A 230,686-nucleotide genomic window follows, 5' to 3' on the forward strand; every position below is an offset into this window, starting at 1 on the left:
CAGGTACCAATTTCCAGCAGCCGTAAATTACTCTTGCATTCATTGAACTGATTGATTTCCAGAGGAACCAGTGCCAGATCGAGATTCAGGCTGGCCAGCTTTTCAGGGTACATCTCGAAAGGAACGCCAGGGTGGAACTCGCAGTGGACATTACGCGGCTTCATTCCCATAAAGACCCATTCAACGTCATTCTCCAGCGCCTTGATCAGAGGTAGCAGGATTTGCAGATCCCCTGCATGGGTGCTTCCCCCCGCCCAACCAACGCGTATTTTTTTACCCACCCCCCGCTGACTCAGCAAATGTTCCCACTGGTCGGGTGCAAGGCGGTTTTGCGCAATCCGGATATCATGATGGAAACGGCTGTAGGCTTCAGCAAGCGGCGCCGTTGAGACAACAATTCTGTCTGCACTTTCGAGTATTTTCCGAAAGCTCTTCACCATGTGCTGCGGGTAATTATCGCGATTACCATTTTTTAACGGTACGTTAAGTAAGAAATCATCGTACTCAATGATAACTTTGGCATTACAGACCTCACGCAGCTGCTGAATAATATTCGGGAAACGGCTCCCGGTGAGTGACTCAAGTAAAATCACATCTGGCTGAAGTTGCGCGGCTTCCATGACGGAGGGAATGCTGTTCATCATCCCCCCCTCCAGCATATGGTGACGCTCCATGGCTTTAAACGGCTGCATAACCCGGTGATGCCCGCAGCCATTCCAGTCGACATGATGCGCCAGCACAACGGGTAAAGGACGTCCCGGCAAAGGGGTATGCAGACGCGCACTGTTTTCACTCAGGGTGAAAAGCGCGCCGGATTTTTGCATAAGCGGATGATAAGACGGATCTATGAGCAGCTCTGCCTTCCACTCGTTACGCAACTGTGCGTAGTGTTCCAGCATCGGTCGTTCAGGAACCTGGTACTTATCGGCCAGAAGGCGTGTCGCTCCGCCCATATGTTGAACGCGCGAACAGGGCGTCCAGACGTTTAAATAGCCCTGCTTTTGCAGCCTTATTCCCAGATCAACATCGGCAAAATAGACGGGATAACGTTCTTGCGTAAATCCATTAAGCGCGAAAAACACCTCTTTTCGCAGCATCATACAAGAACCGCTCACTGCCGTTACGTTATGCGGGACGCAAAGATAGTCCTGAAAACCTGAGTCAGCGCCGCCCGCGCCTGCAAAAGCAACTTCCACACCGTTTTGGACGCCGGTCAGATACCCACCATGCTGGATCCGGCCATCCTTAAACTCCAGGCGAGCCCCTACCACGCCCACCTCCGGGCGTAATGCGTGTTCCAGTAACGCGTCCAGCCACGCGCCATCAATGATTTCACAATCGTTATCAAGGAAAACGAGCACGTCTCCCCTCGCCTGCTGCGCGGCAGCGTTGCCCATTTCTGCAAAATTGAATGGGGCGTCATATCGCAATATCCGCACCTGCTCCAGCCCAAGATTCGCTAGATCGTTCAGGAACTGACAGGCATCGCTCTCTACTGACTGGTTATCAACGATCATCAGCTCGTAGCGCGCGTAGCGGGTCTTTTCCATCAGGCTTTCAATGCAGTTCTTTAGTAAAGCAAACCGATCGCGCGTGGGGATTATAATTGAGACCATCGGCTGGGCATCCCAGTGATAGCGAAGGCGCGGTAGAGCTTTAACGGCTCCGGGCTCATAGGAGGCAGAGATACCAAGTCTCGTAAGATGTGCCAGCACGCCGTTCCGATGCTGTTCCATAAGACCTGGCAGCTCAGTCCAGCGTTGCGCAGGTTCAGAATTGCAGAGCAGCACCTCAGGCACATGCGTTAAGACACTGATACCCTGCAGCTCGACCAGACGCCAGAGCAAATCGGTAAATGGCGTATAAGCAAAGAGAGGGTCTAGCCCTCCTGCGACCTTTGCCGCATGGCAATCAATGAGCAGCGCCTGTCCAACGTAAGGCTTGCTGCGCAGGAGATCGATATTAACCCCGGGGCGCAAGGTGACAACAGGTTCATCGTTTTCGGCAACCATCATTTCATCGCAATAGGCGACACTTGCCTCTGGATGATGAATTCGGTGCTCAGCGAACCGCATCAGCGCGTCATCTAACAGGGTGTAGCCCGCAGGGAGCATCAGCAGCGCCTGAGCAGGGCTGTTTTCCAGTAACGCATTAATATCGGAAACAGAATGCGCCACCTCTACAGAGATCGGCACTAGCGATTGAGCGAGCGCCGATGCATGGGTAATCTGGCACTCTTCAGTCGTTTTATTTTGCGCGAGGATAACAACACCCAGTCTGGCGCGGTCCGGAAAGGCATCAGCACAGGCACGCAAAGCCTCACGACGCGCGTTCGTGATATTTCGATCCTTTATCCAGCGGGTAATAGAGTAGTTTTCGCTCTGCTGGAGCAGCAGCGCTTTGCTGTGGAATGCCAGCGCATAGCGATCTTTTTCAGAAAGCGTGTAAGGCCTTTGCGAAACAGGAAAATCCAGCACAGCGAGAATATTCTGCTCAAGGCTCCAGCGTGATACGAACGTCTGATGATTTTTCTGCACCCATTTATTGGCATCGTCATAACCGTCGGTCAGCAGTTGAATCCACTCGTCTGCACCCGGGCAAAAACGCAAATTTACCCCAGAGAAATAGTTAGCCTCATAGTGCGCAAGATTTGTATCGTTCAAATACCCTTCAACATAGTTTCCGTGGGCTAAAAAGACCGGTACGCCGAGAACAAGCGCTTTAGGAACATACTGTTCATCCGTAATAACAACGTCATAACCCGCGAGCCACTCCGGTTCAATACGCCCGGATTGAGCACTTAAATCGAGCCATTCAATGCGTATCTGCGACTGGGCTGCGCGCTGCTGCACTTCATACATTTCAGCGGACATTTTATCCGCGATATAGAGGATCCGACGCAACGCTTGCGCCTCGCGATTAGCGTAAACGTCGCAGTAAGCGTCCGGCACGAGCCACGGCATCAGATGCAGCTTGTCTTCCTGGATCCCCGTCTGTAGCAGGATGGTCTGCGTAAACGCCGACAGGCCAAGCACTCGCGTTGCCAGAGCATTCTCAAGCCCGGCGCCCCATGGAATATAAAGATCGTTGTAATCACTGTAATGGCGGAAGATAAAAGATCCCGCCGTTTTCTGCTCATGCAGCGCTGTAAGCAGTTTCTCACTAAAAAAGCCTTTGACGACCCATATAACGTCGTAGCGTGCGGCCAGTTCTCCCGCATTCTCTGTAACAACCGTCAGGGCTCCCGTTGCCTGCAGTCTGGCCACTTCTGGCTGAAGACGCTTCCCGATAAACGAGGTACAGAGAATCACATGCCATTCCCGTCTTAGCAGGGCATCAGCGATGTCGAGCACTTCCGTGCAGGAAGCAGACCATGCGTCCAGTTTGTCCACACTTATCAGAATTTCAGGCATTTTTATCCCCAACGCCGCCACAAGGACGCCTACAGTTCTATTTTCAGTAATGCAATATTGTGAGGGATAGAAGACGGTTTAAGAGGAAAAATAGGTTGGATAATTGGGCTTAAATCTGGCGATTGGGAAATAAAAAAGGCATCCGAAGATGCCTTTTTAGCGTTATCAAAATTAACGCAGCAGGGACAGCATGGTCTGCGGAACCTGGTTGGCCTGGGCCAGTACGGAAGAGCCAGCCTGCTGCAGGATCTGCGCGCGGGACATGTTGGACACTTCGGTCGCGTAGTCGGAATCCTGAATACGGCTGCGGGCAGCGGACAGGTTGTTCACGGTGTTGTTCAGGTTGGTGATGGTGGACTCGAAACGGTTCTGAGACGCACCCAGCAGGCTGCGCTGATTGTCTACAGATTTGATTGCCGCATCGATGTCTGCCAGCGGGCTACCATCAGTAGTACCACCGGAGGTTACGGTACCGCTCAGAACGTCGAAACCTTCTGCTGCAGTAGAACGTGCATTACCGTTGATGGTCTGACCAGAGGTCACAGAGGTTGCGCCGGAGGCATTGAACAGGTTGTAGGCGTTAGAGCTGCTCAGGCTGATAGAGATGGTTTCTTGATCCTTAGAACCTACCTGGAAGCTGTAGCTGCTGGAGCCAGTGCCGGTGTTCAGCACTTTAATGCCGTTGAAGTCGGTCTGAGTCGTTACACGGTTAATTTCTTCCATACGCTGGTTAACTTCAGCCTGGATGGAGTCGATATCGGAAGCAGAGTTAGAGCTGTTCTGCGCCTGAACGGTCAGATCACGGATACGCTGCAGGTTGTTGTTGATTTCACCCAGTGCGCCTTCTGCCGTCTGTGCCAGAGAGATACCGTCGTTGGCGTTACGTGCAGCAACGGTCAGGCCGTTGATGTTAGAGGTGAAACGGTTAGCGATCGCCTGACCAGCAGCGTCGTCTTTTGCACTGTTGATGCGCAGACCGGAGGACAGACGCTCAATCGCGGTGCCCAGAGAAGACTGAGATTTGCTCAGGTTGTTCTGAGTCATCAGCGACAGAGTGTTAGTATTAATCACTGCCATGGTAAGTATCCTTTAATTGATTATGAGTTCCGGCTAGCTGCCAGAGGCTTCATCGCCTTCATAAAGGTTATCGACAGGGCATTTACAAACTTTAGATCTTTTGATGTTTTTTTCTTGCTTTATTTCACTTTGATTTTAAACGAAAAAAGCGCCGACATGCGGCGCTTTTTGTCTGTCATAACGGCGATTAACGCAGAAGGGACAGCATGGTCTGCGGAACCTGGTTGGCCTGAGCCAGTACGGAAGAGCCAGCCTGCTGCAGGATCTGCGCGCGGGACATGTTGGACACTTCGGTCGCGTAGTCGGAATCCTGGATACGGCTGCGGGCAGCGGACAGGTTGTTCACGGTGTTGTTCAGGTTGGTGATGGTGGACTCGAAACGGTTCTGAGACGCACCCAGCAGGCTGCGCTGGTTGTCTACAGATTTGATTGCCTTATCGATGTCTGCCAGTGGGGTAGAACCTGAGGCTGTACCACCAGTACCACCCGTTACCGCTCCGTGCAGAACGTCGAAACCTTCTGCCGCAGTCGTACGCTGGTTACCGTTAACAACATCACCCGTTGTCATCGCTTTGGTGTTCAGCGTCGCGCCAGTGTTACCAGCAGCAGCCAGGTTGAAGCTATCGCTAGAACTCAGAGTGATACCGATAGTTTCGTTATCTTTAGAGCCAACCTGGAAGTTGTAGGTGCTTGAACCAGTGCCGGTATCCAGAACTTTGATACCGTTGAAGTCGGTCTGCTTGGTCACACGGTTCACTTCTTCCATACGCTGGTTAACTTCAGCCTGGATGGAGTCGATGTCGGAAGCAGAGTTAGAGCTGTTCTGCGCCTGAACGGTCAGATCACGGATACGCTGCAGGTTGTTGTTGATTTCACCCAGTGCGCCTTCTGCCGTCTGTGCCAGAGAGATACCGTCGTTGGCGTTACGTGCAGCAACGGTCAGACCGTTGATGTTAGAGGTGAAACGGTTAGCGATTGCCTGACCAGCAGCATCATCCTTCGCGCTGTTGATACGCAGACCGGAGGACAGACGCTCGATCGCGGTGCCCAGAGAAGACTGAGATTTGCTCAGGTTGTTCTGAGTCATCAGAGACAGGGTGTTAGTATTAATAACAGCCATGATGTATTCCTTTGAAAAAGTTGTCAGATTTAGGCATCTACCTACGGCTTTCTCACCGTCAATCAGGTTATCGACCGCCCTTTCTCAAGCTTTAGGAAAAAAAATCATTTTTTTAAACCTGTAAACTGCCTGAATTTCTCCTGCTTTATTTACGCATTGTTTTTTTTAAAAACCGCTAATCTTTTTCTCGTTTCTGCCGATAGACCATCCAGCGATTGTCTTAATAAAGGATGAAAAAATGGCAAGTATTAGTTCACTCGGCGCAGGTACTTCACTGGATCTCAATACGTTGTATGACAATTTACAGACAGCTGAGCAAACCAAGCTAACGCCTATCACTACCCAGCAAACGTCATATAAAGCCAAGCTGACAGCATGGGGAGTGGTGCAGACAGCACTCACTAAATTACAGACTGCTTCAGATGCGTTAAAAAATACCTCTGCTATTGCACAATCAAAAGTTTCAAGCACTAACACGGCGTTTAGTACGACGCTTGCCAGCAGCGCAGCGGCGGGCTCTTATTCCGTAGAAGTGACGCAGCTGGCGGCAGCGCAGTCACTGTTGAGCCCAAAAGTCGGCAGCAAGGATACCGAACTCGGCGACAGCAGCATGAGCACGCGCACCCTTACAATCACTCAGCCGGGGCAGAAAGATCCGTTAACGATCACTCTGGCGAGCGATAAGACCAGCCTTGCCGACGTGCGTGACGCTATTAACGCGAAGCAGGGAAGCGTAAGCGCCAGCATCATCAAAGCGGATGACAACAGCTATTACCTGGCGCTGACTTCCCGTGATACGGGTACAGCAAACGAGATGACTATTACGACGGATGATAGTCAACTGGCGAAATACATCAGCTACGACCCATCCAGCGCCACTAACGTGATGAGTGAACAGGTCCCCGCTGCCGACGCTAAAGTCAATATCAACGGTATCGAAATCGTTCGTAGCAGTAATGCCATCACTGATGCACCTGAGGGCGTTACCTTAAACCTGACGAAGACCAATAAAGGCAGCCCGGAAACATTGTCAATTGTCAAAGACAACCAGCCAATGACCGATGCCATTCAGGCTTTTGTGGATGCGTATAACTCTCTGCAGACCACCATCGCCAATCAAACGAAATATACGGCGGTCGATCAGGGAAGCACCAACCAGGACAGCAGCAACGGCGATCTGTTGGGTGACGGAACGCTGCGTAATATCCAGACCCGCCTACGCTCTATGATTTCTGCCAGTCAGGGCTCAGGGGATCTGGCCACTTTATCGCAGCTGGGGATTACGCAGGACACCTCCGGTAAGCTGACGGTGGACAGTACCAAACTCACCAAGGCACTGAACGAAAAATCGGTTGACGTCGTCGCGTTCCTTTCCGGCGATGGAAAAACTACCGGATTTGCCACCCAGACCAGCAGTCTGCTGAAAGACATGCTCGGAACTGATGGTTCAGTACAGAATGCCACCGCTGGCATTAACAAGACACTGAAACAACTGTCGGACGAATACGACCGCGTAAACGCGCAGATCACTGCCACCATGGCGCGTTACAAAACACAATTTACCAGCCTGAGCCAGCTTGTTTCACAGATGGATCAGACCGGGAGTTATCTGACCCAACAGTTCAACGCCATGAACCGTTAATAAATGATGAATTGAGGTTTTACCATGTATACAAAATCGGGAATTCAGGCATATGCTCAGGTCGGCGTTGAATCAGCGGTTCTGAGTGCCAGCCCACATCAACTGGTTGTGCTTCTTTTTGATGGCGCATTAAGCGCGATGAAGAAAGCCATCATTTTGATTGAACAAGGTGATATTCCCGGTAAAGGGCAGGCCATAAGTAAAGCAATCAATATTATCAGCAACGGTTTGCAGTCAGGTCTAAACCACGAGGTAGGTGGCGACCTGGCGGCAAATCTTGATAGTCTTTATGACTATATGACCAGGCGTCTTTTACAGGCTAATCTTCATAACGACATTAATGCCATTAATGAAGTAATGGAGTTACTCAATAACATTGCTGATGCCTGGAAAGAGATAGGCCCTCATTCTCAAAACATGTGGGACAATTACTAATGGACGTCCATTTCGGCTTGCTCCAGCATTATCAGCAGTTATTAACAACCAGTAACACGATGCTTGTTCTTACCCAGGCAGGGCGCTGGGATGAGCTTATCGCGTACGAAGTTGACTACCTGACATCAGTTGAAAAACTTACCATGTTCCAGGACGCCAGCGAAATTCCGCCTCATATTCAGGCGCAAATACGCCCTATTCTGAGAAAAATACTCGATAATGAAGTCGAGTTGAAAACCTTGCTGCACCAGCGTATGGAAGAACTGAAAGCACTGGTTGGGCAGACATCGAGACAACATAATCTGAACTCAACTTATGGACGTTTATCAGGAAATGTTCTCTTTCCTTCAGATCTCTAGTCTGGATAGGGTCTTTTGCGGATGAATATTATTTTGTGATTTCATCCGCGTTTTATCCCCATTTCGCCCATACTCACTGTGTTCTCAAAACGGAGCACGGACGATGAAAAACCCCACCCTGTTACAATGTTTTCACTGGTATTACCCTGCTGGCGGTGAATTGTGGCGAGAGGTCACGGCGTTAGCCCCCAATCTTAATGAAATCGGCATCAACATGATCTGGCTGCCGCCCGCCTACAAAGGCGCGTCCGGCGGGTATTCTGTTGGCTATGATTCTTACGACCTGTTCGATCTCGGCGAGTTTGATCAAAAGGGCAGTATTGCCACCAAATACGGCGATAAAGCGCAGCTGCTGGAAGCTATCGACGCCCTCAAAAGCAACGACATAGCCGTGCTGCTGGACGTGGTGGTCAACCACAAAATGGGCGCCGACGAAAAAGAGCCCGTGCGCGTACAGCGCGTAAATCAGCAGGACCGCACGCAAATTGATGACGAAGTCATCGAGTGTGAAGCCTGGACCCGCTACACCTTCCCCGTCAGGGCCGGACAGTACTCCCAGTTCATCTGGGATTACAAATGCTTCAGCGGCGTCGACCATATTGAAAACCCCGATGAAGACGGCATCTTCAAAATCGTCAATGACTACACCGGCGAAGGCTGGAACGATCAGGTTGATGACGAGATGGGCAACTTCGATTATCTGATGGGCGAAAATATCGACTTTCGCAACCACGCCGTGACCGAAGAGATCAAATACTGGGCCCGGTGGGTGATGGAACAGACGGGCTGCAGCGGTTTTCGTCTGGACGCGGTGAAACACATTCCCGCCTGGTTTTACAAAGAGTGGATTGAGCACGTCCAGGAGGTCGCCGACCAGCCGCTGTTTATCGTGGCAGAATACTGGTCCCATGAGGTGGATAAACTTCAGGCCTACATTGACCAGGTCGACGGCAAAACCATGCTCTTTGATGCCCCCCTGCAGATGAAATTCCACGAGGCGTCGCGCCAGGGGCGGGATTACGACATGAGCCAAATCTTCACCGGCACCCTGGTGGAAGCCGATCCGTTTCATGCGGTAACGCTCGTCGCCAACCATGACACCCAGCCCTTGCAGGCGCTGGAGGCCCCGGTCGAAGCCTGGTTCAAACCGCTGGCCTACGCGCTGATCCTGCTGCGGGAAAATGGCGTACCGAGCGTCTTTTATCCGGATCTCTTCGGTGCCAGCTATGACGATACGGGAGGCGACGGTGAAACGTATCATATTGACATGCCGGTTATTGAGCAGCTCCACGAGCTGATCCTCGCCCGCCAGCGCTTCGCCCACGGCGTGCAGACGCTGTTTTTTGATCACCCTAACTGCATCGCCTTCAGCCGCAGCGGCACGGATGACGATCCCGGGTGCGTGGTGGTGCTGTCGAACGGTGACGACGGTGAGAAGGTGATTTGCCTGGGGGAAAACTACGGCAACAAAACGTGGCGGGATTTTCTCGGCAATCGCGACGAAACGGTCACCACGGCGGCGGATGGTGAGGGGACCTTCACCTGCAATGGGGGAAGCGTCAGCGTGTGGGTTATTGAGGATGCGCTGTAGAACGGGAAACGTGCGGCCTGATGCCCTCACCCCGTCCCTCTCCCACAGGGAGAGGGCGCAAACACCAAAAACGGCAACGAAGTTGCCGTTTTGCTTTTACCCTTAGGGCAGCTTGCTCTCCAGCGGATTCTTGCTCAGGTAATCCGCGCACTCGACCGTTGGGCGATCGACCTTCTGCAGCTCCAGCCCGTCGTACTCGAGCGTCGCGCCATCGCGCTCCAGCGGGTAGATATCCAGCTTGCGCGTGACGTTGTAATAACTGTCTGAACGCAGCATGATTTTACCCGGCACGGCAATCACGCGCTGCCACTGGCGGCAGTCCAGCGTGTCGCCCTCTTCCGTCACCACCAGCGTGGCAATCGCTTCCGGGCTGACCAGGTTGCTCTGCGGCCCTTTCGACTGCCAGTATCCGGCCAGGTTTGCCGGGACAGGATGCTTGATCACGTCGTTATAGTTATCCACCTGAACGCACCCGGTCAGTGCCAGCAGCGCGCCAGCAATTGCTATTTTTTTCATCATCTTTCCTGCATTCGAAGAAAAAAATATTGTGGCATTAAAGCGCTGCGGCTGCCAGCGAAGATCGACAGGTCTTAAACCTGCATCCCCATCACTTCCTGATAGGCAGAGACCAGCTTGTTACGCACCTGGATCCCCATCTGCAGGGAAACCGAGGCTTTTTGCAAATCGGTCATCACATCATTCAGCGCCACGCCCGGCTCGCCGAGGGTGAACTTCTCTGCCTGCGTGCGCGCGGCGGTCTGGGTATCGCTGATACGGTCAAGCGCGGCATGCAGCTGCCCTGCAAAGCTGATGCTCGGCGGCTGATCTGCCACATTCTGATTACGGGCCGTCATCGCCGTTGCCTGCAGCTGACTGATTACCCCTTCGATGCCCTGTATAGCCATGACTCTCCCCTGGATGGTTTTTTACGCGGTCAAGACTAACAGCTTGTCAATAAGATAATGGCGGTAAATAGCGTGAAAAAACCAGGTTATTTGACGCATAGAAAATCACGAATCATCAAATAATGGCAGGGCCATCAATATGGAACTTTTGTCGTGTTTGCCGACCCGGGAGTCAGTTTTGTTTCTCTACACGAATAACGTAAACCACCAGGATTTAAGAGGTGCGCAATGAGTGCAACAGCATCGACAGCGCCGCAGAATAAATCACTCGAGTGGATGAACCGCCTTCGCGCGAATCCTAAAATCCCGTTGATCGTGGCAGGCGCTGCCGCAATTGCGATCCTTGTAGCGATGGTTCTGTGGGCGAAAAGCCCTGACTACCGGACGCTCTACAGCAACCTTTCCGATCAGGATGGCGGCGCCATCGTCACCCAGCTGACCCAGATGAACATCCCCTATCGCTTTGCCGATAACGGCGGCGCGCTTGAGGTTCCGGCAGATAAGGTGCATGAGCTGCGCCTGCGTCTGGCACAGCAGGGGCTGCCTAAAGGCGGTGCCGTTGGCTTTGAGCTGCTGGATCAGGAAAAATTCGGTATTAGCCAGTTCAGCGAGCAGGTGAACTACCAGCGTGCGCTGGAAGGTGAGCTGGCCCGCACCATTGAAACACTCGGCCCGGTGAAGAGTGCCCGCGTGCACCTCGCGATGCCTAAACCCTCTCTATTTGTTCGTGAACAGAAATCACCGTCGGCTTCCGTAACCGTTAACCTGCAGCCTGGCCGCGCGCTGGACGAAGGGCAAATCAGCGCGGTAACGCATCTCGTCTCCAGCGCCGTGGCCGGTCTGCCGCCGGGTAACGTGACGCTGGTTGACCAGAGCGGTCACCTGCTGACGCAGTCCAATACCGCCGGTCGCGACCTGAACGATGCGCAGCTGAAATACGCCGCCGATGTCGAAAACCGCCTCCAGCGCCGCATTGAAGCCATTCTCGGCCCGGTAGTGGGCAACAGCAACGTGCACGCGCAGGTCACCGCGCAGATCGACTTCGCGAATAAAGAACAAACCGAAGAGCAATACACCCCGAACGGCGACCCGGCTCAGGCGGTGATGCGTTCACGTCAGATCAATTCGAACGAACAGGTCGGCGGTGCATACCCGGGCGGCGTACCGGGCGCGCTCTCTAACCAGCCTGCCCCGGCAAACGCGGCACCGATCTCAACGCCGCCGGCCAATCAGCAGAACGGTCAGCAAAATAACCAGCAGACCACCTCAACGGCGAATAACAGCGGTCCGCGTACCAGCAGCCGCAATGAAACCACGAACTACGAGGTGGATAGGACGATTCGCCACACTAAACTGAACGTGGGCGATATTCAGCGTCTTTCAGTGGCGGTAGTGGTGAACTACAAAACGCTGGCGGATGGCAAACCGCTGCCGTTGACCGCCGAGCAGATGAAGCAGATTGAAAACCTGACGCGTGAAGCGATGGGTTACTCCGAGAAGCGCGGCGATACCCTCAACGTGGTGAACTCGCCGTTCAACGCGGTTGAAGAGACCGGCGGTGAACTGCCGTTCTGGCAACAGCAGGCGTTTATCGACCAGCTGCTGTCCGCAGGACGCTGGCTGCTGGTGCTGATCGTCGCGTGGCTGCTGTGGCGTAAGGGCGTTCGTCCGCAGCTCCAGCGCCGTGCGGAAGCCGAAAAAGCGGCGCGCGAACAGATGAATACGCGTCAGGAAACGGAAGAAGCGGTTGAAGTTCGCCTCAGCAAAGATGAACAGATGCAGCAGCGTCGTGCTAACCAGCGCATGGGCGCTGAGGTCATGAGCCAGCGCATTCGCGAAATGTCAGATAACGATCCGCGCGTCGTGGCGCTGGTCATCCGCCAGTGGATGGGTAACGAACATGAGTAATACGCTTACGGGCACCGATAAAAGCGTCATCCTGCTGATGACCATTGGCGAAGATCGCGCGGCAGAGGTGTTTAAACACCTCTCCCAGCGAGAAGTGCAAATTCTCAGTGCGGCCATGGCCAACGTGCGTCAAATCTCCAACAAGCAGCTGACCGAAGTGCTGTCGGAATTTGAGCAGGAAGCCGAACAGTTTGCCGCGCTGAACGTCAACGCCAACGACTACCTGCGCTCCGTGCTGGTCAAGGCGCTGGGCGAAGAGCGTGCCGCCAGCCTGCTGGAAGACATTCTGGAAACGCGCGATACCGCCAGCGGGATCGAAACGCTCAACTTTATGGAGCCGCAGAGTGCCGCCGACCTTATTCGCGACGAGCACCCGCAGATTATCGCCACCATCCTGGTTCACCTCAAACGTGGTCAGGCGGCCGATATCCTGGCCCTGTTCGAAGAGCGCCTGCGCCACGACGTGATGCTGCGTATTGCCACCTTCGGCGGCGTCCAGCCGGCCGCGCTGGCGGAGCTGACCGAAGTGCTGAACAACCTGCTCGACGGCCAGAACCTCAAGCGCAGCAAAATGGGCGGCGTGAGAACGGCGGCGGAAATCATCAACCTGATGAAAACCCAGCAGGAAGAGGCCGTTATTACCGCAGTTCGCGAATTCGACGGCGAGCTGGCGCAGAAAATCATCGACGAGATGTTCCTGTTCGAAAACCTCGTGGAAGTGGACGATCGCAGCATCCAGCGCCTGCTCCAGGAAGTGGATTCCGAGTCGCTGCTTATCGCCCTCAAAGGTGCCGAGCAGCCGCTGCGCGAGAAGTTCCTGCGCAACATGTCCCAGCGTGCGGCAGATATCCTGCGCGACGACCTTGCCAACCGCGGCCCGGTTCGTCTGTCTCAGGTGGAAAACGAACAGAAAGCCATTCTGCTTATTGTTCGTCGCCTGGCGGAAACCGGCGAGATGGTGATTGGCAGCGGAGACGACACCTATGTCTAACGAGCTGCCGTGGAAGCGCTGGACGCCGGACGATCTGGCCCCTCCCCTTTCAGAGTTCACGCCAGCCGTGATGCCGACCGACGCGCCTGACGCTGACGTCGAGCAGCCCGAGCTGAGCGAAGAGGAACAGCAGGCACAGATGCTGGCTCAGCTGCAAATGCAGGCGCACGAGCAGGGCTACAGTGCCGGTCTGAACGAAGGCCGGCAGAAAGGCCACGAGCAGGGGTACCAGGAAGGTCTGGCGAAAGGGTTAGAGCACGGTATCGATCAGGCGCGGCAGCAGCAGGCGCCGCTCCATGCCCGCATGCAGCAGCTGGTCAGCGAGTTTCAGCACACGCTGGACGCGCTGGACAGCGTGATCGCCTCGCGGCTGATGCAGATGGCGCTGGAAGCCGCGCGCCAGGTTATCGGCCAGACGCCCGTGGTGGACAACACGGCGCTGATCAAACAAATTCAGGGTCTGCTGCAGCAGGAGCCGCTGTTCAGCGGCAAGCCGCAGCTGCGCGTCCATCCGGACGATCTGCAGCGCGTGGAAGAGAGCCTGGGCGCAACGCTTAGCCTGCACGGCTGGCGCCTGCGCGGCGACCCGTCGTTACACCACGGCGGCTGCAAAGTCTCTGCGGATGAAGGCGATCTGGATGCCAGCGTCGCCACCCGCTGGCAGGAGCTGTGCCGCCTGGCGGCACCGGGAGTGGTCTGATGACCGCGCGCCTCACCCGCTGGCTCACCACGCTCGACAACTTCGAGACGAAGATGACGCAACTGCCCTCCGTTCGTCGCTATGGGCGACTGACGCGCGCCACCGGCCTGGTGCTCGAAGCCACCGGCCTGCAGCTGCCGCTGGGGGCAACCTGCGTCATTGAGCGTCAGGACGGGCAGGAAACGCGTGAAGTCGAAAGCGAAGTGGTCGGCTTTAACGGCCAGCGCCTGTTCCTGATGCCGCTTGAAGAGGTGGAAGGCATTCTGCCCGGCGCCCGCGTCTATGCGAAAAACATCAGTGGCGACGGCCTGCAAAGCGGGAAACAGCTGCCGCTTGGTCCTGCCCTGCTGGGCCGCGTGCTGGACGGCAGCGGTAAACCCCTCGACGGGCTCCCTTCCCCGGACACCACCGAAACCGGCGCGCTGATCACCCAGCCGTTTAACCCCCTGCAGCGTACCCCTATCGAGCATGTGCTGGACACCGGCGTGCGTCCGATTAACGCCCTGCTGACCGTGGGACGCGGACAGCGTATGGGCCTCTTCGCCGGTTCCGGCGTCGGTAAATCCGTCCTGCTCGGTATGATGGCGCGCTACACCCAGGCCGACGTTATCGTCGTGGGGCTGATCGGCGAGCGCGGTCGCGAAGTAAAAGATTTTATTGAAAATATTCTGGGTGCGGAAGGCCGCGCCCGCTCGGTGGTGATAGCCGCCCCGGCGGACGTATCGCCCCTGCTGCGTATGCAGGGTGCCGCCTACGCCACCCGCATCGCCGAAGATTTCCGCGACCGCGGGAAGCACGTGCTGCTGATCATGGACTCCCTCACCCGCTACGCGATGGCGCAGCGTGAAATCGCGCTGGCCATCGGCGAGCCACCGGCCACCAAAGGCTATCCGCCTTCGGTCTTCGCCAAGCTCCCGGCCCTGGTAGAACGCGCGGGGAACGGCATCAGCGGCGGCGGCTCCATCACCGCATTTTATACGGTGCTGACGGAAGGCGATGACCAGCAGGATCCGATCGCCGACTCCGCGCGCGCCATTCTTGACGGCCATATCGTGCTGTCGCGTCGTCTGGCCGAAGCCGGGCACTATCCGGCGATTGATATTGAAGCCTCTATCAGCCGCGCAATGACGGCGCTGATAACCGAGAAGCACTACGCCCGCGTGCGTAACTTTAAACAACTCCTCTCCAGCTTCCAGCGCAACCGCGATCTGGTCAGCGTCGGGGCTTATGCCAAAGGCAGCGACCCGATGCTCGACAAGGCGATTACCCTGTGGCCGCAGCTGGAGGCATTTTTGCAACAAGGCATTTTTGAACGCGCCGACTGGGAAGATTCAATTCAGGCACTGGAGCTGATTTTCCCGCAGGTGTAACACAGGTGGAGGGCGAAGGTCATGGCGCAAAACAGCGCGTTATCAACGCTGAAAGATCTGGCTGAAAAAGAAGTTGATGATGCCGCATTGCAGCTTGGCGCAATGCGACGCGGGTGCCAGCAGGCTGAAGAACAGTTGAAGATGTTAATCGACTATCAGCATGAGTATCGCACCAACCTCAATACCGATATGACGCAGGGCATTGGCAGCCAGCGCTGGATTAACTATCAGCAGTTTATCCAGACGCTGGAAAAGGCGATTGAACAGCATCGCCAGCAGCTTAACCAGTGGACCCAAAAAGTCGATACCGCGCTGAACTTCTGGCGCGAGAAAAAACAGCGGCTGCAGGCCTGGCAAACCTTACAGGACCGGCAGATTGCAGCCTCGACCCTGGCGGAAAACCGTCTGGATCAGAAAAAAATGGATGAGTTTGCCCAGCGCGCATCAATGAGGAAACCGGAATGATCACACTGCAACAACTGCTGATGAGCGACAGCGACCTGTCGGGCGGCACGCAAACGGGGAAAGGCGCCGACGGTGCGCAGGACTTTCTCTCCCTGCTGGCGGGCGCCCTGTCGGACGCTACGGGCAAGGGTAAAGATGCGCCGCTGACCCTGGCTGACCTGAAAGCCGCCGGCAGCAAGCTGTCAAAAGTGGCTCAGGACGCTAAAGGTGATACCGCCCTGCAGGCCAAAATTGCCGACCTGTTCGCGCGTCAGCCAGCCCTGAGCGGCGATGAAACGGCCCAGCTTACAGCGCCTGAAACCCTGATATCCGGACTGGTGCCGCTGTCAAAGGGCAATGCCCAGAAAACGCTGACGGCGGCCAACGGCAAGGACGACGGCAAAAGCGAACTGACTGAAGAAGAGCTGGCCGGATTAAGCGCGCTGATGGCCATGCTGCCGCACCAGCAGACCCGCACCGATCACGCCGCGGGCAATGACGGTATTGCCGCACGGTCGGCGCTCGGTACCGCGACGCTCGCTCAACATGGGGCGGGCCAGCTGCCGCTGAACGCGCCTGCGGGAAGCCATGATAAAGGCCAGACGGCTGAGCCATATCAGAGCCAGGCGAAAACCAGCGTCCCGGATCTGTCAGCCAATGCGCCAGCCACGCCGGTTGTTAACGCCGCGGCAGACAAGCAGGAGCTCGCCAGTTCCTCCTCCACGGCCTCCCCAACGGCCACCCTGGCACCGATTCTGTCCAGCCATGCCACCAGCCAGCCTGCCGCCACCGTTGCCACCGCACCGGTGTTAAGCCAGCCGCTGGGCACCCACGAATGGCAGCAGTCCCTGAGCCAGCACATCACGCTGTTCACTAAGCAGGGCCAGCAGACGGCCGAGCTGCGTCTGCACCCGGAAGATCTGGGTCAGGTGCAAATTTCGCTTAAGCTGGATGATAACCAGGCGCAGCTGCAGATGGTCTCCGCGCACAGCCACGTGCGCGCGGCGCTGGAAGCCGCGCTGCCGGTGCTGCGAACCTCGCTGGCGGAGAACGGCATTCAGCTTGCGCAGAGCAGCGTCAGCAGCGAGAGCTTCGCCGGGCAGCAGCACTCCTCATCCCAGCAGCAGCACCAGGCTTCGCGTTCCGGCAACACCGGCGGGTTTAATGAAGAGAGCGATGAATTACTGCCTGTTCCTGCCGCCCTGCAATCCGCAGCGCGCGGTAACGGTGCCGTAGACATCTTCGCCTAAACGCCAGAGGTAGCGTGATTATCCCCGTCTTTTCCACGCTTTGACGGCAGCAGGACACGGGATAATCACCTTATTAAGCAGTACCGAAACAGGAAGCTCGTATCAGATGACTGACTCCGCTATCACCAAAAAAAGTAAGCGTTCCATCTGGATCCCGCTGCTGGTGTTGATCACGCTCGCCGCCTGCGCCACCGCGGGCTATAGTTACTGGCGTATGCAGCAGGAACCGACCACCGCTGCAGCCAAGGCTGAAGCGCCACCTCCGCCGGCTCCAGTATTCTTCCCGCTGGATACCTTCACCGTCAATCTGGGTGATGCGGATCGCGTGCTTTATGTGGGCATTACGCTGCGCCTGAAAGATGAAGCCACCCGTTCACGTCTGAACGATTACCTTCCTGAAGTGCGCAGCCGCCTCCTGCTGCTGTTCTCTCGTCAGGACGCTTCGGCGCTGGCCACCGATGTGGGTAAGCAAAAGCTCGTCGACGCCATTAAACAAACGCTGGCGACCCCGCTGGTAAACGGCCAACCTAAGCAGGAAGTCACTGACGTTCTGTATACAGCATTCATTCTGCGGTAACGACATGGGCGACAGTATTCTTTCTCAGGCAGAAATCGATGCGCTGCTTAACGGCGACAGCGATAAAAACGATGATCCGCAACCGGGGATTGGCGGCGATAGCGATATTCGTCCCTATGACCCGAATACCCAGCGCCGCGTGGTACGTGAACGTCTGCAGGCGCTGGAGATCATTAACGAGCGTTTTGCACGTCAGTTCCGTATGGGGCTGTTTAACCTGCTGCGCCGTAGCCCGGATATCACGGTCGGCGCGATCCGCATTCAGCCTTACCATGAGTTTGCCCGCAACCTGCCGGTACCAACCAACCTTAACCTGATTCATCTTAAGCCGCTGCGCGGCACCGGCCTGGTGGTGTTTTCCCCAAGCCTGGTGTTCATCGCGGTGGATAACCTGTTCGGCGGCGACGGGCGCTTCCCGACCAAGGTAGAAGGTCGCGAATTCACCCACACCGAACAGCGCGTCATTAACCGCATGCTGAAGCTGGCGCTGGAGTCGTACAGCGACGCCTGGAAAGCGATTAACCCGCTGGAAGTGGAGTACGTCCGTTCCGAGATGCAGGTGAAATTTACCAATATCACCACCTCTCCGAACGATATCGTCGTGAACACGCCGTTCCACGTGGAGATCGGTAACCTGACCGGCGAGTTCAACATCTGCCTGCCGTTCAGCATGATCGAACCGCTGCGCGAGCTGCTGGTGAACCCGCCGCTGGAGAACTCCCGCAACGAAGACCAGAACTGGCGAGAAAACCTGGTCCGCCAGGTCCAGCATTCACAGCTTGAGCTGGTGGCGAGCTTCGCCGATATCCCGCTGCGGTTATCCCAGATCCTGAAATTACAACCCGGTGACGTTTTGCCGATAGAAAAACCCGACCGCATTATTGCCCATGTGGATGGTGTCCCCGTGCTGACAAGCCAGTACGGCACGATTAACGGTCAGTATGCGTTACGCGTTGAGCACTTGATCAACCCGATTTTGAATTCGCTGAATGAGGAACAGCCCAAATGAGTGACATGAACAATCCGTCCGATGAAAACAGCGGAGCACTGGACGATCTGTGGGCTGACGCGTTAAACGAGCAAAAAACGACTCCGGCCAAAAGCGCTGCGGATGCCGTATTCCAGCAGCTCGGCGGCGGTGACGTCAGCGGTACGCTGCAGGATATCGATCTGATTATGGATATCCCGGTAAAGCTGACCGTTGAGCTGGGACGTACCCGTATGACCATTAAAGAGCTGCTGCGCCTGACGCAGGGTTCCGTGGTGGCCCTTGACGGTCTGGCCGGCGAGCCGCTGGATATTCTGATCAACGGCTATCTGATTGCCCAGGGTGAGGTCGTGGTAGTAGCCGATAAATACGGCGTGCGTATCACCGACATCATTACCCCGTCTGAACGTATGCGTCGTCTGAGCCGTTAAGCATGAAAACCCAGGCAACACTATCGCAACCTTCTGCCGTTCCCGGCTCGCCTCTGCTCCAGGTGAGCGGGGCATTGTTCGGTATTATTGCCTTTATTCTTATCGCCGCCTGGCTGGCGAAGCGCTTTGGCCTGGCGGGTAAAACCGCCGGTGCCCGCGGCCTGAAGGTGAGCGCCAGCACCACGCTGGGGCCGCGCGAACGCGTGGTCATCGTCGAGGTGGATGACGCGCGTCTGGTCCTTGGCGTGACGGCCTCAAACATCAGCGTCTTACATAAGCTGCCGCCCGCCCCTGCCGTGGTGGACGAGCGCGCAGACGCCCCCGCGGATTTTCAGTCCGTCATGAAGAGTTTGCTTAAGCGTTCCGGGAGATCCTGATGCGCCGTTTGTTATCCCTGACGCTTGCGGGCGTTGGCCTGTTTGCTCCCGCGGTTTATGCACAGCTGCCCGGTCTGGTCTCCACCCCTCTCGCGGGCGGCGGACAAAGCTGGTCGCTGCCGGTGCAGACGCTGGTGTTCATCACCTCCCTGACGTTTATTCCGGCCATCCTGCTGATGATGACCAGCTTCACCCGCATCATCATCGTCTTTGGTCTGCTGCGAAACGCGCTCGGCACCCCTTCCGCCCCGCCAAACCAGGTTCTGCTGGGGCTGGCGCTGTTTTTAACCTTTTTCATTATGTCGCCGGTGATCGATAAGATTTACACCGACGCCTACCAGCCGTTCAGCGAAGACAAAATCTCCATGCAGGAGGCGCTGGATAAAGGCGCGCAGCCGCTGCGCGAATTTATGCTGCGCCAGACGCGCGAGGCGGATCTGGCGCTGTTTGCCCGCCTGTCCAATACCGGCGAACTGCAGGGGCCGGAAGCGGTGCCGATGCGTATTCTTCTGCCGGCCTATGTCACCAGCGAGCTGAAAACCGCGTTCCAGATTGGCTTTACCATCTTTATTCCGTTCCTGATTATCGACCTGGTGATCGCCAGCGTCCTGATGGCGCTCGGGATGATGATGGTGCCGCCCGCAACCATTGCCCTGCCCTTTAAGATCATGCTCTTTGTGCTGGTCGACGGCTGGCAGCTGCTGGTCAGCTCGCTGGCGCAAAGTTTCTACAGTTAAGGAACGGCAATGACACCCGAATCGGTCATGATGATGGGCACGGAAGCGATGAAAATCGCGATTGCCGTTGCCGCGCCGCTGCTGCTTGTCGCGCTGGTTACCGGTCTGATTATCAGCATCCTGCAGGCCGCCACGCAGATTAACGAAATGACGCTGTCATTTATTCCGAAAATCATCGCCGTGTTCGTGGCGATTATCGTGGCCGGGCCGTGGATGCTGAACCTGTTGCTGGACTACATGCGCAACCTGTTTACCAACCTGCCGTACATCATCGGCTGATCTGACGATGCTGCACTTCACCAGCGACCAGTGGGTTCAGTGGCTCGGCGTCTATTTCTGGCCGATGCTGCGCATCATGGCGCTGATTTCTACCGCCCCGATCCTCAGCGAGAAATCGATCCCCAAGCGCGTCAAGGTGGGGCTGGGCATTATCATCTCCATTATCGTCGCGCCCTCACTGCCCCCCGTGGATATTCCGATCTTCTCGGTGAACGCGGTGTGGGTGGCCTTGCAGCAGATAATGATTGGCGTCGCCGTCGGCTTTACCATGCAGCTTGCCTTTGCCGCGGTGCGTACCGCAGGGGAACTGATCGGCCTGCAGATGGGGCTATCGTTCGCCACGTTTGTCGATCCCGGCAGTCATCTCAACATGCCCGTGATCGCGCGCATTATCGACCTGCTCGCCATGCTGCTGTTCCTCTCCTTCAACGGTCATCTGTGGCTTATCTCCATGCTGGTGGATACGTTCCATACGCTGCCGATTGGCGATAATCCGGTGAACAGCAACGCCTTCCTGGCGCTCACCCGCGCGGCGGGGCTGGTTTTCCTGAACGGGCTGATGCTGGCGCTGCCGATCATCACCCTGCTGCTGACGGTCAACCTGGCGTTAGGTTTACTCAACCGTATGGCGCCACAGCTCTCGGTGTTTGTCATTGGTTTTCCGCTCACCTTAACGGTCGGCATTTTATTAATGTCATTACTGATGCCACTTATCGCTCCCTTCTGTGAACATTTATTCGGCGAGATATTCAACCTGTTAGCGGAAATTGTTAGCGAACTGCCACGTAAATAATAACCCGCACTGTTGCTATTGTCTTTCTGAGGATATTCCTAAAATAAAACGCGAAAAACATCTTCCAGGATATATCTGACGCGGTTTAATTGTTTCTAACCACCTCACAATACTTAATATTTACTTTACTTTAAGAAGATTCCTGGCAAATTATACGTAACTTTACGGGATAGTGAGTCCTCCTGAAAGTCTTTGTCATGCTCACAGGTTTATTATTTTTTCCATCCCGTATGGCTGTTTTGAGCTCTCAGGCAGATGGTGAATTATCGTTACGCATTGAGTGAGGGTATGCCATGTCAACGATCATTATGGATTTATGCAGCTACACCCGGCTAGGGTTAACCGGGTACCTGGCAAGCAGAGGGGTAAGAAAGAGAGACATCAACGATGCGCACACCGTTGACGAACTCGCAGCCGCTTGTGACGAACTAAAACCAGGCGTGGTGTTTATTAATGAGGACTGTTTCATTCACGATCCAGCCAACAGTCAGCACATTAAGCAAATCATTAATCAGCATCCAAAAACCCTGTTTATTGTTTTTATGGCGATCGCGAATATCCATTTCGATGAGTATTTGTTGGTCCGTAAAAATTTATTGATCAGTTCTAAATCGATTAAACCCGAGTCGCTGGATGACATTTTGGGTGATTATTTGAATAAAGAAGTAAAAAATGTAGGAGCGGTTAACTTACCCACCTTATCATTAAGCAGGACTGAATCAAGTATGCTGCGAATGTGGATGGCGGGACAAGGAACTATTCAGATCTCGGACCAGATGAATATTAAAGCGAAAACCGTTTCGTCACACAAAGGAAATATTAAACGGAAAATTAAAACGCATAATAAGCAAGTGATCTACCATGTGGTACGCCTGACCGATAATGTGACGAACGGGATTTTCGTCAACATGCGTTAGTCGCTTAAAACCCTGTGCACCCTACCTTTGATCTCTGGCCTGGCCAGAGATTTTTGCGTCTGTAAGGCTGTCGGGCGCGCTGTGCTACCCGACGCCGTGCTAGTCTGCTTTCTCAACAAAAATGCCGTCCGGATGCCCCAGTTCGTTAAAAAACCAGATGCCGAGCGGGTAGTCTTCCAGCGATACCAGGTACATTGTGCCTTCGCTAAACTCTTCAATTGCCAATACCACACCCGGGCGGCGCGGCCCACCGTCCGTTTTAACCGTTACCCGATCGTTGACCTTCATACATTCCTCCTCTGGTTTTGAGCCAGTGTAGAACAAAACGCAAAAACGCACATCGCCGCCCGGCGTGAATGGCGTTTTTATCTACAGTCTATACTTATCGTTGGACCCGGCTGAATGAGGAACCCCTAATGAAGACCGATAAAGCGTACAGCGATACCATCAAGCGAGAAGTCGAGGTGGATGTCGATGCCCTGCTGGCCGCCATCAATGAGATCAGCGAGTCAGAAGTCCGCCGGACGGACGATAATTCGGACCGCGTCATCGTCAACGGCAGGGATTATCACACCTACCGCGAGCTGGCCGAGGCCTTCGAGCTTGATATTCACGACTTTAGCGTGTCGGAAGCCAATCGGTAGGGCGAAAAAAATCCCGGTCATGGGGATGACCGGGATCAAAACTTGCTTATGCAAGAAGCACTTGAAAATTCGTTACACCAGGAAATCTGATGTACATGCCACACTATCTCCAACGAATTTGTCTGACAAGCATATATTCTTACGATGAATATAATATTTTTAACATTATGCTTTCTACTATGCGCAATAACACGCGCCGAATGCGGGCTTGCCTGGAATTGTTCCCATTTCTCCAGCGGCGCATTCGGTCAGTTTTTAAGAATTTTCCTAGATGGTGAAGCCCCCTCACCAGGAGTCGCTATGCCTTCACTTCGGGATAACTTGCTGATTTTTTCTGACCTGGATGGCTCGTTGCTGGATATTCATACCTATGACTGGCAACCCGCCATGCCCTGGCTCGACAGGCTTCTGGAAAGCCAGGTTCCGGTCATTCTGTGCAGCAGCAAGACTGCGGCAGAGATGCTGGATATTCAGCAGGATCTGGGGCTAGAAGGCTTACCCTTTATTGCCGAAAACGGCGCGGTGATTCAGCCCGACGTGCGCTGGGAAAAGGTCCAGCGTCAGATACGCGGGACGGCGCATCGGGATATTCGCCCGCGAATCGAGCATATTCGCCTGCAGACGGGCGCTAAGTTCACCACCTTTGACGACGTGGATGACCGCGTCATCAGCGAGTGGACCGGGCTAACGCGCTACCGTGCGGCGCTGGCCCGCAGGCACGAGGCATCCGTCACGCTTATCTGGCGCGATACCGACGAGAAAATGGTTCAGTTTGAAGAGGAGCTGGCGCGCATCGGCCTGAAATGTCTGCAGGGGGCGCGCTTCTGGCATATTCTCGACGCCCGCTGCGGCAAGGACGTGGCGGTGAACTGGCTGATTGCCCAGTACCGCGAGCAGGAAGAGATCGACCCCACCACGCTGGGGCTCGGCGACGGCCCGAACGATGCGCCGCTGCTCGACAGCGTCGACTTCGCGGTGGTCATCAAGGGCATCAACCGCCAGGGGATCACGCTACGGGACGATAACCCCGAGCGGGTTTATCACACCCGGCAGCCTGGGCCCGCGGGCTGGCAGGAGGGGCTGGATCACTTCCTGTCCTGATCCCGCCAGACGACCCGGTTACGCCCGCGCTGTTTGGCCTGATAGAGCCGGGTGTCCGCAATGGACTGCAGCTGTTCAAAATCGTAGAGACCCGCCTCATCCGCGCTGCTCACGCCCAGCGACGCGCTGATGCGCAGGGTTGTGCTTTTCTTCACCAGGATCTCTTTACTGTTGATCCGGCAGCGAATGCGGTCCGCAACCCCCCTCGCCTCCTCCAGACCGATCCCCGGCAGGACGACGCAAAACTCCTCCCCGCCGACGCGGCCTGCTACATCATTTTTGCGTAACGCGCTCGCAATCAGCCCCGCGGTGTGGGAGAGCACCTTATCTCCAGCCTGGTGGCCGAAACGGTCGTTGACGTTTTTAAAGTGATCGAGATCGAGCTGAATTACCGAGACGGGCAGCGACTGCTGACGACAGGTTTCCGCCAGGATTTTGGCGCGATCGAACAGCGCGCCGCGATTATTCAGCCGGGTAAGCGGGTCATGCCAGGCCTGCCACTGAAGCGAATACTGAAGCGTATACATGTTACTCACCATCCGACGGATAACCAGCCACGAGATCAACAGCATGGCGGTAAAGAGCGCCCACAGCAGCGCCAGCACGATGCTGATGCTGCCGAAGTCGTCCTGCACCCCTTCGTGCAGGGTGTGGATCCGCAGGACGACGCCATCGAAGTGATCGAGCCGCTCCCAGCTAATAAAGCGGCTTCCGAGGCGGATCCCGCCGCCGGTCGCGTGCTCAATCGCCTGGGCAATCTGTGCCGTTTCGCGTTCGTCAAAGTGGTTAACCGGGCTTCCCGCGTGGGCAGACGTGGCAATCACATTGAGCCGGGTATCGTACAGCTGATACTCCCCCTCCGTTCGGTCTTCCGTCGCCTCTGCCAGCAGCTGCTGCATCGTGCTCAATGTAAAGTCCATCGCCACAACGCCATACCAGTAGCGATCGAAATATATAGGCACGCTGGCGGTGATCGTGCGTTCGTCACGGGTCCAGGATGAAGGCGTAGAGATAAACCAGCGCACCGCGCGCGCGCGATTGTTACGCTCGGACTGCTGGGTAAACCAGGACTGGGTCACCAGGTTGTAATAGCGGGCGGTGATATCACCCGCCTGGTCCGGCGTATCGGTGGAAATGAAAAAACCGGCGCGGGAGACGTAGATCACCCGCGCTTCCGTTTGCGCTCTCGACGACGCCAGCCTGAGCAGGTATCCCACTTCCAGGGCGGCAGAAATTTCATGGCCGATGCGCTCGGCGTCACGATTGAGAAGCGTGGTTTTTTCAACGAACGCATCCGACACCCCGTTGATGGGAAGGGTACGTTTTTTATCAACGGCAAGCTGCCAGGTGGGGAGCATACGGACGGTATTAAAGCGTGACACCGCATCCTTTAAGACGTCAAAGGCCAGCGGGGTCTGGATCGCATCCCCCATGCCCTGACGGAAGAACAGCATCCTGTCAACGCTGTTCTGCAGCTCCCTGTCCAGCGAACTCGCCACCGTATCCAGATGGTTGCGCTGGCTCGAGATGTACGCCTCTTCGAGCACCACCACCTCGCGCCAGGTCAGGAGCGTGGAAAAGACCAGAACGAACAGAAAGCAGAGATTAACAATCAAGCCCGGATTGCTACGCTTATGCAGCCATTGCAAAAAAGATTGTCTTACAACAAAGGTATCGTGCTGCACACACACTCCCTGATAACTGCCCTACGCCCGGTACGTGAGATAAAAACGCCCGGCAAAGCCGGGCGTTATGTGATTAAGCCTTGTCCCGCTTGCGCTGCCCCTCTCCCGGCTGAAGCTCATCTTCACGAAATGCTTCCCGCTTGATGCTGTAGCCATCGTGCCACCGACATTCCACCATTCCGCTGGAATAGCCGGTGACAATCATACGTGGGCCGCCCTTCTTAGGCTTAACTTCATCACTGACCAAAAAGACCATACCTGCCTCCTGTATCAGGGTGAAACTGTTTCAATTTAGACGAGGAATGGTCTTTTTGCATCCCATAACGGATAACAATTAGTGCGAGGTGCCGCGCAGTTTTTCAACCAGCTTCACCGCCGCGACCACGATAGCGCCAATGATAAAGCCCAGCACCAGATTCAGCAGCGTGGGCAGGATCGCCGCAATAACGGCCCCCTGCGCGGAGGCGAAATGTTCGATAGCATGGTGCAGCGGCGCAATGCCGTGAACCACGATCCCGCCGCCCACGAGGAACATCGCCAGCGTGCCCACCACCGACAAACTCTTCATCAGCCACGGGGCCAGCACCAGCAGGCTTTTGCCGATACCTCTCGCCACCGCGCTCGACTTTTCTTCCAGCCAGTAGCCGATATCGTCCAGCTTCACGATCAGCCCCACCAGGCCGTAGACGCCTACCGTGACCAGAATGGCGATGCCGGAGAGGATCAGCACCTGATTGAGGAGCGGCGCGTCGGAGACAATGCCCAGCGTAATGGCGACAATTTCCGCCGACAGGATAAAGTCGGTCCGAATGGCGCCTTTGACCTTATCGCGCTCGAAGGTTTTTGGATCCTGCGCGGCCAGCGCCTCAAGACGCTGCTGGCGCACCTCAGGCGTATCGCTCTGCTTGCGCGCGCTAAAGGAGTGCAGAACCTTCTCGACGCCCTCAAAGCAGAGAAACGCCCCGCCGATCATCAACAGCGGCGTGATGGCCCAGGGAATAAACGCGCTGATCAGCAGCGCCAGCGGCACCAGAATCACCTTGTTCAGGAAGGAGCCTTTCGCCACGCCCCACACCACCGGCAGCTCCCGGTTTGCTCTTACCCCACTCACCTGCTGGGCGTTAAGCGATAAATCATCTCCCAGCACGCCAGCGGTTTTCTTCGCCGCCAGCTTCCCCATCACTGAAATGTCGTCCAGTAAGGTGGCAATATCGTCCAGCAATGTTAATAAGCTACTTCCTGCCAAAATGGTCATCCTTTGTTTTTTGGTAATTAAGTGAATAGTATGGAGCAAAAGCGCAAACCCGGAAACACCCACCTTACGTCAACAAAAAATTCACATCAGCCATACAATTAAAGGGCTCGCCAGCGCGATAGTTTTCGCGTTTACTATCAGCGACCTTTTTATTTCGTCGTGAGGGATTATGCGTTTCCGGCAACTGCTACCGCTCATCGGGGCACTCTTTTCGCTGTATATCATCTGGGGCTCAACCTATTTTGTCATTCGCATCGGCGTGGAGAGCTGGCCGCCGCTGATGATGGCGGGTATTCGCTTTCTCTCTGCGGGCGTGCTGCTGCTGGCGTTCCTGCTGCTGCGCGGGCATAAGCTTCCCCCGCTGCGGCCGCTGCTCAATGCCGCCCTGATCGGCCTGCTGCTGCTGGCGGTAGGAAATGGGTTTGTGACGATTGCCGAGCACCAGAACGTCCCGTCCGGGATCGCCGCCGTGGTCGTAGCCACCGTACCGCTGTTTACCCTGTGCTTTAGCCGCCTTTTCGGTATTCGCACCCGCAAGCTGGAGTGGCTGGGGATAGGCATTGGCCTGGCCGGCATTATTCTGCTCAACAGCGGGGGCAACCTGAGCGGGAATCCGTGGGGCGCGGTGATTATCCTGATAGGCTCCATGAGCTGGGCGTTTGGTTCCGTCTACGGTTCGCGTATTGAACTGCCGACCGGCATGATGGCCGGTGCGATTGAGATGCTCGCCGCCGGGATTGTGCTGCTGCTGGCCTCCGCGCTGACGGGAGAGAAGCTGACTGCCCTGCCGCCGGTGTCGGGCTTCCTGGCGGTAGGCTACCTGGCGCTGTTTGGCTCCCTGATTGCCATTAACGCCTATATGTTCCTGATCCGCAACGTCTCCCCGGCCGTCGCCACCAGCTATGCCTACGTTAACCCGGTTGTGGCCGTGCTGCTCGGGACGGGACTGGGGGGAGAAACGCTCTCTCCCGTGGAGTGGATTGCTTTAGGGATCATCGTCTTTGCCGTCGTGCTGGTTACCCTGGGCAAATATTTGCTGCCTGCCAAACCGGTGGTTACGCCTTGCGGGGCGGAGAAACCGTAAGCAGGTGGATCCCCTGCGTGTCGATCTGCGCGGTCTGGCCGCCGCCGCAGATCCACTCTTCCAGCCGTTCTCGCAGATCGGTATCGTTCAGCTTTAAGCGGCCTCTCAGCGCACACTCCCAGACAATCAGCACCCGCCAGCCGTGCGCAATAAGCATCGAAAGATCCCGCCTGTCGCGCTCGACGTTCTTGCCAATCTTATCCAGCCAGAAATCGGTGCGCGTCGCGGGGACTTTAAACAGGTAGCAGTCGTGATGGTGCCAGAAACAGCCGTGGGTAAAGATGATGCACTGCCAGGCGTCGATGACGAAATCCGGGCGACCCGCCAGGGCGGCATCCTGCACGCGGAAGTCAAACCCCGCCAGCGTCAGCAGCCCGGCCAGGCGCTTTTCGATGGCGGTGTCACGCGTGCCGATGGCCCGCATGTTTTTGCTGCGCGTCGCCTTATCGTGAACGTCCGTCATTGACGGCCTTACCCTGACGGAGCGCCGCCGCCTGTCTGATGCGCGAGGCCAGCAGCTTTGCCACGGCCGCGAACGCGGGAACCACCACCGAGTTGCCAAACTGGCGGTACGCCTGGGTGTCCGATACAGGAATGCGGAAGCGGTAACCCTGCGGGGTCTCAAAGCCCATCAGCCGGGCGCATTCCCGCGGCGTTAAGCGTCGCGGACGGTGACGCTGGTTGTGCGGGTCGTCGAAATCTTTTTCGCCCAGCGCCTTGTCCCAGCCTCTGTCGATCAGGATTTCCGCGCCGTCCTTGTAGTAGCGCGCGGAGAGCGTGCGGGTGACGCTGTGCGGATCGTTCGGGTTGACCATACCAAAACCGAAGCCGTTGCCCTTCGCCTGATGCTTCTTGGCATAGCGGTAAAGGTATTTCCACAGGATCGGCGTAAGGATAAATTTCGCGTCGACCGCCGGCTCCAGCAGGTCAGCCACGGTGGGACGGCGCGCGGGATATAACGCCGGAATATCCCGCAGGGTGAAATCGCCCTTAAGATTGAGATCGCGGCGGAACCCCACCAGCACGATACGTTCGCGATGCTGGGGCAGGAAATGTTTCCCATCAATGATTTTGGGGTCATCCGCGCCCATGTCCTGCGAATCGGCCACGTCATAGCCCAGCTCATCCAGCGTTTGCATGATAATGCGGAAGGTTTTCCCGCCGTCGTGGCTCTTTAAATTCTTAACGTTTTCCAGCACGAAGATGGCCGGGCGGCAGGCATCGATAATGCGCGCCACGTCAAAAAACAGCGTTCCCTGGGTATCGCAGGCGAAGCCGTGGGCGCGTCCGAGGGCATTCTTTTTGGAGACGCCGGCCAGCGAGAAGGGCTGACACGGAAAGCCCGCCAGCAGAACGTCATGCGCCGGGATCGTCTGACGAATGTGCTCGGCGGCCTGTTCATCGCTCACGCCGCTTTTATGGCTCAGGGTCACGTCGCGGATATCCGCGTTGAAATGGTGCTCGTGCGGGTCGCAGTACCAGTTAGCCTTGTAGGTACGCACGGCGTGTTTGTTCCACTCGCTGGTGAACACGCACTGTCCGCCGATGGCTTCAAAACCGTGTCGGATGCCGCCGATTCCGGCAAACAGATCGATAAAGCGGAAAGCATAGTTCGGGTGCGCGGCAGAAGGACGCGGAAGCAGGTTTTGCAGATAGCGAAACTCGCCTTCGCTCAGGCGACGCCCCGCGCGTTCGCTGGTCAGCAGACGTTTAAGGATCGCCGGGCTCCAGTGGCTCTCGCCGTGCGCCACCAGCAGATTGGCCAGCGTTTTAGCATCATAGATATCCAACAGCTGGCGCAGCAACGCCTGCACCGTTGCCGTTGATTTCTCAGCCTGCTCGGGCGCGGGCTCTGTCACTGATCGATTTTCCTGCATTCTTTTAACCGGAGAATAAAGACTGGAAACAGATTACCACAGTTCAATTGTGCAAACTGCGACGGAAGCGGTTCACCACCTGGCTATCCAGGCCAATGCAGTCACCGCGTAATTCGGCGCTGAGTTTCGCCATAAAGTGGATCAGGAAATCGGCATTATGACGCGCCAGCTCGCGGCCCATTTCCGTTTGCATTGTATCAGGCAATCGCAGCAGCTTGGTCTGAAAATGGTCGAGGGCAAACGCCCGGTCGTCGAGGGGACGCGCATCGGCGAAGGGATCGTTGGCATCAAAAAGCGGCACGCCCAGCCCGCCTGAGACGGCAAAGACGCGCGCCAGACCGATAGCGCCTAACGCTTCCAGCCGATCGGCGTCCTGCACAATTTTGGCTTCCATGCTCTGCGGCGCAATCCCGGCGCTGAAGCTGTGCGCTTCAATCGCATGCGCGACGGCGGCAATATGCTCTGGAGGAAAGTCCGGGAAGTCGCGGCGCAGAATATCGCTCGTCTTGCGAGCAGCGAGCCGTGATGACTGGCTGCGTTCGGGATGGTTTTTCGGCAGGCTGACAATATCGTGGAAATAGCAGGCGGTGAGGATCACCAGCGGCTCCACCGTCTGGTGGACCATGATTTTTTGCGCCGACATCCAGACCCGACGAAAATGCGAAATATCATGTGCGGTATCGTCGGCGCTGTGGTGTTCCTCTAGCCAGCGCTCAAAAATGTGCTGCCACCCGGCAAGTTCCATCGTCATATCCTGCTCTTTAAAAGAGCGTGAATTATAACACAGCCAAATCAAACAAATATAAAAATAGAATTGAGAAATACTTAATAATAATTAAATCACATGAATTCAAAGTATTGATTCATCAGAAAAATAAAGAGATTAATAGAAATATTTTGCAATATTTCAAAGAATTTAATTACATTTATTTTTGAAACTAAACGCCATCTCCTGGAATAGTATCGACCCTGTAGTTACGGAGGGTGATTACATATATTCATATAAATTATCTTTAAAGGGAATATATAATGAAAAGAAAAGTTCTGGCAATTCTGGTACCCGCATTATTAATGGCAGGCGCAGCAAATGCGGCTGAGATGTACAACAAAAACGGCAACAAGGTTGACCTGTACGGTAAAGTTGACGCGCGTCACACCTTCTCTGACAACGCTGGCGATGACGGCGACGAAACCTATGTACAGCTTGGTTTCAAAGGCGAAACCCAGATCGCTAACGACCTGACCGGGTACGGCCAGTGGGAATATAAAACCTACGCTAACGATACCGAAAATGCGGGCGACAAATCCTTTAACCGTCTGGCATATGCTGGCCTGAAATATGGCGAATACGGTTCATTTGACTATGGTCGTAATTACGGCGTCGTGTACGACGTAGAAGCCTGGACCGATATGCTGCCCGTATTCGGCGGTGATTCTTACACCTGGACCGATAACTTCATGAACGGCCGTGCTAACGGTCTGGCAACCTACCGTAACCAGGACTTCTTCGGTCTGGTTGAAGGTCTGAATTTCGCGCTGCAGTATCAGGGTGCGAACGAAGGTGGCCCGCATGAAGATCAAAACGGCAATATTATTAATGTTCAGGAAGGCACTAAAAACGGTCATAAAGACGTACGCTTCCAGAACGGTGACGGCTTCGGCATGTCCACCTCCTATGACTTCTCTGGCGACCTGTCCGGCCTGAGCCTGGGTGCGGCATACTCTTCTTCTGACCGTACTAACGAGCAGGTTGCTTACGGTAAAGCCGCGGAAAGTATCGGTTTTGCCAGTGGCGAGAAAGCTGAAGCCTGGACCGTTGGCGCGAAATACAACGCAAACAGCGTTTACCTGGCCATGATGTATGCGGAAACCCGCAACATGACGCCAATTGGCAACTTTGGTATCGCCAACCAGACTCAAAACTTCGAAGCGGTTGCACAGTACCAGTTCGACTTCGGTCTGCGTCCTTCCCTGGCATGGGTTTACTCAAAAGGTAAAGACCTGGACGGCCAGGGCTTCAACCAGGATCTGGTTAACTACATTGACCTCGGCATGACCTACAGCTTCAACAAAAACTTCTCCACCTATGTTGATTACAAAATCAACATGCTGGACAACGATGAAGCGCTGTATGATGCGTACGGTATCTCTACCGATGACATCGTTGGCGTAGGCATGACCTACCAGTTCTAATCCCCAAAAATACTAAAGCCCGCACTTGCGGGCTTTTTTTCATTTATAAGATCCGAATTTACGGCGCCTCCTGCAGCGCCACGCGAATAAACCCGTTATTCTGCGCCAGCAGCTCATGCGCCTTCCACGCGTCCAGCCCCGTCAGCACCATCAATACCGCCGTTTTACAGTGATGGTTACAGCTCTCCAGCGCGGCCTTTGCCTGCGCCCGGGAGCATCCCCCTGCCTCCATCACAATAGCGATTTGGCGTTCAGCCCATTTGGTACTGCTTGCCTCAAGATCCACCCGCAGGTTGCTGTATACGCGCCCCGTTCGGACGGCCAGTCCGGTGGCGATCGTCGAGAGGATCATTTTTTGCGCAATCCCCGCTTTGGTGTTGATATAGCCTGCGACCACATCGGGACCCAGCTCGGGAGCGATAACCATGCTTGCCAGCTGCGCGGCTTCACTTTGCGCATCACCGGTAACAATGGCGACCGGTGAACCCAGCGACCACGCATGGCGCATGGCTCCCCAGACCCACGGCGTTTTTCCGCTGACCGTGACCGCCAGCATCATATCGTGTTCACCAAACCTGATGGCCTGCAGATCGGCAACGCCGCGCTCGTAGCTCCGTTCCCCTTCCTGGGCCGTAACGGCAATGACGGGGGTTTTGCCCGGCGCATAGTCATCGACAACCTGTTGCACGACTCGCCCCGACGGGCCCGCGCCGACGATGACCAGGCGACCGCCGTGGCCGAGCGTCGCGGCGGCGTTGTCCACCACGCGGGCGAGATCAGATAAACAGGGGGCGATGGCAGCAGAAATAAGTGCATAATCCTGGTGAATGACTTTCAGCATGTCCAGCGTGGACAATCTATCAATATTCATCGTGCTGGCGTGCCGTCTTTCCTTGACCGAACCGGTAAGCGTAATGCTCATAAACAGCCTCCTTATTATGAGTACCCACACACTATAAAGTGTTTTATATAGATGACCTGCGAGGAGGGTCACGAAAAGCGGCCCCAATCCACGCCTTTACATGGCTTTAAGAAAAGCGCGTCATCGGCGATAATTACCCCTTTCTTACTATCGCGGAGTATTGATGAGCGATTTGCAGCCTTTCCTTCCGACGCGCAAGCGCCCCATGAAGCTGAACACGCTGGTCACGTTGATGGTGTGCGCGATTATTGCCTCTGTGCTGCTGGTGGTCTTTGCGCTCTACTCCGTTCAAATCACCCGGGCGACCCGCGATGACGTGAAAGATACGGCGCTGGGTATCGCCCGCACGCTGGCCGACAGCCCCGAAATCAAGCGAGGTTTGATGCAGCCCCCGCAGGCGGACATCATTCAGCCCATCGCCAGAGCCGTCACCCAGCGCAACGATCTGCTGCTCACCGTGGTCACCGACATGCGGGGGATTCGCTACTCGCACCCGAACGAAGCGCTTATCGGCCTGCACTTTATTGGCAACGACCTCGAACCCGCGCTGGAGGGTAAAGAGAACGTCTCCGTCAACCGCGGCGCCCTCGCTGAAGCGCTTCGCGTCTTCACCCCCGTCTATGACGGCCAGCACGACCAGATTGGTGTGGTGGTGGTCGGTATCTCCCTTAAAAAGGTGGAAGACCAGATTGCCCGCGGGCGGCTTAATGCGCTGTGGACCATTTTATTCAGCATCTTTATGAGCTCCATGGCGATTTGGGGCCTGGTGCGGGTACTGAAGCGCATCCTGTTTGGCCTTGAACCGTACGAAATTTCCGCCCTGTTTGAACAGCGCCAGGCGATGCTGCAGTCGCTGCGCGAGGGGGTGCTGGCCGTCGATATTCACGGGCGCGTGACGATGATCAACCAGACGGCCAGAGAAATATTGCTTCTCCCCTCCGGCAAGCAGACCGAAAACGCCAGCGCGCCCCTGCTGGCCAGCCTGCGTGACGTCTCAAAGACGGGCGTCGCGCGAAAGGATCAGGAGATCAGCTGCAACGGGCGCCTGCTGCTGTGCAATATGGTGCCCGTGAAAAGTCAGGATCGGGTGATCGGCGCTATCACTACCTTCCGCGATAAAACGGAAATCAGCCAGCTGATGCAGCGTATTGACGGCATGGTGAACTACGTTGACGCCCTGCGGACCCATACGCACGAGTTTATGAACAAGCTGCATGTGATCCTGGGCCTGCTGCACATCAAGCGTTACGACAAGCTGGAGGAGTACATCCTCCAGACGGCGCATCATTACCAGACGGATATCGGTACAATACAGAGCAAGGTTAAATCCCCGGTTATCGCCGGCTTCCTGCTGGGTAAAATCAATCGGGCGAAAGAAGCGGGCGTCACCCTGACGCTGGCGGATGAATGCCAGATACCGGATACCGCCAGTGAAGAACAAGTCGCGGTACTGATTACCGCGCTGGGTAACCTCATTGAAAACGCGCTCGACGCGATGGAAGGACAGCAGGAAGGTGAGATCGGCCTGCTGCTGCATTATCAGAACGGCTGGCTCAGCTGCGAGGTCAGCGACGATGGCCCCGGCATCGATCCCACTCAGCTGGAGGCTATTTTTACAAAGGGCTTCTCAACAAAAGGTGAAAACCGCGGCGTTGGGCTGTTCCTTGCTCGCCAGCAAATTCAGAACCTTGGCGGCGATATCACCGTCGAGTCTGAGCCTGGCGTGTTTACCCAATTTTTTGTTCACATCCCCTGGGATAGCGAGAGGAATATCGCGTGATAAATGTATTAATTGTCGATGATGACGCCATGGTAGCCGACCTCAACCGTCTGTACGTCAACCGGGTTGAAGGCTTTAGCTGCTGCGGCGTCGCCTCCACGCTCAGCCAGGCCGAGGCCATCATTAATAACCCCGGCCAGCCGGTCGATCTGGTGCTGCTGGACGTCTATATGCAGCAGGATAACGGGCTGGATCTGCTGCCGGTTATCCGCGCCTCCGGCCGCCCGATCGATGTGATTATGATCTCGTCGGCTGCCGACGCCGCCACGATCCAGACCTCCATCCATTACGGCGTGGTGGATTATCTGATTAAACCGTTCCAGTTCCCGCGCTTTGAAGAGGCGCTGAACGGCTGGAAGGCAAAGCACCATCTGATGGGTTCGCATCAGTATTACGAGCAGGCCGACGTCGACCGGCTGATCCACGGCGGGGCGCCGGAACTGGCGGACAGTAAAAAGCTGCCGAAGGGGCTAACGCCGCAAACGCTGCGCACGATTTGCCAGTGGATTGACGCTCATCCGGAGATGGAGTTTTCTACCGATGACCTGGCAAACGCGGTCAATATCTCCCGCGTGTCCTGTCGCAAGTACCTGATCTGGCTGGCGCAAATCAACATTCTCTTCACCAGCATCCACTACGGCGCCACCGGCCGCCCGGTGTATCGCTATCGCCTCCAGCCGGAACAAACGGCGTTGCTCAAGCAGTACTGTCAGTAACGCGGTAGGTATTATCCAGCAGCGTAAAGCGGAAGTGGCGCATCGAAGAGATCGCCACTTCTTTGTTTTTGGTCACAAAAATGGCTTCGATATCGGGGCGGGAACGCAGCACCGCGCAGCCCTTCTCCACGCCCATGCCGTACATCAGCGTGGTCCAGATATCGCCGTCGATGGAATCTTTTGAAATGATGGTCACGCTGTCCAGCTCGTTGTCCAGCGGATACCCGGTACGCGGGTCGAGAATATGGTGGTAGCGCCTGCCGTTTTGCTCAAAGAAACGCTCATACGTGCCCGACGTTACCACGGAGCGGTTTTCCACCGTCATTGCGCCAATCAGCGCCTCACCGGCGAACGGTTTTTTCAGCCCCACGCTCCAGCCCCCTTCCGGCGAGCCTAACGTCTGAACGTTTCCGCCGAGGTTGATCAGCCCCCGCCCGGAGCCCTCTTTGTGAAGATAATCCCGCACCCGGTCAGCGATATAGCCTTTGGCGATGGCCCCCAGATCGATCTCCATCCCTGCTCGGGTCAGAAACACGCTGCTCTGCGCCTCGTCAAGAATGACATCTTCAGGACGGGTTATCGCCAGCAGCGCCGTGATTTCGTCTGCGGGCGGTACGCTGTCGCCCTGAAAGCCAATTTTCCAGCGCTTCACCAGCGGACCAATCGCCAGGTTAAAGGCGCTGTCCTTGAGCAGGCTTGCCGCTTTTGCGCAGCGGATCAGCTCGAACACCGCTCGGCTGACGATAACCGGATGTTGCCCAGCCGCATGGTTGATGTCCATCACCTGCGAATGGGCGCGGTTGACGGTGAGCAGATCTTCATACTGTTTGATGAGTCGAAACACGCGGGACGCGAGGGCTTCGTCGTGGGAGAAGAGTTTCAGGAGGATGGGCGAGCCCATCAGAACGGCGGAGTAGCTGTAAACACGGTTATCGGACATGGCACGTTTCCTCAGATGTAGCCCCGGCAGGCACCGCGCCGCCGGGGAAATCGCCGGATAACGTTGCGTTTATCCGGCCTACAGCACAGGTGCTTTATGCCATTTTTGCGCGCATCGCCGCCTGATGTCCGGCAAGGGTACCAAAAATAATGATGTCTGCCACCGCGTTACCGCCGATACGGTTACCGCCGTGGATCCCGCCGACCACTTCCCCGGCCGCAAACGCGCCCGGCAGCACGTTGTGGCTGCTGTCCAGCACGCAGGTCTCGGTGTTGATGGTCACGCCGCCCATGGTGTGATGCACGCCCGGCGCAATCTGAATGGCGTAGAACGGCCCTTCATTGATGGGCGCACGCAGCGCGGTGGTGCGGCCAAAATCATCGTCGTGCTGTTTTTCGACAAAGCCGTTGTAGCGTTCCAGCGTGGCCAGGAAGGCGTGGTGATCCATGCCCAGCGCTTCCGCCAGGGCTTTTGGCGAGCTGGCGCTGGTCACGAAGCCTTTGGCGATATACTCATCCGCGGCTTTGTTTTTGGCGCGTACGTGCTCGTCGAAGACGATATAAGCGTATTTCTCCGGCAGGGCGATGATTGCCGCCGAGACCTTATCGCGGGTCGACATTTCGTTGTAGAAGCGTTCCCCTTTCTGATTGACCAGAATCGCCCCGCCGCCGCGGATGGATTCGGAAATCAGGTACGAGGTTTTCTGCTCCACGGTGGGGTGAATTTGGATTTCGCCCATATCCACGGTGCCCGCCCCGATGCGCTCCAGCAGCGCGATGCCGCCGCCGGTGGCCCCTTTATGGTTGGTGGTCACGAAGCCTTCCAGATCCGGACGGTATTTCACCACCATCTGGCTGTTGGCGCTGAAGCCGCCGGTGGCGACAATCACGCTTTTGGTTGCCACGATGACGGTTTCATTCTCTTCGGTGGTCAGACGCACGCCGGTCACTTCGCCGTTTTCGAAAACGATGTCGCTAACGGAGGTATCCAGCATCACCTCAATGTTGCGTTTGTTGACGTTACGCACCAGGCCGCTAATCAGGTAGCCGCCCACCGCAGAACCGTCTTTTGGACGGTGGGTACGGTCAATGCTCATCCCGCCGGTGGTGGTGATGTCGTTCAGCATAATGCCGCGCGTTGCCAGCCACTCAATCGCTTCCGGCGCGTTCTCGACAAAGCGACGCAGCAGTTCCGGGTTGTTCTTGTTGCCGCCGCCCTTCAGGCTTTCCTGGTAGAACAGCTCTTTGCTGTCCTGGATGCCCTTCACGCGCTGGAAGCGGGTTTCAGCGGCGTTCATCCCGGCAGAGGCTTTAATGGTGTTCCCGCCGATGGTCGGCATTTTCTCGACGATCAGCACGCTCGCGCCTTCGTCGTGAGCCTGAATCGCCGCCGCCAGACCGGCACCGCCGCTGCCAACAACGACCACGTCCACGCTGCGGGTTTCGTTCGGGTCAACGCCCTCTTCCGCCGCCAGCGCCTTGCTGGATTTCAGCATCGCTTTAGAGACCGCTTTTTTCACCGCTTCACTCTGGCTGGTTGCGCCGGTAATGGCGTCCACGTGCGGGGTATTGGCGTCCAGAATGCGGGTACGGATCTCTTCAAAGCTGGTCACAAACTCAACGTCTTCGCTCGGGCCGGAGGCCAGCGCGATGTCCGCGATGCGGTCGGTTTCCAGGCTGACGTTAATCACCAGCTCGTTGGCGTCGTCCTGCACTTTCTCAACGAAGGTGCCGGGCTTGAATTTGGACTCGCCCATGCTCATGTCGCGGATCATCGCTTCTACCAGCGAGAAGCGCCACAGCGGTTCCGGGATGCTCAGCGCTTCGCGCTGGGTGCTGTCCATAAACAGCTCCAGGCTTTCGCCGGCCGCGATGCGGTCTGTCCAGTCCGGATAGGCGATAGTGGCGCGGCCAACGGCAATCAGGTCGTAGCCGTGGTCCAGCGCGTCATTCACGTCTGCAGCATTCACCACGCCGCCCACGCCCATGACCGGAACCTGCGCCAGCGTTTCAGAACGCATCGCGCAGTATTTTTCGATAAGCGGGGTCGGGTCCTGGGTATCGACAATGGAAGGACGCAGGGTCGCGCCGACGGAGAAGTGCAGATAATCCACGCCGCGCGCGGCCAGTTTCTCCAGCAGGTACATGGTGTCTTCAAAACGGATGCCCGGGACTTCCAGCTCTTCAGGGGAGAAACGGTAACCAATGATGAAGGCGTCGTCCGCGTACTGGCGCACCATTTTGTGGGTGATGTCCAGCACCGCCAGCGGGAACTTCGCGCGGTTATCGCGGCTGCCGCCCCACTCGTCGTCGCGCTGGTTTGAGTTCGGTGAATAGAACTGCTGAATCAGGTAGGTGTTCGCCCCGTGGATTTCCACGCCGTCGAAACCGGCCTGAATAGCGCGGCGCACGGCCTCACCAAACTTGCCGATCATGCCTTCGACTTCTTCAGCGCTCAGCGCAGCCGGCGTTGCGGCACCTTCACGCGGTGCGGCTACGGCACTTGGGCCAACCGGGGTACGACCCCCGATCAGTTTCGGGTCGACCATGCGGCCGCCGTGATAAATCTGCAGCAGCGCCTTGGATCCTTTGGACTTAATGGCCTCTGCAATTTTCGCCAGCCCGGCTATCTTCTCGTCATTATCAATACCGATGGCGCCCGGGAAGGCGAGACCGAGATCGTCGACGAAGCAGCACTCCACGATGATGGTGCCGATGCTGCCGGAGCGGGCCCGGTAGTACTCCACCAGCTCGCTGGTGACGGTACCGTCATAGTAGCCGGTACAGGTGGTCATCGGGGCCATTAACAAACGGTTTTTCAGTTCAGTGCCATTCGGTAATGTGAAGGGGCTAAGAATGCGTTCGTTAGTGCTCATAATAGAAACTCCAAACTTTAAAAATTAAGAATTCGTTATCGGATTAGTTTTTTATTTCGTCGTTATTCGCCGATGTCATGATATTAATATAATGATTTTTCTAGTTTCTAAAGCCATTACATTAGTTAAAAAACTATTTAATACCTGAGATAACAGAAATAACACAATGGTGTTAGCGATAATAATTTACTTATTCACAATAATTTAAAATAGGTTAAATTTACATTGGTAGGACCAATTGCAACAACAAGAATAAAGCCATTATTATTCAACGACATATTAACTTACCAGCATTACATATGTTACAAGAATGATAACGAAAACCGCAAAAAAGAGATAATAACCCCATACGCCTGAGTGGTTATTAATAAAAGCATAAAAATAATCCTGCAATTCTGTTTTTTTGATCCGGATCAATAGTTCTGGCATCCAAAAGCGCAATATAAAAACATCATCAATTTTTAATTTAGCGCACATAAAAAAGCGTTAAATCGCTATTAACGAAAAAACCAAATCGCACCTTTTATAACTAAAGAAAGCAAAGAAACTTAAAAAAAGGCGTTTGGCTTTTTCTGCACCACCGAATTTTTGACAACTTAAGACGTGAAACTATGAATACAAAAACTGCTGTAACGCCCCCCGTGGCGAACCAGGCATCAAACGGAAACGCAAAACGTCTGCTGATGATGGCGTTGCCCGTCATCGTCGCCGTGCTGCTGCTGTTTGTTCCGGTACCGGAAGGACTGCCTCCTTACGCATGGCACTACTTCGCCATCTTTGTCGGCGTGATCGTCGGTCTGATCTTCGAGCCGCTGCCGGGTGCGGTGATCGGCCTGACCGGCGTGGTCGCCATTGCTCTGTGCAGCCAGTGGGTGCTGTTTAGCCCGGAGCAGCTGGCGGATCCGAAATTCAAGCTGGCGGGCGCCTCCTTTAAATGGGCGGTGAGCGGGTTTGGTAACTCGACCGTCTGGCTGATTTTCGGTGCCTTTATGTTCGCCGCAGGCTACGACAAAACCCGCTTCGGCCGCCGTCTGGCGCTGATTCTGGTGAAGTACCTTGGTCGTCGCAGCCTGACGCTCGGGTACGCCATTACCTTTGCTGACCTGCTGCTGGCACCGTTCACGCCGTCCAACACCGCGCGCAGCGGCGGGACCATCTACCCGATTATCGCTAACCTGCCGCCGCTGTACGGTTCAAAACCGAATGACCCAAGCGCGCGCAAAATTGGTTCGTACCTGATGTGGGTGGCGATCACCGCGGCCTGTATCACCAGCTCCATGTTCCTCTCCGCCCTCGCGCCGAACCTGCTGGCCCTGGCGCTGGTGAAAAGCACGGTTGGGATCGATATTTCCTGGGGCACCTGGTTCCTCGCGTTCCTGCCGCTGGGCATCCTGCTGATTCTGACCATGCCGCTGCTGGCCTACTGGTTCTACCCGCCAGAAGTGAAAGTGAATAACGAAGTGCCGCTGTGGGCGACCCGCGAGCTGGAAAAACTGGGCAAACTGTCGCGCAATGAGATCCTGCTGCTGGTGTTCGTCTGCTGTGCGCTGCTGATGTGGATCTTCGCCGCCGCGTGGATTGAGCCCGCCATGGCTGCCCTGCTCATCGTCGGCCTGATGCTGTGGACCGGCGTGCTGGAGTGGAACGATATCACCGGCAACAAGGCCGCATGGAACACCTTCGTCTGGTTCGCCACCCTGGTGGCGCTGGCGGATGGCCTCTCCTCCACCGGCTTTATCAGCTGGCTGGGTAAAGAAGGCGGTCTGCTGATGAGCGGTATCTCTCCGGGCGTGGCGACCATCGTCCTGCTGCTGGCGTTCTACCTGCTGCACTACCTGTTTGCCAGCACCACCGCGCACACCACGGCGCTGCTGCCCGCGATGCTGACCATCGCCTCCACCATTCCGGGCATGAATATGGAAGTGTTCGTCCTGCTGATGGTGACCTCGCTGGGCGTGATGGGGATCATCACCCCGTACGGTACTGGCCCGAGCCCGATTTACTACGGTAGCGGCTACCTGCCAACCAAAGACTACTGGCGCCTGGGCACCATCTTCGGCGCCATCTTCCTGGCGGCCCTGCTGCTGATTGGCTATCCGTGGATGTCTATGATGTTCTGATTTCTGACCGCCGGGGTCTTACTCCGGCGGTTTTATTTTTGTGGAGCAAGCTATGTCAAACAAACCGTTTATCTACCAAAACCCCTTCCCTCTTTCCCATGACGACACCGAATACTATCTGCTGACCAAAGAGCACGTCTCCGTTGCCGAGTTCGACGGTCAGGAAGTGCTGAAAGTAGAACCCGAAGCCCTGACCCTGCTGGCGCAGCAGGCCTTCCACGATGCGGCGTTTATGCTGCGTCCTTCGCATCAGAAGCAGGTTGCCGCCATTCTTAACGACCCGGAAGCCAGCCAGAACGACAAGTACGTTGCCCTGCAGTTCCTGCGCAACTCTGAAATTGCCGCAAAGGGCGTGCTGCCAACCTGCCAGGACACCGGCACCGCAATCATCATGGGTAAAAAAGGCCAGCGCGTCTGGACCGGCGGCGGCGACGAAGCCGCCCTGAGCCAGGGCGTGTATAACACCTACATTGAAGATAACCTGCGCTACTCTCAGAACGCGGCGCTGGACATGTATAAAGAGGTGAATACCGGCACCAACCTGCCGGCGCAGATTGACCTCTACAGCGTGGACGGTGACGAGTACAAATTCCTGTGCATGGCAAAAGGCGGCGGTTCCGCCAACAAAACCTATCTCTATCAGGAAACCAAGGCGCTGATCGCCCCGGCGAAGCTGAAAAACTATCTGGTTGAGAAGATGCGCACGCTCGGCACCGCCGCGTGTCCGCCGTACCATATTGCCTTCGTCATCGGCGGGACCTCTGCAGAAGCCACGCTGAAAACCGTGAAGCTGGCCTCTACCCGCTACTACGACGCGCTGCCAACAGAAGGCAATGAACACGGCCAGGCGTTCCGCGACGTTCAGCTCGAACAGGAGCTGCTTCAGGAAGCGCAGAACCTCGGCCTGGGCGCACAGTTCGGCGGTAAATACTTCGCTCACGACATCCGCGTGATCCGCCTGCCGCGCCACGGCGCGTCCTGCCCGATCGGCATGGGGGTTTCCTGCTCCGCAGACCGCAACATCAAGGCGAAAATCAACCGCGACGGGATCTGGATTGAGAAGCTGGAGCATAACCCGGGCCAGTATATTCCTGAATCACTGCGCCAGCAGGGTGAAGGCGACGTGGTGAGCATCAATCTCGACAAGCCGATGAACGAGATCCTGGCGCAGCTTTCCGCGCACCCGGTCTCTACCCGCCTGTCGCTGAGCGGGACCATCATCGTGGCGCGCGACATCGCCCACGCGAAGCTGAAAGAGCTGCTCGACAACGGTGAGGAACTGCCGCAGTACGTTAAAGATCATCCGATTTACTACGCAGGCCCGGCCAAAACGCCGGAAGGTTACGCCTCTGGCTCACTCGGCCCGACCACCGCAGGGCGCATGGACTCGTACGTAGACGTGCTGCAATCCCACGGCGCGAGCATGATCATGCTGGCGAAGGGCAACCGCAGCCAGCAGGTGACTGACGCCTGCCACAAGCACGGCGGTTTCTACCTCGGCAGCATTGGCGGCCCGGCGGCGGTGCTGGCGCAAAACAGCATCAAGAGCCTGGAGTGCGTGGCGTATCCTGAACTGGGTATGGAAGCCATCTGGAAGATCGAAGTGGAGAACTTCCCGGCGTTTATCCTGGTTGACGACAAGGGCAACGATTTCTTCCAGCAGATCCTGAACCAGCAGTGTAAAGGCTGCTCACAGCGCTGAGGCCTTCCACAACGCCGGTAACAGCGACAGCGTTTCGTTGATGAGCCCGCGCCTGTCGCTACCCGGCTTCCAGATGGTGACCATCGTCTGAGCTATCCCCTGGCTGCCCACCTCGGTGTGCAGCCTTTCTACATCCTTCCACCGCGCCGCATGAAGATGCGTCGGCAAAAATCCCCATCCGCACCCCTTTTCCAGCAGGCCGCGCAGCATCTCGAGCTCGTTGGTGTACAGGGTATGCCCGGAGATTTGCAGACGACGCGCGACCGGCTCGTCAGACGCCGCGTGCATAATGACCTGCGGCACCAGAGAGAGATCGAGAAGCGAAACCGGTGCCGCGACATCCCTGAACAGCGCCTTCGAGGCGTAAAAATCCATATCAATGGCGCCCAGCGCCCGCCATTCCATCTCGTTGCCGACGCTGCGATTGCGCGCCTGGCAGATCCCCACGTCGGCCTCACCGCTGGCGAGCATGGCTTCCGCTTCATCGCGCGAGGTGCTGGTCAGGCTCAGCCGAATATTCTGGCTCGCCATCTTTGCTATCAGCGCCTGCAAAAAAGCGCGCGGGGTGAACGGATCGTAGACGAGAGCAAGATCCTGCGTCGCGCTTTCCGGAACGGCTCTGGCAAACGCCTCAAAGGCTTTTACCTGACGCATCAGCAGATGCGCCTGCCGCTGGAGCTGCTCCCCTTCCAGCGTTAACCGCAGGGTGCGCCCCTCGCGAATAAACAACGCGTAACCCAGGCCATCTTCGAGAAAATCAATCAGATCGCGCAGGGTCGTGCGGTCTTTACCGAGTTTAGCGGCCGCCTTTACCAGGCTGCCGTGCTCAGCCACGGCGGTGAACGCCTCAAGCTGGGCAAACGAATAGATCAGTGACGCCACAGCGTCCTCCACAGCGACTTTTCGGGGGATTTTCCCCCATAACGCGTTTTTTATTATAGGCCGCGGGTTCGTAAACTGAAGTCCTTCCTGAGCCATACGAGAAAAACATGAAAAACAAAACAAACCGCACTCTGCTCGCGGCGCTGGTTGTCGGCAGCCTGATCTCCCCTGCCGCCATGGCCGCCTGCAACGGTACCGGTCTCGACGCCTGCCCTGCCCCTTTTGATGCAAAACTGCCGGACGCGCATACGATGCTCACCTGGAGCCAGGCCGACCGCGTCGTGGGATTCCGCAATGACTACCGCAACTACGCGGGCGACGTGTTCCGCCACGGCAACGCCTCGCCGCTGCTGGCCGCGGAGAAACCGCTCACCGATGCCCGTTACCAGGTCAATGGCAAAACCTACGATCTTGATGATTACCTGAAGCGCCAGAACGTCAGCGGCATGTTGGTATTAAAAGACGGTAAGGTTGCCTATAAGTATCTGGGCGAAGGCAATACCGACAGCACGCTCTGGACCTCGCGCTCCGTCGGTAAATCGGTGGTCTCTGCGCTGGTAGGGGTGGCGATCAAAGAGGGAAAAATCCACTCTCTCGACGATCTCGTCACCCAATATGAACCTGATTTAAAAGGCACGGCCTGGGACGGCGTGACGCTGAAACAGCTTATTACCCATACCTCCGGCGTGGCGTGGAATGAGGACTACACGAATCCGACATCCGATTTCGCAAAGCTGACGGAATGCGAGGCCAGACCGGGCACCTACGACTGCGTGCGGACGTTAGTTAAAGGGTTACACCGCGCGCATCCTGCGGGCGAAAGCTGGTCCTATTCCTCGGGCGGCGCGTGGCTGCTGGGTGACGTGCTTGAACGCGCAACCGGCATGACGCTCGCGGCGTATCTGGAAAAGAGCATCTGGCAGCCGTACGGTATGGCGAGCGACGGCGTCTGGCACGCCTACAGCAAAGGCGAGCATGATGTCGGCGCCCACGGCTTTAACGCCACGCTGGAAGACTGGGGCCGCTTCGGTCAGTTCATCCTCCATAACGGCACGTTGCCGAACGGGAAGCAGATCCTGCCCGAAGGCTGGGTGAAACAGTCCGCGGACTGGACGCAGGCAAAAGGTTCGGTGTCCGCCGCCCATCCGAACGGGCTGTATGGCTATCAGTGGTGGAACAACGAAGTGCCGGTTAATGCCGCCAGCGTCGAGCCGAAGGTCGAACATTCCCTTAAGGGGTCGCTCTGGGCGCTGGGGATCTTTGGACAGATGATTATGGTGAATCAGAAAGAGAACCTGGTTATCGTCCAGTGGTCCACCTGGCCGCAGGCGGAACCGTCCTTCAGCGCCCAGCCGCTGGAGGCGTCATTAATGTTTAGCGCAATCGCCAACGCCTGCGCTAATGCTCATAGCCAGGCGCTGCCTGGCTTCTCCTCTGCGCGATGTCACAAAACAGCAATATCAGCCACTTAGCGAATTACCGTGAATGAAAAATTACGCAATTGTTAAGTTGTTGTTAGTCATGTAAATCCTGGTCAACGCCGCGTCATTGATGCGCAGCACGCATCGATTGATTCGCAATTTGCGCTTATTAATTTCGGTTTCCTGATCCAGTTTTCAGAAACAGACGAGCATAACGTCACGCTAAAAACTGGAGATAATCATGGTTTCCTCAACCTCACCTGCAACGGTCCGTGCGAAAGCGGGCGCGATTTTTCGCGTCACCTCGGGCAACTTTCTTGAGCAATTCGACTTCTTCCTGTTCGGCTTCTATGCCACCTACATCGCGCATACCTTCTTCCCGGCGAGCAGTGAATTTGCCTCGCTGATGATGACCTTCGCCGTTTTCGGCGCGGGCTTTTTGATGCGCCCGATCGGGGCCATCGTGCTCGGCGCTTACATTGATAAAGTGGGCCGCCGTAAAGGGCTGATTGTCACCCTGTCGATCATGGCCGCCGGGACGTTTCTGATCGTGCTTATCCCGTCGTATGAGAGCATCGGACTCTGGGCGCCGCTGCTGGTCCTGACGGGCCGCCTGCTGCAGGGCTTTTCCGCCGGAGCGGAGCTTGGCGGCGTGTCGGTCTATCTGGCTGAAATCGCCACCCCGGGCCGCAAGGGCTTTTACACCAGCTGGCAGTCCGGCAGCCAGCAGGTTGCCATCATGGTCGCCGCGGCGATGGGCTTTGCCCTGAATGCCCTGATGGCCGACAGCGCCATACGCGAATGGGGCTGGCGCATCCCGTTCCTGCTCGGCTGTTTAATCGTGCCGTTTATCTTTTTCCTGCGCCGCAGGCTGGAGGAGACGGAAGCGTTCAGCGCGCGCCGCCAGCATCTGGACATGCGTCAGGTCTTTAAAACCCTGCTGGGCAACTGGCAGGTGGTGGTCGCGGGCATGCTGATGGTGGCAATGACCACCACCGCGTTCTACCTGATCACCGTTTACGCGCCCACCTTTGGCAAAAAGGTGCTGATGCTGAGCGCCTCGGACAGCCTGCTGGTGACGCTGCTGGTGGCTATCTCTAACTTTATCTGGCTGCCGGTGGGCGGCGCGCTGTCGGACCGCTTCGGGCGCAAGCCGGTGCTGATTGCCATGGCCCTGCTGGCGCTGGCCACCAGCTACCCAGCCCTGACGCTGCTGGCGAACGCCCCCAGCTTCTCGATGATGCTGGGCGTCCTGCTGTGGCTCTCCTTCCTCTATGGCCTCTATAACGGCGCGATGATCCCGGCCCTGACGGAGATTATGCCTGCTGAAGTGCGGGTGGCGGGATTCTCTCTGGCTTACAGCCTGGCAACGGCGGTCTTCGGCGGCTTTACCCCGGTCATGTCCACCGCGCTGATCGAATACACCGGCGACAAAGCCTCGCCCGGCTACTGGATGAGCTTCGCTGCCGTGTGCGCCCTGCTTGCCACGCTCTACCTCTATCGCCGCCGCGCGGTATCGCTGCAAAACACCGTCAAGTCACAGGAGGCCGTATGAAACGCACTGCTTATCCCGCCATCGCGCTGATGCTGGCCTTCCTGAGCGCCAATGCCGATGCTAAAGACGTAAAGGTCATGATTTCGGGCGGCTTCAAAGCGGCCCTGGAAAAGCTGGCCCCGGAGTATGAACGCCGGACCGGGGATAACATTGTGATTATTCCCGGCCCCTCGATGGGCACGACGCCGCAGGCGATCCCAAACCGACTGGCGCGCGGCGAGAAGGCCGACGTGGTGATTATGGTGGGCGATGCGCTGGCGAAGCTCGAAAAAGCCAGCCTGACCCGCCCCGGCTCGCGAACGGAACTCGCGGACTCTCCCGTGGGCATGGTGGTAAAAAAAGGGGCGGATGTCCCGGATATCAGCAGCGAGACGACGCTTCGCAACACGCTGCGGCAGGCCAGCTCCATTGCCTACTCCGACAGCGCCAGCGGCAGGTACGTCAGCCAGACGCTGTTCAAAAAGCTGGGGATTGAAAAAGAGGTGGCGGGCAAAGCGACCATGGTCGAGCGCATTCCGGTCGCCTCGGAAGTGGCGAAAGGAAAATACGCGGTGGGCTTCCAGCAGGTCAGCGAGCTGCTGCCGGTTCAGGGCGTCACCTTTATCGGGAAAATTCCGGATACGCTGCAATACATCACGCGATTCGCGGGTGCGGTTACCCGTGACGCTGAACATCCTACAGACGGGAAAGCGCTGCTGAGCTATCTCGCCTCGCCGCCCTCAAGGGAAGTCATCCGCGAGACGGGGATGATCCCCGTTACGTCCGGCGATACTGCTCGGTGATCTGTTTTTCAAGCTCAGCCGCAATATAGGACTGGATGCGCCCCCGGCGCCGGATAAGCCCCACGGCGCGCTTCACCTCCGGCGCCACCAGCGGCAGATGCGTCAGCGGTGTGTGCGCTGACGTCGGCATCGACATGGCGGGAACGGCAGCAATGCCGATCCCCGCCTCGACCATGCCGAGCATCGTGGTGACGTGGCGCGTTTCGCAGACGCTCGGGCGTTCCGGAACGATATCCCCCAGCATCCGATCGAGCAGGTTACGGTTGCCTGACGTTTTATCGAGGGAGATATAATCCTGCTGGTAAAAAGCCTGCCACGTCAGGTGGCTCTTCTGCGCCAGCGGGTGATCCTTTCGGCACGCGGCGACATAGACATCCTCCACCAGCGGGAAAAATTCGATCTCAGACGGCAGGTTTCCGGCGAAGCAGATGCCAAAATCCGCCTGGCTGCGGGCCACGGCGTCAATCACATTCCCCGCGCTGCTGTCGATGAGCTTGATGCGCACGCGCGGATAGCGAGACTGAAAGCGACGGATCACATCAGGCATAAAATAGCAGGCCGCAGAGGGGACCGCGGCAACCGCGATCAGCCCCGTCCGCTCTTCGCTGGCTTTATCGACATCCGCCAGCATGGACTCCACGTTGTCGAGCAGCTGCGCGGAGCGTTCAGCGAAGTTTTGTCCGTATAACGTTAAGGCCACGCGGCGGGTGGTACGATCGAACAGCCGGTTTCCCAGCGCGGCTTCCAGCTTTTCAATCCTGCGGCTCAGCGCCGACTGGGACAGGCAGATAGATTCAGCGGCGACACGGAAGTTACCGTATTCCACTAACGCTCTGAAAGCATAAAGATCGTTAAGGTCAAAATTCACGGGCATAGCGTCTGGATGTCCTGTCGGGGGTCAGAGATCGTTGAGATTAAGGCGGATGTAGCGGGCGCGATCGGCAATAGCCTGCCGCTCCTCGTCCTGCATGTCCGCAAGCTGTTTAAAGACAATGCCCAGCCGGGGATTGTGGCCGAGACGCCCCTGGTTGCGCGCAAAGAAATCCCAGTAAAGGGCATTGAAGGGGCACGCCAGCTCGCCGGTGCGCTGGTTGTGCTGATACCGGCACCCCTGGCAGTAGTTACTCATCTTATGAATATACGACGCGCTCGAGACGTAGGGTTTACTGGCCAGTAGCCCGCCATCGCCAAACTGGCTCATGCCGAGGGTATTGGGCAACTCCACCCACTCAAAGGCATCAATATAGACGCCCAGATACCATTCATGAACCGCCTGCGGGGAGAGGCCGCCGAGCAGGCTAAAGTTTCCGATGATCATCAGGCGCTGGATATGGTGGGCGTAAGCCTCGGTGAGCGACTGCCCGACGGCATGCGCCAGGCAGCGCATCTGCGTCCTGCCGGTCCAGAACCAGTCCGGCAGCGGGGCGTGCTGGTCTAAGGCATTCAGCTCCCGATAGTCCGGCATCTGCGACCAGTAGATCCCGCGCACGTACTCCCGCCAGCCGAGAATTTGTCGGATAAAGCCCTCAACGGCAGGCAGCGGCGCATGGCCCGAACGCCACGCCTGCTGGGCGGCCGCGACCACTTCCCGCGGATTAAGCATTTTGGTGTTTAGCGCGAAAGAGAGGAGCGAGTGGAAAAGAAAGGGCTCTTCCGCGTGCATCGCATCCTGCCAGGCACCAAACTGCGGCAGCACGTGCGTGATAAAGTCATCCAGCCGGGCTTTGGCTTCAGCGCGGTCGACAGGCCAGCGAAAATTGTCGGCCTGCGGTTCGCCGAAGGTCTTTACGCCGCAGCGCTGGATCTCGGCCCATAAGGCGGAACGATCGTGGCAGGGACGCACGTCGCCCGGCGCGGGCGGCTCGCCGGACCAGCGCCTGCGGTTTTCAGCATCGAAATTCCATTTACCTCCCTCCGGCTCGCCTTCCGGGGTCAACAGAATGCCGTGCTGACGGCGCATCTCCCGGTAAAAGTACTCCATGCGCCAGCTTTTGCGCGACGCAAAAAACGCGCTCACCTGTTCACGGGTGGTGAAGAAATGCTCGCTGCTGACGCAGACGGTTTCGACGGACGCCGTTTTCGCCCACGCCTGCAGCTGCGCATCAAGACGCCATTCATCGGGCGCCTGCCACGCTACCCTTTCGGCGCCGTAATGCGCGACGAGCGCGTTGAGATTGTCTTCCAGCGCGCCGCGGTTTGAGCCGTCAGAGAGCCGGACATACCTCACCCGATGCCCCTTCTTCTTTAACGCAGCGGCAAACGCGCGCATGGCCGCGAAGATGGCAATCACTTTCTGAGCGTGATGAAGCACGTAGGCGGTTTCCGCCCGAAGTTCGAGCATCACGTAAATGACGTTCGAATGACAGGCATCAAACCAGCTGTGGTGTGGATTAAGCTGATCGCCCAGGATCAGGCGCAGCTCGGTCAACGGTGGCTCCTGCGGCAGCGCTCGGAACAGTATTTGACCTCATCCCAGCATTTCGCCCACTTCTTGCGCCACGTCATGGGCCGCTGGCAGTGCACACATAGTCGACTGGGCAGGTCCTGCTTGTTACCTTTGAAATCGCTCATCTTTTCAATACCGTACTGATTCCTTCACTGAACCTGTGGGTTAAGGCTACGACAGACTTCACAAAATGAAGGTGATGCCCGCAAACCGCTACCCACCGCTACGTACGAATGATAGTTTATTCAGGCTGGAATTGTCGCCGCGAGCAATTTTCTGGCATCTTAACCTAATCTGACTTTCCCATTTTTGTTCAAGTGACGAGTTTGCGAGCAAAGCGATGATAAAGTGGCCCTGGAAAACGAATGAGGCTGGCCGGGATATGGCGCTGCCGTGGGATGAGGCGCTGACGATCCCGGTTCTGGCGAATCTCAACCCGGATGAACACGCGAAGCTGGTTCAGCTGGCGGATCGTTTTTTGCAGCAAAAACGCCTGGTGCCACTGCAGGGTTTCGAACTCGATCCTCTGAAAAACGCGCGTATCGCCCTGCTTTTCTGCCTGCCGGTGCTCGAACTCGGTATTGAGTGGCTGGACGGTTTCCACGAGGTGCTGATCTACCCGGCGCCGTTTATCGTCGACGACGAGTGGCAGGACGATATCGGGCTGGTGCACAACCAGCGCGTGGTGCAGTCCGGACAAAGCTGGCAGCAGGGGCCGATTATCCTCAACTGGCTCGACATTCAGGACTCGTTCGACGCTTCCGGTTTTAACCTGGTTATCCATGAGGTGGCGCACAAGCTGGATACCCGCAACGGCGATCGCGCCAGCGGCGTCCCGCTGATCCCGCTTCGCGAGGTGGCTGGCTGGGAGCACGACCTGCATGCGGCGATGGATAATATTCAGGATGAAATAGACCTGGTGGGCGAAAGCGCGGCCAGCATTGACGCCTATGCGGCAACCGACCCGGCCGAGTGCTTTGCGGTGCTTTCGGAGTATTTCTTCAGCGCGCCCGAGCTTTTCGCGCCCCGTTTCCCGGCGCTGTGGCAGCGTTTCTGCCAGTTCTATCAGCAGGATCCCCTGCAGCGTCTCCGGCAAAATGAAGCGTCTGACGGGCAGGCCTCCCGCCAGATCCATTAAGGTTTTTCAGGACGGGTACGCGCGGTTGACCGTACCCCGATGCTCACCGCTAAAAACAGCAACGCCATTCCCCATGCGGCCACCGTCAAAGATTGCTCTGAGAAAAAGCGCGTCACCACGGGCACCAGCAGCGCGCTGACGCCGTAGCCTAACGTGTGGCTGGTGGCGATGACGCCCGCGCCCTTCCCGGTGGTGAGCCGGTCGTTCAGCAGCAGCTGGTAGCCCGGCGTGGCCATCGCCGCCCCGAGTGACGTAATAACGATCCCCACGTAGAACAGCGTTAAACCCGCGACGGACATCAGCCCAAGCCCTGCCACCATCAGCACCGCCGCGATGCAGAGCAGCGTCATCGGGGTGAAATGCTGCGGGCGAACCACCAGAAACTGCGCCGCGAGCGTCGCCAGCGCGGCCAGGCTCAGCAGAAGCGCAACATGATGGCTGATCTCGCGGGCGTTGCCGTCCAGCAGCGGGCTAAGATGCGGTGACAGGCCAAGCTGCATCAGGCTCACCAGCGCCGCCAGCAGCAGCGCCATCAGCAGGAACGGCAGCATGGAGGCCTGCAGGCGGGTCGCCTGGTGCGCCACCGGCGGCAGCGGCGGATCTGCGGCTTCGCGAAGCACCAGCAGCAGGGCAACCAACGGCGCGACCGCCATCAGCCAGAGCGGCGCCACCGGGCTGACGCTGAGCATCAGCGCCGCCAGCGGCGGGCCGAGCAAACGTCCGCAGCTGAGGCCGGAGCTTATCGTCGCCAGCGCCGCCATTCTTTTATCCAGCCCCGCACGCTGAATCGCCCAGGTCTGGGCCGCAGGCACCAGCCCTGAAACCGTCAGCCCGTAGAGCAGGCGCGAGAAGATCAGCCCCGCCATTCCCCAGACCGCATCCAGCCGTCCGGCCGCCATCGCCCAGACCACCAGCGCCATGACGACGAAGCTGGCCAGGTAGCCGCTCAGCGAGGCCAGCATCACCGCCTTGCACCCTCTCCGCTCGCTCTGGCGTCCCCACCAGGGCGATGCCGGTAAAAAGAGCATGGAGCCAAACATCAGCAGCCCGGCCCAGACCGAGAGCGACAGCCCGGTCAGGGTCACCAGCTGCGGGAGCATCACCAGCAGGCCGTTTTGCCCGATACCCAGTAAGCCCGCAGATAGCGCCAGGGTCCAGTTAGCTTTTGAGGTGACGTTTTCCGTCAAGGTTTCAGAGTCAGCGCGCATAAGAATGTGAACATAGTGTCAATAAATGTGTGGAAATTATGAAGTTTATGAAAACAAATATTGCAAAAATGGTTGCGACTGTAAACAGAATGAATATCATAACGAGAATTATTATCAATCATGGAATGAGGTACACCTATGCGTGCTCTGCCCCGCTCTGCCGGTACAGACGTTGCGGCCCAGTGTTTTTTAAACGCCCTCTTGCGCGAAACGAAGGACTGGCGCTATCTCCCCGCTACCGCCGCGGATGCGCTATCCGAGATCCATATCCCGCTTTCCCAAACCCAGGCGCTTCGGGTGCCGGTACGCTATTTCTCTCCCACTCAGCATCATCAGTACCGTTTCCCGGCAACGCTTATTCAAAGCAACAGCGACAATGGTGACGCCGTCACCTTTACCCAACTGGTTGATTTAATTCTTGAAAAACCGTCCGTAAAGGCCTCTTTGGATGCCGATACGCTGGCGCGTTTTAAGCAGCGCGTCTTTGAGAGCCATGCGCACACCTGGCAGGCGATCGATCTGCGCCACGGCTGGCCAACCCTGCGCGATAGGCCGCTGACGTTTGCCGAAGCCGAACAGGCCCTGCTGGTCGGCCACGCGTTTCACCCCGCGCCAAAATCCCACGAGCCGTTCAGCGAAACCGAGGCGCGTCGCTATCTGCCCGACTTCGCCTCCCGCTTCCCGCTGCGCTGGTTTGCCGTTGAGAGCACGCTCGTGGCCGGCGACAGCCTGAACGTCTCCCTGCGTGAGCGCCTGCTGCGCTTCGCGGCCCAGAGCGCGCCCGAGCTGCTCGGCCACTTCACCGACACCCGCTGGCTGCTGCCGATGCATCCGTGGCAGGCCGACTATCTGCTCGAGCAGGCCTGGTGCCAGCGTCTGGTGGAAAACGGTTCACTGCAGGACCTGGGCGAGGCGGGCGCGCAGTGGCTGCCCACCAGCTCCTCCCGCTCGCTGTACAGCGAGACCAACAGCGACATGATTAAGTTCTCCCTCAGCGTGCGTCTGACCAACTCCGTGCGCACGCTGTCGGTCAAAGAGGTTAAGCGCGGCATGCGCCTGGCGCGCCTGGCGAAAACGGAACGCTGGCAGGATTTACAGGCGCGGTACCCGACCATGCGCGTGATGCAGGAAGACGGCTGGGCGGGGCTGCGTGACGAAAGCGGCGCAATTCAGGAAGAGAGCCTGATGGCCCTGCGCGTCAACCTGCTGTTCGACACGCCTGACACCCAGACCGACGTGCTGGTGAGCCTGACCCAGGCCGCGCCGGACGGCGGCGACAGCCTGCTGGCCTCCGCGGTGCGCCGTCTGAGCCAGCGTCTGGACTTACCGCTCGCCCAGGCCGCCCGCTGCTGGCTGGACGCCTACTGCGACCGCGTGCTGCTGCCGCTGTTCAGCGCCGAGGCGGACTACGGTCTGGTCCTGCTGGCGCACCAGCAGAATATCCTCGTCGAGATGCAGCAGGATTTCCCGGTCGGGCTTATCTACCGCGACTGCCAGGGCAGCGCGTGGACCGAAGGGGCCGACGCGTGGCTCAAAGAGGCGGGCGAAACGGAGGTGGAAAACCGCTTCGGTGAGAGCCAGCTGCTGCGCTACTTCCCTTACTACCTGCTGCTGAACTCTACCCTTGCCGTCACCGCCGCCCTCGCCGCCGCCGGTTTCGACAGCGAGGAGAACCTGATGTCCCGCGTACGCGACGCGCTGGCCGAACTGCGCAAGACGGCGAAGCAGACCCGCTGCCTCGACTACGTGCTCGACAGCCCGACATGGAACTGCAAAGGCAACTTCTTCTGCTACCTGCACGATCGCAATGAAAACACCATCGCCGATCCGGCGGTGATCTATTTCGACTTTAGCAACCCGTTTTACAAGGAGAAGGCGTAATGGCCATCGCGAATATCGTCCATTCCGGCTACGGCTTTCGCTGCACCGCAACGGATCGCGCCCTGCCGCTGACGTTGGGTCTCGACGGCAGCGCGGTGCTGGAGCATCTGAATGCGATCCCGGACGGCTGGCTGGTGGAAGCCCTGGACCAGCTGTTTGTGGCCGCCCCCGCGCTGACCGGCATTACCCTGCCGTGGGCAGCCTGGCAGGATGAACCGCAGGCAAAGGCGCTGTTTAGCCTCGTCCACGGGGACTATCTGGCGCGTGAAACCTTCTGGCAGCTGCCGCTGTGGCTGAAAGGCGAACGGCCACAGGCCAGCGGCGGTATGCAGTTTGACGAGAGCCGCCAGCTGTTCTTCCCGCTGCGTCCTCACCGCCCCGAGGGCGAAGTGTATCGTCGTTACGATCCGCAAATTAAGCGCACGCTGAGCTTCCGCGTGGCCGACGTAGCGCTGGACGGCGAGCGCTTTACTCAATGGATGAATAACCCGCGCGTGAACGCCTTCTGGGAGATGGCGGGCCCGCAGGCCGAGCAGGAGAACTACCTGCGCCGTCAGCTCGACTCGTCGTACTGCTACCCGGTCATCGGCTGCTTCGACGACCAGCCGTTCGGCTATTTTGAACTCTACTGGGCGCCGGAAGATCGCATCGGCCGCCACTACCGCTGGCAGCCGTTTGACCGCGGGCTGCACATGCTGGTGGGGGAAGAGAACTGGCGCGGGGCGCAGTACATCCGCAGCTGGCTGCGCGGCCTGAGCCACTATCTGTATCTCGACGAGCCGCGCACCACGCGGATCGTCGCCGAACCGCGCTTCGACAACCAGCGCCTGTTCCGCCATCTGGACTCCGCCGGTTTTGACACGGTGAAAGAGTTCGACTTCCCGCACAAGCGCTCGCGCCTCATCATGAGCCAGCGTCACCGCTTCTTCAGCGAGGTGGGCCTGTGAACGCGCTCTGGGAAAAAGTGAACCGCGAGATGGTGGCGAAGATCCTCGCCGAGCTGGAATACGAACGCACCCTGCGCGCCGAATCCCTGGACGTGGACCGCTGGCAAATCAGAATGGGCAGCGAAACATGGCAGTTTCGCGCCGCGCGCGGGATCTGGGGCTGGCTGCATATCGACCCGGACAGCCTGACCACCGCCAGCGGCGATGCCGTGGAGGCGGAAAGCGCGCTGCTGCAGCTGGCGACCGTGCTGGAGATGAGCGACGCGCAAACGGCGGAGCACATGGAAGATCTCTACGCCACGCTGCGCGGCGACATGCAGCTGCTGCAAGCGCGTGAAGGACTGGACGCGGACGCGCTGATCCACCTCGACCCGGACGAATTACAGTGTCTGATGAGCGGCCACCCGAAGTTTATTTTCAACAAGGGGCGCCGCGGCTGGGGGCTGGACGCCCTGCGCCAGTACGCGCCGGAGTACCGCGGGCGTTTTCGTCTGCACTGGATTGCCGTTCAACGGGAGCATCTGGTCTGGAGCAGCGACGCCGATTGCGACATTCACAGCCTGCTGTCCAGCGCCATGGACAATGCCGAGCGCGCCCGGTTCGACGCCCGCTGGCAGGCGCTGGGTCTCGACGACGGCTGGCTGCCGGTGCCGCTGCACCCGTGGCAGTGGCAGCAGAAAATTGCCGTTCATTTCGTGGCGCAGCTGGCGCGCGGAGAGATGGTTGCGCTGGGCGAATTTGGCGATGAGTATCTGTCGCAGCAGTCTCTGCGCACGCTCACCAACGCCAGCCGTCGCGCGCCGTATGACATCAAGCTCCCGCTGACCGTCTACAACACCTCCTGCTATCGCGGGATCCCGGGCAAATACATTGCCGCCGGGCCGCTGGCCTCGCGCTGGCTGCAGCAGCAGTTCACCGCCGACGCCACGCTTGCCCGCTCCGGTGCGCAGGTGCTTGGCGAACCCGCCGCCGGCTATTTGTCGCATCCGGGCTATGCCGCATTGCCGAAAGCGCCCTACCGCTACCAGGAGATGCTGGGGGTGATCTGGCGCGAGAACCCGTCCTGCTATCTGCAGGACGGCGAACAGGCGGTGCTCCTGGCGGCGCTAATGGAAACCGACAGCGCCGGGCGCCCGCTGATCGACGCGTGGATCGCGCGCTCCGGGTTAAGCGCCGACGCGTGGCTGGAAAAGCTGTTTGAGGCATCGGTGATCCCGTTCTATCACCTGCTCTGCCGCTACGGCGTGGCGCTGATCGCCCACGGTCAGAACGTGACGCTGGTGATGAAGGACTACGTGCCGCAGCGCATCCTGCTGAAGGATTTCCAGGGCGATATGCGCCTGGTGGATGAAGATTTCCCGCAGGCCCAGAGCCTGCCGGAGCAGGTGAAGGCCGTCACGGCGCGCCTGAGCGCGGATTACATCATTCACGACCTGCAAACCGGCAACTTTGTCACGGTGCTGCGCTTTATCTCGCGCCTCACCCAGCAAAGCGGCGTCAGCGAAGCGCGCTTCTATCAGATCCTCGGCGGCGTTCTGCACCGCTATATGGCCGCGCACCCCGAGCTTGCCGAGCGCTTCGCGAAGTTCGACCTGTTTAAGCCGCAGATTATTCGCGTGATCCTCAACCCGGTCAAGCTGACCTTCTCCGAACACGACGGCGGCAGCCGCATGCTGCCGAACTACGTCACCGACCTTGATAACCCTCTGTTTCTCGCCTCCCGGGAGTCCGCGCAATGAAAACCTATGATTTCATCGGCATTGGTATTGGCCCGTTTAACCTCAGCATCGCCGCGCTGGCCGAAGGGCTGAACGGCTTTAGCTCGCTGTTTCTTGAGCGTAAACCGCACTTCTCCTGGCACCCGGGGATGATGGTGCCGGACTGCCACATGCAGTCCAGCTTCCTGAAGGATCTGGTCAGCGCCGTGGAGCCCACCAACCGCCACAGCTTCCTGAACTACCTGGTGCAGCGTAAAAAGTTTTACCGCTTCCTGACCACCGAGCAGCGCACCGTTTCCCGCGAAGAGTTTGCCGATTACCTGTGCTGGGCGGCGGACAACCTCACCAACCTCGCCTTCAGCCAGCAGGTGCAGCAGGTGAGCTTTGACGAGAAAAGCGGCCTGTTTGAGGTGGTAACCCAGCGCGATCGCTTCCTGGCACGCCACGTCTGCGTGGGGATTGGCAAACAGATCAACCTCCCGGACTGCGTTACGACGCAGGACGATACCTGCTTCCACGCCAGCGAGATGATGCTGCGCACGCCGGATCTCGCGGGCAAGCGCGTCACCGTCGTCGGCGGCGGCCAGAGCGGCGCCGATCTGTTCCTGAATATCTTCCGCGGCGAGTGGGGCCAGCCGCTGAGCCTGAACTGGGTGTCGCGCCGCAACAACTACAACGCGCTGGATGAGGCCGCCTTTGCCAACGAGTATTTCACGCCGGAGTACGTGGACAGCTTCTCCACGCTGGGTGAAGAGGCGCGTCGTCAGATGCTGCACGAGCAGAAGATGACCTCCGACGGCATCACCACCGAGTCCCTGCTGGCGATTTACCGCGCCATGTACCACCGCTTTGAAGTGCTGCGTGAAAAACCCTGGGCGCACCTTCTGCCGTCCCGCTCGGTGACGTCACTGGCGCGTCAGGAAAACGGTCAGCGCCTGAGCATTCAGCATCATCTCGACGGCGGACGCGAGCAGCTGGATACCGACGTGGTGATTTTCGCCACCGGCTATCGCGCCGTTCAGCCTGCGTTCCTCGCACCGCTGTCGCACCGCCTGCAGCTGGATAACGACGAAGCCTTCTGCATCAACAACGATTTCACCCTTGAATGGGACGGCCCGCAGAGCAACCGCCTGTTCGCCGTGAATGCCGGGATGCACCGTCTCGGCATTGCCGAACCCCAGCTCAGCCTGATGGCCTGGCGCGCGGCGCGCATTCTGAATCGCGCGCACCCCGACGAGCCGTTTGAGCTGGCTACCACACCCGGCGTTATCCACTGGCGCACCACCGCCAGCCAGGACAGCAGCCCGGTTTTTAACGCGTTAGAGAAAACGACCGAGTACTGACACACACAATCAGGATCAACATAACAATGAAACGTTCTCATCTTTGGGTTTTAAATCCTTGCTTGCTTGCAATGCTTTCTACCTCTGCGTGGGCGGAAGAACAAAAGGAAGAAAATATCGTTGTCTCCGCCAGCCGCGCGCACCGCAGCGTGGCGGAGATGGCGCAGACCACCTGGGTCATTGAGCGTGCTGAAATTGAGCAGCAGGTTCAGGGCGGGAAAGAGATTAAAGAAGTGCTGGCGCAGCTGATCCCGGGCATGGACGTCAGCAGCCAGGGGCGTACCAACTACGGCATGAACCTGCGCGGCCGCTCGATGATGGTGATGGTGGACGGCGTTCGCCTGAACTCCTCCCGCAGCGACAGCCGCCAGCTCGACTCTATCGATCCGTTCAACATTGACCGTATCGAAGTGATCTCCGGCGCCACGTCACTCTACGGCGGCGGCAGCACCGGCGGCCTGGTGAACATCGTCACCAAAAAGGGCCAGCCGGAAACCGAAGTGGAGTTCCAGACCGGGGCAAAGAGCGGGTTTAACAGCCACAACGATCACGATGAGAACGTGTCGGCAGCGGTCAGCGGCGGCAACGACAACGCGTCCGGCCGTCTGTCGGTGTCGTATCAGCGCTACGGCGGCTGGTACGACGGCAACGGCGACGAGGTGATTATCGATAACACCCAGACCGGCCTGCAGTATTCCGACCGTATTGACGTGATGGGCACCGGCACCCTCAATATTGACGAACACCAGCAGCTGCAGCTGACGACCCAGTACTACAAGAGCGAGTCCGACGGCAAGCACGGGCTGTATCTCGGGAAGAACTTCTCGGCGGTCACGGGGGATGCGACCGCGTACAACAAAGGTAACCTCGATTCTGACCGCGTGCCGGGCACCGAGCGCCATCTGATCAACCTGCAGTACTCTAATACCGACTTCTGGGGCCAGGATCTGGTCGCGCAGATTTACTATCGCGACGAGAGCCTGACCTATTATCCGTTCCCGACCCTGACCAAAGGCGTGGTGAGCAGCATCGGCGCGTCGCAGCAGAAAACCGATTTCTACGGCGGCAAGCTGACGCTGAACAGCAAGCCGGTGGACGATTTAACCCTGACCTGGGGTGTGGATGCCGACCACGAAACCTTCGACGCCAACCAGCAGTTCTTTAACCTGAGCAAAGCCGCGGCGAGCGGCGGCATGGAGCTGGATAACGCCTACAACGTGGGCCGCTACCCGGGCTACAGCATCACCAACCTTGCCCCGTTCCTGCAGGCCAGCTACGACATTGACGCGATCACCCTGAGCGGCGGCGTGCGCTACCAGTACACCGAGAACAAGGTGGACGACTTTGTCGGCTACGCCCAGCAGCAGGCCATCGCCACCGGGAAAGCCACCTCCGCCGACGCGGTGCCGGGCGGAAAAACCGATTACAACAACTTCCTGTTTAACGCCGGGATCCTCGGTCGTCTGACCGAACAGCAGCAGGTGTGGTTTAACTTCTCCCAGGGCTTCGAAATTCCGGACCTGGCGAAGTACTACGGCTCCGGTACCTATCAGCTCAGCAACGGCCACTATCGCCTGCTGAACAGCGTCAACGTTAACGACTCAACGCTGGACGGTATTAAGGTCAACGCGTACGAGCTGGGCTGGCGCTATACCGGGGATAACCTGCGCACGCAGGTGGCGGCGTATTACTCGCTCTCGGATAAAACCATCACCATCAACAAGACGGACATGACCATCAACCTGGAAGACGACAAGCGTCGTATCTACGGGGTGGAAGGCCAGGTGGACTATTTCTTCACCGACAGCGACTGGAGCACCGGCGCGAACTTTAACGCCATCAAGTCTGAAACCCGCGAAAACGGCAAATGGGAGAAGCTGACGGTGGACAGCGCCAGCCCGTCGAAAGCCAGCGCGTGGGTCAACTGGGCGCCGGGCGACTGGACCCTGCGCGTGCAGAGCACGCAGACCTTTGACGTGTCTGACGCCGACGGCAAGAAGATCGATGGCTATAACACGGTCGACTTCCTGGGCAGCTACGCCCTGCCGGTGGGGAAAGTCAGCTTCAGCGTGGAAAACCTGCTGGACAAAGACTACACCACCGCCTGGGGCCAGCGCGCGCCGGGGCTGTATAGCCCAACCTACGGTGCACCGGGCCTGTATACCTATAAAGGCCGCGGACGCACGTTTGGTCTGAACTACTCCGTCCTGTTCTAATCCTGCGCGCCGCCTGCGGGCGGCGCAATTTGCTGTGTAATTTCAGCGCGAATTTGCTATAAAATCAGCGATTTGCTGAAATTGTCGGCAAACGAACGAAAAGTGCATTTTCCCCCTTTGACAAGACGAACTGAGGTCGATAATATGCGCCTCGTTCACACGATTCCTCTGTAGTTCAGTCGGTAGAACGGCGGACTGTTAATCCGTATGTCACTGGTTCGAGTCCAGTCAGAGGAGCCAAATTTAAAAAGCCTGCTTTTAAAGCAGGCTTTTTGCTTTTCTGCGTCTCTGATGTTAATTCAGAATCGCATCCAGCCTGGCAAGCACCTCATTTACAACATCATCCGGTATGCGTTCCAGCCGTTTGCCGCTCCGGGCAGCCATATCAATGGTTCTGGGCTGGTCGAAGCGAATAGCGCCCATCGTTTTTGTTCCCGCACCGTCCAGGGAGACGGTAAAACCGTCTGCACGTGCAAAGTTTCCGCCGCTGGGCTGAGCATTATGGACAACCATCCAGCGCAGGCTGGAAACGTATGTTTTTCCAGATATCGGGATGTATTAATCAACGGGGAGCAGGTCACCTTAGCTAAAAATTAATAAAAAGAAAGGGCATTCTAGCCCCTCCGTATTTAAGCTACTGTAGCTAATATTTCTGATAGAAAATCTGTAAAATACGAAAATGAACTAAAAACATTTTCAGTACCTACATTATCTCTAATTTCAAACAGATTTTTTATACTGTCGTAGGTAAATATAGAAATGCTGTCATTGCCAATCACTATTCGCTCACTTAAATCAGGATTGATGTAATCATCATTATTCCTGTAAAAATCATTCATTACAAACAAGTTTCTTACTAATGGCTCAGGTATGGATAGGCTAAACAAGATCAGCCCATCAAATTCAAATCCATCCATTGTTTCTAAGAAAGTAACATAATCTGGCTGATTTACGAATAATAGATAAACTTCATCACCTAACTTTTCCAGCATTGGGCTTAAGCCAGCAGTTGATTTTCGCTTAGTCATACTCTCTATGTATTGGCCTGTGATAGGCTCTTCTATTGGATAATTCCAATTGGTCATTTTGCTTTTTAAATCATTCAGAATTTCACTAATATTATTACGCATTTTAATTCCTAATAATTAATTTAGCGGATAAATTGAACCAGTTGGCACAGCCCACGGAGTAACTTTGCTCTCACCTGCTATCATACCTCTTGTTACGGATGATTGCATATTGGTAAGCACTTTATGGAATGGTTCATTTTCAATCAATGACAGGTTATCAAAAGCGTTCGTACCACCATCATCTAACGGTAACTTGTGGTGAACGCTCCAACCGACAGGAACACCACCTTCTGACATACGTAATAAATCGGACGGATTAAACTTGCTTGCAGCTTCCGGTATACCGGCTATATCTTTAAGGAAGCCCTTCCTGACAGAAATATTAAACTCTCGTCTTAAAGCTGCTGCTTCAGCAGGGTCGCGCTTAATGTAGTTAATTTGCTTAATTTCTAATCCATCAAGAAAATTAGTTTCACCTCTTAACTTTCCTAAGTATCTATTCATCTCTTCATATAGTTTAGCATTAGGTCTTTTAGCTAAAAGGATTGAAACCGCTGCTATCGCTGAACCTGCTGTTTTTTCATTTAATACCTGGTCATAACCCTGAACAGCGTCACCGCCTAATTGCTCTGCCGTTTTCCTGAATCCTTCAATGTTTCCATTATAAACGCCGTCAGCAGCTAACAAACGTCCTGCTGCTTTACTGTTAATCGTTTTGGCGGCTTGAGCGTGTTGTATAGGAGCATCTGAATAATGAATCTTTTGTGTTGGTGCTGGTTTCCTTCCCTGATGGCTATCTAAGCACTTTCGGTAAGCATCTCTAACTTCCATCTCAAACCATTCATGCCAATGACTCATAAAGCAATCATAGACAAGATCACCTTTCTCATCAAAATAGAATGGATGATTATAGTAATCCCATTGTTCAGATTCATCTATTCCAATAAACCAGCCAATATCTATATTATGCTGTGTATGGTCATAAGCACCGTCATATATACCATTACGTTTACGGTCATACTTAGTTGAAAAGGAGGTGATAAATTCGCTCTTCCGCTTTGGCATTTGTTGGAGGCTAAAGTGAGAGTAGTTGTCAGAATCAAGATCGTAGTAAATTCTTGCTCTTTCAAAAGCTATTTCTGGCCTCAGTATGTATTGGAAATCTTCCGGGCTAAGCTCTCTTGCTGCATCCCATACCATCAATAATCTAAAATCGTGCATGCAGATCCCTCGCAATGTTAAGGGATTATGTTAGCATTGCTCGCTATGTGGTCAATAATTTATATTATGAATGCGAGAAACCAAAGCATTTACCATCTGAATATGCAATATTGCCACAAGCAGGAAGTAACGATGGGTGTAAAGGCCATAATAATTTACTTTCAATTCTTCTCGTATGCGGGTTTAGATGTTTTCTTTCTTCCGTCGGTGCTTTTGGCTTTATCGTAAGTCCGAAATACAATGAGCCTCTCTATGGAAGTTTGCTTGTAGCACAAATCTGATTGTCATATTTACCTGCGGTCAGAACAGCAATCTATAATGTGAGAAACATCACATTTAAAAACAGCAACAACATTTGGGACCTTATTAAGGGCCTCATTTAAATCTTAAAGATTTAATTTATTTTAATTCATTAAGGTATGTGCAAAAACGCATCCAGTCAGAGGAGCCAAATTTAAAAAGCCTGCTTTTAAAGCAGGCTTTTTGCTTTTCTGTTAGCCGTTGCTTTCCACAGCCCCTGTCAGCTGACGCCAGGCCGCCACTTCCTCATCCAGCCACTCGCTAAAGAGAGCCACCTCCGGTTTTGCTTCCGTTAACTGCGACGTCACCAGCCAGTAAGGCCAGGGATACGGTGCGGTGAAAGGGGTAAGCTGGACCAGTTCGCCCCGGGTGATGGCATCCTGTACCAGAGAGCGGCGCTCCAGCGCGATACCTTTACCGAGTCTGACAGCCTCAAGGACTAAATTTGAGTCGTTAATGCATAACCCGCCGGGCACGATATCTTTTTCCAGTCCCGCATTGAAACACCAGGTTTTCCACGACTCCATGGAGAATATGATTTTACTCTTCGCCACCTCGGCTGGCGTTGCCGGGAGGACGCCGCCGTTATACCCGGGTGCAGCAACCACAATCAGCTCATCTGAAAAAAGATAATGGCAGTCGCTTCCTTCCCAGTTACCTTTCCCCATGCGTATCGCCACGTCTATCCCTTCCTGCTGCATGCTGGTGATCGTCAGGCTGGCCTGGATCCGCAGCGTGATGTGCGGATATTTTTCCCGAAACCGCTCCAGACGCGGCAACAGCCAGTGACAACCAAAAGACGGCACCATCGCCAGCGTCAGTTCCAGTATCCTCGGTTTCACCTGCACTAAGCGGGTGGCATCCGCGATGTGATTCAGCGCTTCGCGCACCTGTAACGCGTACAGACGCCCCTCTTCGTTGATCTGCACCCCTCGCCCATGACGGATAAACAGCTTCACCCCCACCATCTCCTCCAGCACTTTAATCTGCTGGCTGATGGCGGAATGGGTAACGTGAAGCTCTTTCGCCGCAAGCGTTACGCTGCCAAGGCGAGCCACAGCTTCAAAACTACGCAAACTGGCGATAGGTGGAAAATCCGACATGAAACCACTCCCTCATAGACTGAATCTGATAAACGCCAACCGGCCAATCTGTCAGTAATACTAACTTAGGCCGTAAGATACTGATGATATTCGCCATAACGAATTTATTGTAATGTCTGTTTATCATCTTCAATGAAGCGTTTTTTCACACAGACAGGAAAACTGGAATCATGATAAAGCTGATTGGCATGATGGATTCTCCTTATGTACGCCGCGTGGCGGTCTCCCTGGAACTCTATGGCGTTGCGTTTGAAAGCCAGCCGTTGTCCGTATTCAGCACATTTGAGGCATTTGCCCGGATCAACCCTGCGGTAAAAGCGCCAACGCTGGTTCTGGAGAATGGAACACGTCTGATGGACTCGTCTCTTATACTGAATTATTTTGAGGCACAGGCCGCGCCTGAACGGAGACTCCTGCCCGTGACGCCGGATGCACTGGCGAACGATCTCCAGACCCTGGGCTTTATCCTCGCCGCCGCGGAGAAAGCCGTGCAAAATGTGTACGAACACAACCTGCGCCCGGCGGAGAAACAACATAATCCGTGGATAGAACGTATTACCGTCCAGCTGCTGGCTGCCTGTCGGGAATGGAACGCGCTGCTGGAAGCCCGTCCGGAAAACGCGGTAGCCGATCAGGTTGCTGTTACCAGTACGGTTATCTGGACATTTATTCAGTCAATGATCCCCCACGTCGTTAACGTCGGGGATTTTAAAAAGATTCAGGCGGTTGCCGACGTTTTCGAAAACCAGGCGGCATTTAAAAAATACCCTTTTAGTTAACGCTTCGCTCGGCGTGTTATGGGGCTTTTCAGCCCCTTTTTTTAGGCAGGAATCGACAGACCCGCGGTGGTGGCATAGCGACCGTTGAAAAAGATGAGCGGTTCACCTTCCGTATGTAACGAATCCACCACCTCACCAATGAATATCCAGTGATCGCCACCGTCTACCTGACGCCACATTTTGCATTCAAGATGCGCGAGGGCCCCGTCAATCAAAGGCAGCTTATAGCCGCTGACCCGGTGGTCTACGCGATGAAATTTATCGCTCCCCGCGCTGGCAAAAATATCGCTAACCTGATGCTGATGCCCCGACAGGACATTTATCGCAAAGGCGTCCGCCTCCAGAAAATGCTGAGCGTACCAGGATTGCTTGCGCAGGCTCCAGAGCACCAGCGGGGGTTCCAGTGAGACGGTGTTAAAGCTGCTGATGGTTAGCCCATGGAAATTGTTATCCCCATCCATCATGGTCACAACACACACGCCGGTTGCGAATTGACCAAATACGTTCCGCAACGTTCGGCTATCAAACTGCGCCATATCATTTCACCTCTGCTAAGCCTGAAGACGCGACCTGCTGCTGCAGCGCGCCGGCAAAAATTGTCAGCCCTTCATCCAGAACGCCGTCTTCAATCGTTAGCGGCATTAAAAAGCGAATAGCATTCGCCTGTTTGCCGCATTTAAGAAGGATCAGGCCCTCGCGGGCACAGCTTTTGACTAACCGATCGATAAGCCCGGTCGCCGGCGTTCGCTCTCCGCGCTCCAGAGAAAAAAGCTCCAGCGCAACCATGGCGCCAATCCCGCGTATCTCATAGCCAATCGACAGAGGGCTGACAATGGACGCTAAGGCTGAGCGCAGACGTTGACCCAGACGCCGGGCTGCGCCCAGCAGGTCCGTCTCTTCAAAGAGCTTAAGTACCGCCAGCGCCGCCGCGCAGGAAAGCGGGTTGCCTGCCCAGGTTCCACCAAGACCGCCCGGTGCCACCTGGTTGATAAGCGACTCACGGCCCACAACGCCGGACAGCGGAAGCCCGCCGGCAACGGATTTACCGAACACAATTAAATCGGCGTCAACACCGGTTTGTTCCATAGCAAAGAACGTCCCCGTGCGCCCCGCGCCAGACTGAACTTCATCAGCGATTAACACGATGCCTTCCCGGTCACAGAGTTCACGCAGGGCACGCATAAACGCAGGCGGCACGACGTAAAACCCGCCCTCTCCCTGAACGGGCTCGATGACGATGGCGGCCACATCCTGGGGGGCAATGTCGCTCGTTAATATCGTCCTGAGGCCATCCAGCGCCTGAGCAATATCACGCTCCGTCTCTCCCTGCGGGAAGGGTGCCCGAAAGACCGGGCCGGGCATTATCCCCATCCCCTGGCTGTAGGGCGCAATTTTGCCGTTCATCGCGAGGGTCATAAACGTACGCCCGTGATAGGCACCGCTGAAAACAATCACGCCGCTTCGCCGCGTGGCCGCGCGGGCAACCTTAAGCGCGCTTTCCACCGCTTCGGACCCCGTCGTCAGGAGAAAACTCCGTCGGTCAAAATCTCCCGGCATTAAGGCGTTAATACGTTCACACACCGCGATATACGATTCATAAGGGGTGGCGGCAAAACAGCTGTGGGTAAACTGGTGCAGCTGGCGCTCAACGGCCGCGATGACGTTGGGATGAAGATGGCCGGTATTGAGTGCGGCAATGCCGCCGGAAAAATCAATGTAGCGACGGTTGTTGACGTCATATATCACCGCATTTTCCGCTCGTTGAATATAAACCGGATGCATCTGGTTAATACCACGGGCGACGGCACCCTCCCGTCGCTGCAAAAGCTGCTCGACTACAGTATCCATAACGCTCTCCTCAGGGGGCGGTCCGAACAACCGCCCGTCAGGTTATTGATGACGCGCCTGTTGCAACATGGCGTCAGCATGCTGGTTTAGCTGCTGACGATCGCCATAGCGGTAAGGATCGAGGAAATCGAAACGGACCGGTTTATCTCCGCGGTCGAACAAGTGGCCGATACCGCCTGGCGCGTTATGTGCCCAGTAGAATAGAGAATCGGCAAATTCCTCCGTTGCCCGGGACAGGTAACGATTGGTGAAATCAGAGAAATCGATGGGGAAATGCTCGCGGTTGTCAGCAAAAAGCGAATGAAGCGTAGCAATCACCTCTTTTTCTGGGAGGTTACCGGCGCGATAGGCTTCCATTGTTTCGCAGGCCTTATCGAAAATAGCCTCATAGTAAGGGCTCTCAATGGAAAGATGTCCCGGATAGGTTGCGCTTTCAACTTCCTTCTCCAGCCGCTCGTCATCACCGTGCTGCTGGTAGTCGCTGAGGATTTTACGCAGACGCAACACGCCAATGTAACTGCCGCTAATCCAGATACGGAACCACGCATTCCACAGCGGGAAGCTATCAAATGCGGTGAATGAATTTGCCACCAGCCTGTCGTTTACCTTCACCACCTCCAGGCTGTAATCCTGATAGCTGGCGAAATGCGCTGTTGACCAGTCATCCTCTCTGACGGCACGAACAATTTTAGGCGCGACGCGCAGAATCGATTCGAACGTATTCACCAACCCGCGCGAGAACAGCGGATCGACAAAGCCCACTGCATGGCCCAAAAGGCAGTAACGTTCCCCTACGCTTTCGCGGCTGGTGTAGTTCAGACGAGGTGCAACAGTCCATTCGCGTACCCGTGCCGCGCTCTCAAAATGACGGGCAACGGAGGGGTGCTCATCGAGAAAACGGGTAAACTCTTCTTCCGGATCGCCAGCGGGACCATGTTTATCTATATCGAACTGCAGGCCGACGCTGCACAAGGTATTGGTCGAATAGGGGTGGTTGTTGAACGGAATAATCCACAGCCATCCGCCTTCGAACATGTGGTGCAGCGTGCTCTGGGAGAGCGGAGTCGGCGAACCGGTTACGTCCGTTGAGGCGATGACGTCTTCATACAGTTTGACGCCTGTCATATGGGTGAACAACGAACGCGTGCGGCTCTGCATCTCACGCGCACCCTCGCGCAGGCCAAACTTATCGGCAACCGGTGAACGATAGCCTGCGGCATCCACGACGTACTTAACTTTTATCTGCTCTTTTCCCAGATCCAGCAGCATCCCGTCGCCGGTTTCTTCAATCGACTGGATGCGGGTTTGCTGGCGAATATCGGCCCCCAGACGTGCGGCCAGCGCCAGATAATAGGCATCAATATCCTGACGGAACAGATGTGCTTCCGGCGACAATACCGGTGTCGACACAACGTCCTGGGGATTATGCGCTTTATTCTTACCGTTCCACGCAAAGCTGAACGCCAGTTTAATACCGGCGCTCGACGTACCAATATTTTCCATCAGCGCGTGAATTTCCCCCGGCCACGCCAGCTCGGGAATATTGTACTGACGCGCCAGAATTTTCAACAGTACAGCGCTTTCCGGCACCATCGATTCCCCGACGGCAAAGCGAGGATGTGTACCGGCATCAATAATTACCACGTTTACTTTCTGTTTTGCCAGAATAGCGCCGAGCATGGTTCCTGCAATACCGCTCCCGATGATGGCCACATCATAATGACTTTGTTTCATTGCTTTACCCTTTATAATATTACTGAGTGACTAACTGAGTTGTTATTTCGATTTCATGTTCACGCGTGTGATCTGCCTGAATCAGAAAAAGCCAGGTTGCCTGTTGTGTTAACCATTCTCTCGCCAGAGACAGGGCAATTTCTTTGCCGGTGCGCTGCGGCATTGTCAGTACCATGGTGGGTCCCTGAAAGCGATAGCGCGTACAGCAAATAGAAATAGGTGCCCCAACATTGGCATTAATAAAATCGACCGGAGAGACGCGCGATTTTATTGCCATGTCATGAATAATTTTCTCACTGGTATTCACCGGGAATGCCGTGCCAAACTGAATAATCCCGACGCTCTCAAGATGATTATTCAGCAATGCCTGGTGCCGTTGATAAAGTTCATCAACAGTAAACAGCACGTTTAAAGACAATGGGTCGGCTGTTTTTAGCCCCCGGCGCAAGGTCTCATCTAAATCTGACCAGATTAATGAGCGTGCGGTACTCGTAGAAACGATCTTCATTAGCTGCCCCACCTTTTACATTACGGTAAATATCAGGCAGGTGTTGAAACCACCAAACCCAATCGTCATGCTTAATCCCGTCTTTCCCGTTAAGGGCTGAGGCTGCGCGGCAGGTAAATTAAAACGCAGGCCTTCAATTGGCTTTTTCAGTTCATAGACCGGAGGGATCGTGCCCGCATTGAGGCTATGAATGAGCGCGATGGCTTCCAGCGCCCCTGTCGCCCCCAGGGTATGGCCAAAATTGCCCTTCGTCGCGAAGACCCAGGGACGATGTGTGAAAAACTGGTTATAGGCATTGCTTTCAACCCGATCGTTGGTCAGGGTGCCCGAACCGTGCGCATTAATCAGCGCAATATCGCCAGGCTCAAGTCCCGCCTGCGTCAGGACACGCTGCAGTGCCAGGCGGATGCCATTGCCTTGCTCATCCGGCGCGGTCAAGCCTGCCGCATCGTTAGACGCACCAGCACCGACAAGCCTTGCCAGCACGCGTGGTGCAGAGCCGCCTTCTCGTTGCAGCACCAGAAAACCGGCCCCTTCTCCGAGAATAGTTCCTTCGTGTGTAGCATCGAACGATTTCAGGGTAGAAAGTGAGAGCGTGCCTAATGCGCTATGGGCCAGACGTTTTGAATCAGTAAGAATATCGGCACCGCCGCATACGCACAGATCGGCTTGCCCCGTCGCAATTAAATGCGCCCCCAAAAGAAGAGCATCCGAGCCCGAGGAACAGGCGGTAGAGAGGGCTATTCCTTCCATTCCCAGCGACTCCGCCACCTCGTTGACCCAGCCGTCGAGAGGCTCCCGCCAAAACGCCTCGCTGTCGAGGCGGAATCCCAGACTGGTTCCGACAATTAAAAAGCGTCGCTCCTCCGGCACAGGTTCTGCTGCCCCCGAATCCTCGAGCGCCCGGCGGGCCGTGCGTTTCGTCAGCCCAATCAATTTTTCGCGCATTTCGGCAGGCCATTCACCCGGCAGCATGGCGGCCAGATCGGTACGCAAGCTTCGATCCGATGGCGCAGGCGCAATACCGGTTTGTTTTTCCAGTAAGGTCTGGAAAACATCCTCGATACGATCGCCAGACGCAGTTGTCCATCCCATGCCGACAACATTGGCGACATACGTTGTAGTAGTCATCATTTTTCCTTTACCGCAAAATAGTACGATAAGCTGGTTAAAGTGAATTAACGATATATCAGTAGAACGTGCGCAAAAACTCGTTTAAAGGTTTATCTTCAAGCGGAGAGGGAAAGAAATTATCTTTAATCTCGCCTGCCGCTAATTCTATCCTTCGTTGATAGGGTTCTTTTTGTAGCCAGCGTGGGCTTTCAATAAAATCAAATGCGATATCTGTTGCATCAAATCCTTCCAGCTCGGCAGGCTTAACCACTTTCCTTCTTTTACGGTCAAGAACCTGTGCATAAGCAGAAATATCAAAATAGCGAATCCGCTCATCTTCCACCACTGCATTAATACAATGCCAGGGGCGAGGTAAATAAAGGTAATTCACAAAGATATTTCGAAGAGAATACACTGGCCTGGTGATTATCTGGCTATACAGTATTGCCGACACGTCGGCCATTTCCGAGCAAAAGCAGGGCAAGCGCTGTGTTTTCTCCAGCATTTCACGAAGATAATCCTGAGGCGTCAGGTTACGTATAACCTCGTCGCGAAAATGCTCGTAGCGTGAAATATAATAATCCCAGTGCTCCTCAGGGAATTTGAGGCGAACGATGTCTGCCGGCCATGTCTCAAACACGTCGGATTCCTGAAGGACATGACACATTGTTTTTGGAACTTCACGTAAAATATCATCAAGGTTCGCCAGGTGATATTTTTCAATGACCGCCCGCGCCAGTTCCCGAAGTTCATCATGCATAACATAACCTTACTTATATTGTGTTAAGGAAGCCGCGCCGCAATAAACAAAGTTTATATTACGCGGCCGCTCGTGGCGTTTGAGCTTTTTCAACAGGCTGGCACTGTGCTGCTGGCAATTGGTTTCATTGATCACTGATTCATCGCAGGTCAAAACAATATCGAACCCCGCAATTTGATCCCCTTCATTGACAATGTGGGTCTTGCAGGTCATCACCCCTTTTATTTCCCGGCACAGCTGCTTAACGGCGCCGATATTGACTTTCTCGTCCCTGATGACAATGAAATCACTGATTCTGCCTTTGAAAAACAGGAACCCATCCGCGTCCTGGAAGAAGATGTCTCCGGTGCGAAGCCAGCGTTTGCCATCAAGCTCAATGAACGTTTGTCGGTTACCGCGCCCAATGCGCTTGACGAGGAGCGTATCAGAACTAATGAGCAACTCTCCCTGCCCGTCCTGGCCGTCTGCACCTGGCAGGATACGCACTTCCGTCTGGTCAATAGGACGTCCGGCTGACGCATAATATCCTCTCCCCAGCAGATGAGCCGGGCAAGTCGACACCCGCGGTCCGGCCTCACTGATGCCATAAGTCAGATATAACTCAAGCCATGGCTGTCGGACTAAAAAGGCTTCCACCTCATTCGGCGCAGCCAGATCGCCCCCAATCGTCAGTTTATTTAACCCCGGCGGAAGCGTTGTTTCCCAGGCGTTCAACTGTCGCAGCAAGACCGGAGTAAGCGAACTGAGGGTCACGCCGTATCGCTGTAAATCATCCAGATAATGGGGGACAGAAAACGGAGGTCCACTAATAACAATTTCGCAGCCCGTCTCCAGGGCAGCAATCATCTGGGCAACCAGCGCGGTGGAATAGCACATCGGCAAACTGATCAATACCCTGTCGCTGGCGCTCATGCCGATACTTTTGGCATGGCGCAGCGCGTTACGCCGCAGCGAATCAAAATGATGGACACAGCCGCTGCTGAACGACGACGACGTGCCGGACGTGGCTATCACGACCTGCCCCGGCTGTGTCTGTACGGGTCCGCCATCACGGCATTTTCCCACCTGCCAACGCCCGAGGGGTTCGGCTTCGCTTACGCCCAGCTCCTGCCATCGTCCTGGCTGAACCGGCGTACGCACCAGCGCCCCCGCCGCAAAGTCCTCAAGCATCTGCAGGATGCGTTCTGCTGGCGTGAGCGGCGGGATCAGCGCAGGCACAAAGCCGCTGTTGAGGACAGCAAAGAACATATACATCAAGTCCGGGCAGTTCGGCATCGCTATCAGCACCACCCGACCGGGTTCCAGACTCTGCCGCTGCCAGTAATCGACATAGTATTGATAACTCTCTCCTTCAGTGCCGCTGGTCCCCACCGCAGACGTTGCCTGCACCGGAGAAAATAAACCGGCAGGCTCATAGGGAACAAATGCGGCACATTCTTCTGCTCGCGTTAACATTCTCAGGCTCCAAGCTTATTCATAATGAAACGCGAAAGGGTTTGGCACGAATAAAAATTCGCGGGCGAAAACTCTTTATCTTCAACTTTAATATTAAATTCTTCCTCACACTGGAAGCGTAATTCTACAAATCCAATAGAATCCATTCCTACCATTGAGGCGAGACCGGTCTCGTCAGCAATATCTTCGCGCTCGACGTCCAGACCAATACGGTCGGCGATAATTTCTTTAATACGATCGACAATTACAGGCATATCCAGTTTCATAATTTTACCCTTTAATGTTTTCAAGTGTTTTATTTACTACAGCGGAAGATGATTCTTTATTTAACCAACGTAATATTGGCGGCGTGGTTGCCGTTACCACGAGCGCCACGATGACCATAATGGAGTAGACGCGTTGTGAAATTAGATGCAATTCGAGCCCGATAGACAGCACAACCAGCTCCATCAGGCCACGCGTATTCATGAGCGCGCCAATCATGGAGGCTTCACGAAGCGTATAGCCTGAAATACGCGCCCCGAGCAGAGCACCACTGAATTTGGTGATAAATGCCAGTAAGGTGAAACCGATTATCCAGGCAATATCCTGCGTTGCCATACTGAAGTCGAAATGCGTTTTCAGACCGGCACTGACAAACAACACGGGAAGTAAAAGATAGTGCATGAAACCGTTCATGCTCGCATGCCATTGCTTCGCTAACCCGGGGATCCGCGCAAACATGCTGCCCGCCAGCAAGGCACCGAAACCACTGTGCAGGTGAAGGTACTCCGCTCCCCACGCGCTGACCAAAATCCAAAAAATGATCGCCGGAAATCTCATCTCCGGCTTGTGCGCATACCGATTAAGCAGGGGAACAACGACTTTGCCGGTCACCAACCCATAAAGTACCAGGGCTGCGGTCACGACCACGACATACGACCACAGCGAATCAGATTTTCCTTCAACCGCAGCAAAAACGCTGTCCAGGGCCAAAATCCCCCAGCCGGCCACATCGGTAAGAATGGCAGCGGTAATGACGGGGGGAATGATGGCCAGGTGAAGCATTTTTAAATCTTCAATGATTCGCACAATGACCGGCAGAGCGGATACCGCCAGCGCCGTTCCCATAAAGATATTAAATAAAAGACGATCGGTTTGTGGCGCCAGTTCAGCATGGACCGAATTCCCCGCTAACAGGCCACCGATAAACGGGAGCAGCATGCCCAGTAACGCTATTTTTAACGCAGCGATAGTCTGCTTACGACGGCCATGATTATGACCATGGAAATGCGACAACCCAATATCGAACATGAGCAAAATCATGCCCAGATTCGCCAGCTTATCAATGGTTGTCAGCGACTCCTGGCTAAATAAAGACGTTTGAAATGAGAACACAGACATTATCCCGGGAAAGAAAGTCGGTCCCAATAAAACGCCTGCAGCAATATGGCCAATAACCTGTGTCTGACCTATCTGCTCCATAAGTTTGCCCACGACATAGCAGGCAAAAACAATTACCGAAAGCTGAATAATAAACATGGGTATCCCCGCCAATGCTAGCGTTGAATTTAATGATATTAAAAGTGTTTAGTTCGAAACGTGGGTGACGCTATTCTCGTTAAAATGCCCTATCGCGGTGGTTATCATCGCTATCATCACCATGACGAGGCTCAGTAAACAGATGCCCTGCCAGTCCCACCTTTCATAAACCCACGGGCCGGTAACGGACCCGGCTGCGCCCAATGCATAATAAAAGAACATATAAAGCGCATAGAGGCTGCTTCTTTTATCCGGATGTAATCCGAGTACCCGCGTCTGGTTAGCCACCTGCGCGGCAAAACACCCTAAATCGAATAATATTATGCCCAGCGTAATTCCCGGTAAGGACGCAGGAAAAAGAAACAGTATGGCTATTCCCACAACCACGAATACCATTCCGCCAAAAATCACGCTGCGACATCCGAAACGGTCAGCCAGTTTTCCCGCATAGTTCGCCAGTACAAGACCGACGATACCCGCCAGGCCAAATAATCCGACAGTTCCCGCAGGCAGACGGAGTGGCGGCCTTTGCAGATGAAGCATAATGGTCACCCATAGCAGGCTAAAGACGAAAAACCATGCCTCTCCGGTGACGGCAGATTCAATAAGCCGCACGTTACGCAGTAAGCCCGGCAGTTGCGCCATGACGCTCAAATACCCCGTCTCCCTTGCGGGTTTAACGTCAGGCAGGCATCTGAAGGACAGCAGCGCCATGGTGGCCATAACGGCTGCGACGATGGCCAGCATTCCTCGCCAGCCAAGCGCATCGGACAGACTGCCGCCCACTAGCCTCGCGAGCAGTATTCCTGCCGAAATGCCCATCGTGATCAGTCCGACCGTAGCGCCTTTTGGCGTAACGTGAAATCCAAGCGCATTCAGCTGCACTGCGCTTGTCGCCATGGCGCCTGTCACGATCCCTGCGCTAAAAAGGAGCAACGGCTGACGGGTCAGTGAAGCGGCGAAGAGCGCAAGTGAGAGGAGAATAAACTGACAAATAATCAGTTTCTTACGGTTAACGCTGTCTCCAAGCGGAACAAGAAACAGTATTCCCAGCATATAACCTATTTGCATGCTCGCCGCGATGAAGCCGGTATAAAACAGAGGCAGCTGCAAAGATGCTGCGATAGCGGGCAATACGGGCTGGAGAATATAGTTATTTGCCATAGCCGTACCGGCCGCGATGCTGGCGAACCAGATAAATAACGGCGAAACCGCATTTTCTTGTGCGATATCACTCATTAATTGCCCCCTGTCTTTTTTTTGCCACAATATCAATTGCAACTTTCATTTTTTTCTCGGGAAACGGTAGGACATGCAATAACGTAAATGCAGGTCGGGAATCACGGAAATAGTGTCCATGGATACGCGCTACCTGCTGCCATTCTTCAATTTCAGTCAGATAAAGCCTGCTTTGTATTACGTCGTCTATTGCATAACCACTGGATTCAAGTATCCCCCTGATCTTATTTAGAACACATTCCGTTTGCCGTGAGATATCATCCGATTCAATCTCACCACAAGAATTAAGAGGTCCCGTTTTCGAAATATATAGCCAACCGTCTGCTTCTACCGCTCGCGAGAAACCGAAAGCCTCCTCCCAGCTGCTGCCGGAAGTAATAAGTCTTTTTGATTCCACAATGTCATGCCTTTCATCACTGGGTGAAACAAACATATTACAACCCGATCAAATTTGTCCAGAAAAAATAACAAAAAAAATTAACCAAAATTTATCAGGTAATTAAGTAAGCGTTTCCTGGATAAGCTGTAAGCACAGCTAACCAATCAACATCCAAATTAATAAAATTAAATGATCGATAAGACGGTAAATATCCCGCAGACAGCCGTAATTAAATGAGTTAAGCATTAAAATAATGACTCTTTTATTTAGCTGGGGGGTTTTACCGCATGCAAATATTCCCCCCCACCTAAAAGAATAATATTTCGTTATTTATTCTTATATGTAACCTCATGGAAAATATGAGAAATATTTAAATATAAGACAATCTTATGACGTCATAGGTTAGGGGTATTCAGCAGGGTATTCTTGAGAACTCGCGGGCAGGAAATTAAACGGTTTCAATAAAAAAGCCTGCTTTAATTGCAGGCTTTTGCTTCTCGTCGACCAAGACGGGTGCTAAAAGGAGCTTAAATCTGATAATCAATCGCCACTTCTTCCGGCTCCATCACCTGACGTTTAATCTCATCAACGGACAGCCCGGCGTTACAGAGTTCGATAAAGCGCCATACATAGTTGCGCTGCAGCTGTCCGCGCTTCAGGCCGAGCCAGACGGTGTTGGCGTCAAACAGGTGACGCGTATCAAGACGCACCAGGTTTCCGTCTTCGCGCTCTCCGCTGGACTGTTCCGCCACCAGGCCAATGCCCAGACCCAGCTCGACGTAGGTTTTAATCACGTCAGAATCCTGCGCGCTCAGCACCACGTCCGGCGCGAGCCCTTTGCGGTTGAAGGCTTCATCAATGCGCGACCGTCCGGTAATGCCCTGGCGGTAGGTAATCAGCGGCCATTTGGCAATGTCTTCCAGCGTCAGGGGCGAAACCTGATTCAGCGGATGATCGACCGGGAGTAACAGGCTGTGATGCCAGCGGAACCAGGGGAACGCCGCCAGCAGCGGGTCGTTGCTCAGGCGCTCGCTGGCAATGCCGATATCCGCCCCACCGTTTTGCAGCAGCACTTCAATTTCCTGCGGCGTACCCTGGATAAGCTCCAGACGGACGTCAGGGAAAAGTTCGCGGAACGCTTTAATCACCGGCGGCAGGCTGTAGCGCGCCTGGGTGTGGGTGGTGGCGATGGTGAGCACGCCCGAGGCGTCATTGGTGAAGAGGTCAGCCAGACGACGCACGTTGCTGGCCTCGTTGAGGATCCGCTCAGCGATGGTGAGCAATGCCTTACCCGGCTCCGTCATGCCGAGCAGCCGCTTGCCGCGACGGATGAAGATCTCTATGCCGAGCTCCTCTTCCAGCTCGCGAATGTGGCGGCTGACGCCGGACTGAGAGGTATAAAGCATATTGGCGACTTCGGTCAGGTTATAGTCCCGCCTGGCCGCCTCACGGATAATTTTAAGTTGCTGGAAATTCACGATTCACTCCGGCGCATCTGACATAGCTCTATTGTTAGAGTCAGCCGTGCCGCAGAACAAATAATAAAAACCAGCATCTTATGCTTTTATGGAATATCAGCTCACGAGCTGAAGTTCACGGTTCTCAAGCGATGGCTTGCTGACCAGCGACATCAAAATCTCTTTTACCGCCTGCGCCTGCGGCGACAGCGAACCGCGTGCGGACATGTTCAGCGACAGCGGCAGGCTCATCGTCGGCGTGGTGATGCGGGCCATCCAGCCGTTTGCCGCACCGCACAGCGAGCGCGCGGCGGATTCTGGCAGAACGGTAACGCCCATGCCGCTGGCAATGGCCGCGGTAAGGGTAGAGATAGAGTCAATTTCGCCGATAATTTTCGCCGTCAGGCGGCGCAGGGAGAACGCCTCGTCCACGCGCACGCGCACGGCGCTGTAGTCGCGCGGCAGGTAGAGGTTCATCTCTGCCACGGCGGTAAGGTCGACGCTCTGTCCCGGGCAGTCGCGGGTGCCCACAAGGTAGAGATCCTCTTTCAGCAGCGGCTGGCTGGTGATCCCGGCGACAGGCGAGCGATCGTAAAGCACCGCCATGTCCAGCTGGCCGCTCAGCAGTTTGTCATTCAGGACAGAACCGCTGTTTTCGTGCAGGTACACCAACACTTCCGGCAGCTCCGCGCGGACGGCCTGCAGCAGCGGCATGGTGATAGACGATGCGGCCGTTCCCGGTGCCAGACCGATGGAAACGTGTCCGCTCAGGGTCTGGCCGACGTTATTTACCGCCAGCTGCGCCTGTTCGCACTGGCGAAGGATGGTGCGGGCGTGGGTATACAGGATCTTCCCTGCTTCCGTTGGCGTGACGCCGCGTTTGGTGCGTATCAGCAACTGCTGATCCATCTCGCCTTCCAGAGTAGCCACCTGCTGGCTCAGCGCAGGCTGCGCGATATGCAGCACTTCTGCTGCTTGAGTCAGGCTGCCGATATCGACGATTTTTACGAAGTATTTCAGTCGTCTTAAGTTCATTTTGCCCCCTGTTCGAAATGCTGTGCCGTAACCGGCTGTCGTTGTTGAACAGGTTTTGCAATATGAGTGCCACTTTTACCAGGCGGTCTGGATTGGCCGCTAAGCGCCTGAAAATAAGGAAAGCTAATCATGGACGGGGGTTTTATTACCGAAACAGCAGTTTCCGATCTGCCCCATTAGGGGTACACCCGCACCAAAGCGGTGCATTTCGCTGGCAAAAACATCACTTTGCCGATTTTGTCAGCAAACGATCAAAAGGCGGCGATCCACCCTTTGACAAGGCGAACGGAGGTCGATAATATGCGCCCCGTTCACACGATTCCTCTGTAGTTCAGTCGGTAGAACGGCGGACTGTTAATCCGTATGTCACTGGTTCGAGTCCAGTCAGAGGAGCCAAATTTGAAAAGCCTGCTTTTAAAGCAGGCTTTTTGCTTTTCTGCTCAGGGTAAAATTGTCGGGTGGCGGCTTCGCCTTACCCGACCTACGGGACTATAGGCCCGGTAAGCGCAGCGCCACCGGGCGAAACGAACTCAATGGCTGAGCTTCACCGGCATCCCTGATCGCCGTTCCAGTTCGGCTCCCGCCCCTTCGTTTATCAGCTGCGTTCGCTGCGCGGCTGAAATGGGCAGCGGCACTTTCCGGGTCGATTCAAACTCCGCGCGGTTACGTGATAATGGCTCGTGAACCTCTACCCAGCGGCTGCCGTCCGGTTCGGTGGTGACTTTAACGGGCCGATCGATAAGCTGCACGCGGGTTCCGATGGGAACATTATCGAAAAGGTATTTGATGTCGTTATTCCGCAGGCGGATACAGCCCTGGCTCACGCGCAGCCCGATGCCGAAATTCGAGTTGGTGCCGTGAATGGCATACAGCCTGCCGATATATATCGCATACAGGCCCATCGGGTTATCCGGCCCGGCGGGCACGAAGGCCGGAAGCGTTTTCCCTTCAGCCGCATAGGCGCGCCGCGTATTCGGCGTCGGAGACCAGGTGGGCCCCTCCTGCTTACGCTCAACCGCCGTCACCCAGTTGCGCGGGGTTTCACGCCCGGCCTGACCGATGCCGATGGGCAATACTTCCACCGTATTGCTGCCTGACGGGTAATAGTAGAGGCGCATTTCCGCCACGTTCACGACAATCCCCTCGCGGACGGTGTCGGGCAAAATGAGCTGCTGGGGAATGACCAGCCGGGTGCCGGGCTGAGGCAGAAAAGGATCCACGCCCGGGTTGGCTTCCAGCATATTGCTTAGGCCCAGCCCGTGCTGCGCGGCGAAAGCCTCCAGAGGCAGCGTGTTGCCCTGCGGAACGGTGACGATAGTCGGGGTTCCCACCAGACGACTGCCTTCCGGCGGTAGGGTATAGGTTACGGCAAATGCACCGGGAACAGCGGCACACAGCGTAAGGACGAACGAGGTAAATCGAATCATAGTTTCCTGCGCTCAAAAAAAGAGAAAGCCCGATCTCCGTCAGGCTTTCTCTGCGTATGCTATCTCGCCTCGGTTTTGCGCCACCTGCGCGTCAGCACCTTTTCCGCCTCGACAATCAGGAACATCACAAAACCAATCAGGAACGTAATGACCCAGTAGCGGAACGGCAGCGCTTCGGTGCCAAACAGCATCTGCATGAACGGCGCGTAAATAATAAGAAGCTGTAGCGCCAGCAGTACGCCGCTCACGATCCAAATCCCTTTATTCTCCAGCAGGCCTTTGCTCAGCGAGAAGCCGTCATTCACGCGGCAGTTAAGCATGTAGAACCACTGCGCGGTCACCAGGGTTTGCAGCAGCACGGTGCGGATAAATTCCGCCGAGTAGCCGCGCGGCTGTAGCCAGGCTTCCAGCACGAAGGCGCTGATGGCAATCATCAGGCCGACAAACACCACGCGCCAGATGGCATAGCCGTCCATCACATGCAGATTCGCCTTGCGCGGTGGCCGGTTCATGATGTCCTTCTCACCCGCTTCAAACGCCAGGCCAAACGACAGCGTTGCCGAGGTGGCCATGTTCATCCACAGGATCAGGACCGGCGTCAGCGGGATAAGGTTCCCCGCCAGCAGCGCGATGATGATCAGCAGGGCCTGGGCAATGTTGCTGGGGATAACGAACAGGATGGTCTTTTTCAGGTTATCGTAAACCCGACGCCCCTCGTGCACCGCGCTGGCAATGGTGGCAAAGTTGTCATCCGTTAACACCATATCCGCGGCTTCCTTGGTGACTTCAGTCCCCTTAATCCCCATGGCGATCCCCACATCCGCCCGCTTGAGCGCCGGAGCGTCATTTACGCCATCCCCGGTCATCCCCACCACTTCCTGTTTACTTTGCAGGGCCTGCACGAGTCGGAATTTATCCTCCGGGCTGGTTCGGGCGAAAATATCGTACTGCTGCGCGGCGTCGCTCAGCTGACGATCGTCCATCGCCTCCAGCTCACGTCCGGTGATAGCGCTTGCGGCGTTGCCAATCCCCAGCATTTGCCCAATGCTCATCGCCGTTTGCGGGTGGTCGCCGGTGATCATCTTCACGCGGATCCCGGCCTGCAGACAGTCGGCAATCGCGGTAATGGCCTCCGGACGCGGGGGATCCATCATCCCGGCGATACCGAGCAGAATAACGCCATCCTGCAGGTCAGGGTGATCCAGCTCACGCTGTCCCTCGCGGGCGGGTTTCCAGGCCGCAGCCACCATGCGCAGCCCTTCGCGGGCATACTCTTCAATCTTCCCTTCCCAGTATGGCTGATCGAACGGCTGCAGCCCGTCATTCGTCTGCTGGAACTGGCAGAGGCGGAACAGGACGTCCGGCGCGCCGGTGAGTAAAATCACCTCTTCTTCGCCCAGACGGTACAGCGTGGACATGTATTTATACTGCGAATCAAACGGGATTTTACTGCGCATTTCGGTATCCCGCGCGGGAAGCGGGATCTTCGCCGCCAGCACCTTCAGCGCGCCCTCGGTCGGGCCGCCGGTTATTTTCCACAGCCCCTGCTCGTCTTTGATCAGCTGGCTGTCGTTACAGAGGTCGATGGTGCGCAGGTAGCGTTCCAGCAGGGAACCCTGCGTCACGCTGACGGGCGTCGGATCGTCTACGGGGTGAATATTGCCGACCGGCTCGTAGCTTTCTCCCTCCACGCGATAGGTCGTATCGGCGGTAATCACCGCCTTGACCGTCATTTCGTTCATGGTCAGGGTGCCGGTTTTATCCGAGCAGATGACCGTCATTGCGCCCAGGGTCTCTACCGTCGGCAACTTGCGAATGATGGCCTTACGGCGCGCCATGGCCTGTACGCCAAGCGAAAGGATGATGGAGATGATGGCCGGCAGGCCTTCCGGCACGGCAGCAACGGCTAAGCTGATAAGCGACAGCACCAGTTCAGAAACCGGCATATCCCGGAACAGGAGGCTAAAGACAAACAGCGCTACCATCATCACCAGAATGGTAATGAAGATGGTCTTACCGAGCTTATCCATCTGCACCATCAGCGGCGTACGGTGCTTTTCAATGTCGGACATCATCTGGTTGATGTGGCCCAGCTCGGTCTCGCCCCCGGTCGCCACCACCACGCCTTTACCGCCGCCGGAGCTGACGGTGGTCCCTGAATAGAGCAAATTGTAGCGATCGCCCAGAGGCAGTTCCCCGCTTAACGCATCGCTGTTTTTCTCAACAACGGTGGATTCACCGGTGAGGATGGCCTCCTCCACGCGAAGGTTATGCGCTTCAATCACGCGCAGGTCCGCGGGGATGCGGTCCCCGGCGCGGATCACCACGATATCGCCCGGTACCAGCGCCGTGGTGGGGATTGTTTCATGATTCCCCTGTCGCACCACCACGGCTTCGCTGGAGAGCATGTTACGAATGCTCTGCAACGATTTTTCAGCATTGCTCTCCTGAATATGGCCAATCAGCGCGTTGACGATCGCAACCCCAAGGATCACCAGCATGTCTACCCAGTGGCCCATAAAGAGCTTAAGCAACGCGGCCACCAGCAGAACGTAAATCAACACATCGTTAAAATGTGCCAGAAAGCGCAGCCAGGCAGGCTTGCCCTCTTTTTGCGGTAACGCATTCTCACCATGCTGCTGAAGCCGGGCGGATGCCTCAGCGCCGCTAAGTCCTTCCAGGGTGGAGTGGATATTCGACAGGGTTTCGTCAACGGTTTGTTGATAGTACGGACGTTCAGGTTTTCCTGTTTTCATCGTTCCTTCCTCAGGTTCTATTCAGAAATTACCTTGCTTTCATGCAATTAACGAATAACGAAAACAGGAACATGGGCGTAACGAACGATACTTGCCGCCTCTGAGCCCAATAAATGGGTTTGAATATTGGGATTTCGGGAGCCGACAATAATCGCGCCGACGGCAAGTTCATCCGCAAGCTTAATCACCTCATCACGAACGTTCCCGCTCCGGACGTGGAGGTGAACGCGCTCTTCTGGCAAATTCAATTTTTTGACCAGGTCAGAGAGTTTTTCCCTCGAATTATTAATCATATATTCATCCATCTTACGCGCATCTGAAATAAAACCACGCGTCAGCTCGGCTGAAAATTTTGGCATCACGTGCAGCAAATGAACGTCACCCGATGCGCTCTGCGCCAGAAAATGGGCATGCTGCAACGCTTTATCCGCCAGGCTTGTCTCGTAGACATCCACCGGAACGAGAATGTTTTTGTACATATCGAGCATCCTTTTTATAACCAACACGAGAGTGAGAGAAGCAAAAAGCGCATTAAATGCAGGGGGTTGCCCTTAATGCCAGTTACGCAAAAAAGAGATGAATGATATTAAACGTAGCACATGAATATCAGGTTTAGCGCCCCCCGCTGATAATGGTTATTTAACATTTATCTTTTCGCCGACTATGCTCATAGTCAGCCACCGCTTCCGGCTCATGGAGGAATTTATGTATGGTTTAAGCCTGCTCCGCCTCGGTCTGTTTATTGCGCTTGCCATTATCGCCAGTACGGCGATTGGTTTATTTACCTATATGGTCGTCACTGTTCTGGCAGAATAGTGTCACCCCTGCCCAGGTTATGGAATAAATAAAACAGTTATTTATTAGGGGAATACAGTGAACCGCTACCTCTCTCTTTTACCGTTCGTTTTGTTAACGCTCACGGCATGTGACCCGAAATCCGAGCAAGCTGCCCCCCTGCCGCGCATGGTAAAAGTGGCGGAGGTGACGCTCCCCGGCCACGCCCAGCAGCGCGTTTTTCCCGCACGCATAGAATCGGGTGATGCCACAGACCTTTCCTTCAAGCGCGCGGGTCAAATTGAGGCGCTCGATATCCGTCAGGGCGCAGCCATCAAGCAGGGGCAGCAGCTTGCGAGATTAAATGCCCGTGAAGCCCAGCAGCGCGTTAACGACAGACAAACAGCGGCAACGCTGGCCCAGCGGCAGTTCGACCGCTTCCAGACGCTGGCGGGCCGCCAGGCTATCTCTAAAGCAGAAATGGACGTGCAGCGCGCGAACCGCGACTCGGCAAATGCGGCGCTGCAGATTGCCCGTGAAGAGCTCAATCAAATGACGCTCGTCGCCCCCTTCAGCGGAACGGTGGCCAGCGTGCATGTCCGAAACCATCAGGTGGTGTCTGCGGGTCAGCCTGTTTTGACGCTGACCCGCACAGACCTGCTGGACGTGGTGTTTAGTATTCCTGAGAACCTGTTCAGAACCTTTGATATTCGTAACGCGCAGTATCGTCCCGTGGTGAGAATTAACGCCTTCCCGGATCGGGAGTTTACCGCCGTCTATAAAGAGCACTCGGGCAGCAGCGACAGCAACACCCTGACCTGGCAGGTGATCCTCACCATGCCGCGCCCGGATGATTTTCCCGCCGTGGGCGGCGTAAGCGGTACGGTGACAATCAATCTAACCAACCTCCCGGCAGGTGCGGGCGCCGAGGCGCTGGTCGTCCCGGTGGAGGCGGTCTTTAACCCAAACAACAGCCCGCGCAATGAGCCGCACGTCTGGGTCGTCGCGGGAGAAGGCGACGCGCTCCATCTTGAAGACCGCAAGGTCAGCGTGGGGCAAGTCACCACCGAGGGCGTTGTCATTACGCACGGGCTCAAGGCGGGCGAGCGCGTGGTGGCTGCAGGCGTTGGTGAGCTTCATGCTAACCAGCCGGTACGTGTCTGGACGCGTGAACGGGGACTGTAATGGATATCTCTCGCCAGTTTATTAATAACCCCATTCGCGTCTGGCTAACGATCCTGCTGCTCGGCGTGGGGGGCATTTACGCCCTGCTCAACATTGGCAGGCTGGAAGATCCGGCCTTTACCATCAAAACCGCCGTGGTCATTACCCACTATCCTGGCGCCTCCGCTCAGCAGGTCGAAGAGGAGGTGACGCTTCCGCTGGAGAATGCCCTTCAGCAGCTGCCTTATCTGGACAATGTCAGCTCGATCTCTTCAAACGGCCTGTCGCAAATCACCGTGAACATTGCCTCGCGCTATCATTCGAACGAACTGCCGCAGATCTGGGACGAGCTGCGTCGTCGCGTGGGCGATGCCTCGCGCCAGTTCCCGCCCGGCGTCGTGACGCCCTTTGTAAATGACGATTTCGGCGACGTGTTCGGTTTTTTCTTTGCGATTTCCGGGGACGAATTCAGCAATCCTGAACTGGTGAGATATGCCGAGCAGCTGCGTCGCGAACTGGTTCTGGTCCCCGGCGTGGGTAAAGTTGCCATCGGCGGAGCCGTCAGCCAGCAGGTCAACATCGATATCTCCCTGACCAAAATGGCCGCGCGCGGCATCACGCTTAACCAGCTTTCCGCCCTGCTCGGCAGGCTGAACGTAGTTTCCAGCGCCGGAGAAATCAGCTCGGGAACGGAATCCATTCGCCTGCATCCGACCGGTGAGTTCGAAAATCTGGATGAACTGGCCGACCTCATCATCACGCCTTCCGGCACCGGGGCAGCGACGCGTCTGCGGGATATCGCCACGCTGTCGCGCGGGCTGAACGAATCGCCCGCCAGTATCTACCATGCTAACGGCAGAAAAGCCGTCACCATGGGCGTCTCGTTTATTCCCGGCGTGAACGTGATCGACGTGGGCCACGCGCTGGAGGCGAAGCTAAACCAGATGTCAGCGGAAAAACCGGCAGGGATACACATCGACCTGTTTTACGACCAGGCCGCCGAAGTGGGCCACTCTGTTAACGGGTTTATTATTAACTTCCTGATGGCGCTGGCGATTGTTATCGGCGTGCTGCTGATCTTTATGGGCGTACGCAGCGGGATCATCATTGCGTTCTCCCTCGCGCTTAACGTGCTGGGCACGCTGCTGATCATGTATCTGTGGGGCATTGAGCTGCAGCGCATCTCGCTCGGGGCGCTGATCATCGCCCTGAGCATGCTGGTGGATAACGCCATCGTGATTGTTGAAGGGGTGCTGGTTGCGCGTCAGCAGGGCTCCCCGCTGTTGACCGCCATTAACTACATCATCCGGCGCTCCGCCCTGCCGCTGCTGGGGGCGACGGTGATCGCCATCCTGGCATTTGCGCCTATCGGGCTGTCGCAGGATTCTACCGGGGAATATTGTAAATCCCTGTTCCAGGTGCTGCTGATTTCCCTGATGCTGAGCTGGTTCTCGGCGCTCACCATCACGCCGGTGCTGATTAAGTGGTGGTTGTTTAAAAACGACGGTGCGGCCGCGAAGCCCGACGAGTCAGATCCTTACGACAAACGCCTCTACCGCCTTTATCAGAGCCTCCTGAACGCGCTGCTGTTCCGCAAAGCGCCAACGCTCATCGTGATGGCTGCTCTGCTGGCCGCGTCAGTCTGGGGTTTTGGCGCCGTGCGGCAAAACTTTTTCCCCTCGTCAAATACGCCGATTTTCTTTGTCGACCTCTGGTTACCGTACGGCACCGATATCAAATGGACCGAGAAGATGACCGGCGATATCGAGAAAACCATTAACGGCCAGCCCGGCGTGGAAACCACCGTCTCCACCATCGGTCAGGGCAGCATGCGCTTTATTCTGACCTATAGCGGACAGCGGCAGTACAGCAACTACGCGCAGATCATGGTGCGCATGGATGCCCAGCGCAACATCTCCGCACTGACGCGCCACGTGGACGAGTACATCGCGCGAAACTATCCGCAGGTTAACGCCAGCACCAAACGCGTGATGTTTGGCCCCTCCGGCGACAGCGCCATTGAGGTACGCATCAAGGGCCCCGATCCTGACAGGCTGCGCCTGATTGCCAGCCGGGTGGACGATATTCTGGCGAGCGACCCGGCGACGGGCAGCGTGAGAAACGACTGGCAAAACCGCAGCAAGGTGATCCGTCCGCAGTACGTCGCCGCGCTGGGCCGCGAGCTTGGCGTGGACAAGCAGGACGTCGACAACGCGCTGGAGATGAACTTTTCCGGCAGCCGGGCGGGATTATACCGGGAAGGCAGCGACCTGCTTCCGGTCGTGGTGCGCCCGCCGGAAAGCGAACGGCTGGACGCCAATCACCTGAACAACGTGCTGGTCTGGAGCCAGACGCGACAGCAGTATATCCCGCTAAGCAACGTCGTTAGCCGCTTCTCGCTGGAGTGGGAAGATCCGCTCATCCTTCGGCGCGACCGCTCGCGGGTGCTGACGGTGATGACCGACCCCGATCCCCTTAGCCAGCAAACCTCCGGCGATATCCTCGCCCGGGTGAAGCCGCGCATTGACGCCCTCGCCCTGCCCCACGGCTATAGCATCGAGTGGGGAGGCGATGCGGAAAACTCCAGCGAAGCACAGCAGGGGCTCTTCACCACGCTGCCGATCGGGTTCCTGGTGATGTTTGTTATCACCGTGCTGATGTTCAGCTCGGTGAAAAACGCCGTCGCCATCTGGCTGACCGTGCCGCTGGCGCTGATTGGCGTCACGCCGGGATTCTTGATCACCGGGATCCCGTTCGGCTTTATGGCGCTGATCGGCCTGCTCAGCCTGAGCGGAATGCTCATCCGCAACGGCATCGTGCTGGTGGAAGAGATCGAGCAGCAGAAGGCGCACAAAGCTCAGCGCGAGGCGATCGTCTACGCCGCCACCTCGCGCCTGCGCCCTATCCTGCTTACCGCGTTTACGACCGTACTGGGCCTGGCGCCGCTGCTGCTGGATGTTTTCTTCCAGAGCATGGCCGTTGTGATTATGTTTGGACTGGGGTTTGCTACAATCCTGACGCTGCTGGTACTTCCCGTAATCTACGCGTGTTTCCATCGTAAGGACGAAGCCAAACAACAATGAATGCGACAGGGCTGAATATTATCAAGACGCTGGGCTGTATGACGGCGGTTACCTTCTTCACCATCTACAACACCTGGGATCGTTATGATTATGACTACCACTGGATCCTGGGATTTTTAACCTTCATCTCGACGATTGCCACACCGTTGTTTTTTGTGGTGTCGGGCTATCTCGACGGGCAATCCCGGCACGGGAGCCGCTGGCAGCTGGGCAAAATTAAAAGCCTGGTGACCGTCTTTCTTTTCTGGATAACGATCTACTACCTGTGGGAGCCGTATCAGCGCGGGTATTTAATCCAGCCGTGGTTCGTGTTCGCATTTGTCGTGATTTACGCCTTCCATCCTGTGGTGGAATGGCTCAGCCAGCGGCGAGCGCTGTTCTGCACCGCGATTGCTGCACTGCTGGTCTTTTCTTACGGATACGACCTGTTATCGGCGCTGTATCCTGACGCGCACGTCCTCTCCCTGTCACCGCAGTATCGGCTGTGGACATGGCTGCTGTTTTATCTGACGGGGCAACTCTTCTGCGACCCCAAAATAGCCGAGTGGATAAGCCGCAAATCGGTGGTTCGGGCAGCGGTTATCGCCATCCCATTCATCTACCTCTTTACCTGGTTTTACGAGCGCCACTTCTTTTTTGCCCTGTTTAAGGCCGACAGAAACGCCTTTATCCTCACCGGCTCTCAAATTTACGTTCTGATCGTCGCGCTGGTGATTGCGGCGAACGGCGTACGCTTTCGCCGCAATGCTGAACTGAAGGAGTCCATCCTGGCCGCCATCAGCAAAACGATGACCGGCGTGTACATTATGCACTACTCGGTATTTCATCTGCTGACGGCGCTGATACCGGTGACCTCTCTCGGCATGAAGCTGACGTTGATTGTGCTCACGTTCGTCAGCTCTGTTCTCTTCTCCATGCTGGTATTGTCTAACGCCGTGGCAAAAAAGGTGATCACCCTTTAAAAGCCTAAGCGCAGCCAGGCAAAAAGCACGTTCCCGTTGTTATAGGTTCCTGGAATATAGGTGAACTGGACGGTAACGCGCTTGTAGCTTGCCGAGAACAGCGGGAAGATGAACGGTAGCGGGACATAGTTTGCAAAATCATCTCGCGCCGTGATCCCCGCCGCGGCACCGAGCCCAAGCCGGAAATCGTTGGCGTCATCCAGATACCAGCCCTTCTCCCAGCCATAGCCCATCGCGGGCTGCCATTCGTTGTGCGAGTCTTTGAACATCATTGCGAAAAGGGCGCTCCAGTTGCCCTCTTCGTTATAGCGGGAGACGCCCAGGCCACCGCCCCACGGCATTTCATTGTAATTGTCGGTTTTTTCTTTGTCGTACATAAAGCGGGCATGCCAGCTCAAAAATGGCAGGTACACATCGTAACGTTGAGGCTGCTCCCAGGTTTGCGAAATATCATCCGTCAGCGCATTCCACCAGCCGCTGATGCGCTGTTCACCGTAGACGTTGGGCTCCGCGTGAAGCGGTGCGACGAATAAAAACAGGAACATCCAGATTGCCGAAAAGGTGCGTTGCATCGTGTTTCCCTCAGCTTAACTCACGCAGCGGTCACTATTACTGTAAACCATTCAGCAGATCACCGCGTCAAGCAGACATAATTATATCGCTGAAGGTGTTGATGAAATTTCTTTATTCAGCGCCTTTCGGAAAGATAAAAACGTTTTCTCAGACGTTCTGTCGCGGTAGTCTCATAGGTTCCGTTTATATGACGGCCGCTATGTGAGTGACCTTTTCTTATACCAATAATTAAAATCAGTATGGACAGGACAACTATGGACTCCACCCTCATCTCCGACCGCCCCGGCGAGGAGACCCCTTCGCTCAATCGTGCCCGCCGCGCAGCCCTGGGCAGCTTCGCGGGCGCCGTCGTCGACTGGTATGATTTTCTGCTTTACGGCATCACTGCCGCGCTGGTCTTCAACCGCGAGTTCTTTCCGCAGGTCAGCCCCGCGATGGGCACGCTCGCCGCCTTTGCCACCTTCGGCGTCGGGTTTCTGTTTCGCCCGCTGGGCGGGGTGATCTTCGGCCACTTCGGCGACCGTCTCGGCCGCAAGCGCATGCTGATGCTCACCGTCTGGATGATGGGGATCGCCACCGCGCTGATAGGCGTTCTCCCGTCGTTTTCCGCCATTGGCTGGTGGGCACCGGTACTGCTTGTCACCCTGCGCGCCATCCAGGGCTTCGCCGTGGGCGGCGAATGGGGCGGTGCGGCGCTGCTGTCCGTCGAGAGCGCGCCGAAAAACCGTAAAGCGTTTTACAGCAGCGGCGTGCAGGTGGGTTACGGCGTAGGCCTGCTGCTCTCCACGGGGCTGGTATCGTTAATCAGCCAGCTCACCACCGACGCGCAGTTCCTGAGCTGGGGCTGGCGCATTCCGTTCATCTTCAGCATCGTTCTGGTGATTGCCGCCCTGTGGATCCGTAACGGGATGGAGGAGTCCGCTGAATTCGAACAACAGCAGCAGGAAAAACCGGCCGCCAAAAAACGGCTGCCGGTGATGGAAGCCCTGATTCAGCACCCTGGCGCTTTTCTGAAAATTATCGCCCTGCGGCTGTGCGAACTGCTGACGATGTATATCGTCACCGCGTTTGCCCTGAACTATTCGACGCAGAATCTCGGCCTGCCGCGCGAACTGTTCCTGAATATCGGCCTGCTGGTGGGCGGGATCAGCTGCCTGACCATCCCCTTCTTTGCCTGGCTGGCGGACCGGTTTGGCCGCCGTCGCGTTTACATCACCGGGGCGCTGATTGGCACCCTCAGCGCCTGGCCGTTCTTTATGGCGCTGGAGGCGCAGTCCGTCTTCTGGATCGTCTTCTTCGCCATCATGCTCGCGAATATCGCTCACGATATGGTGGTCTGCGTGCAGCAGCCGATGTTTACCGAGCTGTTCGGCGCAAGCTATCGCTACAGCGGCGCGGGCGTAGGCTACCAGGTCGCCAGCGTGGTCGGCGGTGGGTTTACGCCGTTTATTGCTGCCGCGCTGGTGACCTTCTCCGGCGGTAACTGGCACAGCGTGGCGATTTATCTGCTGGCCGGCTGTCTGCTGTCGGCGGCGACGGCGCTGCTGATGAAAGAGACGCGCCACGGCTGATCTCCCTTTTGTTTCACAGGCGTGTGACATACTATCGGGTAGAGTCGCACACCTGTGGAACAAGGAGACAGAGATGAATAATAAGGGCTCCAGCCTGACCCCGGCTCAGGCGCTGGAACAACTCGACGCGCTGTATGAACAGTCCGTCAACGCGCTGCGCAACGCCATCAGCGAATATATTGAAACAGGGAAACTTCCCGACGAAAAGGCCAGATCCGAGGGCCTTTTTGTTTATCCATCGCTCTCTGTGACCTGGGACGGCAGCGCCAGCACGACGCCAAAAACCCGCGCCTACGCCCGTTTTACCCACTCCGGCTGCTACAGCACCACCGTCACCCGCCCTGCACTGTTCCGCCCCTACCTCGAAGAACAGCTCACGCTGTTATACCAGGATTACGGTGCGCACATTGCCGTTGAGCCATCGCGGCATGAGATCCCCTATCCCTACGTGATTGACGGCTCGGCGCTGACGCTTGACCGCTCCATGAGCGCGGGGCTAACCAGCCACTTCCCGACCACTGAGCTTTCACAAATTGGCGACGAGACGGCTGACGGGATCTATCACCCGGCAGAGTTTTCTCCCCTGTCGCACTTTGATGCCCGCCGGGTCGATTTCTCACTGGCGCGCCTGCGCCACTACACCGGGACGCCGGTCGAACATTTCCAGCCGTTCGTGCTCTTTACCAACTACACCCGCTACGTTGACGAGTTTGTCCGCTGGGGCTGCAGCCAGATCCTCGACCCGGAAAGCCCCTACATCGCGCTCTCCTGCGCGGGCGGGATCTGGATTACCGCGGAGACCGAAGCGCCCGAGCAGGCCATTTCCGACCTGGCGTGGAAAAAACATCAGATGCCCGCCTGGCACCTGATCACCGCCGACGGTCAGGGCATCACGCTGATCAACATCGGCGTGGGCCCGTCAAACGCCAAAACCATCTGCGACCATCTGGCGGTGCTGCGCCCGGACGTCTGGCTGATGATTGGCCACTGCGGCGGCCTGCGCGAAAGCCAGTTGATTGGCGACTACGTGCTGGCCCACGCCTATCTGCGCGATGACCACGTGCTGGATGCGGTACTGCCGCCGGACATCCCCATCCCGAGCATCGCCGAAGTCCAGCGCGCCCTGTATGACGCCACCAAAGAGGTCAGCGGCATGCCGGGTGAAGAGGTTAAACAGCGCCTGCGCACCGGTACGGTCGTCACGACGGACGATCGCAACTGGGAGCTGCGCTACTCCGCCTCCGCGCTGCGGTTCAACCTGAGCCGCGCGGTGGCGATCGATATGGAGAGCGCCACCATCGCCGCGCAGGGATATCGCTTCCGCGTTCCCTACGGCACGCTCCTGTGCGTCTCCGATAAGCCGCTGCACGGTGAAATTAAGCTCCCGGGTCAGGCCAACCGCTTCTACGAAGGGGCTATCTCAGAGCATCTGCAAATTGGCATTCGCGCCATTGACCTGCTGCGGGCAGAAGGTGACAAACTGCATTCCCGCAAGCTGCGCACCTTCAACGAACCGCCGTTCCGCTAATAGCAATAAGGAAAAACCATGTCCAGCACATCTCCGCTCTCTGCCCTGCGCCACTGGCTTGAGGCCAGCCATCTCGACGGGATGATCGTCCCGCGCGCGGATGCCTGGCAGAGTGAATATTGCGCGCCCTACGACGAAAAGTTGGCCTGGCTGACGGGATTTGACGGTTCGGCCGGCGTGGCGCTGGTGCTGCAAAACAAAGCGCTGCTGTTCGTCGACGGACGCTATCAGGTTCAGGCCCGCGTTCAGGTTAATACGGATGAGATTGCGATCCACCACCTGCACAACGAGCCGCTGGCGCAATGGCTGGCAGAAAACGTTGCGGCAGGAACACGCATCGGTTTTGACGCGCTGCTGATGACCAACACGGAGTTTGAGCAACTGTCTACCACGCCGTGCGAGCTGGTTCCCCTGAAGGCCAGTCCGTTTGATACCTTATGGACCGACCGCCCTGCCGCGCCGGCGGGGCTTATCCGGGAAATGCCGATTGAGCACAGCGGCGAACGCAGCGCGGACAAGCGTCAGAGCGTCGCCGCCGTGCTGGCCGCAAATGGTGCCGATTATCTCGCCATTACCCTGCCGGATAACATCGCCTGGCTGTTAAACGTGCGCGGCGCGGATATCCCTTACAGCCCGGTACCGCTCTCCTTTGCCCTGCTGGGGCGTGACGGTCACGTTGAGTGGTTTGTTAACGACAACAAGCTCAGCGCGCTGCCTGACGATGTGCGCGGTGCTTTCACCCTCGCGCCGCAGGATACCTTTATCGATCGCTGCCAGCAGATTGCTGAAGGCAAACGGGTGATGGTTGATGCCGATTCCGCGCCGGTTGCCCTGCGCTTCGCCATTGAGCCACGGGGAGAGATTGTCTGGCAAACCGACCCCATCACCCTGATGAAGGCCACCAAAAACCCGGTCGAGCTGGCGGGCTATCGCGAGTGTCATCACCGGGACGGCGCCGCGTGGGTCAACTTCCTGGCCTGGCTGAGCCGTGAAGTGCCGCGGCGAGAGGCGGCAGGTCATCCGCTAACCGAGCTCGACGTCCAGGCGCAGCAGCTCGCGTTCCGTCAACAGCAGCCCGGCTTTATCGAGCAGAGCTTTGCGACTATCTCCGCCTCTTCGAGCAATGCGGCGATGTGCCACTATCATTCGAGCGTGGCCAGCAATAAGCCCATCGGCCACGATCATTTTTACCTGAACGATTCCGGCGGACAGTATGCTAATGGCACCACCGACGCCACGCGCATGCTGGCGTGGGGTAACGTCGGTCCGCAGCAGCGTCTGCACTACACTGCCGTGCTGAGAGGCTTCCTGTCGCTCATTACCCTGCAGTTTCCTTCCGGGACTCAGGGGCATCAGCTGGATGCATTCGCGCGTCGCCCGCTGTGGGAGATGGGGCTGGATTACGATCACGGCACGGGGCACGGCGTGGGGCACCAGCTGCTGATCCACGAGAACCCGCATCGCATCGCCAAAAAGGTCAACCCGTGGCCGCTGGTGGCGGGCAATATCATGACGATCGAGCCGGGCTACTATCTGGGCGATAGCCACGGTATTCGTATCGAAAACCAGGTGGAGATTGTGGAGAGCCGACCGGGGTTCTGCCGATTTGCCTCGCTGACGCTGATCCCGATCGACTTAAGCCAGGTTGAGCTGCATCTGCTGAGCGAGCAGGAAATACAGTGGCTGAATGCATACCACCGGGAGGTGCGTGAGGCGCTGGCACCGCTGGTGAACAGCGAGGCGCGTACGTGGCTGGAAGAGGCGACGGCACCGATTCGTTTGTAAGTGAAGTGCGGTTTGTTGTTTGCCCGGTGGCGCTGCGCTTACCGGGCCTACAATCCCGTAGGTCGGGTAAGGCGAAGCCGCCACCCGACAATTTCACCCGCCCCAGAATAGCAAAAAGCCTGCTTTAAAAGCAGGCTTTTTAAATTTGGCTCCTCTGACTGGACTCGAACCAGTGACATACGGATTAACAGTCCGCCGTTCTACCGACTGAACTACAGAGGAATCGTGTGAACGGGGCGCATATTATCGATGCTCCCCCGGGATGTCAAAGGCAGAATGCAGTTTTTCGATCGTTTGCCGAATTATTCTTCACTTCACGCAATTGTCAGGCATTTTTCCGCGGGTATTTCCACAGCCAGCGTCCGCTAACCATACGCCAGTAGAACAGCGCGCCCCGCACGGCCCAGTCGAGGAACATCCCCAGCCAGACGCCAACCACACCCCAACCGAGCATCACCCCGAGCGTATACCCCGCGACAACGCGACATCCCCACATGCCGAACATCGACACCCACATCGCAAAGCGGGCGTCGCGTGCGCCTTTCAGCCCGGCGGGCAATACCCAGGAGGCCGCCCAGATCGGCATAAAGGCCGCGTTGAGCCAGATGAGGATCTTAACCACCTCTTTAACGTCGTCTTCATGGGTATAGAAAGAGGCCATCAGCCCGGCAAACGGCGCGGTTCCCCAGGCGATCAGCGTCAGCCCAATGGTCGACAGCCAGAACACGTGCCGAAGCTGTCGCTCCGCCTGACCTATCTGCCCTTTCCCGAGCCGTTTACCCGTGATGATGGTCGATGCCGACCCCAGCGCGTTACCCGGCAGGTTAATCAGCGAGGCGATCGAAAAAGCGATAAAGTTGCCGGCGATAACGTCGGTCCCCATACCGGCGACAAACATCTGCGTCAGCAGCTTCCCGCCGTTAAATAACACCGACTCTATGCTCGCAGGAATGCCGATCCCCATCACTTCCCAGATAATGGCGAAATTAAAGGGGCGGAAATAGCTCTTCAGCGTCAGACGCAGCGAAGGCGTGATCCCCGCCATCAGCACCCCAATGATGGCCGCCGCACCGATATAGCGTGAAATAGTCAGCCCCAGTCCCGCGCCGACGAAGCCTAGCCCGTCCCACGAGAACACGCCGTAGATCAGGACGCTGCTGATGATAATGTTCAGGATATTCATCCCGCCGTTGATCAACAGCGGAATTTTCGTGTTGCCCGCCCCGCGCAGCGCACCGCTGCCAATCAGCGCGATCGCCGCCGCCGGGTAGCTTATGACGGTCATCTCCAGGTAGGTCAGCGCCAGGTCTTTAACCTGGTTAGAAGCCTCTCCGGCAACAAAGTCGATAATCTCTTTACCGAAATAGTGGATCGCCGCCGCCAGAAGGATCGAAAAGACAGTCATGATCATCAGAGACTGGCGGGCCGCCTCGCGGGCACGTTTGGGATCAAGCTTGCCGAGGCTAAAAGCCACCACCACCGTCGTCCCGAGATCGATGGCGGCAAAGAACGAGATCACCACCATGTTAAAGCTGTCCGCTAGCCCCACCCCCGCCATCGCCTCTTTCCCCAGCCAGCTCACCAGGAAGGTACTTAATACCCCCATCAGCAGAACGCAGGTATTTTCCAGGAAGATAGGCACAGCAAGCGGGGTGATTTCACGCCAGAACAGGACACGATAGCTTTTACGTTTTGCATACCATGGCGTGCGGGCTATCGCCTGGCGTAAGGAGGCAGTGACGTTCAAAATGGACCTTAGCAAGAAAAGTTGAAACTCCATTTCAAATAATGGGGGACAAATGCTCATCCTGCAAAGTATTTTCCAGAAAAAGATGTGTGGATTTACAACAAACTGTCGACAGAATCAGCAATCAGTCGATTTTCCCTAAGATCAGGTTTGACAAAACTTTTTTCGCCGCTAAGATAAGCCTCCACAACGATTCCTCTGTAGTTCAGTCGGTAGAACGGCGGACTGTTAATCCGTATGTCACTGGTTCGAGTCCAGTCAGAGGAGCCAAATTCAAGAAAAGCAGACGTCACTGACGTCTGCTTTTTGCATTTATACCCGTTGGCTATTTCGATTCTCTGGCGCTCTGCATCATCACTATCAGGGATCACGCCACTACCCGCGAAAAATAGGCGGGTGAACGAAGCGCCACCCGCCTATTGATTAACGCAAAATCATCACCAGATGACCGTCTTGCCTTTATTCCATATTGTTATGCGGTGTAAAAATGAAGTCCAGCTGACCGTTGACAGCCGTTAGCGGTGATGTGTTATTGATTAGGTTGAACTGCGTTTCAGAATTGAATTTAAAATACACAATCTGATCCGGCTGCCACTGTTGACCTGCAATGAAGAACTCATGCTCCATCACTAAATCGCCATTAGTAATTTGTAAAATGACCGGTAGATCAGAAGCCTCAGCTAATGTCACTTTCGTAATATACTCGTCACTTGGAGACACGCGTGTGTATACTGTCTGCGGTAGTTTATCTGCCGGAAGGGTAAACTGCGCTGAGTCATTTTCTGTAAGTAAGAGTTCTAAAATAAAATAACCAGAAACATCACTGCCAGAATCTGCGGGATTGCTGATATAAATATCATACTCACTTCCTGGTTCAAATGTCGTACCGTTAAAGAACCACGACACATGCATATACGGGTCGCTCATGTAGGAATACGCACCAAGCACGTTTCCTGCTTTGTCGACAACCTGAGCATCCAGAGGAAACGCCGAGGCAGCATATAATGCGAGCTCCATATTTGAATAGATAGGTGCAGTGAAAGAAGTGAGCAACGTTCTTGATTGCGGCGGGAGTGAAAACGGAATTGACGCTTCGGCAGCAGGTGTAAACTGGAACGAAATGGTTCCTGAAGCAGCAGTATGTGTCAAACTCATTTCAAATGACCACTGACTCCCGGCTGGCATAAATACATAACCTCTATCAGCACCAATAGAATACTGATATTCGAAAACAATCTGGCTCGCCGTTTGAGAATCAGTCTGATAGAGTTCAAGCGAAACGGGATAATATGTACTATCCATTATTTCAGCCAGAAACATCATATCTTCCGTAGCCGTATACTGGTAGATCGTTGTTGATTCAGTTGTAGATGTCGTGAACGGGACGTCAATAACATCTTTTTTAATATCTTTCATGATTTATTTTCCTCTTTAATACTCACCATTGAGTAAATACAATCATGGCATATGAAAATACATGAAACTGACTAAAATATAATTACACGGCGTGCAATTAAAATGTAATTTATTGAGCGCAACAGTTCTGGCGGTATCTATATGCTGATTGAATTATTTATGCATTTATTAATGCGTAACCCGCTGACGATGCTCATCGTTTTTTATTGTCAGGGTCGTTCGAGTACACTTAAACTATAGCGCTCTGTTTTTCGCTTCACAGGTAAGGGAAAATGAACGCTCTGTTTGTCTACGGCACGCTGCGCCCGGGCCACGCTAATGCGCATATTCTTGAAAAAATTGGCGGCGAGTGGCTGGCCGGCTTCGTCACCGGTACGTTTTACGAACGCGGTTGGGGCGCTGCGGCGGAATTCCCGGGGGTAGTGCTCCACCCTGATGGACCCCGCGTCGAAGGCTATCTGTTTATCTCTGATAGCCTTGCCGCGCACTGGGACATGCTGGATGAATTTGAAGACGGCTACGATAGGGTTGAGGTCACGGTGACCTCCCTTGAAGGCAAGCAGGTTCAGGCCTGGATTTATCAGCTACAGCCGCAGTCTGCATCATAAAAAAAGGCTCTCTGTCACCAGAGAGCCTTTTTCACTGTTCGCTGCGATTACTCGCTTTTTGCTTCGCCGTTCTTGATTTCGCCCATCACTTTCAGCTTCTTGGAAATGTCGCGGCGCTCTTTGGACAGCTCGGCGTTTTTGATAATGTAGTCATCAACGCGGTCTTCGTAGTCGCTCTTCATGCTGGCGATGATGCCCTGGATTGCTTCTACGCTCATACCTGGCTTGATGTAGTCGCTCAGGTTGTCGAGCAGCAGAACGCGTTTCTGGTTGTCACGGATCTTCTTCTCAACGTCCTGGATTTCACGCTGCAGCTTGTTTTTGCGGCGGAACAGGCGGACGAATTCCAGAACATCCTGGAACGAAGGCTTGGTAGTTTCCATTTTTACACCCCTGATAATGTGAGATTCGGATTCGTTAAAGCAACCGTTGTAACAATAACCTTACTGACAGCGGCTGCGAATGACAATGACTATATCGTTTAAAGGTATCATAACCCCAATTGCTGCTGAATCGAAGCAGCAGCCGTCACATCCGCGTTTTATTTGCGCAGCGCCCGACAAATAAGATGCGATAACAGCTCAAGCTGCCGCGCCAGCTCCATGCTCAGCCAGACGTAGCCATGAATAGGCGTTTCCGCCACGTTATCGCCCTGGCGTTCATTGATTAACAGCCTGAGCTCCGCAACGATCTCATTCAATCGCTCGCTGTTGGCCAGTATCGGCTGCGGGTTCCCTTCATAGAGCGCATGGGCGATGGTCAACAACGTCTGCTGCGTCATCTGCTGGGTCTCTTTGAGTGTCTGCGCGTTAAGCATCAGCAGATGGCTGGGTCGCGAGGCCCAGTGGGCGTTGATTTGCAGCTCAAGCATGCAGACCAGATTGCGGCTTACCGTCTGGATGGCTTCGAAAATCGATTTTTGGATATGGGTTTCTTTGCTGGCAGGCGTAATCAGTCCACGCATTTTGACCACGTCGTTGAGGATGGTTTGCAGGTGCTTTTCCAGCCGCGGGCGCTCTACCAGGTTCGGAGAAAAACCGGCCTGATACACGCGGTTAAAGGCGGTAACGTAGTTAGCCATCTGAATACGCCAGTGCAGAAAAGCACGCTGCGGCCAGATACCGGTGAAGAGCATGGCCAGCAGTGAGCCCAGAATGACATCCCCGCTTCGCCACAGCGCCGTGGTCATGTCCCCGGCGGGCGCACCGACCACCACCGCGAGCGTGATCCCAATCAGCAGCGCCTGATAGGGCTTTTTACCCAACGCCAGCCAGCCGCACAGGAACATGGCCGCACCGCACCATACCAGCATGACGGGAAATGAGATCAGCTCAAGCTTTAGGGCAATAAGCCCGAGGGCTGAGCCTAACACCGTCCCGCCAATTCGTTCGAATGCGCGCGGAACAACGTTCCCCCAAAACGAGATAGGCCCCATCACTACCACCAGCGTGATCAGCGGCCACGTCCCTTCCGGAACATCCAGCATACGGACCAGGATAAACGTCAACACGAAAGCCAGCGCGATGCGACACCCGTGCACCACGCGATAATGTTTATACAATCGAATTTCAAAAGGGGTTAATGATTTGTCGGGACGCACACCCGCTCTCCAGCTACACGGCAAATCACAATTGTACTGTGTTTTCAGCCGGGCGGATCGCTTCCGGCTGAAAAACCCTTCATTAAGCAGGCTTAAACCGTTTTATGCTCTACCGCGATATACATTTCGATATCCCAGTAGCCGTCCGCATTGCCGTCATTGAGATAGCGCTCGAAGCAGGGTTTGAGCGCCATCTGGTACTTATTGTCCTCCAGCAGGGAGTTGAAGAACTGGTACCACGGTGTGGCAAAGTCGTAGTTTTCCACGCGCGCCGTGGCCACGGCATAATCCCCGGCCGCGATTTCCGTCATCATGACGCCTTCGCTGTTTTCCGGAATAACGAAATCATCCGCTACCGTCACTGCCGTGTCGCAGCGCAGTTTTTCTGCCGGGACTTCATCCGGGTTATCGTAGTAGACCGCAACCCACTCCAGCGGCTCAATGTGACGCCCGTCCACCCACATGACCAGCTGTTCAAAGCCCTGCTTTACCGTTTGTTCCCACGGCCCCACCAAATGAAAACCGGCAATCTTACGTTTCTTTTGCTGCTTGATGCTGTAGTCCATGCTGCCTCCACTTATTACTGTATATATATACACTATAATGCAAGCTCTGAGCGTTCAGCAAACGTGAAGTGTTTATTATGTGAGCAGACTCGCAACCCTGCCAGTCTGCTCATCTGCCGTCAGAGCACGTGGTGAAGATAATCGCTCAGGCGGGAGAACACGCCCCCTTTCTCAACGGCTTCCAGCGTCACCAGCGGCCAGTGCGCCACCACTTTGTCACGGTCATAGAGCTGGATCTCCCCTACCCGCTGATGTGCGGCAATCGGCGCTTCCAGCTCTTTTTTATCCAGCACGTATTTGGCTTTGATGTTGGGCACTTCCGCTTTCGGCAAGGCCAGCCAGAAGTCCTGGTCGGTGCCCAGCTTCACCTGCTCCTTGTCGCCGAACCAGATCCGCTCCGTCCCCACTTTTTTACCGCTATGCAGGATCTGCACCGTATCGAAATTCTGCTGCCCCCAGTGCAGCAGTTTTCGGGCCTGGTCTTCGCGGCCTTTCGGGCTGTCGGCCCCCATCACCACCGCGATTAAGCGGCGCTGGCCGTCCACGGCGGAGGCAATCAGGTTAAACCCTGCCCCCGAGGTGTGCCCCGTTTTGAGGCCGTCCACGTTCATGGTTTTATCCCACAGCAGGCCGTTACGGTTTTGCTGGGTGATCCCGTTCCAGGTCAGGCTCTTTTCGCTGTACATATGATAAAACTCGGGCTCACCGTGGATGATGGCGCGGGAGAGCACGGCCAAATCGTAAGCGGAGCTGTGCTGGCCCGGCGCGTCCAGCCCGTGGACGGTTTCAAAGTGCGTATCGCGCAGGTTCAGCTTCTGCACGTAGTCGTTCATCATCTTCACAAACTGCGGCTGCCCGCCCGCCACGTGATCGGCCAGCGCCACGCAGGCGTCGTTGCCGGAATCGACGATCAGGCCGCGGCTTAAGTCACGCACGGAGACGCGATCGCCCTCTTTCAGGAACATCAGCGACGATCCGTCAAACACCGGGTTTCCTTTTGCCCAGGCATCGCGCCCGACGGTGACGATGTCGTCCGGCGTTATACGGTGGCTGTCAATGGCCCGATCGACCACATACCCCGTCATCAGCTTGGTCAGGCTCGCCGGATTACGCTGTTGATGCTCGTTGCCCGCCGTTAAGATCTGACCAGTCGTGTAATCCATCAGCACCCAGGAGCCCGCCTGAATGGCTGGAGGCTGCGGCGAAAAATCCAGCGGTTCGGCCGCAAAAGCAGATGAGATACTCGAAGCGAGTAAAGAAACAGCAATAAACAGACGGCGTTTCAACGGTATATCCTCAGGTCATTAAAAATCGATGACCTTTTTACGGGAGTTCTGATGTCGTTACCTGGCTTAATTGCAAAGAAATGTGACAGAGCGCAGATTTTTCCCTGAAGCTGGCGCGCAGATTTGCGTCACAGCGGCGCTTTTTATTCGGTCTGGACGGCACGATCGTTTACCATAGTGACGTCATTTTTTAACAGGATGGTATTACTGGTGTCTGACTCTGCCGCTCGCCCGACTTTTTTATTTCACGACTACGAAACCTTTGGCACGCACCCGGCGCTGGACCGGCCGGCGCAGTTTGCCGCCATCCGCACCGACGACGAGTTCAACATTATTGGCGAGCCCGAGGTCTTTTACTGTAAACCGGCTGATGACTACCTGCCGCAGCCCGGGGCGGTTATGGTCACCGGCATCACCCCGCAGGAAGCGCGGGAAAAAGGCGTTAACGAGGCAGAATTCGCCCGCCGCATCCACGATCTCTTTACCGTCCCCAATACCTGCGTGGTCGGTTACAACAACATCCGTTTCGATGACGAAGTAACGCGCAACGTTTTCTATCGCAACTTCTACGATCCCTATGCCTGGAGCTGGCAGAACCGCAACTCGCGCTGGGATTTGCTCGACATCATGCGGGCATGCTACGCCCTGCGTCCTGAGGGCATTCACTGGCCGGAAAATGAGGAAGGGCTGACCAGCTTCCGGCTGGAACACCTGACGCGCGCCAACGGCATCGAGCACAGCAATGCCCACGACGCGATGGCGGATGTCTATGCCACCATTGCCATGGCGAAGCTGGTGAAAAGCGCGCAGCCCCGGCTGTTTGAATATCTGCTGAGCCACCGCAGCAAGCAGAAGCTCATGACCCTTATCGACGTACCGCAGATGAAACCCCTGGTGCATATTTCCGGCATGTTTGGCGCCTGGCGCGGCAATACCAGCTGGGTCGCGCCGCTGGCGTGGCATCCGGACAACCGTAACGCGGTCATTATGGTCGATTTGGCCGGCGATGTTTCGCCGCTTCTGGAGCTCGACAGCGACACCCTGCGCGAACGGCTTTACACCCCAAAAAATGAGCTCGGGGATTTGCCTGCGGTGCCGGTCAAGCTGGTGCATATCAATAAATGCCCGGTACTGGCGCAGGCGAACACCCTGCGCCCGGAAGATGCGGACAGGCTGGGTATTAACCGCCAGCACTGCCTCGATAACCTGAAGGTGCTGCGCGATAACCCGCAGGTGCGCGAGAAGGTGGTCGCCATCTTTGCCGAAGCGGAGCCGTTCGTGCCGTCTGAAAACGTGGACGCCCAGCTTTATAACGGTTTCTTCAGCGATGCCGATCGCGCGGCCATGAATATCGTACTGCAAACCGAACCGCGCAACCTACCCGCGCTGGATATCACCTTCGCTGATAGCCGTATCGAAAAGCTGATGTTTAACTACCGCGCGCGTAACTTCCCAGGCACGCTAGATGAAGCAGAGCAGGAACGCTGGCTGCAGCATCGTCGTAACGTGTTTACGCCGGAGTATCTGCACAGCTACGCCCAGGAGCTGGAAATGCTTTATGGCCAGTATGAGGGAAATGCTGAGAAACAGGCGCTGCTGAAATCCCTGTTCCAGTACGCGCAAGAGATAGTTTAAGAGAGGGGTACAAAAAAGCCGGAGGCGATGTCTCCGGCTTTTTTTGCCCGGTGGCGCTGCGCTTACGCGGGCCTACGGGGTATGTAGGTCGGGTAAGGCGTAGCCGCCACCCGACACAGTCTTACGCGACGTCTTCGTACTGAGGAACCGGGTTACGGAAGCTCTTCGTGACGCAGGCCAGGTACACCAGGCCGATACCCGCCCAAATCAGGCCAAGCACCATCGAGCTCTCTTCCAGGTTAACCCACAGCGCGCCCACGGTCAGGGCACCACACATCGGCAGGAACAGATACTGGAAGTGATCTTTCAGCGTCTTGTTACGCTTTTCACGGATCCAGAACTGAGAGATAACCGACAGGTTAACAAAGGTGAACGCCACCAGCGCACCGAAGTTAATCAGCGCCGTTGCCATCACCAGGTCAAAGTTAATCGCCAGAAGCGCGATCGCACCGACCAGGATAATGTTCATCGCCGGGGTACGCCAGGTTGGATGCACGTAGCCGAAGAAGCTTTTCGGGAATACGCCATCGCGGCCCATTACGTACATCAGACGCGCAACGCCTGCATGCGCGGCCATACCGGACGCCAGTACGGTGATGGTGGAGAAGATCAGCGCGCCGACCTGGAACGCTTTACCCGCCACATACAGCATGATTTCCGGCTGAGACGCATCCGGATCCTTGAAGCGAGAGATATCCGGGAAGTACAGCTGCAGGAAATAGGTCGAGAAAATAAAGATCAGACCGCCAATCAGCGCCGTCAGGAAGATGGCACGCGGGATCACGCGCTCTGCATCTTTCGTTTCTTCAGACAGGTTGCTGATCCCGTCAAAACCGGTAAAGGAGAAGCACAGAATGGTTGCCCCGGTAATCATCGGGATCACATGCGCATCACCAGACCAGAACGGCTTGCTGCTCGCCAGGGTGCCCGCGCCTTCGCCGTGGAATACGCCGTAAATAACCATGCCAAGAATAACCGCAATCAGCACAACCTGAAGCACAACGATAACAGAGTTAAAGTTGGCAACGGACTTGATGCTGCGCAGGTTAAAGGCTGTCATAAAGGCCACCAGCGCCACGACGAACATCCACGAGGGAATCGATGGCACCAGCGCTTCAAAATAGATTTTTGCCAGCAGAATGTTGATCATCGGCGCGAACAGATAGTCGAGCAGCGAAGACCAGCCCACCATAAAGCCAACCGTCGGGCTGATGGATTTCTGGGCATAGGTGTAGGCGGAACCCGCAGACGGATAGCGACGCACCAGTTTACCGTAGCTCAGCGCGGTAAAGAGGATCGCAATCAGCGCGAAGCCGTAAGCCGTCGGCACATGACCGTCGGTGAGGCCCGATACGATACCGAATGTATCGAACAGCGTCATCGGTTGCATATAGGCCAGGCCCATCATAACAACCGGAATTAACGTAAGCGTTTTACGTAATTCCACGCGAGAGGTGTTTGGAGTTGCGTTATGCGACATCGTTATTCTCCTTTACGGTGATAACCGCCACGTAAGCGAAAAATTGCCCCATTTCTTTCTTCCTCAGCGACAACAACTGTCGGATTTTAGTAAATATCTATCCGGTACGAAGCCCGGCCTCTTGGTTTTTAGTTTCGTTTCGTACATGCAAAAAAAAATAACCGACGCCTTTTATATCGTCGATTATTCATTTGGTTGCAGCGGCGGCATTTTGCCCCACATCGGATACAAAAGGCAATACTTTGCAACGCAGCGGGGAATTTTCTTTTTGCTAACTGGCTGATTTCTGGACGCCGGGCTGAGAGTAAACGGCGGCGATAGCACTATTTGCTAAAATCTCATCCCGCCACCAGGCGCTGGCCAGCCCGGCAGTTTGTTCATTCCAGCCCACCCACACCGATTCATGACTGCTTTGAGAAAGTACCTGCTTTTCAACAAGCGCGCCGCTATCAATGAAGCGCTGCGCCAGATAGCGGGGTAAATAGCCGCAGCCCAGGCCGCTTATTTGCAGTTCCAGCTTGGTTTTAAAGTCGAAAACGGTAATGGCCTCCTGCTCGTCAAGCAGCTGCGAGGAGACCGAACATTCCGGACGCGCGCTGTCCCCGACCACGATGGCGCGGTAGCCTTTAATCACGCGACGGTTAATCGGCTCGGGTTCCTGTGCCAGCGGATGATGGGGCGCCACGGCAAACACCTGCTCCAGCACGCCCAGACGGGCAAAGCCAAACTCACTCAACTGGGGAGGCTCATGAAGCGCCCCCACAAAGATATCCGCCTTCCCCTGCGTTAAGGCATCCCAGGAGCCGCCCAGCACGCCATTAATAAAGATAAGCCGGGTGACGCTGTGGTGCTGATAGAAGGTTTCAATCAGCGGCGTTAGCAGAGAAAACGGAAAGGTATCATCCACGCCAATAGTTAGCTCGTTTTCCCACCCCTGATGGAGTTTTACGGCCTGTTTCTCAAGCTCACGAACGGTATGGAGCACTTCGCGGCCTTTTTCCAGCAGCATCTGTCCGGTACGGGTAAAACGGGCGCGATGCCCGGAGCGATCGAGGATCTGGATATTGAGATCGCTCTCCAGCTTTTGAACGGTATAGCTCAACGCTGACGGGGTTTTGTAGAGCTTTGCCGACGCCGCGGCAAAGCTCCCCTCTTTTTCCAGAGCATCCAGAATAATAAGAACATCCAGCAGCGGTTTCATGCTCGCCCCCTTCTGGTGCGCGATCGTCTCCGCTGCGGGACTTATTCCATGGGCATCACCAGCGGATCGGGATACTGATACTCAAACCCCAGCTCATGGCAAATGCGATTGCCATCGACAATTTTGCCTTTACTGCCCTCTTTTGCCTCACCAAAGACCGGCGGTGCCAGGCCCAGCTGACGCGCCATCAGCGGGTAAAACGTGCTGCGAGCCGGATGAGACGGTGCACATATATTATAGATGTGTCCACCTTTTGGAGCCTGTAAGAGTAGCTCAATTGCGCCAACCACATCATCAAGATGCACAAGATTGACCCCATGCTGGCCGTCTGGCGCCGACTTCCCGGCAAAAAAGCGCCCCGGATGGCGGCCCGGGCCCACCAGCCCCGCAAGGCGGACGATATCGACCTGCGTGCCGGGGAGATTATGCAGCCAGTCCTCCAGCTCTTTCAGAACCTGACCGCTGGCCGTAACGGGACGGCGCGCGGAACTCTCTTTCACCACGCCCTCAACCTCGCCATAAACCGACGTCGAGCTGGTAAAAATGATGCGCGGAACGTGGTGCGCCAGCGCGCTGTCGACAATCTCCTGCATCGCCTGCAGGTAAAACGACTCGCCCGGGCCGCTGCGCCGCGCGGGTAGCGTGATGACCAGCGCATCGACGTTCATCAGCGTGTCCAGATCGTCAGCATCACACACCAGCTCCGGTTCAAGACGCAGTTCAACGCCATCAATACCGCACATCCGCGCTGCCTCAGCCCCATCCCTCGTGGTTTTGCTGCCGGTCACCTCCCAGCCTTTCGCGGCTAATGACATCGCCAGCGGCATTCCCAGCCATCCTAAACCGACAATCGCGACCTTTTTCATGCGAATTCTCCTGGCTCTTACTCGTCTTTCATAAGGCTACGCCAGCCTGGCAGAACACACAATTCATAGCATCAATATGAAATGAATTAATGATCAAAAAAAGCCCTTGCAATATGTCGTACAACTGGTTTAGGTTAAAAGACATCAAATGAATAAGCATTCATCGAGAATTTATATGACACGCGTTCAATTTAAACACCACCATCATCACCATCATCCTGACTAGTCTTTCAGGCGATGTGTGCTGGAAGACGTTTGGATCTTCCAGTGGTGCATGAACGCATGAAAAAGCCCCCGGAAGATCTTCTTCCGGGGGCTTTTTTTTGGACCAAATTCAGACAGGTTAAAACAGGTTAACGAGGAATAAAGAATGTTAGATAACTCACGTTTACGCATAGCTATTCAAAAATCAGGCCGTTTGAGTGACGATTCACGCGAACTGCTGGCCCGCTGCGGGATTAAAATTAACCTGCACACCCAGCGCCTGATTGCCCTGGCTGAAAACATGCCCATCGACATTCTGCGCGTGCGTGATGACGATATTCCTGGCCTGGTCATGGATGGCGTCGTTGACCTCGGCATCATTGGGGAAAACGTGCTGGAGGAAGAGCTGCTGACCCGCCGCGCGCAGGGCGAAGATCCGCGTTACTTTACGCTGCGTCGCCTGGACTTCGGCGGCTGCCGCCTGTCGCTGGCAACGCCGGTCGATGAAGCGTGGGACGGCCCTGCCGCGCTGAACGGCAAACGTATCGCCACCTCCTACCCTCACCTGTTAAAGCGTTATCTCGACCAGAAAGGCGTGCAGTTCAAGTCCTGCCTGCTGAACGGCTCTGTTGAAGTGGCGCCGCGCGCGGGTCTCGCTGACGCCATCTGTGACCTCGTCTCTACCGGCGCGACGCTGGAAGCCAACGGCCTGCGCGAAGTGGAAGTTATCTACCGCTCTAAGGCGTGCCTGATTCAGCGCGACGGCGAGATGGCCGACGCCAAGCAGCAGCTGATCGACAAGCTCCTGACCCGTATTCAGGGCGTGATTCAGGCGCGTGAATCCAAATACATCATGATGCACGCCCCAACCGAGCGTCTGGATGAGGTGATTGCCCTGCTGCCGGGCGCCGAGCGCCCAACCATCCTGCCGCTGGCGGGCGATCAGCAGCGCGTGGCAATGCACATGGTGAGCAGCGAAACCCTGTTCTGGGAAACCATGGAAAAACTGAAGGCGCTGGGCGCAAGCTCCATCCTGGTGCTGCCAATTGAGAAGATGATGGAGTAATGGCCATGAGCTTCAACGCAATCATCGACTGGAATACCCGTAGCGACGCAGAGCAGCGCGAGCTGCTGATGCGCCCGGCGATTTCCGCCTCTGAAAGCATCTCGCGCACCGTGGCGGAGATCCTGGATAACGTCAAAGCCCGCGGCGATGACGCGCTGCGTGAATACAGCGCGAGGTTTGATAAAACCGAAGTCGGCGCGCTGAGGGTTACAGAGCAGGAAATCATTGATGCCAGCAATCGTCTGGGTGACGACATCAAGCAGGCAATGGCCGTGGCGGTGAAAAACATTGATACCTTCCACACCGCGCAAAAGCTCGAGACCGTGGATGTCGAAACCCTGCCCGGCGTGCGTTGCCAACAGGTGACGCGCCCGGTTGCGTCCGTTGGCCTCTATATTCCCGGCGGCTCTGCGCCGCTTTTCTCCACCGTACTGATGCTGGCGACTCCCGCGCGCATTGCCGGGTGTCAGAAAGTGGTGCTCTGCTCCCCGCCGCCGATTGCCGACGAGATCCTCTATGCGGCAAAGCTGTGCGGCGTGCAGGCGGTCTATAAAGTGGGCGGCGCGCAGGCGATTTCAGCCCTGGCGTTCGGCACCGAATCCATTCCAAAGGTCGATAAGATCTTTGGCCCCGGCAATGCCTACGTGACCGAAGCCAAGCGCCAGGTCAGCCAGCGTCTGGACGGTGCGGCCATCGATATGCCTGCCGGTCCGTCTGAGGTGCTGGTGATTGCCGACAGCGGCGCAACGCCGGATTTCGTGGCCTCCGACCTGCTTTCACAGGCTGAACACGGCCCGGACTCGCAGGTCATCCTGCTGACGCCGGATGCCGATATGGCGAAACGCGTGGGTGAGGCCGTGGAGCGTCAGCTTGCCGACCTGCCCCGGGCCGACACGGCACGCCAGGCGTTAGCGGCCAGCCGCCTGATTGTGGCGCGCGATCTGGACCAGTGCATTGCCATCTCCAACCAGTACGGCCCGGAGCACCTGATTATTCAGACCCGCAACGCGCGCGGTCTGGTCGACGGCATTACCAGCGCGGGCTCGGTGTTCCTCGGCGACTGGTCACCGGAATCCGCGGGCGATTACGCCTCCGGCACCAATCACGTGCTGCCCACCTATGGCTACACCTCAACCTGTTCCAGCCTGGGCCTGGCGGACTTCCAGAAACGCATGACCGTGCAGGAGCTTTCCCGTGAAGGGTTTGCCTCCCTGGCCTCGACTATTGAAACCCTGGCCGCCGCCGAGCGACTGACCGCCCACAAAAATGCCGTTACGCTGCGCGTTGCAGCCCTGAAGGAGCAAGCATGAACATTGAAGAGTTGGCCCGCGAAAATGTCCGTCGCCTGACGCCTTACCAGTCCGCGCGCCGTCTGGGCGGCAAAGGCGATGTCTGGCTGAACGCTAACGAATTCCCGACCGCGGTGCAGTTCGAGCTGTCGCAGCAGACGCTGAACCGCTATCCGGAATGCCAGCCGAAAGCGGTGATTGAAAACTACGCGCAGTACGCGGGCGTGAAGCCCGATCAGGTGCTTGTCAGCCGCGGCGCGGATGAAGGGATTGAGCTGCTGATCCGCGCCTTCTGCGAGCCGGACAAAGACGCGGTGATGTACTGCCAGCCGACCTACGGCATGTACAGCGTCAGCGCGGAAACCTTCGGCGTGGCGTGCCGCAACGTGCAGGCGCTGGACAACTGGCAGCTGGATTTGCAGGGCATTGCCGACAGTCTTGATGGCGTAAAAGTCGTGTTTGTCTGTAGCCCGAACAACCCGACAGGACAGATTATCAACCCGCAGGATATCCGCACCCTGCTGGAGATGACGCGCGGTAAAGCGCTGGTGGTGGCCGACGAAGCCTACATCGAGTTCTGCCCGCAGGCGACGCTGGCAGGCTGGCTGGAAGAATATCCGCACCTGGTCGTCCTGCGTACGCTGTCGAAAGCCTTTGCCCTCGCGGGTCTGCGCTGCGGATTCACCCTGGCGAATAAAGCGGTCATCGACCTGCTGCTGAAAGTCATCGCCCCGTATCCGCTTTCCACGCCGGTTGCCGATATTGCGGCCCAGGCGCTGACGCCCCAGGGCATCAACGCGATGCGCGAGCGCGTGGCGCAAATCCTGGTGGAACGTCAGTATCTGGTGACCGCTCTGAAGGAGATTCCCTGCGTAGAGCAGGTGTTCGACTCGGAAACGAACTACATCCTGGTGCGCTTCACCGCCTCCAGCGCCGTATTTAAATCTTTATGGGATCAGGGCATTATCTTACGAGACCAGAATAAACAACCTTCCCTGAGCGGCTGCCTGCGCATTACCATCGGCACCCGTGCAGAGAGCCAGCGCGTGATTGACGCCCTGAAAGCGGAGAAAGTATGACCCAGAAGATCCTTTTCATCGATCGTGACGGCACCCTTATTTCGGAGCCACCAGCCGATTTTCAGGTTGACCGATTCGACAAGCTGGCTTTTGAACCGGACGTGATACCGGTGCTGCTCAAGCTGCAAAAGGCCGGATACCGGCTGGTGATGATCACCAATCAGGACGGCCTGGGTACCGACAGCTTCCCGCAGGCGGACTTTGACGGCCCGCATAATCTGATGATGCAGGTGCTGACCTCTCAGGGCGTGGTATTTGATGAGGTACTGATTTGCCCGCACATGCCGGCCGATGAGTGCGACTGCCGTAAGCCAAAGGTGAAGCTGGTCGAGCGCTACCTGGCGGATGATGCGCTGGATAAAACCAACAGCTACGTCATCGGGGATCGCATTACCGATATTACGCTGGCGGAAAACATGGGCATTGCGGGGCTTCGCTACGACCGCAACAGCCTTAACTGGGCGAAGATTGGCGAGCAGCTGACAAAACGTGACCGCTATTCCCACGTTGAGCGCAACACCAAAGAGACGCAGATTGACGTGAAGGTCTGGCTGGACCGTGAAGGCGGCAGCAAGATCCACACCGGCGTCGGTTTCTTCGACCATATGCTGGACCAGATTGCCACCCACGGCGGCTTCCGCATGGAGATCGCGGTAAAAGGCGACCTCTATATCGACGATCACCACACCGTGGAAGACACCGGCCTGGCGCTGGGCGAAGCCCTGAAGCTGGCGCTCGGCGACAAGCGCGGCATCAACCGCTTCGGCTTTGTCCTGCCGATGGACGAGTGTCTGGCGCGCTGCGCGATGGATATCTCAGGGCGTCCGCACCTGGAGTATAAAGCCGACTTCACCTACCAGCGCGTGGGCGATCTCAGCACCGAAATGGTAGAGCACTTCTTCCGCTCCCTGTCCTACACCATGGGCCTGACGCTGCACCTGAAGACCAAAGGCAAAAACGATCACCATCGGGTGGAAAGCCTGTTTAAAGCCTTTGGTCGTACCCTTCGCCAGGCGATTCGCGTGGACGGTGACGCTCTGCCTTCATCGAAAGGAGTGCTGTAATGAACGTGGTGATTCTGGATACCGGATGCGCCAACCTGAACTCCGTCAAATCGGCGATTGCGCGCCACGGCTATGAGCCGGTGGTCAGCCGTGACCCGGACGTGGTGCTGCGCGCCGACAAGCTATTCCTGCCGGGCGTGGGCACCGCGCAGGCGGCAATGGATCAAATTTGCGAACGCGAGCTGGTCGATCTGATCAAAGCCTGTACCCAGCCGGTGCTGGGGATTTGCTTAGGGATGCAGATCCTCGGCCGCCGCAGTGAAGAGAGCAACGGCGTTGAGCTGCTGGGCATCATTGACGAAGACGTGCCGAAAATGACCGACCACGGCCTGCCTCTGCCGCATATGGGCTGGAACCGCGTTTACGCCAAGGCGGGCGACCGTCTGTTTCGCGGCATAGAAGACGGCGCGTATTTTTACTTCGTGCACAGCTACGCCATGCCGGTGAACGTGAATACGATCGCCCAGTGCAATTACGGCGAGGCGTTTACGGCAGCCGTACAGAAAGACAATTTCTTCGGCGTGCAGTTTCACCCGGAGCGCTCGGGTGCCGCAGGCGCGCAGCTGCTGAAAAACTTCCTGGAGATGTGATGATTATTCCCGCGTTAGATTTAATTGACGGCACGGTTGTCCGTCTTCATCAGGGTGATTACGGTCAGCAGCGCGACTACGGAAACGATCCGCTGCCGCGTCTGCAGGATTATGCCGCTCAGGGTGCGCAGGTACTGCACCTGGTGGATTTGACAGGTGCGAAAGATCCGGCAAAACGTCAGATCGCGCTGCTTAAACACCTTGTTGCCGGTGTTGATGTGCCCGTCCAGGTCGGCGGCGGCGTGCGTACTGAAGATGACGTCGCGGCGCTGCTGGCCGCTGGCGTGGCCCGCGTGGTGGTGGGGTCAACCGCCGTGAAAGATCCTGCGACCGTGAAAGGCTGGTTCCGCCACTTTGGTGCCGATGCCCTGGTGCTGGCGCTGGACGTTCGCATTGACGAACAGGGCAATAAGCAGGTGGCCGTGAGCGGCTGGCAGGAAAACTCCGGCGTGACGCTGGAAGAGCTGGTCGAGATGTATCTGCCCGTTGGTCTCAAACACGTGTTGTGCACGGACATCTCCCGCGACGGTACGCTGGCGGGCTCCAACGTCTCGCTGTACGAAGAGGTTTGTGCGCGTTATCCGCAGGTGGCGTTCCAGTCTTCGGGCGGAATTGGTGATATAGGCGACGTGGCCGCGCTGCGCGGAACCGGCGTAAAGGGCGTAATTGTGGGCCGGGCCCTGCTGGAAGGTAAATTTACTGTAACGGAGGCGATCCAATGCTGGCAAAACGGATAATTCCTTGCCTGGACGTACGCGATGGTCAGGTCGTGAAAGGCGTGCAGTTCCGCAACCATGAAATCGTTGGCGACATCGTCCCGCTGGCAAAACGCTATGCCGATGAAGGCGCAGACGAGCTGGTCTTTTACGATATCACCGCCTCCAGCGATGGCCGCGTGGTCGATAAAAGCTGGGTCGCGCGCGTGGCGGAAGTGATCGACATTCCGTTCTGCGTCGCAGGCGGGATTAAGTCTGCTGACGACGCCGCCAAAATTCTCTCTTTTGGCGCCGACAAGATTTCCATCAACTCCCCTGCCCTGGCCGATCCGGAGCTGATTACCCGTCTGGCCGATCGCTTTGGCGTGCAGTGCATTGTGGTGGGGATCGATACCTGGTATGACGCCGCCACGGGGAAGTACCACGTCAACCAGTATACCGGCGATGAAAACCGCACGCGCGTGACGCAGTGGGAAACGCTCGACTGGGTGCAGGAAGTGCAGAAGCGTGGCGCGGGCGAGATTGTCCTCAACATGATGAACCAGGACGGCGTGCGTAACGGGTATGACCTCGAGCAGCTGAAAAAGGTCCGCGCGATCTGCCACGTTCCGCTGATTGCCTCCGGCGGCGCGGGCACCATGGAACACTTCCTGGAAGCCTTCCGCGACGCGAACGTGGACGGCGCGCTGGCCGCGTCCGTGTTCCACAAGCAGATTATTAATATTGGTGAATTAAAAACGTTCCTGGCCGGCCAGGGCGTGGAGATCAGGGTATGTTAACAGAGCAACAACAGGCGCAGCTGGACTGGGAAAAAACCGACGGATTACTGCCGGTGGTTGTCCAGCATGCCGTATCAGGCGAAGTGCTGATGCTGGGATATATGAACCAGGACGCGCTGGCGAAAACCCTCGACAGCGGCAAGGTGACTTTCTTCTCCCGCACCAAACAGCGACTGTGGACGAAAGGTGAAACATCTGGTCATTTCCTGAATGTGGTCAGCATGGCGCCGGACTGCGATAACGACACCCTGCTGGTGCTGGCCAACCCAATCGGCCCAACCTGCCATAAGGGCACCAGCAGCTGCTTCGGCGAGGCGAGTCACCAGTGGCTGTTCCTGTATCAACTTGAACAGCTACTGGCAGAGCGTAAAACGGCCGATCCTGAAAGTTCCTATACCGCGAAGCTGTACGCCAGCGGGACTAAGCGTATTGCGCAAAAGGTGGGTGAAGAAGGCGTGGAAACGGCCCTGGCCGCGACGGTGCATGACCGCGAGGAGCTGACGAATGAAGCGTCGGATTTAATGTACCATCTGCTGGTGCTGCTGCAGGATCAGGATCTGGATTTGACGGCGGTGATAGAGAATCTTCGTAAGCGTCACAAGTAAAAAAACCGGGGAATTTCCCCGGTTTTTTATATCTGATGTGAATCAGGCTTTTGGCTTGTAGTTGCGCAATGCGTTGCGGCCTAGTAGAACAGCAGAACCGACCACAGCACCAAGCAAAACGGAGAGGATCAAAATAACAGCTTTTTTCGGACTGTCACGACGAACTGGCAGATCCGGTTTCATCACGTAACGGTAGACGTGGACTGTGTCCGGGTTGACGTTCAGGTTTTGAATATCCAGTAAGTTTTGCCTGGTCTGATAGTATGCAGCGGAAAAGACCAGTGGACGCGTGGCTTCGTTTTCAATCATTGATTTCAGCCCCTCGCTTCCCAGCAGGAACATCGTCTCCTGCGTCACATCCTGGGTTTGTTGAATCTGCGGGGAGGTGATTTTAGCAGCCTCAGCGTTTTTCAGCGCCTCAGTAATCTGTTTGATACGCAGATTTTTCTGCTCCTGAGCAACCTTCTCCTGGTTTTGCAGAGAATCGTTCAGGGTCTTGATCTGTTCCTTGATGTTGTCCTTAAGGTCAACGGCAAGTTCTTTCGCCGTTTGCTCATCAACCTGCTGAATGTATTGCGCCAGCTGTTTTTGTGCAGCTTCGGATGAAGTGCTGGTATAGGAAACACTTAAAGGTAACGCTTCTCCCTTAACAGCAGGTTCGATGGTCAGTTTTTCAGGTTCTTCCTGGTTTTCAAGTGCCTGCGCTAACGCAGAGAAGGAAGAATTGAAACGACCAATCGCGCGCGTTTGAATGTCCGTCATGGAAGGAGCAGCACTACCATACAGGATGTTCAATGCATTGGAATAAGTTGCAATTTGAGCCGCATCAGGTTGCGCGATAATCGCACTTGACGTCCATTTTTCTTTCGCAACAGACAGATATCCTACAGCCAGGGCAATAAAAACAACAACAAAGATTGCTATCGTCCACTTCCCACGCCACAGTTGCAGCATTAAATCAAGTAAATCAATTTGCTCAGGCTCATTGCTTCGGCTGACCTGGCTATTGTTGTTTTGCGTCATACAATCCCTAACTGATAAAAAAGGGCAAACTTAATTTTGTTTGTATAGTTTATCCAATGCTGTGGATATTTCTATAAGAATCCGATGAGTAATATCGGAAAGATGGGTTATGTAACTTTCACCCTTCGCGCTATCATAGCCCCCATATGATGCGCTATGGCGTCAGTAAGAAGACAGGTTTATGAGGGAAGCTATGAAATTTTTGGTCACGGGTGCAGCGGGTTTTATTGGTGCGAATGTCAGTAAACGCCTCCTTGAGGCGGGTCATCAGGTTGTTGGTGTTGATAATCTGAATGACTACTACGATGTCAATCTGAAACTGGCGCGGCTGGAACTGCTAAATTCCGAGAGCTTCACCTTCCACAAGCTGGAGTTAGCCGATCGCGAAGGTATGGCAGCGCTTTTTGCGCGCGAGAAGTTTGATCGCGTTATTCATCTGGCCGCACAGGCGGGGGTACGCTACTCCCTGGAAAACCCTCACGTATACGCGGAAGCCAACCTGATTGGCCACCTCAACGTGCTCGAAGGCTGCCGACATAACAACGTTCAGCATCTTCTTTATGCCTCATCCAGCTCCGTTTATGGTCTCAACCGCAAGATGCCTTTCTCCACTGACGATTCCGTTGACCATCCGGTGTCTCTTTATGCCGCGACCAAAAAAGCCAATGAGCTGATGTCGCATACCTATTCGCATCTCTATAACCTGCCGACTACCGGCCTGCGCTTCTTTACCGTGTACGGTCCATGGGGACGCCCGGACATGGCGCTATTTAAATTTACGAAAGCGATGATTGAAGGCAAAAGCATTGATGTCTACAACTACGGTAAGATGAAGCGCGACTTCACCTACATTGATGATATTGCTGAAGCGATTATTCGTCTGCAGGATGTCATTCCGCAAGCAGACAGCGAATGGACGGTGGAGACAGGCTCACCGGCGACCAGCTCGGCGCCTTACCGGGTTTACAACATCGGTAACAGTTCACCCGTAGAACTCATGGACTATATTCTCGCCCTCGAAGACGCTCTGGGTAAAAAAGCGGAAAAAAATATGATGCCGCTCCAGCCCGGAGATGTTCTGGAAACCAGCGCCGACACCCAGCCACTTTATGACGCGATTGGATTTAAGCCGCAGACCTCGGTTAAAGATGGCGTGAAAAACTTCGTTGACTGGTACCGCGACTACTATAAGGTCTGAACATAAAAAACCCGGCGTATCAGCCGGGTTTTTTTACAGGATAAAACAGAGAATCAATCGCTACCAAAGAGATCGCGGGTATAAACCTTATCCGCAACGTCAGCCAGCTCTTCCGCCATGCGGTTTGAGATGATGACATCGGCTTCTTTCTTGAAGGCATCCAGATCGCGGATCACCCGTGAATTGAAGAACTGGTCGTCCGGCATGGCTGGCTCATAGATGACAACCTCAACCCCTTTCGCCTTGATGCGCTTCATGATCCCCTGAATGGAAGAGGCGCGGAAGTTATCGGAACCGCTCTTCATGATCAGACGATAAACGCCGACCACTTTCGGCTGGCGAGCAAGGATGGAATCGGAGATAAAATCTTTGCGCGTACGGTTAGCATCAACAATCGCCGAAATCAGGTTATTCGGCACCGCCTGATAGTTTGCCAGCAGCTGCTTCGTGTCTTTCGGAAGGCAATAACCGCCGTAGCCAAATGACGGGTTGTTGTAGTGGTTGCCAATGCGTGGATCGAGACAGACACCTTCGATAATCTGGCGGGTGTTCAGTCCAAGACTTTCTGCATAGCTGTCGAGCTCATTAAAGTAAGCTACCCGCATTGCGAGATATGTGTTTGCGAAGAGCTTAATCGCCTCCGCCTCGGTGGAATCAGTGAACAGCACCTGAATATCTTTCTTCACTGCGCCTTCCTGAAGCAGCGCGGCAAAGCGCTCAGCGCGCTCGGAACGTTCGCCAATCACGATACGGGAAGGATGCAGGTTATCGTAAAGGGCTCTCCCCTCACGCAGGAATTCCGGCGAGAAGAAGATATTATCAATACCGAACTTTTCTTTAATAGATTTGGTAAACCCAACAGGAATGGTTGATTTAATGACCATCACCGCATTAGGGTTGATCGCAATAACGTCCTTGATCACCGCCTCTACCGTTGAGGTATTGAAATAGTTGGTTTTAGGATCGTAGTCAGTAGGCGTTGCAATAATGACGTAATCCGCATTGCGGTATGCATCTTCTTTATCTGTCGTGGCGCGGAAATTCAGCGATTTATTGCTGAGATAGTCCTGGATTTCTTTATCCACAATCGGCGATTTTTTCTGATTGAGCATATCCACTTTGGCCTGCACGATATCCAGCGCAACCACTTCATGATTTTGAGCAATCAGAATGCCGTTAGAAAGACCGACATACCCTGTTCCGGAGATTGTTATTTTCATTCGCTAATGACTTCTGTGAGTTAACTGTACTGATGGTCGCCAGACCATCGCGATAAACATAACTGTTGGGCTTTGTACCTCCTGGCAAAGTTAACTGTCAAGGCAAACCAGGAGTAATCGCTTCGAGCAGGATGAGATTCGGACTACTTCGAATAACAGGCGACATTTTTTGCAAAAAAAACCCGGAGACAGGCTCCGGGTTGCGAATAGCGTGTAGTTAAATTATTCCATCCATTCGGTATGGAACACGCCTTCTTTATCGGTGCGTTTGTAAGTATGCGCGCCGAAGTAGTCACGCTGTGCCTGAATCAGGTTGGCAGGCAGAACGGCTGAACGGTAGCTGTCGTAGTAGGCTACTGCAGCAGAGAAGGTCGGAACCGGAATCCCGTTCTGAACTGCATAGGCCACCACATCACGCAGCGCCTGCTGATATTCGTCCGCAATTTTCTTGAAGTACGGTGCCAGCAGCAGGTTAGCAATACCGGCGTTTTCAGCGTAGGCATCGGTGATTTTCTGCAGGAACTGCGCACGAATGATGCAACCCGCGCGGAAGATCTTGGCGATTTCGCCGTAGTTCAGATCCCAGTTGTTCTCGTCTGATGCGGCACGCAGTTGAGAGAAGCCCTGCGCGTAAGAGACGATTTTACCCAGGTACAGGGCACGACGCACTTTCTCAACGAATTCAGCTTTATCACCGGCTGGTTTGGCCTGTGGGCCTGACAGCACTTTAGATGCCGCGACGCGCTGCTCTTTCAGAGAAGAGATGTAGCGAGCGAAGACGGACTCGGTGATCAGAGACAGCGGCTCGCCCAGATCCAGCGAGCTCTGGCTGGTCCATTTACCGGTACCTTTGTTGGCTGCTTCATCCAGAATCACATCAACCAGGTATTTACCCTCTTCATCTTTTTTCGTGAAGATATCTTTGGTGATGTCGATCAGGTAGCTGTTCAGCTCGCCTTTGTTCCACTCGGTGAAGGTTTCAGCCAGCTCTTCGTTAGAGAGGTTCAGGCCGCCTTTCAGCAGGGAATACGCTTCCGCAATCAGCTGCATGTCGCCATATTCGATACCGTTGTGCACCATTTTCACATAGTGACCTGCACCGTCCGCACCGATATAGGTTACGCAAGGCTCGCCATCTTCAGCGACGGCTGCGATTTTGGTCAGGATAGGCGCAACCAGTTCGTATGCATCTTTCTGGCCGCCAGACATGATAGACGGGCCTTTCAGCGCGCCCTCTTCACCACCGGATACACCGGTACCGATGAAGTTGAAGCCTTCAGCAGACAGCTCACGGTTACGACGGATGGTGTCCTGGAAGAAGGTATTACCGCCATCAATGATGATGTCACCTTTTTCGAGGTATGGCTTCAGGGAGTCGATGGCTGCATCGGTACCTGCGCCCGCTTTCACCATTAACAGGATACGACGAGGTGTTTCCAGAGACTCAACGAACTCTTTAACCGTATAGAAAGGAACCAGTTTCTTGCCTGGATTTTCGGCAATCACTTCTTCGGTCTTATCACGGGAGCGATTGAAAACGGAGACGGTATAACCACGGCTTTCGATGTTGAGCGCCAGGTTGCGCCCCATCACTGCCATACCGACAACGCCGATCTGTTGCTTGGACATTACATACTCCTGTCAGGTGTGGTCACTGTCGGGTAACCCCGACAGATATAATTTGCAAGAATCTTAACTCATAAATCGGGGTCAGAGATAGGCATTTGTGGCCTTGATCACCCAAGACGACACAAAACTGGATATATTTTAAACCTTAGGAAAAGTACAGGTATGATTTATTTATATTTAAACTTAAACATGACAAATAACAAATCGAATCACTTATTATGTTTATTATTTATTGCTTTTTGATAATGCTCCAAAGTTTTATTATACATTGCGTTGAATGAGAAGTTTTCAGAGAAGAACTCATTACGATTCCTGCGCTAGAAGAATGAAGAGCAATCACATGCTGAGGAGATTATTTTATAATTTTGCGTGTAATTATAACGCTTATGATTTCCTTAACAAGGCAACATTTTGCTTGAAAACTCTGCTATAATATAAACCTTCACTTCAAAGGCGCTAAATTCATCAACCAGAGTACTCTGTCTTCAATGATTAACTTATTGACCATCATTTACTAAGTGGATGTCATATTACGCAAACGAGTATGAACACCACCGATTTCATTCGCGCATGCAATCAAATAAAGAGTTCTCATGTTTTTAGAATCAGTTCAATGAGTATATTCTTACTCACTCCCACCAACTCGCAACGAGACATAGAACTAATATTAATTTCTATTAAATGGACCGAATCTACCTGAAAGACCATCATAGACACCGTAAAATATCATCATCAACGTTTTCTTTTTTTCTTTGTTAAGAATTAAAGATATTCCTGCGCGAACAAAATTCAAGAAAATCTCGCGAATTTTATATCCCACAGGAATATATGGTTTCCTAATCATAAAGAAACTATTCCTTACCAGGAAGTAACGTCGCATGGGACTATGAACAGATATTTTGCGCCCTAACAAATTCAGCCTTGAATCACCGATCGTGTGAGCCATTGATGCTTTATTAGTCATTGCCACACGATACCCTAATTTTTTGGCACGCAGAGCCCACTCAACATCAATATAATCCACAAAAAGTGCTTCTTCCATCTTGCCAACTCTTTTGAAAACTTCGGTAGAAAAGAAGGAGCCAGAAGCAATAACATAAGTTACATCGGTTATCTCTTGTATCGCCGTTCGTTTAATGAAAGGGCCAATATAATTAGTGCCCCAATAGAGTTCGTTCGTGTGTGGATCATAAAACGAGGGCCCCAGAATACCAACATTATACTGGGTATATATCTGGCTCATGGCGCTAATAAAATTAGCTCCTAGCACACTGTCTTGATCAAGCAGTAATAAATAATCAGCACCGCGTGATATTGCGTTTTCGATACCAATATTTTGTGCATAGGAAAGTCCACGATTTGTATTCAATTTAATTAAATCGTATTGGAACTGTTGGCACAAACTTTCAATCTCCACTACATTTTTTGAACCATTGTCTACGATTACACAATTATCCAGTTGATGATGAAGAGATTGTAACTGTGCCTTAAAACAATCAATGTCTGGATTATAAGTTACAGTGACCGAACTAATCAATTAAAACTCCTTAAAACAAATCTATTACATTCGCAAGAATTTAACCCGCAGACTTTCCATATATCCCCAGAATCCCATCCTTCCATCCACGTAGGATATATTTAATATACAGTCTTTTTTTATCCACACAGGCAACAAACATTATCGTGCGAATCGTTGAAAAAATGGCCTCTCTAAATTTATATCCAATAGGAACATATGATAATCGCATCATATAAATTGAGTTTCTTGCAAGATAGTAGCGTCTTAATGGGCTATGTATACTTACTTCTCTTCCCAGAAAAAGCTTTCGCTCATCTCCAATTGTATGACTCATTTTGGCATCGGGTATCGCATATAAAGAATATCCATTACTAGCTGTTCTCAAACACCATTCGATATCAATATAATCAATAAATAACTCATCACGCATCAAACCCACTTTCTTTAATACTTCAACAGGAACTAACATCCCTGAATTTATAAGAAAAGAAACTTTGAGCGGATCAGAGGATTTTGGATAAATGCTTCTAATACGACATCCATCAATTAATGAAAAGGGAGTATTTGTTCCTGTTCTGGGATCATAAAATACAGGTCCAACAGCACCAACCTTATGTCCTTTGGCATTAAGTTCCATCAAACCTTGTGATAGAGAACTAATAAATTCATCAGTTGGCTCTGAATCCTGATCAAAGAAAAGTACTGCATCTGAATCAGAATCCATAATTTTTTTAAGTAGAATATTTTGTGCACCAGCCAATCCTAGATTCTCTGACAGAAAAGTATAATCATGGTCAGATAAATACTCATCTTTCAGATGTTGTGCATTATTGCTGGCGTTGTCAGCCAGATATATTTTTAAATCTAATCGAGATGTTTTTAAAAGTTCAATAAGCTTAGCTAGCACTTCGGTATCTGGGTTATAGGTGACTATTAAAGCCGCTATCTTTAACATTTTTTCTTCCATACGTCATTAAACACCCAATAATAATCAGCAAAATCCAATTTGATAGCCATGTAAAATATTGATCATCTATCAATTGCATCAGTATTGCATAAAGTGCTAAGGGATATACGATATAATAAGCCCGAACGTTCTTGTATTTCCATGTATAAATGCGACCTGAAAAGAAACCAAAAAATGCTGGAAAAACAATTGAAAAATATCCAAAATCCATGAAATAGGGACGTAAATATGTATATATATTTGTAGGAAAAGGTATAAACACCCACTCCTGAACTATATTCGCAATTTTAAATGGATAAAGAAAAGTCAACCACAAATAAATATTTCTAAATGAGTAGAAACCGAAATTTTCAGAGGCATTATCAGGGAGTTGTGAGAATGCCAATATCCCACCAGACATATAATTATAGAGATAATAAAACATTAGACCAGGGGGGGCATCAGGGTATCGTAGACTCATAACCCCCAAGAAGCACAATATGAACCCGCCTCCAAAAAGAACTACTTTCGATAACTTTAATCGTTTCGGAGTTAAAATAAGTATTGTCGACAAATATAGTAAAACAAGTACTTTAGCACCAAGTAACAGTAGCATAGGTAGAGCAAGAACAAAACTTAGTATAAAAAGCTTACGAGAACTAATCAGTAAAAAACATGAAGAGAAAAGTGATATTAATGCTAATCGTCCCAAAAGGCCGAAATTTGCACCGTCATCAGCAACGAGATATTCGCGGAAAGCTGAAATATTCCACAAAGTGCTAATAGGAAACTTCAGAAAAAAAACAAGATAAAACAATAACATGAACGCAAAAGGTATTACATTGGGCCAGTGTTCATTTCGTTTTGCCACCATCTTACCCATTACTTTTGGTAAAGTTGTTTCCCCACCAATAATTGCAGCCAAGAAAAATGCTAAATTTGCATAGAGAATGAAGTACGTTTTAGGTAAATACTCTTCTTCCGAAAAAAACAAAGCTAAAGATGAAGAAAATAACCACAATAGAGCATGTACTACAGCTGGATGAATCCACTCGAGTTTGAGATAAAAACAAAGCAATAAACCGCATGTATAAACTATTATCAACGCGATTATAACATCCATTTTAGCCACCTGTTTTCATACGAATTCCAAATTTTTCAACATAAAATAAAATTAAAAAATCGGCAAATGATCTTATCAAAAATGCAACTGCGGCACCAAAGATGGAATAGGTTGTAGTCAGATAATATAGAATCGCGAGGTAAGGGAAAAATTCGATAATATGCACAACTCCCGTCCATTTTGCATGTCCTGCGGACTGTATTTTTGCAAAGCAGATCTGTGCGACTGAATTAAAGACAAAGCCTAACAATAAAATCTTAAATATTTGTGCCGCATCCCCCATATATTCTTTACCTAACCACAAGCCTAAAATCTCGCTTGAAAACATAAAAAAAGGAGTTGCAAGTAGTATGGAAAACAAAAATACCGACCACAAAGTGCGATGATAGACTGTATGAGAATCGTTCGATTGCGAATAGCTTAATTTTGGAAATAACGCTCTGGCAACAGCACCTGGGAATAAAGATAATCTTGAGACCATATCTGAGGGCCCAGAATAGTGAGCCACAACGCTTGCACCAGAAAAATGAGAAACTGCAAATCGATCGACAAACCCCATGAGTGGCCCGATTATATTACTTAGGGTAACCCATCCACCGAAGCTCATTAGTTCTGAAAAAACATCCTTCCGAAAAATTCGTCGAAATTCTATAAGGTGGCTTTCACAAATTTTCCAACTTATAAGTGCAACTATCCATCTTCCAGCAACTAACCCACATACAGCAGAGGTCAAGGTCGGAGAATATAGCACTGCAAAAAGAGGGAGTAAAATGATAAATGGACTTGTTGTGACTTGTTGAATATTGAGACTTGAGAATTTCTCAACGCCCTCAAGATAGGCTCTCCAGACTTGTGTAAGCAACAAAGCTGGCACGCATAATACTAACAAACGAAGCGCTAGCGTCAATTCATTGAGGAGCTCAGGCGAAACATTCAAAAATCTTGCTAACAAAGGAGCAAAAAAATATCCAAGCAGAACGATAATAATGCTAAGTCCTGTCACAGCATAAAGTGAGGTTCCAAGAATAGCATTAACTCGATTATCATCGTTTCGATGTGTAGAAACAAATCGTATAACAGCCCTCGACAGTCCACCATCGAAAACACTCGCATAGCCCATTAGGGCATATGCGATTGTAAAAAGACCAAAGCGTTCCACTCCAAGTGATCTTGCTAAAATCCCCATTACGGGGATAGCCATTAGTAATGGAAGCGCAAGCCCAAATATATTCCAACTACTGTTCTTAATTAAACTCATATAATTTTACTTTTAATCAAAAAACTCATCATTGGAGCATTTTTATCCTTACTAGATAAAATAATATTGTCTTCTTTAGGCCAATCTATACCAATGTCTTCATCATTCCAGAGAATCGAACCTTCAGCTTCTGGATGATAGTAATCTGTTGTTTTGTATAAGAATTCAGTATTATCTTCTAATGTAAGAAAACCATGGGCGAATCCCTCAGGAATCCACAATTGACGTTTATTTTCGGCAGATAGAATAACACCAACCCATTTGCCAAAAGTTGAAGATTGCTTGCGGATATCAACTGCTACATCAAATACTGCACCAGCGACACAGCGGACCAACTTCCCCTGAGCATAGGGATCTTTCTGATAATGCAATCCACGAAGTACGCCTTTTGCGGATTTTGAATGGTTATCTTGAACAAAATCTATTTGTTGGCCAACAGCATCTTCAAATGTTTTTTGATTGAAACTTTCCATGAAAAAACCACGTTCATCCCCAAATACTTTTGGCTCAAAGATTAATACTTCTGGGATTTCTGTTTTAATAATATTCATCAGTTAATAACCTTTGATCATTTTCAACAAATATTGTCCATATTGGTTTTTTGATAAAGGCGCGGCAAGTTTTTTAACCTGCTCAGCATCAATAAACCCTTTGCGATAGGCAATTTCTTCAGGGCAAGCAACTTTAAGTCCCTGACGCTCTTCAATGGTTGCAATGAAATTACTCGCTTCAATTAGACTCTGGTGAGTCCCTGTATCAAGCCAGGCAAAACCACGCCCCATCATAGCTACGGAAAGTTGTCCCTGCTCCATGTAAATGCGGTTGATATCCGTGATTTCTAGCTCACCACGTGCTGAAGGTTTCAAATTTTTTGCCATTTCAACGACACTGTTGTCATAGAAATACAGCCCTGTCACCGCATAATTACTCTTCGGCTCCAGCGGTTTTTCTTCGAGGCTGATGGCTGTTCCATTTTTATCAAACTCGACAACACCGTAACGCTCAGGATCGTTCACGTGATAGGCAAAGACCGTTGCACCATTTTCTTTATTAACCGCGGCATCCATTAATTTAGGAAGGTCGTGACCATAGAAAATGTTATCGCCCAACACCAGGGCACAATCATCGTTACCAATGAATTCTTTGCCAATAACGAAAGCCTGCGCCAGGCCATCCGGGCTTGGCTGGACTTTGTATTGCAGATTTAGCCCCCACTGGCTTCCATCACCCAGAAGTTGTTCAAAACGCGGTGTATCCTGCGGAGTACTAATAATTAAAATATCTCGAATACCAGCCAGCATCAGCGTTGAAAGCGGATAGTAAATCATCGGCTTATCATAAATAGGCAATAACTGTTTACTAACAGCCATGGTCACTGGATACAGACGAGTACCAGAGCCACCCGCCAGAATAATACCTTTACGCGTTTTCATTTCATCATCTCTATATTCATGAGATGCCCATACCCAGGCATCTTGATCATCATTAAATCGCAGTCGCTGTGAACCACTCAGTCAGCATACGCTTAACCCCAGTCTCCCACTGTGGCAGTACAAGGTCGAAATTCTCCTGAAACTTTGAAGTATTCAGACGGGAGTTTGCCGGGCGTTTAGCAGGCGTAGGGTACGCGCTGGTCGCAACCCCATGAAGCTGGTTTAATGCCAATTCAATCCCTGCTGCACGCGCCTCTTCGAATACCAGAGAGGCATAGTCGAACCAGGTTGTCGTACCACTGGCAACCAGATGATAAGTTCCTGCTACCTCAGGTTTATTCATAGCAACCCGAATTGCATGAGCCGTGCAGTCCGCTAATAATTCGGCTCCTGTGGGTGCACCAAATTGGTCGTTAATCACAGACAACTCAGAACGCTCTTTTGCCAGTCGTAACATAGTACGCGCAAAGTTATTCCCTTTGCCGGCATAAACCCAGCTAGTACGGAAGATCAAATGGCGTGAGCAATTTTCGCTTAATGCTTTTTCACCCGCTAGTTTGGTCTCACCATAAACATTGAGCGGCGCAGTAGCGTCAGTTTCCAGCCAAGGTGTAGTTCCATTACCCGGAAATACGTAATCAGTAGAGTAATGAATAACCCAAGCACCTAATTTCTGTGCCTCTTTGGCAATCCCCTCGACACTTGTGGCATTCAGAAGCTGAGCGAATTCAGGTTCTGACTCAGCCTTATCAACGGCGGTGTGCGCAGCTGCGTTAACGATCACATCTGGCTTAATACGACGCACAGTTTCTGCAACACCCTCAGGATTACTGAAATCGCCGCAATACTCTTGAGAATTGACGTCAACAGCAATCAAATTACCCAGAGGTGCAAGAGCACGTTGAAGTTCCCAACCCACCTGACCGGTTTTACCGAACAGAAGAATATTCATCAGGTACGATCTCCATAATTTTCTTCAATCCAGGACTTGTAGCTACCGCTTTTTACGTTCTCTACCCATTGTGTGTTCGCCAGGTACCATTCTACGGTTTTGCGAATGCCGCTTTCGAAGGTTTCCTGGGGCTTCCAGCCAAGTTCCCTACCAATTTTCTCTGCATCAATCGCGTAGCGGCGATCGTGGCCCGGACGGTCGGCAACATACGTTATCTGGTCACGATAGGAGCCTTCTTTCGGCACAATCTCATCCAGCAGGAAGCAGATGGTGTTTACTACATCAAGATTTTGTTTTTCATTGTGGCCGCCGATGTTATAGGTTTCCCCAATCTTACCCTTCGTCACCACGGTATATAATGCACGGGCGTGATCTTCAACATATAGCCAGTCGCGAATCTGGTCTCCTTTACCGTAAACCGGCAAGGCTTTACCATCCAACGCATTGAGAATGACCAGTGGGATAAGTTTTTCAGGGAAGTGGTAAGGACCGTAGTTGTTTGAACAGTTAGTCACTATGGTCGGGAAGCCGTAAGTGCGAAGCCAGGCACGGACCAAATGGTCGCTTGACGCTTTAGACGCAGAATATGGGCTGCTTGGGGCATAAGCGGTAGTTTCAGTAAAGAGAGGCAGTTTAGAGCCCTCTTCAATCTCATCCGGGTGCGGAAGATCGCCATACACTTCATCTGTGGAGATATGGTGGAAACGGAATGACGCTTTTTTATCAGCACTTAACTCAGACCAGTACTTGCGGCTCGCTTCCAACAGCACATAGGTGCCAAGAATGTTAGTCTCTATAAAAGCTGCCGGGCCGGTAATCGAGCGATCAACGTGGCTCTCAGCGGCCAGATGCATCACAGCATCCGGCTGGTGCTCTGCAAAAATACGCGCCATGGCGTCGCTGTCGCAGATATCGGCATGTTCAAAACGATAGCGATCGCTGTGTGAGACATCAGCCAGCGATTCAAGATTACCTGCATAAGTCAGCTTATCGACGTTGATAACAGAATCTTGTGTATCATTAATAATGTGTCGTACCACTGCAGACCCAATAAAGCCTGCTCCACCAGTGACCAGAATTTTCACGTTTATTTCGCTCTTAATGTTTTCAGAAACAATCAATTACATTCCATCGCCCCGGTAGCTATCGGCAAGCATTCAGGGCGGAGGAAAGCACAATCTGCTATCTTAACTTATCTTTTCATTCCAAAGTAAATCGCAGATAACATCGGTTGGATTGAACGCTGCAGGTGCTTGCAACAGGATCTCACGTACGCGTTCGTAGTCGAAATCGCGGCAGGCCTTGTCGAGGTCGTGGAGAATAATGCTCATCTCATTCCACGGCAACATCACTTCGTTAGCAGTCTTTATTCGCGGGTGCTGCGTGACAGACACATTGTCGCCGATAAGTAACTCTTCATAAAGTTTCTCACCTGGACGTAGGCCCGTCGTTTTTATCTCAATATCACCGTACGGATTTTTATCATCACGAACGGTGAGCCCTTGAAGGGTAATCATGCGATGCGCAAGCTCTATAATCTTGACGGGTTCACCCATATCCAGAACAAAGACATCGCCGCCCGTCCCCATAGCTCCCGCCTGGATTACCAACTGCGCCGCTTCAGGAATCGTCATAAAGTAGCGCGTAATATTCTCATGGGTCAGCGTCACGGGACCACCCGCAGCTATTTGTTTTTCAAACAGTGGCACGACAGAACCCGACGAGCCTAGTACATTGCCGAAGCGAACCATGCTAAAGCAAGTTTTACTGGATTCTTTCGCTAGCGCCTGAAGCACTAACTCAGCCATTCGTTTGGTCGCCCCCATTGTATTGGTCGGCCGCACGGCTTTATCAGTCGAAATTAAGACAAAGTTTTCTACACCGCAGCGCGCTGCAGCCTGTGCACAGCTCAGCGTACCAAAGATATTATTGCGAACTCCGTCAAGAACGTTGAATTCGACAAGCGGTACATGCTTGTAGGCCGCAGCGTGATAAATCGTATTAACGTTAAATGCGTCGATTAATCTTTCGAGATGCTCTTTATCCTGAACATTACCGAGAATAGGATAAATTTTAACCTGAAGATTCTGGCTCAGATTCAGATTACGCAGCTCCGAGTCGATGGAATAAAGTGAGAACTCGGACAATTCGAAAAGAATAAGCTGGTTCGGTTTATTTTTAATTATCTGTCGACAAAGCTCCGAACCAATCGATCCCCCTGCCCCGGTAACCATGACCGTTTTCCCGTTAATATTACGAGACACCAATTCCGGAATTGGTGAAACGGGATCGCGGCCCAGCAGATCGGTAATAACCACTTTGCGCAATGCATCAATACGCGCTTTCCCCTCCACCAGATCGACCATGCCGGGAATGGAGAGTACCTCGCACGGCAAACCTTCCAGTGTTTTAATGACTTCGTTCTTCCTGGCTCGACTGGCGCTTGGCATGGCAAGCAGAATCTTTTTCGCTTCGTATTTCTCAACTAACCATGGCAGTTTTTCCGGGGCGAAAACGCTGACACCATGAATGACCTGACCTTGCAGAGCACGGTTGTCATCGACGAAAGCTACTGGATAGTATTCATCCATCTGGCTCAGCGCAGGTAGTAATTGACGGCCCGATGCCCCAGCACCATAAATTACCACCCGAGTGCCCAGGTTTAACCCACGATTTACCAGCATTCTCATCCCAAGTCGTGATCCGGCAATGAGCAGTAATCCGAAGGAGAAATAAATAAATGGAATCGTTCTTGGCAGAAAGAGATTGGTATAAAATGCTGCAACAATAAGCAAAATGGATGATATAACCATCCCTACTGTAACAACCAATAATATTTTTGCAGTTATATAGCGAATAACGGCTCGATAAAGTCCTAACTTTACAAATATCGCCAAAGTTACGATGATTATCGAAAATATAAATAACCAATATTTCGCACTATATATCGGCGTCATTGAATCAATGCGTACCCAAAATGCAAACCAAAATGCGCATAAAAGAAGTACAACATCTATCGAAAGTGTAATAATCCGTTTTATTGGTCTGGGCAAAGATATTAAATAATTTAGCATACTTAAAACTGGTCGCCTCGTTAAAGCTTGCATTCAGTTTATAAAATAGTACCAGCAGGACACACTGAGTAATCGTCTACTTTTGTATTATACCCACCGACAGTACCCGCCTGTAGAAACGCTGACTTACCAATGACAGCACCTCCAGCAAGATGGACACCTACCCCTAAGTGGGAAAAATCATCCAGAATAGAATCATGATCTACTGTCGAATGACTATTTACAATCGTACCCGCCCCTAATTTCGAATTGGCACCAACCACTGCGCCTGCTAATACAACCGCGCCATCTGAAATCGTTGCCGATGGACTGACAAATGCAAAGGGGTGTATAAGCGTTACGGGGGAAATACCTAAGCTAATAAGCTGCCGAAAGAGTTGTTCTCTGATTGTATTATTCCCAATTCCGATAGCTATGTGATTGGCATTTTTGATGTGTAATTTTAGTTCGGAAATTTTCCCGATGATAAGTTTGTTAGTATCAACGATTGGTGATCTATTATCGTCAAGGAAAACGATATCCTCATACCCCAGAAGTCCCGCCATCTCGTACAGGGTTCTTCCATGCCCACCTGCACCTAAAATCATTAGGTCATGCATTGACGTTGCTCTCTTTGTCTTTTACGCCTGCACCGCATTTGAGTGCTACTGCGAAAAGCGGGAGCCAGGCAATAATCAACCCAACAACGCCATCAATTTTGGCTGAGGCGATAAGGTAGGCGATCGGGAAAAGCCACAGCAGGTTGACGGCGATCGCCATCATTGTCACCGGAACATGACTGCCATATTTTCTAGCGAGAATTTGATAGCCATGACTGGCATGCGCTTCATAGACCTTTTTACCCGCCACGAGCCTTCTTAGCAACGTTGTCGTTGCATCGACGATAAATACGCCTAGCAAACATAATTCCGCGATAAAGAAATGGGTGTCTACTTTCGCAATATGGAGGATCATCAGCCCAATGGTTATCCCCAGGAAACCACTCCCGGCATCGCCCATGAAGATTTTCGCTACTGGAAAATTCCAGACAATAAAGCCTGCCGCGCCACCGATAAGGGCCAACGTCAGCGGATAAATACTTCCAGGGAGGTCCGTGTACTGGCTTACAACAATCAATATCGCACTGCATGCGGCAAACGTGATTGCTTCTGCGCTGGCCAGGCCATTAATCCCGTCCATGAAATTATATAAGTTCAGCATCCAGACCAGATACACACAGCCCAGAATCATACCAATCCAGGATAAGGATAGATCGTAACCAAAAAGCGTAATTACAGGGAAGGAACCCAAGAAATAAATACCAATTGCAGCAGCAAGGAAATGCATCAACAGGCGCCAGCGAGCCGCAATATGACCATGATCGTCAAGGAAACCGATGATTGCAACAATCACGCCTGGAATAAATAGGCCCAGGAAGTTCTCCAACGTAAACGTTTGGTTAAAATAAAAGTATACTAAAGCAACGAGTACCGTCAGGACGATCGCTACGCCACCACCACGAGGCGTTGGCACAGAATGCGAACTTCGCTGGTTTGGACGATCAATAACGTTATGCTTAATAGCATAACCTCGCAATCCCCAAGTCAGTGCGCATGACACTAAAAAAGCGAATATCACAATCCCCAAATTCATCATTATTTGCTACCTTCGATATAATAGTTCGCCGTTTTTCTCATCGTTTCATAAAGCGTTATTGGAGGAGTCCAGTTTAAATGCTCCCGAGATTTGGTGGCATCAACTTCCAGATCGCCAAATAACTGATCGTAAATTCCGCCTTTACCTGCAGCGGAAAGCAATATTTTCAGGATTACCTTAGGGAAATAGATAACTTTCGCTTTAATGTTCATGCCTGAAGCAAAGGCATTAATCATATCTTCAGTTGAAGGTCGTTCTGCATCTGCGAGCAGATAGAGCTGATTTTTTGATTTTTCATTAATTACGCACTCACTGATAAAGCTGACGACATTATCTAGCGAGACAAGTGCCCGCTTATTCTTCACGTTTTTAAATGGTAACGGTAGGTTTTTCGACACCAGTTTCAAAAGACGCTGTATATTACCTGGAGCATTTTTACCGCAAATTAATGCAGGACGAACAATGGTGATCGCCATGTTGCTGCCAGAGAAATTTTTAAGCAGACTTTGCTCGGCTTCAAGCTTAGAAATGGCATAATCAGAAGTTGGCTGGGGTTTTGACGCTTCAGAAAAAGGGATCCCCGAGGTAGCGTTACCGTTGACACCAATCGAGCTGACGAAAATAAAATGCTTCACCCCGCTGGTCGCGGCATCTGCCGCTAATTTCATGGTCGCGTCGTGATTAACCCGACGAAATTCCGCCAAAGCATCCTGTGCATCATCATTAAGAATATGCGCCCTCCCCGCAGTATGAATGACAGTCTCGCATCCCTCAAGGAGGTTAACCCAGTTGGTATCGGCGGAGATATCTCCCAGGTTGTAAATTCCCTGTTCAGGGTTCCCCTGTTTGCGCGTTGTTAATATCACCTCATGTCCTGATGATTTCAACGTCCGGACTAAAGCAGTACCAAGAAACCCGGTGCCACCCGTCACCAATACTTTCATTGCCATCCCCTATCTGCTCAATCTGATTTTTTTGCCCGCGAGAAGTGCTGAATCGCGAGAAACTCTGTATAGACCAGGACTGTTCGTTCAATATTCAATTGCGAATGCAAGGCACGCTACCGCCCCTGGCTTAACAGCTACCAGTGCACTGATTGAATTTACAGAAAAGCAGTTTCTGGTCTGGATACAGACAAAAAACTGGCGTTAATTGTCGTCCTAAATGACCATAGAAACAAGCACAAATCGTTACAAATCTGTCGAGATTTGAATCATATAACTCTATGTTATCATTATGAATAATAACAAAAAACGGTAGTCATCATTTTAGCTATGTTTTCACATATCCTGATGATGACTACCGCTTATACAAAGCGTTTAAGAAAATATCAGTCGTTTGCCAGCAACTTCTCAATACGGGTTCTGAACTTCGCCCCTTCCTTCAGGTTACGCAGACCATAGTTCACAAACGCCTGCATATACCCCATTTTCTTACCGCAGTCATAGCTGTCGCCGGTCATCAGCATCGCGTCAACAGACTGTTTTTTCGCCAGTTCGGCAATCGCGTCGGTCAGCTGAATACGGTCCCAGGCGCCTGGTTCGGTTTTTTCCAGTTCCGCCCAGATATCGGCGTTCAGAACATAGCGGCCCACCGCCATCAGATCTGAGTCCAGCGTCTGCGGCTGATCCGGTTTTTCGATAAACTCAACGATGCGGCTCACCTGCCCTTCCGTCTCCAGCGCTTCTTTCGTCTGAATCACGGAGTACTCGGAGAGATCGCCCTTCATGCGTTTCGCCAGCACCTGGCTGCGACCCGTTTCGTTGAAACGCGCCACCATGGCCGCCAGGTTGTAACGCAGCGGATCGGCAGATGCGGTATCGATGATGATGTCCGGCAGCACGACGATGAATGGATTATCCCCGACAACAGGGCGGGCACACAGGATAGAGTGTCCCAGACCCAGCGGCTGCGCCTGACGCACGTTCATGATGGTTACGCCCGGCGGACAGATGGACTGCACTTCCGCCAGCAGCTGGCGTTTGACGCGCTGCTCAAGCAACGCTTCGAGTTCGTAAGAGGTGTCGAAGTGGTTCTCAACCGCATTCTTGGACGAATGCGTAACCAGGACGATTTCTTTGATCCCTGCAGCAACAATCTCGTCGACAATGTATTGAATCATTGGCTTGTCAACGATCGGCAGCATCTCTTTAGGAATGGCTTTTGTGGCTGGCAGCATATGCATGCCCAAGCCTGCTACCGGAATGACTGCTTTCAAATTAATCATTATTTCTTCCACCTTAAAATGGTTGACGAATTATAGCTCTTAAACCTGTTTTCGCCAGCATGATTTGCCGTAATTCATGGGTAATGTTACGCCCTGACACTACAAATTTCCGTAGTTGTAATCTGATAAGATCACGTTTTTATACCAGGAATAGTCTCAAAATTGACAAGTGGCGATTATCTGTGCGGAAGCGTAAAGTTCAGCCTTTCCACATTCACCACCTTCTGGTCGACCCGGTCAATATCCACCGAGCTCTGCCCCTTCTCATTCACAGCCTTAATGTTCGCCAGCGACAGCAGCGTCTCGTCTTTCGCCATGAATTTACCCCGCACATCTTTACGCAGGTCGAAGTTAATTTTCAGGGCTGGCCCTACAGCGGCCTCCTGCATCACATTGATGTTGCGTAAAAAAAGATGCTGAGGTTTGTTGTGCAGTTCAAGCGTGGCGCGCTGCATTTCCACGTTAGTTATTGCCACAAACGAGGTGGCGTTACCGGAGGAAATCTGTATTCCGCGCAATTTATACGCAAGCTGTCGATTATCAAGGTGAATATTATTGAGCTTGAAGTTTTGCGGAATGGACAAATAATCGCCTTTTATAACCCCATAACCAATTAACATGCCCGCACTATTGACCATGTCGACATTATCAATAATGAAATTATCACAGCCATAAATGGCCACCGTGGCGTTATCTATTCCCGCCTTTTTACTGAAGTCAGGGGTAATATTTTTGGCCTTTATATTACGGATAACAAAATGCTTACCGTTTTCGACGTGCACCAGCTGGCGACAGTTGCTGCCGGTGATGTTAGCCACCACGAAGTTCTTGACGGTTTGCTTTTCCGGATAGTCGTTATCGTAAGTGCTGCCGGCGAGGCCAATGCCGATGCCCCAGTTGATCTTGCCGTTGGTGCAGTTGATGTTGTCGATGACATGATCGGAGATCAGGATATTGCGATCGTTGATGGCCACGTTCCACTCAATCGCATCGCCCTGCAGATGGCTAAATTTGCTGTTGATGATGCGGGCACCGTCCACCTGGTTGTGGAATCCCTGGCGCAGGATGGCGTAGTTGGCCTGACTCACGCTGATGTTATCTATCAGTAAATTGCGCATTACGCTGGCATTCTTGCCGCCGATGTAAATCTGCGCCACCGGGCCAAAACCGCTCATCGCCAGACCTTTGATGACGCAGTCAGAGCCGCGAACGTCGAGCGTAATGTTCTCCGTGCGCCCGGCCCCTTCGCCGATCACCTTGCTCCCTTCCTGCAGAACAAAGCGGCCGCGCCCGTTGCCGGTTAACGCCCCGCGGATCAGCAGCGTTTTCCCGTCGGGAATGAAAATGCCCGTATTGACGTTTTCGCAGGTGAGCCCGGCAGGGACCACGACCGTGTCGCCGTCATTAAACGCCTGCTTAAAGGCGGCAATCCAGTCGTTGTTATTGTACTGATTAACAGAAACCGTTCTCCCGGCTGCCGCACGCGCAATGCGTGACGACAGCAGCGGCGTGGCCGCCAGAACGGACAGAGAAGAGACAAAGGTGCGTCGGGTAATCTTTTTCAGCATACAACCTCGGCGTTACAGCGTTTGCAGCAGGCTCGCGAGCTGGCGATTGATCACCTGCTGGTTAAAATCGGTTTCCACTTTTTGTCTGGCATTGTGAAGCACGGGCTCCAGCGCCTGCTGGTCAATGTCGCTAAAGGCCGCTAGTCGGTCGGCAAGGGCCATCGCGTTATTCTCCGGCACCAGCCAGCCGGAATGTTCGGACTTGATCAGCTCCGGGATCCCGCTGTGCAGGGTCGACACCACCGGAATACCGACGGCCATCGCCTCCATCAGCGCCACCGGAATGCCTTCCATATCGCCATCGGCGCCCGTCACGGAAGGCAGCAGGAACACGTCCGCCTCGTCGAGCATGGCCTTGACCTCGTGGCTCGGCTTAAAGCCCGGCATCTCGACGACATCTTCCAGCTGATACTGTTCGATAAGCGTCCGCAGACGCCGCTCCCACGGCCCAATGCCGAGAATGCGGTAGTGGAAATCCACCCCGCGTGCTTTCAGCTGGCGGCAGGCTTCAATGGCCACGTGCAGGCCTTTCTTCTCGGTCAGACGCGCAACGGAGATGATCTGCAGCGGTTTGCCCGGCACCTTCACCGGGCGGCGGGTAAAGCGCGTTAAGTCCACGCCCATGCGCGAAACGGCAATTTTATCTCCCGGGCAGCCCATGTTTTTCAGGCGTCCAGCCCACAGATCGCTGATGGGCAGCATCATGTCGCCGCGCCGGAAAAGCTGCTGATACTCCGGCGTGTAGTGGTTCAGCACCTCGCGGCTGGAGATGTCTATCCCATGGAAGATGGTGGCAATTTTGCCGTCAATCACCCCCAGCTCGCGCAGTTTCGCGGCCGTGACGCCCGCCGGGCCGAAGTGGGCAATAAACACGTCGGCGCGATACGGCCGCGCGGTTTGACCGCAGATGGCCGACAGGATCAGATTGCGGGATTCGGCCCCATAACGGGAAACATTCAGCGCCCGCCAGGTCGACGCGCGATGGATCCCGCGCAACGTCTGGCTGGCCCGGCGGCCAAGCTTGCTCAGCTTCCCGGACGGCTCATCCTGCAGCCAGCGGGTTTTCGCCTCCAGCCCGTACTGGGTATACGCCGCATGGGTATTTTGGGTATCGCCCTTTTGCAGGGCGATAATCTCCACGTCATATCCCATATCGATAAACGCGGTGATTTGGTTCAGAACAAATGTCTCGGACGACAGCGGAAATTTCAGCAAGAAGAAACCAACCTTCATTTCCCCTCCCGCACGCGGTCGAGGACCGATTTCACCATCCCAATCCCCTTCTCGCGCTCGGCCTTCACCGCCACCGCCAGGCGTTCATTGATAGCAGGCAGCTGGCCAAGCGTGTCGCCCACCATCGCACCCAGCGAACCGTCCAGCAGATGGCGAATATCCACCGCCATTTCCGGCATGCCGAGCTGCTGCATAATCCCGGCGGACTTGTGCTCGTAGTTAATGGCAATCGCCGGGGTGCCGAAGTTCATGGAGATAATCGCCGAGTGCAGGCGCGTGCCGACGGTCAGGTCACAGGCGGAGAGCAGCTTGCCCATCTCCAGATCGTTCAGCTCGTCCATCACCACGTGATAGCGGGACGGGTCGTTGACCAGGTTGCGCAGGTTCAGCGCCACCATGCGGTCATCTTTATTGTAGCTGTCGATGCCGGTGCAGGTGGACAGGGCCAGCACCTGATACCCGCTGTCCAGCACGCGGTTCACCACGTCGGCAAAGGCTTTCTCGTAGGCCGCCTGCGTGGTGCCTAAACGTTTATCGAAGGGCGCCAGCTCGCGCAGGGTAATCGCGACGGTTTTCTGTTTTGCCGCCACGTCCAGCCAGTGCTGCACCGCGTAGCTTGCCTGGAAGCTGTCGTCCTGGTGATCCACCAGCCAGGCGGTATCCACGCCGAGCTCAACTTTAGAGGTGTCAATTTCGCTGCGCTTCATCATGTCGAGGCTGACCGATTCGCGCAGGATCAGCGCGTCGCAGTGGCCAAACACGTAGTTCGCCAGCTGGTTAAACTGCGGATCCTGGAATGGCCCGACGCTGTGGCCAATCATAAACAGCGGCTTTTTCGCCATGAACGTGCAGAGCGCATGCTCAAACTGCGGCACGCCGTAGAGATCGACGAAGAACGATCCGCCCACCTGGATAATGGCGTCATAGCCGGACAGCAGACGAACAAAATCGGTAAAGCCCTGGGCGATCGCGATGTTGCGCAGCTTGCCGGTATCGGTCACGCGGGAAAGCAGCACCTGGTGCTGGTAGCGGCGACGCAGCACTTTCTTCACGCGACCCATCACGCCCGCAGCGTTGTTATGCTGTTTCATCTGGCTGTAGAGCGGATCGCCCATTACCGGGCGGTTCAGTAGCCAGGATGAGCTCACCGGATAACGGCTCATCACGTCCACTTCGGTCTCAGGCTTAAGGGTGTTAATCGCATCCAGTAAACCGCGCAGGATGGCGCTGTCGCCACGGTTGCCGCAGGTATGGTTGCCAAGAATTAATAATTTCATAATGGCCTCTTAAATAACTAGCCTGCGCGAAGCAGCGTTTTCATTTTTTCGTTACGGCAAAACTGGCGCTTCATCTCCACCACCAGCGCATTGCGTGACAGCACAATCATCACGCCAAACGCCAGCGCGCCTGCGACCACCTGCACCGCCAGCAGCGCGGCCAGCGGCAGATGACCGCGAAGGATAATGCCCAGACCGTAGCTCACCGCCAGGGTCGGCAATGAGAGATAGAACGGCAGCCACAGGCTCAGGATGTACTGGCGGTAGCTGGAGCCCAGCACCGGCTTGATCATGATGAAGTAGCTCAGAACGGTATTGACTATCTGCACCAGCAGGAAGCCGAGCGTGACGCCAATAGCGCCCGCCATATGCCCGCCGACGACGATCGCCGGAATAAACAGGAAGGTTTTGAACACGTTGAACTTAAAGCTGATGTCCACCCGCGCCTTCGCCATCAGCAGCGAACCAATCGGGTTCCCCACGGAGCGCAGCAGCCCCACCACGCACAGCAATTGCAGGATCGGGATAATGCCGTTCCACTTCTCGCCAAACACCAGCGGCACGAAATTGCTTGAGACCACCATCAGCCCCAGCAGCACCGGGAAATTGATGATCCCTACCACGGAAAGCAGCTTGTAGAAGTTGACGCGCAGCTTCTCGGTGTCGTCCTGGATTTTGGCAAACGCCGGGAACAGCACGCGGGTAATAATCGGGTTGAGCTTCATCGGCGGCACCACCGCGACGTTGTAGGCCAGGTTGTAGCCCCCCGCCACGCTCGCGCCGAGAATACGCGCCAGCACCAGCGTCGAGAGGTTGGTGTTCACGTAGTTGATGATGCTGTCCGCCGTCAGCCACGCGCCAAAGCGCAGGTTGGACGAGACGGACGCGAGAGAGAAATGCAGCCCGGGACGGTAAATCTTGCGGCCAAAGTAGCCAAACAGCAGGGTACGCACGGCGGAGTTGACCAGGTAACCGAGGATAGCGGTCATCGCCAGCGGCCAGAAATGGGCGCTCACCACGGTGAAGGTGAAACCCGCCAGCACGGCGCTGGTTTCGATCATGCCGATCTTGTTGAACTCCAGCTCTTTCTGCATCAGCGCGCGGAACTGCTGCCCGTGCGGGATCGCCACGAAGGCAAAAGACAATGTTCGCATCAGCGGGGCGAGATCCGGGTTGTGCAGCACGCTGGCGATGGTGTCGCTCAGCAGGAACACCAGCACGAACACGAAAACCCCCAGCCCCACGTTCAGCCAGTAGAGCGTGGTCAGCTCCAGATGGCTGATCTCCTTGCGCTGGATAATCGAGTTGGCAATACCAAAGTCAGACAGCGTATCGGCCAGCGCGATGATCACCAGCGAGACGGTCAGCAGGCCGAACTGGTGGTTATCGATAATGCGCGCCAGCACGGTCATCTGCACGAGGCCGAGGCCAATGATGACGATGGTCGCCATCGCTGACCACTTGGCGCCGCTGATGGTTTTTTCACGTAAGCTCATCTTAGTACGCCGCTTTGTTCACGAAGCCTTTGAAGATGGTCAGAAAAACAATCTTGATATCGAACCAGAGGCTCCACTCGCGGATGTACTCCAGATCGAATTCGATGCGTTTTTCCATTTTTTCCAGCGTGTCGGTTTCGCCGCGCCAGCCGTTGATCTGCGCCCAGCCGGTGATGCCCGGCTTCACCTTATGGCGCAGCATGTAGCCTTCAATCAGCGCGCGGTACTGCTCGTTATGCGCCACCGCGTGCGGACGCGGGCCCACAATCGACATCCCGCCGGTAAAGACGTTGATAAACTGCGGCAGCTCGTCCAGCGAGGTGCGGCGCAGGAAGTTACCCATGCGGGTCACGCGCGGATCGTTCTGCGTGGCCTGGGTCACCACCTTGTCGTTTTCCATCACCTTCATGGAGCGGAATTTCCACACCATAATCGGCTTACCGTCCATGCCGTAGCGGGTCTGGCGGAAAATAACCGGGCCGGGAGAGCTCAGCTTCACCGCCAGCGCAATGCAGCACAGCACCGGGGAGATGAGCAGCAAAATCAGCGAAGAGAGTACGATATCTTCCACGCGCTTGAGCACGCGGTTAATGCCCGACAGCGGGGTGTCGTACAGCGGTACCACCGGCACGCCGTTCACCTCTTCAATGCGTGAATGGAGAATGTTGAAGGTAAACACGTCCGGGATCAGGATCACCGAGCAGGTGGTGTCCGCCAGCTCGCGCATCAGCTGCTTGATGCGGGATTCGTCCTTCATCTGCATGGCGATGTAGACGTTGTGGATTTTACCGGCCTTCGCGTCTTCAATAAGCTGTTCGTAATTACCCGCCCAGTCCGACGGCACGCCGCCCGGCTTCGCGTCGTGGTAAATCCCAACCACTTCAAACCCTAACCACGGCTCCTTGCGGAAGCTGTCGAGCAGCACCTTTCCGACCGGCAGATCGCCTGCCACCGCCACGAAGCGACGGTTATAACCCCGGTTGCGCAGCCAGCCCGCGCCAAAGCGGATCAGGGAGCGGCACACCACCATGCCGACGCTGGTCAACAGATACCAGCAAAGATAGGTCACGAGGCGATTATCAAAATCATGGCTGAACGCCACCAGGCCCGCGCTGAAGATCAGGCTCAGGGTCCAGTTCTGCAGCAGCAGCATCAGTTCGGTGGTCATTTTCACGCCGCGCCACGAGCGGTAGAAATCGGTCATCCCGCCGATCATCTGAAACACGACCAGCGCAATCAGGGCCATCAGCAGATGCATATATAAGAACGGCAGCCCGCTGATTCGACACACCGCCCACAATCCACCGACCATGATGGTGATATCAGAAAAACGCTGCACCATAGAGATTAACGATGCATTCGTTCTCGCTCGTTCGCGTTTTTTTAGATTCGTCATCGTTGTTCCTTTAGTTCTAAACCTTACCCCTCACCCTAACCCTCTCCCCAAAGGGGAGAGGGAACTTGAACACCCTCTCCCCTTTGGGGAGAGGGCTGGGGTGAGGGGCAGTTATTACTGATTCAACAGCGCCAGAATGTCCTGCGTTCGGGCTTCCATCAGCGCCGCGTCAGCGCGGGACTCCACGTTCAGGCGCACCACCGGCTCGGTGTTCGACGAGCGCAGGTTGAAGCGCCACTGCGGGAACGCCATGCTGATGCCGTCCGTACGGTCAATTTCCAGCGCGTGAATCGCAAAGTGCTGCTCCACGCGGGCAATCGCCTCGGCGGGCTGCGCCAGCTTGCTGTTAATCTCCCCGCTCGCCGGGAAGGCCGCCATGCGGTCGCGCACCAGCTCGCCCAGGGTTTTCCCCTTCAGGCACAGCAGCTCGGTCACCAGCAGCCACGGGATCATCCCGCTGTCGCAGTAGGCAAAATCACGGAAGTAGTGGTGGGCGCTCATCTCGCCGCCGTAAATGGCGTCTTCTTCACGCATGCGCTCTTTGATGAACGCGTGGCCGGTTTTGGACATCACCGGCGTGCCGCCTGCGGCAGACACCACGTCGACGGTGTTCCAGGAGAGGCGCGGGTCATGAATGATTTTTGCGCCCGGGTTTTTCTCGAGGAACGCTTCCGCCAGCAGGCCGACAATGTAGTAGCCCTCGATGAACTGCCCTTTCTCGTCGAACAGGAAGCAGCGGTCGAAGTCGCCGTCAAAGGCGATGCCCATATCCGCGCCGTGCTCAATCACCGCATTGCGGGTGTCGTCGCGGCACTCCGGCAGCAGCGGGTTAGGAATACCGTTCGGGAAGTTGCCGTCCGGGGTGTTGTGCACCTTGACGAAGGTCACCGGCACGTTCAGCGCCTTAAAGCGGGCTTCCAGGGCATCGACAACCGGGCCGGCCGCGCCGTTACCGGAGTTGATGACCAGCTTAAGCGGCTTGAGGTTCGCCACGTTGATGTAGCCCAGCAGGTGGTCGATGTACTCTTTCTGCAGGTTGATTTTTTTGTAGCTGCCGCGCTTCGCCTCGTTCACCGGCGGGAAATCGTTGGCTTCCGCCAGGCGCTGCACGTCGCGCAGGCCGGTGTCGCCGCTGATAGGGCGCGCGCCCTTGCGCACCAGCTTCATGCCGTTGTAGTCCATCGGGTTGTGGCTGGCCGTCACTTCGATACCGCCGTCCACGCCCAGGTGGAAGGTGGCAAAGTAGATCTCTTCGGTTCCGGAAAGACCGATGTCCAGCACGTCCACGCCCGCGTCCTGCAGCCCTTTCGCCAGGGCCAGCTTGAGGGATTCACTGGTCAGACGCACGTCGCCGCCGAGCACGATGGTTTCTGGCTTGAGATATTCGCCGTACGCGCGGCCAATGCGCCACGCGATGTCTTCATTCAGCTCTTCGCCCAGCCTGCCGCGAATATCGTAGGCTTTAAAACAGGTTAATTTTTCCATGATGACCCCTTTTTCAGGCAACAGTCGGCCCGCCCGTTAACAGGCAAAATTGTTTTTATTCATTCGTAGGCCGGATAAGCGAAGCGTCATCCGGCGTTAAAACGGTGCTACACCCGCCCGTAGCGGTCCTGGAAGCGCACGATATCGTCCTCTTCCAGATACGAGCCGGAGCGCACCTCAATCAGGTCGAGAGGAATTTTCCCCGGGTTCTCCAGACAGTGCGTCGCCCCCAGCGGAATATAGATGGACTCGTTTTCGCCCAGCAGTTTGACTTCGCCGTCGATGGTGACCTTGGCCGTACCCGCCACCACCACCCAGTGCTCGGCGCGGTGATGGTGCATCTGCACCGACAGCCCCTCGCCCGGCTTCACGGTGATGCGTTTCACCTGATAACGCTCGCCCGCGTCGATGGAGTCATATTTGCCCCACGGACGGTACACTTCGCGGTGAATGTGGTGTTCGTGTCGGCCGTCGGCCTTGATTTGCTCTACCACTTTTTTAACGTCCTGCACGGCGTTACGGTCGGCAATCAGCACCGCGTCCTTGGTCTGGACCACCACCAGATCCTTCACCCCGACCGTGGTCACCAGGCCGGACTCGGCGTAGACGTAGCTGTTTTCCGTTTTGTGGCTAATGACATCGCCGTGATGGACGTTACCCTCCGGGGTATGGGCGCTGATCTCCCACAGGGAGGACCAGGAGCCCACGTCGCTCCAGCCGGCGTCCATCGGTACCACGACGGCGTCAGCCGTGCGTTCCATTACCGCATAGTCGATGGACTCTTCCGGGCAGGCGAGGAACGCCTCTTCATCCACGCGGATGAAGTCGAGGTCCGGGTCCACCACCGCCATCGCTTTCTCGCAGGCGTTCAGAATATCCGGGCGGTATTTGCGCAGCTCTTCCAGATAGCGACCGGCGCGGAACAGGAACATCCCGCTGTTCCAGTAATACTCCCCGCTGGCAACGTACGCCTGCGCGGTTTCCAGATTCGGTTTTTCGACAAACTGCGCCACGTCAAAGGCGACGCTATCGCCTTCACCCGGCGTCACGCTGCCGCGGCGAATGTAGCCGTAACCGGTTTCCGGCAGATCCGGCACGATGCCGAAGGTCACCAGCTTGCCGCTCTCGGCGTAAGGAATGGCCGCACGCACCGCATCGCGGAACGCGTCTTCCTGCTGGATAACGTGGTCTGCCGCGAGCACCAGCATCAGCGGGTCGCAGTCCGGGCTGCTGCGTTTTGCCGCCAGCGCCGCGAGGGCGATCGCTGGCGCGGTGTTACGACCGGCAGGCTCCAGAATGATGTTTTCAGTGAGTTTATTCAGCTGGCGCAGCTGCTCGGCAACGATAAAGCGGTGCTGTTCGTTACAAATCACCACCGGGCTTTCACACTCCACGCCGTGGAGACGGTTTACCGTCGTCTGCAGCATGGTGAGATCCCCTTTCAGGCAGAGGAACTGTTTTGGATAGAGCACGCGGGACAGCGGCCACAACCGGCTACCAGAGCCACCAGCCATCACAACCGGATACAAAGTGGTTTGACTCATGATTTATCCCCGTATATCTGCAATAAATTGGTTCAGCACGTTCTCTTTCTCGAGCGTGCGTTCGGCATATTCACGTGCCACCGTGTTCGCTTTTGGCATGGCAAGCGCCTGCTCAATGCCGGTCACCAGGGCAGGAACCGATTCCGGCTCCACGCAAACGGCAATGCCCGGGTAGCTGTTGCACAGCTGGCCTAATTCAGTTTCGGCTTCGGCCGTAATCACCGCGTTGCCGCCCACCGCCAGAATGTTGGTCAGCTTGGACGGCAGCACCGCGTCCGCGGCGCCGCGTTTTTGCACCACCAGATGGCAGTCCCCCATCTTCAGCAGCGCAGGCAAAGCCTCGTAGGACTGAAGCGGGAAGAATTTCACGTTGCTCAGGCCGCGTTCGCCGACCAGTTTTTCCAGCCGCGCTTTGCCGCCGCCCTGCCCGACAATCACAAACATCCATGGATGTTCTTTCAGCAGCTGGGCCGCCTCGATCACGCTCTCAAGGCCCTGCTTTTCGCCGATATTGCCTGAGTAAAGAATGATTTTTTGGTCATCAGGCAAACCGAGCCGGGCGCGCAGCGCCCGAGCGTCCTGCTCCGTCACGTCGCGAAAACGCGCCACTTCGGACCAGTTCGGGAAGAAGATCACCTTCTCCGCCGGGACGCCCTTCTCCTGCGCCTTGTTCATCATCGAGCGCGAGATGGTCGAAACGTAATCCACGTTGTGCAGGCCGCTGCGCTCAAACGCGCTGGCGAGCTTCGCCACCTTGCCGCCTTTGCTTTTGCCTGCCATTCCCAGGCCCAGCATGGCGTCAACTTCATAATCCTGAATGTGCAGCAGGGTGCGCGCGCCGGAGAGTTTGCCCAGCAGGCGCATGCCCGGCGTGCAAAACAGCGTCGGCACCACGCCGATAATGCGATCCGGCTTCCAGCGACGCTGCGCCATCAGCGGGAAAAAACTGCTCAGGGCAAAGCTGCCGAGATGAAGCAGTCTTTTCAGCGTCGAGGGCTGCTTAGGCACATACAGCGGGCAGCGCCAGACGGTGGCTGCCCCCTCTTCGCGACGGTAGCGCCAGCTTGAGTAGCGCTCCCCCACTTTCCATTCCGGGTAGTACGGCGGCGCGGTAATGACCCGCACGTCATGTCCCTGGCTCGCCATCCATTCCACCATCTCGCCGGTGTATTTTCCGATGCCGGTTAATTCCGGCGAGTAGTTGATTCCGTATACGAGGATCTTCATAAGCCCGGCACCCCGGACTGACGTTCAGCGAGGAAATAGGCACGGCTGTTGTCATGCACATTGTCGCTCGCCAGCAGCGCCTCTGGCGTCTGCCAGCGGTAGTCGTCATGCTGAGCATCAGGCAGACGCAGGTCTGCCTGAGTCACCTTCAGGCGGAACCCCAGCACGATGTAGTGCGTGGTGAACCCGGTGCCTGAAAAGTTATCGTCATAGAAGTGCTGCCAGACCCCGTAAAACTGGCCCGCCGCCATCGGCAGCTGCAGGCCCAGCTCCGCCAGAGTGAGACGCTCAAACGCATCATGAAGCGTCTCATCCTTCTGCACGCGCCCGCCGGGCACGAACCAGAAGCCCTGTGCAGGACGGTTGGTTCGTTTCCCCAGCAAGAACTCGCCGCGTTCGTTCTCCACGATCAAATCAATCGAGATGAGCGGAGTGGAACGCACCACCGTGGCAAAATCTTCCTGACTTAAAAACATCGTTACCCCCGGAAGCGGTGCTGGTTTTCCAGGAACCACTGGTAGGTGCTGGCCAGCCCCTGCTCCAGTGACACCTCGTGATACCAGCCCAGCTGATGCAGACGGGTCACGTCCAGCAGCTTGCGCGGCGTGCCGTCCGGTTTCGTCGCGTCAAACACCACGCGGCCCTTGTAGCCCACCACCTGCGCGATGGTCTGCGCCAGCTCGCGAATGGTGCAGTCCATGCCGGTACCGACGTTGATGTGCGACAGCATCGGCTCGGTGTTCTCCTGCCACACTTCGCGATCCAGCTCCATCACGTGAATGCTGGCGGCAGCCATGTCGTCCACGTGCAGGAATTCGCGCATCGGCGTGCCGCTGCCCCACACCACCACGTCCGGCGCGTTCTCGGTGGTCGCCTCGTGGAAGCGGCGCAGCAGCGCCGGGATCACGTGCGAGTTGCTCGGGTGGAAGTTGTCGTGCGGTCCGTACAGGTTGGTCGGCATCACCGAGCGATAGTCGCGGTTGTACTGACGGTTGTAGGACTCGCACAGCTTGATCCCGGCAATTTTGGCAATCGCGTACGGCTCGTTGGTCGCTTCCAGCGTGCCCTGCAGCAGTTCGCTCTCGGCGATCGGCTGCTTCGCCATTTTCGGGTAAATACAGGATGAGCCGAGGAACAGCAGCTTGTTCACGTTGTGCAGATGCGCCGCGTGAATGATGTTGCTCTCAATCATCATGTTTTCGTAGATGAAATCCGCCGGGTAGGTGTTGTTGGCGACAATACCGCCCACCTTCGCCGCCGCCAGATACACCTGGTCAATGCGTTCGTTCGCGAAGAAGTCCTGCACCGCACGGCTGTCGAGCAGGTTCAGCTCGTCACGGGTGCGGACAACCACTTCTACATCACCGCGCTGTTCGAGCTGTCGAACAATCGCGGAACCCACCATTCCGCGATGGCCGGCGACAAAAATACGTTGTTTTGTCATTCTCAGGACTCCAGCGCGATGGCAACCTCGTAGCCATGAGACTTGAGCAGGGAGTGTTTTTTCGCTGCTTCAAGATCTTTGGCTACCATCTCGGAAACCATCTCCTGCAGAGTGATTTCAGGTTTCCAGCCCAGCTTCTCGTGCGCTTTGGTTGGGTCGCCCAGCAGGGTTTCTACTTCAGCAGGACGGAAGTAGCGCGGGTCAACCTGAACAATCACGTCGCCTGGCTTCACGCCCGGCGCGTCGTGGCCGGTTACGGAAACCACGATACCCTTCTCTTCCACGCCGGTGCCTTCGAAGCGCAGCTTGATGCCCAGCTGTGCCGCGGCCATTTCAACGAACTGGCGAACGGAGTACTGCACGCCGGTCGCGATCACGAAGTCTTCCGGCTGTTCCTGCTGCAGCATCATCCACTGCATTTTGACGTAGTCTTTGGCATGGCCCCAGTCACGCAGGGAATCCATGTTGCCGAGGTGCAGGCAGGACTCCAGGCCCTGCGCGATGTTGGCGATAGCGCGGGTGATTTTGCGGGTCACGAAGGTTTCGCCACGGCGTGGAGATTCGTGGTTGAACAGGATGCCGTTACAGGCGTACATGCCGTACGATTCACGGTAGTTCACGGTGATCCAGTAGGCGTACAGTTTGGCGACAGCATACGGAGAGCGCGGGTAGAACGGCGTGGTCTCTTTCTGCGGGATTTCCTGCACCAGGCCGTACAGCTCGGAGGTGGACGCCTGGTAGAAGCGCGTTTTCTTCTCAAGGCCGAGGAAGCGGATTGCTTCCAGCAGACGCAGCGTACCCATGGCGTCAACGTCAGCGGTGTATTCCGGAGACTCGAAGGAGACCGCGACGTGGCTCATTGCGCCCAGGTTGTACACTTCATCCGGCTGCACTTCCTGCAGGATACGGGTCAGGTTGGAGGTATCGGTCAGGTCGCCGTAGTGCAGGTGGAATTTCGGGTTCGCCGCGTGAGGATCCTGATAAATATGATCCACACGTTCGGTGTTGAACGACGATGCACGACGTTTAATACCGTGCACTTCATACCCTTTTTCCAGCAGGAACTCTGCCAGATAAGAACCATCCTGCCCGGTAACGCCGGTGATGAGAGCGACTTTAGACATGTTTATATTCCTCTACTTATGAATTTAATCAGTTTCAACGCGTTCGCGTATCACCACTGCGGGGTTGCCACGGCAAACCTTATTTGCCGGTAGCGATTTAAAAACGCTGCTGCGGGCACCAATAACCGTGCCATCGCCAACAGAAACACCCGGTGCAACAAAAACATCCGTTGCCAGCCAGCATTTTTCACCAATCACAATAGGCGAAGCGGTAATATCAAAATGCTGGCTCATAAAATCGTGGCTGCCGGTGCACAAATAACACTTCTGTGAAACCACAGAATTTGCGCCAATCGTAATCTCGCCAAGGGTATATAACACCGCGTCATCCCCTACCCAAGCGTAATCCCCAAGCGTTAATTTCCAGGGGTAGGTAATTTTTACCGAAGGCCGAATGACTACGTTTTTTCCGATTTTTGCGCCAAACAGACGCAATAAGAATGCTCGCCAGCGGTACAATATTTGCGGAGACCAGGCAAATAACGTTTCCTGAACGGCCCACCACAGCTGTACCTTAATACCGTTCCCGCCCCGAAAGCCTTTCGGCACGGAGAAACCGTTCAAATCCTGCATTGTGCTTCCTTATATTCAGACTTTGTTATATAAGGTTTTCGTTTTGCCGGTGGTGCGCAGACGTAATAAATAAGACAATTCCGCCCAAAAACCCGGCACGCGTAATATTTTGCGCTGCACGTTTCTCGCATCCTGGCACAATTCCAGATTATTTGAGGTTGACACGCCGCCCATTGAAAATTCAGACACCAGCCCTTTAATTCGACGGAACGGGTAGCCGGATTTATACAGGCTGGCGGCCAGCGCATAATCGGATGACACTTTATACTGCAAATCGTAAGGCTGTTTTTTCAGACCCTTTACCGGAAAGAAAATGGCCTGATGGCTGGCGGGCAGGCTGTGGTAGATATACCAGCCCGGCTTCGCGCTGCGGCACGCCTTATGCCCGTCGCCAAAGTCGAGAAGCGCATCGCCAATATACATGGCGTCCTCTTTCTGACGCGCCAGCTGACGGGCGAACAGCGCCACGTCTTCATGGAAAATATCGCCGGAGTTGAGGAAAATGGCATAACGGCCCTGGGCCATGCTGATGCCTTTGTTCATCGCATCGTAGATGCCTTTATCTTTCTCGCTGATGTAGCGTAAGTTGAACTCACCGTTGAGTTTTTCCAGAAACTCCGCCGTGCCATCGTTCGAGCCGCCGTCGACGACAATCCACTCAAAGGTGAGGCTGGGATCGCGCGCCAGGTTGCGCAGCGAGCGCCAGGTTTTTACCACCCCTTCGTAATTACGAAAAGCGACAGTAATGACGCTAAGAAACATAAGACCACCTCGTCATGAACTCGTAATATTAAGCGCTTTGCGCAAAATAAACGGACAAACAATTAAGAAAGCATATTCCGGGCTAAATATTGACCCGGTAAAAAACAGCGACACCGGCGTAAAAAGATAAAGCTGCACGCGAAAGTTCTGGTTATCACCAAACGCGTTAATCATCATCTTGAAAACTTTAAACAGATACCACAGGGTCAACAGTACGGCGAACCACGAAAAATAAATAATTAACAGATACAGACCATTGTCTATGGTTTTACCGACATCCGCACCGTTAAAGATTCCGAATGATGCAACATATTCGTAAAGTGAGCCGAATCTTACTACCCCATCAATATGGGTTAATGAATAACCCACCATGACCAGTGGCCCGATGATGCGATAATAGGACGATGACCCTTCCGTTCCCAAATCACCCAGACGTTCTGAAATGTACGGGAAGGCAAATACCACGCCCACCATAAATACCGTCAGGGAGATAATCGCCAGCGGCAGTTTTTTCTTAATCGCTTCTTTGTTCAGGTACTGAAACGCCCACTCCAGCAGGTAAAACAGGATAAATGTCATTACCCCTGAGAACGATCCAGACAGAACAATTCCTGCAAGAATCATAGCATCGGTCTTAGGCGTTTTGATACCAAACTGTTTGATGCTGAGCCAAATTGAGATTAACGCCAGAGCGAAAAATGCCGGTTCAAAATAGAGGGCCGTGGTGCGCTTCCCGCCAAACTTGATGAAGTTCAATACATAACTGTTACTGTAAATGAGATATTTCGAAATTATCTCCATCAGGCTACTGCCGCCGGTGAGAATAATTTGCGCCATTTCCATTGCAGCAAGCATAACAATTAACGCTACGGCAATATAAAAGAACCTGAGGATTTTCCGATAATTGTGCGGGGAAATAGTTTTGAAGCGAATACTCCAGACCATTCCGATAATAATGACGATATATACAAAGAGCATGGTCGAGGTGACGTATTTACTGGCATCCAGCGACTGGCCGAAGATGTAGTTAAACAGCGTCAGTCCCGTGCCCAATCCCAGGGCAATCATCAGCTTCTTCAGGTTGATTTTATCGACATACAGCAGAAGCAGAACGGGCAAGAAGGTGACGATGGTTATCGGGAAGCTTTCGCCGAGCTGGGCAATTTTCACGTTGACCAGCAGGTAGATCAGCGGCAGCAGCAGATAACTACAGATTCTGATAGAACGAGACATACTCCTCCAGCATCTGTTGTCCACTGTAGGCCTTGCGGCTGCGGTTGCGGAACGATTCCAGGTCAGTGCCAAAAACAGCCTCGGCGATCTGCGCCTTAGGCCGCTGCACCAGCGGCAGCACCTCGTGCTCCGCGAAGGTTTTCCCGCCGGATTTTTCCAGCACTTCACGCGCCGCGTCGCTGTGGGTAGCAATCACCGGCACGCCGATGGAGAGCGCTTCGCAGAGGATCAGCGGATAGTTATCCACGCGGGAGCTGAACACCAGCGCGTCCATTGCGTTCAGCGCGCTCATCAGCTTGCGCTTGTCGGTTTCAAACCCGTGGTTTACCACGTTGGCCCCGTCGAACGGCGAAAACTTGCCGAAGGTATGCAGTTCAATCTTGTCGCCCAGCGCCATCATGTCGCGCACCAGCTGCTGGTTGGTTTTCCCGTCGTAGCGCAGGTCATGCGCAACGATGGCGATCTTCGGCTTGCCCGCGGTGTCCGCCACCGGCGTCAGCTCCGCCAGAATGGCTTCCGTCGCCACGTCGATGCCGTTGTTGATAATCTGGCAGCGCCCTGCCCCGTACAGGCTGTTGAAGGCATCGGCCACGTGCTGGCTCGGGGAGATAAACGTGCAGCCGAGCGAGAGCATGTCGCGGAACAGCTGACGCTTGCCGGCCACCAGCTGGTGGGCGCGATCCACCTTCACCGGCGGATAGTTGCTTAACGTCGGGCATTTCCGGCAGTTATCTTTCCAGCCTTCGCAGCCGTCGGTAAACGCGCAGCGTCCGGTCACGCTCCAGTGATCGTGCAGGGTCCAGACAAAGCGGGTGTCGGGCCTGTGGGCCTGCACCTTCTGACAAAACGCCACCACCTCGTCCAGGTTCAGCCAGTAGCTGTGCAGCACGTGAAAATGCAGCACGACCGGGCCCGCGGTGCGGGTCACCGTGCGGTAAAGCGTGTTCAGGTTGCCAAACAGGTCGCGGTTAAACAGGCGGAACAGCGCAATGTTGGCGATCGAGGTCAGGCGCGGCGTGTGCTTGTGCACCTGCGGAAAGTTATCGTGGCTGACGCTTTTCTTGCCGCCCTTGCCGTAGCCGTAAATAAAACGAGACTGAAGTCCTTTTTGCAGCGCGCGCTGGTGCAGATCCAGCGCCACGCCCGCCGCTCCGCCTTCTGCGAGGCGTACGTTAAATTGCAGAATATTCATTTAATCACCTTCACGCGGGCTTTTTCTCCCACCACCAGCGCGTTGTCCGGAATGCTGTCCAGCACCACGCTGCCCGCACCAATCGTCACGTTATTGCCAATCGTAATGTCGCCAATCATCACCACGTTTGCCCCCAGCTCGACGTTATTGCCGATGACCGGGCAGGCCAGGCTGTCCGGACCCCGGTTGCCAATGGTGACGGCATGGCGAATGGTGAAATCATCCCCGGCGACCACGAACTTGTTGATCACCACCGCATAGCCGTGGTGGATGGTAAAGCGGCGGCCAATGGTGGCAGCAGCCTGAATTTCATAGCCAAAAAAGCATTCGGTGATGATGCGGTACAGCACCAGCACCGGTGCCGCCCAGATATTGTTCAGCACGTTTTTCTTGCGCCACACCGAGCAAAAGTGCGCGATGCGGTACGCCAGAACCATGCAGCACGGGCGCAGGCTCCAGCTGTTTGCGCGGCAATCTTCCAGAAACATTATTTCCCCCGAAGCCCGTCAGCCAGGCGCTTGCCGTTACGCACGGACAGCAGCGTCAGCAGCGTGCGCCAGTTCATGCGCTTATTGCGGATCTGATAGAGGGTAAAGAGCTGATACTTCCGGCTGGCACGGTCGAACTTGTCCTTATGCTTGCGGTAAAAATGGAAGTACCCGGAGAACTTCTTCGGCGAGGAGGTGATTTGCATCTCCCCGTGGTTGATGTGCAGGATCTGCGTGGCCTCTTCCACTTTCCACGGCTCGCCGTACTCCACCACCATGCGCAGGAAGATGTCGTAATCCTGCGCGGCCTTGAGTTCGGTATCGAACAGACACTCTTTGAAGCGCCACGCCCAGGTGAAGACCTGGTTACCAATAATGTTGCGCTTGTAGAACAGTCGGCGGGAGTACGGTGATTTCGGATACAGCGGGAGGCTGGCGGGCTGCGAGTAGACCTCGCCCTGGCAGACATAGTCATTGGCATACAGGAAGGCGTGCGTGACCAGCTGCGCTTTATGCGACAGGAAGATAGACAGGCGGTTCGGCGTCCATTCGTCGTCGTCGTCGATCCCGGTCAGATACTGCCCTTTGGCCTGCATAATCGCCTGGTTGCGCACCGCACAGGCGCCGGAGTTCATCGGGTTATGGGTGTACGTCACGCGCGGGTCGTTGAGATCGGTGACAAACTTTTGCAGCTGTTCATACGAAGAAGAACAGTCATCCACGACGATCAGTTCCCAGTTATCGTAATCCTGACGTAAGACCGACTTAATTGCGCGGATCGCCAGCTGCTGACGATTCCATGTCGGCATATAGATAGAAATCAAAGGGCGTTGTGTGGTCATATCTTCCTCCTACCCCTCACCCCGGCCCTCTCCCCTGAGGGGAGAGGGTGAAAGTGGCACCGAACCGTCCCCTCTCCCCTCAGGGGAGAGGGTTAGGGTGAGGGGTGTGGGGTGTGTTTTTTATTTACTGTCAGATTTATATTCGTACTCGTAATACCCGTAATCCTGGTACCCGGTCGCGCGGCGGAAGATGGAGTTCAGGATCACCCCTTTCACCTCAATCCCGTTCTGCTCGAAGCGGCTCAGGCTGGTTTCCACCTCTTTCAGGGTGTTCACCGCGTAACGCGCGACCATCAGCGTGGTGCCCGCATGGCGGCCCACGACGGCAGCGTCGGTCACGGCCAGAATTGGCGGCGTATCGATCAGCACCAGGTCATAGTTTTTGCTCGCCCACTCAATCAGCTGGGTGAAACGTTCGCTCATCAGCAGCTCGGACGGGTTAGGCGGCACCTGGCCGCGTGGGATCAGGTCAAATTTCGGCACCGTTGTCGGTTTCGCGCTCTGGCTGATGTCACCCTTGCCGAGCAGGATTTCCGACAGGCCGTTCACGTTGTTGGTGCCCAGCAGCTCGTGGGTATAGCCTTTACGCATATCGCAGTCGATCAGCAGCACGCGCTTGTTGGTCTGGCTGACCACCGCGGCCAGGTTGGCGCAGACGAAGGTTTTACCGATTGACGGGCTAACGCCGGTCAACATCAGGACGTTATTTTTGGCCTGCATCATGGCGAAGTGCAGGCTGGTACGCAGGCTGCGGATCGCTTCGATGGCGAGGTCGGTCGGGTTACCCACCGCCAGAAGCTGGCTCTGCTTGTAACGCTTAACGCCCTTAATGGTTTTGACGCTGTCACGGGATTTTTGCCATTCAGACAGCGGAATGCTGGCATAAACGTTGATACCGCTCTCTTCCAGCACCTGCGGGCTTTCGATGCCGCGGTTGAACAGGGAACGCAGCAGCACGCCCACGATGGAGAGCATCAGGCCGAGAATAATGCTGCCGAGAATAATTAGCGCTTTCTTCGGCTTCAGCACGCCGGGCTGGGTAATCGCCGGGTCGACGATGCGCACGTCACCGACGGTACTGGCTTCGGTGATTTTCAGCTCCTGCTGCTTGTTCAGCAGCTGCATATAAACCTGCTGTCCGGACTCCACGTCGCGGGTCAGACGCACGATCTCCTGCTGCGTTTTCGGCATCGCGGTCACGCGGTCATTGAGCTTCGCCTTCTCCTCTTCCAGGGTACGGCGTTTCTCCAGCAGCGTGCGGTAGGCCGGGTGACGCTTGGTGTAGAGCTTGGAAATCTCGGCTTCTTTAAAGGTCAGCTCGTTGAGCTGCGCGTCAATGTTGACCATCGAATCGAGAACCGATTTCGCCTCCAGCGGCAGGTCAACGGAGTCTTTATCCTGACGGTAGGCGTTCAGCTTGTTCTCGGCATCATCCAGGTGAGCGCGCACTTCCGGGAGCTGCTTCGCGAGGAAGGCCAGGCTTTTCGCCGCTTCGGCCGACTTACGCTCAACGTTCTGCTCAAGATAGTTGCGGGTAATGCTGTTCAGGATGTCGCGGATCTGATCCTTATCTTCACCGGTAAAGGTCATGCTCAGCACGCCGGTGTCCTTACCGTTTTCGGTCACGGTGAGGTTGTTTTGCAGATTGTTGATCATCCCCAGCGTGGAGAATTTGGTGACGGTGAATTCACCGCCCTCCTGGGCGTTGATCGCGCTGACCATCATGCTGACGCCGTCTTTGCTCAGCATCTGCCCCACTTCACCGCGGGCGCTGAAGCCCGCGTCGCTGGTCAGCTGATACTGTTTCGGGCCAAGCACCGTCAGGGTAAACGTCCGATCGGCAGCCCCTTTCGGCAGCACGAAGTCAGTCACTTTCACCGTGTCGTTGTTTCGCCCCATCAGACGATCCCAGCCCGCACCAAAGACAGGGAAGGTATTTTTGGTGACGGAGATATCGAGCCCGAGGTCGTGAACCGTTTTACCCAGCACCAGACGCGACTGGATAAGCTGAATTTCAGCGTCGGATGCCGGCGGCTTGTTCGCCAGCGCGGAACCAATGTCCTGCACCAGCGAGTTGCCGGTATTCTGCTCGATCTGCACCAGCGCGTCGGCGCTGTAGATAGGCGTGGCGAACAGCGTATAGACGACAGCTGCCGCGGCAAAAACGGCGGTAATGCCAAGCACCCACCACTTTGCCTCGATAACCGTGCCGACCAGGCGTCCAATATCAATTTCATCACTGCCCGAAGTCGGGGCGGCAGAAGGTCTTGTTTTTTCTGTCATTGTTATCCCTGCTGAACTTTCAGTGCCTGCGCCCACTGCTGGGCAGACTGGTCAAGTAAGGTGTAAACCGCCTCAAAGGCCTCTTGGCTTTTGCGATACGGATCGGGGATTTCACGTTCATTGTCCCAGTGACCAAACAGCATCACCTTGCCGCGCATCTCCGGCGCGATGTCGCACAGCGCGTGAATATGCCGTTTTTCCATCGTCAGGATCAGGTCATACTCCCGGCACATGCGGCCAGTAACCTGGCGGGCGACGTGGCCGTCGAGCGAGAGGTGATGATCCCGCGCCACGCTGGTTGCGCGCTCGTCGGCACCTTTACCGACCAGCGCGCCCAGCCCTGCCGACTCAACGATCAGTTCGGGCCGGTAGTGCTTCAACAGCCGTTCACCCGTAGGGGAACGGCAAATGTTCCCCACGCATACCACCAGAATTTTGTTAAACATCGCGGATTACCAGGTATGAATGTCGCGCGCCGTATCCGTCATGTAGCGAACGCCACTGATGGTTGGCAGCAACTGGTTGATCAGACGGTTCCAGCGGGCAACCGGCGCGGTGGTGACGTACACCACGTCATATGGCTGGAGGCGGAACGACGTTGCCATTACCAGCGAGGTCGCGTCGGACATATCGAGCTGGTAAATGTTGGCAATCTTGCCTTTGTTGCTGGCGTCGTCCTTCAGCGGGCGAATCACGAAGATGCCGCTGGCGTTGGAGGAGGTCAAATCGATGCCTTCCGCATTGCCCAGCGCTTCGGTCAGGGTCATGCCGCTGAAGTCCATCTTGAGGGTGCTCTGTTTCTTCACTTCACCCATCACGAAGACTTTCAGATCGTCATTGCGCGGCACGTAAAGAATGTCGCCTGGATAGAGCAGGCGGTTCTGGGTCAGATCGCCGTTTTGCATCAGCGCCTGCAGCGAAATACGCTGCTCCTTCCCGTTGTGGGTGAGCACCACGTTGCGCCAGTCGGCGCCGTCGGTTAACCCGCCCGCGGCGTTTATGGCGTCCAGCACGGTAAGAGGCACGTTGGTGATGGCCTGCTGGCCGGACTTGTTCACCTGGCCGGAGATATAGGCTTTTTGCGAGCGGAATGCGGCGATATTAACGTCCACCTGCGGATCGGCGATGTACTGCGCTAAGCGGCCGGTAATATCACTACGGATCTCGGCAAGCGTTTTCCCCGCAACGTGGACTTTACCAATGTAGGGATAGAACATGGTGCCGTCTGACTGCACCCAGTTACCGGTGTCGCTTGAGCTGCGATACTGGCCCGCTGGCGTGGTCAGTTCCGGGTGGTCCCAGACGGTCACGTTGATCACGTCTCCCGGCCCCACGCGGTACTGGTAGGAGGCAATTTCCTGGTCCAGAGACATATTCGGCTGGGCAACATTCGGACGTGGACGTAATTGTTCGACCAGACGTGGCGTAAGTGGATAAACATTCACCATTTTGTCGAGATCAAAATCGGCATCCTGTTGCTTGATCACATCCTTACCCATTGTTGACATATTGCTGCCGGGAAAGACCGTGCAACCACTCATCAAGGTCACAGACACCAATAATGGCATCAATTTCATTTTGGATTTCATCATTGATTATTTATCACTTTGGCAGAGTAATTATCCTGTGCGATTTAAATAAGCTCGGGTCGTATTGGTTTTCAGCATGCAGTTAATCAAATAGAAATTTAACTGGCATCAGTCCTAAAAAAAGCTTATTCATCCATTGGCTATTGACAGAATAATCGATGCTGATTCACACGCTTTCAGGCACGCTACCGCCCTTGGCTTTCAGTTACCAATCCACTGACTAAACAATGTGTTATGGATAGACACCCTCTCAAGTAAGGTCTTGTGGGAATATATCAGCCGCTGCAAATACCCGACGGATAATGAATAACCATCCCAGAAGACCGAACAATAATAGCAACACCGAGATTTAACATTTGATGCTGGGAGAATTGTTGCAGCTAACCTAATAGCAGGCAAGGAGACAACTGTCCTAATATCCGTTTTTAAGATTAATATTAAGGGCAAATTTTTGACCTTTTAGGATTTTCTTTATATTGACAAAAAGAGAGTAAAAATCCTTACCTGCGATATATCCTAAAGTACGCTTCCCATAATTAAATATACGTATTCGCCTTATTTACACCGTCATCGGAATGCTCTCTTTTTCACCCGGCGTATTAAGAGAAATCTCACCCCGGCATTGCAATTTCCCCCAGCTTTATCCATGATCGAAGTGTGACATTCGTCATATAACAGAAGGTATTGCTATTACTATGGAATGGATTGCCGATCCCTCAATCTGGGCCGGGCTGGTTACGCTGGTCGTCATCGAGCTCGTGCTCGGGATTGATAATCTGGTTTTTATCGCCATCCTTGCTGAAAAACTGCCCCCTTCCCAGCGCGACCGCGCGCGCGTGACCGGTCTGCTGCTGGCGATGGTGATGCGGCTACTGCTGCTGGCCTCTATCTCCTGGCTGGTCACCCTCACTCAGCCCCTGTTCTCCGTTCACGGTCTGAGCTTTAGCGCCCGCGATCTGATCATGCTCTTCGGCGGGCTGTTCCTGCTGTTTAAAGCCACCGTTGAGTTGAATGAGCGGCTGGAAGGCAAAGACAGCGAGAACCCGACCCAGCGCCGCGGGGCGAAATTCTGGCCGGTGGTGGCGCAAATTGTGGTGCTGGATGCGGTCTTCTCCCTCGACTCGGTGATCACCGCCGTCGGGATGGTGGACCATCTTGCGGTGATGATGGCCGCGGTCATTATTGCCATCACGCTGATGGTGATGGCCAGCAAGGCGCTGACCCGCTTCGTGAACAGTCACCCCACCATTGTGATCCTCTGTCTGAGCTTCCTGCTGATGATTGGCTTTAGCCTGGTCGCCGACGGTTTCGGCTTCCATATTCCGAAAGGCTACCTGTATGCCGCCATCGGGTTCTCCGTCATGATTGAAGCGCTAAACCAGCTGGCGATATTTAACCGCCGCCGCTTCCTCTCCGCCAATCAGACCCTGCGCCAACGCACGGCCGACACGGTCATGCGTCTGCTGAGCGGCAAGAAAGAGGATGCGGAGCTGGACCCCGAATCCTCCTCTATGCTGGCCGATCACAGGGACGGGCAAATCTTTGACCCGCAGGAACGGCTGATGATCGAGCGGGTGCTCAATCTGAATCAACGGACGGTCAGCAGCATCATGACGTCGCGGCATGACATTGAGCATATCGACCTGACGGCCCCGGAAGCGCAAATCCGCGCCCTGCTGGATAAAAACCAGCACACCCGCGTGGTGGTAACAGGCGGTGAAGAGGAAGAGGAACTGCTGGGCGTGGTGCACGTCATTGATCTGCTTTCGCAGCAGCTTCACGGCGAAGCGCTCAATCTGCGCGCCCTGGTACGCCAGCCGCTGGTTTTCCCGGAGGGGCTACCGCTGCTTTCCGCCCTTGAGCAATTCCGCAACGCGCGCACGCATTTTGCCTTTGTGGTCGACGAGTTTGGTTCGGTAGAAGGGCTGGTTACGCTCAGCGACGTGATGGAAACCATCGCCGGTAACTTGCCAAACGAGGTGGATGAAATTGACGCCCGCCACGACATTCAGAAAAACGCAGACGGCTCGTGGACGGCTAACGGCCATATGCCGCTTGAGGACCTGGTGCAGTACGTGCCGCTGCCGCTGGATGAAAAGCGGGAATATCACACGATTGCCGGCCTGCTGATGGAGTATTTGCAGCGTATCCCGCAGCCGGGAGAAGAGGTTCAGGTGGGCGACTATCTGCTCAAAACGCTGCAGATTGAAAACCATCGCGTGCAGAAGGTGCAGTTAATACCGTTACGGGATGAGGAAGAACTGGATTTTGAGGTGTAGGTAAAAACAAAACGGCAACCCCGTTGCCGTTTTTTGTGTTTGCGCCATCTCCCCGTGGGAGAGGGCCGGGGTCAGGGCATCAAGCTGCACTTGCACCCGGCACAACGGGCATCAAAGCTTGTCCAGCAGCTTCTTCACATCCTTGCCGCCCTGCGAATCTTTATTACGATCCGCCCAGTCGCTAAGCCGACGTTTTGCTTCATCCTGCAGATGCTTACGCAGGATCTGGTCCACCTGCAGGCTGTAATTCAGCGCCTGCCATTTGCCGTATACGGTCAGCGGGACCGGCGTCTCTTTGAGGAAGTCGATAAGCTTGCTTTTACCCTGCCAGCCGGAAAGTACCCGCACGTTAAAGCGCGTGTCCGCCGTCTCTTTCACCAGATCCAGCTTGCCGTCACCGGTGATTGATAACAGTGAAGAGGTGCCCTGCATGCCTTCGAGTGCGAGCTGCCCGTTATCCAGCGTCAGATCCGTGGTGAAGCTGTCGAGGCGGGTGGCGCTGTCGTAGTTTTCCTGAGCTTTCACATCGCTGCTGCGCTCCACCGCCTGCTGCACCAGCTGCTGGAAGTTGAGCCCTTCCATACGGGTATTTTTCAGATCGAGATGCGCCTGCCCCTGCCACTCGCGGCGAAAAGCTTCGGCGTCAATTTTCGTGCCCGAAAAGTCACCCGCAAGCGTCAGCTGCCCCGTTAGCGAAATCGGATAGTTGAACGCGTTCAGAATGGTGCCAATCTCAACGTTGTCGAGACGCGGCTGGAATTCGGCGCTGGCAACGTCTTTACGGACATCCAGCGTGCCGGGCAGCGAGAGGTTCCCTGCGCCCATCTTACCGCTCAGTTCGGAGATCACCAGCAAACCGTTATGGTTAAACATCTGGCTACTCACGTCGGTAAAATCAATACCGCGCCAGCGCAGGCTATTGGCTTTCAGCAGGATATCCGCCGTGAATCCGCGCAGGGCGTTATACTCAGGCTGGTCGAGATTCGACGAAATAACCGGACGTGATACCGGCGCCTGGCTTTGTCCCGTCTGCGCAGCATTGCGGTCCGTATCGCTGGCTGACTGAGGCGGCAGCAGGTTTTCCAGGTTGAGCTTGTCAAACTGCAGGTTCACCACCCACTTCGGCTTCTCTTCAAGCGTGACGCTCGCCTGCCCCTTCAGGCTACTGTCATTGGCCTGCAGGTTGAGATTATCCAGCTCCAGCTGCTTTTGTTCTTCGCGCCATACGGCCTGCAGCGTTCCCTGCCCGGCGATCCCCTGGGTGGGAAGATCGGCTCCCGTCAGCTGCCAGTTCAGCTGCTGGATGTCGGCCGTAAGCTGATTCGGATAGTCCGAGGCGTTGACGCTGGCGTTCAGAGACAGGGTCAAATCGCGCTGATCGCGGTTCATGCGCCCGCTAAATTCCACCGACGCAAGATGGTGTTCATCCTGTTCCATCTGCAGGCTGATGTTGCGGACGGTCACCTGCTCCTGGTGCTCATGCTGGAAAACCAACACGCTGTCGGCCACCTTCAGCTTGCCGATATCAAAGGACCAGCCCGTATCGGACGGTTCATCAGGCAGGGTATTTTCGCGCGGCGCAACCGGCGCATTTACGTCACGCACGGCCTCGGATTGTGGGGTGAGCTGAATCACCGCGCCTTTCAGCATCACCTGATTAACCTGCAGCTGATGGGAAATGAGCGGGATCAGCGCGACATCAAGACGCATGTTGTCTGCGGACACCAGGGGCTGGGACGCCCCCGGCGCCGTGAGCGACATGCGGCCAGAGAGAATGCTGAGCTGCGGCCAGACGTGCCAGCGCAGCGGCCCGTCAAGCTTCAGTTGATAACCGCTGCGTGCCTCGACCTCCCGCACCATGTAAGTGCGGAAATCATTAGGGTTAACCAGCAGTACCAACGCCGAAAGGCCAGCCACCAGCACCACCAGCAAAATCATCAGCGTTGTCAGAACTCTTCTCATGGCATCCTCAATGGACTAACGATCAGTCTTTATCAATACGGCTCGCCACCGCGCCCTGCTGGTCGCGATACTTTGCGTCCTGCCGACGGTTATAAGGCCTGTCTGCCGGACCTGACAGAGGTTCAAAGCTTAACGCCCCGATCATCATGCCCGGACGCAGCGCCAGCGGCAATTTACCGGCATTGAAGAATTCCAGTACGATACGCCCGGACCAGCCTGGATCGATACGGTGCGCGGTCACGTGAACCATCAGCCCCAGTCGCGCCAGCGAAGAACGGCCGTCCAGCCAGCCGACGAGATCGGCAGGCAGGGTGACGGATTCAAACGTGACCGCCAGCGCCAGTTCACCCGGATGCAGATAAAAGGCTTCGCCTTCATCAATGATGATTTCGTCACTCATCACGCGATCGAGCGCGGCGCTGACTTCGTCCTTCGGCCCGCTAAGGTCAATGAACGGCGCGGTGTGGCCGCTAAAGGTGCGGAACTTATTCCCTAACCGAACATCAACGGTCACGCCATTGATACGCTCAACAGGTGGACGTGGGGTAATAGACAAACGGCCTTCATCCAGCCAGGCTTCAATATCGCGATCGCAAAGACGCACGGCACTTTCTCCTTTTATGCATCGTACCCTGAGGCGGTAAGCGCTCAGGGTAAAACCAGGTTATCTCTGAACGGTACACAATTCGCGCGGCTTATTCAAAAAACTGGCTGATTTTCGCTTTTAAGATATCAATTGCAATGCGGTTTTTCCCTCCGCGCGGCACGATGATATCGGCATATTGTTTGGAGGGCTCAATAAACTGCAGGAACATCGGACGAACCGTCTTCTGGTATTGCGCCATGACCGAGTCCATCGAACGGCCGCGTTCATTCACGTCACGCTTGATGCGGCGCATCAGGCAGATATCCAGCGGGGTATCGACGAAAATCGAGAAGTTCATGGATTCACGCAGACGCGCGTCGGTCAGCAGCAGGATACCTTCAAGGATAATGACCTTTTTCGGCTCGATGCGGATGGTTTCCTGGGTGCGGGTGTGTTCTACGTAACTGTAAACGGGCAGCTCAATTGCCTGACCGCTCTTGAGCGCTTCTAAATGCTGGAACAGCAGGCTGTGATCCATCGCATTGGGATGGTCATAGTTGGTTTTGACGCGCTCTTCCATCGACAGATGGGATTGATCTTTGTAATAGCTGTCTTCGGGAATGACGCCGATATGCTCATCACCTACTTGTTCACGCAGTTCGCGATAAAGCGTACTGGCAATTAGACTTTTACCTGAAGCCGATGCGCCGGCGATGCCTATAATGACGCACTGATGAGACTTATCAGTCATAAATTTAGCGACCTGATTAACCTGGATGTTAAGGAAGGACGACGCCGGAGCGTCAAACGCGGCAATTATAGGGATTTCGCGGGCGTGATACCAGTCGAATGCACAGGTTCTGCGAGACGGGCCGAAAAGTGACGTTTTATTCCCTGAGTGAAATTTAAATGAACGTTTTTTCAGCGTTTCACCGTTTTTTTTCTCGGCGTCTCTATTTAATAAGTCTGCGATGTCAAATTCTGAGCGGTCGCCATATGAATTGTAAATTGTTTGTACTAGCATAAACCAAATTATTAAATTCACGCGTTCGGACATCTTCCCTGACGGCATGGCGTCTCTGGATAAAGCGGTAATGAATAAACAATACCAGCGGGTTTTGGTTACCACCCCACATCCTTTAATACGACTTGTCTGTCTGGGCCTGGTCACCTTTATCTTTACCTTATTTTCGCTGGAGCTCACCCGCTTCGGTACCCTGCTGGCGCCGCTCTGGTTCCCCACCGCCATTATGATGGTGGCGTTTTACCGCCATGCAGGAAAAATGTGGCCGGGCATTGCCCTGGCCTGCTCGTTCGGCAATATTCTGGCCTCGTGGATGTTGTTCTCCTGGGCTGAGATAAACCCCATCTACACCGTCGTTAACGTTATTGAGGCCATCATTGGTGCAGTGCTACTGCGCAAACTGCTCCCGTGGTATAACCCGCTGCAAAATTTGAGCGACTGGATCCGCCTCGCGATCGGCAGCGCGCTGGTGCCGCCGCTGGTGGGCGGTATTCTGGTCTCTTTGCTGGTCCCCGGCTCCGAGCCGCTGCGTAATTTTATCGTCTGGGTGTTGTCTGAATCCATTGGCGCGCTGGCGCTGGTGCCGCTGGGGCTGCTGTTTAAACCCCATTACCTGCTGCGCCACCGGGATCCGCGATTGCTCGTGGAAACGCTGGCCACCATGGCCGTGACGTTAGCCCTGAGCTGGGCCGCCATTACCTGGCTGCCGTGGCCCTTTACCTGCGTGATCGTCCTGCTCATGTGGAGCGCCGTGCGCCTGCCGCGGGTGGAAGCATTCCTCGTGTTTCTGGTCACCGTGATGGTCGTTTCGCTGATGATTGCCCATAACCCTTCAGCCCTGACCACGCAGCACGAAGGGCCAATGATGAACGCGCCGTGGCTGCCGTTCCTGATGCTCCTGCTTCCCGCGAACGTGATGACGATGGTGATGTACGCCTTCCGCGCCGAACGCAAACACATTACCGAAAGCGAGGCGCGTTTCCGTAACGCGATGGAGTATTCCGCCATCGGTATGGCGCTGGTCAGCATTGAGGGACAGTGGCTTCAGGCTAACAAGGCGCTGTGCACATTCCTCGGTTACAGCCAGACGGAGCTCCAGTCATTAACCTTCCAGCAGCTCACCTGGCCGGAAGACCTGGACACCGACCTCGAGCAGCTCGAACAGCTGGTCAACGGCGAGATCAATACCTATACCCTCGAGAAACGCTATTACACCCGCAACGGGGAAGTGGTGTGGGCGCTGCTTGCCGTCTCCGTCGTGCGTCATGCCGACGGCTCGCCGCTCTATTTTATCGCGCAGATTGAAGACATTAACGATCTGAAGCAGACCGAGTGGGTCAATAAACGCCTGATGGAGCGCATTACCCTCGCCAACGAAGCGGGCGGCATCGGCATCTGGGAGTGGGATCTGGAGCCCGACATTATCAGCTGGGATAAGCGGATGTTTGAACTCTATGAGATCCCGCCGCACATCAAGCCCACCTGGCAACTCTGGCACGACACGATGCTGCCGGAAGATCGCGCCCACGCTGAGCAGGTGCTGCGCGACTCGCTGATTTCCCGCCTGCCCTTCAAGCTGGAGTTCCGCATCCGCGTGAAGGAAGGCGTGCGTCATATTCGCTCCCTGGCGAACCGCGTGCTCAACAAGCAGGGTGAAGTCGAACGCCTGCTCGGCATCAACATGGACATGACCGAAGTTAAGCAGCTCAACGAGGCCCTCTTCCAGGAAAAAGAGCGTCTGCACATTACCCTCGACTCCATCGGTGAAGCGGTGCTGTGCACCGATATCAACATGAACGTCACCTTTATGAACCCGGTCGCCGAGAAAATGAGCGGCTGGCTGCAGACCGAAGCTATTGGTCAGCCGATCCTGAAGGTGCTGCACATCACCTTTGGTGAAAAAGGGCCGCTGATGGAGAATATTCACAGCGGCGATATGTCCCGTTCCGATATCGATCAGGACGTGGTGCTGAACTGCCGCACCGGGGGAAATTTCGATATTCATTACAGCATTACGCCGCTCAGCACGCTGGATGGGCAGAATATTGGCTCGGTTATCGTCATTCAGGACGTGACCGAGTCGCGCAAAATGCTGCGCCAGCTGAGCTACAGCGCCTCCCACGATGCCCTGACCCATCTTGCAAACCGGGTCAGCTTCGAAAGCCATCTCAAACGGCTCCTGCAGACCGTTCGCGAAACGCGCCAGCGTCATGCCCTGGTCTTTATCGACCTCGATCGCTTCAAAGCCGTCAACGATACGGCTGGCCATGCGGCGGGTGATGCCCTGCTGCGAGAGCTTGCTTCCCTGATGTTGACCATGCTCCGCTCCAGCGACGTGCTGGCGCGTCTTGGGGGAGATGAGTTCGGGTTACTGCTACCGGACTGCAACATAGAAAGCGCGCGCTATATCGCCGGTCGCCTGATCCATACGATCAATGACTATCACTTTACGTGGGAAGGCCGTCTGCACCGTATCGGCGCCAGCGCCGGCATCACGCTGATTGATGAAAATAACCATCAGGCGTCGGAGGTGATGTCCCAGGCGGACATTGCCTGTTACGCCTCGAAAAACAGCGGCCGTGGCATGGTGACGGTGTACGAGCCCCAGCAGGAGCGGGATCACCACACGCGCAGCATGATGTCGCTTGATGAACAGTGGCACATGATTAAGGACAATCATCTGATGATGATTGCCCGCAGCGTCGCCTCCCCGCGCATCCCGGAGAGCAGTAATTTCTGGCTGCTGTCGTTTCGTCTGTGGACCAGCCAGGGCGAAGTGCTGGAAGAGCACGCCTTCCGCTCGGGCCTGGCGGAGCCTGAGCTTCTGCACGCCCTCGACAGGCGTATCTTTAGCGAATTTTTCCGTGTCTCTGCCGCACAGGTCGCCAGCAAAGGCATGGGGGTGGCGCTGCCGCTCTCGGAGGCCGGCTTAGCCAGCGTGACGCTGGTTGATGAACTTCTCGACCTGCTGGATAAAAGCCCCATGCCGGGCCGGCTCCTGCATCTGGTCATCTCTGTCGACGTGGTGTGCAGCACGGACCAGAACCTGCAGCGGGGTCTGCAAAAGCTTCGCCAGGCGGGCTGCCGCGTCATCTTTAGCCAGGTGGGTCGCGACATGAACGTCTTTAGCCACCTGAGCGCCAATATGGCCGACTATCTGATGCTGGACGCAGAGGTGGTAAGCAACGTGTATGGCAACCTGATGGATGAGATGACGGTGACCATTGTTCAGGGCCACGCCCAGCGTCTGGGGATGAAAACCATCGCGGGCCCGTGTAATCAGCCCATCATGATGGATACGCTCTCCGGTATCGGCATCGATTTTATCTACGGTGACACCATCGCCGAGCCGCAGCCGCTGGATCTACTGCTCAACGCCAGCTATTTCGCCATTAACTGACGGCGTCCAGCCGTCGGTATACCAGATGTGCAGCAGCGCGTAAGAGCGCCACGGCCGCCAGCGCTCGGCATAGCGACGAATTTGCGCGGGGGTCATTCCGGCGAAGCGTTGCTTAATCAGATAATCGTCCGGCAGAAACACATCTTTCGCCTGCCAGCCGCGCAGGGCCAGGTAGTTTGCCGTCCAGCGGCCGATTCCCGGACGCTGCTGGAGCGCCTTCATGCCCGCCTCAACGTTTTCAGGCGGCGTCAGCGGAAACGTCCCGTCAACGGCTGACTGCGCCAGATGAATCAGCGACTCCGCGCGTTTTAACGGCATGCCCAACGCCTTCAGCGCCAGCGGGTCCGCTGCCGCCAGCGCCTCCGGCGGCGGGAAACAGCGATACCCCGGACAATCCGCGATCGGTTCGCCGCACAGCGCCACCACGCGCGACGTCAGCTTCGCCGCCATCGACACGCTCACCAGCTGCCCGAGGATCGCCCGGACGCCCTGCTCGTACGCATCCATCGCTCCCGGCAGGCGTAAGCCTGGCCGCGCCGCGCCGAGATCGCCCAGCGCATCCGCGATGTGCTGCGGGTTACAGGCGAGATCGAAAAGGCGTTCTATGCGTTCCAGGCACGTCTGCGCAACCGGGATTAACCCCGGGCTGAGCGTCACGGTCAGCGTATGGGTGGCGATATCCGGCGTCACGCGGAAGATCCCCTGATGCCCTTCGCAGGCAAAACTGCGCTCGTAGTCGTCTTGCGTGACGGTTTCAATGCCCGTCACCGCACGCGCGCCAAGAAAGCCAAACATCCACTGCCAGTCGTAAGGGGGAAGCCAGGTCAGGGTATACATCGTTGCTCCTTTTTTGTTCCCCTCAAGATAAACGCAAAAGTCCTGTTGCGCCTTGCTTTCATATTCCTGTTGTCGCAGGAGAGGCATTCCGCTAAAGTCTCGCCCCTTCTCACCGGCATGGGGATTTATTGTGTTTATTGGATTCGACTACGGTACGGCAAACTGCTCGGTTGCGGTTATGCAAAACGGACAGCCGCAGCTCCTGAAAATGGAAAAAGAGAGCACGCTGCTGCCCTCAATGCTCTGCGCGCCGACGCGTGAAGCGGTAAGCGAATGGCTGTTCCGCCACCATCAGGTTCCGGCCACGGCGGCTGAGACCCAGGCGCTGCTGCGCCGGGCGGTTAGCTTTAACCGCGAGGAAGATATCGACGTTACCCCGTCCAGCGTGCAGTTTGGTCTCTCTTCGCTCGGGCACTACATCGAAGACCCCGAAGAGGTCTACTTCGTTAAGTCGCCAAAATCTTTTCTCGGCGCCAGCGGCCTGAAGCCGCAGCAGGTGGCGATGTTCGAAGACCTGGTGTGCGCGATGATGCTGCATATTCGCAATCAGGCGCAGACGCAGGTCACTGATTCGATTACCCAGGCGGTGATTGGCCGCCCGATCAACTTCCAGGGGCTGGGCGGCGACGAGGCTAACCAGCAGGCGCAGGGGATCCTTGAACGCGCGGCGCACCGCGCTGGCTTTCGCGACGTGGTGTTCCAGTATGAGCCGGTTGCCGCGGGGCTGGACTTTGAAGCCACGCTGACGGAAGAGAAGCGCGTACTCGTCGTGGATATCGGCGGGGGAACGACGGACTGCTCGCTGCTGCTGATGGGCCCCCAGTGGCATAGCCGTCGCGATCGCGAAAACAGCCTGCTCGGGCACAGCGGCTGCCGCGTGGGCGGTAACGATCTTGACATCGCGCTGGCCTTCAAGAGCCTGATGCCGCTGCTCGGCATGGGCGGGCAAACGGAAAAGGGCATCGCCCTGCCGATCCTGCCGTGGTGGAACGCGATTGCCATCAACGACGTGCCTGCACAGAGTGATTTTTACAGCACCGCCAACGGTCGCCTGCTGAACGATCTGGTGCGCGACGCGCAGGACGCCGATAAGGTCGCGCTGCTGTACAAAGTGTGGCGTCAGCGCCTCAGCTACCGCGTGGTGCGTACCGCGGAGGAGAGCAAAATTGCCCTTTCCGACCGCGCTGAGCACGCGGTCGCCCTGCCGTTTATCAGCGACGATCTGGCCACCGCGATTTCGCAGGACGGCCTGGAAACGGCGCTCGCACAGCCGCTGCAGCGTATTCTGGAGCAGGTGCAGCTGGCGCTGGAGAACGGCAAGGAGAAGCCGGACGTTATCTACCTGACCGGCGGCAGCGCCCGTTCGCCGCTGATCAAGAAAGCGCTGGCCGAACAGCTGCCGGGCATTCCGATTGCCGGTGGGGATGACTTTGGCTCCGTTACCGCAGGGCTGGCGCGCTGGGCGCAGGTGATGTTTAGCTAGTGTTGTTGCGGTGCGGTCTGTTGCCCTCACCCCGGCCCTCTCCCACGGGGAGAGGGTGCAAACACCAAAAACGGCAACATCCGTTGCCGTTTGCATTTACCTTGTAGGCCGGGTAAGGCGAAGCCGCCACCCGGCTAAAAAGAGCGCCACACTCAGACAATTCCAGACAGTCTTCCATATTTCCTCCATTTTTCCGCTGTGTTGCCTGACTAAACTAGTATCATTCCCCGAAGTCTTCAGGATGAGAACGTATAACGATGAAAGGCAGTAACAAATCCCGCTGGGCAATCGCCGCTGGCATCATTGTGGTGGCACTTGCCGCCGCCTGGTACTGGCACAGCCAATCCGCAAACTCTGGCGCACCCGCCGGTGCCAACAGCGCATCACAGCGCCCGGCAGGCGGTGGGCGTCACGGCATGCGCGGCGGCGCGCTTGCACCTGTACAGGCGGCGACGGCGGTGAATAAAGCCGTTCCTCGCTATCTTACAGGACTTGGGACCATTACCGCCGCCAACACCGCGACGGTGCGCAGCCGCGTTGACGGCCAGCTCATCGCGATCCACTTCCAGGAAGGTCAGCAGGTTAAAGCCGGCGATCTGCTGGCGGAAATCGACCCGAGCCAGTTTAAGGTCACCCTCGCCCAGGCGCAGGGCCAGCTCGCGAAAGACAACGCCACCCTTGCCAACGCCCGGCGCGATTTAGCGCGCTATCAGCAGCTGGTAAAAACCAACCTGGTCTCGCGTCAGGAGCTGGACACCCAGCAGTCGCTGGTCAGCGAAACGCTGGGCACCATCAAAGCCGACGAGGCCGCCGTCGCCAGCGCGCAGCTGCAGCTCGACTGGAGCCGCATCACCGCGCCGATTGACGGACGCGTGGGCCTGAAGCAGGTCGATATCGGCAACCAGATCTCCAGCGGCGACACCACGGGCATCGTGGTGATCACCCAGACTCACCCGATTGATTTAGTCTTCACCCTGCCGGAGAGCGACATTGCGACAGTCATGCAGGCGCAGAAAGCCGGAAAGGGCCTGGTGGTGGAAGCCTGGGACCGCACCAACAAGCAGAAGCTCAGCGAAGGTTCCCTGCTCAGCCTGGATAACCAGATCGACACCACTACCGGCACCATCAAGCTGAAGGCGCGCTTTAATAACCAGGACGATGCCCTCTTCCCGAACCAGTTCGTGAACGCGCGGATGCTGGTTGCCACCGAAGAGAACGCGGTGGTGATCCCCACCGCCGCGCTGCAGATGGGTAACGAGGGTAACTTCGTCTGGGTGCTTAACGGCGACAATAAGGTCAGCAAGCACCTGGTGAAAACCGGTATTCAGGACAGCCAGACGGTAGTGATCGCCGCAGGCCTTTCCGCAGGCGACCGCGTGGTCACCGACGGCATCGACCGTCTGACCGAAGGGGCCAAAGTGGAAGTGGTTGAACCTGCGAAACAGGGAGTGAAATCCTGATGCAGGTGATGCCCCCAGGCTCTACAGGTGGGCCGTCACGCCTGTTTATCCTCCGTCCTGTCGCTACCACGCTGCTGATGGTGGCGATCCTGCTCGCCGGGATTATCGGCTACCGCTTCCTGCCCGTGTCGGCGCTGCCGGAGGTAGATTACCCGACCATTCAGGTGGTGACGCTGTATCCCGGCGCCAGCCCGGATGTAGTCACGTCCGCCATTACCGCCCCGCTGGAGCGCCAGTTCGGGCAGATGTCGGGGCTAAAACAGATGTCCTCCCAGAGTTCCGGCGGGGCCTCCGTCGTGACGCTGCAGTTCCAGCTGTCGCTGTCGCTGGACGTCGCCGAGCAGGAGGTGCAGGCCGCCATCAACGCCGCCACCAACCTGCTGCCGTCAGACCTGCCTAACCCGCCGGTCTACAGCAAGGTGAATCCGGCGGATCCGCCGATCGTGACGCTGGCCGTCACCTCCTCCGCCATGCCGATGACGCAGGTCGAAGACATGGTTGAAACGCGCGTGGCGCAGAAGATTTCTCAGGTGTCCGGCGTCGGGCTCGTTACGCTGGCAGGCGGCCAGCGCCCGGCGGTGCGCGTCAAGCTGAACGCGCAGGCGATTGCCGCGCTGGGGCTGACCAGCGAAACCATCCGCAGCGCGATTAGCAGTGCCAACGTCAACTCGGCGAAAGGCTCGCTGGACGGCCCGACCCGCGCGGTCACCCTCTCCGCCAACGACCAGATGCAGTCCGCGGATGAATACCGCCAGCTGATAATCGCCTACCAGAACGGCGCGCCGGTCCGTCTGGGCGACGTGGCGACGGTGGAGCAAGGGGCGGAAAACAGCTGGCTCGGCGCATGGGCCAACAAGCAGCAGGCGATCGTGATGAACGTCCAGCGCCAGCCGGGCGCTAACATCATCGAAACCGCCGACAGCATCCGCACCATGCTGCCGCAGCTGATCGACAGCCTGCCGAAATCGGTCAGCGTGAAGGTGCTTTCCGACCGCACCACCAACATTCGCGCGTCGGTGACCGACACCCAGTTCGAGCTGATGCTGGCCATTGCGCTGGTGGTGATGATCATCTATCTGTTCCTGCGCAACGTCCCGGCGACCATTATTCCCGCCGTCGCCGTGCCGCTCTCGCTGGTCGGCACCTTTGCGGTGATGGTGTTCCTCGATTTTTCGATCAATAACCTGACGCTGATGGCGCTCACCATCGCCACCGGCTTCGTGGTGGACGACGCCATCGTGGTTATCGAGAACATCTCGCGCTATATCGAGAAAGGCGAAAAACCGCTGGCGGCGGCGCTGAAGGGCGCGGGCGAGATCGGCTTTACCATTATCTCCCTGACCTTCTCGCTGATTGCGGTGCTGATCCCGCTGCTGTTTATGGGCGATATCGTCGGGCGGCTGTTCCGCGAGTTTGCCGTGACGCTGGCGGTAGCCATTCTGATCTCCGCCGTGGTGTCGCTGACCCTGACGCCGATGATGTGCGCCCGCATGCTGAGCCACGCGTCCCTGCGCAGGCAAAACCGCTTCTCGCGCGCCTCCGAGCGGATGTTCGAGCGCATTATTGCCGCCTACGGTCGGGTGCTGGCGAAAGTGCTGAACCATCCTTGGGCCACGCTCGGCGTGGCTCTGGGCACGCTGGCGCTCAGCGTGATGCTGTGGATTTTCATTCCGAAAGGCTTCTTCCCCATCCAGGACAACGGCATTATTCAGGGCACGCTTCAGGCCCCGCAGTCGGTTTCCTTCGCCAACATGGCCCAGCGCCAGCAGCAGGTGTCTGAGATCGTCATGAAGGACCCGGCGGTCGAGAGCCTGACCTCCTACGTGGGCGTCGACGGCACCAACCCGTCGCTCAACAGCGCGCGTCTGCAGATCAACCTCAAGCCGCTGGACGAGCGCGACGATCGCGTCAACGCCGTCATTGAGCGGCTGCAAAGCGCCGTCGCGCGCGTGCCGGGCGTGGAGCTTTACCTGCAGCCGATACAGGATTTGACCATTGATACCCAGGTCAGCCGCACGCAGTATCAGTTCACGCTGCAGGCCACCTCGCTGGATGCCCTCAGCACCTGGGTGCCGCAGCTGGTGAATAAGCTTAACACCCTGCCGCAGCTCGCCGACGTCAGCAGCGACTGGCAGGACAAAGGCCTGGCGGCGTACGTGAACGTCAACCGCGATACCGCCAGCCGTCTCGGCATTACCATGGCGGACGTGGATAACGCCCTGTATAACGCCTTCGGGCAGCGCCTGATCTCCACCATCTACACCCAGGCGAACCAGTACCGCGTGGTGCTGGAGCACAACACGGAGAACACGCCCGGCCTTGCGGGGCTGGACTCGGTGCGCCTGACCAGCAAAGACGGCGGGATTGTGCCGCTGAGCGCTATCGCCACGGTGGAGGAGCGCTATACCCCGCTGTCGATTAACCATCTGGATCAGTTCCCGTCCACCACCATCTCCTTCAACGTGCCGAACAATTACTCTCTCGGCGAAGCGGTGGAGGCCATTCAGGCGGCTGAAAAAGCGCTCAGCTTCCCGTCCGATATCCAGACCCAGTTCCAGGGCAGCACCCTGGCGTTCCAGGCCGCGCTGGGCAACACCATCTGGCTTATCGTCGCGGCGGTCGTGGCGATGTACATCGTGCTCGGGGTGCTGTACGAGAGCTTTATCCACCCGATCACCATCCTCTCTACCCTGCCGACCGCGGGCGTGGGGGCGCTGCTGGCGCTGATGCTGGCGGGCAGCGAGCTGGACGTCATTGCCATTATCGGCATTATCCTGCTTATCGGGATCGTAAAGAAAAACGCCATCATGATGATCGACTTCGCCCTGGCCGCCGAGCGCGAGCAGGGCATGTCGCCACGGGATGCGATTTTCCAGGCCTGCCTGCTGCGTTTTCGTCCGATCCTGATGACCACGCTGGCGGCCCTGCTGGGCGCGCTGCCGCTGATGCTCAGCACCGGCGTCGGGGCGGAGCTGCGCCGTCCGCTGGGGATCGGCATGGTCGGCGGTCTGCTGGTGAGCCAGGTATTAACCCTGTTCACCACGCCGGTGATATATCTGCTGTTTGACCGCCTGGCGCTGTGGGCCAAAAGCCGCTTCCCGAAACGTGAAGAGGAGGCATAAGTGAAGTTTTTCGCCCTCTTCATTTATCGTCCGGTGGCGACGATCCTCATCTCGCTCGCCATTACCCTCTGCGGCGTGCTGGGCTTCCGGCTGCTGCCGGTGGCGCCGCTGCCGCAGGTGGATTTCCCGGTGATCATGGTCAGCGCCTCGCTGCCGGGCGCCTCGCCGGAAACCATGGCGTCATCCGTCGCCACGCCGCTGGAGCGGTCCCTCGGGCGGATTGCCGGGGTCAACGAAATGACCTCCAGCAGTTCGCTCGGCAGCACGCGCATCATTCTGGAGTTCAGCTTCGACCGGGATATTAACGGCGCGGCGCGCGACGTGCAGGCGGCCATCAACGCCGCGCAAAGCCTGCTGCCGAGCGGCATGCCGAGCCGTCCAACCTACCGCAAGGCCAACCCGTCCGACGCGCCGATCATGATCCTGACGCTGACGTCGGACACCTACTCGCAGGGACAGCTTTACGACTTTGCGTCTACCCAGCTGGCGCAGACGATCTCGCAGATTAACGGCGTGGGTGACGTGAGCGTCGGCGGCAGCTCCCTGCCCGCCGTGCGCGTGGGCTTAAACCCGCAGGCGCTGTTCAACCAGGGCGTATCGCTGGACGACGTGCGCTCCGCTATCAGCAACGCCAACGTGCGCAAACCGCAGGGGGCGCTCGAGGACAGCAGCCACCGCTGGCAGATCCACACCAACGACGAGCTGAAAACGGCCGCCGAATATCAGCCGTTGATTATTCACTACAACAACGACGCGGCGGTGCGCTTAAGCGACGTCGCCAGCGTCACCGATTCGGTGCAGGACGTGCGCAACGCGGGGATGACCAACGCCAAACCCGCCATTCTGCTGATGATCCGCAAGCTGCCGGAAGCCAACATTATCGAGACGGTGAACAGCATCCGCGCCCGCCTCCCGGCCCTGCAGGAGACCATCCCGGCCGCGATCGATCTGCAAATTGCCCAGGATCGTTCCCCGACCATTCGCGCCTCGCTTGAGGAGGTGGAGCAGACGCTGATTATCTCCGTCGCGCTGGTGATCCTGGTGGTCTTCCTTTTCCTGCGGTCCGGCCGCGCGACGCTGATCCCGGCGGTGGCCGTGCCGGTATCGCTGATCGGCACCTTTGCCGCCATGTACCTGTGCGGGTTCAGCCTCAACAACCTGTCGCTGATGGCCCTGACGATTGCGACGGGCTTCGTGGTGGATGACGCCATCGTGGTGCTGGAAAACATTTCCCGCCATCTGGAAGCGGGCGTGAAGCCGCTGCAGGCCGCGCTGCAGGGGACGCGCGAGGTGGGCTTTACGGTGCTCTCCATGAGCCTGTCCCTGGTGGCGGTGTTTCTGCCGCTGCTGCTGATGGGCGGCCTGCCGGGCCGCCTGCTGCGCGAGTTTGCCGTCACGCTTTCGGTCGCCATCGGCATCTCGCTGGTGATTTCCCTGACGCTGACGCCGATGATGTGCGGCTGGATGCTCAAGCGCAGCAGGCCGCACGCTCAGCCGCGCCGCAAAGGCTTTGGCCGCGTCCTGGTGGCGATGCAGGAAGGCTACGGCAAATCGCTGAAGTGGGTGCTGAACCACACCCGGCTGGTCGGCCTGGTGCTCATCGGCACCATCGTGCTCAACGTCTGGATGTACATCACCATCCCGAAAACCTTCTTCCCGGAGCAGGACACCGGCGTGCTGATGGGCGGCATTCAGGCGGACCAGAGCATTTCGTTCCAGGCGATGCGCGGCAAGCTGCAGGACTTTATGAAGATCATTCGTGAAGATAAGGCCGTGGATAACGTCACCGGCTTTACCGGCGGGTCGCGCGTCAACAGCGGGATGATGTTTATTACCCTCAAACCGCGCGGCGAACGCAACGAAACCGCCCAGCAGGTGATTGACCGCCTGCGGGTGAAGCTCGCCAAAGAGCCGGGGGCCAACCTGTTTTTGATGGCCGTTCAGGATATCCGCGTTGGCGGGCGTCAGGCGAACGCCAGCTATCAGTACACGCTGCTTTCGGACGACTTAGCCGCCCTGCGCGAGTGGGAGCCGAAAATCCGCAAGGCGCTGGCCGCCCTGCCGGAGCTGGCGGACGTCAACTCCGATCAGCAGGACAACGGCGCCGAGATGGCCCTGACCTACGACCGCGAAACCATGTCGCGTCTGGGCATTAACGTGGAGGCCGCCAACAGCCTGCTGAACAACGCCTTCGGCCAGCGCGAAATTTCCACCATCTACCAGCCGATGAACCAGTACAAGGTGGTGATGGAGGTAGACCCGCGCTACACCCAGGACATCAGCGCCCTGGACAAAATGTTTGTGATTAACAGCGACGGCAAGGCGATTCCGCTCTCGTACTTCGCCAGCTGGCGGCCAGCCAACGCCCCGCTGTCGGTCAATCACCAGGGGCTGTCGGCGGCGTCGACCATCTCCTTCAACCTGCCCGCCGGTTCGTCGCTGTCTGAAGCCAGCGATGCAATCAACCGCGCGATGACCCAGCTCGGCGTGCCGTCCACCGTGCGCGGCAGCTTTGCCGGAACGGCGCAGGTGTTCCAGGAGACGATGAACTCGCAGGTGATTTTGATTCTGGCCGCCATCGCCACGGTCTATATTGTGCTGGGCGTGCTGTATGAAAGCTACGTTCACCCGCTGACCATCCTCTCGACGCTGCCGTCGGCGGGCGTGGGTGCGCTGCTGGCGCTGGAGCTGTTCGGCGCGCCGTTCAGCCTTATCGCGCTCATCGGCATTATGCTATTGATAGGCATCGTGAAGAAAAACGCGATTATGATGGTCGACTTCGCGCTGGACGCCCAGCGCAACGGCAGCCTCTCGCCGGAAGAGGCGATCTTCCAGGCCTGCCTGCTGCGTTTTCGTCCAATTATGATGACCACTCTGGCGGCGCTGTTTGGCGCGCTGCCGCTGGTAATTTCCGGCGGCGACGGCTCCGAGCTGCGCCAGCCGCTGGGGATCGCCATCGTCGGCGGCCTGGTGATGAGCCAGCTGCTGACCCTGTACACTACGCCGGTGGTCTATCTGTTCTTCGACCGCCTGCGGCTGCGCTTTAAGCGTAAAAACAGAACCACGGTGACCGAGTAAATGACCGATCTCCCCGCTAACGTTCGCTGGCAGTTATGGATCGTCGCCTTCGGCTTCTTTATGCAGTCGCTGGATACGACCATCGTCAATACCGCCCTCCCCTCCATGGCCAAAAGCCTGGGGGAGAGCCCGCTGCACATGCATATGGTGATTGTTGCCTACGTGCTGACGGTGGCCGTGATGCTGCCCGCCAGCGGCTGGCTGGCGGACAAGGTGGGCGTGCGCAATATCTTCTTTACCGCCATCGTGCTGTTTACCACCGGCTCGCTGTTTTGCGCGCAGGCCAGTACCCTCGACCAGCTGGTGATGGCGCGGGTGCTGCAGGGCGTTGGCGGGGCGATGATGGTGCCCGTCGGGCGGTTAACGGTGATGAAGATTGTGCCGCGCGAGCAGTACATGGCGGCGATGACCTTTGTCACCCTGCCCGGCCAGGTGGGGCCGCTGCTGGGCCCGGCGCTCGGCGGCATGCTGGTGGAGTACGCCTCCTGGCACTGGATCTTCTTAATCAACCTTCCCGTTGGCATCATCGGCGCCATCGCCACCCTGACGCTGATGCCGAACTACAAAATGCAGACGCGGCGCTTTGATTTCTTCGGCTTTATCCTCCTGGCGGCGGGCATGGCTACGCTTACCCTGGCGCTGGACGGGCAAAAAGGGCTGGGGATTTCGCCCCTGACGCTCGGGCTGCTGATCGCGCTCGGGGTTACCGCCATACTGTGGTATCTGCGGCACGCCAGCGGTAACGATAAGGCGCTGTTCAGCCTGAACCTGTTTAAAAACCCTACCTACCGTCTCGGGCTGTTCGGCAGCTTCGCCGGACGCGTCGGCAGCGGCATGCTGCCGTTTATGACGCCCGTGTTCCTGCAGATTGGCATGGGATTTTCGCCGTTTCACGCGGGCCTGATGATGATCCCGATGGTGCTCGGCAGCATGGGAATGAAGCGCATCGTGGTGCAGGTGGTGAACCGCTTTGGCTACCGTCACGTGCTGGTGACCGCCACGCTGGGGCTGGCGCTGGTCAGCCTGCTGTTTATGGCCGTGGCGCTCATGGGCTGGTACTACGTTCTGCCGCTGGTGCTGTTCTGCCAGGGGATCGTCAACTCCATGCGCTTTTCGTCGATGAATACCCTGACGCTGAAGGACCTCCCGGACGATCTGGCGAGCAGCGGCAACAGCCTGCTGTCGATGATCATGCAGCTCTCCATGAGCGTTGGGGTGACCCTCGCCGGTTTACTGCTCGGCATGTACGGCCAGCACCATCTCAGCGTCGATACGCCGGTGGCGCATCAGGTCTTTATGTATACCTACCTCAGCATGGCGGTTATCATCGCCCTGCCCGCTGTCATCTTCGCCCGCGTGCCGGATGATACCAGCAAGAACGTCGTGATTCGGCGCGGCAAAAGGAGTGGCTCATGAAATTCTGGCGACCGGGCATAACCGGCAAGCTCTTCGTGGCGATATTTGCCACCTGTATCGTCCTGCTGATCACCATGCACTGGGCGGTACGGATCAGCTTCGAGCGCGGCTTTATCGATTACATCAAGCATGGCAATGAACAGCGCTTGCAGGGCTTAAGCGATGCGCTGGGCGAGCAGTACGCCCAGCACGGCAACTGGCGTTTTCTTCGCAATAACGACCGCTTTATTTTCCAGATCCTGCGCTCGCTGGAGCACGATACCGGTGACGATCGTCCGGGCCCGGGCATGCCGCCGCACGGCTGGCGCACGCAGTTCTGGGTAATCGACCAGGAGATGCGCACGCTGGTTGGCCCGCGCGCGCCGATACCGCCGGACGGCACCCGGCGGGCGATTAAGGTCAATAACGCCATCGTCGGCTGGGTTATCGCCTCCCCGGTGGAGCGCCTGACGCGCAACACCGACATCAACTTTGACCGCCAGCAGCGCCGGACCAGCTGGCTGATTGTCGCCCTCTCCACCCTGCTCGCCGCGCTCGCCACCTTTCCGCTGGCGCGCGGTCTGCTCGCCCCGGTAAAACGGCTGGTGGAAGGCACGCACAGGCTGGCCGCCGGGGATTTCACCACCCGCGTCGATACCCGCAGCCAGGACGAACTCGGCAAGCTGGCGCAGGACTTTAACCAGCTCGCCAGCACGCTGGAGAAGAACCAGCAGATGCGCCGCGACTTTATGGCCGACATTTCTCACGAGCTGCGCACGCCGCTGGCGGTGCTGCGAGGCGAACTGGAAGCCATTCAGGACGGCGTGCGCCAGTTTACGCCCGAATCGGTGGCCTCTCTACAGGCGGAGGTGGGCACGCTCACCAAGCTGGTGGACGATCTCCACCAGCTCTCCATGTCTGACGAAGGCGCGCTGGCCTACCAGAAAGCGCCGGTGGACGTGATTAATATACTGGAGGTGATCAGCGGCGCCTTCCGCGAGCGGTTTGCCAGCCGAAACCTGAAAATCGATCTCTCCCTGCCGGACAGCGCGGTGGTGTTTGGCGACAAAGACAGGCTGATGCAGCTGTTCAACAATCTGCTGGAAAACAGCCTGCGCTACACCGACAGCGGCGGCGGGCTGCATATCTCCGGCAGGCAGGAAAACGGGCGCTTTGCCCTCACCTTCGCGGATTCTGCCCCCGGCGTACAGGACGCGCAGCTGGAAAAACTGTTTGAACGTTTCTACCGCACCGAAGGCTCCCGCAACCGCGCCAGCGGCGGATCCGGCCTGGGGCTGGCGATTTGCGTTAACATCGTCGAGGCGCATAATGGCACGATCCGCGCCGCCCATTCGCCTTTTGGCGGGGTTAGCATTACAGTAGAGTTACCTCTGGAACGGGATTTATCGAGAGAAGCATGACCGAGTTACCGATTGACGAAAACACGCCGCGCATTTTGATTGTGGAAGACGAACCCAAGCTGGGGCAGCTGCTGATCGACTATTTACGCGCGGCCAGCTACGCGCCGTCACTCATCCGCCACGGCGACCAGGTATTGGCATACGTGCGCCAGACGCCGCCGGACCTGATCCTGCTTGATTTAATGCTGCCGGGCGTTGACGGCCTGACCCTGTGCCGGGAAATCCGTCGCTTCTCCGACGTGCCGATCGTCATGGTCACCGCCAAAATTGAGGAGATTGACCGCCTGCTGGGGCTCGAAATTGGCGCGGACGATTACATCTGCAAGCCCTACAGCCCGCGTGAAGTGGTCGCCCGCGTGAAGACCATTCTGCGCCGCTGCAGGCCGCAGCGCGAGCTCCAGGTGCTGGACGCCGAAAGCCCGCTGATAGTCGATGAAAGCCGCTTCCAGGCAAGCTGGCGCAGCAAGCTGCTGGACCTGACGCCCGCGGAGTTCCGCCTGCTGAAAACCCTCTCCCACGAGCCGGGGAAAGTGTTCTCCCGCGAGCAGCTGCTCAACCACCTGTACGACGATTACCGCGTGGTGACCGACCGCACCATCGACAGCCATATCAAAAACCTGCGCCGCAAGCTGGAGGCGCTGGACGCCGAGCAGTCGTTTATCCGCGCGGTGTACGGCGTGGGGTACCGCTGGGAAGCGGACGCGTGCAGGATAATGTGATTAACGATGCTTTACAGCTATGTATAGTACAGTCACACATTTTTAAACAATACAGAAAAGAAGTCTGGTTCTATTTTTTTCTTTAAGGAAATATCATGGCAGATAATCTTTTGGAAATGATCGTCTTTGGCCGACCAGCCACGGTTAACAGGAAAGGCCCTAAATCTTTGAAGGCAATCTGGCAATCGAAAGTTTTTAATTCTGCAAGAGCAGGATATACTGGCATGCAGGTTAAGTATAAGACAACTTTTAAAATATTTTATTTCCCACATAACAATTCCTATTCAGACGTAGACAACGGACTTAAATTTACCATTGATGCCCTAGCTCCGGTAGTCATGGAGAATGACAGGCAAATAACGCGCATTATTGCTGAGCGATTCGTGAAGGGGCCTGGAAAATCCCTTGTCGTACCATTATCCCTAGCTCCCTCAATTGCTAAAATATTAGAAATGAGAGAAAACAACTCGCCTGCAGAATATATTACCTTAATTAAACTTGAAAAATATAAATGCAATGGGGGAAAACTATGGTAAACTATTATAATTATTACCATTATCAACTTGAATTAATTAAAACAGAATATATTTTAAAAGAGTATGCTGTTTATGAAGACTCACCAAGAACACCTTCATATAAAAATTTTCCATTTGATTTAGTTGCAATTAGCAAAGACAAAAAAGAAATTATAATCATAGAAATAGTAAATAAGCGTCACGGTGACCATTACCGTAAGCGTATAAGAATGATGGAAGAATTAACCACCCATCCTTTTTTACATCACTATTTTAATGTTGATAAAGATGCTCAAATATTGGTTGACTTTAGATATATTGATAATCGAGAGAGTGAGCAATCGGAAATAAATGCTAAGATCCAAGAAAAATTTTCTGATGATAATATAGCCATTATTCTTTCCGAAAGAATACCACCACTTTATCTTAATAACGAAAGCACTGCAACCAATTCATTTATTAGAGACTGGATTTATATAGCAAGAATGATTCGTTCCATGTTCTCTTTTCACAGAGCACAAAATAATCATCATCGAAACAAGAATTCAACCCTTGATTATTTCAACCTGATACTTTACGAATTTGACATACATCCTCTGGAACAAATTAATGCAGAAGTGAGAGACCTGTACACGCTATATTCAATCGTGCTAAGTGTTATCGAAGGAAATAAAGTATCAGAACTTGAAGCCAGAGAAATGAGATGGCATCTAAAATACCTACAACAGCAATTCAAAATAAAAATCACATCAGAAAGAAATAAATAACAATGCAAATTTAGCCGTAATTAACTTTACGGCTAAATTAAATAATAATTCAATCTTTACCTCCCTGCCCCGCAGCGCTACAATGCCCGCCCTTAAAGTGGGGGATATCCCCTTACCGCTGCACCTGGTGCATGCGAATCTGACCTGTCATCAGAACGAGAACAAACATGTTTAAACCGGAACTCCTTTCCCCGGCGGGAACGCTGCAAAATATGCGTTACGCTTTCGCCTACGGCGCCGACGCCGTGTATGCGGGCCAGCCGCGCTACTCGCTGCGCGTGCGTAACAACGAATTCAACCACGAGAACCTGCAGCTCGGCATCAACGAAGCGCATGCCCTGGGCAAAAAATTCTACGTGGTGGTCAACATCGCGCCGCACAACGCCAAGCTGAAAACGTTCATCCGTGACCTGAAGCCGGTGGTAGACATGGGGCCGGACGCGCTGATCATGTCGGATCCGGGTTTAATCATGCTGGTTCGGGAGAACTTCCCGGAGATGGATATTCACCTCTCCGTTCAGGCTAACGCCGTCAACTGGGCGACGGTGAAGTTCTGGAAGCAGATGGGGCTGACCCGCGTCATTCTGTCCCGCGAACTTTCGCTGGAAGAGATCGAAGAGATCCGCACCCAGGTGCCGGATATGGAAATCGAAATCTTCGTTCACGGCGCGCTGTGCATGGCCTACTCCGGCCGCTGCCTGCTCTCCGGCTACATCAACAAGCGCGACCCGAACCAGGGCACCTGCACCAACGCCTGCCGCTGGGAATATAACGTCCAGGAAGGCAAAGAGGACGACGTCGGCAACATCGTCCACAAGCATGAGCCGATCCCGGTGACCAACGTTGAGCCAACGCTGGGCATCGGCGCGCCAACCGACAGCGTGTTTATGATTGAAGAAGCCAAACGTCCGGGCGAGTACATGACCGCCTTTGAAGACGAGCACGGCACCTACATTATGAACTCGAAAGACCTGCGCGCCATCGCCCACGTCGAGCGCCTGACGCAGATGGGCGTGCACTCTCTGAAGATTGAAGGCCGCACCAAATCCTATTACTACTGCGCGCGCACCGCGCAGGTATACCGTAAAGCCATCGACGATGCGGCAGCCGGTAAACCGTTCGATACCAGCCTGCTGGAAACGCTGGAAGGCCTGGCGCACCGCGGCTATACCGAAGGCTTCCTGCGCCGTCATACCCACGACGACTACCACAACTACGAGCACGGATACTCCGTTTCCGACCGCCAGCAGTTTGTCGGCGACTTTACCGGCGAGCGTAAGGGCGCGCTGGCGGCCGTGGCGGTGAAAAACAAGTTCACCAAAGGCGACAGCCTGGAGCTGATGACCCCGCAGGGCAACATGAACTTCACGCTGGAGCATCTGGAAAACGGCAAAGGCGAAGCGATTGACGTGGCGCCGGGCGACGGTCATACCGTCTGGCTGCCGGTGCCGGAAGAGGTGGAGCTGAAGTTCGCGCTGCTGATGCGTAACTTCAACGGTGAAAGCACCCGAAATCCGCACGGCAAATAGTCAATCAGGGAAATTTTTTCACGGTGGGATAATTCTTAGAATCGGATCACATACCGCTTCGTTCAATACGGGTATTATCCCCCCGCTGAAAAACATAACCCATAAATGCTAGCTGTACCAGGAACCACCTCCTTAGCCTGCGTAATCTCCCTTACGCGGGCTTATTTTTTTGTACCATTCATTCCACTTATTAAGAATGAGAATGCATTGCCCCACCAAATGAAGGGTGTTGATTCGTGACAGATTCTGCTGGAATATCTTTTACGAAAATCGGGCGGGTGTATGACGTTCATCACAACTTTTCGTGGAGCTGGCGGGATAACGCGTTATTCGGATCATTCCTAATCCCCGTCCACAACATGCCCCTTACTCTTAATTTCTTAGCGATATACGATTTCACACGGACGGAGAGTAGATATGACATTTCCTGGTCAGATTTCAAAGGATATTCCGGATTACGCACTCGCACGCAGTCTGGGTCTTGCCTCCGGCGGCGATATAAATTTCACCGCTCTTGCCAGTCAGTTAGACTGTAGCCGTAACTTTAGCCAGGTTGGGATCATCTACTCAGACGGTGCGCGTCAGTGGTTAGTGAGACCCTCAAGACGAATTGCATCGCCAAACGAAAGCTCGGTAAGTCATGTCGTCATCACTAAAGTAAACGCTTCATCAAGTAATCCTATCCAGGCAACGACGACGACGATTCAGTCACCTTCACTCGCAACTGAAATTGGTTCTACGGCGATTTCTTGCGGAGCTGCCATTCTCACTGTCGTTCTTGCTGCAGGCGCAGGTATGGCCATTCCTCTCACCGCAGGTTCTTCCGGTGCTGTTGCCGCTGTGATTGTCGCTGGTGGTGTAGCAACAGGAATTCAGTGTGCAAACGGGCTTGGCCGCTTGTCGCTTATTGCCATGAACCATAATGACTATGTTGCTTGGATGGATTCCCAGGAGTGGTACACCGCAACCAATACTGCTCTCGATGCGATATCACTTGCCGGGGCCGCTGCGGGTCTGAAAAGCGCTGTATTAACCTATCGCCTGCTTAATCGCTCTACGTCTGAAAGCTTACTCTCGTTATTACAAAAAATGAGCCGAGCGGATCGCACGCGGTTAACTGAGGAAATCATTCGTATCCGAAATCCCGGAATCTCGAATTCAGGCGTTAAAGCAGCGATGAAAGCCGGGGTTTACCCTAAACGCTATCCTTCAGAAGCGCTACAGCAGCTCTTACAGCGTGAGCTATTGAATGCTATTTCAAACTCCTCAGCGTTTGTTGGCAGTGCTGTCTCGGGTACAATCCGGAATCCTCAGAATATTACACAATCTGGTAAATACGTTTTTGGTTTGATTCAGTCTTTTTCATTTACAGGAAGTTATTAAACCGGACATGATAAATTATATCAAGAAGAGCCTGGCATTAAGCACTGTGATAACAGGTGAAATGGCGACTGACGATCGCCAAAGGCTTGAATCATTGAAAGATCGCTTAAAAGATCAGTTCGGTGTTCCTGTGGGTGTACATATGACAGGCATTCCATTAGCAATAAGTACCTTACTCACTATTTTTTGCTACGCTTTGCTACAAGTTTCTGTCTGGATTTTGCTCTTTCGCCTGCTTGGTTTACCTGAATTTAAGGTTATGATGGGGGTATTCTTTGCAGCAGTGGTGTATTGCATGGTAGTGATGAGCACTATGTTTTTAACTGCCAGAGGGTCCTTAATAGGATATAAGCTGCATATTTCTGTTATTACACTGACTGGCGTGATGAGCATCGTTTATTTTCTCTGGACGTGGATTTCGCTTTTATTCAGCGCTGTAGAAAATTACACACCGCAGATAACCTCCTTGTTAGGCCTGGGATTTTTCTGCCTGAACATTGTGTGGATGAATACATCAGTCTTTTACCGCTCAATTGCGCTAACGCTACATAATCGGGTGTGGCGTAAGCAGTTGAAGATTGAGAACAGGCAAATGGCAGGACTCAAACGTTGACAGTAAGAGTCAATTGAGAGATCGGCCTATAAAAGGTAAACGCCTCATAGGGGATATCCCCCCCCTTTCCGAAGCCATATTTTTGTCTTTCATCGTGTTCTTACCCGCTTTTTCCCGCTCTGCTATACACTGTTACTAACGCTAAAAAAGGGAGCAGCGCGGATGGCAACCTATCCAGACAGTTTATTGATTCTCAACGGCAAAAGTGCAGGCAACGATCTGCTGCGTCAGGCCATTCAGGGGTTGCGTGACGACGGCGCACGCATTCACGTCAGAGTGACGTGGGAGAAAGGCGACGCGGCACGCTATATCAATGAAGCCCTCGGGCTTGGCGTCAGCACAGTCATTTCCGGCGGCGGCGATGGCACCATCAACGAGATCGCCTCTGCGCTTATCGACCTGCCGCCGACAGACCGCCCGGCGATGGGCATTTTACCGCTCGGCACCGCCAACGATTTTGCCACCAGCGCCGGGATCCCGGAGGCGTTAGAGAAGGCGCTACAGCTTGCGATCCTCGGCAAGGCTACCGCCGTGGATATCGCGCAGGTGAATGACAAAACCTGCTTTATCAATATGGCGACCGGCGGGTTCGGCACGCGCATCACCAGCGAAACGCCGGAAAAACTGAAGGCAGCGCTGGGCGGCGTGTCGTACCTGATCCACGGCCTGATGCGCATGGATACCCTCAAGCCTGACCGCTGCGAAATTCGCGGCGAGAATTTTCAGTGGCAGGGTGACGCGCTGGTGATCGGCATTGGCAATGGCCGCCAGGCGGGAGGCGGTCAGCAGCTGTGCCCGGAGGCGCTGATCGATGACGGTCAGCTGCAGCTGAGGATTTTCACGGGCGACGGCCTGCTGCCCGCGCTGTTTACCACGCTGACGCAGCCGGAAGAAAGCCCAAATATCATTGACGGGAAATCCGCATGGTTTGAGGTAAATGCCCCGCACGGAATGACCTTTAACCTCGACGGAGAGCCGCTGAGCGGGACGCAGTTCCGCATTGAGGTGTTGCCCGGCGCGCTGCAGTGCAGGCTGCCGCCGGACTGTGTGCTTTTGCGCTGATGGTATTGCCGGGTGGCGGCTACGCCTTACCCGGCCTACGTTTCGTCCCCAGGTCAGGCAATTGTTACTTTGCTGTCAAGATAGACGTCCTGCACCGCATTGATCAGCTTCACGCCGTCCGCCATCGATTTCTTAAACGCCTTGCGGCCAAGGATCAGCCCCATGCCGCCCGCGCGTTTGTTGATCACCGCCGTACGCACCGCGTCTGACAGGTCGGTATCGCCGCCCGCCGCGCCGCCGGAGTTAATCAGCCCCGCGCGGCCCATATAGCAGTTCGCCAGCTGATAGCGCACCAGGTCGATCGGGCTATCGCTGGTCAGCTTGCTGTACACGCGGTCATCGGTATAGCCAAAATTCACCGCTTTATAGCCGCCGTTATTTTCGGCCATTTTCTGCTTCACGATATCCGCGCCGATGGTTGCCGCCAGGTGGTTCGCCTGGCCGGTCAGGTCGGCAGACACGTGGTAATCCACCCCGTCTTTTTTAAACGCCGAGTTACGCAGGTACGCCCACAGCACGGTCACCATGCCGAGCTCGTGCGCGCGCTCAAACGCCGCGGAGATCTCTTCAATCTGACGGCGAGACTGCTCAGAGCCAAAGTAAATCGTCGCCCCGACGGCTACCGCCCCCATGTTGAACGCCTGCTCGACGCTGGCGTAGAGGGTCTGGTCATATTCGGTGGGGTAGCTGAGGGTCTCGTTGTGGTTCAGCTTCACGAGGAACGGAATGCGGTGGGCATAGCGACGCGAAACCGAGGCCAGCACGCCGTAGGTGGAGGCCACGCAGTTACAGCCCGCTTCAATCGCCAGCTCAACAATGTTCTTCGGATCGAAATAGAGGGGATTCGCCGCAAAGGACGCGCCCGCCGAGTGCTCTACGCCCTGGTCCACAGGCAGAATAGAGAGATACCCGGTGCCGCCGAGCCGCCCGGTGTTGTAGAGCGTCTGCATGTTTCGCAGGACCGCAGGCGGACGGTTGTTATCGACCATCACGCGGTCAACGTAGTCATGACCAGGCAGATACAGCTGGTCGGCTGGAATGGTCATACAACGATGCTGTAAAAGGCTGTCGGCGTCTTTGCCAAGCAACTGCGCAATATCAGTCATGTGATACTCCCGTAAGTCCGACGTCGTGTCGGTGTGTGTTTATCCAGTCCCATTATTGATGGGCAGACTAAGCCTGGTACCGACTTAACCGATTTTCCAATTTTTGCATTCTTTTTCAGCACAATCTGCTGGCTCGATTCGTGTACAACAAAACTGTTACATTGATCAAACAATCGCCACAAAGGTATTTAAAAGGTATTATTCGGTGGTATGTTAAAGGCGTACCCTCTCTGACATGCAGGATTAAAAAATGAAAACGAAAGTCCAACTGTCATTCATGATGTTTGTTGAATGGTTTATCTGGGGAGCGTGGTTTGTGCCGCTGTGGCTGTGGCTGAGCAAAAGCGGGTTTACCGCCGGGGAAATTGGCTGGTCTTACGCCTGTACCGCCATTGCGGCGATCCTCTCCCCGATTCTGGTCGGCTCGCTGACGGACCGCTTCTTCGCCGCGCAGAAAGTGCTGGCGGTGCTGATGTTTGCCGGAGCCATTCTGATGTACTTCGCCGCGCAGCAAAACCAGTTCAGCACCTTCTTCCCCCTGCTGCTGGTTTATTCCCTGACCTATATGCCGACCATCGCGCTGACCAACAGTATCGCCTTCGCTAACGTGGACGACGTCGAGGCCGATTTTCCGCGCATTCGCGTGATGGGCACTATCGGCTGGATCGCCTCCGGGCTGGCGTGCGGCTTTCTGCCGCAGATGCTGGGCTACAGCGATATTTCCGATACCAATATTCCGCTGCTGATGACGGCAGCCAGCTCCGCCCTGCTCGGTGTCTTTGCCCTGTTCCTGCCGAACACGCCGCCGAAGAGCACCGGCAAGCTGGATTTCAAAGTGATGCTGGGGCTGGATGCGCTGATCCTGCTGCGCGACAGAAACTTTCTGGTGTTCTTCTTCTGCTCGTTCCTGTTTGCTATGCCGCTGGCCTTCTATTACATCTTCGCCAACGGCTACCTCACCGAAGTGGGGATGAAAAACGCCACCGGCTGGATGACGCTCGGGCAGTTCTCCGAGATCTTCTTTATGCTCGCCCTGCCGTTCTTTACCAAACGCTTTGGTATTAAGAAGGTCTTACTGCTGGGCCTGATTACCGCCGCCATCCGCTACGGGTTCTTTGTGTACGGCGGCGCGGAACAGTACTTCACCTACGCCCTGCTGTTCCTCGGCATTCTGCTGCACGGCGTGAGCTACGACTTTTACTACGTCACCGCGTACATCTACGTGGATAAAAAAGCGCCGGTGCATATGCGCACCGCCGCGCAGGGCCTGATTACGCTGTGCTGCCAGGGCTTTGGTAGCCTGTTGGGTTACCGCCTGGGCGGCGTAATGATGGAAAAAATGTTCGCATACAAAGAGCCGGTGAACGGGCTGACCTTCAACTGGGCCGGAATGTGGGTGTTTGGCGCAATCATGATTGCCGTGATTGCCGTGCTGTTTATGCTGTTTTTCCGCGAATCGGATAAAGAGATCGCCGCAATTGAGGTGATTGATGGCGATACCGCGCTGACACAAGGGGAAGTTAAATGAAACAAGAACGTGTTCTCGGTGCCCTATACGGGCAGGCGTTAGGGGATGCGATGGGCATGCCGTCGGAGCTGTGGCCAAGAAAGCGCGTCAAGGCGCACTTCGGCTGGATCGACCGCTTTTTACCCGGCCCGGCAGAGAATAATGCGGCCTGCTATTTCAAACAGGCAGAGTTCACTGACGATACCTCCATGGCGCTGTGCCTGGCGGATGCGATTATTGAGTGTGAGGGAGACATTAACGCGGACGTTATCGGCAAACATATCCTTAACTGGGCGCTCGATTTCGACGCGTTCAATAAGAACGTGCTCGGCCCGACCTCCAAAATCGCGCTAAACGCGATTCGCGACGGAAAGCCGGTCAGCGAACTGGAAAACAACGGCGTAACCAACGGGGCGGCGATGCGCGCCTCCCCGCTGGGCTGCCTGCTCCCGGCCACGCGTCTGGAACACTTTGTTGGGCAGGTGGCGCTGGCCTCCAGCCCGACCCATAAATCGGACCTCGCCATTGCCGGCGCGGTGGTGATTACCTGGGCAGTTTCTCGCGCTATCGACGGCGAAAGCTGGCAGAACATCGTCGACGCGCTGCCGGGTATCGCCCGCTATGCGCAGGAGGCGAAAACCACCACCTTTAGCGCATCGCTGGCGGCACGTATTGAGCTGGCGCTTAAGACCGTGCGGGAAGCCAACGGTATCGACTCTGCCAGCGAGCAGATTTATCAGCTGATTGGCGCGGGAACCAGCACCATTGAGTCCGTTCCGGCAGCCATTGCCATGGTTGAACTGGCGGGAACCGACCCGAACCGCTGCGCCATTTTATGCGCCAACCTGGGCGGCGACACCGACACCATTGGCGCCATGGCGACGGCCATCTGCGGCGCGCTGCACGGCGTACGGGCGATTGATCCGGCGCTTAAAGCCGAGCTCGACGCCGTTAACCAGCTCGATTTCGGCCACTATTGCGAGAAGCTGTTGCACTACCGGGAGCAAAGGGAGGGCGTATGACGTCATTTGCCCAACGTCTTGATGCTCTGCACGCCACGCGCCCGGTGACGGTGCTGGGCGCAGCGGTGATTGACGTCATCGCCGACGCCTACGCCCTGCCCTGGCGCGGGTGCGATATCGAGCTCAAACAGCAGGGTGTGAATATTGGCGGCTGCGCGCTGAATATCGCTATCGCCCTGAAGCGGCTCGGCATTTCGGCGCAAAACGCCCTGCCCGTCGGCCACGGCGTGTGGGCGGATATCATCCGCAACGCCATGGCGAAGCAGGATCTGCACAGCGCCATCGAGGCCGAAACCGGCGACAACGGCTGGTGCCTGGCGCTGGTGGAGCCAGACGGCGAGCGCACCTTTATGTCCTTTAGCGGCGTGGAGAACCAGTGGCAGCAGGGCTGGCTTGATGTGCTAAACATCCCGCAAAACAGCCTGGTCTATTTGTCCGGCTATCAGCTGGCCTCGCCGTGCGGCGAGCTGCTAACGGACTGGCTGGAGGGGTTGCAGGACGTGACGGCCTTTATCGATTTTGGCCCCCGCATCGCGGACATCCCCGACGCGCTGATGGCGCGGATTATGGCCTGCAGGCCAATCGTCTCCCTTAACCGTCAGGAAGCGGAAATCGCAGCCGGGCGGCCAGGCGTCGGAGTTGAAAACCTGGGGACGGAGTGGCAGCAGCGCTTCGGGGCCGCGCTGATTGTGCGCCACGATAAAGACGGCGCGGTCTGGTATGACGGCGGTTGTTCAGGCGTGGTTCCGGCGTTTCCGGCAACGGTCGTGGACACCATCGGCGCGGGCGACAGCCACGCGGGCGGTACGCTTGCCGGGCTGGCGGCGGGATGGCCGCTGGCAGACGCCGTTCTGCTGGGAAATGCCGTGGCGTCCTGGGTTGTCAGCCACCGCGGCGGGGATTGCGCCCCCACCCGTGAGGAATTACTCCTCGCACACAAAGACGTATAGATCGCTGCGACAGTAGCTGATGCTGTACTCAATCGGCCGGTGCTGTTGGTCAAGCGCAACCTGCTTGATCACCAGCACCGGTATTTTTTCATCCATCTTAATGTGCGCCTGAAACTCGCTGTCCGGCAAGCGGGCGCTGACCCGTGAACGGGTGCGCTGCGGGAAAATATTCTGGCTGCGGAAATAATCGTAAAGCGAAATGCCGATCGCATCCGGATCGGGAATGAGCCCGACCGGCACCCAGGACTCCTCAATCGAGACGGCGTCCTCATCAACGTAGCGAATACGCTTGAGCAGGAAAACCTCACTCTCAGGGGGAATTGAAAGATGATTCGCCACCTCTTCCGGGCACTTCACCACCCGCTTGTTGACCCACAGCGTATTGGGCTTTTGGCCGCGCAGCACGACCTGCTGTGAGAACCCGCGCGCCTCTTTCAGGGAATACTCGAAGATATTGTTGATCTGCGTGCCATAGCCACGGGCGCGCGTCACCACGCCCTCTTCCTCCAGCGCCTGCATCGCTTTTCGCACGGTAATGCGCGACACGCCGGTTAGCTGGCTCAGATCGCGCTCGCCGGGCAAAATATTCCCGTGCTCCAGCACGCCGCTGCGCACCGCGTTTTTTACCGTTTCGGCAAATTTCAGGTACAGCGGCGTGTTGTCAGGCGCGGCGATCCGTTCATTCAGTTGAGCGATTAACCGGGTATGCGCTTGTTCCATCTCTGTTTTCTCAGGCGTGGTGTTTCCTGCCAGTATACTGTCTTACCACCATGCATGAAAATGATGTACCGGCCCAATACCGTGACCAACTTCCAGAGTATCGGCTTTTGCCAGCGCCGCCGAGAGCCAGGTTTTCGCTTCCCGCACCGTTTCGGCCCAGCCGTCATGGCGTGGGCGCAGCGCCGCCAGCGCGGCCGAGAGCGTACAGCCCGTACCGTGGGTATTTCTGGTCTGCACGCGCGGCGCGGTAAAACGCAGCTCGCCATCGCGGGTAAAAAGCCAGTCCGGGCTTTCAGCGTCGTCAAGATGACCGCCCTTCATCAGCACCGCCCCGCAGCCCATCGCCAGCAGCGCGTTTCCCTGCGCTTTCATCTCACGTTCCGTTCGCGCATGCGATGTGCCTAACAGCGCGGCGGCTTCCGGGAGATTGGGCGTAATGAGCGCCACCTGCGGCAGCAGCTTTTTGCGCAGGGTTTCCACGGCAGTGGCGGAGAGCAGCGGGTCGCCGCTTTTCGCCAGCATCACGGTGTCCAGCACGACGTTTTGCACCTGATACCGTTTAAGCCGCTCGGCCACCGCTTCCACAATGTCCGTCTCGGCCAGCATGCCTATTTTTGTGGTATCGATACGCACGTCGCTGAATACCGAATCCATCTGCGCGGCAACAAAATCCGGCTCAATACGGTAGACCGACTGCACGCCGCGCGTGTTTTGCGCCACCATGGCGGTGATGACCGAGCAGCCGTATGCGCCAAGGGCGGAGAAGGTTTTCAGGTCAGCCTGGATACCCGCGCCGCCGCTGGGATCGGTGCCGGCAATGGTCAGGGCGTTAATCCGCTTCATGCCTGCTCCTCCAGCGTGTAGAGCGCGTCGAGGAACGCGCTGGCAAAACTGCCCGGGCCACGCGACTGCGCAACGGCGATCGTCCCGGCCCGCTTCATAAACCCGCAGGCGGCAGCGACGTTATCCAGCCTGTCACCCGGCAGCGAGCAGCTCGCCGCCACAACGGCAGAGAGCGCGCACCCGGTGCCCACCACGCGCGTCATCAGCGGATCGCCGCCCGTTACGGTGCGCGTGCGCTGTCCGTCCGTGATGTAATCCACCTCGCCGGTGACGGCCACTACGGCATTGGTCTGGCGAGCCAGCGCTTCGGCAGCAGGCAGCGCGCTGGCGGCGGTATCGGTCGTATCGACGCCGCGCCCGCCCGCGCTCATCCCGGCAAGGGCCAGGATTTCTGACGCATTGCCGCGAATGGCGGCCGGTTTCAGGGCAAGGATTTGATGGCAAAAGCGGGTGCGGAACGCGAGCGCGCCAACGGCAACCGGGTCCAGCGTCCAGGGCTTGCCTGCCGCCACCGCGCGTTCAATCGCCCGACGCATCGACTGGGCGCGCGGCGAGGTCAGCGTGCCAACGTTAACCAGCAGCGCATCGGCGATCCCGGCAAACTGCTCGGCCTCTTCGGCCTCAATCACCATCGCCGGGGATGCGCCAAGCGCCAGCAAAACGTTGGCCGTAAAGGTCTGTACGACATCGTTGGTCATACAATGGGTCAGCGGAGAACGGGTTCGGAAGTGATGTAAAACAGGTAAATCGAGCTGGTCAGGCTGCATGGTTTCGCTCCTGCCTTGCGTGAAGAAGCGATGACCGGGAAGGCATCTGACTTCCCTACGCTGGCATTATCCAGATCAGGTAATACGGGTATTTCTCAGCCTTCACAAAGAAGGGCACCCCGAGTCATTTGGTAAACATTAGCTTACTTTTTGCCAGATTAGGGGAAGTTGCTTGCTCAAGCAAGCCCACTCTTTCGGATAATGATTCTTCACGCAAGGCAGGAGCGAAAGACTTCGAATACTCAGAAAGAACAACGACACCCAATTACTCTCTGTCTTTTTAATTAAACGACTAAAAGATCCTTCACAGAAAAGAAAATAATTAACATTTTAATAGATGGTATTGAGCAGTAGCTAATGAATTCCCTTCTCTTTCCCTTATATAATTCACTGGTATCCGACTGTCTCAATGTATAGCCTGCACACATAACCTTTATCATTTAGCCAACAGCACTTTGATTTTAAGTGCTTTTTCATAAAAACAGCTTCCCCTTTGTACTTGCACGCAGTACGATTAATCAACATGTTACCTGAAACTAAAGGGTTACTGATGGATACAGTTGAAGAATTAAATGGAACATATTTCTATCGTGGCGTATGCAATATCACTGCAGGAGAGTTATTTTTTTGGATTTTACTGGATAGAGTTAATAATCAATTTGGCGGAATTAAAGATGTCATTTCAATGAGCTGTATTATTCTGGGCTGCCATTATTAAAAACAAGAGATAAACCTTACGGAACCACAGCGGGTACGTCAATAGCATCAAAATACCTTCGCCAACTTCTTAACACTGAATTACCTGTAAGACTTCCAACTCTTACAGAAGCGAGCATAACAACACTTAAGCCTAAATATGTTACTAACCTGGGCGCTTTTGTGGGGCGTGGATTACCTGTTGTTGGTTGGGCTATAGTAGCGAGCGATATTAGTAAAATCGCTTATAAAACCGTTCGTGACTACAACACAATCGCACACGAGAAAGATCGCATATGGTAACAGATCAGGAAGTTTTAGAGCTATTCCGTAAAGAGTTACCTGTGTCAGGTACATTCACAGGAAAGCTGATACCGTTAGAGCTTGATGATATTCTTCAAGATTATGCAGACGATGATGATTTAATTTATTGCATTAATAAATACGACAGATTTTTTAATGTTGACATGTCAGCAATGAATTATCAGAAATATTATCCGTGGTTTAGAACGTGGTTCTTTAGAAGATGGTTTACTGATAAACCAGTAAAGCAAATCTCAAAACCTCTTACTGTAAGGATGTTTGCAGAATCGGCTAAAGCAGGAAGATGGTTATACGGCTAACAGCAAGGAGCGTTAAAAATGGCTGTACCAGTACATTTGATTTTAAAAGATGATGGTGGATCTCAGATCATGGGGTCTTGTGACGTTCATGGACGTGATGGAAGCATAGAACTACGTAGCTTACAGCATAGCGTGATCATTCCTACAGACAATTTAACAGGTAAAGTGACAGGAAGCCGACAACATTGCTCATTCAATTTCACTAAAGAGATTGATAGTTCATCACCCTATCTGTTTAAAGCAGTTGCAACGGGGCAAACTCTTAAAAGCGCTGAGTTTAATTTCTATCGTATCAACTACAGCGGGCAAGAGGAAATTTACTACACCATTACACTAGAAAATGTGAAAGTAGTTAGCTTTAGCCCTGTGATGCATGATACCCGAACGGCTACGGGTACAGGCCATATGGAAGATGTGTCTTTAGCTTATGAAAAGATCACTCACCTTTATAAAGATGGCAATATCTTGCATTCCGATGCATGGAATGAAAAGAGACAAGCTTAGCATAACCCACTCTAAATATGGGGCTATCATGCCCCTTCTTCTAAACTCTCCATTTCGTATAACAACCTTCTTACTTAGATATAGCAATTCAAGCTAGATACAACTTCGTATAAGTTTTCAACATATTTATTTTTAGTGAGTAACTACAGAGAAAATCTTTAGTTGAATACCAACTTTCATTCAAAACACAAAAAGGATTCAAAAGCAAAGAATGTAGAAAAATCTATAAATTTGAATTAACTATTTTACACATTTAGTATGATTTTATAGTTAAATGCTTAAGCATACCTTATGCATTGAAATTTTCTCATGTTCTGAGATCCAGAACGTCATAAATCTTATCTAATTGTATTTATTAAGATAATGCCTTACATATTACAGCAGACCTGTTTAGCGATAAATGCTATCCATGATCTAGATCAATAATCAAAATTACACATTCATAGATAGTTACTGCACGTTGCGAAATAAGTTATCAAACTTAAATTTTGAGACGCACCAAGGTTTAATCCAGATATAACAGGAGGTTATATCTTCCTGCCCGGATAGCACCCTTACTTTAATTTTTCTTGCATTGATGAGAGCTTTCAAATGAAGTCTTTAAATAAATCAGCTATCGCTGTTTTTATGTTTAGTGTTGTGTCTACTGGTGTAGCTGAAGCTTCTTTAACTGGTGCTGATCTTGCTGCTGCCAACTCTTACTTTAATTCACATCCAGACATTGTAAAATATGCCCCGTGGATTCGTGACAATGTAATAGCAAGCAACACATTGAATTGACCTGCCCCCACGATTAGATACAACACTCAGTTAGTAACGTCGGAATCTTCATTCTCAGAATGACCCTTTCTCCAGCCCGCTGCAAATTCAGACGGTGTCTGATAATTCAGCGTGGAGTGCGGGCGGCATTCGTTATAATCCTGCCGCCAGTCATTAATAATTTTCCTGGCATGAACGATATCGCTGAACCAGTGCTCATTCAAACATTCATCGCGAAATCGTCCGTTAAAGCTCTCAATAAATCCGTTCTGCGTTGGCTTGCCCGGCTGGATTAAGCGCAACTCAACACCATGCTCAAAGGCCCATTGATCCAGTGCACGGCAAGTGAACTCCGGCCCCTGGTCAGTTCTTATCGTCGCCGGATAGCCTCGAAACAGTGCAATGCTGTCCAGAATACGCGTGACCTGAACGCCTGAAATCCCAAAGGCAACAGTGACCGTCAGGCATTCCTTTGTGAAATCATCGACGCAGGTAAGACACTTGATCCTGCGACCGGTGGAAAGTGCGTCCATGACGAAATCCATCGACCAGGTCAGATTGGGCGCCGCCGGACGGAGCAGCGGCAGACGTTCTGTTGCCAGCCCTTTACGACGTCTTCTGCGTTTTACGCCCAGGCCACTGAGGTGATAAAGCCGGTACACGCGCTTATGATTAACATGAAGCCCTTCACGGCGCAGCAACTGCCAAATACGACGGTAGCCAAAACGCCTGCGCTCCAGTGCCAGCTCAGTGATGCGCCCTGATAAATGCGCATCAGCAGCCGGACGGTGAGCCTCATAGCGGCAGGTCGACAGGGATAAACCTGTAAGCCTGCAGGCACGACGTTGCGACAGACCGGTCGCATCACACATCAACATCACGGCTTCCCGCTTCTGGTCTGTCGTCAGTACTTTCGCCCAAGAGCCACCTGAAGCGCCTCTTTATCCAGCATGGCTTCGGCAAGCAGCTTCTTGAGTCTGGTGTTCTCTTCCTCAAGCGACTTCAGGCGCTTAACTTCAGGCACCTCCATACCGCCATACTTCTTACGCCAGGTGTAAAACGTGGCATCGGAAATGGCATGCTTGCGGCAGAGTTCACGGGCGGGTACCCCAGCTTCGGCTTCGCGGAGAATACTGATGATCTGTTCGTCGGAAAAACGCTTCTTCATGGGGATGTCCTCATGTGGCTTATGAAGACATTACTAACATCGGGGTGTACTAATCAACGGGGAGCAGGTCAGAATGATGCTAATAACACACTCGTAAGCAATAGCTATTATGATCAGGCGCAAGGTAAATTAATCTATGTAACACAGATTGGAGGGATCACTCCACCTGTATCTATGAGCACGTTAACCCCTTCTACACCTGCACAAGTAAATTTAGCTGCTAATATACCCGTAGTAGTTTCTGGTAACACTGCTGTAACTAATACTAAAACAACTTTAAATGAGCCTGGTTTGATTGCAGCACCAGCTAACACTACAAATGCTAACAGTATTATAACTACTCCAGCTAAGCAGTCTTTGATTGTTGAACCACCAAAGCCAGTAATTAAAACTCCTCCTTTGGTTCAGAAGGTTCCTGTAGCTACGCCTGTTGCTATTCCTATAGTTAAACAACAAATTCCTACACCTATTAATCAGGGTGTACCTTCTCCATTACCACATAGCATACCTAACAAAGTACCTCCTTTGTTGACCAATAGCACCCCTAATAAAATTCCTGTCCCTATGGCTTACAACGTTCCGACGAAAGCCCCTGTACCGTTAGCTAATAACATCCCCGTTAAAGAGCCTACGCCATTACCATATAACGTACCACCCAAAATGTTGGTAAATAACACTCCTACTCCTTTGGTAGCCCCTCAAGCTATTTTACCAGTACAGAAAACTCCGGTTGTTCCACCACAGCCACAGGCTTACAACGTTCCGGTTAAACAACCAACAATTCAACCTTATAATGTGCCACCTAAAATAAGTCTCCCTATTCAGCAGATTCCTAACAAACAACCTATACCAGTTGCACAGCCTTACAATGTTCCGAGCAAAATCCCAACAGTACAAACTAACTTAATGTACACTCCAACTATACCGCCAAAAGCTATTATTCAGGCTCCTGTACAACAGATAATTAGCCGTAATGATCCTATCGGGGTTCAGGGCGGGGTTCAGAAATTAACAATCACTGTAGTAGATAGCCAAACTCCGGTAGCTACAACAATTCCTGCTACAAATACGGCTAACACATCTTTAACCTCTGCGATTAATGCAAACGCTAAAGCTGATGCGAACACAAACGCACTTACTACTAAAGTAGATTCAAATACATTCAAAGCCGATCAGGATAGACAAGATCAAGCCCTGCAAGATGCTTCTGACAAAGCGACTCAGGCAATCAATACGAGCGCTTATGCGCAATCTTTAGCTGTTGATGCACAAACAGTAGCCGCTGCTAATAAAGCTGCTGTCGCTAACGTTCAGTCGCGTCAACAAGCACAAGAAACCACTATTCAGAATCACAGCGCACAACTGAAGAACCATGAAGAACGTATTACAGCGTTAGAAAATGAAAGTAATAACAACTTCCAGAACCTTAAGGATGATGTAGATAACAACCGTAAACGTGCTGCTGTTGGTGTTGCTTCTGTGGCCGCTATGAGCAACATCCCGCAGGTAACAGACTCTCAGACTTTCGCTATCGGTGCTGGTGCTGGCGGTTATGACTCTCAAGGTGCTGTTGCTATAGGAATCTCTGCTCGTGTTACCGATCACATCGTAACTAAAGCTTCTGTTGGTGCGGGTTCCTTCGGCGGCGCTACTTACGGGGCTGGTGTAGCTTTCGGTTTCTAAATAAAGTTTTTAACCCACGCCTCTTCGTTAGAGGCTTTTATTAAGAGTTTTAAATAACAAGCCAGTTAACCAACGATATCACTACAAACTCACCCTATGACTTATGGCTAACTGGCTTAATTTGATTATTCTGATGATAGCGAACATGACAAAATATATTTTATTCTCCACTATAGTGGCATTAGCATTAGTGGCCACAGGTTTCTTTATGGGGCTAATGTATGTTGAATGGGTGAGATTATGAAAGAAGCTATTCTTATAGATACACGCTTAACGATTCTCTTTATTTAAATAACGGTGTAGGACATATGAACAAGTTGATGATAGTAGCTTTGTCTGTTTCTGCGTTAGCGGGTTGTACTTCACAGGCTCAACGCATGGCAGATTGTGAAGCTCAAGGTATTAGCCGTGATGCTTGTTACATTGCAGAACAAAACAGGCAGGCAACGATAAACGCTTCAGCTGAAAAGCAAGCAATGGAAAATGCGCAAGCGCTCTATCCAGTACAGAAAGCACAATCTGCGCATGGTTTACCTAAAGGCTGTACACAAGTGATGGATGCTGCGGGGCAATGCAATACAAAAGCACCTAAAGTGAATAACATCACTAAGGAAGCTGATCATGTAATGAATAAGCCTATCTCTGATAGTGCTGAATATCTTCTTGCTAATGGCTGGAAGCCTAATAATGGGGTATGGAAGAAACAAGGCTATACGCTTTTGCTGACTGTTGAAAATGGAAAAGTCGTTAATTCGCAGCTTAAAAAATAATATCCCCCTGACTTAAAAGGGACTAAATAGCAAAGTATATTAGATTCGTGATTGTCAGTCTTTAGTGTATTGCTAAAGCCGCCCTTAACAGATGGGCGTTTTTTTCAATTATTCTTGAGGATTATATGATGATTGATGCAAATGAAGCAGTAAAAGAAGGGTTCGCTAAAATAAATCAGGCGACTGCGGTCGCCTTTTTTTATTTGCCGGTCTCACTCCATGCAAAGGGTCAGAAATGCCATAAGCCCTTTTATTCTAACTGCCAGGCCCCGCCATGGATAAGCGACGCTCTCCCCGCCCAGGCAAACAACGCCAGCTCGCGGCCGTCTGCATCAGGATAAATACGGCTGCTGAGGCACGCCTCACCCTCGTTAACAAACACTTCCACGGAAGAGCTATCAAAGAACAGGCGCAGGTTCAGCATGTCATTCAGGTTAAGCGCGACGCTTCGGGTACCGCACAAGCCATACTGCGGATAGTGACGCTCCAGCACCAGGCGCTGCATCTGGGCATCAACATAGATGCGTAGCCCGTCGCCGAGACGAATGCCGTATTGCTCCGCGCTGCTGTTCGCGCAATCCCATTGCAGAGTGACCTCCATCGCATCGCAGTGTTCCACCAGCGTCATCTGCTGGTTATTAAGCGTACTTATCGGCCAGGGGAACCACGCCCCGCGCAGGGTTTCAACTTCTCTGGCTGGATGCATTTGCAGATGATTATCCGCACTCAGCGTCAGCTCGCGAGGTAAGGAGAGCATGCCTGCCCAGCCATCCTCCTGTTCCGGCAGAGGTGATTCCCACATGTCCAGCCAGCCGATGACGATGCGTCGACCATCCGGCGTCAGGAAACTTTGCGGCGCATAGAAATCATGCCCGTAATCCATCTCTACAAATTCACCTTCACGCACAAAGGGCTGGCCGGGCTGCCATTCACCTACCAGATACCCGCTCTGGAAAAGATTACGGTTTTTGAATCCGTCCGCCGCCAGCCCCTGAGGAGAGAACATCAGCACGCGTTTACCGTTGAGAGTGAAAAAGTCCGGACATTCCCACATGTAGCCCATCTCTTTTTCAGCCACCGCGAGCACGCCCCAGTCCTGCCACTCTCGCAGATCGGCAGACCGGTACGCACGCACCTGGCCCGTATCACCCTCTCGCGCGCCAACGACCATGTACCACCACTCCCCTTCACGCCATACTTTCGGATCGCGGAAGTGATGCAGTCCAGGCGGTGTGTCAATGACGGTCCCGTGCCGCACAAAGTGGATGCCGTCTCGGCTGGTTGCCAGGCACTGAACCTGGTAGAGATTAGCCTCATCGCCGGGATCGCCGTGGAATTTGTGGCCGGTGTAGATCAGCGCCAGCGTGTCGCCATCCACCACCGCTGAGCCAGAAAAACAGCCGTCCTTATCGTCTGGTCCTTCCGGTGCCAGCGCAACCGGGAGGTGTTCCCAGTGAACTAAATCTTTGCTGCGCGCATGGCCCCAGTGCATCGGCCCCCACTGGGTCGAATACGGATGATGTTGATAAAAGGCGTGATACCAGCCGTCAAACCAGACCAGGCCATTCGGATCGTTCATCCAGCCGGCACGCGCGGCGAGGTGGTAACGCGGATACCAGCGCAGGTTAAGCCCTTCGCGTCCGGACTGCAGTTCCTGTTCTGCTTTTGTAATGGAATACGTCATTTCTCTACTCTTTAATCAGATAGTGGAAGGTTGCGGCATGAGCGGGTCAGAAGAGGACTTACCCGAGCGCAACAGGAAGATGGAGATAAGCGTGGTGCTGAAGACCAGTAGCCCCATGATGAGATAGGACTGGGCAAAGCCGTATTTCTCATAGCTGTAGCCGGCCAGCGGCGACAGTACCGAGGCAATCACCGAGCTTGTACAGGCAAAGCCCACCAGATAGAGGGTGGAAGAGAGCCGCTTATCAAAATGCAGGCTGTTGTATTTAAAGATGGAGACCAGCAAAACGGGCAGTTCAACCGCGTGCAATAGCTTGGTAATGGAGATCAATACCGGCCCCTCAACCAGACCCGATGCCACCATACGCATCGCCATCACCATTCCGGCGAAAATCAGGCCGTTTTTCGCACCGAGGCGATTCACCAGCCACGGGGCGCAAAACATGCCCGCCGCCTCCAGGAAAACCTGGAAGGAGTTGAGATAGCCGTACATGGCGTTCCCTTCCTGTAACGTCGGGAACTGGGACGAGAAATAGACAGGGAACTGCTGGTCATAAACGCCATAAATACAGGTGCCGATAACGAAAAACACCAGCGCCCAGAAGCGCGGCAGCGTCAGCAGGCGCAAGGCATCCTCCAGCGTGACCTTACCGCCGGACACCGCCTCCTGCATGGCGTGCGGAGCGGAAGAGACCCTGAGGCGCGCCAGCAACACAAAAAACACCAGCCCGGCGCAGCTCGCCACCGCGAAGTTCAGCTTCGGATTAATGTTGAACAGGAGCCCCGCAAAAAAGGTTGCCGCCGCCCAGCCCAGCGATCCCCACATCCTCGCCTTGCCGAACTCGAACTGGCTCTGGCGGGCCACGCGCTCGGTATAGGACTCCAGTACCCCTATTCCGCCGTTAAACGTCAGCCCGATATAAATCCCGCCGAAAATACTGCCGAGTAACACGTTAATTTGCAGCAGATAACCAAACAGCAGGAAGGCCGGACCGGAAAGAATGAGCAGGCTGGTCAGAAACCAGAGCAGGTTTTTTCGCAGGCCGAGCTTGTCCTGAATGAATCCATAGCAGATTTGAGCAAAAAGCGCGGAGACGGAAAGCACGGCATAGATAACACCGGTATCCCCCGCTTTTAGGCCCACTTCCTGATGAAGCCAGATGGAGAGTAGCGAGCCGGAAGATGACCAGGTGACAAAAAAGAAAAAGAGTAGTGCGCTTAATAAAGGGTAGCTGTGAGAGTGATGCGTTTTCATCATGACATTCTCATGTTGGAGTAATGACGCAATGGTAACGTTAACATAATTTCTTTCTCATGCTGTTTGGTGAAGATTTAAGATGTTAATCACGAAAGTTAACGTTAACATTAAGAGAATGAGATCGCGATCAAACATTCATCACGGAGGTAAGCCTGACCTGGCATGTGCATCAGCCTTCCTTTTACATCAGCGACTTAGTTGTATACCCTTTCACACAGAGCATTAACGGAGTAAGAAAATGGCTTCCCTGAAGGACGTCGCAAAGCTGGCTAACGTATCGCTGATGACGGTCTCACGTGCGCTGAACACCCCGGAACGCCTTAAGCCGGAAACGCTGGCGCGCGTTCAACTGGCTATCGAGCAGACCAGCTACGTGCCAGACCTGTCCGCCAAGAAAATTCGCGGCGAGCATGCCTCGCCGAAAACCATAGGCGTACTGGCGCTCGATACGGTGACGACGCCTTTCTCGGTGGAAATCACGCTGTCGATTGAAGAGACGGCCAGAATGCACGGCTGGAACAGCTTCGTGATGAATATGTTTACCGATGACAACCCGGACGCCATTGTCGACCTTCTCCTTTCTCATCGGCCTGACGGAATTATCTACACCACCATGGGGTTACGTCAGGTTCCTCTCCCAGCCAAACTCCTCACCCTTCCCTGCGTGCTGGCCAACTGCGAAAGTGACGGCGAAAAGGTCGCCAGCTATATTCCCGATGATGAACAGGGGCAGTATACCGCCGTGCGGGCGTTACTCGCGGAGGGTTATCGACGCCCTCTCTGCCTGCATTTGCCTGAGGGGCATCTGGCCACAACCCGACGTCGTCTGGGGCTGGAACGTGCATGCCGTGAAGCGGGGCTCGACCCGCACAGCCTGGCGCACAGCTATATGGCGCTCGGCGATGAGCACTATCGCGACATTCCGTCAGTATTGCTGGCGCACATGCAGAATGGCATTCCCCGGTTCGACTCCGTTATCTGCGGCAACGACCGTATCGCGTTTATGGTCTATCAGACGCTGCTGGCGCAAGGGCTTCGCATACCGGAAGATGTCGCGATAATCGGCTATGACAATATGGTGGGTATTGGAGAGCTGTTCCTGCCTCCTCTCACGACGGTTCAACTGCCACACTATGAAATTGGTCGCCTGAGCGCCCTGCATATTATTAACGGTGAAGAGCATCAGAACACCACGCGCGTTGAAAGTCCTTTTTTGATGCGTGATTCCGTTGTGCATGCATCATGAGCACCGCTTTTTGCACATGACGCAGGAATAGAGACAGCCAACCTCCTTTTTTGCCATTCGATGGCACGTTTTGTCACACTCTTTTCTGCGACTGTACACGCCGGACAAACAGCCTGTAACAGGCTGTTTTTATTTGGCATAAAACGCAATTTTCATTTTAAAAATGGGGATATTTTCTCCCCACAGCCCCGTGTCACAAAACAGTAAACAAATTAACCATTGAGCCCCGTGGCAAAAGGCTCTATATTGGCGGCGTTTTTTTCAGGCCCCCATCTGTTTTTTAACTTTTTATTCAATCGTGGCTCATAACGAAGCGGCGGTTGTAGGAGTGATATGATGACGGATAAAGTCCGTATTGACACCGTAGATGCCCACAAAAGCAACGAAACCTATCTGGCCCGTCAGGCCGAGTTTGAATCTAACGTCAGGAGTTATCCGCGCAAGCTGCCTTTAGCGATCACTAAAGCAGAAGGCGTGTGGATCACCGATGCAGATAATAAAGAATACCTTGACTGTTTAGCAGGTGCAGGGACCCTTGCGCTTGGCCATAACCATCCTGATGTGCTGAAAAGCATCCAAAATGTCATTACCAGCGGCTTGCCGTTACATACCCTGGATCTGACAACGCCTCTTAAAGACGCGTTTTCTGAATACCTGCTCTCTCTGCTGCCTGGTCAGGGCAAAGAGTACTGCCTGCAGTTCACCGGTCCATCCGGTGCAGATGCCGTTGAAGCGGCGCTGAAGCTGGCGAAAAAAGTGACCGGCCGTAGCGGTATCATCAGCTTCTCTGGTGGCTATCACGGTATGACCCACGGCGCACTGTCCGTGACCGGCAACCTGTCTCCGAAAGAAGCAGTTGACGGTATGATGCCAGAAGTGCAGTTCATGCCTTACCCGCACGAGTACCGCTGCCCGCTGGGTATCGGTGGTGAAGCGGGCGTGAAGGCGCTGACCTACTACTTCGATAACCTGATTAACGACGTTGAAAGCGGCGTGCGAAAACCTGCAGCGGTGATCCTCGAAGCCGTTCAGGGCGAAGGCGGCGTGAACCCGGCTCCGGCCGAGTGGCTGCAGCGCATCCGTAAAGTGACTCAGGAACACGGCATTCTGCTGATCCTCGACGAAGTTCAGGCTGGCTTTGCCCGTACCGGTAAATTCTTCGCCTTCGAACACGCGGGCATCGAGCCAGACATCATCGTGATGTCTAAAGCCGTCGGTGGCGGTCTGCCGCTGGCCGTGCTGGGTATCAAAAAGCAGTTTGACGCATGGGCACCAGGTCACCACACCGGTACCTTCCGCGGCAACCAGCTGGCGATGGCAACCGGTCTGACGACGCTGAAAATCCTGAAAGATCAGAACATCGCAGGCAAAGTGGCCGTGCAGGGCGAATGGCTTAAGGGCCAGCTGAAAGAGATGGCGAAACGCTATCCTGTTATCGGCCACGTTCGCGGTCTGGGCATGATGATCGGTATTGAGATCGTTAAGCCACACGAAGCCGCTGACCACATGGGCTGCTTCCCGGGCGACGGCGAGCTGTCTGCGCTGATCCAGAAGAAGTGCTTCGAAAATGGTCTGATTCTGGAACGTGGTGGCCGTAACGGTATCGTGCTGCGCCTGCTGCCTTCACTGCTGATCGCCGACGATGAGCTGAAAGTGTTCCTGGATAAATTCGAGCAGGCGCTGCTTGCTGCGGGCGTTCGCCCGGCGTAACCGGAGTTATTGATTACGATGTCTGATTCAAACCCAATTTTGTTCTCCTCTGCGCAGAGCATTGACGCTTACCAGCAGGCGATTGAACAAAGCACTCAGGCTGTGATGCAGTGGCTGAAGCAGCCCGAGATGTACCAGGGCAAAACGGTCGCGGAACTGCGTGACCGTATTAAGCTTGATTTCAACCCGAAAGGGCTGGGTAACGAAGCGGCGATTGAGCGCGCCGTGGAGTTCTTCCTGAAAGACAGCTTGTCCGTTCATCACCCGCAGTGTGTGGCGCACCTGCACTGCCCAAGCCTGGTGGTAAGCCAGGCGGCGGAAGTGCTGATCAACGCCACCAACCAGAGTATGGACTCCTGGGATCAAAGCCCGTCCGCAACCATTATCGAGATCAAACTGATCGAGTGGCTGCGTACCCGCGTGGGTTATCAGGCTGGCGACGCAGGTGTTTTCACCAGCGGCGGCACTCAGAGCAACCTGATGGGCCTGATGCTGGCCCGTGATGCGTTCTTCGCGCGTCAGGGTCACTCCGTTCAGCAGGACGGTCTGGTGGGCGATCTGCGTAAGATCCGCGTGCTGTGCTCCGAAAACGCGCACTTCTCCGTGCAGAAAAACATGGCGCTGATGGGGCTGGGCTACCAGTCCGTCGTGCAGGTGAAAACGGACGAATTCTCCCGCATGGATCTGACCGATCTGGCGGCGAAAATTGAACAGTGCAATGCGAACGGTGAACAAATTCTGGCTATCGTCGCGACAGCAGGTACCACCGATGCGGGTGCTATCGATCCGCTGCGTGAAATCGCCGAACTGGCCGCGAAGCAGAACATCTGGGTGCACGTTGATGCGGCCTGGGGCGGCGCGCTGCTGATGTCCGAGCAGTATCGTCACTATCTGGACGGCATTGAGCTGGTGGATTCCGTCACCCTGGACTTCCACAAGCAGTTCTTCCAGACCATCAGCTGCGGCGCGTTCCTGCTGAAAGAAGCGCGCCACTATGAGCTGATGCGCTATCAGGCGGCCTACCTGAACTCTGAGTTCGACGAAGAAGCGGGCGTGCCTAACCTGGTGTCCAAATCTCTGCAGACCACCCGTCGTTTTGACGCGCTGAAGCTGTGGATGAGCCTGGAAGCACTGGGTCAGGAGCAATACGCGGCGATCATCGATCACGGCGTGACGCTGGCACAGCAGGTTGCGGCCTACGTGAAAGAGCAGCCTGCTCTGGAACTGGTTATGCAGCCGCAGCTGGCAAGCGTGCTGTTCCGCTTCCGTGGCCAGGTGCAGATGGACGATGCGGGCATCGCCCTGCTGAACCAGAAAATTGGTGATGCCCTGCTGGAATCCGGCCGCGCCAACGTCGGCGTGACCGAGCATAACGGCGTGACCTGCCTGAAGCTGACGCTGCTGAACCCAACCGTAACGCTGGAAGATATTAAAATCCTGCTGTCTCTGGTTGAGCGCACGGCGCAGGAAGTGCTGGCTAAGTAATACAACACCCCTCTTCCGCCGGGAGAGGGGTGATTTTTACAGACCAGCCCACCACATTCTCGCTTTTAATCCCCAGTAACTCGTCCAGCCCGTCGTAGTGCTGACTACACTACCCTTCGATACAATCACCAGCGTTGGCGTGACGCTCACCTGCCACTGCTGCGATAGCGCACCGTTTTCATCGTTTATAACCGGCATGCTCAGGCTTTTCTTCTCGACCCAACGGGCCAGCTTAGCGTCATCGCCGGAGCGCATGGCAATGCTGATGACGTTACCGCCCTCTTTAGCCAGCTTATCCACCGCCGGTGTCGTATAACGACAGATGCTACACCAGGTGGCCCAGACGTAAATCAGCAGAGGGCGCTCCTGACTGAGCGCCGCGATATCGTGAATATTGCCGTCGATGCTGTGCATGGGTGTTGCACTAAAACTGGCGGGGAGCGTCGGTTTTCGATACCGATCAACTCCCCACATTACGGCCAGCGTCAGCAGAACGAGTATGATCCCTTCCCGCGCCCAGCGGCGCAATCGACTGATTTTACGGTTATCCATTTCGACCTCATGTTTTAACGAAGGTCATCTTAACGGGCAACTCGCCATCACGCTGTAAAGAAGTGTCGCGCCAGGTTTACTCTTGGGTATAACCGTAGTCGTAGTGGCTATATCCCGAGCTGTAATAGAGCGCAGCCGATTTCACGATATCATTAAAGATCGTGCCATTCACCTGCACACCCATTTGCGCCAAACGCTTCAGGCAATTCTCGACCTCCTTGACGCTGGTTTTGCCATAGCGGGCGACCAGCAGCGTGGTAGCCGCAGCTCTGGCGACCAACAAGGCGTCCGTTACGGCAAGCACAGGTGGGGTGTCGACAATCACGATATCATAGCGTTTATCTATCCCCGCCATCATGGCCTGAAAACGTTCACTCATGAGCAGCTCAACGGGATGTGAAGGTTGGGGTCCGCAGGTCAATACATCAAAACCGCCTTTCTCGACGCGTTGAATCGCCTCCTGCCACGCAACGGCGCCTCCGAGCACGCTGGATAATCCATGATGGTTGCTCAGTTTGAAGACATTGTGGACATATCCCTTACGCATATCGGCATCAATAAACAGCACTCGCTGTCCGGCCTGCGCGGCAATCGACGCCAGTGACGTACTGACCAGCGTCTTTCCGCAGTCCTGCGTTGGGCCAGAGACCACGACGATCCGATTTGGGGCATCCATCATGGTAAAATGCAGACTGGTGCGCAGCCCGCGTACCGCCTCGACAAACATATCTGCCGGACGGTCAACGGGCAGGAAAGGGATATTTGACGTCCTGTGCTTCCAGTAGGAAGCAAACAGGTTTCTCCTGCGCAGGTGCGTTTTTTTCCACAGCCACACCGAGCGCGGCAGCGTCGCCAGAAGCGGTATCCCATGAGCTTCCAGCGGTTCAGACGAGGTAATGCCCCGCTTAAAGGCTGAGCGCACTAAAACCGTTCCCGCAGAGAGTATGAACCCCATCATCATGCCCAGTATGATAATGGCCGCTTTGCGCGGTTTGATTGGGGCTGGCTGCGTCACGGCCGGGTCAATAATCCGCACGTTCCCGATAGCGCTGGAGCGCGAGATACTCAGCTCTTGCTGACGCGTCAGCAACTGCAGGTAGATGGTACGCCCGGACTCAACGTCACGACTCAGGCGTAATATCTCCTGCTGCGTGGAAGGCATGGATGAGACGCGGTTATTCAGACGCGCGCGCTCTCGCTCAAGCGTTTGTTTCTTCTCCCGTAAAGCGCGGTAGGTAGGATGGTCCTTTTTGAAAAGTTGGGAAACCTCCGCTTCGCGGAACGTCAGCTCGTTAAGCTGATTCTCCACGTTAACCACCTGATCAAGAATTGACTTCGCCTCCAGAGATAAGTCGACCGAATCGCGCTGCTCTCTGTAGGCATTCAGCCGCGCTTCGGCTTCGTCCAGTTCTCGACTGATCTTAGGTAACTGCCCCTGTAAGAACGTAAGGCTGCGGGAATCTTTCGCTTCCTGGCGCGCAATATTCTGGCTGAGATAATTTTCAGCAATGGTGTTCAGCACCGCAGCGATCCTGCCGGGGTCTTCACCCGTTAACGTTAATGCGATCATACCGCTCTGTTTCGCCGACTCCACAACCGTTAGCCTGTCCTGAATGGCATTGATCGCGTCAAGCCTTGAGACGGTTTTGAGCGTAAACCGGGCGCCTGCTTTCGCGCTAAGAGATGTCACCAGAAGCGATACTCCGTCCTTAACCAGCGTTTTCCCAACGACGCCGTCTGCCTCAAGCGTTTCTCCTTCAAGACGATACCGCCCTTGCTCCTGCACGGTGAGTAAGAGCGTTTGTGGCTTACCTTCCAGAAGAGGGATCGTCAGCGCGCCAATCGTGATTTTATCGGGTTGACGGCCCAGCACCTTTTCCCACAAAGGCCCGATGACAGGGAATACGCGCCGCTTGACGCTGTACGTCAGCCCGAGTTGATCCACGGTCTCTCCCAGAATCATCCGGGATTTAAGCAGTAACAGTTCCGGCGCGACGTCTGGCGAGAGATCGGACTCGAAAGAGGTCAGGTTTTTGAGCAGCGAGTTATTCTGCTTCGCTTCAACCTGTACCAGGGCATCCGCCTGATAAACTGGCGTAGCGCTAAACGCGTAGATCCCCGCACATACCGTGAGCAGGAGCGTGACGCACGCGATCGTCACCCGGTGATCGAAGATCTCAGCAAGCAGCTGAAGAAGATCTATTTCATTATGCTGCGGCATCGCAGCACTATAATTTTCTGATTTAGAAGACGACATTACTGCTTCATTCCTTGTTGACTCAAACGACGAGCCCATTCCTGACTGGCTTTTCCTAATTGCTCGAAAACATATTCATAGGCTTCACGACTTTTGTGATACGGGTCGGGAATGTCCCTGGTTTCCAGCCATTGTCCAAAGAGCAGCGATTTTCCCCGGTTTTCCGGAGCCATTGCGGCAATGAAACGGAGGTGTTCCGGCTCCATCACCAGAATCAAATCGGACTTTTGCAACAGGCTGCGCGTCACCTTGCGGGCAACATGCCCCTCCAGCGAAACGCCATGGCGCCCGGCAACAGCCTGCGCAGCCGCATCCGCCGGGCGTCCTTCAAGCCCAAAAATACCTGCCGAGGTTACCTGCCTGCCGGGTAATTGCTGGCGCAACAGCCGCTCACCAATCGGTGAGCGGCAAATATTACCGGTGCAGACCACTAAGATTGACGTGAACATCACTGCGGCCACGATCTGATGTAGCGAACGGTTTCGGTCAGGTCATGGACGCCGCTAATGGTCGGCACCAGCTGGGTAATCACGCGATTCCAGCGCGATAACGGGGCGGTGGTAACGTAGACAATGTCATACGGTTCCAGCTGGAATTCCGTACCCAGCACCATGGCTGAAGCATCTTCCGCATTCAGTTGATAGATGTTGGCAATTTTGTCCGTGTCGCCTTTTTTAGATACCTGCCGAATAACAAAAATGCCGGTTGCATCGGCCATATTTTGGTTAAGCCCCCCGGCATTCCCCAGCGCTTCAGCCAGCGTCATGCCGCTGCGATCCATCTTAAGCGTGCTCTGCTTAACCACCTCGCCCATGACGAACACTTTCAGCGCGTCGTTACGAGGAATAAACAGGATATCGCCCGGATAAAGCAGCTTATTTTGAGTCAAATCGCCATGCTGCATCAGCGCATAGAGCGAAAGGCGTGAATCACGACCATCATGCGTCAGCACGACGTTACGCCAGTCGGCATCCGCAGAAAGACCGCCAGCGGCGTTGACCGCATCCATTACCGTCAGCGGAATATTGGTTATCGGCTGTTGGCCCGATTTTTCGACCTCGCCGGTGACGTAGGCTTTTTGGGAACGGAAGGCGGCAATACTGACGTCCACCTGCGGGCTCTCAATGACTTTATCCAGTCGAGCTGTAATCTCTTCACGTACCTGTGAAACCGTTTTTCCCGCCACCCGGAGCTTACCGATGTAGGGATAAAAGAGCGTACCGTCGGCGTTGACCCAGTTACCGGCATCGCTCGCGCTACGATATTGTCCTGCGGGCGTTGTTAATTCAGGGTGATCCCAGACGGTGACCGTCAGGATGTCGCCCGTGCCAATTCGGTATTCCCAGTTTTTGATCTGCTCATCCAGATTAGGATTTGCCTGAGATTTCGCCACGTTCGGACGCAGCTTTTCAATTAATCCCGGCGTCAGTGGGAAAATTTCCACGCGCTTATCAAGCTGATAATTCTCTTCTTCAGTCGAAATGACTTTTTTCCCGGATACGCTCAAGTTTTGGCCGGGGGAAAATACACATCCTGTTAACTGACTAACAGTCAGAAATAACAGCGAAAATAAAGTTATACTTTTCATTTATATGAATGTTTCTTTTTAATGTTGCGTTAATCGTCAAGCCTGCAAAGCTGACTATGCTAAGATCATGAAATTTAATTAATTATTATTCTGACATACGGAACTAAGGCATTGCGAAACGTGACCAGACCGCTCTCGAAACAAAGGCAAAACACACCTTTGCGCTAAAAAAGAAGCCGGGGCACTTCACCCGAAGATAATCTTAAATCTTCTTCTGTGGGAAAGCATTCGCATAGCTGTCCAATTTTGATATGGAAAGTTATTTTCAGAATTGATTAATGAAATAATAATTATTAAAAATATAAAGCGCGAAAAATATTCACAGCAATGATAGATATCACCCCATTCGACTACACAAAACCGTCCAGTTTTGTTACATTTTTTTTCAAACATACCCTGCGTTGATACTTAAAATGGACTGTCTGCTCCGCTTTGCACGACCCGTAGACGAAAAGTATCCGTAACGATATCACTGGAGAAAAAATGGCTAAGCGTAAATTGCTGCTTCTGGGTGTATTACTGTCTCTGGCGGGATCCGCATTCGCTGCCCCGCAAACGGCCACTGCGCCATCCGGCATCAAGGCCTATGAAGAACAAGAGTTCATCGCTGACTTCACGAAATTCAAGATTGGCGACACGGCGCCGGCGCAGTATCAAACGCCGGAATACACCATCAAACAGTACCAGCTGCGTAACCTGCCGGCTCCGGATGCCGGAACCCACTGGACCTACATGGGTGAAAACTACGTTCTGATTGGCGATGCAGATGGCAAAATCTACAAAGCCTACAATGGAGATATTTTCTATCACCGCTAACGCAATTTTGATCCGCCCCTGGCAGGAAAGTGACCGCCCTTTCCTGCGCACGCTCTACCTCCACGCCCGGCGTAAAGCCTGGCCGTGGCTGGACGGCTCAGACTGGCAGCTTGAAGATTTTGACGCGGCAACCCGTGACGAAGTGATTTGGGTTGCTGTTCAAAACGGCCATCGCCTGGGTTTTGCCTCCGTCTGGACGAACGATAATTTCCTGCACAACCTCTTTGTGGACCCGCAGTATCAAGGACTCGGGGTCGGGCAGTTGCTTCTCGAGCAGGTTCAGAAGAGGTTTACCAGTACGGGTTCGCTGAAGTGTCTGGTGAAGAATGCGCGGGCTGTTGCGTTTTACCAGCGTCACGGCTGGCACATTGAGGCGACGGGTGATTCGCCGGACGGAGAGTATTATCTGATGCATTATCGGCTTGGGTAAAGTCAGTTGGCGCTTCGCTTACCTGACCTACAACACCGTATTTTATAGGCCGGGTAAGGCGAAGCCGCCACCCGGCACTCAAACTCAGAGGAATTACACCGCGCGGAAGGCGATTTCACCCGGGATGACTTCGCCCTGCCAGTAAAGCTGCGCCGCAACGCGTCCCGCCAGCTGGCGATACATCTCTGCAAATTCGCTGTCCGGACGGCTAACGACCGTCGGCTTTCCGCTGTCGAGATCTTCACGCAGGGTAATGTGCAGCGGCATCTGTCCCAGCAGCTGGGTATGATACTTCGCGGCCAGTTTTTCTGCGCCACCCGTACCAAAGATAGGTTCGTGGTGCCCGCAGTTGCTGCAGATGTGCATGCTCATGTTCTCAACGATACCGAGCACCGGCACTTCCACCTTCTCGAACATCACGATGCCTTTTTTGGCGTCGATCAGCGCGATATCCTGCGGCGTGGTCACGACAACCGCCCCCGTAACCGGAATGTTCTGCGCCAGCGTGAGCTGAATGTCACCGGTTCCCGGCGGCATGTCCAGCACCAGATAATCCAGATCCGGCCACATCGTCTCCTGCAGCATCTGCAGCAGGGCTTTGCTGGCCATCGGGCCGCGCCAGACCATGGCGTTATCGTCGGTCACCAGGTAACCGATGGAGTTGGTCGCCAGACCGTGCGCCATGATGGGCGCCATGTGGGTGCCGTCCGGTGAAGTTGGACGCTGGTTTTCCGCGCCCAGCATGTTTGGAATAGACGGACCGTAGATGTCGGCATCCAGAATACCGACCTTGGCCCCTTCCGCTGCCAGCGCCAGCGCCAGGTTTACGGCGGTAGAGGATTTCCCCACCCCGCCCTTGCCCGAGCTAACGGCAATGATGTTTTTCACGCCGTTCACGCCGGGCTGGTTCTTCACGCGTTTCAGCGTGGCAATACTGTGGCTCAGCTTCCAGTCGATTGCCTTCGCGCCGGTAATGCGCAGCAGCTCAGAGCTGGTCTGCTCTTTTAGCGCATCGAAGGCGCTGCTCCAGACAAACGGCATCTGCAGCTCAACGTGCAGCGTCTCGTCGAGCCAGGCAACGTGGTGTAACGCTTTCAGCGTCGTAAGATTGTGCTTCAGGGTTGGATGCTGAAAGTTAGCCAGCGTCCCGGCGACCATTGCTCGTAAGGCTTCCGGTGATTTGGCCTGGGATTGAGAACTCATCCCGACTCCTTTGTTCTTGTGAATAAGACCTTAGATGAACAAGTTTACCTGAAAGGCCGTGCTTTGTGCTTACTTAATAATGCCCCTTTTGGTAATATCAAAAACCCTTTTCACAGTTAAAAGAAGTAATGCCTACTATGACTCAAGTCGCGAAGAAAATTCTGGTAACGTGCGCGCTGCCGTACGCCAACGGCTCAATCCACCTCGGCCACATGCTGGAGCATATCCAGGCTGATGTCTGGGTCCGTTACCAGCGAATGCGCGGCCACGAGGTAAACTTCATCTGTGCGGACGATGCTCACGGCACGCCGATCATGCTGAAAGCGCAGCAGCTGGGGATTTCCCCGGAGCAGATGATTGCCGAAATGAGTCAGGAGCATCAGACCGATTTTGCTGGCTTTGACATCAGCTATGACAACTATCACTCCACCCATAGCGACGAGAACCGCGAGCTGTCAACGCTTATCTACACGCGTCTGAAAGAGAACGGCTTTATTAAAAACCGCACCATCTCTCAGCTGTACGATCCGGAAAAAGGCATGTTCCTGCCGGACCGTTTCGTCAAAGGCACCTGTCCGAAATGTAAATCCCCGGACCAGTACGGCGATAACTGCGAAGTGTGCGGCGCGACCTACAGCCCGACCGAGCTTATCGAACCGAAATCCGTGGTGTCCGGTGCCACCCCTGTGATGCGTGATTCCGAGCACTTCTTCTTCGACCTGCCGTCCTTCAGCGAAATGCTGCAGGCGTGGACCCGCAGCGGCGCGCTGCAGGAGCAGGTAGCAAACAAAATGCAGGAGTGGTTCGAATCCGGCCTGCAGCAGTGGGATATCTCCCGCGATGCGCCGTACTTCGGCTTCGAAATCCCGAACGCGCCGGGCAAATATTTCTACGTCTGGCTGGACGCGCCAATCGGCTACATGGGCTCCTTCAAGAACCTGTGCGACAAGCGTGGCGACACCGTCAGCTTCGACGAATACTGGAAGAAAGATTCCACCGCCGAGCTGTATCACTTCATCGGTAAAGACATCGTCTACTTCCACAGCCTGTTCTGGCCGGCGATGCTGGAAGGAAGCAGCTTCCGCAAGCCAACCAACCTGTTCGTGCACGGCTACGTGACGGTGAACGGCGCGAAGATGTCCAAGTCCCGCGGAACGTTCATCAAGGCCAGCACCTGGCTGAACCACTTCGACGCGGGCAGCCTGCGCTACTACTACACCGCGAAGCTCTCTTCCCGCATCGACGATATCGACCTGAACCTCGAAGATTTCGTGCAGCGCGTGAACGCGGACATCGTCAACAAGGTCGTCAACCTGGCGTCCCGTAACGCGGGCTTTATCGCCAAGCGTTTTGACGGCGTGCTTTCTGCCGAACTGGCCGATCCTGAGCTGTATAAAACCTTCACCGACGCCGCCGCTGCGGTTGGCGAAGCCTGGGAAAGCCGTGAATTCGGTAAAGCGATTCGTGAAATCATGGCGCTGGCCGACGTGGCCAACCGCTATGTGGACGAGCAGGCACCGTGGGTGGTGGCAAAACAGGAAGGCCGCGACGCCGACCTGCAGGCGATCTGCACCATGGGTCTGAACATGTTCCGCGTGCTGATGACCTGGCTGAAGCCGGTACTGCCGCAGCTGGCAGCCCGTACTGAAGCGTTCCTGAACACCGAGCTGACCTGGGATGCTATCCAGCAGCCGCTGCTCGGCCACAAGGTGAACACCTTTAAGGCGCTGTACAACCGCATCGAGATGAAGCAGGTTGAAGCCCTGGTAGAAGCGTCGAAAGAAGAGGTGAAGGCCGCTGCGGCACCGGTGAGCGGCCCGCTGGCGGACGACCCGATTCAGGAAACCATCACCTTTGATGATTTTGCCAAAGTCGACCTGCGCGTGGCGCTGATCGAAAACGCGGAATTCGTGGAGGGCTCCGACAAGCTGCTGCGCCTGACGCTGGATCTGGGCGGCGAGAAGCGTAACGTCTTCTCCGGCATCCGTTCAGCCTACCCGGACCCGCAGGTGCTGATTGGTCGTCAGACCGTGATGGTGGCGAACCTGGCGCCGCGCAAAATGCGCTTCGGCATCTCTGAGGGGATGGTGATGGCCGCAGGCCCTGGTGGGAAGGACATCTTCCTGTTAAGCCCTGACGAAGGCGCGAAGCCGGGTCAGCAGGTGAAATAACGAAAAAGCCGGAGATAATCTCCGGCTTTTTTGTGCTCCCTCTCCCTGTGGGAGAGGGTCGGGATGAGGGCATCAGGCCGCACCCATGCCGTCTTTACGCTTTAGGGTGATGCACCCGGTGGGTCAGCCCGCGCAGGAAATTACGCAGAAACTGGTCGCCGCACTCGCGGTAGTTTTTATGGTCCGCCGCGCGCATCATGGCGGTCACTTCCGGCACGGATACGCGGAATTTTTGCTCCGTCATGATCGCCACGATATCGTCCGTTTTCAGCGAGAACGCGATGCGCAGCTTTTTCAGCACCGTGTTGTTATTCACGCGACGCTCCAGCGCCAGCTCTGGCGCGGCCGGATCTTTGCCGCGCTTATCGTAAATCAGGCCGTTCAGAAACCCCGACAGAATGATGTCCGGGCAGCGGACAAAGCCCTCTTCGTCTTCTTTGGTCATCCACGTGTCAAAACTCGCAGACGTGGATTCCATGTCGGAGAGCGCAAGAATGCGCACCATGTCGTTATTGTTCGCTTTCAGGGTGTAGCGCAGGCTACGAAGAATATCGTTACTTAGCATAGAGCCTTCGAATGTCGATGATGCAATGGCGCGCAGTGTACCAGTTTTACAGGCCAATCGCCTCTTTCAAACTCTTCAGGTAGCGGCGGCTGACGGGGACCGTTTGCCCGGCACGCAGCACCAGCTCGGCCTGGCCGTTATCTTCCAGGCGGATCTCCTTCAGGTGGGCCATATTGACCAGGTACTGCCGGTGGCAGCGGATCAGCGGCGTGCGGCTCTCCAGCGTGCGCAGCGTCAGCTCGGTAAACCCTTCGTTCCCTTCCGCGCTGGTGACAAACACGCCGCTCAGTCGGCTGCTGACAAAGGCCACGTCATCCATCTGCAGAAGATAAATCCGGCTGTGCCCGGTGCAGGGGATAAACTTCAGCGGCAGCTGGTTTTCGGGCAGCAGCGTGACGTCCTGCACGGTGCGCTCCTGGCGTAAACGGGTGAGCGTTTTTTCCAGACGCTTCTCTTCAATCGGCTTGAGCAGATAGTCAAACGCGTGCTCCTCGAAGGCCTTAACGGCATATTCATCGAACGCCGTCAGAAAGACGATGTAGGGGCGATGCGCCGGGTCGAGCATGCCGACCATCTCCAGCCCGCTGATGCGGGGCATTTGAATGTCGAGGAACAGCACGTCCGGGCGCAGCTTGTGCACCGCGCCGATGGCCTCAATGGCGTTCGCGCACTCCCCCACAATCTCAATATCCGGCTGCTCCTGCAGCAGAACGCGCAGATTTTCCCGTGCCAGCGGCTCGTCATCCACAATCAGCACTCTTAACATGCGTTTTCCTCCAGCGGCAGTCGTACGGTAATACGGGTAAATCGGTCTGGCTCACAGGCAACGGTAATGCCGCAGTCGTCGCCAAAATGGGCGCGCAGGCGTTTATCCACCAGGCTCATCCCTAAACCGCCGGAGGCGGAAGGCTGATAAAGCCCGGCATTGTCTTCAATATCCAGCACCAGATGATGGTTAAACCGGCTGGCGGCAATGGTTATCTCCCCCGTTCCCAGAAGCTGCGACGTGCCGTGCTTAATGGCGTTTTCGACAATTGGCTGCAGGGTAAAGGCCGGAAGATGCTGATACGCCAGCTCGTCCGGCACGGAGAGCGACACCTGCAGGCGCGACTGGAAACGCGCCTGCTCTATCTGCAGATAGGCATTCACGTGCTCAATCTCATCGGCGAGGGTGACGATCTCCGACGGCCGCTTCAGGTTCTTGCGGAAAAAGGTCGAGAGAAACTGCACCAGCTGCGCGGCCTGATCGCTGTCGCGGCGGATGACCGCCTTGAGCGTGTTGAGGGCGTTAAACAGGAAGTGCGGATTAACCTGGGCATGCAGCAGCTTAATTTCGGACTGCGTCAGCAGGGCTTTCTGCCGCTCATACTGCCCGGCGAGGATTTGCGCGGAGAGCAGCTGGGCAATCCCCTCCCCCAGGGTGCGGTTGATGGAGCTGAACAGACGGTTTTTCGCCTCATACAGCTTGATGGTCCCCATCACCCGCTGGTTTTCCCCGCGCAGCGGAATCACCAGCGTGGAGCCCAGCTTGCACTGCGGATGCAGCGAACAGCGGTAAGGCACCTCGTTTCCGTCGGCATAGACCACCTCTCCGGTTTCGATGGCGCGCAGCGTATAGGCTGAGGAGATCGGTTTGCCCGGCAGATGGTGATCGTCCCCGGTCCCGGTAAAGGCCAGCAGCCGCTCGCGGTCGGTAATGGCCACCGCGCCGATATCCAGCTCCTTGTAGAGCACCTGCGCCACCTTCATGCTGTTCTCTTCGTTGAAGCCCTGGCGCAGGATCCCTTCGGTCGAGGCGGCGACCTTCAGCGCCGTGGCGGAAAAGGCCGAGGTGTACTTCTCAAACATGGCGCGTTTGTCGAGCAGAATGCGCATAAACAGCGCCGCCCCCACGGTGTTAGTGACCATCATCGGGGCGGCAATGCTGCTGACCAGGTGCAGCGCATCGTCAAACGGACGGGCAATGAGCAGGATGATCGCCATCTGCGCCATTTCGGCCACAAAGGTAATGGCACCGGCGGTAAGCGGGCTGAAGACTTTATCCGGGCGGCCGCGCTTGATCATATAGCTGTGCACCAGCCCGCCGAGCAGCCCTTCCACGATCGTAGAGATCATGCAGCTGAGCGCCGTCATGCCGCCCATGGAATAACGATGCAGCCCGCCGGTTAACCCCACAAGCCCACCGACGACGGGGCCGCCCAGCAGCCCGCCCATGACCGCGCCTATCGCACGCGTGTTGGCAATGGAATCTTCGATATGAAGACCGAAATAGGTCCCCATGATGCAGAAAATAGAGAAGGTGACGTAGCAGAGCAGCTTGTGCGGTAAACGAACGGTGACCTGCATCAACGGAATAAACAGGCGCGTTTTGCTCATCAGCCAGGCAATAACCAGAAACACGCACATCTGCTGAAGCAACAGCAGCACCAGATTAAACTCGTACATACTCAAAACCGCACACGCTAAAAAACGCGTAACATACACTGATGTAGGGCGACTTTCTTTGAAGCATCCCAAAAAAGCGCAAAATCGTGTTCGTTATCACACCTTTTTCTCAATATCGCGCATGCTTCGCATAGTTTGTTCAAAAATCAATCAATCCTTCCTGGTTCGTCAAAGTGAGTCTACAGTTAAGCTGGGGACGCGTAAGCTAGGGGGCGAATATGGCGCTTTACACAATCGGTGAAGTGGCACTCCTTTGTGATATCAATCCCGTTACCCTACGGGCATGGCAGCGACGATATGGATTACTCAAACCGCAGAGGACGGACGGCGGCCATCGCCTTTTCAATGAGGCCGATATCGACCGGATCCGCGAAATTAAAAGCTGGATCGACAACGGGGTGCAGGTCGGCAAAGTGAAGTCCCTGCTGAGTCACGATGACCCGGACACGCACCGCCTCTGGCGCGAACAACAGGAAACCCTGCTGCGGCTCCTGCAGGCGGGCAATCTCCAGCGCGTGCGCGCATGGATAAAAGAGCAGGGCCGCGATTATCCGGCCCAGACGCTTATCACCCATCTTTTCATTCCGCTCCGCCGACGCCTGCAGTGCCAGCAGTCCACCCTGCAGGCGCTGCTCAGCATGCTCGACGGCGTGCTGATCAACTACATTGCCGTCTGCCTTGCCTCGGCGAAGAACAAAACCGGAAAAGATGCGCTGGTGGTCGGCTGGAACGTGCACGATACCACCCGCCTGTGGCTGGAAGCGTGGATTGCCACCCAGAAGGGCTGGCGCGTGGATGTCCTGGCGCACTCGCTGGCGCAGCTCAGACCCGAGTTTTTCGACGGCCAGACCCTGCTGGTCTGGTGTGGCGAAGTGCCCTCCGCCACGCAGCAACAGCTGCTGACGGAGTGGCGCGAGAATGGTTACCCGGTCTACTCCCTTGGCCCGGAAGCGCCATAACGGCATTTAATGGTTCATTAACAGCTGCGCTTCACCGTATAATTGTTCCGTTAACAACAGGAGCACATGATGAAGGCAACCAAACTGGCCATTATTACCCTTTTTGTTCTGATGGCCGTAAGCGGTATCGGCGGCGTGATGCTGGCAGGATACTCGTTTATCGTTCGCGGCGGTGTCGGCTGAGGTACAGCGCCAGCCGCTCAAAAGCGCGATCGACGACGATGGCCGCCAGCGCAACCAGCACCGCCCCCTGCACAATATAAGCCGTATTAAATCCGCTCAGGCCGATAATAATTGGCGTGCCCAGCGTATTGGCCCCGACCGTCGACGCAATGGTCGCCGTCCCGATGTTAATAATCACCGACGTTCGGATCCCGGCAACGATCACCGGTGCCGCGAGCGGCAGTTCGACCTTGCGCAGCCGCTGACCGCGACTCATCCCCATCCCTTCCGCCACGCTCAGCACGGACGCCGGTACCGCCGCGATGCCCGCCAGCGTGCCCTGCAGCACCGGCAATACGCCGTATAAAATCAGCGCAATAATGGCAGGCTGCTGACCAAAGCCCATCACCGGCACCGCAATCGCCAGTACCGCTACCGGGGGAAACGTCTGACCAATGGCCGCAATCGTCTCCACCAGTGGACGAAACTCCTTGCCCCCGGGCCGAGTGACCGCAATACCTGCCCCCGTGCCCAGCGCAATCGCGATAGCGCTTGAGATCGCCACCAGCCAGAGATGCGCCAGGGCGAGATTAATAAAGCTCTCCTGCTGATACACCGGCCGCGGCAGCCCCGGAAAGAGGCCGTTAAACAGCGCCGCGCTGTGGGGCATCAGGAACAGTAAGGCGACAAAGAGCGCTACCAGCCAGAGGAGCGGATCACGCAGTGCCTTCACGCGTCACCTCCCCGGCCAGCAGATCGCGAAAGTGTAAGGTTCCGCACGGCGTCCCGCGGGCATCCGAGACGGGCAATACCTCGCACTGGCGCGCGACAAACGCCGAGAGGGCATCCCGCAGGCTCATCTGTTCCTGCAGCGGTTCGCCGCTCAGCGGCACCGCCTCCCGGCGCATATAGTCGCTGACCGTACGCAGGGAGAGCAGCCTGACGCCCAGCTCGCTGCGGCCAAAAAACTCGCGCACAAAGTCGTTTTTCGGCCAGGTTAACAGCTCAAGCGGCGAGCCCTGCTGCACTACCTCGCCATGATCCATCAGCACCAGATGGTCGGCCAGGCGCAGGGCTTCATCAATATCGTGCGTCACGAGAACGATGGTGCGTCCGAGAATGCGGTGAATGCGGGTCATCTCGGCCTGCAGCGCACCGCGCGTAACTGGATCCAGCGCGCCAAAAGGCTCATCCATCAGCAGCACCTGCGGGTTGGCCGCCAGCGCGCGCGCCACGCCCACGCGCTGCTGCTGGCCTCCGGATAACTGATGCGGATAGCGGTCGCGCAGCGCGGGCTCGAGCCCCAGCAGAGACATCAGCTCATCAACCCGATCGGCAATTTTTGTCCGCGACCATTTCTCCAGCTGCAACACGGTGGCGATGTTTTGCGCCACCGTCCAGTGGGGAAACAGGCCGATGGACTGAATGGCATAGCCCATCCGGCGGCGCAGCTCCAGCACCGGCAGGCTGCGGATCTCCTCCCCGGCAAAGCGGATCAGTCCGCTGTCGTGCTCCACCAGACGGTTGATCATCTTCAGCGTGGTAGATTTTCCGGAACCGGAGGTGCCGATCAGCACGGAAAACGCCCCCTCGGCAAAGTTCAGGTTCAGGTGGCTCGCCGCCGGACGACCGGCAAAGGTTTTACTGACATCGTGAAATTCAATCATTGGCGCTTCTCCTGAGCAACGCGAGCCATAAGGCAAACAGCGCGTCGACGACAACCGCCAGCGCAATGGTGGGCACCACGCCCAATAACACCAGGTCGAGAGCGCTGCTCAGCAGGCCCTGAAACACCAGCGCGCCAAAGCCGCCCGCGCCAATCAGCGCCGCAATTACCGCCATGCCGACGGTCTGGACCGCCACCACCCGCAGGCTGCGCAGCAGCAGGGGCAGCGCCAGCGGCAGCTGAATTTTCCAGAAACACTGCCGCGCGCTCATTCCCATCGCATGGGCGCTTTCCAGCACGTCCGGCGCGACCTGGCCTAAACCCGCCACCACGCCGCGCACCAGCGGCAGCAGCGCGTACAGCACCAGCGCGATCAGGGCGGGCGTTAGCCCCGTTCCGGCTATGCCCAGCGTTCCCAGCACCGGAACAGCCTTCACCAGCCCGGCCAGGGGGGCAATCAGCAGGCCAAACAGCGCAACGGAGGGAATGGTCTGGATGACGTTGAGCACGGCGAAGACCCCGCCCTGACGTGAAGGATGGCGATAGCACCACATGCCCAGGGGGATCCCGAGCAGAAGCGCCGGCAAGAGCGTGCCGAGGAGGATCGTCAGGTGCTGCGCCAGGGCATCGTCAAACACCTCCTGGCGGTTGGCGTACTCTTTTAACAGCGAGAGATTGTTCAACTCCCCGCTGAACAGCAGGAACAAGGGAATACACCATATCTGCGCGTTGAGTACCCAGCGCCAGACGGAACTGGCGATGAGTCGACGAATGGCATCGCTGCAGGCCAGCAGGCAGAGCGCCAGCCACAGCCACAGGCCGCTGCCTATCGTGGTTCTCGCCAGCGGACTTTCCGCCGAAGCCATATGCGTCGCCGCCAGACCGGCGCTCCAGAACAGGATGATGAACAGCCCTTCAGAGAGGAGCAGCGTAAGCCACTGCGCCGGGCGTCCCTGCCAGAGCGACAGGATCACCCACGCGCCCAGCGACGCCATAAGCCACCCCGGCGTAAACGACCAGACCTGCCAGAGCGCTTTCCCCTCCCCCGACATCAGCCGGTTTGGGGCAACGTTGACAAACGGTAACGCGACCGCCGCGAAGGCCACAAAGGCCAACAGCAGCAGGACGCGGTTATGACATTTTATCGGCACAGCCCTTTCCCGTTACTTCACAAGCCCTTGTTGTTTCAGGAAGTCGGCGGCCACTTTTTTGGCATCCAGTCCCTCGACGGCAATGCTGGCATTCAGCTGCTGCAGCGTTTTTTCATCCAGCTTTTCGAAGACCGGCTTGAGCCAGTCGGCAATCTCCGGATGGGCTTTCAACACCGCCTCACGCACGACCGGGGTCGGGGCGTAAATCGGCTGCACGCCTTTTGGATCGGTCAGGGTTTGCAGGCCAAGCGCCGCCACCGGGCCGTCGGTGCCGTAGGCCATCGCCGCGTTAACGCCAGAGGTTTGCTGCGCCGCCGCCTTGATGGTCACCGCCGTATCCCCGCCCGCCAGCGAGAGCAGCTGCGCCTGGTCGAGCTTGAAGTCGTAGGCTTTTTCAAACGCCGGGAGCGCGTCAGGACGCTCGATAAACTCCGCGGACGCGGCAAGCTTAAAGTCGCCCTTCTCTTTCAGATAGCGGCTGAGATCCGCAAGCGTAGTCAGCTTGCCTTTCTCCGCCACGTCCTTGCGCACGGCGATAGTCCAGGTGTTGTTGGCCGGAGCCGGAGTCAGCCAGACCAGCTTGTTCTGCTCCGCGTCGAGTTTTTTAACCTTTTCATATCCGGCTTTGGCGTTTTTCCATGCCGGATCGTTTTCTTGTTTGAAGAAGAAGGCCCCGTTGCCGGTGTATTCCGGATAGATATCCAGCTCGCCGGAGGTAATCGCCCCGCGCACGACGGGCGTGGTGCCCAGCTGAACTTTATTGACCGTTTTCACGCCGTGGCTTTCCAGCACCTGCAGGATGATATTGCCGAGCAGCGCGCCTTCGGTATCGATCTTTGAGCCCACCTTTACCGGCTCCGCCGCCTGCAGCGGCAGGCTGAGCGCCGCAAGTAACGCTGCCGAAACGGCCATCCCCGTTTTAATCGTCATTCCGCTATCCTCATTTTTTTATCGCCTTTTTCAGAGGCTTGAGTGAAAAGCGTAGCTTAAAACGGCGGATTTACCCGGCAAAATGCCTTTTTAGCATAAGGTAAGACGCATCCCCCGCGAGACGGGGGATGCACAGGAGGGAAACGTTACAGCAGCTCGAACTCGCCTTTATTCACGCGGGCGGAATCCACGCCGATAAAGACGTTAAACTTGCCCGGTTCCGCGTCGTATTTCATCTGCTGGTTCCAGAACTTCAGCGCATCCACGTCAATCGGGAAGCTGATGGTTTGGGTTTCTCCCGGCTTCAGATTGACCTTCTCGAAGCCGCGCAGCTGCTTCACGGGACGACTCATCGAGGCGGTAACATCCTGAACGTACATCTGAATCACCGTTGCCCCTTCGCGCTTGCCGGTGTTGGTCACCTCAACGCTGGCGGTGACCTTACCGTCACGCTTCAGGGTCGGGGCCGACATTTTCACGTCAGAGACCTTGAAGGTGGTGTAGCTCAGGCCGTAACCAAACGGATACAGCGGGCCGTTCGCTTCGTCGAAGTAACGCGAGGTGTATTTGTTCGGCTTGTCGGCGTTGTACGGACGACCGGTATTCAGGTGGCTGTAGTAGACCGGGATCTGGCCGACGGAGCGCGGGAAGGACATCGGCAGCTTGCCGGACGGGTTGTAATCACCGAACAGCACGTCGGCGATGGCGTTACCGCCTTCGGTACCGGCGAACCAGGTTTCCAGGATGGCGTCTGCCTGCTGGTCCTCTTTCACCAGCGCCAGCGGACGACCGTTCATCAGCACCAGCACCAGCGGCTTGCCGGTGGCTTTCAGGGCGGCAATCAGATCGCGCTGGCTCTGCGGAATGGTGATGTCGGTCCGGCTGGAGGCTTCGTGCGCCATCCCCTGCGCTTCGCCCACGACCGCGACAACGACGTCAGACTGCTTCGCGGCGTTCACCGCCTCGTCGATCATCTCCTTCGGCGTGCGCGGATCGACCTTCACCGCTTCCTCGTACTGGTTGAGGAAGGTCACGATGTCTTTATCGTTGGTGACGTTTGCCCCTTTGGCGTACACCACTTTGGCGTTATCCCCCACGGCGCTCTTGATGCCGGTCAGCACGGTCACCGACTGGTCGGCCACGCCCGCGGCGGACCAGCTGCCCATCACGTCGCGCTTGCTGTCGGCCAGCGGGCCCACCACGGCAATGGTGCCGGATTTTTTCAGCGGCAGCGTGTCGAGGCGGTTTTTCAGCAGCACCAGGCTTTCGCGCGCCACGTCACGCGCCTCTTTGCGGTGCAGGCGGCTTTCGGCGTTGGTGTCCGCCGGGTCAGACGCTTTCGGGCCCAGGTGGCTGTACGGATCGTTAAACAGCCCCATGTCGTATTTTACGTTCAGCACGTGACGCGCGGCATCGTCCAGCTCCGCCATCGTCACCTTGCCGCTCTTCACCAGCCCCGGCAGGTACTTGCTGTAGTACTCGTCGCTCATGCTCATGTTGATGCCGGACTTGAGCGCCACGCGCACCGCGTCTTCCGGGTCGGAGGCCGTACCGTGTTTGATCAGCTCTTTAATCGCGCCGTGGTCGGACACGGTGATGCCCTTAAAGCCCCACTGGTCGCGCAGCACGTCTTTCAGCAGCCAGGAATCGGAGGTCGCAGGCGTGCCGTTCAGCGAGTTCAGCGCCACCATCACCGCGCCGCTGCCCGCATCCAGCCCTGCCTTGTACGGCGGCATGTAGTCGTTAAACAGGCGCTGCGGACTCATGTCGACGGTGTTGTACTCTTTACCGCCCTCCACCGCGCCGTAGGCCGCAAAGTGTTTGACGCTGGTCATCACCGAGTAGCGGTCCGCCGGGCTTTTGCCCTGCATCGCTTCCACCATGGTTTTACCCATCGTGGCGGTTAAATAGGTATCTTCACCAAAGCCTTCCGAGCCGCGGCCCCAGCGCGGATCGCGCGAGACGTCCACCATCGGCGCCCAGGTCATGTTCAGGCCGTCGTCCGCCGCTTCATACGCCGACACGCGTCCGACGGTTTTCACCGCGTCGAGGTTGAAGGAAGACGCTAAGCCGAGGCTGATGGGGAAAACGGTACGCTGACCGTGCACCACGTCATAGGCGAAGAACAGCGGGATTTTCAGGCGGCTGAGATCCATCACCTGATCCTGCATCTTGCGGATATCCTGGCGGGTGACGGTATTAAAAATGGCCCCTACCTGCCCGTCTTTGATCATCTCGCGGATGGCCTCTTTCGGGTTATCCGGGCCGACGCTGATAAGACGCAGCTGGCCGATTTTCTCATCGACCGTCATTTTCTTGAGCAATTCCGTGACAAACGCGTCGCGTGCTTCAGGCGTGAGCGGGTGATTGCCAAACAAATCGTCTGCCAGCGCAGGTTGCAGCGCCAGGCTGACGGCGACACCTACAGAACATAGCCATTTCATGTCGTTTTACTCTCTCATCAATAACCGCCGGACGATCTCGGCCATACCGTGCGAAAAGCGCAGTGTGCCACAAACCCTCCGATCGTTGCAGGGTTATTCTCTGATTTTTCTCGTGAATACTCGACCGCTTAACGGTTAATCGCGCTATGCTTTACAGCGAGAAATTTGCCCCACCACAAGGAGTGGAAGATGTCTTCTGTTCGAACTGACGATAACAAAACATTTATTAACGAACTGTCGCGCCTGGTTGGCTCCTCTCACCTGCTTACCGACCCGGCCAAAACCGCCCGCTACCGCAAGGGCTTCCGCTCCGGACAGGGCGACGCGCTGGCGGTGGTCTTCCCCGGCACGCTGCTGGAGCTGTGGCGCGTGCTGAGCGCCTGCGTCGCCGCCGACAAGATTATTTTAATGCAGGCCGCCAATACCGGCCTGACCGAAGGCTCCACGCCGAACGGCAACGATTACGATCGTGACATCGTGATTATCAGCACCCTGCGCCTCGACAAGCTGCACCTGCTGGACAAGGGCGAGCAGGTGCTGGCCTTCCCCGGCACCACGCTCTACTCCCTGGAAAAAGCGCTTAAGCCGCTGGGTCGTGAGCCGCACTCGGTGATTGGCTCCTCCTGCATTGGCGCTTCGGTCGTGGGTGGGATCTGCAATAACTCCGGCGGCTCGCTGGTACAGCGCGGCCCGGCCTACACCGAGATGTCGCTGTTTGCCCGAATAGATGAAAACGGCAAGCTGACGCTGGTTAACCATCTGGGTATCGATCTCGGCGTCACGCCGGAACAGATCCTCAGCAAGCTCGACGACGATCGCGTGAAGGACGAAGACGTTCAGCACGACGGCCGCCATGCGCACGATCATGACTACGTGACCCGCGTGCGCGATATCGACGCCGATACCCCAGCGCGCTACAACGCCGACCCGGACCGCCTGTTTGAATCCTCCGGCTGCGCGGGCAAGCTGGCCGTTTTCGCGGTGCGTCTGGATACCTTCCCGGCAGAGAAAAAGCAGCAGGTGTTTTATATCGGTACCAATCAGCCAGAGGTGCTAACCGAAATTCGCCGTCATATTCTGGGCGAATTCACCCATCTGCCGGTGGCGGGCGAGTACATGCACCGGGACATTTACGACATCGCCGAGCGTTACGGCAAAGATACGTTCCTGATGATCGACAGGCTCGGCACCGACAAAATGCCGTTCTTCTTCACCATGAAGGGCCGTACCGACGCGATGCTGGAGAAAGTGTCGCTGTTCAAACCCCACTTCACTGACCGCTTTATGCAGAAGCTGGGCAACGTTTTCCCCGCGCATTTGCCGGAGCGAATGAAAACCTGGCGCGATAAGTACGAGCACCATCTGCTGCTGAAAATGGCCGGGGACGGGATCGCCGAAGCGCAGAGCTGGCTGACCGAATTCTTCAAAACCGCCGAAGGGGATTTCTTCGCCTGTACGCCTGAAGAGGGCAGCAAGGCCTTCCTGCACCGCTTTGCCGCCGCAGGTGCCGCCATCCGCTACCAGGCGGTGCATTCCGAAGAGGTGGAGGACATTCTGGCGCTGGATATCGCCCTGCGTCGTAACGACACCGAGTGGTTTGAGCACCTGCCGCCGGAAATCGACAGCAAGCTGGTGCACAAGCTCTATTACGGCCACTTTATGTGCTACGTCTTCCATCAGGATTACATTGTCAAAAAAGGGGTGGATGCCCACGCGCTGAAGGAGCAGATGCTCGCCCTGTTGCGTGAACGTGGCGCACAATATCCTGCCGAGCACAACGTTGGGCATCTTTATAAGGCCCCTGACGCACTTAAGCAGTTTTATCGCGAGAATGACCCTACAAACAGCATGAATCCCGGCATTGGTAAAACAACGCGGAAGAAATACTGGAAAGAGAGCACAGACGCGGAGCAGCCCATAACGCAAGCGCCTGATTAATTCCTACAGCCAAATTTGAGAGATTGTTAAGCGTGCCTTAATCGTAATAGAGTAACCGTCTGACGCCGGAGAAACGTTTCTCCGGCATTCTATAACGAGGAGCAGGCACATCATGTCGGCTATTGATGTTTTATCCGAGACCGAGCTGGAAGTGCGCGATGCCCTTCCCGATGATGTGCATGCCATCGCCGCCATTTATGCCTGGCATGTGCTTCACGGGCGCGCGTCATTTGAGGAAGTCCCTCCGACCATCGACGAAATGCGCCATCGAATGAAAAACGTGGCCGAGCACGGTTTACCGTGGCTTATCGCGCTGTATCGCGGCATCGTGGTGGGCTACTGCTACGCTACCCCTTATCGTCCGCGACACGCCTACCGTTATACCCTGGAAGAGTCGATTTACGTCGATGCCAGCATCACCGGGCGCGGTTTTGGCTCGGCGCTAATGTCTGCGCTGATTGCACGCTGCGAGCAAGGCCCGTGGCGGCAGATGATTGCCGTGGTGGGAGATGGCAATAATAACGCCGGCTCGTTGCGGCTGCATAAAAAGCACGGCTTCGAGATTGTCGGCCAGCTGCGCAGCGTGGGGTATAAGAAAGGCGACTGGCGGGATACGGTGATTATGCAGCGCCCGCTCAACGATGGTGACTGGACGCTGCCGGAATAAACGCCGTGCGGTCTGGTGCCCTCACCCCGGCCCTCTCCCACAGGGAGAGGGAGAAAACATAAAAAACGGTAACCAGGGTTACCGTTTTGCATTTACCTAATCGTTCTGCGCCGTCGCCATCTGCTCGGCTTTCTGCTTTTTATACGTCAGCGCCGCGGCCGGTACGGGCTGCACTTTTCCTGTTTCAATCCAGGTACGCAGGCGGCTTGCATCCGCGAAGTGGGTGTATTTGCCGAAGGCATCCATCACCACCAGCGCCACCGGCTTGCCGTTAAACACCGTGCGCATCACCAGACAGTGCCCCGCCGCGTTGGTAAAGCCGGTTTTCGTTAGCTGAATATTCCAGTTATCCCGGTAAACCAGATGGTTAGTGTTGCGGAACGGCAGCGTATAGGCCGGGTTCGCAAACGTCGCCATCTCTTCCCGGGTAGTGCTGAGCTGACCGATCAGCGGATACTGCTTGCTGGCAATCAGCAGTTTCGTCAGATCGCGGGCGGTGGAGACGTTGTTGATCGACAGACCCGTCGGTTCAACATAGTGCGTATTATTCATTCCCAGCGCTTTCGCTTTCGCGTTCATCGCGCGGATAAAGGCATCGTAGCCGCCCGGGTAGTGGTGCGCCAGGCTCGCCGCCGCACGGTTTTCGGACGACATCAGCGCCAGCAGCAGCATATTTTTACGGCTGATTTCACTGTTCAGCCGTACGCGAGAGTAGATCCCTTTCATCTCCGGCGTGTGGCTGATATCCACTTTCAGCTTTTCGTCCAGCGGCAGATGGGCGTCAAGCACCACCATCGCGGTCATTAATTTGGTAATCGAGGCGATCGGGCGCACCAGGTCCGGATGGCTGGCGTAGATCACCTTATTGGTGTTGAGATCGACAATCATCGCGCTGCCGGACGCAATTTGCGGCTGGGCAGCGGCGGCAGTCACCGCGGGCGTTTTAGCGATGGCCGGCACGGCGGCGGACGCGCCCAGCAGCAGCGCGAGGCTAAGTAAAGAGACTCGGAATTTCAGCATGGTGAGACTTCTGATAATTATTCACGCACGTAATGACGTACACCGCCTGTATCAGCGGTTAAATACAGGCTGGCTTTGGCATCATAGCGGTCACCGGGCGTTGTCGCCAGCGGATAATCGTGAACAGATGCTGCATTGCTGGCAATTACGCCAGCAATGCAGTGAACTCAGAAGAGACGGTATCCATAACCCCAAAGAATAACCGTCAGCGCCAGTAGCGCCTCCAGCACCAGCACCCCGATGGCGAGCGTTGAGCTGGAAAAACTCAGGCCCTCTTCTTTGTTGATATTGAGGAAGGTTGGGATCCCCAGGTACAGCAGATAGCCAGTGTAAAAGAGGGCAATGGTACCGATCAGCGCGCACAGCCAGACCAGGGGATAGAGCGCAACAATACCGCTTAAGAACAGCGGGGTCGCGACGTATCCGGCAAAAACCATACAGTGCGCCAGCGACGGACGCTGCGGGTAGTTACGCGCCATCCAGTGAATGACGCGACCCATGATCGCTACCCCTGCCAGCATCAGGCCATAGAACACGATGGCCAGATAGAGTCCGGTAAACCAGGAAAGCTGAACCACGGTGCCGTCACCGAAGTTCCAGCCGATTTGTGTTGTTCCGATAAAGGCGCATATTACCGGCACCGCAGCCATCAGCAGCACGTGGTGCGTGTAATGATGCGAGACCGTTTCGTTCTCACTTTTAATGACATGCATTTCACGATCGGGATGGGAGAAAAGTCCCCAGACATGGTTCATAGCGCCCCCTTGTTGTCGGCCCGTCAGCGATACTTCAAGTATAATGCAGGGTTTAGATTATTTTATGCACAGTGGGAAATTTCCGTTGATTTCCCCGCTGTTGATTCATGGGGTATATGATTAAACGAGGTACGCAGAGGGAGATAACATTTACGTAATGGATATTAACGCACTCATTGAACAATATGGCTATGCCGCGCTGGTCATCGGCAGCGTGGCAGAAGGTGAAACCATCACGCTGTTAGGCGGCGTCGCCGCGCATCAGGGGTTGCTGAAATTCCCGCTGGTTGTCGCCGCGGTCGCCCTCGGCGGGATGATAGGCGATCAGCTGCTCTACTTTCTGGGGCTGCGCTTTGGGCCCACGCTGCTCAAGCGTTTCGCTAAACACAAAATGAAAATAAACCGCGCGCAGCGCCTGATCCAGCGACACCCTTACCTGTTCGTGATTGGCACCCGTTTTATGTACGGCTTCAGGATAATCGGGCCGATACTGATTGGGGCCAGCCGTCTGCCCCCGAAAATTTTCCTGCCGCTGAATATTCTTGGCGCCATTGCGTGGGCGGCGATCTTCACGACGCTCGGTTACGTGGGTGGCGAGGTGATCGGTCCGTGGCTGCACAATCTCGACCAGCACCTGAAGCACTGGGCGTGGTTGATTCTGGTGGTCGTGGCGGTGATTGGGGTTCGGCTGTGGCTGAAGCACCGGGATAACAGGCGGGATGAGGAGTGAGTGCGGTCTGATGCCCTCACCACTGGATGAGGATTCCGTTGCCTCTACAAAATTTATGACTGGCGATTTACTCTCGGATAACGTTAAACGCTTTTGTGAACGAAAGCATGTTGATTCATTTATCCCGAGAGATTTCCGCAGAACATTTAAAACACTGGCTGGACAATTGAAAATCACAAAAGAGATTCGTGACAGAATTCAGCATCATGCTTTACATGACGTATCAATGTTCCATTACGATAGATATGATTACTATGAAGAAAAACTGGAATCGCTTTTAAAATGGGAAAATAAGCTGAAAGAAATAATGAACAACAACTAATTCAACATTACATTCACCAGCTTAATTATTTAATACCACTCATTTATTCAGATAATACAAAGGTGGCTTTTTTTTACTATTTACAAAAAATTGAGAGCGCGATCACTTTGAACAAAGCAAAACGTATAAGATGATTAACGCATCAAATCACAGGGAAATATTATGTATTACAGTGAAGATATTATTAAGAAAATAGGTACCGACAAAGAATTAGCTGTGAGATTAGATAAAGCTTTGGCTGGTGTGAAAGATGGATTTATCGAATATGTAAATAATCTCGGTGATGGTGCAACAAGAGCAGTTTATTACACGTCTTGCTTTACAGAAAATTATAAAGATGTGTGTAAACGGCTTGAAAATGAAGATAAGCGTTTTATACTGGGTTTATATGAACTGATCAAGCATAGAGATATAATTTTTAGGTTAATATTAATTTATGTTGAAACGTTACTTAAGAATAAATCTGAAAGTGAAAAAAACATTATTCTTAGAAAAGTTGTACCGCCTACAAAGCACTATTCAGTTATGCAAGCTTCAAGGTTTGCACTGGTATATTCTGTTGTTAAATATATTTGCTACGGGAGTAAAATCAATGGAGTTATACAAAGTGCAATGATGAAAAAAATTGGAGGCTTTACGTCAGGGGGATTAATAGCATTAAGTACATACGGTACGGTTCAACATGCGGCTGATAGCGCACATAATTTAAAATATTTTCTGCCACTGTACTACAATGCTCTTTACGCGGAAAAACTTGAAATGATGTACTTTTTAATAGAGCCATTAGTCTTAGACATTGGTTATATAAATATAAGCACTGCATCAAATGCTGAAATAATTAATGCATTAAAACGAATGGCTAGCCTATGAATAAGATATTAAAAGAAATATTTAGGCTTATCTTTGATGATTTAACCTTTCAATTGAAAACTTACTTAACTATTTTAGTTATAATTTTATTAGCCTATATACCTGTAAAGTATATTGATAACCCTGCTATCACTATTGTTATAGTCGGAATTATAATTATTACTGTTTTATATTTTTCATTTTTTTATGAGAGAAAAAAATAAATGTCTATACCCGCACATATTTGGCTTACCGATGAAA

At 55.1% G+C, this 230,686-nt stretch carries 200 protein-coding genes, 4 tRNA genes, 5 pseudogenes, 1 riboswitch and 1 other annotated feature (2 of these 211 running past the window's edge); of the genes and pseudogenes, 95 read left to right on the plus strand and 114 right to left on the minus strand.

Annotated features, from left to right (window positions below; translation table 11 throughout):
- The 3 genes from FY206_RS15580 to FY206_RS15590 all read right to left on the minus strand — a co-directional run.
- Positions 1–3,413: the 5' portion of a glycosyltransferase gene (locus FY206_RS15580; RefSeq protein ID WP_032641408.1), read on the minus strand. The gene continues 226 nt to the left of window position 1, outside the view; the window shows 3,413 of its 3,639 coding nt (coding positions 1–3,413); the start codon lies at positions 3,411–3,413; its stop codon lies beyond the left edge, outside the window.
- 171 nt (positions 3,414–3,584) lie between these two features.
- Positions 3,585–4,490 (minus strand): flagellin N-terminal helical domain-containing protein, encoded by a 906-nt coding sequence (locus FY206_RS15585; protein ID WP_032641412.1) that lies wholly within the window; start codon positions 4,488–4,490, stop codon positions 3,585–3,587.
- Positions 4,491–4,677: 187 nt separating this feature from the next.
- A complete protein-coding gene (locus FY206_RS15590) occupies positions 4,678–5,610 on the minus strand; it encodes a flagellin N-terminal helical domain-containing protein (protein ID WP_032641410.1) in 933 nt (310 codons plus the stop codon).
- A 238-nt stretch (positions 5,611–5,848) separates the two neighbouring features.
- Here FY206_RS15590 and fliD point away from each other — a divergent pair, with 238 nt between their 5' ends.
- From fliD to amyA, 4 genes are all read left to right on the plus strand, one after another.
- Positions 5,849–7,252 (plus strand): flagellar filament capping protein FliD, encoded by a 1,404-nt coding sequence (gene fliD / locus FY206_RS15595; protein ID WP_032641414.1) that lies wholly within the window; start codon positions 5,849–5,851, stop codon positions 7,250–7,252.
- A 24-nt stretch (positions 7,253–7,276) separates the two neighbouring features.
- A complete protein-coding gene (gene fliS, locus FY206_RS15600; protein WP_032641416.1) occupies positions 7,277–7,687 on the plus strand; it encodes a flagellar export chaperone FliS in 411 nt (136 codons plus the stop codon).
- Entirely contained in the window at positions 7,687–8,046 is a 360-nt protein-coding gene (gene fliT, locus FY206_RS15605; protein ID WP_032641418.1) for a flagella biosynthesis regulatory protein FliT, read from the plus strand. The genes fliS and fliT overlap by 1 nt, the downstream gene beginning before the upstream one ends.
- A 103-nt stretch (positions 8,047–8,149) precedes the next feature.
- The gene (amyA, locus tag FY206_RS15610) at positions 8,150–9,637 is read left to right on the plus strand and encodes an alpha-amylase (protein ID WP_032641420.1); all 1,488 of its coding nucleotides are present in this window, start codon (positions 8,150–8,152) and stop codon (positions 9,635–9,637) included.
- 102 nt (positions 9,638–9,739) lie between these two features.
- Here amyA and yedD read toward each other — a convergent pair whose 3' ends face one another.
- The gene (gene yedD, locus FY206_RS15615) at positions 9,740–10,153 is read right to left on the minus strand and encodes a lipoprotein YedD (protein ID WP_032641423.1); all 414 of its coding nucleotides are present in this window, start codon (positions 10,151–10,153) and stop codon (positions 9,740–9,742) included.
- Between the two features lie 74 nt (positions 10,154–10,227).
- On the minus strand, positions 10,228–10,542 hold the full coding sequence (gene fliE, locus FY206_RS15620; RefSeq protein ID WP_032641425.1) for a flagellar hook-basal body complex protein FliE: 315 nt from the start codon (positions 10,540–10,542) through the stop codon (positions 10,228–10,230).
- A gap of 228 nt (positions 10,543–10,770) precedes the next feature.
- Between fliE and fliF the strand changes: the two genes are divergently transcribed.
- The 14 genes and pseudogenes from fliF to rcsA all read left to right on the plus strand — a co-directional run bounded on the left by fliF (position 10,771) and on the right by rcsA (position 22,304).
- Positions 10,771–12,450, plus strand: coding sequence for a flagellar basal-body MS-ring/collar protein FliF (gene fliF, locus FY206_RS15625; RefSeq protein ID WP_032641427.1), 1,680 nt, complete (start codon positions 10,771–10,773; stop codon positions 12,448–12,450).
- Positions 12,443–13,441, plus strand: a complete 999-nt coding sequence (fliG, locus tag FY206_RS15630; protein WP_008500327.1) for a flagellar motor switch protein FliG — start codon at positions 12,443–12,445, stop codon at positions 13,439–13,441. The genes fliF and fliG overlap by 8 nt, the downstream gene beginning before the upstream one ends.
- Positions 13,434–14,141: a flagellar assembly protein FliH gene (gene fliH / locus FY206_RS15635; protein WP_032641429.1), complete on the plus strand. Its 708-nt coding sequence runs from the start codon at positions 13,434–13,436 to the stop codon at positions 14,139–14,141. The genes fliG and fliH overlap by 8 nt, the downstream gene beginning before the upstream one ends.
- Positions 14,141–15,511, plus strand: a complete 1,371-nt coding sequence (gene fliI, locus FY206_RS15640; protein ID WP_032641431.1) for a flagellar protein export ATPase FliI — start codon at positions 14,141–14,143, stop codon at positions 15,509–15,511. Before fliH ends, fliI begins: the two co-directional genes overlap by 1 nt.
- A gap of 21 nt (positions 15,512–15,532) precedes the next feature.
- A complete protein-coding gene (gene fliJ, locus FY206_RS15645) occupies positions 15,533–15,976 on the plus strand; it encodes a flagellar export protein FliJ (RefSeq protein ID WP_006811155.1) in 444 nt (147 codons plus the stop codon).
- Complete coding sequence (gene fliK / locus FY206_RS15650; RefSeq protein WP_032641434.1) at positions 15,973–17,205, plus strand: flagellar hook length control protein FliK; 1,233 nt, start codon at positions 15,973–15,975, stop codon at positions 17,203–17,205. The genes fliJ and fliK overlap by 4 nt, the downstream gene beginning before the upstream one ends.
- A gap of 106 nt (positions 17,206–17,311) precedes the next feature.
- The gene (fliL, locus tag FY206_RS15655; RefSeq protein WP_023312306.1) at positions 17,312–17,782 is read left to right on the plus strand and encodes a flagellar basal body-associated protein FliL; all 471 of its coding nucleotides are present in this window, start codon (positions 17,312–17,314) and stop codon (positions 17,780–17,782) included.
- Between the two features lie 4 nt (positions 17,783–17,786).
- On the plus strand, positions 17,787–18,791 hold the full coding sequence (fliM, locus tag FY206_RS15660) for a flagellar motor switch protein FliM (RefSeq protein WP_014170737.1): 1,005 nt from the start codon (positions 17,787–17,789) through the stop codon (positions 18,789–18,791).
- Positions 18,788–19,201, plus strand: a complete 414-nt coding sequence (gene fliN / locus FY206_RS15665; RefSeq protein WP_014170738.1) for a flagellar motor switch protein FliN — start codon at positions 18,788–18,790, stop codon at positions 19,199–19,201. The genes fliM and fliN overlap by 4 nt, the downstream gene beginning before the upstream one ends.
- A 2-nt stretch (positions 19,202–19,203) precedes the next feature.
- Complete coding sequence (fliO, locus tag FY206_RS15670) at positions 19,204–19,578, plus strand: flagellar biosynthetic protein FliO (RefSeq protein WP_032641435.1); 375 nt, start codon at positions 19,204–19,206, stop codon at positions 19,576–19,578.
- Entirely contained in the window at positions 19,578–20,315 is a 738-nt protein-coding gene (gene fliP / locus FY206_RS15675; RefSeq protein WP_008500316.1) for a flagellar type III secretion system pore protein FliP, read from the plus strand. The genes fliO and fliP overlap by 1 nt, the downstream gene beginning before the upstream one ends.
- A 9-nt stretch (positions 20,316–20,324) precedes the next feature.
- Complete coding sequence (gene fliQ, locus FY206_RS15680; protein WP_008500315.1) at positions 20,325–20,594, plus strand: flagellar biosynthesis protein FliQ; 270 nt, start codon at positions 20,325–20,327, stop codon at positions 20,592–20,594.
- 7 nt (positions 20,595–20,601) lie between these two features.
- Positions 20,602–21,394: pseudogene (fliR, locus tag FY206_RS15685) on the plus strand (flagellar biosynthetic protein FliR); the annotation flags it as partial.
- Between the two features lie 286 nt (positions 21,395–21,680).
- Positions 21,681–22,304 (plus strand): transcriptional regulator RcsA, encoded by a 624-nt coding sequence (gene rcsA / locus FY206_RS15690; protein WP_008500313.1) that lies wholly within the window; start codon positions 21,681–21,683, stop codon positions 22,302–22,304.
- A gap of 99 nt (positions 22,305–22,403) precedes the next feature.
- Here rcsA and dsrB read toward each other — a convergent pair whose 3' ends face one another.
- Positions 22,404–22,592, minus strand: coding sequence for a protein DsrB (dsrB, locus tag FY206_RS15695; RefSeq protein ID WP_008500312.1), 189 nt, complete (start codon positions 22,590–22,592; stop codon positions 22,404–22,406).
- A gap of 128 nt (positions 22,593–22,720) precedes the next feature.
- On the opposite strand from dsrB, the gene yodD reads away from it, so the two are divergent.
- Complete coding sequence (gene yodD, locus FY206_RS15700) at positions 22,721–22,948, plus strand: YodD family peroxide/acid resistance protein (RefSeq protein WP_032641438.1); 228 nt, start codon at positions 22,721–22,723, stop codon at positions 22,946–22,948.
- A 300-nt stretch (positions 22,949–23,248) separates the two neighbouring features.
- Positions 23,249–24,049, plus strand: coding sequence for a mannosyl-3-phosphoglycerate phosphatase-related protein (locus FY206_RS15705; protein ID WP_032641440.1), 801 nt, complete (start codon positions 23,249–23,251; stop codon positions 24,047–24,049).
- Here the strand turns inward: FY206_RS15705 and dgcQ are convergent.
- From dgcQ to FY206_RS15720, 3 genes are all read right to left on the minus strand, one after another.
- Positions 24,034–25,734, minus strand: a complete 1,701-nt coding sequence (gene dgcQ, locus FY206_RS15710) for a cellulose biosynthesis regulator diguanylate cyclase DgcQ (RefSeq protein ID WP_032641442.1) — start codon at positions 25,732–25,734, stop codon at positions 24,034–24,036. The two genes, FY206_RS15705 and dgcQ, sit on opposite strands and share 16 nt — an antisense overlap.
- Positions 25,735–25,807: 73 nt before the next feature.
- Positions 25,808–25,990 (minus strand): YodC family protein, encoded by a 183-nt coding sequence (locus FY206_RS15715; RefSeq protein ID WP_032641443.1) that lies wholly within the window; start codon positions 25,988–25,990, stop codon positions 25,808–25,810.
- A gap of 78 nt (positions 25,991–26,068) precedes the next feature.
- Positions 26,069–26,989 (minus strand): DUF808 domain-containing protein, encoded by a 921-nt coding sequence (locus tag FY206_RS15720; protein WP_374206854.1) that lies wholly within the window; start codon positions 26,987–26,989, stop codon positions 26,069–26,071.
- A 169-nt stretch (positions 26,990–27,158) separates the two neighbouring features.
- On the opposite strand from FY206_RS15720, the gene yedA reads away from it, so the two are divergent.
- Entirely contained in the window at positions 27,159–28,073 is a 915-nt protein-coding gene (yedA, locus tag FY206_RS15725) for a drug/metabolite exporter YedA (RefSeq protein WP_032641448.1), read from the plus strand.
- Here yedA and FY206_RS15730 read toward each other — a convergent pair.
- The 3 genes from FY206_RS15730 to FY206_RS15740 all read right to left on the minus strand — a co-directional run bounded on the left by FY206_RS15730 (position 28,045) and on the right by FY206_RS15740 (position 30,695).
- Positions 28,045–28,536 (minus strand): very short patch repair endonuclease, encoded by a 492-nt coding sequence (locus tag FY206_RS15730; protein WP_032641450.1) that lies wholly within the window; start codon positions 28,534–28,536, stop codon positions 28,045–28,047. The genes yedA and FY206_RS15730 overlap by 29 nt on opposite strands.
- The gene (locus FY206_RS15735; RefSeq protein ID WP_032641452.1) at positions 28,517–29,932 is read right to left on the minus strand and encodes a DNA cytosine methyltransferase; all 1,416 of its coding nucleotides are present in this window, start codon (positions 29,930–29,932) and stop codon (positions 28,517–28,519) included. Before FY206_RS15735 ends, FY206_RS15730 begins: the two co-directional genes overlap by 20 nt.
- A gap of 61 nt (positions 29,933–29,993) precedes the next feature.
- Entirely contained in the window at positions 29,994–30,695 is a 702-nt protein-coding gene (locus tag FY206_RS15740; RefSeq protein ID WP_032641454.1) for a phosphohydrolase, read from the minus strand.
- Positions 30,696–30,979: 284 nt separating this feature from the next.
- On the opposite strand from FY206_RS15740, the gene ompC reads away from it, so the two are divergent.
- Positions 30,980–32,143 (plus strand): porin OmpC, encoded by a 1,164-nt coding sequence (gene ompC / locus FY206_RS15745; RefSeq protein ID WP_077064131.1) that lies wholly within the window; start codon positions 30,980–30,982, stop codon positions 32,141–32,143.
- Positions 32,144–32,201: 58 nt separating this feature from the next.
- Here the strand turns inward: ompC and FY206_RS15750 are convergent, their stop codons facing one another.
- On the minus strand, positions 32,202–33,065 hold the full coding sequence (locus FY206_RS15750; protein ID WP_032641458.1) for an N-acetylmuramic acid 6-phosphate etherase: 864 nt from the start codon (positions 33,063–33,065) through the stop codon (positions 32,202–32,204).
- Between the two features lie 163 nt (positions 33,066–33,228).
- Between FY206_RS15750 and FY206_RS15755 the strand changes: the two genes are divergently transcribed.
- Both FY206_RS15755 and dcuR read left to right on the plus strand, forming a co-directional pair.
- A complete protein-coding gene (locus tag FY206_RS15755) occupies positions 33,229–34,845 on the plus strand; it encodes a sensor histidine kinase (RefSeq protein WP_032641460.1) in 1,617 nt (538 codons plus the stop codon).
- Positions 34,842–35,561: a two-component system response regulator DcuR gene (gene dcuR, locus FY206_RS15760; protein ID WP_032641461.1), complete on the plus strand. Its 720-nt coding sequence runs from the start codon at positions 34,842–34,844 to the stop codon at positions 35,559–35,561. The genes FY206_RS15755 and dcuR overlap by 4 nt, the downstream gene beginning before the upstream one ends.
- Here the strand turns inward: dcuR and FY206_RS15765 are convergent.
- Positions 35,542–36,501, minus strand: coding sequence for an FAD:protein FMN transferase (locus FY206_RS15765; RefSeq protein WP_032641463.1), 960 nt, complete (start codon positions 36,499–36,501; stop codon positions 35,542–35,544). The two genes, dcuR and FY206_RS15765, sit on opposite strands and share 20 nt — an antisense overlap.
- Before the next feature lie 94 nt (positions 36,502–36,595).
- Positions 36,596–39,376 (minus strand): flavocytochrome c, encoded by a 2,781-nt coding sequence (locus FY206_RS15770; protein ID WP_032641465.1) that lies wholly within the window; start codon positions 39,374–39,376, stop codon positions 36,596–36,598.
- Between the two features lie 611 nt (positions 39,377–39,987).
- Between FY206_RS15770 and FY206_RS15775 the strand changes: the two genes are divergently transcribed.
- Both FY206_RS15775 and fumA read left to right on the plus strand, forming a co-directional pair.
- Positions 39,988–41,496, plus strand: coding sequence for an anion permease (locus FY206_RS15775; protein ID WP_023325580.1), 1,509 nt, complete (start codon positions 39,988–39,990; stop codon positions 41,494–41,496).
- 52 nt (positions 41,497–41,548) lie between these two features.
- Positions 41,549–43,198 (plus strand): class I fumarate hydratase FumA, encoded by a 1,650-nt coding sequence (gene fumA / locus FY206_RS15780; protein WP_032641467.1) that lies wholly within the window; start codon positions 41,549–41,551, stop codon positions 43,196–43,198.
- Here fumA and FY206_RS15785 read toward each other — a convergent pair.
- A complete protein-coding gene (locus FY206_RS15785) occupies positions 43,187–44,092 on the minus strand; it encodes a LysR family transcriptional regulator (RefSeq protein WP_032641469.1) in 906 nt (301 codons plus the stop codon). The two genes, fumA and FY206_RS15785, sit on opposite strands and share 12 nt — an antisense overlap.
- 95 nt (positions 44,093–44,187) lie before the next feature.
- Here FY206_RS15785 and FY206_RS15790 point away from each other — a divergent pair.
- The 3 genes and pseudogenes from FY206_RS15790 to FY206_RS15800 all read left to right on the plus strand — a co-directional run.
- Positions 44,188–45,474, plus strand: a pseudogene (locus FY206_RS15790) (serine hydrolase domain-containing protein); the annotation flags it as partial.
- A 268-nt stretch (positions 45,475–45,742) separates the two neighbouring features.
- The gene (tcuC, locus tag FY206_RS15795) at positions 45,743–47,056 is read left to right on the plus strand and encodes an MFS transporter (protein WP_032641472.1); all 1,314 of its coding nucleotides are present in this window, start codon (positions 45,743–45,745) and stop codon (positions 47,054–47,056) included.
- Positions 47,053–47,838: a substrate-binding domain-containing protein gene (locus FY206_RS15800; protein ID WP_032641473.1), complete on the plus strand. Its 786-nt coding sequence runs from the start codon at positions 47,053–47,055 to the stop codon at positions 47,836–47,838. Before tcuC ends, FY206_RS15800 begins: the two co-directional genes overlap by 4 nt.
- Here FY206_RS15800 and psrA read toward each other — a convergent pair.
- Genes psrA through FY206_RS15815 form a run of 3 tightly spaced genes read right to left on the minus strand, consistent with a single transcriptional unit; the run spans position 47,813 to position 50,409 of the window.
- A complete protein-coding gene (gene psrA, locus FY206_RS15805) occupies positions 47,813–48,712 on the minus strand; it encodes an L-proline-binding transcription factor PsrA (RefSeq protein ID WP_032641474.1) in 900 nt (299 codons plus the stop codon). The two genes, FY206_RS15800 and psrA, sit on opposite strands and share 26 nt — an antisense overlap.
- Before the next feature lie 24 nt (positions 48,713–48,736).
- Positions 48,737–50,266, minus strand: a complete 1,530-nt coding sequence (locus tag FY206_RS15810; RefSeq protein ID WP_080283010.1) for a cryptochrome/photolyase family protein — start codon at positions 50,264–50,266, stop codon at positions 48,737–48,739.
- On the minus strand, positions 50,263–50,409 hold the full coding sequence (locus tag FY206_RS15815; RefSeq protein ID WP_072001212.1) for a DUF2256 domain-containing protein: 147 nt from the start codon (positions 50,407–50,409) through the stop codon (positions 50,263–50,265). The genes FY206_RS15810 and FY206_RS15815 overlap by 4 nt, the downstream gene beginning before the upstream one ends.
- A gap of 215 nt (positions 50,410–50,624) precedes the next feature.
- On the opposite strand from FY206_RS15815, the gene mtfA reads away from it, so the two are divergent.
- On the plus strand, positions 50,625–51,422 hold the full coding sequence (mtfA, locus tag FY206_RS15820) for a DgsA anti-repressor MtfA (protein ID WP_032641477.1): 798 nt from the start codon (positions 50,625–50,627) through the stop codon (positions 51,420–51,422).
- Here mtfA and FY206_RS15825 read toward each other — a convergent pair.
- Entirely contained in the window at positions 51,419–52,630 is a 1,212-nt protein-coding gene (locus FY206_RS15825; protein WP_032641478.1) for an MFS transporter, read from the minus strand. The genes mtfA and FY206_RS15825 overlap by 4 nt on opposite strands.
- Positions 52,631–52,768: 138 nt before the next feature.
- Here FY206_RS15825 and FY206_RS15830 point away from each other — a divergent pair, with 138 nt between their 5' ends.
- The 6 genes from FY206_RS15830 to FY206_RS15855 all read left to right on the plus strand — a co-directional run bounded on the left by FY206_RS15830 (position 52,769) and on the right by FY206_RS15855 (position 60,975).
- Complete coding sequence (locus tag FY206_RS15830) at positions 52,769–54,511, plus strand: IucA/IucC family protein (RefSeq protein WP_032641479.1); 1,743 nt, start codon at positions 52,769–52,771, stop codon at positions 54,509–54,511.
- The gene (locus FY206_RS15835) at positions 54,511–55,458 is read left to right on the plus strand and encodes a GNAT family N-acetyltransferase (protein ID WP_032641480.1); all 948 of its coding nucleotides are present in this window, start codon (positions 54,511–54,513) and stop codon (positions 55,456–55,458) included. Before FY206_RS15830 ends, FY206_RS15835 begins: the two co-directional genes overlap by 1 nt.
- Positions 55,455–57,197, plus strand: coding sequence for an IucA/IucC family protein (gene iucC / locus FY206_RS15840; RefSeq protein ID WP_077064130.1), 1,743 nt, complete (start codon positions 55,455–55,457; stop codon positions 57,195–57,197). Before FY206_RS15835 ends, iucC begins: the two co-directional genes overlap by 4 nt.
- Positions 57,194–58,519 (plus strand): lysine N(6)-hydroxylase/L-ornithine N(5)-oxygenase family protein, encoded by a 1,326-nt coding sequence (locus tag FY206_RS15845; RefSeq protein ID WP_077064129.1) that lies wholly within the window; start codon positions 57,194–57,196, stop codon positions 58,517–58,519. Before iucC ends, FY206_RS15845 begins: the two co-directional genes overlap by 4 nt.
- A 26-nt stretch (positions 58,520–58,545) precedes the next feature.
- Positions 58,546–60,735 (plus strand): TonB-dependent siderophore receptor, encoded by a 2,190-nt coding sequence (locus FY206_RS15850; protein ID WP_032641485.1) that lies wholly within the window; start codon positions 58,546–58,548, stop codon positions 60,733–60,735.
- Positions 60,736–60,899: 164 nt separating this feature from the next.
- Positions 60,900–60,975, plus strand: a tRNA-Asn gene (locus FY206_RS15855).
- Positions 60,976–61,029: 54 nt separating this feature from the next.
- On the opposite strand, the pseudogene FY206_RS15860 reads toward FY206_RS15855, so the two are convergent.
- The 4 genes and pseudogenes from FY206_RS15860 to FY206_RS15875 all read right to left on the minus strand — a co-directional run.
- Positions 61,030–61,224: pseudogene (locus FY206_RS15860) on the minus strand (type II toxin-antitoxin system PemK/MazF family toxin); the annotation flags it as partial.
- Between the two features lie 140 nt (positions 61,225–61,364).
- Positions 61,365–61,865, minus strand: a complete 501-nt coding sequence (locus FY206_RS15865; protein WP_045890542.1) for a YrhA family protein — start codon at positions 61,863–61,865, stop codon at positions 61,365–61,367.
- A gap of 15 nt (positions 61,866–61,880) precedes the next feature.
- On the minus strand, positions 61,881–63,026 hold the full coding sequence (locus FY206_RS15870) for an HNH endonuclease signature motif containing protein (protein ID WP_077064127.1): 1,146 nt from the start codon (positions 63,024–63,026) through the stop codon (positions 61,881–61,883).
- Positions 63,027–63,520: 494 nt separating this feature from the next.
- Positions 63,521–64,429: a LysR substrate-binding domain-containing protein gene (locus tag FY206_RS15875; RefSeq protein ID WP_032641491.1), complete on the minus strand. Its 909-nt coding sequence runs from the start codon at positions 64,427–64,429 to the stop codon at positions 63,521–63,523.
- A 170-nt stretch (positions 64,430–64,599) separates the two neighbouring features.
- Between FY206_RS15875 and FY206_RS15880 the strand changes: the two genes are divergently transcribed.
- Positions 64,600–65,208: a glutathione S-transferase family protein gene (locus FY206_RS15880; RefSeq protein ID WP_032641493.1), complete on the plus strand. Its 609-nt coding sequence runs from the start codon at positions 64,600–64,602 to the stop codon at positions 65,206–65,208.
- A 41-nt stretch (positions 65,209–65,249) separates the two neighbouring features.
- On the opposite strand, the gene FY206_RS15885 is transcribed toward FY206_RS15880, so the two are convergent.
- The 13 genes from FY206_RS15885 to nac all read right to left on the minus strand — a co-directional run bounded on the left by FY206_RS15885 (position 65,250) and on the right by nac (position 78,257).
- Positions 65,250–65,744 (minus strand): flavin reductase family protein, encoded by a 495-nt coding sequence (locus FY206_RS15885; RefSeq protein ID WP_032641499.1) that lies wholly within the window; start codon positions 65,742–65,744, stop codon positions 65,250–65,252.
- A 1-nt stretch (position 65,745) separates the two neighbouring features.
- Positions 65,746–67,056, minus strand: coding sequence for an aminotransferase class III-fold pyridoxal phosphate-dependent enzyme (locus tag FY206_RS15890; protein WP_032641501.1), 1,311 nt, complete (start codon positions 67,054–67,056; stop codon positions 65,746–65,748).
- 42 nt (positions 67,057–67,098) lie between these two features.
- Positions 67,099–68,790 carry an NAD(P)/FAD-dependent oxidoreductase gene (locus FY206_RS15895; protein WP_032641503.1) on the minus strand — a complete coding sequence of 564 codons (1,692 nt, stop codon included), beginning with the start codon at positions 68,788–68,790 and terminating at the stop codon, positions 67,099–67,101.
- A 19-nt stretch (positions 68,791–68,809) separates the two neighbouring features.
- On the minus strand, positions 68,810–69,298 hold the full coding sequence (locus tag FY206_RS15900) for a hypothetical protein (RefSeq protein ID WP_045890544.1): 489 nt from the start codon (positions 69,296–69,298) through the stop codon (positions 68,810–68,812).
- Positions 69,299–69,313: 15 nt separating this feature from the next.
- Positions 69,314–70,432 (minus strand): beta-ketoacyl synthase N-terminal-like domain-containing protein, encoded by a 1,119-nt coding sequence (locus tag FY206_RS15905; protein WP_243144140.1) that lies wholly within the window; start codon positions 70,430–70,432, stop codon positions 69,314–69,316.
- Positions 70,433–70,487: 55 nt separating this feature from the next.
- Positions 70,488–71,171, minus strand: a complete 684-nt coding sequence (locus FY206_RS15910) for a hypothetical protein (RefSeq protein WP_032641508.1) — start codon at positions 71,169–71,171, stop codon at positions 70,488–70,490.
- Between the two features lie 9 nt (positions 71,172–71,180).
- On the minus strand, positions 71,181–72,626 hold the full coding sequence (locus tag FY206_RS15915) for a class I adenylate-forming enzyme family protein (RefSeq protein ID WP_072001213.1): 1,446 nt from the start codon (positions 72,624–72,626) through the stop codon (positions 71,181–71,183).
- Positions 72,627–72,628: 2 nt separating this feature from the next.
- On the minus strand, positions 72,629–72,892 hold the full coding sequence (locus FY206_RS15920) for an acyl carrier protein (RefSeq protein WP_032641510.1): 264 nt from the start codon (positions 72,890–72,892) through the stop codon (positions 72,629–72,631).
- Positions 72,893–72,896: 4 nt separating this feature from the next.
- Positions 72,897–74,147, minus strand: a complete 1,251-nt coding sequence (locus tag FY206_RS15925) for a cation:proton antiporter (protein WP_045890545.1) — start codon at positions 74,145–74,147, stop codon at positions 72,897–72,899.
- Between the two features lie 48 nt (positions 74,148–74,195).
- Entirely contained in the window at positions 74,196–75,386 is a 1,191-nt protein-coding gene (locus FY206_RS15930) for an MFS transporter (RefSeq protein ID WP_077064124.1), read from the minus strand.
- Positions 75,379–75,819: a Rid family hydrolase gene (locus tag FY206_RS15935; protein ID WP_045890546.1), complete on the minus strand. Its 441-nt coding sequence runs from the start codon at positions 75,817–75,819 to the stop codon at positions 75,379–75,381. Before FY206_RS15935 ends, FY206_RS15930 begins: the two co-directional genes overlap by 8 nt.
- Before the next feature lie 473 nt (positions 75,820–76,292).
- Positions 76,293–77,243, minus strand: a complete 951-nt coding sequence (gene cbl / locus FY206_RS15940) for an HTH-type transcriptional regulator Cbl (protein WP_032641515.1) — start codon at positions 77,241–77,243, stop codon at positions 76,293–76,295.
- A 96-nt stretch (positions 77,244–77,339) separates the two neighbouring features.
- Positions 77,340–78,257, minus strand: coding sequence for a nitrogen assimilation transcriptional regulator NAC (nac, locus tag FY206_RS15945; protein ID WP_032641516.1), 918 nt, complete (start codon positions 78,255–78,257; stop codon positions 77,340–77,342).
- 320 nt (positions 78,258–78,577) lie between these two features.
- Between nac and FY206_RS15950 the strand changes: the two genes are divergently transcribed.
- Positions 78,578–78,653: transfer RNA gene (locus FY206_RS15950), tRNA-Asn, on the plus strand.
- A 134-nt stretch (positions 78,654–78,787) separates the two neighbouring features.
- Here the strand turns inward: FY206_RS15950 and ldtA are convergent.
- The 3 genes from ldtA to FY206_RS15965 are packed head-to-tail and all read right to left on the minus strand — an operon-like array spanning position 78,788 to position 82,919.
- Positions 78,788–79,684, minus strand: a complete 897-nt coding sequence (ldtA, locus tag FY206_RS15955) for a L,D-transpeptidase (protein ID WP_032641517.1) — start codon at positions 79,682–79,684, stop codon at positions 78,788–78,790.
- A 59-nt stretch (positions 79,685–79,743) separates the two neighbouring features.
- Complete coding sequence (locus FY206_RS15960; RefSeq protein WP_032641519.1) at positions 79,744–82,440, minus strand: cation-transporting P-type ATPase; 2,697 nt, start codon at positions 82,438–82,440, stop codon at positions 79,744–79,746.
- Positions 82,441–82,487: 47 nt separating this feature from the next.
- The gene (locus FY206_RS15965; protein ID WP_032641521.1) at positions 82,488–82,919 is read right to left on the minus strand and encodes a universal stress protein; all 432 of its coding nucleotides are present in this window, start codon (positions 82,917–82,919) and stop codon (positions 82,488–82,490) included.
- Positions 82,920–83,313: 394 nt separating this feature from the next.
- On the opposite strand from FY206_RS15965, the gene FY206_RS15970 reads away from it, so the two are divergent.
- The 3 genes from FY206_RS15970 to FY206_RS15980 are packed head-to-tail and all read left to right on the plus strand — an operon-like array spanning position 83,314 to position 88,423.
- Positions 83,314–84,399, plus strand: coding sequence for an efflux RND transporter periplasmic adaptor subunit (locus FY206_RS15970; protein ID WP_032641523.1), 1,086 nt, complete (start codon positions 83,314–83,316; stop codon positions 84,397–84,399).
- Positions 84,399–87,461 (plus strand): efflux RND transporter permease subunit, encoded by a 3,063-nt coding sequence (locus FY206_RS15975; RefSeq protein WP_032641525.1) that lies wholly within the window; start codon positions 84,399–84,401, stop codon positions 87,459–87,461. Before FY206_RS15970 ends, FY206_RS15975 begins: the two co-directional genes overlap by 1 nt.
- Positions 87,458–88,423 (plus strand): acyltransferase, encoded by a 966-nt coding sequence (locus FY206_RS15980; protein ID WP_032641527.1) that lies wholly within the window; start codon positions 87,458–87,460, stop codon positions 88,421–88,423. Before FY206_RS15975 ends, FY206_RS15980 begins: the two co-directional genes overlap by 4 nt.
- Here FY206_RS15980 and pagP read toward each other — a convergent pair.
- Positions 88,420–88,995, minus strand: a complete 576-nt coding sequence (gene pagP, locus FY206_RS15985; protein WP_032641528.1) for a lipid IV(A) palmitoyltransferase PagP — start codon at positions 88,993–88,995, stop codon at positions 88,420–88,422. The genes FY206_RS15980 and pagP overlap by 4 nt on opposite strands.
- Positions 88,996–89,250: 255 nt before the next feature.
- On the opposite strand from pagP, the gene shiA reads away from it, so the two are divergent.
- The 3 genes from shiA (at position 89,251) to FY206_RS16000 (ending at position 93,880) form a co-directional block, all read left to right on the plus strand.
- Complete coding sequence (shiA, locus tag FY206_RS15990) at positions 89,251–90,567, plus strand: shikimate transporter (protein ID WP_032641530.1); 1,317 nt, start codon at positions 89,251–89,253, stop codon at positions 90,565–90,567.
- A 73-nt stretch (positions 90,568–90,640) separates the two neighbouring features.
- Entirely contained in the window at positions 90,641–92,095 is a 1,455-nt protein-coding gene (locus FY206_RS15995; protein WP_032641532.1) for an AMP nucleosidase, read from the plus strand.
- Positions 92,096–92,113: 18 nt separating this feature from the next.
- Positions 92,114–93,880, plus strand: a complete 1,767-nt coding sequence (locus FY206_RS16000; protein ID WP_032641534.1) for an aminopeptidase P family protein — start codon at positions 92,114–92,116, stop codon at positions 93,878–93,880.
- 146 nt (positions 93,881–94,026) lie between these two features.
- Here FY206_RS16000 and FY206_RS16005 read toward each other — a convergent pair.
- Both FY206_RS16005 and emmdR read right to left on the minus strand, forming a co-directional pair.
- A tRNA-Asn gene (locus FY206_RS16005) sits at positions 94,027–94,102 on the minus strand.
- Positions 94,103–94,205: 103 nt separating this feature from the next.
- On the minus strand, positions 94,206–95,660 hold the full coding sequence (emmdR, locus tag FY206_RS16010; RefSeq protein ID WP_120286689.1) for a multidrug efflux MATE transporter EmmdR: 1,455 nt from the start codon (positions 95,658–95,660) through the stop codon (positions 94,206–94,208).
- 161 nt (positions 95,661–95,821) lie between these two features.
- Here emmdR and FY206_RS16015 point away from each other — a divergent pair.
- Positions 95,822–95,897, plus strand: a tRNA-Asn gene (locus FY206_RS16015).
- A gap of 189 nt (positions 95,898–96,086) precedes the next feature.
- Here the strand turns inward: FY206_RS16015 and FY206_RS16025 are convergent.
- Complete coding sequence (locus FY206_RS16025; RefSeq protein WP_032641562.1) at positions 96,087–97,043, minus strand: hypothetical protein; 957 nt, start codon at positions 97,041–97,043, stop codon at positions 96,087–96,089.
- A gap of 272 nt (positions 97,044–97,315) precedes the next feature.
- Here FY206_RS16025 and FY206_RS16030 point away from each other — a divergent pair, with 272 nt between their 5' ends.
- Positions 97,316–97,651, plus strand: a complete 336-nt coding sequence (locus FY206_RS16030; protein WP_032641564.1) for a gamma-glutamylcyclotransferase family protein — start codon at positions 97,316–97,318, stop codon at positions 97,649–97,651.
- Between the two features lie 47 nt (positions 97,652–97,698).
- On the opposite strand, the gene FY206_RS16035 is transcribed toward FY206_RS16030, so the two are convergent.
- The 4 genes from FY206_RS16035 to dacD all read right to left on the minus strand — a co-directional run bounded on the left by FY206_RS16035 (position 97,699) and on the right by dacD (position 101,103).
- Positions 97,699–98,034, minus strand: coding sequence for a DUF496 family protein (locus FY206_RS16035; protein WP_008499467.1), 336 nt, complete (start codon positions 98,032–98,034; stop codon positions 97,699–97,701).
- A gap of 158 nt (positions 98,035–98,192) precedes the next feature.
- Complete coding sequence (locus FY206_RS16040; RefSeq protein ID WP_032641566.1) at positions 98,193–99,251, minus strand: FUSC family protein; 1,059 nt, start codon at positions 99,249–99,251, stop codon at positions 98,193–98,195.
- 92 nt (positions 99,252–99,343) lie between these two features.
- On the minus strand, positions 99,344–99,817 hold the full coding sequence (gene sbmC, locus FY206_RS16045; protein WP_077064123.1) for a DNA gyrase inhibitor SbmC: 474 nt from the start codon (positions 99,815–99,817) through the stop codon (positions 99,344–99,346).
- Positions 99,818–99,936: 119 nt separating this feature from the next.
- The gene (gene dacD, locus FY206_RS16050; protein ID WP_032641570.1) at positions 99,937–101,103 is read right to left on the minus strand and encodes a serine-type D-Ala-D-Ala carboxypeptidase DacD; all 1,167 of its coding nucleotides are present in this window, start codon (positions 101,101–101,103) and stop codon (positions 99,937–99,939) included.
- A 198-nt stretch (positions 101,104–101,301) separates the two neighbouring features.
- Between dacD and sbcB the strand changes: the two genes are divergently transcribed.
- Positions 101,302–102,738 (plus strand): exodeoxyribonuclease I, encoded by a 1,437-nt coding sequence (gene sbcB, locus FY206_RS16055; RefSeq protein ID WP_374206863.1) that lies wholly within the window; start codon positions 101,302–101,304, stop codon positions 102,736–102,738.
- 121 nt (positions 102,739–102,859) lie between these two features.
- Here sbcB and plaP read toward each other — a convergent pair whose 3' ends face one another.
- From plaP to FY206_RS16075, 4 genes are all read right to left on the minus strand, one after another.
- On the minus strand, positions 102,860–104,218 hold the full coding sequence (gene plaP / locus FY206_RS16060; RefSeq protein ID WP_008499462.1) for a putrescine/proton symporter PlaP: 1,359 nt from the start codon (positions 104,216–104,218) through the stop codon (positions 102,860–102,862).
- Positions 104,208–104,270, minus strand: a complete 63-nt coding sequence (gene yoeI / locus FY206_RS16065) for a membrane protein YoeI (RefSeq protein ID WP_100166194.1) — start codon at positions 104,268–104,270, stop codon at positions 104,208–104,210. The genes plaP and yoeI overlap by 11 nt, the downstream gene beginning before the upstream one ends.
- Positions 104,271–104,489: 219 nt before the next feature.
- Entirely contained in the window at positions 104,490–105,419 is a 930-nt protein-coding gene (locus tag FY206_RS16070) for a LysR substrate-binding domain-containing protein (protein WP_032641573.1), read from the minus strand.
- Between the two features lie 41 nt (positions 105,420–105,460).
- Positions 105,461–106,285, minus strand: a complete 825-nt coding sequence (locus FY206_RS16075) for an SDR family oxidoreductase (RefSeq protein WP_032641575.1) — start codon at positions 106,283–106,285, stop codon at positions 105,461–105,463.
- 175 nt (positions 106,286–106,460) lie between these two features.
- Between FY206_RS16075 and hisL the strand changes: the two genes are divergently transcribed.
- The 9 genes from hisL (at position 106,461) to hisIE (ending at position 113,677) form a co-directional block, all read left to right on the plus strand.
- Complete coding sequence (gene hisL, locus FY206_RS16080; protein ID WP_001364200.1) at positions 106,461–106,511, plus strand: his operon leader peptide; 51 nt, start codon at positions 106,461–106,463, stop codon at positions 106,509–106,511.
- Positions 106,487–106,610: a sequence feature (His leader region), on the plus strand. Its footprint overlaps the gene before it by 25 nt.
- Before the next feature lie 45 nt (positions 106,611–106,655).
- Positions 106,656–107,555 carry an ATP phosphoribosyltransferase gene (gene hisG / locus FY206_RS16085; protein ID WP_000886595.1) on the plus strand — a complete coding sequence of 300 codons (900 nt, stop codon included), beginning with the start codon at positions 106,656–106,658 and terminating at the stop codon, positions 107,553–107,555.
- A 5-nt stretch (positions 107,556–107,560) separates the two neighbouring features.
- Positions 107,561–108,865, plus strand: coding sequence for a histidinol dehydrogenase (hisD, locus tag FY206_RS16090; protein ID WP_032642661.1), 1,305 nt, complete (start codon positions 107,561–107,563; stop codon positions 108,863–108,865).
- Positions 108,862–109,923, plus strand: coding sequence for a histidinol-phosphate transaminase (gene hisC, locus FY206_RS16095; protein WP_032641577.1), 1,062 nt, complete (start codon positions 108,862–108,864; stop codon positions 109,921–109,923). The genes hisD and hisC overlap by 4 nt, the downstream gene beginning before the upstream one ends.
- Positions 109,920–110,987, plus strand: coding sequence for a bifunctional histidinol-phosphatase/imidazoleglycerol-phosphate dehydratase HisB (hisB, locus tag FY206_RS16100; protein ID WP_032641579.1), 1,068 nt, complete (start codon positions 109,920–109,922; stop codon positions 110,985–110,987). The genes hisC and hisB overlap by 4 nt, the downstream gene beginning before the upstream one ends.
- Positions 110,987–111,577, plus strand: coding sequence for an imidazole glycerol phosphate synthase subunit HisH (gene hisH / locus FY206_RS16105; RefSeq protein ID WP_032641581.1), 591 nt, complete (start codon positions 110,987–110,989; stop codon positions 111,575–111,577). Before hisB ends, hisH begins: the two co-directional genes overlap by 1 nt.
- Positions 111,577–112,314 carry a 1-(5-phosphoribosyl)-5-[(5-phosphoribosylamino)methylideneamino]imidazole-4-carboxamide isomerase gene (hisA, locus tag FY206_RS16110; protein WP_032641583.1) on the plus strand — a complete coding sequence of 246 codons (738 nt, stop codon included), beginning with the start codon at positions 111,577–111,579 and terminating at the stop codon, positions 112,312–112,314. Before hisH ends, hisA begins: the two co-directional genes overlap by 1 nt.
- Positions 112,296–113,072, plus strand: a complete 777-nt coding sequence (hisF, locus tag FY206_RS16115; RefSeq protein ID WP_032641585.1) for an imidazole glycerol phosphate synthase subunit HisF — start codon at positions 112,296–112,298, stop codon at positions 113,070–113,072. Before hisA ends, hisF begins: the two co-directional genes overlap by 19 nt.
- Positions 113,066–113,677 (plus strand): bifunctional phosphoribosyl-AMP cyclohydrolase/phosphoribosyl-ATP diphosphatase HisIE, encoded by a 612-nt coding sequence (hisIE, locus tag FY206_RS16120; protein ID WP_032641587.1) that lies wholly within the window; start codon positions 113,066–113,068, stop codon positions 113,675–113,677. Before hisF ends, hisIE begins: the two co-directional genes overlap by 7 nt.
- 42 nt (positions 113,678–113,719) lie before the next feature.
- Here the strand turns inward: hisIE and wzzB are convergent, their stop codons facing one another.
- Positions 113,720–114,700, minus strand: coding sequence for an LPS O-antigen chain length determinant protein WzzB (wzzB, locus tag FY206_RS16125; RefSeq protein ID WP_032641590.1), 981 nt, complete (start codon positions 114,698–114,700; stop codon positions 113,720–113,722).
- A gap of 193 nt (positions 114,701–114,893) precedes the next feature.
- Between wzzB and FY206_RS16130 the strand changes: the two genes are divergently transcribed.
- Positions 114,894–115,898 (plus strand): NAD-dependent epimerase, encoded by a 1,005-nt coding sequence (locus FY206_RS16130; RefSeq protein WP_032641592.1) that lies wholly within the window; start codon positions 114,894–114,896, stop codon positions 115,896–115,898.
- A 53-nt stretch (positions 115,899–115,951) separates the two neighbouring features.
- Here FY206_RS16130 and ugd read toward each other — a convergent pair whose 3' ends face one another.
- From ugd to FY206_RS16305, 35 genes are all read right to left on the minus strand, one after another.
- Entirely contained in the window at positions 115,952–117,118 is a 1,167-nt protein-coding gene (gene ugd / locus FY206_RS16135) for a UDP-glucose 6-dehydrogenase (RefSeq protein WP_032641594.1), read from the minus strand.
- Between the two features lie 222 nt (positions 117,119–117,340).
- On the minus strand, positions 117,341–118,747 hold the full coding sequence (gene gndA, locus FY206_RS16140; protein ID WP_077064122.1) for an NADP-dependent phosphogluconate dehydrogenase: 1,407 nt from the start codon (positions 118,745–118,747) through the stop codon (positions 117,341–117,343).
- A gap of 667 nt (positions 118,748–119,414) precedes the next feature.
- The gene (locus tag FY206_RS16145) at positions 119,415–120,284 is read right to left on the minus strand and encodes a rhamnosyltransferase (RefSeq protein ID WP_032641598.1); all 870 of its coding nucleotides are present in this window, start codon (positions 120,282–120,284) and stop codon (positions 119,415–119,417) included.
- Between the two features lie 40 nt (positions 120,285–120,324).
- A complete protein-coding gene (locus tag FY206_RS16150; RefSeq protein ID WP_072001214.1) occupies positions 120,325–121,221 on the minus strand; it encodes a glycosyltransferase family 2 protein in 897 nt (298 codons plus the stop codon).
- Positions 121,187–122,335: an O-antigen polymerase gene (locus FY206_RS16155; protein WP_045890551.1), complete on the minus strand. Its 1,149-nt coding sequence runs from the start codon at positions 122,333–122,335 to the stop codon at positions 121,187–121,189. The genes FY206_RS16150 and FY206_RS16155 overlap by 35 nt, the downstream gene beginning before the upstream one ends.
- Position 122,336: 1 nt before the next feature.
- Positions 122,337–123,593 (minus strand): flippase, encoded by a 1,257-nt coding sequence (locus FY206_RS16160; protein ID WP_032641600.1) that lies wholly within the window; start codon positions 123,591–123,593, stop codon positions 122,337–122,339.
- A complete protein-coding gene (gene rfbC, locus FY206_RS16165; RefSeq protein WP_032641602.1) occupies positions 123,590–124,144 on the minus strand; it encodes a dTDP-4-dehydrorhamnose 3,5-epimerase in 555 nt (184 codons plus the stop codon). The genes FY206_RS16160 and rfbC overlap by 4 nt, the downstream gene beginning before the upstream one ends.
- 3 nt (positions 124,145–124,147) lie before the next feature.
- Positions 124,148–125,026, minus strand: coding sequence for a glucose-1-phosphate thymidylyltransferase RfbA (gene rfbA, locus FY206_RS16170; RefSeq protein WP_032641604.1), 879 nt, complete (start codon positions 125,024–125,026; stop codon positions 124,148–124,150).
- Positions 125,027–125,078: 52 nt separating this feature from the next.
- Positions 125,079–125,978: a dTDP-4-dehydrorhamnose reductase gene (gene rfbD, locus FY206_RS16175; protein ID WP_032641606.1), complete on the minus strand. Its 900-nt coding sequence runs from the start codon at positions 125,976–125,978 to the stop codon at positions 125,079–125,081.
- Complete coding sequence (gene rfbB / locus FY206_RS16180) at positions 125,978–127,063, minus strand: dTDP-glucose 4,6-dehydratase (protein WP_032642665.1); 1,086 nt, start codon at positions 127,061–127,063, stop codon at positions 125,978–125,980. Before rfbB ends, rfbD begins: the two co-directional genes overlap by 1 nt.
- Positions 127,064–127,165: 102 nt before the next feature.
- Positions 127,166–128,935, minus strand: a complete 1,770-nt coding sequence (locus FY206_RS16185; protein WP_423751873.1) for a polysaccharide biosynthesis protein — start codon at positions 128,933–128,935, stop codon at positions 127,166–127,168.
- Positions 128,936–129,090: 155 nt separating this feature from the next.
- The gene (locus FY206_RS16190; protein WP_235007397.1) at positions 129,091–129,639 is read right to left on the minus strand and encodes a PglD-related sugar-binding protein; all 549 of its coding nucleotides are present in this window, start codon (positions 129,637–129,639) and stop codon (positions 129,091–129,093) included.
- A gap of 4 nt (positions 129,640–129,643) precedes the next feature.
- Positions 129,644–130,687 carry an MraY family glycosyltransferase gene (locus FY206_RS16195; RefSeq protein WP_032641613.1) on the minus strand — a complete coding sequence of 348 codons (1,044 nt, stop codon included), beginning with the start codon at positions 130,685–130,687 and terminating at the stop codon, positions 129,644–129,646.
- Positions 130,687–131,637 carry an NAD-dependent epimerase/dehydratase family protein gene (locus FY206_RS16200; protein ID WP_080283012.1) on the minus strand — a complete coding sequence of 317 codons (951 nt, stop codon included), beginning with the start codon at positions 131,635–131,637 and terminating at the stop codon, positions 130,687–130,689. The genes FY206_RS16195 and FY206_RS16200 overlap by 1 nt, the downstream gene beginning before the upstream one ends.
- 380 nt (positions 131,638–132,017) lie before the next feature.
- Positions 132,018–132,914 carry a GalU regulator GalF gene (galF, locus tag FY206_RS16205; RefSeq protein ID WP_032641615.1) on the minus strand — a complete coding sequence of 299 codons (897 nt, stop codon included), beginning with the start codon at positions 132,912–132,914 and terminating at the stop codon, positions 132,018–132,020.
- 176 nt (positions 132,915–133,090) lie between these two features.
- Positions 133,091–134,482, minus strand: a complete 1,392-nt coding sequence (gene wcaM, locus FY206_RS16210) for a colanic acid biosynthesis protein WcaM (protein WP_032641617.1) — start codon at positions 134,480–134,482, stop codon at positions 133,091–133,093.
- Between the two features lie 12 nt (positions 134,483–134,494).
- On the minus strand, positions 134,495–135,715 hold the full coding sequence (wcaL, locus tag FY206_RS16215; protein ID WP_032641619.1) for a colanic acid biosynthesis glycosyltransferase WcaL: 1,221 nt from the start codon (positions 135,713–135,715) through the stop codon (positions 134,495–134,497).
- On the minus strand, positions 135,712–136,992 hold the full coding sequence (gene wcaK, locus FY206_RS16220) for a colanic acid biosynthesis pyruvyl transferase WcaK (RefSeq protein WP_032641621.1): 1,281 nt from the start codon (positions 136,990–136,992) through the stop codon (positions 135,712–135,714). Before wcaK ends, wcaL begins: the two co-directional genes overlap by 4 nt.
- Positions 136,993–137,009: 17 nt before the next feature.
- Positions 137,010–138,488 (minus strand): colanic acid undecaprenyl disphosphate flippase WzxC, encoded by a 1,479-nt coding sequence (gene wzxC, locus FY206_RS16225; RefSeq protein WP_032641623.1) that lies wholly within the window; start codon positions 138,486–138,488, stop codon positions 137,010–137,012.
- 1 nt (position 138,489) lies between these two features.
- Complete coding sequence (gene wcaJ / locus FY206_RS16230; RefSeq protein ID WP_032641625.1) at positions 138,490–139,884, minus strand: undecaprenyl-phosphate glucose phosphotransferase; 1,395 nt, start codon at positions 139,882–139,884, stop codon at positions 138,490–138,492.
- 114 nt (positions 139,885–139,998) lie between these two features.
- Positions 139,999–141,369, minus strand: a complete 1,371-nt coding sequence (gene cpsG / locus FY206_RS16235; RefSeq protein WP_032641627.1) for a colanic acid biosynthesis phosphomannomutase CpsG — start codon at positions 141,367–141,369, stop codon at positions 139,999–140,001.
- A 107-nt stretch (positions 141,370–141,476) separates the two neighbouring features.
- Positions 141,477–142,913: a mannose-1-phosphate guanyltransferase gene (gene cpsB, locus FY206_RS16240; RefSeq protein ID WP_032641629.1), complete on the minus strand. Its 1,437-nt coding sequence runs from the start codon at positions 142,911–142,913 to the stop codon at positions 141,477–141,479.
- A gap of 3 nt (positions 142,914–142,916) precedes the next feature.
- Complete coding sequence (wcaI, locus tag FY206_RS16245; protein WP_032641631.1) at positions 142,917–144,140, minus strand: colanic acid biosynthesis fucosyltransferase WcaI; 1,224 nt, start codon at positions 144,138–144,140, stop codon at positions 142,917–142,919.
- Positions 144,137–144,616: a GDP-mannose mannosyl hydrolase gene (locus tag FY206_RS16250; RefSeq protein ID WP_032641633.1), complete on the minus strand. Its 480-nt coding sequence runs from the start codon at positions 144,614–144,616 to the stop codon at positions 144,137–144,139. The genes wcaI and FY206_RS16250 overlap by 4 nt, the downstream gene beginning before the upstream one ends.
- A gap of 2 nt (positions 144,617–144,618) precedes the next feature.
- On the minus strand, positions 144,619–145,584 hold the full coding sequence (gene fcl, locus FY206_RS16255; protein ID WP_032641635.1) for a GDP-L-fucose synthase: 966 nt from the start codon (positions 145,582–145,584) through the stop codon (positions 144,619–144,621).
- A 2-nt stretch (positions 145,585–145,586) separates the two neighbouring features.
- Complete coding sequence (gene gmd, locus FY206_RS16260) at positions 145,587–146,708, minus strand: GDP-mannose 4,6-dehydratase (RefSeq protein WP_014884502.1); 1,122 nt, start codon at positions 146,706–146,708, stop codon at positions 145,587–145,589.
- A gap of 24 nt (positions 146,709–146,732) precedes the next feature.
- Positions 146,733–147,281 (minus strand): colanic acid biosynthesis acetyltransferase WcaF, encoded by a 549-nt coding sequence (gene wcaF / locus FY206_RS16265; RefSeq protein WP_032641637.1) that lies wholly within the window; start codon positions 147,279–147,281, stop codon positions 146,733–146,735.
- A gap of 15 nt (positions 147,282–147,296) precedes the next feature.
- Entirely contained in the window at positions 147,297–148,043 is a 747-nt protein-coding gene (wcaE, locus tag FY206_RS16270; RefSeq protein ID WP_032641639.1) for a colanic acid biosynthesis glycosyltransferase WcaE, read from the minus strand.
- 12 nt (positions 148,044–148,055) lie between these two features.
- Positions 148,056–149,276, minus strand: a complete 1,221-nt coding sequence (gene wcaD, locus FY206_RS16275) for a colanic acid polymerase WcaD (protein ID WP_032641641.1) — start codon at positions 149,274–149,276, stop codon at positions 148,056–148,058.
- Positions 149,251–150,468, minus strand: coding sequence for a colanic acid biosynthesis glycosyltransferase WcaC (gene wcaC, locus FY206_RS16280; protein WP_032641643.1), 1,218 nt, complete (start codon positions 150,466–150,468; stop codon positions 149,251–149,253). Before wcaC ends, wcaD begins: the two co-directional genes overlap by 26 nt.
- On the minus strand, positions 150,465–150,956 hold the full coding sequence (gene wcaB, locus FY206_RS16285) for a colanic acid biosynthesis acetyltransferase WcaB (protein WP_032641646.1): 492 nt from the start codon (positions 150,954–150,956) through the stop codon (positions 150,465–150,467). Before wcaB ends, wcaC begins: the two co-directional genes overlap by 4 nt.
- Complete coding sequence (gene wcaA, locus FY206_RS16290) at positions 150,956–151,798, minus strand: colanic acid biosynthesis glycosyltransferase WcaA (protein ID WP_032641648.1); 843 nt, start codon at positions 151,796–151,798, stop codon at positions 150,956–150,958. Before wcaA ends, wcaB begins: the two co-directional genes overlap by 1 nt.
- 120 nt (positions 151,799–151,918) lie before the next feature.
- The gene (gene wzc, locus FY206_RS16295) at positions 151,919–154,081 is read right to left on the minus strand and encodes a tyrosine-protein kinase Wzc (protein WP_032641650.1); all 2,163 of its coding nucleotides are present in this window, start codon (positions 154,079–154,081) and stop codon (positions 151,919–151,921) included.
- 2 nt (positions 154,082–154,083) lie between these two features.
- Complete coding sequence (gene wzb, locus FY206_RS16300; RefSeq protein WP_032641652.1) at positions 154,084–154,527, minus strand: low molecular weight protein-tyrosine-phosphatase Wzb; 444 nt, start codon at positions 154,525–154,527, stop codon at positions 154,084–154,086.
- A 6-nt stretch (positions 154,528–154,533) separates the two neighbouring features.
- Positions 154,534–155,673, minus strand: a complete 1,140-nt coding sequence (locus FY206_RS16305) for a polysaccharide export protein (protein ID WP_032641654.1) — start codon at positions 155,671–155,673, stop codon at positions 154,534–154,536.
- A 692-nt stretch (positions 155,674–156,365) separates the two neighbouring features.
- Here FY206_RS16305 and FY206_RS16310 point away from each other — a divergent pair.
- Positions 156,366–157,949, plus strand: a complete 1,584-nt coding sequence (locus FY206_RS16310; protein WP_032641657.1) for a TerC family protein — start codon at positions 156,366–156,368, stop codon at positions 157,947–157,949.
- 111 nt (positions 157,950–158,060) lie between these two features.
- Here FY206_RS16310 and asmA read toward each other — a convergent pair whose 3' ends face one another.
- From asmA to udk, 3 genes are all read right to left on the minus strand, one after another.
- Entirely contained in the window at positions 158,061–159,911 is a 1,851-nt protein-coding gene (gene asmA, locus FY206_RS16315) for an outer membrane assembly protein AsmA (protein WP_032641659.1), read from the minus strand.
- 22 nt (positions 159,912–159,933) lie between these two features.
- The gene (dcd, locus tag FY206_RS16320; protein WP_032641661.1) at positions 159,934–160,515 is read right to left on the minus strand and encodes a dCTP deaminase; all 582 of its coding nucleotides are present in this window, start codon (positions 160,513–160,515) and stop codon (positions 159,934–159,936) included.
- 91 nt (positions 160,516–160,606) lie between these two features.
- A complete protein-coding gene (gene udk, locus FY206_RS16325; RefSeq protein ID WP_008500855.1) occupies positions 160,607–161,248 on the minus strand; it encodes a uridine kinase in 642 nt (213 codons plus the stop codon).
- Between the two features lie 343 nt (positions 161,249–161,591).
- On the opposite strand from udk, the gene FY206_RS16330 reads away from it, so the two are divergent.
- Positions 161,592–164,921, plus strand: coding sequence for a diguanylate cyclase (locus FY206_RS16330; RefSeq protein ID WP_032641664.1), 3,330 nt, complete (start codon positions 161,592–161,594; stop codon positions 164,919–164,921).
- Here the strand turns inward: FY206_RS16330 and alkA are convergent.
- Entirely contained in the window at positions 164,886–165,758 is an 873-nt protein-coding gene (gene alkA, locus FY206_RS16335; protein ID WP_032641666.1) for a DNA-3-methyladenine glycosylase 2, read from the minus strand. The two genes, FY206_RS16330 and alkA, sit on opposite strands and share 36 nt — an antisense overlap.
- A 130-nt stretch (positions 165,759–165,888) precedes the next feature.
- Here alkA and yegD point away from each other — a divergent pair, with 130 nt between their 5' ends.
- The 13 genes from yegD to yegS all read left to right on the plus strand — a co-directional run bounded on the left by yegD (position 165,889) and on the right by yegS (position 184,305).
- Positions 165,889–167,241, plus strand: coding sequence for a molecular chaperone (gene yegD, locus FY206_RS16340; protein WP_032641668.1), 1,353 nt, complete (start codon positions 165,889–165,891; stop codon positions 167,239–167,241).
- Between the two features lie 257 nt (positions 167,242–167,498).
- Entirely contained in the window at positions 167,499–168,701 is a 1,203-nt protein-coding gene (locus tag FY206_RS16345) for an MdtA/MuxA family multidrug efflux RND transporter periplasmic adaptor subunit (protein WP_032641670.1), read from the plus strand.
- On the plus strand, positions 168,701–171,823 hold the full coding sequence (locus tag FY206_RS16350; protein ID WP_032641672.1) for an MdtB/MuxB family multidrug efflux RND transporter permease subunit: 3,123 nt from the start codon (positions 168,701–168,703) through the stop codon (positions 171,821–171,823). Before FY206_RS16345 ends, FY206_RS16350 begins: the two co-directional genes overlap by 1 nt.
- Entirely contained in the window at positions 171,824–174,901 is a 3,078-nt protein-coding gene (gene mdtC / locus FY206_RS16355; RefSeq protein WP_032641674.1) for a multidrug efflux RND transporter permease subunit MdtC, read from the plus strand. It begins immediately after the preceding gene.
- Positions 174,902–176,317, plus strand: a complete 1,416-nt coding sequence (gene mdtD / locus FY206_RS16360) for an MFS transporter (RefSeq protein WP_032641676.1) — start codon at positions 174,902–174,904, stop codon at positions 176,315–176,317.
- Positions 176,314–177,717: an envelope stress sensor histidine kinase BaeS gene (gene baeS / locus FY206_RS16365; RefSeq protein ID WP_032641678.1), complete on the plus strand. Its 1,404-nt coding sequence runs from the start codon at positions 176,314–176,316 to the stop codon at positions 177,715–177,717. The genes mdtD and baeS overlap by 4 nt, the downstream gene beginning before the upstream one ends.
- On the plus strand, positions 177,714–178,436 hold the full coding sequence (gene baeR / locus FY206_RS16370; RefSeq protein WP_032641679.1) for an envelope stress response regulator BaeR: 723 nt from the start codon (positions 177,714–177,716) through the stop codon (positions 178,434–178,436). Before baeS ends, baeR begins: the two co-directional genes overlap by 4 nt.
- 95 nt (positions 178,437–178,531) lie before the next feature.
- Positions 178,532–178,972: a RusA family crossover junction endodeoxyribonuclease gene (locus FY206_RS16375; protein ID WP_032641681.1), complete on the plus strand. Its 441-nt coding sequence runs from the start codon at positions 178,532–178,534 to the stop codon at positions 178,970–178,972.
- A complete protein-coding gene (locus FY206_RS16380; protein WP_032641683.1) occupies positions 178,966–179,718 on the plus strand; it encodes a hypothetical protein in 753 nt (250 codons plus the stop codon). Before FY206_RS16375 ends, FY206_RS16380 begins: the two co-directional genes overlap by 7 nt.
- Before the next feature lie 167 nt (positions 179,719–179,885).
- Positions 179,886–181,247: a prephenate-dependent tRNA uridine(34) hydroxylase TrhP gene (gene trhP, locus FY206_RS16385; protein WP_032641684.1), complete on the plus strand. Its 1,362-nt coding sequence runs from the start codon at positions 179,886–179,888 to the stop codon at positions 181,245–181,247.
- 417 nt (positions 181,248–181,664) lie between these two features.
- On the plus strand, positions 181,665–182,630 hold the full coding sequence (locus tag FY206_RS25340) for an Ssp4 family T6SS effector (protein ID WP_032641686.1): 966 nt from the start codon (positions 181,665–181,667) through the stop codon (positions 182,628–182,630).
- 61 nt (positions 182,631–182,691) lie between these two features.
- Complete coding sequence (locus FY206_RS16395; protein ID WP_032642669.1) at positions 182,692–183,243, plus strand: hypothetical protein; 552 nt, start codon at positions 182,692–182,694, stop codon at positions 183,241–183,243.
- 162 nt (positions 183,244–183,405) lie between these two features.
- Positions 183,406–184,305, plus strand: coding sequence for a lipid kinase YegS (gene yegS, locus FY206_RS16400; RefSeq protein WP_032641688.1), 900 nt, complete (start codon positions 183,406–183,408; stop codon positions 184,303–184,305).
- A gap of 53 nt (positions 184,306–184,358) precedes the next feature.
- On the opposite strand, the gene fbaB is transcribed toward yegS, so the two are convergent.
- Entirely contained in the window at positions 184,359–185,411 is a 1,053-nt protein-coding gene (gene fbaB / locus FY206_RS16405) for a class I fructose-bisphosphate aldolase (RefSeq protein ID WP_032641690.1), read from the minus strand.
- A gap of 250 nt (positions 185,412–185,661) precedes the next feature.
- On the opposite strand from fbaB, the gene FY206_RS16410 reads away from it, so the two are divergent.
- Genes FY206_RS16410 through FY206_RS16420 form a run of 3 tightly spaced genes read left to right on the plus strand, consistent with a single transcriptional unit; the run spans position 185,662 to position 188,890 of the window.
- Positions 185,662–186,939: a nucleoside permease gene (locus tag FY206_RS16410; RefSeq protein WP_032641692.1), complete on the plus strand. Its 1,278-nt coding sequence runs from the start codon at positions 185,662–185,664 to the stop codon at positions 186,937–186,939.
- Positions 186,936–187,940: an ADP-ribosylglycohydrolase family protein gene (locus FY206_RS16415; protein ID WP_032641694.1), complete on the plus strand. Its 1,005-nt coding sequence runs from the start codon at positions 186,936–186,938 to the stop codon at positions 187,938–187,940. Before FY206_RS16410 ends, FY206_RS16415 begins: the two co-directional genes overlap by 4 nt.
- Positions 187,937–188,890, plus strand: coding sequence for a PfkB family carbohydrate kinase (locus tag FY206_RS16420; RefSeq protein ID WP_032641695.1), 954 nt, complete (start codon positions 187,937–187,939; stop codon positions 188,888–188,890). The genes FY206_RS16415 and FY206_RS16420 overlap by 4 nt, the downstream gene beginning before the upstream one ends.
- Here the strand turns inward: FY206_RS16420 and FY206_RS16425 are convergent.
- Genes FY206_RS16425 through thiM form a run of 3 tightly spaced genes read right to left on the minus strand, consistent with a single transcriptional unit; the run spans position 188,864 to position 191,220 of the window.
- Positions 188,864–189,610: a GntR family transcriptional regulator gene (locus FY206_RS16425; RefSeq protein WP_077064119.1), complete on the minus strand. Its 747-nt coding sequence runs from the start codon at positions 189,608–189,610 to the stop codon at positions 188,864–188,866. The two genes, FY206_RS16420 and FY206_RS16425, sit on opposite strands and share 27 nt — an antisense overlap.
- 42 nt (positions 189,611–189,652) lie before the next feature.
- Complete coding sequence (gene thiD, locus FY206_RS16430) at positions 189,653–190,453, minus strand: bifunctional hydroxymethylpyrimidine kinase/phosphomethylpyrimidine kinase (protein ID WP_032641698.1); 801 nt, start codon at positions 190,451–190,453, stop codon at positions 189,653–189,655.
- A complete protein-coding gene (thiM, locus tag FY206_RS16435) occupies positions 190,450–191,220 on the minus strand; it encodes a hydroxyethylthiazole kinase (RefSeq protein ID WP_032641700.1) in 771 nt (256 codons plus the stop codon). The genes thiD and thiM overlap by 4 nt, the downstream gene beginning before the upstream one ends.
- A gap of 35 nt (positions 191,221–191,255) precedes the next feature.
- Positions 191,256–191,352, minus strand: a riboswitch (TPP riboswitch).
- A gap of 418 nt (positions 191,353–191,770) precedes the next feature.
- Here thiM and FY206_RS16440 point away from each other — a divergent pair.
- From FY206_RS16440 to FY206_RS16455, 4 genes and pseudogenes are all read left to right on the plus strand, one after another.
- Positions 191,771–192,219, plus strand: a pseudogene (locus FY206_RS16440) (STM2901 family protein).
- On the plus strand, positions 192,213–192,539 hold the full coding sequence (locus tag FY206_RS16445; protein ID WP_032641702.1) for a DUF1493 family protein: 327 nt from the start codon (positions 192,213–192,215) through the stop codon (positions 192,537–192,539). Before FY206_RS16440 ends, FY206_RS16445 begins: the two are co-directional and overlap by 7 nt.
- An 18-nt stretch (positions 192,540–192,557) precedes the next feature.
- Entirely contained in the window at positions 192,558–193,043 is a 486-nt protein-coding gene (locus FY206_RS16450) for an Hcp family type VI secretion system effector (protein WP_032641704.1), read from the plus strand.
- 591 nt (positions 193,044–193,634) lie between these two features.
- Positions 193,635–193,823 (plus strand): hypothetical protein, encoded by a 189-nt coding sequence (locus tag FY206_RS16455; protein WP_131825680.1) that lies wholly within the window; start codon positions 193,635–193,637, stop codon positions 193,821–193,823.
- A 26-nt stretch (positions 193,824–193,849) separates the two neighbouring features.
- Here FY206_RS16455 and FY206_RS16460 read toward each other — a convergent pair.
- Positions 193,850–194,970, minus strand: a protein-coding gene (locus FY206_RS16460; protein WP_085950818.1) for an IS3-like element ISSen4 family transposase whose coding sequence is annotated in 2 segments (ribosomal slippage) — positions 193,850–194,712 and positions 194,712–194,970 — 1,122 coding nt in all. Because the reading frame shifts where the segments join, the coding sequence is not laid out codon by codon here.
- Between the two features lie 12 nt (positions 194,971–194,982).
- Here FY206_RS16460 and FY206_RS25475 point away from each other — a divergent pair.
- The gene (locus tag FY206_RS25475; RefSeq protein WP_207708325.1) at positions 194,983–196,653 is read left to right on the plus strand and encodes a YadA C-terminal domain-containing protein; all 1,671 of its coding nucleotides are present in this window, start codon (positions 194,983–194,985) and stop codon (positions 196,651–196,653) included.
- Positions 196,654–196,961: 308 nt separating this feature from the next.
- The gene (locus FY206_RS25610) at positions 196,962–197,423 is read left to right on the plus strand and encodes a hypothetical protein (protein ID WP_229267769.1); all 462 of its coding nucleotides are present in this window, start codon (positions 196,962–196,964) and stop codon (positions 197,421–197,423) included.
- Between the two features lie 250 nt (positions 197,424–197,673).
- Here FY206_RS25610 and FY206_RS16475 read toward each other — a convergent pair whose 3' ends face one another.
- Entirely contained in the window at positions 197,674–199,107 is a 1,434-nt protein-coding gene (locus FY206_RS16475) for a glycoside hydrolase family 32 protein (RefSeq protein WP_032641705.1), read from the minus strand.
- Positions 199,108–199,122: 15 nt separating this feature from the next.
- Positions 199,123–200,364, minus strand: coding sequence for an MFS transporter (locus FY206_RS16480; protein ID WP_032641707.1), 1,242 nt, complete (start codon positions 200,362–200,364; stop codon positions 199,123–199,125).
- Between the two features lie 238 nt (positions 200,365–200,602).
- Here FY206_RS16480 and FY206_RS16485 point away from each other — a divergent pair, with 238 nt between their 5' ends.
- The 3 genes from FY206_RS16485 (at position 200,603) to FY206_RS16495 (ending at position 204,805) form a co-directional block, all read left to right on the plus strand.
- The gene (locus tag FY206_RS16485; protein ID WP_077064498.1) at positions 200,603–201,610 is read left to right on the plus strand and encodes a LacI family DNA-binding transcriptional regulator; all 1,008 of its coding nucleotides are present in this window, start codon (positions 200,603–200,605) and stop codon (positions 201,608–201,610) included.
- Positions 201,611–201,943: 333 nt separating this feature from the next.
- Entirely contained in the window at positions 201,944–203,320 is a 1,377-nt protein-coding gene (locus FY206_RS16490) for a diaminobutyrate--2-oxoglutarate transaminase (RefSeq protein WP_032641711.1), read from the plus strand.
- A gap of 18 nt (positions 203,321–203,338) precedes the next feature.
- Positions 203,339–204,805: a pyridoxal phosphate-dependent decarboxylase family protein gene (locus FY206_RS16495; protein ID WP_032641713.1), complete on the plus strand. Its 1,467-nt coding sequence runs from the start codon at positions 203,339–203,341 to the stop codon at positions 204,803–204,805.
- Positions 204,806–204,841: 36 nt separating this feature from the next.
- Here the strand turns inward: FY206_RS16495 and FY206_RS16500 are convergent, their stop codons facing one another.
- From FY206_RS16500 to FY206_RS16515, 4 genes are all read right to left on the minus strand, one after another.
- Positions 204,842–205,357 (minus strand): protein disulfide oxidoreductase, encoded by a 516-nt coding sequence (locus FY206_RS16500; protein WP_032641715.1) that lies wholly within the window; start codon positions 205,355–205,357, stop codon positions 204,842–204,844.
- Between the two features lie 76 nt (positions 205,358–205,433).
- Positions 205,434–207,614: a polysaccharide biosynthesis tyrosine autokinase gene (locus FY206_RS16505; protein ID WP_032641717.1), complete on the minus strand. Its 2,181-nt coding sequence runs from the start codon at positions 207,612–207,614 to the stop codon at positions 205,434–205,436.
- Positions 207,614–208,063 (minus strand): arsenate reductase/protein-tyrosine-phosphatase family protein, encoded by a 450-nt coding sequence (locus FY206_RS16510; RefSeq protein ID WP_032641718.1) that lies wholly within the window; start codon positions 208,061–208,063, stop codon positions 207,614–207,616. Before FY206_RS16510 ends, FY206_RS16505 begins: the two co-directional genes overlap by 1 nt.
- Positions 208,063–209,202: a polysaccharide export protein gene (locus FY206_RS16515; RefSeq protein ID WP_032641719.1), complete on the minus strand. Its 1,140-nt coding sequence runs from the start codon at positions 209,200–209,202 to the stop codon at positions 208,063–208,065. The genes FY206_RS16510 and FY206_RS16515 overlap by 1 nt, the downstream gene beginning before the upstream one ends.
- A gap of 483 nt (positions 209,203–209,685) precedes the next feature.
- Here FY206_RS16515 and FY206_RS16520 point away from each other — a divergent pair, with 483 nt between their 5' ends.
- Positions 209,686–210,018: an RcnB family protein gene (locus tag FY206_RS16520; protein WP_077064497.1), complete on the plus strand. Its 333-nt coding sequence runs from the start codon at positions 209,686–209,688 to the stop codon at positions 210,016–210,018.
- Positions 209,993–210,448, plus strand: a complete 456-nt coding sequence (locus FY206_RS16525) for a GNAT family N-acetyltransferase (RefSeq protein ID WP_229267772.1) — start codon at positions 209,993–209,995, stop codon at positions 210,446–210,448. The genes FY206_RS16520 and FY206_RS16525 overlap by 26 nt, the downstream gene beginning before the upstream one ends.
- A gap of 93 nt (positions 210,449–210,541) precedes the next feature.
- Here the strand turns inward: FY206_RS16525 and apbC are convergent, their stop codons facing one another.
- A complete protein-coding gene (apbC, locus tag FY206_RS16530) occupies positions 210,542–211,651 on the minus strand; it encodes an iron-sulfur cluster carrier protein ApbC (RefSeq protein WP_032641721.1) in 1,110 nt (369 codons plus the stop codon).
- Between the two features lie 137 nt (positions 211,652–211,788).
- Here apbC and metG point away from each other — a divergent pair, with 137 nt between their 5' ends.
- Positions 211,789–213,822, plus strand: coding sequence for a methionine--tRNA ligase (gene metG, locus FY206_RS16535; protein ID WP_077064496.1), 2,034 nt, complete (start codon positions 211,789–211,791; stop codon positions 213,820–213,822).
- 94 nt (positions 213,823–213,916) lie between these two features.
- Here metG and FY206_RS16540 read toward each other — a convergent pair whose 3' ends face one another.
- The 3 genes from FY206_RS16540 to FY206_RS16550 are packed head-to-tail and all read right to left on the minus strand — an operon-like array spanning position 213,917 to position 216,832.
- Positions 213,917–214,387 (minus strand): YehS family protein, encoded by a 471-nt coding sequence (locus FY206_RS16540; protein WP_032641725.1) that lies wholly within the window; start codon positions 214,385–214,387, stop codon positions 213,917–213,919.
- A gap of 46 nt (positions 214,388–214,433) precedes the next feature.
- The gene (gene btsR / locus FY206_RS16545; RefSeq protein WP_032641728.1) at positions 214,434–215,153 is read right to left on the minus strand and encodes a two-component system response regulator BtsR; all 720 of its coding nucleotides are present in this window, start codon (positions 215,151–215,153) and stop codon (positions 214,434–214,436) included.
- Complete coding sequence (locus tag FY206_RS16550) at positions 215,147–216,832, minus strand: sensor histidine kinase (protein ID WP_032641731.1); 1,686 nt, start codon at positions 216,830–216,832, stop codon at positions 215,147–215,149. Before FY206_RS16550 ends, btsR begins: the two co-directional genes overlap by 7 nt.
- A gap of 218 nt (positions 216,833–217,050) precedes the next feature.
- Here FY206_RS16550 and mlrA point away from each other — a divergent pair, with 218 nt between their 5' ends.
- The gene (gene mlrA / locus FY206_RS16555; RefSeq protein ID WP_045890553.1) at positions 217,051–217,791 is read left to right on the plus strand and encodes an HTH-type transcriptional regulator MlrA; all 741 of its coding nucleotides are present in this window, start codon (positions 217,051–217,053) and stop codon (positions 217,789–217,791) included.
- Between the two features lie 69 nt (positions 217,792–217,860).
- On the plus strand, positions 217,861–217,974 hold the full coding sequence (locus tag FY206_RS16560; RefSeq protein WP_008500895.1) for a protein YohO: 114 nt from the start codon (positions 217,861–217,863) through the stop codon (positions 217,972–217,974).
- On the opposite strand, the gene FY206_RS16565 is transcribed toward FY206_RS16560, so the two are convergent.
- The 5 genes from FY206_RS16565 to bglX form a co-directional block, all read right to left on the minus strand.
- The gene (locus tag FY206_RS16565) at positions 217,949–218,686 is read right to left on the minus strand and encodes an ABC transporter permease (protein WP_032641736.1); all 738 of its coding nucleotides are present in this window, start codon (positions 218,684–218,686) and stop codon (positions 217,949–217,951) included. The genes FY206_RS16560 and FY206_RS16565 overlap by 26 nt on opposite strands.
- Positions 218,670–219,620: an ABC transporter ATP-binding protein gene (locus FY206_RS16570; protein ID WP_032641738.1), complete on the minus strand. Its 951-nt coding sequence runs from the start codon at positions 219,618–219,620 to the stop codon at positions 218,670–218,672. The genes FY206_RS16565 and FY206_RS16570 overlap by 17 nt, the downstream gene beginning before the upstream one ends.
- Positions 219,613–220,770: an ABC transporter permease gene (locus FY206_RS16575; protein WP_032641740.1), complete on the minus strand. Its 1,158-nt coding sequence runs from the start codon at positions 220,768–220,770 to the stop codon at positions 219,613–219,615. The genes FY206_RS16570 and FY206_RS16575 overlap by 8 nt, the downstream gene beginning before the upstream one ends.
- A 12-nt stretch (positions 220,771–220,782) precedes the next feature.
- Positions 220,783–221,700 (minus strand): glycine betaine ABC transporter substrate-binding protein OsmF, encoded by a 918-nt coding sequence (osmF, locus tag FY206_RS16580; RefSeq protein ID WP_032641742.1) that lies wholly within the window; start codon positions 221,698–221,700, stop codon positions 220,783–220,785.
- A 146-nt stretch (positions 221,701–221,846) separates the two neighbouring features.
- Positions 221,847–224,144, minus strand: coding sequence for a beta-glucosidase BglX (gene bglX, locus FY206_RS16585; RefSeq protein ID WP_032641743.1), 2,298 nt, complete (start codon positions 224,142–224,144; stop codon positions 221,847–221,849).
- 189 nt (positions 224,145–224,333) lie between these two features.
- Here bglX and dld point away from each other — a divergent pair, with 189 nt between their 5' ends.
- Together dld and FY206_RS16595 are read left to right on the plus strand one after the other, a co-directional pair.
- Positions 224,334–226,082: a D-lactate dehydrogenase gene (dld, locus tag FY206_RS16590; RefSeq protein ID WP_032641745.1), complete on the plus strand. Its 1,749-nt coding sequence runs from the start codon at positions 224,334–224,336 to the stop codon at positions 226,080–226,082.
- A gap of 112 nt (positions 226,083–226,194) precedes the next feature.
- Positions 226,195–226,749, plus strand: coding sequence for a GNAT family N-acetyltransferase (locus FY206_RS16595; protein WP_032641747.1), 555 nt, complete (start codon positions 226,195–226,197; stop codon positions 226,747–226,749).
- Positions 226,750–226,845: 96 nt separating this feature from the next.
- Here FY206_RS16595 and pbpG read toward each other — a convergent pair whose 3' ends face one another.
- Positions 226,846–227,769 (minus strand): D-alanyl-D-alanine endopeptidase, encoded by a 924-nt coding sequence (pbpG, locus tag FY206_RS16600; protein ID WP_032641749.1) that lies wholly within the window; start codon positions 227,767–227,769, stop codon positions 226,846–226,848.
- A gap of 167 nt (positions 227,770–227,936) precedes the next feature.
- Positions 227,937–228,524 carry a Yip1 family protein gene (locus tag FY206_RS16605; RefSeq protein ID WP_032641751.1) on the minus strand — a complete coding sequence of 196 codons (588 nt, stop codon included), beginning with the start codon at positions 228,522–228,524 and terminating at the stop codon, positions 227,937–227,939.
- Positions 228,525–228,681: 157 nt separating this feature from the next.
- On the opposite strand from FY206_RS16605, the gene FY206_RS16610 reads away from it, so the two are divergent.
- The 4 genes and pseudogenes from FY206_RS16610 to FY206_RS16625 form a co-directional block, all read left to right on the plus strand.
- Positions 228,682–229,254, plus strand: coding sequence for a DedA family protein (locus FY206_RS16610; RefSeq protein WP_032641753.1), 573 nt, complete (start codon positions 228,682–228,684; stop codon positions 229,252–229,254).
- Between the two features lie 118 nt (positions 229,255–229,372).
- A pseudogene (locus FY206_RS25615) lies at positions 229,373–229,576 on the plus strand (tyrosine-type recombinase/integrase); the annotation flags it as partial.
- Positions 229,577–229,738: 162 nt separating this feature from the next.
- Positions 229,739–230,446 carry a hypothetical protein gene (locus FY206_RS16620; RefSeq protein ID WP_032641756.1) on the plus strand — a complete coding sequence of 236 codons (708 nt, stop codon included), beginning with the start codon at positions 229,739–229,741 and terminating at the stop codon, positions 230,444–230,446.
- A 203-nt stretch (positions 230,447–230,649) separates the two neighbouring features.
- Positions 230,650–230,686: the start of an Hcp family type VI secretion system effector gene (locus tag FY206_RS16625; RefSeq protein ID WP_077064494.1), read on the plus strand. Its footprint extends 443 nt past the window's final position; 37 of the gene's 480 nt are visible here — the first part of the coding sequence; the start codon lies at positions 230,650–230,652; the stop codon falls past the right edge of the window.

The sequence above is a fragment of the Enterobacter chengduensis genome, assembly GCF_001984825.2.
In the GTDB taxonomy this organism is placed as follows: domain Bacteria; phylum Pseudomonadota; class Gammaproteobacteria; order Enterobacterales; family Enterobacteriaceae; genus Enterobacter; species Enterobacter chengduensis.

Coding starts and splice junctions, on each gene's coding strand:
- FY206_RS15585 (WP_032641412.1), bottom strand. CDS start 4,490: ATGGCAGTGATTAATACTAACACTCTGTCGCTGATGACTCAGAACAAC.
- FY206_RS15590 (WP_032641410.1), bottom strand. CDS start 5,610: ATGGCTGTTATTAATACTAACACCCTGTCTCTGATGACTCAGAACAAC.
- fliD (WP_032641414.1), top strand. CDS start 5,849: ATGGCAAGTATTAGTTCACTCGGCGCAGGTACTTCACTGGATCTCAAT.
- fliS (WP_032641416.1), top strand. CDS start 7,277: ATGTATACAAAATCGGGAATTCAGGCATATGCTCAGGTCGGCGTTGAA.
- fliT (WP_032641418.1), top strand. CDS start 7,687: ATGGACGTCCATTTCGGCTTGCTCCAGCATTATCAGCAGTTATTAACA.
- amyA (WP_032641420.1), top strand. CDS start 8,150: ATGAAAAACCCCACCCTGTTACAATGTTTTCACTGGTATTACCCTGCT.
- yedD (WP_032641423.1), bottom strand. CDS start 10,153: ATGAAAAAAATAGCAATTGCTGGCGCGCTGCTGGCACTGACCGGGTGC.
- fliE (WP_032641425.1), bottom strand. CDS start 10,542: ATGGCTATACAGGGCATCGAAGGGGTAATCAGTCAGCTGCAGGCAACG.
- fliF (WP_032641427.1), top strand. CDS start 10,771: ATGAGTGCAACAGCATCGACAGCGCCGCAGAATAAATCACTCGAGTGG.
- fliG (WP_008500327.1), top strand. CDS start 12,443: ATGAGTAATACGCTTACGGGCACCGATAAAAGCGTCATCCTGCTGATG.
- fliH (WP_032641429.1), top strand. CDS start 13,434: ATGTCTAACGAGCTGCCGTGGAAGCGCTGGACGCCGGACGATCTGGCC.
- fliI (WP_032641431.1), top strand. CDS start 14,141: ATGACCGCGCGCCTCACCCGCTGGCTCACCACGCTCGACAACTTCGAG.
- fliJ (WP_006811155.1), top strand. CDS start 15,533: ATGGCGCAAAACAGCGCGTTATCAACGCTGAAAGATCTGGCTGAAAAA.
- fliK (WP_032641434.1), top strand. CDS start 15,973: ATGATCACACTGCAACAACTGCTGATGAGCGACAGCGACCTGTCGGGC.
- fliL (WP_023312306.1), top strand. CDS start 17,312: ATGACTGACTCCGCTATCACCAAAAAAAGTAAGCGTTCCATCTGGATC.
- fliM (WP_014170737.1), top strand. CDS start 17,787: ATGGGCGACAGTATTCTTTCTCAGGCAGAAATCGATGCGCTGCTTAAC.
- fliN (WP_014170738.1), top strand. CDS start 18,788: ATGAGTGACATGAACAATCCGTCCGATGAAAACAGCGGAGCACTGGAC.
- fliO (WP_032641435.1), top strand. CDS start 19,204: ATGAAAACCCAGGCAACACTATCGCAACCTTCTGCCGTTCCCGGCTCG.
- fliP (WP_008500316.1), top strand. CDS start 19,578: ATGCGCCGTTTGTTATCCCTGACGCTTGCGGGCGTTGGCCTGTTTGCT.
- fliQ (WP_008500315.1), top strand. CDS start 20,325: ATGACACCCGAATCGGTCATGATGATGGGCACGGAAGCGATGAAAATC.
- rcsA (WP_008500313.1), top strand. CDS start 21,681: ATGTCAACGATCATTATGGATTTATGCAGCTACACCCGGCTAGGGTTA.
- dsrB (WP_008500312.1), bottom strand. CDS start 22,592: ATGAAGGTCAACGATCGGGTAACGGTTAAAACGGACGGTGGGCCGCGC.
- yodD (WP_032641438.1), top strand. CDS start 22,721: ATGAAGACCGATAAAGCGTACAGCGATACCATCAAGCGAGAAGTCGAG.
- FY206_RS15705 (WP_032641440.1), top strand. CDS start 23,249: ATGCCTTCACTTCGGGATAACTTGCTGATTTTTTCTGACCTGGATGGC.
- FY206_RS15715 (WP_032641443.1), bottom strand. CDS start 25,990: ATGGTCTTTTTGGTCAGTGATGAAGTTAAGCCTAAGAAGGGCGGCCCA.
- FY206_RS15720 (WP_374206854.1), bottom strand. CDS start 26,989: ATGACCATTTTGGCAGGAAGTAGCTTATTAACATTGCTGGACGATATT.
- yedA (WP_032641448.1), top strand. CDS start 27,159: ATGCGTTTCCGGCAACTGCTACCGCTCATCGGGGCACTCTTTTCGCTG.
- FY206_RS15730 (WP_032641450.1), bottom strand. CDS start 28,536: ATGACGGACGTTCACGATAAGGCGACGCGCAGCAAAAACATGCGGGCC.
- FY206_RS15740 (WP_032641454.1), bottom strand. CDS start 30,695: ATGGAACTTGCCGGGTGGCAGCACATTTTTGAGCGCTGGCTAGAGGAA.
- ompC (WP_077064131.1), top strand. CDS start 30,980: ATGAAAAGAAAAGTTCTGGCAATTCTGGTACCCGCATTATTAATGGCA.
- FY206_RS15750 (WP_032641458.1), bottom strand. CDS start 33,065: ATGAGCATTACGCTTACCGGTTCGGTCAAGGAAAGACGGCACGCCAGC.
- FY206_RS15755 (WP_032641460.1), top strand. CDS start 33,229: ATGAGCGATTTGCAGCCTTTCCTTCCGACGCGCAAGCGCCCCATGAAG.
- FY206_RS15765 (WP_032641463.1), bottom strand. CDS start 36,501: ATGTCCGATAACCGTGTTTACAGCTACTCCGCCGTTCTGATGGGCTCG.
- FY206_RS15770 (WP_032641465.1), bottom strand. CDS start 39,376: ATGAGCACTAACGAACGCATTCTTAGCCCCTTCACATTACCGAATGGC.
- FY206_RS15775 (WP_023325580.1), top strand. CDS start 39,988: ATGAATACAAAAACTGCTGTAACGCCCCCCGTGGCGAACCAGGCATCA.
- fumA (WP_032641467.1), top strand. CDS start 41,549: ATGTCAAACAAACCGTTTATCTACCAAAACCCCTTCCCTCTTTCCCAT.
- tcuC (WP_032641472.1), top strand. CDS start 45,743: ATGGTTTCCTCAACCTCACCTGCAACGGTCCGTGCGAAAGCGGGCGCG.
- FY206_RS15800 (WP_032641473.1), top strand. CDS start 47,053: ATGAAACGCACTGCTTATCCCGCCATCGCGCTGATGCTGGCCTTCCTG.
- psrA (WP_032641474.1), bottom strand. CDS start 48,712: ATGCCCGTGAATTTTGACCTTAACGATCTTTATGCTTTCAGAGCGTTA.
- FY206_RS15815 (WP_072001212.1), bottom strand. CDS start 50,409: ATGAGCGATTTCAAAGGTAACAAGCAGGACCTGCCCAGTCGACTATGT.
- mtfA (WP_032641477.1), top strand. CDS start 50,625: ATGATAAAGTGGCCCTGGAAAACGAATGAGGCTGGCCGGGATATGGCG.
- FY206_RS15825 (WP_032641478.1), bottom strand. CDS start 52,630: ATGCGCGCTGACTCTGAAACCTTGACGGAAAACGTCACCTCAAAAGCT.
- FY206_RS15830 (WP_032641479.1), top strand. CDS start 52,769: ATGCGTGCTCTGCCCCGCTCTGCCGGTACAGACGTTGCGGCCCAGTGT.
- FY206_RS15835 (WP_032641480.1), top strand. CDS start 54,511: ATGGCCATCGCGAATATCGTCCATTCCGGCTACGGCTTTCGCTGCACC.
- FY206_RS15845 (WP_077064129.1), top strand. CDS start 57,194: ATGAAAACCTATGATTTCATCGGCATTGGTATTGGCCCGTTTAACCTC.
- FY206_RS15850 (WP_032641485.1), top strand. CDS start 58,546: ATGAAACGTTCTCATCTTTGGGTTTTAAATCCTTGCTTGCTTGCAATG.
- FY206_RS15865 (WP_045890542.1), bottom strand. CDS start 61,865: ATGCGTAATAATATTAGTGAAATTCTGAATGATTTAAAAAGCAAAATG.
- FY206_RS15870 (WP_077064127.1), bottom strand. CDS start 63,026: ATGCACGATTTTAGATTATTGATGGTATGGGATGCAGCAAGAGAGCTT.
- FY206_RS15875 (WP_032641491.1), bottom strand. CDS start 64,429: ATGTCGGATTTTCCACCTATCGCCAGTTTGCGTAGTTTTGAAGCTGTG.
- FY206_RS15880 (WP_032641493.1), top strand. CDS start 64,600: ATGATAAAGCTGATTGGCATGATGGATTCTCCTTATGTACGCCGCGTG.
- FY206_RS15885 (WP_032641499.1), bottom strand. CDS start 65,744: ATGGCGCAGTTTGATAGCCGAACGTTGCGGAACGTATTTGGTCAATTC.
- FY206_RS15890 (WP_032641501.1), bottom strand. CDS start 67,056: ATGGATACTGTAGTCGAGCAGCTTTTGCAGCGACGGGAGGGTGCCGTC.
- FY206_RS15895 (WP_032641503.1), bottom strand. CDS start 68,790: ATGAAACAAAGTCATTATGATGTGGCCATCATCGGGAGCGGTATTGCA.
- FY206_RS15900 (WP_045890544.1), bottom strand. CDS start 69,298: ATGAAGATCGTTTCTACGAGTACCGCACGCTCATTAATCTGGTCAGAT.
- FY206_RS15905 (WP_243144140.1), bottom strand. CDS start 70,432: ATGATGACTACTACAACGTATGTCGCCAATGTTGTCGGCATGGGATGG.
- FY206_RS15910 (WP_032641508.1), bottom strand. CDS start 71,171: ATGCATGATGAACTTCGGGAACTGGCGCGGGCGGTCATTGAAAAATAT.
- FY206_RS15915 (WP_072001213.1), bottom strand. CDS start 72,626: ATGTTAACGCGAGCAGAAGAATGTGCCGCATTTGTTCCCTATGAGCCT.
- FY206_RS15920 (WP_032641510.1), bottom strand. CDS start 72,892: ATGAAACTGGATATGCCTGTAATTGTCGATCGTATTAAAGAAATTATC.
- FY206_RS15925 (WP_045890545.1), bottom strand. CDS start 74,147: ATGTTTATTATTCAGCTTTCGGTAATTGTTTTTGCCTGCTATGTCGTG.
- FY206_RS15930 (WP_077064124.1), bottom strand. CDS start 75,386: ATGAGTGATATCGCACAAGAAAATGCGGTTTCGCCGTTATTTATCTGG.
- FY206_RS15935 (WP_045890546.1), bottom strand. CDS start 75,819: ATGTTTGTTTCACCCAGTGATGAAAGGCATGACATTGTGGAATCAAAA.
- nac (WP_032641516.1), bottom strand. CDS start 78,257: ATGAACTTAAGACGACTGAAATACTTCGTAAAAATCGTCGATATCGGC.
- ldtA (WP_032641517.1), bottom strand. CDS start 79,684: ATGATTCGATTTACCTCGTTCGTCCTTACGCTGTGTGCCGCTGTTCCC.
- FY206_RS15960 (WP_032641519.1), bottom strand. CDS start 82,440: ATGAAAACAGGAAAACCTGAACGTCCGTACTATCAACAAACCGTTGAC.
- FY206_RS15965 (WP_032641521.1), bottom strand. CDS start 82,919: ATGTACAAAAACATTCTCGTTCCGGTGGATGTCTACGAGACAAGCCTG.
- FY206_RS15975 (WP_032641525.1), top strand. CDS start 84,399: ATGGATATCTCTCGCCAGTTTATTAATAACCCCATTCGCGTCTGGCTA.
- FY206_RS15980 (WP_032641527.1), top strand. CDS start 87,458: ATGAATGCGACAGGGCTGAATATTATCAAGACGCTGGGCTGTATGACG.
- pagP (WP_032641528.1), bottom strand. CDS start 88,995: ATGCAACGCACCTTTTCGGCAATCTGGATGTTCCTGTTTTTATTCGTC.
- shiA (WP_032641530.1), top strand. CDS start 89,251: ATGGACTCCACCCTCATCTCCGACCGCCCCGGCGAGGAGACCCCTTCG.
- FY206_RS15995 (WP_032641532.1), top strand. CDS start 90,641: ATGAATAATAAGGGCTCCAGCCTGACCCCGGCTCAGGCGCTGGAACAA.
- FY206_RS16000 (WP_032641534.1), top strand. CDS start 92,114: ATGTCCAGCACATCTCCGCTCTCTGCCCTGCGCCACTGGCTTGAGGCC.
- emmdR (WP_120286689.1), bottom strand. CDS start 95,660: ATGGAGTTTCAACTTTTCTTGCTAAGGTCCATTTTGAACGTCACTGCC.
- FY206_RS16025 (WP_032641562.1), bottom strand. CDS start 97,043: ATGAAAGATATTAAAAAAGATGTTATTGACGTCCCGTTCACGACATCT.
- FY206_RS16030 (WP_032641564.1), top strand. CDS start 97,316: ATGAACGCTCTGTTTGTCTACGGCACGCTGCGCCCGGGCCACGCTAAT.
- FY206_RS16035 (WP_008499467.1), bottom strand. CDS start 98,034: ATGGAAACTACCAAGCCTTCGTTCCAGGATGTTCTGGAATTCGTCCGC.
- sbmC (WP_077064123.1), bottom strand. CDS start 99,817: ATGGACTACAGCATCAAGCAGCAAAAGAAACGTAAGATTGCCGGTTTT.
- sbcB (WP_374206863.1), top strand. CDS start 101,302: ATGGTATTACTGGTGTCTGACTCTGCCGCTCGCCCGACTTTTTTATTT.
- plaP (WP_008499462.1), bottom strand. CDS start 104,218: ATGTCGCATAACGCAACTCCAAACACCTCTCGCGTGGAATTACGTAAA.
- FY206_RS16070 (WP_032641573.1), bottom strand. CDS start 105,419: ATGAAACCGCTGCTGGATGTTCTTATTATTCTGGATGCTCTGGAAAAA.
- FY206_RS16075 (WP_032641575.1), bottom strand. CDS start 106,285: ATGAAAAAGGTCGCGATTGTCGGTTTAGGATGGCTGGGAATGCCGCTG.
- hisG (WP_000886595.1), top strand. CDS start 106,656: ATGTTAGATAACTCACGTTTACGCATAGCTATTCAAAAATCAGGCCGT.
- hisD (WP_032642661.1), top strand. CDS start 107,561: ATGAGCTTCAACGCAATCATCGACTGGAATACCCGTAGCGACGCAGAG.
- hisC (WP_032641577.1), top strand. CDS start 108,862: ATGAACATTGAAGAGTTGGCCCGCGAAAATGTCCGTCGCCTGACGCCT.
- hisB (WP_032641579.1), top strand. CDS start 109,920: ATGACCCAGAAGATCCTTTTCATCGATCGTGACGGCACCCTTATTTCG.
- hisH (WP_032641581.1), top strand. CDS start 110,987: ATGAACGTGGTGATTCTGGATACCGGATGCGCCAACCTGAACTCCGTC.
- hisA (WP_032641583.1), top strand. CDS start 111,577: ATGATTATTCCCGCGTTAGATTTAATTGACGGCACGGTTGTCCGTCTT.
- hisF (WP_032641585.1), top strand. CDS start 112,296: ATGCTGGCAAAACGGATAATTCCTTGCCTGGACGTACGCGATGGTCAG.
- hisIE (WP_032641587.1), top strand. CDS start 113,066: ATGTTAACAGAGCAACAACAGGCGCAGCTGGACTGGGAAAAAACCGAC.
- wzzB (WP_032641590.1), bottom strand. CDS start 114,700: ATGACGCAAAACAACAATAGCCAGGTCAGCCGAAGCAATGAGCCTGAG.
- FY206_RS16130 (WP_032641592.1), top strand. CDS start 114,894: ATGAAATTTTTGGTCACGGGTGCAGCGGGTTTTATTGGTGCGAATGTC.
- ugd (WP_032641594.1), bottom strand. CDS start 117,118: ATGAAAATAACAATCTCCGGAACAGGGTATGTCGGTCTTTCTAACGGC.
- gndA (WP_077064122.1), bottom strand. CDS start 118,747: ATGTCCAAGCAACAGATCGGCGTTGTCGGTATGGCAGTGATGGGGCGC.
- FY206_RS16150 (WP_072001214.1), bottom strand. CDS start 121,221: ATGTTAAAGATAGCGGCTTTAATAGTCACCTATAACCCAGATACCGAA.
- FY206_RS16155 (WP_045890551.1), bottom strand. CDS start 122,335: ATGGATGTTATAATCGCGTTGATAATAGTTTATACATGCGGTTTATTG.
- FY206_RS16160 (WP_032641600.1), bottom strand. CDS start 123,593: ATGAGTTTAATTAAGAACAGTAGTTGGAATATATTTGGGCTTGCGCTT.
- rfbC (WP_032641602.1), bottom strand. CDS start 124,144: ATGAATATTATTAAAACAGAAATCCCAGAAGTATTAATCTTTGAGCCA.
- rfbA (WP_032641604.1), bottom strand. CDS start 125,026: ATGAAAACGCGTAAAGGTATTATTCTGGCGGGTGGCTCTGGTACTCGT.
- rfbD (WP_032641606.1), bottom strand. CDS start 125,978: ATGAATATTCTTCTGTTCGGTAAAACCGGTCAGGTGGGTTGGGAACTT.
- FY206_RS16185 (WP_423751873.1), bottom strand. CDS start 128,935: ATGACGCCGATATATAGTGCGAAATATTGGTTATTTATATTTTCGATA.
- FY206_RS16190 (WP_235007397.1), bottom strand. CDS start 129,639: ATGATTTTAGGTGCAGGTGGGCATGGAAGAACCCTGTACGAGATGGCG.
- FY206_RS16195 (WP_032641613.1), bottom strand. CDS start 130,687: ATGATGAATTTGGGGATTGTGATATTCGCTTTTTTAGTGTCATGCGCA.
- FY206_RS16200 (WP_080283012.1), bottom strand. CDS start 131,637: ATGGCAATGAAAGTATTGGTGACGGGTGGCACCGGGTTTCTTGGTACT.
- galF (WP_032641615.1), bottom strand. CDS start 132,914: ATGATTAATTTGAAAGCAGTCATTCCGGTAGCAGGCTTGGGCATGCAT.
- wcaM (WP_032641617.1), bottom strand. CDS start 134,482: ATGCTGAAAAAGATTACCCGACGCACCTTTGTCTCTTCTCTGTCCGTT.
- wcaL (WP_032641619.1), bottom strand. CDS start 135,715: ATGAAGGTTGGTTTCTTCTTGCTGAAATTTCCGCTGTCGTCCGAGACA.
- wcaK (WP_032641621.1), bottom strand. CDS start 136,992: ATGAAATTATTAATTCTTGGCAACCATACCTGCGGCAACCGTGGCGAC.
- wzxC (WP_032641623.1), bottom strand. CDS start 138,488: ATGAGCTTACGTGAAAAAACCATCAGCGGCGCCAAGTGGTCAGCGATG.
- wcaJ (WP_032641625.1), bottom strand. CDS start 139,884: ATGACGAATCTAAAAAAACGCGAACGAGCGAGAACGAATGCATCGTTA.
- cpsG (WP_032641627.1), bottom strand. CDS start 141,369: ATGGAAAAATTAACCTGTTTTAAAGCCTACGATATTCGCGGCAGGCTG.
- cpsB (WP_032641629.1), bottom strand. CDS start 142,913: ATGAGTCAAACCACTTTGTATCCGGTTGTGATGGCTGGTGGCTCTGGT.
- wcaI (WP_032641631.1), bottom strand. CDS start 144,140: ATGAAGATCCTCGTATACGGAATCAACTACTCGCCGGAATTAACCGGC.
- FY206_RS16250 (WP_032641633.1), bottom strand. CDS start 144,616: ATGTTTTTAAGTCAGGAAGATTTTGCCACGGTGGTGCGTTCCACTCCG.
- fcl (WP_032641635.1), bottom strand. CDS start 145,584: ATGACAAAACAACGTATTTTTGTCGCCGGCCATCGCGGAATGGTGGGT.
- gmd (WP_014884502.1), bottom strand. CDS start 146,708: ATGTCTAAAGTCGCTCTCATCACCGGCGTTACCGGGCAGGATGGTTCT.
- wcaF (WP_032641637.1), bottom strand. CDS start 147,281: ATGCAGGATTTGAACGGTTTCTCCGTGCCGAAAGGCTTTCGGGGCGGG.
- wcaE (WP_032641639.1), bottom strand. CDS start 148,043: ATGTTTCTTAGCGTCATTACTGTCGCTTTTCGTAATTACGAAGGGGTG.
- wcaD (WP_032641641.1), bottom strand. CDS start 149,276: ATGTCTCGTTCTATCAGAATCTGTAGTTATCTGCTGCTGCCGCTGATC.
- wcaC (WP_032641643.1), bottom strand. CDS start 150,468: ATGAATATTCTGCAATTTAACGTACGCCTCGCAGAAGGCGGAGCGGCG.
- wcaB (WP_032641646.1), bottom strand. CDS start 150,956: ATGTTTCTGGAAGATTGCCGCGCAAACAGCTGGAGCCTGCGCCCGTGC.
- wcaA (WP_032641648.1), bottom strand. CDS start 151,798: ATGACCACACAACGCCCTTTGATTTCTATCTATATGCCGACATGGAAT.
- wzc (WP_032641650.1), bottom strand. CDS start 154,081: ATGACAGAAAAAACAAGACCTTCTGCCGCCCCGACTTCGGGCAGTGAT.
- wzb (WP_032641652.1), bottom strand. CDS start 154,527: ATGTTTAACAAAATTCTGGTGGTATGCGTGGGGAACATTTGCCGTTCC.
- FY206_RS16305 (WP_032641654.1), bottom strand. CDS start 155,673: ATGATGAAATCCAAAATGAAATTGATGCCATTATTGGTGTCTGTGACC.
- FY206_RS16310 (WP_032641657.1), top strand. CDS start 156,366: ATGGAATGGATTGCCGATCCCTCAATCTGGGCCGGGCTGGTTACGCTG.
- asmA (WP_032641659.1), bottom strand. CDS start 159,911: ATGAGAAGAGTTCTGACAACGCTGATGATTTTGCTGGTGGTGCTGGTG.
- udk (WP_008500855.1), bottom strand. CDS start 161,248: ATGACTGATAAGTCTCATCAGTGCGTCATTATAGGCATCGCCGGCGCA.
- FY206_RS16330 (WP_032641664.1), top strand. CDS start 161,592: ATGAATAAACAATACCAGCGGGTTTTGGTTACCACCCCACATCCTTTA.
- alkA (WP_032641666.1), bottom strand. CDS start 165,758: ATGTATACCCTGACCTGGCTTCCCCCTTACGACTGGCAGTGGATGTTT.
- FY206_RS16345 (WP_032641670.1), top strand. CDS start 167,499: ATGAAAGGCAGTAACAAATCCCGCTGGGCAATCGCCGCTGGCATCATT.
- FY206_RS16350 (WP_032641672.1), top strand. CDS start 168,701: ATGCAGGTGATGCCCCCAGGCTCTACAGGTGGGCCGTCACGCCTGTTT.
- mdtD (WP_032641676.1), top strand. CDS start 174,902: ATGACCGATCTCCCCGCTAACGTTCGCTGGCAGTTATGGATCGTCGCC.
- baeS (WP_032641678.1), top strand. CDS start 176,314: ATGAAATTCTGGCGACCGGGCATAACCGGCAAGCTCTTCGTGGCGATA.
- baeR (WP_032641679.1), top strand. CDS start 177,714: ATGACCGAGTTACCGATTGACGAAAACACGCCGCGCATTTTGATTGTG.
- FY206_RS16375 (WP_032641681.1), top strand. CDS start 178,532: ATGGCAGATAATCTTTTGGAAATGATCGTCTTTGGCCGACCAGCCACG.
- FY206_RS16380 (WP_032641683.1), top strand. CDS start 178,966: ATGGTAAACTATTATAATTATTACCATTATCAACTTGAATTAATTAAA.
- trhP (WP_032641684.1), top strand. CDS start 179,886: ATGTTTAAACCGGAACTCCTTTCCCCGGCGGGAACGCTGCAAAATATG.
- FY206_RS25340 (WP_032641686.1), top strand. CDS start 181,665: ATGACATTTCCTGGTCAGATTTCAAAGGATATTCCGGATTACGCACTC.
- FY206_RS16395 (WP_032642669.1), top strand. CDS start 182,692: ATGGCGACTGACGATCGCCAAAGGCTTGAATCATTGAAAGATCGCTTA.
- yegS (WP_032641688.1), top strand. CDS start 183,406: ATGGCAACCTATCCAGACAGTTTATTGATTCTCAACGGCAAAAGTGCA.
- fbaB (WP_032641690.1), bottom strand. CDS start 185,411: ATGACTGATATTGCGCAGTTGCTTGGCAAAGACGCCGACAGCCTTTTA.
- FY206_RS16410 (WP_032641692.1), top strand. CDS start 185,662: ATGAAAACGAAAGTCCAACTGTCATTCATGATGTTTGTTGAATGGTTT.
- FY206_RS16415 (WP_032641694.1), top strand. CDS start 186,936: ATGAAACAAGAACGTGTTCTCGGTGCCCTATACGGGCAGGCGTTAGGG.
- FY206_RS16420 (WP_032641695.1), top strand. CDS start 187,937: ATGACGTCATTTGCCCAACGTCTTGATGCTCTGCACGCCACGCGCCCG.
- FY206_RS16425 (WP_077064119.1), bottom strand. CDS start 189,610: ATGGAACAAGCGCATACCCGGTTAATCGCTCAACTGAATGAACGGATC.
- thiD (WP_032641698.1), bottom strand. CDS start 190,453: ATGAAGCGGATTAACGCCCTGACCATTGCCGGCACCGATCCCAGCGGC.
- thiM (WP_032641700.1), bottom strand. CDS start 191,220: ATGCAGCCTGACCAGCTCGATTTACCTGTTTTACATCACTTCCGAACC.
- FY206_RS16445 (WP_032641702.1), top strand. CDS start 192,213: ATGGTAACAGATCAGGAAGTTTTAGAGCTATTCCGTAAAGAGTTACCT.
- FY206_RS16450 (WP_032641704.1), top strand. CDS start 192,558: ATGGCTGTACCAGTACATTTGATTTTAAAAGATGATGGTGGATCTCAG.
- FY206_RS16455 (WP_131825680.1), top strand. CDS start 193,635: ATGAAGTCTTTAAATAAATCAGCTATCGCTGTTTTTATGTTTAGTGTT.
- FY206_RS25475 (WP_207708325.1), top strand. CDS start 194,983: ATGTGGCTTATGAAGACATTACTAACATCGGGGTGTACTAATCAACGG.
- FY206_RS25610 (WP_229267769.1), top strand. CDS start 196,962: ATGAACAAGTTGATGATAGTAGCTTTGTCTGTTTCTGCGTTAGCGGGT.
- FY206_RS16475 (WP_032641705.1), bottom strand. CDS start 199,107: ATGACGTATTCCATTACAAAAGCAGAACAGGAACTGCAGTCCGGACGC.
- FY206_RS16480 (WP_032641707.1), bottom strand. CDS start 200,364: ATGATGAAAACGCATCACTCTCACAGCTACCCTTTATTAAGCGCACTA.
- FY206_RS16485 (WP_077064498.1), top strand. CDS start 200,603: ATGGCTTCCCTGAAGGACGTCGCAAAGCTGGCTAACGTATCGCTGATG.
- FY206_RS16490 (WP_032641711.1), top strand. CDS start 201,944: ATGATGACGGATAAAGTCCGTATTGACACCGTAGATGCCCACAAAAGC.
- FY206_RS16495 (WP_032641713.1), top strand. CDS start 203,339: ATGTCTGATTCAAACCCAATTTTGTTCTCCTCTGCGCAGAGCATTGAC.
- FY206_RS16500 (WP_032641715.1), bottom strand. CDS start 205,357: ATGGATAACCGTAAAATCAGTCGATTGCGCCGCTGGGCGCGGGAAGGG.
- FY206_RS16505 (WP_032641717.1), bottom strand. CDS start 207,614: ATGTCGTCTTCTAAATCAGAAAATTATAGTGCTGCGATGCCGCAGCAT.
- FY206_RS16510 (WP_032641718.1), bottom strand. CDS start 208,063: ATGTTCACGTCAATCTTAGTGGTCTGCACCGGTAATATTTGCCGCTCA.
- FY206_RS16515 (WP_032641719.1), bottom strand. CDS start 209,202: ATGAAAAGTATAACTTTATTTTCGCTGTTATTTCTGACTGTTAGTCAG.
- FY206_RS16520 (WP_077064497.1), top strand. CDS start 209,686: ATGGCTAAGCGTAAATTGCTGCTTCTGGGTGTATTACTGTCTCTGGCG.
- FY206_RS16525 (WP_229267772.1), top strand. CDS start 209,993: ATGGAGATATTTTCTATCACCGCTAACGCAATTTTGATCCGCCCCTGG.
- apbC (WP_032641721.1), bottom strand. CDS start 211,651: ATGAGTTCTCAATCCCAGGCCAAATCACCGGAAGCCTTACGAGCAATG.
- metG (WP_077064496.1), top strand. CDS start 211,789: ATGACTCAAGTCGCGAAGAAAATTCTGGTAACGTGCGCGCTGCCGTAC.
- FY206_RS16540 (WP_032641725.1), bottom strand. CDS start 214,387: ATGCTAAGTAACGATATTCTTCGTAGCCTGCGCTACACCCTGAAAGCG.
- btsR (WP_032641728.1), bottom strand. CDS start 215,153: ATGTTAAGAGTGCTGATTGTGGATGACGAGCCGCTGGCACGGGAAAAT.
- FY206_RS16550 (WP_032641731.1), bottom strand. CDS start 216,832: ATGTACGAGTTTAATCTGGTGCTGCTGTTGCTTCAGCAGATGTGCGTG.
- mlrA (WP_045890553.1), top strand. CDS start 217,051: ATGGCGCTTTACACAATCGGTGAAGTGGCACTCCTTTGTGATATCAAT.
- FY206_RS16560 (WP_008500895.1), top strand. CDS start 217,861: ATGAAGGCAACCAAACTGGCCATTATTACCCTTTTTGTTCTGATGGCC.
- FY206_RS16570 (WP_032641738.1), bottom strand. CDS start 219,620: ATGATTGAATTTCACGATGTCAGTAAAACCTTTGCCGGTCGTCCGGCG.
- osmF (WP_032641742.1), bottom strand. CDS start 221,700: ATGACGATTAAAACGGGGATGGCCGTTTCGGCAGCGTTACTTGCGGCG.
- bglX (WP_032641743.1), bottom strand. CDS start 224,144: ATGAAATGGCTATGTTCTGTAGGTGTCGCCGTCAGCCTGGCGCTGCAA.
- dld (WP_032641745.1), top strand. CDS start 224,334: ATGTCTTCTGTTCGAACTGACGATAACAAAACATTTATTAACGAACTG.
- FY206_RS16595 (WP_032641747.1), top strand. CDS start 226,195: ATGTCGGCTATTGATGTTTTATCCGAGACCGAGCTGGAAGTGCGCGAT.
- pbpG (WP_032641749.1), bottom strand. CDS start 227,769: ATGCTGAAATTCCGAGTCTCTTTACTTAGCCTCGCGCTGCTGCTGGGC.
- FY206_RS16605 (WP_032641751.1), bottom strand. CDS start 228,524: ATGAACCATGTCTGGGGACTTTTCTCCCATCCCGATCGTGAAATGCAT.
- FY206_RS16610 (WP_032641753.1), top strand. CDS start 228,682: ATGGATATTAACGCACTCATTGAACAATATGGCTATGCCGCGCTGGTC.
- FY206_RS16620 (WP_032641756.1), top strand. CDS start 229,739: ATGTATTACAGTGAAGATATTATTAAGAAAATAGGTACCGACAAAGAA.